This window comes from Streptomyces sp. NBC_00400, assembly GCF_036048035.1.
Classification (GTDB): Bacteria; Actinomycetota; Actinomycetes; order Streptomycetales; family Streptomycetaceae; genus Streptomyces.
Genome location: NZ_CP107940.1, coordinates 6783215 through 7012832 on the forward strand (window position 1 = coordinate 6783215; position 229618 = coordinate 7012832).

The 229618-nt window shown below is 71.4% G+C and carries 210 protein-coding genes, 8 tRNA genes and 4 pseudogenes (2 of these 222 cut by a window edge); 158 read left to right on the plus strand and 64 right to left on the minus strand.

What is annotated here, in order from left to right; genetic code table 11:
* Positions 1-373: the 3' end of a ferritin-like domain-containing protein gene (locus OHS81_RS29665; RefSeq protein WP_328388261.1), read on the plus strand. The gene continues 416 nt to the left of window position 1, outside the view; only the last 373 of its 789 coding nucleotides appear in the window; its start codon lies beyond the left edge, outside the window; it ends in the stop codon at positions 371-373.
* Positions 374-409: 36 nt separating this feature from the next.
* Here OHS81_RS29665 and corA read toward each other — a convergent pair whose 3' ends face one another.
* Positions 410-1402, minus strand: coding sequence for a magnesium/cobalt transporter CorA (gene corA, locus OHS81_RS29670; RefSeq protein WP_328388263.1), 993 nt, complete (start codon positions 1400-1402; stop codon positions 410-412).
* A gap of 59 nt (positions 1403-1461) precedes the next feature.
* Between corA and OHS81_RS29675 the strand changes: the two genes are divergently transcribed.
* From OHS81_RS29675 to OHS81_RS29695, 5 genes are all read left to right on the plus strand, one after another.
* Entirely contained in the window at positions 1462-2160 is a 699-nt protein-coding gene (locus OHS81_RS29675) for a histidine phosphatase family protein (protein WP_328388265.1), read from the plus strand.
* A 120-nt stretch (positions 2161-2280) separates the two neighbouring features.
* The gene (locus tag OHS81_RS29680) at positions 2281-2871 is read left to right on the plus strand and encodes a DUF3090 domain-containing protein (RefSeq protein ID WP_129297193.1); all 591 of its coding nucleotides are present in this window, start codon (positions 2281-2283) and stop codon (positions 2869-2871) included.
* Positions 2835-3764, plus strand: a complete 930-nt coding sequence (locus tag OHS81_RS29685; RefSeq protein WP_328388269.1) for an SCO1664 family protein — start codon at positions 2835-2837, stop codon at positions 3762-3764. The genes OHS81_RS29680 and OHS81_RS29685 overlap by 37 nt, the downstream gene beginning before the upstream one ends.
* A gap of 131 nt (positions 3765-3895) precedes the next feature.
* Complete coding sequence (gene mshC, locus OHS81_RS29690) at positions 3896-5125, plus strand: cysteine--1-D-myo-inosityl 2-amino-2-deoxy-alpha-D-glucopyranoside ligase (protein ID WP_328388271.1); 1230 nt, start codon at positions 3896-3898, stop codon at positions 5123-5125.
* A gap of 163 nt (positions 5126-5288) precedes the next feature.
* Positions 5289-8345, plus strand: a complete 3057-nt coding sequence (locus OHS81_RS29695) for an NPCBM/NEW2 domain-containing protein (protein WP_328388273.1) — start codon at positions 5289-5291, stop codon at positions 8343-8345.
* Positions 8346-8392: 47 nt separating this feature from the next.
* On the opposite strand, the gene OHS81_RS29700 is transcribed toward OHS81_RS29695, so the two are convergent.
* Positions 8393-9553 (minus strand): PAC2 family protein, encoded by a 1161-nt coding sequence (locus tag OHS81_RS29700; RefSeq protein ID WP_328388275.1) that lies wholly within the window; start codon positions 9551-9553, stop codon positions 8393-8395.
* 262 nt (positions 9554-9815) lie between these two features.
* Between OHS81_RS29700 and OHS81_RS29705 the strand changes: the two genes are divergently transcribed.
* The 7 genes from OHS81_RS29705 to OHS81_RS29735 all read left to right on the plus strand — a co-directional run bounded on the left by OHS81_RS29705 (position 9816) and on the right by OHS81_RS29735 (position 17739).
* Positions 9816-11159 (plus strand): enolase C-terminal domain-like protein, encoded by a 1344-nt coding sequence (locus tag OHS81_RS29705; RefSeq protein ID WP_328388277.1) that lies wholly within the window; start codon positions 9816-9818, stop codon positions 11157-11159.
* Positions 11156-11968, plus strand: coding sequence for an SDR family NAD(P)-dependent oxidoreductase (locus OHS81_RS29710; protein ID WP_328388279.1), 813 nt, complete (start codon positions 11156-11158; stop codon positions 11966-11968). The genes OHS81_RS29705 and OHS81_RS29710 overlap by 4 nt, the downstream gene beginning before the upstream one ends.
* Positions 11969-12076: 108 nt before the next feature.
* The gene (locus OHS81_RS29715; RefSeq protein ID WP_328388281.1) at positions 12077-13108 is read left to right on the plus strand and encodes a sugar ABC transporter substrate-binding protein; all 1032 of its coding nucleotides are present in this window, start codon (positions 12077-12079) and stop codon (positions 13106-13108) included.
* A gap of 20 nt (positions 13109-13128) precedes the next feature.
* Positions 13129-14760, plus strand: a complete 1632-nt coding sequence (locus tag OHS81_RS29720; protein ID WP_328391512.1) for a sugar ABC transporter ATP-binding protein — start codon at positions 13129-13131, stop codon at positions 14758-14760.
* Complete coding sequence (locus OHS81_RS29725) at positions 14757-15788, plus strand: ABC transporter permease (protein WP_328388283.1); 1032 nt, start codon at positions 14757-14759, stop codon at positions 15786-15788. The genes OHS81_RS29720 and OHS81_RS29725 overlap by 4 nt, the downstream gene beginning before the upstream one ends.
* A 38-nt stretch (positions 15789-15826) precedes the next feature.
* Entirely contained in the window at positions 15827-16798 is a 972-nt protein-coding gene (locus OHS81_RS29730; protein ID WP_443058877.1) for an aldo/keto reductase, read from the plus strand.
* Between the two features lie 83 nt (positions 16799-16881).
* A complete protein-coding gene (locus OHS81_RS29735) occupies positions 16882-17739 on the plus strand; it encodes an amidohydrolase family protein (protein WP_328388287.1) in 858 nt (285 codons plus the stop codon).
* 55 nt (positions 17740-17794) lie between these two features.
* Here the strand turns inward: OHS81_RS29735 and OHS81_RS29740 are convergent, their stop codons facing one another.
* The 5 genes from OHS81_RS29740 to OHS81_RS29760 all read right to left on the minus strand — a co-directional run bounded on the left by OHS81_RS29740 (position 17795) and on the right by OHS81_RS29760 (position 23693).
* Positions 17795-18466, minus strand: a complete 672-nt coding sequence (locus OHS81_RS29740) for a FadR/GntR family transcriptional regulator (protein ID WP_328388289.1) — start codon at positions 18464-18466, stop codon at positions 17795-17797.
* Positions 18467-18703: 237 nt separating this feature from the next.
* Positions 18704-20308 (minus strand): glycerol-3-phosphate dehydrogenase/oxidase, encoded by a 1605-nt coding sequence (locus tag OHS81_RS29745; RefSeq protein WP_328388291.1) that lies wholly within the window; start codon positions 20306-20308, stop codon positions 18704-18706.
* 2 nt (positions 20309-20310) lie between these two features.
* Positions 20311-21861: a glycerol kinase GlpK gene (glpK, locus tag OHS81_RS29750; protein WP_328388293.1), complete on the minus strand. Its 1551-nt coding sequence runs from the start codon at positions 21859-21861 to the stop codon at positions 20311-20313.
* Positions 21862-21910: 49 nt separating this feature from the next.
* Entirely contained in the window at positions 21911-22699 is a 789-nt protein-coding gene (locus tag OHS81_RS29755; RefSeq protein WP_328388295.1) for an MIP/aquaporin family protein, read from the minus strand.
* Positions 22700-22928: 229 nt separating this feature from the next.
* Complete coding sequence (locus OHS81_RS29760) at positions 22929-23693, minus strand: IclR family transcriptional regulator (protein WP_328388297.1); 765 nt, start codon at positions 23691-23693, stop codon at positions 22929-22931.
* Between the two features lie 270 nt (positions 23694-23963).
* Here OHS81_RS29760 and metH point away from each other — a divergent pair, with 270 nt between their 5' ends.
* From metH to OHS81_RS29780, 4 genes are all read left to right on the plus strand, one after another.
* The gene (metH, locus tag OHS81_RS29765; RefSeq protein ID WP_328388299.1) at positions 23964-27473 is read left to right on the plus strand and encodes a methionine synthase; all 3510 of its coding nucleotides are present in this window, start codon (positions 23964-23966) and stop codon (positions 27471-27473) included.
* Between the two features lie 261 nt (positions 27474-27734).
* Positions 27735-28448: an HAD family hydrolase gene (locus OHS81_RS29770; protein ID WP_328388301.1), complete on the plus strand. Its 714-nt coding sequence runs from the start codon at positions 27735-27737 to the stop codon at positions 28446-28448.
* 363 nt (positions 28449-28811) lie between these two features.
* The gene (locus OHS81_RS29775) at positions 28812-30419 is read left to right on the plus strand and encodes an ABC transporter substrate-binding protein (RefSeq protein ID WP_328388303.1); all 1608 of its coding nucleotides are present in this window, start codon (positions 28812-28814) and stop codon (positions 30417-30419) included.
* An 88-nt stretch (positions 30420-30507) separates the two neighbouring features.
* Positions 30508-32106, plus strand: coding sequence for an ABC transporter substrate-binding protein (locus tag OHS81_RS29780; protein ID WP_328388305.1), 1599 nt, complete (start codon positions 30508-30510; stop codon positions 32104-32106).
* Between the two features lie 100 nt (positions 32107-32206).
* On the opposite strand, the gene OHS81_RS29785 is transcribed toward OHS81_RS29780, so the two are convergent.
* Complete coding sequence (locus tag OHS81_RS29785; RefSeq protein WP_088796887.1) at positions 32207-32878, minus strand: response regulator; 672 nt, start codon at positions 32876-32878, stop codon at positions 32207-32209.
* Between the two features lie 55 nt (positions 32879-32933).
* Entirely contained in the window at positions 32934-33926 is a 993-nt protein-coding gene (locus tag OHS81_RS29790) for a RecB family exonuclease (protein ID WP_328388310.1), read from the minus strand.
* 175 nt (positions 33927-34101) lie between these two features.
* Here OHS81_RS29790 and OHS81_RS29795 point away from each other — a divergent pair, with 175 nt between their 5' ends.
* The 3 genes from OHS81_RS29795 (at position 34102) to OHS81_RS29805 (ending at position 37150) form a co-directional block, all read left to right on the plus strand.
* Positions 34102-35367: a site-2 protease family protein gene (locus OHS81_RS29795; RefSeq protein WP_328388312.1), complete on the plus strand. Its 1266-nt coding sequence runs from the start codon at positions 34102-34104 to the stop codon at positions 35365-35367.
* A 78-nt stretch (positions 35368-35445) separates the two neighbouring features.
* Positions 35446-36372 carry a tRNA (adenine-N1)-methyltransferase gene (locus OHS81_RS29800; protein ID WP_328388314.1) on the plus strand — a complete coding sequence of 309 codons (927 nt, stop codon included), beginning with the start codon at positions 35446-35448 and terminating at the stop codon, positions 36370-36372.
* Positions 36373-36574: 202 nt separating this feature from the next.
* Positions 36575-37150, plus strand: coding sequence for a hypothetical protein (locus OHS81_RS29805; RefSeq protein ID WP_328391514.1), 576 nt, complete (start codon positions 36575-36577; stop codon positions 37148-37150).
* 45 nt (positions 37151-37195) lie between these two features.
* Here OHS81_RS29805 and OHS81_RS29810 read toward each other — a convergent pair whose 3' ends face one another.
* Positions 37196-37489 (minus strand): ferredoxin, encoded by a 294-nt coding sequence (locus tag OHS81_RS29810; protein ID WP_088796882.1) that lies wholly within the window; start codon positions 37487-37489, stop codon positions 37196-37198.
* A 249-nt stretch (positions 37490-37738) separates the two neighbouring features.
* Between OHS81_RS29810 and arc the strand changes: the two genes are divergently transcribed.
* From arc to prcA, 6 genes are all read left to right on the plus strand, one after another.
* Positions 37739-39505 carry a proteasome ATPase gene (gene arc / locus OHS81_RS29815; RefSeq protein WP_088796881.1) on the plus strand — a complete coding sequence of 589 codons (1767 nt, stop codon included), beginning with the start codon at positions 37739-37741 and terminating at the stop codon, positions 39503-39505.
* Between the two features lie 276 nt (positions 39506-39781).
* Positions 39782-41293, plus strand: coding sequence for a depupylase/deamidase Dop (gene dop, locus OHS81_RS29820; protein WP_443058785.1), 1512 nt, complete (start codon positions 39782-39784; stop codon positions 41291-41293).
* 189 nt (positions 41294-41482) lie between these two features.
* Positions 41483-41701: a ubiquitin-like protein Pup gene (locus OHS81_RS29825; RefSeq protein ID WP_088796879.1), complete on the plus strand. Its 219-nt coding sequence runs from the start codon at positions 41483-41485 to the stop codon at positions 41699-41701.
* A 128-nt stretch (positions 41702-41829) separates the two neighbouring features.
* On the plus strand, positions 41830-42183 hold the full coding sequence (locus OHS81_RS29830; protein WP_328388319.1) for an endonuclease VII domain-containing protein: 354 nt from the start codon (positions 41830-41832) through the stop codon (positions 42181-42183).
* Complete coding sequence (gene prcB / locus OHS81_RS29835) at positions 42135-42980, plus strand: proteasome subunit beta (RefSeq protein ID WP_328388320.1); 846 nt, start codon at positions 42135-42137, stop codon at positions 42978-42980. Before OHS81_RS29830 ends, prcB begins: the two co-directional genes overlap by 49 nt.
* Positions 42981-43049: 69 nt before the next feature.
* The gene (gene prcA, locus OHS81_RS29840; RefSeq protein WP_328388322.1) at positions 43050-43922 is read left to right on the plus strand and encodes a proteasome subunit alpha; all 873 of its coding nucleotides are present in this window, start codon (positions 43050-43052) and stop codon (positions 43920-43922) included.
* 70 nt (positions 43923-43992) lie between these two features.
* On the opposite strand, the gene OHS81_RS29845 is transcribed toward prcA, so the two are convergent.
* On the minus strand, positions 43993-45042 hold the full coding sequence (locus OHS81_RS29845) for a LacI family DNA-binding transcriptional regulator (RefSeq protein WP_328388324.1): 1050 nt from the start codon (positions 45040-45042) through the stop codon (positions 43993-43995).
* Between the two features lie 122 nt (positions 45043-45164).
* On the opposite strand from OHS81_RS29845, the gene OHS81_RS29850 reads away from it, so the two are divergent.
* The 10 genes from OHS81_RS29850 to tatC all read left to right on the plus strand — a co-directional run bounded on the left by OHS81_RS29850 (position 45165) and on the right by tatC (position 53563).
* Positions 45165-46424, plus strand: coding sequence for an MFS transporter (locus tag OHS81_RS29850; RefSeq protein ID WP_328388326.1), 1260 nt, complete (start codon positions 45165-45167; stop codon positions 46422-46424).
* A 9-nt stretch (positions 46425-46433) separates the two neighbouring features.
* A complete protein-coding gene (gene pafA / locus OHS81_RS29855; protein WP_129297219.1) occupies positions 46434-47795 on the plus strand; it encodes a Pup--protein ligase in 1362 nt (453 codons plus the stop codon).
* 262 nt (positions 47796-48057) lie between these two features.
* Positions 48058-48942, plus strand: coding sequence for an FKBP-type peptidyl-prolyl cis-trans isomerase (locus OHS81_RS29860; RefSeq protein WP_328388328.1), 885 nt, complete (start codon positions 48058-48060; stop codon positions 48940-48942).
* A gap of 57 nt (positions 48943-48999) precedes the next feature.
* A complete protein-coding gene (locus tag OHS81_RS29865) occupies positions 49000-49374 on the plus strand; it encodes an FKBP-type peptidyl-prolyl cis-trans isomerase (RefSeq protein ID WP_018087767.1) in 375 nt (124 codons plus the stop codon).
* Between the two features lie 164 nt (positions 49375-49538).
* Positions 49539-50507 carry a helix-turn-helix transcriptional regulator gene (locus tag OHS81_RS29870; RefSeq protein ID WP_328388330.1) on the plus strand — a complete coding sequence of 323 codons (969 nt, stop codon included), beginning with the start codon at positions 49539-49541 and terminating at the stop codon, positions 50505-50507.
* 16 nt (positions 50508-50523) lie between these two features.
* Positions 50524-51474, plus strand: a complete 951-nt coding sequence (locus OHS81_RS29875) for a helix-turn-helix transcriptional regulator (protein ID WP_328388332.1) — start codon at positions 50524-50526, stop codon at positions 51472-51474.
* 58 nt (positions 51475-51532) lie between these two features.
* Entirely contained in the window at positions 51533-51793 is a 261-nt protein-coding gene (locus tag OHS81_RS29880) for a hypothetical protein (protein ID WP_328388334.1), read from the plus strand.
* Between the two features lie 17 nt (positions 51794-51810).
* On the plus strand, positions 51811-52014 hold the full coding sequence (locus OHS81_RS29885) for a hypothetical protein (protein WP_328388336.1): 204 nt from the start codon (positions 51811-51813) through the stop codon (positions 52012-52014).
* A gap of 221 nt (positions 52015-52235) precedes the next feature.
* Positions 52236-52535: a Sec-independent protein translocase subunit TatA gene (gene tatA / locus OHS81_RS29890; RefSeq protein WP_328388338.1), complete on the plus strand. Its 300-nt coding sequence runs from the start codon at positions 52236-52238 to the stop codon at positions 52533-52535.
* A 65-nt stretch (positions 52536-52600) separates the two neighbouring features.
* Complete coding sequence (tatC, locus tag OHS81_RS29895) at positions 52601-53563, plus strand: twin-arginine translocase subunit TatC (RefSeq protein WP_328388340.1); 963 nt, start codon at positions 52601-52603, stop codon at positions 53561-53563.
* 118 nt (positions 53564-53681) lie between these two features.
* On the opposite strand, the gene OHS81_RS29900 is transcribed toward tatC, so the two are convergent.
* Positions 53682-53897, minus strand: coding sequence for a hypothetical protein (locus OHS81_RS29900; protein WP_328388342.1), 216 nt, complete (start codon positions 53895-53897; stop codon positions 53682-53684).
* A gap of 1 nt (position 53898) precedes the next feature.
* On the opposite strand from OHS81_RS29900, the gene OHS81_RS29905 reads away from it, so the two are divergent.
* Positions 53899-56715: a DEAD/DEAH box helicase gene (locus OHS81_RS29905; RefSeq protein ID WP_328388344.1), complete on the plus strand. Its 2817-nt coding sequence runs from the start codon at positions 53899-53901 to the stop codon at positions 56713-56715.
* Between the two features lie 96 nt (positions 56716-56811).
* Here the strand turns inward: OHS81_RS29905 and OHS81_RS29910 are convergent, their stop codons facing one another.
* Entirely contained in the window at positions 56812-57930 is a 1119-nt protein-coding gene (locus tag OHS81_RS29910) for an LLM class flavin-dependent oxidoreductase (protein ID WP_328388346.1), read from the minus strand.
* Positions 57931-58259: 329 nt separating this feature from the next.
* Here OHS81_RS29910 and OHS81_RS29915 point away from each other — a divergent pair, with 329 nt between their 5' ends.
* Entirely contained in the window at positions 58260-58616 is a 357-nt protein-coding gene (locus OHS81_RS29915; protein WP_328388348.1) for an L-rhamnose mutarotase, read from the plus strand.
* A 27-nt stretch (positions 58617-58643) separates the two neighbouring features.
* On the opposite strand, the gene OHS81_RS29920 is transcribed toward OHS81_RS29915, so the two are convergent.
* Positions 58644-59501 (minus strand): siderophore-interacting protein, encoded by an 858-nt coding sequence (locus tag OHS81_RS29920; protein WP_328388350.1) that lies wholly within the window; start codon positions 59499-59501, stop codon positions 58644-58646.
* A 49-nt stretch (positions 59502-59550) separates the two neighbouring features.
* Positions 59551-60465 (minus strand): 5'-3' exonuclease, encoded by a 915-nt coding sequence (locus OHS81_RS29925; protein WP_328391518.1) that lies wholly within the window; start codon positions 60463-60465, stop codon positions 59551-59553.
* Between the two features lie 226 nt (positions 60466-60691).
* Here OHS81_RS29925 and OHS81_RS29930 point away from each other — a divergent pair, with 226 nt between their 5' ends.
* The 3 genes from OHS81_RS29930 to OHS81_RS29940 all read left to right on the plus strand — a co-directional run bounded on the left by OHS81_RS29930 (position 60692) and on the right by OHS81_RS29940 (position 65553).
* Complete coding sequence (locus OHS81_RS29930) at positions 60692-61969, plus strand: quaternary amine ABC transporter ATP-binding protein (RefSeq protein ID WP_328388352.1); 1278 nt, start codon at positions 60692-60694, stop codon at positions 61967-61969.
* A complete protein-coding gene (locus OHS81_RS29935) occupies positions 61962-64571 on the plus strand; it encodes an ABC transporter permease/substrate binding protein (protein WP_328388354.1) in 2610 nt (869 codons plus the stop codon). Before OHS81_RS29930 ends, OHS81_RS29935 begins: the two co-directional genes overlap by 8 nt.
* 244 nt (positions 64572-64815) lie before the next feature.
* Positions 64816-65553, plus strand: coding sequence for a helical backbone metal receptor (locus OHS81_RS29940; protein ID WP_328388355.1), 738 nt, complete (start codon positions 64816-64818; stop codon positions 65551-65553).
* Positions 65554-65645: 92 nt separating this feature from the next.
* Here OHS81_RS29940 and OHS81_RS29945 read toward each other — a convergent pair whose 3' ends face one another.
* The gene (locus OHS81_RS29945) at positions 65646-66806 is read right to left on the minus strand and encodes a TDT family transporter (RefSeq protein ID WP_328388356.1); all 1161 of its coding nucleotides are present in this window, start codon (positions 66804-66806) and stop codon (positions 65646-65648) included.
* 86 nt (positions 66807-66892) lie between these two features.
* Between OHS81_RS29945 and OHS81_RS29950 the strand changes: the two genes are divergently transcribed.
* The gene (locus OHS81_RS29950; protein WP_328388358.1) at positions 66893-67825 is read left to right on the plus strand and encodes a LysR family transcriptional regulator; all 933 of its coding nucleotides are present in this window, start codon (positions 66893-66895) and stop codon (positions 67823-67825) included.
* Between the two features lie 70 nt (positions 67826-67895).
* Here the strand turns inward: OHS81_RS29950 and OHS81_RS29955 are convergent, their stop codons facing one another.
* The 3 genes from OHS81_RS29955 to OHS81_RS29965 all read right to left on the minus strand — a co-directional run bounded on the left by OHS81_RS29955 (position 67896) and on the right by OHS81_RS29965 (position 71103).
* Positions 67896-68594, minus strand: coding sequence for a gamma-glutamyl-gamma-aminobutyrate hydrolase family protein (locus OHS81_RS29955; protein WP_328388360.1), 699 nt, complete (start codon positions 68592-68594; stop codon positions 67896-67898).
* 140 nt (positions 68595-68734) lie between these two features.
* Entirely contained in the window at positions 68735-70222 is a 1488-nt protein-coding gene (gene eat / locus OHS81_RS29960; protein ID WP_328388362.1) for an ethanolamine permease, read from the minus strand.
* Between the two features lie 149 nt (positions 70223-70371).
* On the minus strand, positions 70372-71103 hold the full coding sequence (locus OHS81_RS29965; protein ID WP_328388364.1) for a FadR/GntR family transcriptional regulator: 732 nt from the start codon (positions 71101-71103) through the stop codon (positions 70372-70374).
* 73 nt (positions 71104-71176) lie between these two features.
* On the opposite strand from OHS81_RS29965, the gene OHS81_RS29970 reads away from it, so the two are divergent.
* The 4 genes from OHS81_RS29970 (at position 71177) to OHS81_RS29985 (ending at position 76146) form a co-directional block, all read left to right on the plus strand.
* Positions 71177-72544, plus strand: a complete 1368-nt coding sequence (locus OHS81_RS29970) for a glutamine synthetase family protein (protein WP_328388366.1) — start codon at positions 71177-71179, stop codon at positions 72542-72544.
* Positions 72545-72554: 10 nt separating this feature from the next.
* A complete protein-coding gene (locus OHS81_RS29975; protein ID WP_328388368.1) occupies positions 72555-73925 on the plus strand; it encodes an aldehyde dehydrogenase family protein in 1371 nt (456 codons plus the stop codon).
* Complete coding sequence (locus tag OHS81_RS29980; RefSeq protein ID WP_328388370.1) at positions 73922-74707, plus strand: 3-oxoacyl-ACP reductase; 786 nt, start codon at positions 73922-73924, stop codon at positions 74705-74707. The genes OHS81_RS29975 and OHS81_RS29980 overlap by 4 nt, the downstream gene beginning before the upstream one ends.
* Before the next feature lie 122 nt (positions 74708-74829).
* Complete coding sequence (locus OHS81_RS29985; RefSeq protein ID WP_328388372.1) at positions 74830-76146, plus strand: haloacid dehalogenase-like hydrolase; 1317 nt, start codon at positions 74830-74832, stop codon at positions 76144-76146.
* A gap of 115 nt (positions 76147-76261) precedes the next feature.
* Here OHS81_RS29985 and OHS81_RS29990 read toward each other — a convergent pair whose 3' ends face one another.
* Positions 76262-77515: an amino acid deaminase/aldolase gene (locus tag OHS81_RS29990; protein WP_328388374.1), complete on the minus strand. Its 1254-nt coding sequence runs from the start codon at positions 77513-77515 to the stop codon at positions 76262-76264.
* 234 nt (positions 77516-77749) lie between these two features.
* Between OHS81_RS29990 and OHS81_RS29995 the strand changes: the two genes are divergently transcribed.
* The 4 genes from OHS81_RS29995 to OHS81_RS30010 all read left to right on the plus strand — a co-directional run bounded on the left by OHS81_RS29995 (position 77750) and on the right by OHS81_RS30010 (position 81899).
* A complete protein-coding gene (locus OHS81_RS29995) occupies positions 77750-79045 on the plus strand; it encodes a hypothetical protein (protein ID WP_328388376.1) in 1296 nt (431 codons plus the stop codon).
* A complete protein-coding gene (gene mycP / locus OHS81_RS30000) occupies positions 79042-80214 on the plus strand; it encodes a type VII secretion-associated serine protease mycosin (RefSeq protein WP_328388378.1) in 1173 nt (390 codons plus the stop codon). The genes OHS81_RS29995 and mycP overlap by 4 nt, the downstream gene beginning before the upstream one ends.
* 75 nt (positions 80215-80289) lie before the next feature.
* The gene (locus tag OHS81_RS30005; protein WP_328388380.1) at positions 80290-81021 is read left to right on the plus strand and encodes an SseB family protein; all 732 of its coding nucleotides are present in this window, start codon (positions 80290-80292) and stop codon (positions 81019-81021) included.
* Between the two features lie 116 nt (positions 81022-81137).
* The gene (locus OHS81_RS30010; protein WP_328388382.1) at positions 81138-81899 is read left to right on the plus strand and encodes an MIP family channel protein; all 762 of its coding nucleotides are present in this window, start codon (positions 81138-81140) and stop codon (positions 81897-81899) included.
* Positions 81900-82014: 115 nt separating this feature from the next.
* On the opposite strand, the gene OHS81_RS30015 is transcribed toward OHS81_RS30010, so the two are convergent.
* Positions 82015-82395: a DUF1844 domain-containing protein gene (locus tag OHS81_RS30015; protein WP_086719722.1), complete on the minus strand. Its 381-nt coding sequence runs from the start codon at positions 82393-82395 to the stop codon at positions 82015-82017.
* Positions 82396-82726: 331 nt separating this feature from the next.
* Here OHS81_RS30015 and infC point away from each other — a divergent pair, with 331 nt between their 5' ends.
* The 8 genes from infC (at position 82727) to OHS81_RS30055 (ending at position 91967) form a co-directional block, all read left to right on the plus strand.
* On the plus strand, positions 82727-83437 hold the full coding sequence (gene infC, locus OHS81_RS30020) for a translation initiation factor IF-3 (RefSeq protein WP_129297245.1): 711 nt from the start codon (positions 82727-82729) through the stop codon (positions 83435-83437).
* A 124-nt stretch (positions 83438-83561) separates the two neighbouring features.
* A complete protein-coding gene (rpmI, locus tag OHS81_RS30025) occupies positions 83562-83756 on the plus strand; it encodes a 50S ribosomal protein L35 (RefSeq protein ID WP_016576627.1) in 195 nt (64 codons plus the stop codon).
* A 105-nt stretch (positions 83757-83861) separates the two neighbouring features.
* Positions 83862-84245, plus strand: a complete 384-nt coding sequence (gene rplT, locus OHS81_RS30030; RefSeq protein WP_006607577.1) for a 50S ribosomal protein L20 — start codon at positions 83862-83864, stop codon at positions 84243-84245.
* A gap of 131 nt (positions 84246-84376) precedes the next feature.
* Positions 84377-85231, plus strand: a complete 855-nt coding sequence (locus OHS81_RS30035) for a TrmH family RNA methyltransferase (protein ID WP_328388386.1) — start codon at positions 84377-84379, stop codon at positions 85229-85231.
* A gap of 83 nt (positions 85232-85314) precedes the next feature.
* Positions 85315-86475 carry a sensor histidine kinase gene (locus OHS81_RS30040; RefSeq protein ID WP_328388389.1) on the plus strand — a complete coding sequence of 387 codons (1161 nt, stop codon included), beginning with the start codon at positions 85315-85317 and terminating at the stop codon, positions 86473-86475.
* 216 nt (positions 86476-86691) lie between these two features.
* Positions 86692-87843: a phenylalanine--tRNA ligase subunit alpha gene (pheS, locus tag OHS81_RS30045; protein WP_328388391.1), complete on the plus strand. Its 1152-nt coding sequence runs from the start codon at positions 86692-86694 to the stop codon at positions 87841-87843.
* The gene (pheT, locus tag OHS81_RS30050) at positions 87843-90368 is read left to right on the plus strand and encodes a phenylalanine--tRNA ligase subunit beta (RefSeq protein WP_328388393.1); all 2526 of its coding nucleotides are present in this window, start codon (positions 87843-87845) and stop codon (positions 90366-90368) included. Before pheS ends, pheT begins: the two co-directional genes overlap by 1 nt.
* A gap of 378 nt (positions 90369-90746) precedes the next feature.
* The gene (locus OHS81_RS30055; RefSeq protein ID WP_328388395.1) at positions 90747-91967 is read left to right on the plus strand and encodes a PP2C family protein-serine/threonine phosphatase; all 1221 of its coding nucleotides are present in this window, start codon (positions 90747-90749) and stop codon (positions 91965-91967) included.
* Here OHS81_RS30055 and OHS81_RS30060 read toward each other — a convergent pair.
* Positions 91957-92880, minus strand: a complete 924-nt coding sequence (locus OHS81_RS30060) for an oxidoreductase (protein ID WP_328388397.1) — start codon at positions 92878-92880, stop codon at positions 91957-91959. The two genes, OHS81_RS30055 and OHS81_RS30060, sit on opposite strands and share 11 nt — an antisense overlap.
* On the opposite strand from OHS81_RS30060, the gene OHS81_RS30065 reads away from it, so the two are divergent.
* From OHS81_RS30065 to OHS81_RS30075, 3 genes are all read left to right on the plus strand, one after another.
* The gene (locus tag OHS81_RS30065; RefSeq protein WP_328388399.1) at positions 92872-93312 is read left to right on the plus strand and encodes a TetR-like C-terminal domain-containing protein; all 441 of its coding nucleotides are present in this window, start codon (positions 92872-92874) and stop codon (positions 93310-93312) included. The genes OHS81_RS30060 and OHS81_RS30065 overlap by 9 nt on opposite strands.
* Positions 93313-93407: 95 nt before the next feature.
* Positions 93408-94745 (plus strand): transcriptional regulator, encoded by a 1338-nt coding sequence (locus tag OHS81_RS30070; protein WP_328388401.1) that lies wholly within the window; start codon positions 93408-93410, stop codon positions 94743-94745.
* A 48-nt stretch (positions 94746-94793) separates the two neighbouring features.
* Entirely contained in the window at positions 94794-95324 is a 531-nt protein-coding gene (locus OHS81_RS30075; protein ID WP_129297251.1) for an NUDIX domain-containing protein, read from the plus strand.
* 30 nt (positions 95325-95354) lie between these two features.
* Here the strand turns inward: OHS81_RS30075 and OHS81_RS30080 are convergent, their stop codons facing one another.
* Entirely contained in the window at positions 95355-95612 is a 258-nt protein-coding gene (locus OHS81_RS30080; protein WP_328388406.1) for a hypothetical protein, read from the minus strand.
* A gap of 573 nt (positions 95613-96185) precedes the next feature.
* On the opposite strand from OHS81_RS30080, the pseudogene OHS81_RS30085 reads away from it, so the two are divergent.
* Positions 96186-96507 (plus strand): annotated as a pseudogene (locus OHS81_RS30085) (SDR family NAD(P)-dependent oxidoreductase); the annotation flags it as partial.
* Positions 96508-96594: 87 nt separating this feature from the next.
* On the opposite strand, the gene OHS81_RS30090 reads toward OHS81_RS30085, so the two are convergent.
* The 3 genes from OHS81_RS30090 to OHS81_RS30100 form a co-directional block, all read right to left on the minus strand.
* Positions 96595-97863 carry an MFS transporter gene (locus OHS81_RS30090; protein ID WP_328388408.1) on the minus strand — a complete coding sequence of 423 codons (1269 nt, stop codon included), beginning with the start codon at positions 97861-97863 and terminating at the stop codon, positions 96595-96597.
* A 1059-nt stretch (positions 97864-98922) separates the two neighbouring features.
* Positions 98923-99333 (minus strand): hypothetical protein, encoded by a 411-nt coding sequence (locus OHS81_RS30095; protein WP_328388410.1) that lies wholly within the window; start codon positions 99331-99333, stop codon positions 98923-98925.
* 240 nt (positions 99334-99573) lie between these two features.
* Entirely contained in the window at positions 99574-100431 is an 858-nt protein-coding gene (locus OHS81_RS30100) for a 3-hydroxybutyryl-CoA dehydrogenase (RefSeq protein ID WP_328388412.1), read from the minus strand.
* A gap of 168 nt (positions 100432-100599) precedes the next feature.
* Here OHS81_RS30100 and OHS81_RS30105 point away from each other — a divergent pair, with 168 nt between their 5' ends.
* Complete coding sequence (locus OHS81_RS30105) at positions 100600-101829, plus strand: glycoside hydrolase family 10 protein (RefSeq protein WP_328388414.1); 1230 nt, start codon at positions 100600-100602, stop codon at positions 101827-101829.
* A gap of 98 nt (positions 101830-101927) precedes the next feature.
* Here OHS81_RS30105 and OHS81_RS30110 read toward each other — a convergent pair whose 3' ends face one another.
* Positions 101928-102137 (minus strand): DUF1918 domain-containing protein, encoded by a 210-nt coding sequence (locus OHS81_RS30110; protein WP_328388416.1) that lies wholly within the window; start codon positions 102135-102137, stop codon positions 101928-101930.
* Between the two features lie 287 nt (positions 102138-102424).
* Positions 102425-103411 (minus strand): DMT family transporter, encoded by a 987-nt coding sequence (locus OHS81_RS30115; protein WP_328388418.1) that lies wholly within the window; start codon positions 103409-103411, stop codon positions 102425-102427.
* On the opposite strand from OHS81_RS30115, the gene OHS81_RS30120 reads away from it, so the two are divergent.
* From OHS81_RS30120 to OHS81_RS30130, 3 genes are all read left to right on the plus strand, one after another.
* Entirely contained in the window at positions 103410-104915 is a 1506-nt protein-coding gene (locus OHS81_RS30120; RefSeq protein ID WP_328388420.1) for an aminotransferase-like domain-containing protein, read from the plus strand. The genes OHS81_RS30115 and OHS81_RS30120 overlap by 2 nt on opposite strands.
* Positions 104916-105097: 182 nt before the next feature.
* Entirely contained in the window at positions 105098-105550 is a 453-nt protein-coding gene (locus tag OHS81_RS30125) for a GNAT family N-acetyltransferase (protein ID WP_328388422.1), read from the plus strand.
* A gap of 43 nt (positions 105551-105593) precedes the next feature.
* Positions 105594-106166, plus strand: a complete 573-nt coding sequence (locus OHS81_RS30130; RefSeq protein WP_328388424.1) for a histidine phosphatase family protein — start codon at positions 105594-105596, stop codon at positions 106164-106166.
* A gap of 12 nt (positions 106167-106178) precedes the next feature.
* Here the strand turns inward: OHS81_RS30130 and OHS81_RS30135 are convergent, their stop codons facing one another.
* The 3 genes and pseudogenes from OHS81_RS30135 to OHS81_RS30145 all read right to left on the minus strand — a co-directional run.
* Positions 106179-106376 (minus strand): hypothetical protein, encoded by a 198-nt coding sequence (locus OHS81_RS30135; protein ID WP_328388426.1) that lies wholly within the window; start codon positions 106374-106376, stop codon positions 106179-106181.
* Between the two features lie 143 nt (positions 106377-106519).
* On the minus strand, positions 106520-106831 hold the full coding sequence (locus OHS81_RS30140) for a hypothetical protein (protein WP_328391714.1): 312 nt from the start codon (positions 106829-106831) through the stop codon (positions 106520-106522).
* Positions 106832-106851: 20 nt separating this feature from the next.
* Positions 106852-106938 (minus strand): annotated as a pseudogene (locus OHS81_RS30145) (MerR family transcriptional regulator); the annotation flags it as partial.
* Between the two features lie 204 nt (positions 106939-107142).
* Between OHS81_RS30145 and OHS81_RS30150 the strand changes: the two are divergent.
* Both OHS81_RS30150 and OHS81_RS30155 read left to right on the plus strand, forming a co-directional pair.
* Positions 107143-107847 (plus strand): hypothetical protein, encoded by a 705-nt coding sequence (locus OHS81_RS30150; protein ID WP_328388428.1) that lies wholly within the window; start codon positions 107143-107145, stop codon positions 107845-107847.
* 5 nt (positions 107848-107852) lie between these two features.
* Entirely contained in the window at positions 107853-108227 is a 375-nt protein-coding gene (locus tag OHS81_RS30155) for a DUF4333 domain-containing protein (RefSeq protein ID WP_328388430.1), read from the plus strand.
* Between the two features lie 119 nt (positions 108228-108346).
* On the opposite strand, the gene OHS81_RS30160 is transcribed toward OHS81_RS30155, so the two are convergent.
* The 3 genes from OHS81_RS30160 to OHS81_RS30170 all read right to left on the minus strand — a co-directional run bounded on the left by OHS81_RS30160 (position 108347) and on the right by OHS81_RS30170 (position 110955).
* Positions 108347-108799: a YybH family protein gene (locus tag OHS81_RS30160; protein ID WP_328388432.1), complete on the minus strand. Its 453-nt coding sequence runs from the start codon at positions 108797-108799 to the stop codon at positions 108347-108349.
* Between the two features lie 182 nt (positions 108800-108981).
* The gene (locus OHS81_RS30165; protein ID WP_328388434.1) at positions 108982-109731 is read right to left on the minus strand and encodes a helix-turn-helix transcriptional regulator; all 750 of its coding nucleotides are present in this window, start codon (positions 109729-109731) and stop codon (positions 108982-108984) included.
* Between the two features lie 135 nt (positions 109732-109866).
* Positions 109867-110955: a class I SAM-dependent methyltransferase gene (locus tag OHS81_RS30170; RefSeq protein WP_328391520.1), complete on the minus strand. Its 1089-nt coding sequence runs from the start codon at positions 110953-110955 to the stop codon at positions 109867-109869.
* Positions 110956-111093: 138 nt separating this feature from the next.
* Between OHS81_RS30170 and OHS81_RS30175 the strand changes: the two genes are divergently transcribed.
* Positions 111094-111285: a DUF1059 domain-containing protein gene (locus tag OHS81_RS30175; protein WP_328388436.1), complete on the plus strand. Its 192-nt coding sequence runs from the start codon at positions 111094-111096 to the stop codon at positions 111283-111285.
* Between the two features lie 114 nt (positions 111286-111399).
* Here the strand turns inward: OHS81_RS30175 and OHS81_RS30180 are convergent, their stop codons facing one another.
* A complete protein-coding gene (locus tag OHS81_RS30180) occupies positions 111400-112221 on the minus strand; it encodes a LysR substrate-binding domain-containing protein (RefSeq protein ID WP_328388438.1) in 822 nt (273 codons plus the stop codon).
* Between the two features lie 58 nt (positions 112222-112279).
* Between OHS81_RS30180 and OHS81_RS30185 the strand changes: the two genes are divergently transcribed.
* The gene (locus tag OHS81_RS30185) at positions 112280-112684 is read left to right on the plus strand and encodes a DUF5997 family protein (protein ID WP_328388440.1); all 405 of its coding nucleotides are present in this window, start codon (positions 112280-112282) and stop codon (positions 112682-112684) included.
* Positions 112685-112756: 72 nt separating this feature from the next.
* Here the strand turns inward: OHS81_RS30185 and OHS81_RS30190 are convergent, their stop codons facing one another.
* The gene (locus tag OHS81_RS30190) at positions 112757-113875 is read right to left on the minus strand and encodes an FAD-dependent oxidoreductase (protein ID WP_328388442.1); all 1119 of its coding nucleotides are present in this window, start codon (positions 113873-113875) and stop codon (positions 112757-112759) included.
* 137 nt (positions 113876-114012) lie between these two features.
* Here OHS81_RS30190 and OHS81_RS30195 point away from each other — a divergent pair, with 137 nt between their 5' ends.
* From OHS81_RS30195 to OHS81_RS30210, 4 genes are all read left to right on the plus strand, one after another.
* Positions 114013-114594, plus strand: coding sequence for a TetR/AcrR family transcriptional regulator (locus tag OHS81_RS30195; protein WP_328388444.1), 582 nt, complete (start codon positions 114013-114015; stop codon positions 114592-114594).
* Between the two features lie 171 nt (positions 114595-114765).
* A complete protein-coding gene (locus OHS81_RS30200; protein WP_328388446.1) occupies positions 114766-115590 on the plus strand; it encodes a class I SAM-dependent methyltransferase in 825 nt (274 codons plus the stop codon).
* Positions 115591-115756: 166 nt separating this feature from the next.
* The gene (locus OHS81_RS30205; RefSeq protein ID WP_328388448.1) at positions 115757-117223 is read left to right on the plus strand and encodes an APC family permease; all 1467 of its coding nucleotides are present in this window, start codon (positions 115757-115759) and stop codon (positions 117221-117223) included.
* Positions 117224-117361: 138 nt separating this feature from the next.
* Positions 117362-118759: a flavin monoamine oxidase family protein gene (locus OHS81_RS30210; RefSeq protein ID WP_328388450.1), complete on the plus strand. Its 1398-nt coding sequence runs from the start codon at positions 117362-117364 to the stop codon at positions 118757-118759.
* A 239-nt stretch (positions 118760-118998) separates the two neighbouring features.
* Here the strand turns inward: OHS81_RS30210 and OHS81_RS30215 are convergent, their stop codons facing one another.
* Together OHS81_RS30215 and OHS81_RS30220 are read right to left on the minus strand one after the other, a co-directional pair.
* A complete protein-coding gene (locus tag OHS81_RS30215; protein ID WP_328388452.1) occupies positions 118999-119586 on the minus strand; it encodes a hypothetical protein in 588 nt (195 codons plus the stop codon).
* A gap of 296 nt (positions 119587-119882) precedes the next feature.
* On the minus strand, positions 119883-121415 hold the full coding sequence (locus OHS81_RS30220; protein ID WP_328388454.1) for an FAD-dependent monooxygenase: 1533 nt from the start codon (positions 121413-121415) through the stop codon (positions 119883-119885).
* A 376-nt stretch (positions 121416-121791) separates the two neighbouring features.
* Between OHS81_RS30220 and OHS81_RS30225 the strand changes: the two genes are divergently transcribed.
* Positions 121792-122316: an ATP-binding protein gene (locus OHS81_RS30225; RefSeq protein WP_328388456.1), complete on the plus strand. Its 525-nt coding sequence runs from the start codon at positions 121792-121794 to the stop codon at positions 122314-122316.
* Between the two features lie 76 nt (positions 122317-122392).
* Here the strand turns inward: OHS81_RS30225 and OHS81_RS30230 are convergent.
* A pseudogene (locus OHS81_RS30230) lies at positions 122393-122599 on the minus strand (MFS transporter); the annotation flags it as partial.
* Between the two features lie 259 nt (positions 122600-122858).
* Here OHS81_RS30230 and argC point away from each other — a divergent pair.
* The 6 genes from argC to OHS81_RS30260 all read left to right on the plus strand — a co-directional run bounded on the left by argC (position 122859) and on the right by OHS81_RS30260 (position 129353).
* Entirely contained in the window at positions 122859-123887 is a 1029-nt protein-coding gene (argC, locus tag OHS81_RS30235; protein ID WP_328388458.1) for an N-acetyl-gamma-glutamyl-phosphate reductase, read from the plus strand.
* Between the two features lie 70 nt (positions 123888-123957).
* Positions 123958-125136, plus strand: a complete 1179-nt coding sequence (gene argJ / locus OHS81_RS30240) for a bifunctional glutamate N-acetyltransferase/amino-acid acetyltransferase ArgJ (RefSeq protein ID WP_328388460.1) — start codon at positions 123958-123960, stop codon at positions 125134-125136.
* 132 nt (positions 125137-125268) lie between these two features.
* Entirely contained in the window at positions 125269-126186 is a 918-nt protein-coding gene (gene argB / locus OHS81_RS30245) for an acetylglutamate kinase (RefSeq protein WP_328388461.1), read from the plus strand.
* Positions 126183-127418 carry an acetylornithine transaminase gene (locus OHS81_RS30250; protein ID WP_328388463.1) on the plus strand — a complete coding sequence of 412 codons (1236 nt, stop codon included), beginning with the start codon at positions 126183-126185 and terminating at the stop codon, positions 127416-127418. The genes argB and OHS81_RS30250 overlap by 4 nt, the downstream gene beginning before the upstream one ends.
* A gap of 8 nt (positions 127419-127426) precedes the next feature.
* Positions 127427-127999 (plus strand): arginine repressor, encoded by a 573-nt coding sequence (locus tag OHS81_RS30255; protein WP_328388465.1) that lies wholly within the window; start codon positions 127427-127429, stop codon positions 127997-127999.
* A 268-nt stretch (positions 128000-128267) separates the two neighbouring features.
* On the plus strand, positions 128268-129353 hold the full coding sequence (locus OHS81_RS30260; protein ID WP_328388467.1) for a mechanosensitive ion channel family protein: 1086 nt from the start codon (positions 128268-128270) through the stop codon (positions 129351-129353).
* Between the two features lie 111 nt (positions 129354-129464).
* Here the strand turns inward: OHS81_RS30260 and OHS81_RS30265 are convergent, their stop codons facing one another.
* Both OHS81_RS30265 and OHS81_RS30270 read right to left on the minus strand, forming a co-directional pair.
* Complete coding sequence (locus OHS81_RS30265; protein WP_328388469.1) at positions 129465-129656, minus strand: hypothetical protein; 192 nt, start codon at positions 129654-129656, stop codon at positions 129465-129467.
* Positions 129653-130069, minus strand: a complete 417-nt coding sequence (locus tag OHS81_RS30270) for an ATP-binding protein (RefSeq protein ID WP_328388471.1) — start codon at positions 130067-130069, stop codon at positions 129653-129655. The genes OHS81_RS30265 and OHS81_RS30270 overlap by 4 nt, the downstream gene beginning before the upstream one ends.
* 194 nt (positions 130070-130263) lie before the next feature.
* Between OHS81_RS30270 and OHS81_RS30275 the strand changes: the two genes are divergently transcribed.
* Together OHS81_RS30275 and OHS81_RS30280 are read left to right on the plus strand one after the other, a co-directional pair.
* The gene (locus tag OHS81_RS30275; RefSeq protein ID WP_328388473.1) at positions 130264-131658 is read left to right on the plus strand and encodes a Tat pathway signal protein; all 1395 of its coding nucleotides are present in this window, start codon (positions 130264-130266) and stop codon (positions 131656-131658) included.
* A 39-nt stretch (positions 131659-131697) separates the two neighbouring features.
* Complete coding sequence (locus OHS81_RS30280; RefSeq protein ID WP_328388475.1) at positions 131698-132180, plus strand: SAM-dependent methyltransferase; 483 nt, start codon at positions 131698-131700, stop codon at positions 132178-132180.
* A gap of 90 nt (positions 132181-132270) precedes the next feature.
* Here the strand turns inward: OHS81_RS30280 and OHS81_RS30285 are convergent.
* Positions 132271-132344: transfer RNA gene (locus tag OHS81_RS30285), tRNA-Pro, on the minus strand.
* Positions 132345-132486: 142 nt separating this feature from the next.
* Here OHS81_RS30285 and OHS81_RS30290 point away from each other — a divergent pair.
* The 6 genes from OHS81_RS30290 (at position 132487) to OHS81_RS30315 (ending at position 140199) form a co-directional block, all read left to right on the plus strand.
* A complete protein-coding gene (locus OHS81_RS30290) occupies positions 132487-132864 on the plus strand; it encodes a DUF488 domain-containing protein (protein WP_328388477.1) in 378 nt (125 codons plus the stop codon).
* A gap of 117 nt (positions 132865-132981) precedes the next feature.
* Positions 132982-134175: an argininosuccinate synthase gene (locus OHS81_RS30295; RefSeq protein WP_328388479.1), complete on the plus strand. Its 1194-nt coding sequence runs from the start codon at positions 132982-132984 to the stop codon at positions 134173-134175.
* A 116-nt stretch (positions 134176-134291) separates the two neighbouring features.
* Entirely contained in the window at positions 134292-135734 is a 1443-nt protein-coding gene (gene argH, locus OHS81_RS30300) for an argininosuccinate lyase (protein ID WP_328388481.1), read from the plus strand.
* 136 nt (positions 135735-135870) lie between these two features.
* Positions 135871-136422, plus strand: coding sequence for a TetR/AcrR family transcriptional regulator (locus OHS81_RS30305; RefSeq protein WP_328388483.1), 552 nt, complete (start codon positions 135871-135873; stop codon positions 136420-136422).
* Entirely contained in the window at positions 136419-137963 is a 1545-nt protein-coding gene (locus OHS81_RS30310; RefSeq protein WP_328388485.1) for an MFS transporter, read from the plus strand. The genes OHS81_RS30305 and OHS81_RS30310 overlap by 4 nt, the downstream gene beginning before the upstream one ends.
* 265 nt (positions 137964-138228) lie before the next feature.
* Positions 138229-140199: a bifunctional metallophosphatase/5'-nucleotidase gene (locus tag OHS81_RS30315; protein WP_328388486.1), complete on the plus strand. Its 1971-nt coding sequence runs from the start codon at positions 138229-138231 to the stop codon at positions 140197-140199.
* Between the two features lie 141 nt (positions 140200-140340).
* Here OHS81_RS30315 and OHS81_RS30320 read toward each other — a convergent pair whose 3' ends face one another.
* A complete protein-coding gene (locus OHS81_RS30320; RefSeq protein ID WP_328388488.1) occupies positions 140341-141009 on the minus strand; it encodes a lysophospholipid acyltransferase family protein in 669 nt (222 codons plus the stop codon).
* Between the two features lie 307 nt (positions 141010-141316).
* Here OHS81_RS30320 and OHS81_RS30325 point away from each other — a divergent pair, with 307 nt between their 5' ends.
* A complete protein-coding gene (locus OHS81_RS30325) occupies positions 141317-142453 on the plus strand; it encodes a glycerophosphodiester phosphodiesterase (protein ID WP_328388490.1) in 1137 nt (378 codons plus the stop codon).
* 353 nt (positions 142454-142806) lie between these two features.
* Positions 142807-143349 (plus strand): GNAT family N-acetyltransferase, encoded by a 543-nt coding sequence (locus OHS81_RS30335; protein WP_328388492.1) that lies wholly within the window; start codon positions 142807-142809, stop codon positions 143347-143349.
* 94 nt (positions 143350-143443) lie between these two features.
* On the opposite strand, the gene OHS81_RS30340 is transcribed toward OHS81_RS30335, so the two are convergent.
* Together OHS81_RS30340 and OHS81_RS30345 are read right to left on the minus strand one after the other, a co-directional pair.
* Complete coding sequence (locus tag OHS81_RS30340; RefSeq protein ID WP_088796797.1) at positions 143444-143902, minus strand: hypothetical protein; 459 nt, start codon at positions 143900-143902, stop codon at positions 143444-143446.
* Positions 143895-144263 (minus strand): hypothetical protein, encoded by a 369-nt coding sequence (locus tag OHS81_RS30345; RefSeq protein WP_328388495.1) that lies wholly within the window; start codon positions 144261-144263, stop codon positions 143895-143897. Before OHS81_RS30345 ends, OHS81_RS30340 begins: the two co-directional genes overlap by 8 nt.
* A 117-nt stretch (positions 144264-144380) precedes the next feature.
* Between OHS81_RS30345 and OHS81_RS30350 the strand changes: the two genes are divergently transcribed.
* The 9 genes from OHS81_RS30350 (at position 144381) to OHS81_RS30390 (ending at position 157326) form a co-directional block, all read left to right on the plus strand.
* A complete protein-coding gene (locus tag OHS81_RS30350; protein ID WP_328388497.1) occupies positions 144381-145028 on the plus strand; it encodes an HAD family hydrolase in 648 nt (215 codons plus the stop codon).
* Positions 145029-145409: 381 nt separating this feature from the next.
* Positions 145410-146486: a methionine ABC transporter ATP-binding protein gene (locus OHS81_RS30355; protein WP_328388499.1), complete on the plus strand. Its 1077-nt coding sequence runs from the start codon at positions 145410-145412 to the stop codon at positions 146484-146486.
* Positions 146483-147217, plus strand: a complete 735-nt coding sequence (locus tag OHS81_RS30360; RefSeq protein ID WP_328388501.1) for a methionine ABC transporter permease — start codon at positions 146483-146485, stop codon at positions 147215-147217. The genes OHS81_RS30355 and OHS81_RS30360 overlap by 4 nt, the downstream gene beginning before the upstream one ends.
* A gap of 99 nt (positions 147218-147316) precedes the next feature.
* Positions 147317-148174 carry a MetQ/NlpA family ABC transporter substrate-binding protein gene (locus OHS81_RS30365; RefSeq protein WP_328388503.1) on the plus strand — a complete coding sequence of 286 codons (858 nt, stop codon included), beginning with the start codon at positions 147317-147319 and terminating at the stop codon, positions 148172-148174.
* A 288-nt stretch (positions 148175-148462) separates the two neighbouring features.
* Entirely contained in the window at positions 148463-149098 is a 636-nt protein-coding gene (locus tag OHS81_RS30370) for a GNAT family N-acetyltransferase (protein WP_328388504.1), read from the plus strand.
* Between the two features lie 195 nt (positions 149099-149293).
* Positions 149294-150514 carry a precorrin-6y C5,15-methyltransferase (decarboxylating) subunit CbiE gene (gene cbiE / locus OHS81_RS30375; RefSeq protein WP_328388505.1) on the plus strand — a complete coding sequence of 407 codons (1221 nt, stop codon included), beginning with the start codon at positions 149294-149296 and terminating at the stop codon, positions 150512-150514.
* A gap of 236 nt (positions 150515-150750) precedes the next feature.
* Entirely contained in the window at positions 150751-155058 is a 4308-nt protein-coding gene (cobT, locus tag OHS81_RS30380; RefSeq protein ID WP_328388507.1) for a nicotinate-nucleotide--dimethylbenzimidazole phosphoribosyltransferase, read from the plus strand.
* A gap of 161 nt (positions 155059-155219) precedes the next feature.
* Positions 155220-156458, plus strand: coding sequence for a uroporphyrinogen-III C-methyltransferase (gene cobA / locus OHS81_RS30385; protein ID WP_328388509.1), 1239 nt, complete (start codon positions 155220-155222; stop codon positions 156456-156458).
* 52 nt (positions 156459-156510) lie between these two features.
* Entirely contained in the window at positions 156511-157326 is an 816-nt protein-coding gene (locus OHS81_RS30390) for a TrmH family RNA methyltransferase (protein WP_328388511.1), read from the plus strand.
* 143 nt (positions 157327-157469) lie between these two features.
* Here OHS81_RS30390 and OHS81_RS30395 read toward each other — a convergent pair whose 3' ends face one another.
* Complete coding sequence (locus tag OHS81_RS30395) at positions 157470-158183, minus strand: SDR family oxidoreductase (RefSeq protein WP_328388513.1); 714 nt, start codon at positions 158181-158183, stop codon at positions 157470-157472.
* 71 nt (positions 158184-158254) lie between these two features.
* Between OHS81_RS30395 and OHS81_RS30400 the strand changes: the two genes are divergently transcribed.
* Positions 158255-159070, plus strand: coding sequence for a helix-turn-helix transcriptional regulator (locus tag OHS81_RS30400; RefSeq protein ID WP_328388515.1), 816 nt, complete (start codon positions 158255-158257; stop codon positions 159068-159070).
* A gap of 123 nt (positions 159071-159193) precedes the next feature.
* Here the strand turns inward: OHS81_RS30400 and OHS81_RS30405 are convergent, their stop codons facing one another.
* On the minus strand, positions 159194-160549 hold the full coding sequence (locus OHS81_RS30405; protein WP_328388516.1) for a serine/threonine-protein kinase: 1356 nt from the start codon (positions 160547-160549) through the stop codon (positions 159194-159196).
* 611 nt (positions 160550-161160) lie between these two features.
* Between OHS81_RS30405 and OHS81_RS30410 the strand changes: the two genes are divergently transcribed.
* The 3 genes from OHS81_RS30410 (at position 161161) to OHS81_RS30420 (ending at position 163024) form a co-directional block, all read left to right on the plus strand.
* Positions 161161-161367: a hypothetical protein gene (locus tag OHS81_RS30410; protein WP_328388518.1), complete on the plus strand. Its 207-nt coding sequence runs from the start codon at positions 161161-161163 to the stop codon at positions 161365-161367.
* 270 nt (positions 161368-161637) lie between these two features.
* Positions 161638-162657 (plus strand): phosphotransferase family protein, encoded by a 1020-nt coding sequence (locus OHS81_RS30415; RefSeq protein ID WP_328388520.1) that lies wholly within the window; start codon positions 161638-161640, stop codon positions 162655-162657.
* 73 nt (positions 162658-162730) lie between these two features.
* On the plus strand, positions 162731-163024 hold the full coding sequence (locus OHS81_RS30420) for a TFIIB-type zinc ribbon-containing protein (protein WP_328388522.1): 294 nt from the start codon (positions 162731-162733) through the stop codon (positions 163022-163024).
* 83 nt (positions 163025-163107) lie between these two features.
* On the opposite strand, the gene OHS81_RS30425 is transcribed toward OHS81_RS30420, so the two are convergent.
* The 5 genes from OHS81_RS30425 to OHS81_RS30445 all read right to left on the minus strand — a co-directional run bounded on the left by OHS81_RS30425 (position 163108) and on the right by OHS81_RS30445 (position 163578).
* Positions 163108-163179, minus strand: a tRNA-Val gene (locus tag OHS81_RS30425).
* Between the two features lie 34 nt (positions 163180-163213).
* Positions 163214-163285 (minus strand) — tRNA-Val (locus OHS81_RS30430).
* A gap of 38 nt (positions 163286-163323) precedes the next feature.
* Positions 163324-163395 (minus strand) — tRNA-Val (locus OHS81_RS30435).
* Between the two features lies 1 nt (position 163396).
* Positions 163397-163470, minus strand: a tRNA-Cys gene (locus OHS81_RS30440).
* Between the two features lie 35 nt (positions 163471-163505).
* A tRNA-Gly gene (locus OHS81_RS30445) sits at positions 163506-163578 on the minus strand.
* A gap of 177 nt (positions 163579-163755) precedes the next feature.
* Between OHS81_RS30445 and OHS81_RS30450 the strand changes: the two genes are divergently transcribed.
* From OHS81_RS30450 to OHS81_RS30460, 3 genes are read left to right on the plus strand one after another with little or no spacing between them, the layout of a single operon-like run.
* Positions 163756-164823, plus strand: a complete 1068-nt coding sequence (locus OHS81_RS30450) for a chorismate-binding protein (RefSeq protein ID WP_088796783.1) — start codon at positions 163756-163758, stop codon at positions 164821-164823.
* Entirely contained in the window at positions 164820-165644 is an 825-nt protein-coding gene (locus OHS81_RS30455; protein ID WP_328388525.1) for an aminotransferase class IV, read from the plus strand. The genes OHS81_RS30450 and OHS81_RS30455 overlap by 4 nt, the downstream gene beginning before the upstream one ends.
* A gap of 35 nt (positions 165645-165679) precedes the next feature.
* Entirely contained in the window at positions 165680-166510 is an 831-nt protein-coding gene (locus OHS81_RS30460; protein ID WP_328388527.1) for a GNAT family N-acetyltransferase, read from the plus strand.
* A gap of 69 nt (positions 166511-166579) precedes the next feature.
* Here OHS81_RS30460 and OHS81_RS30465 read toward each other — a convergent pair whose 3' ends face one another.
* Positions 166580-167107: a DsbA family protein gene (locus tag OHS81_RS30465; RefSeq protein WP_328388529.1), complete on the minus strand. Its 528-nt coding sequence runs from the start codon at positions 167105-167107 to the stop codon at positions 166580-166582.
* A 195-nt stretch (positions 167108-167302) separates the two neighbouring features.
* Here OHS81_RS30465 and OHS81_RS30470 point away from each other — a divergent pair, with 195 nt between their 5' ends.
* Entirely contained in the window at positions 167303-167773 is a 471-nt protein-coding gene (locus tag OHS81_RS30470; RefSeq protein WP_328388531.1) for a hypothetical protein, read from the plus strand.
* A 68-nt stretch (positions 167774-167841) separates the two neighbouring features.
* Positions 167842-167997: a hypothetical protein gene (locus tag OHS81_RS30475; protein ID WP_018087659.1), complete on the plus strand. Its 156-nt coding sequence runs from the start codon at positions 167842-167844 to the stop codon at positions 167995-167997.
* An 81-nt stretch (positions 167998-168078) separates the two neighbouring features.
* Here the strand turns inward: OHS81_RS30475 and OHS81_RS30480 are convergent, their stop codons facing one another.
* Positions 168079-168648, minus strand: coding sequence for a CGNR zinc finger domain-containing protein (locus OHS81_RS30480; RefSeq protein ID WP_328388533.1), 570 nt, complete (start codon positions 168646-168648; stop codon positions 168079-168081).
* Between the two features lie 227 nt (positions 168649-168875).
* Complete coding sequence (locus OHS81_RS30485) at positions 168876-169289, minus strand: SsgA family sporulation/cell division regulator (RefSeq protein ID WP_003959770.1); 414 nt, start codon at positions 169287-169289, stop codon at positions 168876-168878.
* A gap of 190 nt (positions 169290-169479) precedes the next feature.
* Between OHS81_RS30485 and OHS81_RS30490 the strand changes: the two genes are divergently transcribed.
* The 4 genes from OHS81_RS30490 to OHS81_RS30505 all read left to right on the plus strand — a co-directional run bounded on the left by OHS81_RS30490 (position 169480) and on the right by OHS81_RS30505 (position 170774).
* The gene (locus OHS81_RS30490) at positions 169480-169911 is read left to right on the plus strand and encodes a TIGR02611 family protein (protein ID WP_328388535.1); all 432 of its coding nucleotides are present in this window, start codon (positions 169480-169482) and stop codon (positions 169909-169911) included.
* A gap of 54 nt (positions 169912-169965) precedes the next feature.
* Positions 169966-170037: transfer RNA gene (locus tag OHS81_RS30495), tRNA-Val, on the plus strand.
* Between the two features lie 86 nt (positions 170038-170123).
* A complete protein-coding gene (locus tag OHS81_RS30500; RefSeq protein WP_328388537.1) occupies positions 170124-170585 on the plus strand; it encodes an SRPBCC family protein in 462 nt (153 codons plus the stop codon).
* A 117-nt stretch (positions 170586-170702) separates the two neighbouring features.
* Positions 170703-170774, plus strand: a tRNA-Val gene (locus tag OHS81_RS30505).
* A 136-nt stretch (positions 170775-170910) separates the two neighbouring features.
* Here OHS81_RS30505 and OHS81_RS30510 read toward each other — a convergent pair.
* Positions 170911-171636, minus strand: coding sequence for an exonuclease domain-containing protein (locus tag OHS81_RS30510; RefSeq protein WP_129298900.1), 726 nt, complete (start codon positions 171634-171636; stop codon positions 170911-170913).
* A gap of 199 nt (positions 171637-171835) precedes the next feature.
* Between OHS81_RS30510 and OHS81_RS30515 the strand changes: the two genes are divergently transcribed.
* The 3 genes from OHS81_RS30515 (at position 171836) to thrS (ending at position 175683) form a co-directional block, all read left to right on the plus strand.
* A complete protein-coding gene (locus tag OHS81_RS30515; protein WP_328388540.1) occupies positions 171836-172402 on the plus strand; it encodes a DUF4365 domain-containing protein in 567 nt (188 codons plus the stop codon).
* Positions 172402-173580 carry a hypothetical protein gene (locus OHS81_RS30520; protein ID WP_328388542.1) on the plus strand — a complete coding sequence of 393 codons (1179 nt, stop codon included), beginning with the start codon at positions 172402-172404 and terminating at the stop codon, positions 173578-173580. The genes OHS81_RS30515 and OHS81_RS30520 overlap by 1 nt, the downstream gene beginning before the upstream one ends.
* Positions 173581-173703: 123 nt before the next feature.
* Positions 173704-175683: a threonine--tRNA ligase gene (gene thrS, locus OHS81_RS30525; protein ID WP_129297330.1), complete on the plus strand. Its 1980-nt coding sequence runs from the start codon at positions 173704-173706 to the stop codon at positions 175681-175683.
* A 55-nt stretch (positions 175684-175738) separates the two neighbouring features.
* On the opposite strand, the gene OHS81_RS30530 is transcribed toward thrS, so the two are convergent.
* Positions 175739-176380 (minus strand): potassium channel family protein, encoded by a 642-nt coding sequence (locus OHS81_RS30530; protein ID WP_328388545.1) that lies wholly within the window; start codon positions 176378-176380, stop codon positions 175739-175741.
* Positions 176381-176447: 67 nt separating this feature from the next.
* Between OHS81_RS30530 and OHS81_RS30535 the strand changes: the two genes are divergently transcribed.
* The 3 genes from OHS81_RS30535 (at position 176448) to OHS81_RS30545 (ending at position 179122) form a co-directional block, all read left to right on the plus strand.
* Entirely contained in the window at positions 176448-177005 is a 558-nt protein-coding gene (locus OHS81_RS30535) for an HIT family protein (RefSeq protein ID WP_328388547.1), read from the plus strand.
* A 102-nt stretch (positions 177006-177107) separates the two neighbouring features.
* The gene (locus OHS81_RS30540) at positions 177108-177920 is read left to right on the plus strand and encodes a polysaccharide deacetylase family protein (RefSeq protein ID WP_443058786.1); all 813 of its coding nucleotides are present in this window, start codon (positions 177108-177110) and stop codon (positions 177918-177920) included.
* Positions 177920-179122 carry a YncE family protein gene (locus tag OHS81_RS30545; RefSeq protein ID WP_328388549.1) on the plus strand — a complete coding sequence of 401 codons (1203 nt, stop codon included), beginning with the start codon at positions 177920-177922 and terminating at the stop codon, positions 179120-179122. Before OHS81_RS30540 ends, OHS81_RS30545 begins: the two co-directional genes overlap by 1 nt.
* 55 nt (positions 179123-179177) lie before the next feature.
* Here OHS81_RS30545 and OHS81_RS30550 read toward each other — a convergent pair whose 3' ends face one another.
* Together OHS81_RS30550 and OHS81_RS30555 are read right to left on the minus strand one after the other, a co-directional pair.
* The gene (locus OHS81_RS30550) at positions 179178-180833 is read right to left on the minus strand and encodes a hypothetical protein (protein ID WP_328388551.1); all 1656 of its coding nucleotides are present in this window, start codon (positions 180831-180833) and stop codon (positions 179178-179180) included.
* Between the two features lie 210 nt (positions 180834-181043).
* A complete protein-coding gene (locus OHS81_RS30555; RefSeq protein WP_328388553.1) occupies positions 181044-183242 on the minus strand; it encodes an elongation factor G-like protein EF-G2 in 2199 nt (732 codons plus the stop codon).
* Between the two features lie 276 nt (positions 183243-183518).
* Between OHS81_RS30555 and pgsA the strand changes: the two genes are divergently transcribed.
* The 15 genes from pgsA (at position 183519) to OHS81_RS30630 (ending at position 199869) form a co-directional block, all read left to right on the plus strand.
* Positions 183519-184175: a phosphatidylinositol phosphate synthase gene (pgsA, locus tag OHS81_RS30560; RefSeq protein ID WP_328388555.1), complete on the plus strand. Its 657-nt coding sequence runs from the start codon at positions 183519-183521 to the stop codon at positions 184173-184175.
* Positions 184172-185146: a phosphatidylinositol mannoside acyltransferase gene (locus OHS81_RS30565; RefSeq protein ID WP_328388557.1), complete on the plus strand. Its 975-nt coding sequence runs from the start codon at positions 184172-184174 to the stop codon at positions 185144-185146. The genes pgsA and OHS81_RS30565 overlap by 4 nt, the downstream gene beginning before the upstream one ends.
* Complete coding sequence (locus OHS81_RS30570) at positions 185143-186303, plus strand: glycosyltransferase family 4 protein (RefSeq protein WP_328388559.1); 1161 nt, start codon at positions 185143-185145, stop codon at positions 186301-186303. Before OHS81_RS30565 ends, OHS81_RS30570 begins: the two co-directional genes overlap by 4 nt.
* Positions 186304-187101: 798 nt before the next feature.
* Positions 187102-187647 (plus strand): hypothetical protein, encoded by a 546-nt coding sequence (locus tag OHS81_RS30575; RefSeq protein ID WP_328388561.1) that lies wholly within the window; start codon positions 187102-187104, stop codon positions 187645-187647.
* Positions 187648-187797: 150 nt separating this feature from the next.
* Positions 187798-188709: a pyridoxal 5'-phosphate synthase lyase subunit PdxS gene (gene pdxS, locus OHS81_RS30580; RefSeq protein ID WP_328388563.1), complete on the plus strand. Its 912-nt coding sequence runs from the start codon at positions 187798-187800 to the stop codon at positions 188707-188709.
* An 8-nt stretch (positions 188710-188717) separates the two neighbouring features.
* Positions 188718-189305 (plus strand): pyridoxal 5'-phosphate synthase glutaminase subunit PdxT, encoded by a 588-nt coding sequence (gene pdxT, locus OHS81_RS30585; RefSeq protein WP_328388565.1) that lies wholly within the window; start codon positions 188718-188720, stop codon positions 189303-189305.
* A gap of 151 nt (positions 189306-189456) precedes the next feature.
* On the plus strand, positions 189457-190209 hold the full coding sequence (locus OHS81_RS30590; RefSeq protein WP_260637810.1) for a YebC/PmpR family DNA-binding transcriptional regulator: 753 nt from the start codon (positions 189457-189459) through the stop codon (positions 190207-190209).
* Positions 190210-190379: 170 nt separating this feature from the next.
* The gene (gene ruvC, locus OHS81_RS30595) at positions 190380-190958 is read left to right on the plus strand and encodes a crossover junction endodeoxyribonuclease RuvC (protein ID WP_328391524.1); all 579 of its coding nucleotides are present in this window, start codon (positions 190380-190382) and stop codon (positions 190956-190958) included.
* Positions 190955-191575, plus strand: a complete 621-nt coding sequence (gene ruvA / locus OHS81_RS30600) for a Holliday junction branch migration protein RuvA (RefSeq protein WP_328388570.1) — start codon at positions 190955-190957, stop codon at positions 191573-191575. The genes ruvC and ruvA overlap by 4 nt, the downstream gene beginning before the upstream one ends.
* 85 nt (positions 191576-191660) lie before the next feature.
* Positions 191661-192752 carry a Holliday junction branch migration DNA helicase RuvB gene (gene ruvB, locus OHS81_RS30605; RefSeq protein WP_328388572.1) on the plus strand — a complete coding sequence of 364 codons (1092 nt, stop codon included), beginning with the start codon at positions 191661-191663 and terminating at the stop codon, positions 192750-192752.
* 161 nt (positions 192753-192913) lie between these two features.
* Positions 192914-193462, plus strand: a complete 549-nt coding sequence (gene yajC / locus OHS81_RS30610; protein WP_328388574.1) for a preprotein translocase subunit YajC — start codon at positions 192914-192916, stop codon at positions 193460-193462.
* A gap of 151 nt (positions 193463-193613) precedes the next feature.
* The gene (gene secD / locus OHS81_RS30615) at positions 193614-195398 is read left to right on the plus strand and encodes a protein translocase subunit SecD (protein WP_328388576.1); all 1785 of its coding nucleotides are present in this window, start codon (positions 193614-193616) and stop codon (positions 195396-195398) included.
* Position 195399: 1 nt separating this feature from the next.
* The gene (gene secF, locus OHS81_RS30620; RefSeq protein WP_328388578.1) at positions 195400-196521 is read left to right on the plus strand and encodes a protein translocase subunit SecF; all 1122 of its coding nucleotides are present in this window, start codon (positions 195400-195402) and stop codon (positions 196519-196521) included.
* Positions 196518-197066 carry an adenine phosphoribosyltransferase gene (locus OHS81_RS30625; protein ID WP_328388580.1) on the plus strand — a complete coding sequence of 183 codons (549 nt, stop codon included), beginning with the start codon at positions 196518-196520 and terminating at the stop codon, positions 197064-197066. The genes secF and OHS81_RS30625 overlap by 4 nt, the downstream gene beginning before the upstream one ends.
* A gap of 175 nt (positions 197067-197241) precedes the next feature.
* Positions 197242-199869, plus strand: a complete 2628-nt coding sequence (locus OHS81_RS30630; protein ID WP_328388582.1) for a RelA/SpoT family protein — start codon at positions 197242-197244, stop codon at positions 199867-199869.
* Between the two features lie 57 nt (positions 199870-199926).
* On the opposite strand, the gene OHS81_RS30635 is transcribed toward OHS81_RS30630, so the two are convergent.
* The gene (locus tag OHS81_RS30635) at positions 199927-201156 is read right to left on the minus strand and encodes a DUF349 domain-containing protein (RefSeq protein ID WP_328388584.1); all 1230 of its coding nucleotides are present in this window, start codon (positions 201154-201156) and stop codon (positions 199927-199929) included.
* A gap of 250 nt (positions 201157-201406) precedes the next feature.
* Positions 201407-202234 carry a peptidylprolyl isomerase gene (locus OHS81_RS30640; RefSeq protein WP_328388586.1) on the minus strand — a complete coding sequence of 276 codons (828 nt, stop codon included), beginning with the start codon at positions 202232-202234 and terminating at the stop codon, positions 201407-201409.
* Between the two features lie 162 nt (positions 202235-202396).
* Here OHS81_RS30640 and OHS81_RS30645 point away from each other — a divergent pair, with 162 nt between their 5' ends.
* The 4 genes from OHS81_RS30645 (at position 202397) to OHS81_RS30660 (ending at position 206832) form a co-directional block, all read left to right on the plus strand.
* On the plus strand, positions 202397-203110 hold the full coding sequence (locus OHS81_RS30645) for an MBL fold metallo-hydrolase (protein ID WP_328388588.1): 714 nt from the start codon (positions 202397-202399) through the stop codon (positions 203108-203110).
* Positions 203111-203121: 11 nt separating this feature from the next.
* Positions 203122-204384, plus strand: a complete 1263-nt coding sequence (gene hisS, locus OHS81_RS30650; protein WP_328388590.1) for a histidine--tRNA ligase — start codon at positions 203122-203124, stop codon at positions 204382-204384.
* A gap of 325 nt (positions 204385-204709) precedes the next feature.
* The gene (locus tag OHS81_RS30655) at positions 204710-205351 is read left to right on the plus strand and encodes a vitamin K epoxide reductase family protein (protein WP_328388592.1); all 642 of its coding nucleotides are present in this window, start codon (positions 204710-204712) and stop codon (positions 205349-205351) included.
* 110 nt (positions 205352-205461) lie between these two features.
* On the plus strand, positions 205462-206832 hold the full coding sequence (locus OHS81_RS30660) for a replication-associated recombination protein A (RefSeq protein WP_328388594.1): 1371 nt from the start codon (positions 205462-205464) through the stop codon (positions 206830-206832).
* Between the two features lie 24 nt (positions 206833-206856).
* Here the strand turns inward: OHS81_RS30660 and OHS81_RS30665 are convergent, their stop codons facing one another.
* Positions 206857-207609: a DUF2470 domain-containing protein gene (locus tag OHS81_RS30665; RefSeq protein WP_328388596.1), complete on the minus strand. Its 753-nt coding sequence runs from the start codon at positions 207607-207609 to the stop codon at positions 206857-206859.
* 182 nt (positions 207610-207791) lie between these two features.
* Between OHS81_RS30665 and rpsD the strand changes: the two genes are divergently transcribed.
* On the plus strand, positions 207792-208403 hold the full coding sequence (rpsD, locus tag OHS81_RS30670; RefSeq protein WP_129297355.1) for a 30S ribosomal protein S4: 612 nt from the start codon (positions 207792-207794) through the stop codon (positions 208401-208403).
* 31 nt (positions 208404-208434) lie between these two features.
* On the opposite strand, the pseudogene OHS81_RS30675 reads toward rpsD, so the two are convergent.
* Positions 208435-210722, minus strand: a pseudogene (locus OHS81_RS30675) (ATP-binding protein); the annotation flags it as partial.
* Positions 210723-210915: 193 nt separating this feature from the next.
* Here OHS81_RS30675 and OHS81_RS30680 point away from each other — a divergent pair.
* The 14 genes from OHS81_RS30680 (at position 210916) to nusB (ending at position 224310) form a co-directional block, all read left to right on the plus strand.
* The gene (locus OHS81_RS30680; protein ID WP_328388598.1) at positions 210916-211350 is read left to right on the plus strand and encodes a DUF948 domain-containing protein; all 435 of its coding nucleotides are present in this window, start codon (positions 210916-210918) and stop codon (positions 211348-211350) included.
* 8 nt (positions 211351-211358) lie between these two features.
* Positions 211359-211703: a DUF6167 family protein gene (locus OHS81_RS30685; RefSeq protein ID WP_328388600.1), complete on the plus strand. Its 345-nt coding sequence runs from the start codon at positions 211359-211361 to the stop codon at positions 211701-211703.
* Positions 211703-214372 (plus strand): alanine--tRNA ligase, encoded by a 2670-nt coding sequence (alaS, locus tag OHS81_RS30690; protein ID WP_328388602.1) that lies wholly within the window; start codon positions 211703-211705, stop codon positions 214370-214372. Before OHS81_RS30685 ends, alaS begins: the two co-directional genes overlap by 1 nt.
* 14 nt (positions 214373-214386) lie before the next feature.
* Entirely contained in the window at positions 214387-214851 is a 465-nt protein-coding gene (ruvX, locus tag OHS81_RS30695) for a Holliday junction resolvase RuvX (RefSeq protein ID WP_088796744.1), read from the plus strand.
* 127 nt (positions 214852-214978) lie between these two features.
* Positions 214979-216667 (plus strand): endolytic transglycosylase MltG, encoded by a 1689-nt coding sequence (gene mltG / locus OHS81_RS30700; protein ID WP_328388604.1) that lies wholly within the window; start codon positions 214979-214981, stop codon positions 216665-216667.
* Entirely contained in the window at positions 216664-217491 is an 828-nt protein-coding gene (locus tag OHS81_RS30705; protein ID WP_328388606.1) for a shikimate dehydrogenase, read from the plus strand. Before mltG ends, OHS81_RS30705 begins: the two co-directional genes overlap by 4 nt.
* A 143-nt stretch (positions 217492-217634) precedes the next feature.
* A complete protein-coding gene (gene aroC, locus OHS81_RS30710; RefSeq protein ID WP_328388608.1) occupies positions 217635-218819 on the plus strand; it encodes a chorismate synthase in 1185 nt (394 codons plus the stop codon).
* A complete protein-coding gene (locus tag OHS81_RS30715; RefSeq protein ID WP_328388610.1) occupies positions 218816-219370 on the plus strand; it encodes a shikimate kinase in 555 nt (184 codons plus the stop codon). Before aroC ends, OHS81_RS30715 begins: the two co-directional genes overlap by 4 nt.
* Positions 219367-220458 (plus strand): 3-dehydroquinate synthase, encoded by a 1092-nt coding sequence (aroB, locus tag OHS81_RS30720; RefSeq protein ID WP_328388612.1) that lies wholly within the window; start codon positions 219367-219369, stop codon positions 220456-220458. The genes OHS81_RS30715 and aroB overlap by 4 nt, the downstream gene beginning before the upstream one ends.
* A complete protein-coding gene (gene aroQ / locus OHS81_RS30725) occupies positions 220455-220907 on the plus strand; it encodes a type II 3-dehydroquinate dehydratase (protein ID WP_328388614.1) in 453 nt (150 codons plus the stop codon). Before aroB ends, aroQ begins: the two co-directional genes overlap by 4 nt.
* Positions 220908-221203: 296 nt before the next feature.
* Positions 221204-222061 carry a Pro-rich N-terminal domain-containing protein gene (locus OHS81_RS30730; RefSeq protein ID WP_328388616.1) on the plus strand — a complete coding sequence of 286 codons (858 nt, stop codon included), beginning with the start codon at positions 221204-221206 and terminating at the stop codon, positions 222059-222061.
* A 75-nt stretch (positions 222062-222136) separates the two neighbouring features.
* Positions 222137-223243 (plus strand): aminopeptidase P family protein, encoded by a 1107-nt coding sequence (locus OHS81_RS30735; RefSeq protein WP_328388618.1) that lies wholly within the window; start codon positions 222137-222139, stop codon positions 223241-223243.
* Between the two features lie 66 nt (positions 223244-223309).
* Positions 223310-223876 carry an elongation factor P gene (efp, locus tag OHS81_RS30740; RefSeq protein WP_030076436.1) on the plus strand — a complete coding sequence of 189 codons (567 nt, stop codon included), beginning with the start codon at positions 223310-223312 and terminating at the stop codon, positions 223874-223876.
* 2 nt (positions 223877-223878) lie between these two features.
* Positions 223879-224310 carry a transcription antitermination factor NusB gene (gene nusB / locus OHS81_RS30745; RefSeq protein WP_328388620.1) on the plus strand — a complete coding sequence of 144 codons (432 nt, stop codon included), beginning with the start codon at positions 223879-223881 and terminating at the stop codon, positions 224308-224310.
* 196 nt (positions 224311-224506) lie between these two features.
* Here the strand turns inward: nusB and bldD are convergent, their stop codons facing one another.
* A complete protein-coding gene (bldD, locus tag OHS81_RS30750; protein WP_030076442.1) occupies positions 224507-225007 on the minus strand; it encodes a transcriptional regulator BldD in 501 nt (166 codons plus the stop codon).
* A 221-nt stretch (positions 225008-225228) separates the two neighbouring features.
* On the opposite strand from bldD, the gene pyrR reads away from it, so the two are divergent.
* The 5 genes from pyrR to carA all read left to right on the plus strand — a co-directional run.
* Positions 225229-225819 carry a bifunctional pyr operon transcriptional regulator/uracil phosphoribosyltransferase PyrR gene (gene pyrR / locus OHS81_RS30755; RefSeq protein WP_328388623.1) on the plus strand — a complete coding sequence of 197 codons (591 nt, stop codon included), beginning with the start codon at positions 225229-225231 and terminating at the stop codon, positions 225817-225819.
* 93 nt (positions 225820-225912) lie between these two features.
* The gene (locus tag OHS81_RS30760; RefSeq protein ID WP_328388625.1) at positions 225913-226908 is read left to right on the plus strand and encodes an aspartate carbamoyltransferase catalytic subunit; all 996 of its coding nucleotides are present in this window, start codon (positions 225913-225915) and stop codon (positions 226906-226908) included.
* Between the two features lie 2 nt (positions 226909-226910).
* Positions 226911-228197 carry a dihydroorotase gene (locus OHS81_RS30765; RefSeq protein WP_328388627.1) on the plus strand — a complete coding sequence of 429 codons (1287 nt, stop codon included), beginning with the start codon at positions 226911-226913 and terminating at the stop codon, positions 228195-228197.
* Positions 228194-228790: a PH-like domain-containing protein gene (locus tag OHS81_RS30770; protein ID WP_328388629.1), complete on the plus strand. Its 597-nt coding sequence runs from the start codon at positions 228194-228196 to the stop codon at positions 228788-228790. Before OHS81_RS30765 ends, OHS81_RS30770 begins: the two co-directional genes overlap by 4 nt.
* Positions 228787-229618, plus strand: the 5' portion of a protein-coding gene (gene carA, locus OHS81_RS30775) for a glutamine-hydrolyzing carbamoyl-phosphate synthase small subunit (protein ID WP_328388631.1). Its footprint extends 350 nt past the window's final position; the window shows 832 of its 1182 coding nt (coding positions 1-832); it begins with the start codon at positions 228787-228789; its stop codon lies off the right edge, out of view. Before OHS81_RS30770 ends, carA begins: the two co-directional genes overlap by 4 nt.

A 229618-nucleotide genomic window follows, 5' to 3' on the forward strand; every position in this document is an offset into this window, starting at 1 on the left:
CTTCGGCGACCACCCCGAGGTGGGCAAGGCGATCCGGATGATCTCCCACGACGAGGACAACCACCTGGCGTACTGCCACGAGGAACTGCTGCGGCTGGCCCGCCTCGGCCACGGACGGACCATCCAGCGGATCCTGCACGACTGCGCCCATGCCGAGATCGTCATCTACCGGGACGTCAGCCTGGCCGTGATGGACCACATGGGCCGCATCCTGCGGTGGCCGAAGGCGAAAAACGGCGGGATCACCACCGGGATCCGGGCGATCTACGGCTATGAGCGGCTGGGCGGCTGGCGGCGGATGGTCAGCCTCCGGATGCCCGAGCGCCGGGACGCGCTGGGCGGCCCGGCCACCTCGGCGCCGGAGTTCGCCTGAGCCCTGCGGGGCGCCCGGCCGCCGGGACCGCCCGCGTCACAGCCAGCCGCGGCGTTTGAACAGCCGGTAGAGCGAGACCTCGATGACGACCATCACCAGCAGGATCGCCGGATAGCCCAGGTGCCACTTCAGCTCCGGCATGTGCTCGAAGTTCATGCCGTAGATGCCGGCGATCAGGGTCGGCACGGCCGCCAGCGCCGCCCAGGCCGAGATCTTGCGCATGTCGTCGTTCTGCCGCACCCCCATCTGCGCCAGATGGGCGGCGAGGATGTCCGAGAGCAGCCGGTCCAGGCTCTCCACCGACTCGTTGGCGCGGGTGAGGTGGTCGTCGACGTCGCGGAAGAACGGCCGGGCGTGGTCGTGCACGTACGGCACGCCGGGGTTCTGCAGGAGGGTCATCGGCGCCACCAGGGGGCCGGTCGCCCGCCGGAATTCCAGCACCTCGCGCTTGAAGGCGTAGATCTCGGCCGCGGTGTTCTGGGTGTCCCGGCGTACCGGTGCGAACACCTCCGCCTCCAACTCCTCCAGATCCAGCTGGAGTTCGGAGGCCACGTCGATGTAGTGGTCGACCACGGCGTCGCAGACCGCGTACAGCACGGCGCCGGGGCCGTGCCGGAGGATCTCCCGGTGCTCCTCCAGCCGCCGGCGCACCGCCGCCAGCGGGCTGGCCTCGCCGTGCCGGACGGTGACCACGAACGCCTCGCCCAGGAAGACCATCACCTCCGACGCGGTCACCGTGGCGGCCGCGTCGTCGTAGGTGACCGGCTTCAGCACCATGAACAGCGAGTCGTCGTAGACCTCCAGCTTGGGCCGCTGATGCGCCTTGAGCGCGTCCTCGACGGCCAGCGGGTGCAGCCCGAATTCGCTGCTGACGAGATCGAACTCCCGCTCCGTCGGCTCGTACATCCCCAGCCACAGGAAGGCGTCGCCCTTGGCCCGCGCCTGTTCCAGCGCGTGGGAGAAGTCGGTCGCACACTCGGCGCGGCGGCCGTCCCGGTAGATGGCGCAGTCCACGATCACACCTGGCATTCTCGCTCGTCACGCCGCCGCCTGCCAGGAACACGGAGCGGGAACGTAGGGTGGCGCTCATGCCCACGCTGATCCTGGTGCGGCACGGCCGCTCCACCGCCAACACCGCCGGAGTGCTCGCCGGGCGGGCCCCCGGCGTCGCTCTCGACGAGCACGGCGCCGCCCAGGCCGCCGCGCTGCCCACACGGCTGTCCCAGGTGCCGCTGACCGCCGTCGTCTCCAGCCCGTTGCAGCGCTGCCGGGAGACCGTGGCGCCGCTGCTGGAGGCCCGGCCGTGGCTCACGCCGCACATCGAGGACCGGATCAGCGAATGCGACTACGGCGACTGGTCGGGCCGCAAACTCGCCGAGCTGAGCGACGAGCCACTGATGGAGGTCGTCCAGCAGCACCCCTCAGCGGCCGCCTTCCCCGGCGGTGAGTCGATGCGCGCGATGCAGGCCAGGGCGGTGGACGCGGTACGCGACTGGAACGCCCGTATCGACGGGGCGCACGGCCCCGAGGCGGCCTACCTCATGTGCTCGCACGGCGACCTCATCAAATCCCTGGTCGCCGACGCACTGGGCATGCACCTCGACCTCTTCCAGCGGATCTCCGTCGAGCCGTGTTCGGTCACCGCGATCCGCTACACCCGCCTGCGTCCCTATCTCGTACGGCTCGGGGACACCGGTGACTTCGGATCACTCGTGCCCCGGGCGGACGGCGGTGGCGCGGCGGCCGACCGGGACGCGGCCGTCGGCGGTGGTGCGGGAGCAGCGTGATCAGTCGGCGCAGTAGGGTGGTGCGACGGCGCTGCCCGCCACGCCCCTGCGATCCGCGCAGTGACCGCAGGACGTGCAGCGACCGCAGTGACCCCGCAGTCGAGCAATCGGAGCAGGACGTTGTCCCGTCAGGTGTTCTTCTACGACGCGCCGGACCGCTTCGTGGCCGGTACGGTCGGGCTGCCTGGCCGCCGTAGCTTCTACCTCCAGGCCACCGCCTCCGGCCGCACCACCAGCGTCGCCCTGGAGAAGACCCAGGTCGCAGCCCTCGCCGAGCGGATCGACGAGCTGCTGGACGAGGTCGTGCGGCGCAGTGGCGGCAACGCCCCGGTGCCTGCCGTCTCGCCCACCGAGCTGGCCGACTCCGCCCCGCTGGAATCGCCTGTCGAGGAAGAGTTCCGGGTGGGCACGATGGCGCTCGCCTGGGACGGCGAGGACGAGCGGATGATCGTCGAGGCACAGGCCCTGGTCGAGCTGGAAGCGGACAGCGACGAGGACCTCGCCGACGCGGAGGAGCGGCTGCTCCAGGACGACGAGAACGGCCCGCCGATGCTGCGGGTGCGCCTCACCGGAACCATGGCCAGGGCGTTCGCCAAGCGGGCGCTCGAAGTGGTCAATGCCGGCCGCCCGCCGTGCCCGCTGTGCAGCCTGCCGCTCGACCCGGAGGGACACGTATGCCCGCGCCAGAACGGATACCGACGGGACGCCTGAGCGCCGTGCCCGTCGAAGCGGCCGGGCAGGCCGCGCCGCTGCCAGGTCCCGTCGCACCCCAGGACCCGCCGCCGGCCGCGCCGGAACCGGCCGGGGACCGGCCGGACGCACTGTTCACCGACGGTGAGCTGACCGTACGCGGCCGCATCCAGGAGGCGTCCAACGCCGTGCTCTACTGCACGGTCGCGCAGGACGGCCGCACCGCCGCCTGTGTCTACAAGCCGGTCGCCGGTGAGCGCCCGCTGTGGGACTTCCCCGACGGCACGCTCGCCCAGCGCGAGGTCGCCGCGTACGAGATCTCCCGTGCCTGCGGCTGGGACCTCGTCCCGGTGACGGTGCTGCGCGACGGCCCCTACGGCACCGGCATGGTCCAGGAGTGGATCGATCCGCCGGAGAGCAGCGACGAGGTACCCGAGCTGCTGGCCCTGGTGGAGGACGAGGAGCCGGGTCCCGGCTGGAAGGCGGTCGGCTTCGCGCAGGTCGGCGAGGGCCGCACCGCGCTGCTGGTGCACGCCGACCATCCACGGCTGCGGCGGCTCGCGGTACTCGACGCCGTGATCAACAACGGTGACCGCAAGGGCGGCCACCTGCTGCCCGGCGTCGGCGGAGAGTTCTTCGCCATCGACCACGGCGTCACGTTCCACGCCGAGGACAAGCTGCGCACCCTGCTGTGGGGGTGGGCGGGGGAGCCGCTGACCGACGAGGCGCTGGAGGTGCTGCGGGGCCTTCAGGAGGCACTGGAGGACGCCGGGCCGCTCGCCGCCCGACTGGCCGAACTGATCACGGACGACGAGATCGCGGCGCTGCGGGCGCGGGTGACGGGGCTGCTGCGCAGCGGCCGGCACCCGGAGCCGAGCGGCGATTGGCCCGCCATTCCCTGGCCGCCGGTCTGAGGTTCCGCCGTGGGCGCGGCGGGCACCGCCAGATCCGCTTGCATGTTCGGCCGGCGAACGCAAGACCGCCTTTCCGGCCAGACCTCTGGTCCCGCTCGTAGACGGAACATCCGTCCGGTTAGGCTCATGGCATGCATGCATGGCCCGCTTCTGAGGTCCCCGCCCTGCCTGGCCAGGGCCGCGACCTGAGGATCCACGACACCGCGACCGGCGGACGGGTAACCCTCGACCCCGGTCCCGTCGCCCGTATCTACGTCTGCGGCATCACGCCGTACGACGCCACCCACATGGGGCACGCGGCGACCTACAACGCGTTCGACCTGGTTCAGCGCGTGTGGCTCGACACGAAGCGCCAGGTTCACTACGTGCAGAACGTCACCGATGTCGACGATCCGCTGCTGGAGCGGGCCGTTGCCACCGGCGACGACTGGACGGCGCTCGCCGAGCGTGAGACCGCCCTCTTCCGCGAGGACATGACGGCCCTGCGGATGCTGCCGCCCCGCCAGTACATAGGCGCCGTCGAGTCGATACCCGGCATCGTCCCGCTGGTGGAGCGGCTGCGCGACGCCGGCGCCGCCTACGAGCTGGACGGTGACACCTACTTCTCCGTGGAGGCCGACCCGCACTTCGGCGAGGTCTCCGGGCTGGACGCCGAGGCGATGCGGCTGCTGTCCGCCGAGCGCGGCGGCGACCCCGAGCGCGAGGGCAAGAAGAACCCGCTCGACCCGATGCTGTGGATGGCCGCCCGCGACGGCGAGCCGAGCTGGGACGGCGGCTCGCTGGGCCGCGGCCGGCCCGGCTGGCACATCGAGTGTGTCGCCATCGCGCTGGACCACCTCGGCATGGGCTTCGACATCCAGGGCGGCGGCTCCGACCTCGCCTTCCCGCACCACGAGATGGGCGCCTCGCACGCCCAGGCGCTCACCGGCGAGCACCCCTTCGCCAAGGCGTATGTGCACGCCGGGATGGTGGCCCTGAACGGCGAGAAGATGTCCAAGTCCAAGGGCAACCTCGTCTTCGTCTCCGCGGAGCGGCGAGGCGGCACCGACCCGGCCGCGATCCGTCTGGCGCTGCTCGCGCACCACTACCGCGCCGACTGGGAGTGGACCGACGCGGTGCTGGAGGAGGCCGTGGAGCGGCTGGCGCGCTGGCGTGCCGCGGTCTCCCGTCCCGACGGCCCGTCCGCCGACGCCCTCCTGGAGGAGATCCGTACGGCGCTGGCCGACGACCTCGACTCCCCGGCGGCCCTCGCGGCCGTGGACCGCTGGGCCGCGGCGCAGGAGTCCGGCGGCGGCAGTGACGAGGGCGCTCCCGGCCTCGTCTCCCGTGCGGTCGACGCACTGCTCGGCGTGGCCCTGTAACCACCTGCCGCACCCGTCCTCAGGGGCGCCTTCGCCGACCGGCGGGGGCGCCCCTCTTGTCACGGTTCTTGCGCGCCCGTCGGCCGGCGGGCGCGCAGAAATCCAGCAACCCGGACCGAGAGTCCATGGTGGCGCGGCCCGGGCGCGGACTAGAGCTGCGGGCATGAGGAAACCAACAGGACTGCGGGTGGCGGTCGTTGCCGCGCTGCTCGGACTCGTGGCCGCAATCGCGGGGCCGGCGGGCAGCGTACGGGCGGACGGCCGTGCACCCGGCCGGACCGTCGGCGACATCACCGGCTTCGCCGCGGACGGGCCCGTCTACCATCTGCACGCGGGCCCGGCCGAGGCACGCGTCAGCTTTGTGACGGACCGGACCTTCCGCATCGAACTCGCCCCGGACGGCACCTTCACCGACCCGACCGGCAAGGACATCGTGCTGCCCCAGGGCGCACCGCCCGCCACCCACTGGCGGGACGCCGGTGACGCCTACGAACTCAGCACCTCGCAGGTCACCCTGAAGGCATTCAAGGCGCCGCTCCGCTTCGAACTGCGGCGGGCCGACGGCTCGTTGGTGTGGTCCGAGGCGAAGGGGCTGAGCTGGGACGACACGACCACCACCCAGACCCTGGCGCGGGGCGGCGACGAGCAGTTCTACGGCGCCGGGATGCAGAACGGGCGCGGCAACACCTCACACCGCGGCCACACCGTCGAGGTCGGCGTCGACTACCACTGGGACGACGGCGGACACCCCAACTCCGTCCCGTTCTACCTCTCCTCCGCGGGCTACGGGGTCTTCCGCAATACGTACGCGCCCAATACGTACACCTTCGACCAGCCGGTGACGACGCGCGCGAAGGAACGGCGGTTCGACGCCTATTACTTCGCCGGGCCGAGCGCCAAGGACGTCATCGGCCAGTACACCTCGCTGACCGGCAAGCCCTTCCTGCCGCCGCTGTACGGCCTGGAGATCGGTGATTCGGACTGCTATCTGCACAATGCGAACCGGGGGGAGCGGCACACCCTCGACGCCCTGAAGGTCGCCGACGGCTACACCGCGCACGACCTTCCCAACGGCTGGATGCTGGTCAACGACGGCTACGGCTGCGGCTACGAGAACCTGGCCGGGACCTCCCAGGGCCTCGGTGAGCGGAAGATGAAGCTGGGGCTGTGGACCGAGGACGGCATCGGCAAGCTCGCCGACCAGGTCAAGGCGGGCCAGCGGATCGCCAAACTCGATGTCGCCTGGGTGGGCGACGGCTACAAATTCGCCCTGGACGGCTGCAAGGACGCCTACAAGGGCATCGAGGACAACAGCGATGCCCGGGGCTTCACCTGGGCCCCCGAGAGCTGGTCGGGCGCACAGCGCTGCGGGGTCCAGTGGTCCGGTGACCAGAGCGGCACCTGGGACTACATCCGCTGGCAGATACCCACCTACGCGGGTGCGACGATGTCCGGACTCGCCTACACGACCGGCGATGTGGACGGCATCTTCGGCGGCAGCCCCCGGACCTACGTCCGCGACCTGCAGTGGAAGTCCTTCCTCCCGGCGATGATGACGATGGACGGCTGGGCGGACAGCGACAAACAGCCCTACCGCCAGGGCGAGCCCTACACCTCCATCAACCGGAAGTACCTGAAGCTCAAGGAGTCGCTGCTGCCGTACATGTACTCCTACGCGGCCGAGGCGGCCCGGACCGGCGTGGGGCCGGTGCGGCCGTTGTCGCTCGAATACCCCGACGACCCGAAGGCCGCCACCGACGCCGCCAAGTACGAGTTCCTGACCGGCGAGGACTTCCTCGTGGCGCCCGTCTACCAGGACACCGGCACCCGCGACGGCATCTACCTCCCGAAGGGCACCTGGGTCGACTACTGGACCGGCCGCACCTACCGGGGACCGGCCACTCTCGACGGCTACAGCGCACCCCTGGACACCCTGCCGCTCTTCGTCAAGGCCGGTGCCGCCGTGCCCATGTGGCCGGGCATCAGGTCCTATCAGGACCGGACGGCACATGCGCCGCTCGCCTGGGACGTCTACCCGCAGGGCCGTTCCTCGTTCACCCTCTACGAGGACGACGGGGTGACCCGCGCGCACCGGGACGGCAGCAGCGCCACCCAGCGGGTGCAGGTGGCGGCACCGCGCTCCGGCGGCGGCGAGGTACGGATCGGCGTCGGCGCCTTGCGGGGCGCGTTCCGGGGCAAGCAGACGGCCCGGCCGTACCGCTTCACCGTGCACACCGGGGACGCGCCGCGCGGTGTCACCCTGGACGGCCGTCCGCTGCGGCGGCTGCCGTCCGCGGGCGCGTTCGAGGCGGCGGACGAGGGCTGGTTCCACGACCCCGCCGACCGCGCGGGCGTCGTCCGGATCAAGACCGCCTCCCGCCCCACCGGCCGCGCGTTCACCCTGGTGCTGAAGGGCGCGAGCGCGGTCGGCGGCCGGACCCCGGGCGCGACGGTCGCGGTGGCCACGCCGGGCGGCCAGGAAGTGACCAAGGGCGTGCCGACGGCCGTGCGGACGGCGCTCACCGCGGGCACCCGTGCGGCACACGAGGTGTCGGTGTCCCTGTCCGCGCCCAAGGGCTGGACCGTCTCGGCGCCGGTGCGCCATGCGCGGCTCGCCGCCGGAACCACCCGGCGCGACGCGCTGACGCTCACCGCGCCCCGCGACGCCAGGAGCGCGGACCCGGTCACCGTCACCGCGACCGTCCGCTACCGCTCGGCCGGTGCGCCGCGGACGGCGGTGCACCGCTTCGAGGTACGGGCCGTACCGCCGGCGCCCGCCGCCGACACCTGGGCGAGCGATCTGGAGTGGCTGAGCCAGGCCAATGGCTACGGGCCGGCCGAACGGGACCGCAGCAACGGCGAGTCGGGGGCGGCGGACGGCCATCCGCTCACCCTCGCCGGGAAGACGTACGGCAAGGGCATCGGGACGCACGCCGACTCGGACCTGGAGTTCTTCACCGGCGGGCGCTGTACGTCCTTCACCGCGGACGCCGGGATCGACGACGAGATCGCGGACTACGGGCAGGCCGCCTTCTCGGTCGAGGGGGACGGCAAGGTGCTGTGGACCTCACCGAAAATGACCGGCACCTCGGCACCGGTGGCGGTGGACGTACCGCTCGGCGGGGTCCGGCACGTGCGCCTCAAGGTGACCGATACGGACGGCAAGAAGTCCGGCGATCACGGCGACTGGGCGGGGGCGCGTTTCCACTGCTCGGGGTGAGCAGGTGCTGCCCCTCCCGCCTCGGCGCGAGGGGCAGCACGGGGCGCTCAGCTTCCGGCGTCCTCCGGGCCGTCCTCCGGCCGCGCGGAGTCGGCGGAGTCCGAGCCTCCTGACGGGTCTGCCGACGGGCCGGGCTCGTCCCCGGAGCCCTTGGTGCCCTTGCCGGTGTCCTTCGGGCCGCCGCCCGTACCGGTGTCTTTCGGCCCCGCGGCGCTGTCGTCGCCGGGCTTCGGCTCCCGCGGCTCCTTGGACACCGGGCGGGGCGGGCGGCCGCGGCCGCCGGCGGAGTCGCGGAGGTAGGAGCTGTCGCGGCCGTCGGTGAGCCCGCCCTCGGTCGCGACACCGGGCGGGGCCTGCGGGTCACGGCGGCGCAGATAGCGCTCGAACTCGCGGGCGATGGCCTCGCCGGACGCCTCCGGCAGGTCCGCGGTGTCCCGCGCCTCCTCCAGCGACTGGACGTACTCGGCGACCTCGCTGTCCTCCGCCGCCAGCTGGTCCACGCCCAGCTGCCAGGCGCGCGCGTCCTCGCTCAGCTCACCGAGCGGGATACGGACGTCGAGGAGGTCTTCCAGGCGGTTGAGCAGCGCGAGGCTGGCCTTCGGGTTGGGCGGCTGGGACACATAGTGCGGCACCGCCGCCCACAGGCTCACCGCGGGAACGCCCGCGTGGGTGCAGGCCTCCTGGAGGATGCCGACGATGCCCGTCGGGCCCTCGTAGCGGGACTCCTCCAGGTCCAGGCGGCTCGCGAGTTCCGCGTCGGAGGTGACCCCGCTGACCGGCACCGGCCGGGTGTGCGGTGTGTCGCCGAGCAGCGAGCCCAGGACCACCAGCATCTCCACGCCCAACTCATGGGCGAAGCCGAGGATTTCGTTGCAGAACGAGCGCCAGCGCATACTGGGCTCGATACCGCGGACCAGGACGAGATCGCGGGTCCGCCCCTTGCCGTTCTTGTCGCCGACGCGGACGACGGAGAGGCGGGTCGTCGGCCAGGTGATCTTGCGTACGCCGCCGTCCAGGAAGACGGTGGGGCGGTTCACCTGGAAGTCGTAGTAGTCCTCCGCGTCCAGCGCGGCGAAGACCTCGCCCTTCCACTCCCGGTCCAGATGCGCGACCGCGGCGGAGGCGGCGTCGCCGGCGTCGTTCCAGCCTTCGAACGCGGCCACCATGACCGGGTCGATCAGCTCGGGCACCCCCTCGAGCTCGATCACCCAGCGCCTCCTTCCGACCGGTCCGGCCACCTGGGGCGGCCGCCGGCAGCAGTTCCATTTGCGTGCGTTCCCCAGACTACGGCGTCCGTGGTGCCGGTTCGCAGCCCCTTTGCGTGAGGGGGCCGAGATTCATCCGATCTGTTGCCGGGGGCGTTCGGTCAACTTCCGTACAGGGTCTGGACGGTGCCCGACGCGCGGGTCTATACATCGGATGACCGGGAAAGGTCCGATGTTCTTCCGCAACATCTCAGGGGGCATGCCCATGGCTGCGGCCGACACCGTCACCGGGTTCGAGGTCCACGACATCCGCTTCCCCACCTCGGAGCAGCGTGACGGCTCGGACGCCATGAACCCGGACCCCGACTACTCCGCCGCCTATGTCGTGCTGCACACCGGCAGCGGACCGCGGGGCCACGGCCTCTGCTTCACGATAGGGCGCGGCAACGATGTCATGGCAGCCGCGATCCGGTCCCTCGCCCCGTACGTCGTCGGCCGCCCCGTACCCACCACTGCCGCCGCTCTCGCCGCACTTCACCACGACCTCACCCATGACTCCCAGCTGCGCTGGCTCGGCCCCGAGAAGGGCGTGATGCAGATGGCGGCCGGCGCCGTGGTCAACGCCGCCTGGGACCTGGCCGCCGCCCGGGCGGGCCTGCCGGTGTGGGAGTTCCTTGCCGCGCTGACGCCCGAGGAGCTGGTCTCCCTCGTCGACTTCCGCTATCTCTCCGACGCCCTCACCCCGGCCGAGGCACTGGCGATCCTGCGTGCCGCGGCGCCCGGCCGGGCCGAGCGCGCCGCCCGCCTCAAGGCCGAGGGCTACCCCGCGTACACCACCTCGCCCGGCTGGCTCGGCTACGACGACGGCAAGCTGGTGCGGCTGGCGAAGGAGGCGGTGGCCGAGGGCTTCGGCCAGATCAAGCTGAAGGTGGGCGCCGACCTCGACGACGACAAGCGGCGGATGCGGCTGGCGAGGGACGCGGTCGGCCCCGGCGTACGGATCGCCGTCGACGCCAACCAGCGCTGGGACGTGGCCGAGGCGGTGCGCTGGATGACCGCGCTCGCGCCGTACGCCCCCCACTGGATCGAGGAACCGACCAGCCCGGACGACGTCCTGGGGCATGCCGCGGTGCGCTCCGGCCAGCCCGTCAAGGTCGCCACCGGCGAGCACGTCGCCAACCGGGTGGTCTTCAAACAGCTGCTGCAGGCCGGCGCCGTGGACTTCGTCCAGATCGACGCGGCACGGGTGGCCGGGGTCAACGAGAACCTGGCGATCCTCCTGCTGGCCGCGAAGTACGGCGTGCCGGTGTGCCCGCACGCCGGCGGGGTCGGGCTGTGCGAGCTGGTGCAGCATCTGGCGATGTTCGACTACGTGGCGGTGTCCGGGAGTTGGGAGGACCGGGTGATCGAGTACGTCGACCATCTGCACGACCACTTCAGCGATCCCGTCGTCGTCGAGCGCGGCCGCTACCGCGCCCCGGCCGCACCCGGATTCTCGGCCCGGATGAAACCGGCATCGATCGCCGCCCACCGCTTCCCCGACGGGCCGGTGTGGCGCGCCCGCCGCTCCCCGCACACTCGGCATGGCGAACAGGAGGTCTCCGCATGAGTTCCGCACCGCTGAGTTCCGCACCGCACCACGCCCGGCCGCCCGCCGACTTCGCGGGGATGGCCGCGCTCGTCACCGGCGGCGGCTCCGGCATCGGGGCGGCCACCGCGGCCCTGCTGCTGGCGCGCGGCGCCAAGGTCGCCGTCCTGGACCGGGACCCCTCCGGCGCGCCCCCCGGGACGATCCCGGTCACGGCCGATGTCACCTCCGACGACGCGGTACGCGCCGCCGTCGGCGAAGCGGTGGGGGAGTTGGGCGCCCTGCACACCCTCGTCGGCAACGCCGGCATCGGCGCCGTCGGCACGGTCGAGGACAACGACGACGCGGAGTGGGCCCGGGTCCTGGACGTGAACGTGCTGGGCCTGGTGCGCACCGCCCGCGCCGCGCTCCCGGCGCTGCGCCGCACCGCGGCCGGCGCCCCGGGCCGGGTCTCCCTCACCCACACCTGTTCCATCGCCGCCACCGCCGGCCTGCCGCAGCGCGCGCTCTACAGCGCCGCCAAGGGCGCGGTCCTCTCGCTGACCCTCGCGATGGCCGCGGATCACCTCCGGGAGGGCATCCGCGTCAACTGCGTCAACCCGGGCACCACCGACACCCCGTGGGTCGGCCGGCTGCTGGACCGGGCCGACGACCCGGCCGCCGAACGCGCCGCCCTCAACGCCCGCCAGCCGATGGGCCGGATGGTCACCGCGGACGAAGTGGCCGCCGCCATCGCCTCCTTGGCGTCCCCGGCCGCCTCCGGCATCACCGGGACGGCGCTCGCCGTGGACGGGGGGATGCAGGGGCTGCGGCTGCGGCCCGCCACCTGACCGGTCACGACCCGCATCTGGCCACGCCCTGAATCCGGCCCGACCCGCATCCGGCCCGGCCCGTACAGCGCCCCGCACCAGCCGCACACCACGACCGAGGGACCACCCATGAGACTGCGTACGACCGGCGCGGCGGCCTGTGCCGCGCTGCTCGCCACCGCCGCGCTCGCCGGCTGCAACCGCGGCAGCGACGCCGCGGGCGGCAGGATCGGCATCGATATGCCCCGTACGGACACCGACTTCTGGAACTCCTACCAGCAGTACCTCGAAAAGGACCTGGACCACGGCGGACCGGCCGCGCTGCCGCTGTCCAACTCGCAGAACGACATCGCCAAGGTCGTCTCCAATGTGCAGGCGCTGACCGACCAGGGCGCCAAGGCCATCGTCATGGCGCCGCAGGACACCGGGGCCGTCGCCGAAGCGCTGCGGCGCCTGGCGGAGAAGAAGATCCCGGTGGTGAGCGTCGACACCCGCCCCGACGAGGGCAAGGTCTACATGGTCGTACGTGCCGACAACCGCGCCTACGGCGAGAAGTCCTGCGACTACCTCGGCAGGAAACTCGGCGGCAAGGGGCGGGTCGCCGAACTCCAGGGCGACCTCAGCTCGATCAACGGGCGGGACCGCTCCGAGGCCTTCGCAGCCTGCATGAAGAAGAAGTTCCCGAAGATCACCGTGCACGAGCTGGCCACCGACTGGAAGGGCGAGGTCGCCTCCGGCAAGCTGCAGAGCCTGCTCGCCCAGCACCCGGACGTGGGCGGCATCTACCTGCAGGCCGGCGGCGCCTTCCTGCAGCCGACGCTCGCCCTCCTGCAACAGAAGAAGCTCCTGCGGCCGGCCGGCACCGACGGGCACATCACCATCATCTCCAACGACGGCATCCCGGACGAACTGGACGCGATCCGCGCCGGAAAGATCGACGCCACCCTCTCCCAGCCCGCCGACCTCTACGCCAAGTACGCGCTGTACTACGCCGAGGCCGGCCTGGAGGGCAAGACCTTCACGCCGGGCCCCACCGGCCACGGCTCGACCATCGTGAAGATCAAGAACGGTCTGGAGGACCAGCTGCCGGCGCCCCTGGTCACCAAGGACACCGTCGACGACAAGAAGCTGTGGGCCAACCAGCTCGAGAAGAAGAAGTAGCGGTGGCGGCGGACGAGACGATGTCCGGCCGGACCGCGGCGGCACACGGGACCGGGCCGGCGGCGAACGGGCCCGCGGCGGCGGTGCACGCCGAGGGGATCGTCAAGCGCTACGGTCCCACCGTCGCCCTCGACGGCGCCCGGCTGACCGTACGCCCCGGAGAGGCGCACGCCCTCGTCGGCCGTAACGGCGCGGGCAAATCCACCCTGGTCTCCGTACTGACCGGCATGACCCGCCCGGACGCCGGGCGGGTCACCTTCGGCGGCGCGCCCGCGCCCGGCTGGGGCGACACCGCCGCCTGGCAGCGCAAGGCCGCCTGCGTCCACCAGAAGTCGATGACGGTGCCGGAGCTGACCGTCGCGGAGAACCTTTACCTGGGCCGCTTCCAGGGCGGGCACACCATCCGCTGGCGGGCGCTGCGCGAGAGGGCCCGCGAAGTGCTCGCCGGGTACGGCGTCGAGGTCGACCCGGCCGCCCGGATCAAGGAACTCGGCGTCGAGCAGCGGCAGTTCGTGGAGATCGCCCGCGCGCTGTCCTTCGGCGCCCGGCTGATCATCCTCGATGAGCCCACCGCCCGGCTGGACGCCGCCGGCATCGACCGGCTCTTCGGCAAGCTGCGGGAGCTGCGCGACCGGGGAGTGGCCTTCCTGTTCATCTCCCACCACCTCCAGGAGGTCCACGAGCTGTGCGACACCGTCACCGTCTTCCGTGACGCCCGGCATGTGCTGACCGCGCCCGTCCCGGGGCTGGCCAAGGACACGCTGGTGGCGGCGATGACGGGCGAGGAGGCGGGCCCCGCGCGCCGGCCGCGGACGGCCGCGCGCCCGCCCGGCGAGCCGGTGCTGCGCACCCGGGGGCTGGCCGCCGCAGGGCACTTCGCGCCGCTCGACCTGACCGTACGGGCCGGCGAGGTGGTGGGACTCGCGGGCGCCACGGCCAGCGGCAACACCGCGATCGGCCGGACGCTGGCGGGGCTGCGGGCCCCCGACGGCGGCCGGATCACGGTGCGCGGGCGGCCGGTCCGTACGGGCAGCGTGCCGCACGCCCTCGCCGCGGGGATCGGCTATGTGCCCGAGGACCGGCACCGCGAAGGGCTCGTTCCGGGCCGCAGCGTCGCCGAGAACGCCACCCTCACCGTCGCCGGCCGGCTCGGGCCGATGGGCACCGTACTGCCCTCCCGGACCCGCGCGTTCGCCCGCCGGATGATCGCGGCGCTGGACATCCGGACCACCGGGCCCGGCCAGCCGGTGTCCGGGCTCTCCGGCGGCAACCAGCAGAAGGTCGTGATCGCCCGTGCGCTGGCCCGCGAGCCCGCCGTGCTGGTCGCCGTCCGGCCCGCCAACGGCGTCGACGTCAAGTCCAAGGACGCGCTGCTGGGCGTCGTACGGGAGGTCGCGGACAGCGGCAGCGGCGCCCTGATCGTCTCCGACGAACTGGACGATCTGCGGATCTGCGACCGGGTGCTGACGCTCTTCCACGGCCGGGTGACCGCCGAATTCGCCGCCGGCTGGCGCGATCACGAACTCGTCGCCGCGATGGAGGGCATGCCGGCCGGCGCCGTCGAGGACGCCGGGGCCGCCCCGTCCGGCACGGGCCGCGACCCCGCGCCCGGGGCCCGGAACACGCACGGAACGGAAGGGACCGCGCCATGACCGAGACCGTATCGCCGCCGACCACCGACGTGGCACGGCGCCCACCGCGCCGCCGGCCCCGGATCGATCCGGCCCGCTGGCGGGATCTCTCCCTGGTGCCGGTGATCTTCGTGCTGGGCGTCATCGGCTTCATCGTGTCGCCCGCGTTCCTCACCCAGGACAACCTCGTCGGCGTCATCCAGCAGTCCACGGAGCTGGGCCTGCTGGTGCTCGGCGAGGCGCTCATCCTCGTCAGCGGGCGGATGGACCTGTCGCTGGAGTCCACCATCGGCCTGGCACCGGTGGTCGCCCTGTGGCTGGTGATGCCCGCACACGGCGGCCGCTTCGCCGGGCTGGAACTCCTCCCCGCCTGGACGGCGGTCCCGCTCTGCCTGGCCGTGGGCGCGGCGATCGGCGCCGCCAACGGCTTCCTCATCCTCACCCTGCGGGTCAACGGCTTCATCGCCACGCTCGGCATGCTCACCATGCTCCGCGGCCTCCAGGTGGGCCTCTCGGAGGGCCGGTCCATCGGCAATGTCCCGGCGTCCTTCGCCTACTTGGGCCAGGCCGACTGGCTGGGCATCCCGGCCGCCGTCTGGATCTGCCTCGCCCTCTTCGCGCTCGGCGGCGCGGCCCTCGGCTACCTCCGGCACGGGCGGGCGCTGTACGCCATCGGCGGCAACCCGGAGGCGGCCCGCGCGGCCGGCATCCGGGTGGACCGCCTCACCTGGATAGTGCTGACCGTCGGCGGAGTGCTCGCCGCCTTTGCGGGCATCCTCTACACCGGCCACTACGGCGCGGTCTCCGCGAGCCAGGGCAACGGCTGGATCTTCCAGGTCTTCGCCGCCGCGGTGATCGGCGGCATCAGCCTCAAGGGCGGCCGGGGCACCCTCTTCGGCGCGCTCACCGGCGTCCTCACGCTCCAGCTCGTCATCAACGTCATGACACTGGGCGGCGTGCCACCGCTGTGGACCCAGTTCCTCAACGGCATGATCATCATCATCGCGCTGGTCATCTCCCGGTTCGCCGGCGGCGAGAAGCAGGACTGAGGCCCGCCGTGCACTGTCCCCCGCAGGGGCCGAGGGAGCTGGGACGGACCGGTGTCACCGTCCCGCCCCTGGGCCTGGGCTGCGCACCGCTCGGCAACCTCTACCGCGCCATCCCCGACGAGCAGGCGCAGCGCGTCGTCCACACCGCCCTCGCCACCGGCGCCGGCTACTTCGACACCGCCCCGCACTACGGCGTGGGCCTGTCCGAGGAACGCCTCGGCCGGGCGCTGTGCGGCCGCGACCGCACCGCCTACACCCTCTCCACCAAGGTCGGCCGCCGGCTGCGGCCGCTCGCACCGGGGGAGCGGCCGGACGGCGAGGGCTTTGTGGACACCCCCGCCCGGGCCCGGGTACGGGACCTCTCCCGCGACGGTATCCGCGCCACGCTGGACGCGTCCCTGCAGCGGCTCGGCGTGGACGCCGTCGACATCGTCTACCTCCACGACGTGGAGGACCAGTTGCGGGAGGTGTACGAGACCGGCTTCCCCGCCCTTGCCGAGCTGCGCGCCGAGCGCAGGGTGCGCGCCATCGGCTTCGGCATGAACCACAGCGGTCTGCTGGCCCGCCTGGTCGCCGACCTGGATGTGGACGTGGTGCTCTGCGCCGGCCGCTGGACCCTGCTGGAGCGCACCGCCTTCGACGATCTGCTGCCGGAGTGCGAGCGCCGCGGCACCTCCGTGGTCGTCGGCGGCGTCTACAACTCCGGTCTGCTGGCCGACCCGTCACCCGGCGCGCCCTACAACTACGCGCCCGCGCCGCCCGCCCTCCTCGACCGGGCGCGTCAACTCGACGCCGTCTGCGCACAGTTCGACATTCCCCTCAAGGCCGCCGCGCTCCGGTTCCCCTTCGGGCACCGTGCCGTCGCCTCCGCCGTCGTCGGTGCCGCCGGGCCTGAGGAGATGGCCGAGAATGCCGCGCTGTTCACCCGTCACATCCCGGACGAGCTGTGGCATACGCTCGTCGCCCGCGGCCTGCTCGACCCCGATCTGCCGCTGCCCTTGCAGGACTGAGCCCGATGACGCCGATGCCGATGCCGACGACCCCGGGCCCGACGGCCCGAGCCCGCCGCACCCGACCCCGGAGCGCGCCCCTGATGCGTATCGACGCCCACCACCATCTGTGGGATCCGACCCGGCGCGAGCAGCCGTGGATGGACGGGCCGTGGGCCGATCCCATCCGCCGCGGCTATGCGCTGAGCGACCTCACCCCGCATCTGGCCGCGCACGGCCTCGACGGCACGATCCTCGTCCAGTCGTCGTCCTCGTACGAGGAGACCGCCGAACTGCTCACCCTCGCGGCGGGGGAGGGGCCGGTGGCCGGCGTCGTCGGCTGGGCCGACCTGCGCGACCCGGCGCTCGCCGAAGTCCTCGCGGCGCTGCCCGCCGGACTGGTGGGCATCCGGCACCAGGTACAGGACGAACCGGATCCCGACTGGCTCCTTGGTCCGGACGTGCTCCGGGGCCTGGCCATCGTGGCCGACGCCGGGCTGGTCTACGACCTGCTGGTCACCCCGCGCGAACTGCCCGCCGCGCACGCCGCCGTACGCGCCGTGCCCCAGCTGGCCTTCGTGCTGGACCACGCCGCCAAACCGGCGGTCGCGACGGGGGAGTGGCAGCCCTGGGCCGACGCCCTCACCGCGCTCGCCGGGCCGGCGAACGTCAGCTGCAAACTGTCCGGGCTGGTCACCGAGGCCGACTGGGACGCCTGGCGGCCGCAGCAGATCCTGCCCTATGCCCGGCACGTCCTGGAGGCCTTCGGTCCGGGCCGGGTGATGTTCGGCTCCGACTGGCCGGTGTGCACGCTGGCGGCCGGCTACGAAGACGTCGTGGCGCTCGCGGAGTCGGCGACCGCCCACCTCGGCCCGGCGGAACGGTCGGACGTCTTCGGGGGAACGGCGGGGCGGGTGTACGGCGTCGGGACGCCGGCCGGGCAGGAGTCGCCGGGCCGCTGAACCGCGTCCGGATCCCACCCGCCGCGGGGCGGCAACCGCCGGGCGGCACCGGCCTTCACAGCGACGCGCGCAGCCACTGCTCCACACTGGCGATATGCACCGTCGCCCACGCCCGCGCCGCCTCCGCGTCCCGGTCGCGCAGCGCGCCGAGGATCGCGTGGTGCTCGGTGAGGGTGCGGGCCACCGCGTCCTTCTGCGTCAGCCCCCGCCAGATCCTGGCCCGGGTGGTCGGCCCGGACAGCCCGTCCAGCAGTGAGCAGAGCACGGAGTTGCCGGACGCCGCGACGATCCCGCGGTGGAACTCCAGATCGCAGGCGACCAGGTCCTCCACCGAAGGACTCGGCCCCAGCGCGTTCAACTGGGCCTCCAGGGCGTTCAGTTCCTCCAGGCCGATCCGGCCGGCCGCCATGGCCGTGGCGGCCGGCTCCAGGATCCGGCGGACGGCAAGGAACTCCAGCACGGTGTCATCGCGGTGGAAGTCCACCACGAAGCTCATGGCCTCCAGCAGGAGTTGCGGATCGAGGCTGGTGACATACGTACCGTCGCCCTGGCGCACGTCCAGGATGCGGATCAGGGAGAGCGCGCGGACCGCCTCGCGCAGCGAGTTGCGGGACAGGCCGAGCTCGGCCGCCAGCTCACTCTCCTTCGGCAGCCGGTCACCCGGCCGCAGCGCGCCGGAGACGATCATGCCCTTGATCTTCTCGATGGCCTCGTCGGTGACCGCCATGCCGACCTCCCCGTTCGCACCCGCCCGGATACCGCCGCCCGGATGCCGTCACAGACATCCGATGTCTGGGCCCATTATGGCCCGGTACGCCGCCCCCGTCCGCTCCCGTACGCGGCTTAGCCCATGGATACGACGGAGGGGGCGGCCCCGTGAACCGCCCCCTCGTCCTGCGCTGTACGTCACCGTGAGGCGCCGTCAGCTCCCCGGCCGCCGTCCGGCAGCGGCCGTGTGCCGCCGTCAGCCGGCCAGCATGTCCTTGACCTTGGTCCGCACGTCCTCCGTGTCCAGGCCGCGGATCATCAGCGTGGTGCGGCGGCGCAGCACATCGTCGACCGTCTCGGCCCACTCGTTGTCCCGCGCGTAGGCGACCTGCGCCCAGATCTCCGGCGCGTCCGGGTGGATGCGCTCGGCCAGCGCCGGGTTCTCGTTCGCCAGCCGGGCGATGTCGAAGGACAGCGAACCGTAGTGGGTGGCGAGGTGCCGCGCGGTCTCCGGGGCCATCCGCGGACCGGGCGTACCGCCGTCGACGAGCAGCCGGTGCGCCACCGCGTTCGGGTTGGCGATACCGGGCAGCGGGAGCTTCTTGGGCAGGTGCGCGATCGGCTCCATGTCCTCGGCCAGCGGGTGGCCGGGGAGCGCGGCGAGCTTGTTCATGACCGTACGGCCGATGTGCCGGAAGGTCGTCCACTTGCCGCCGGCCACCGACAGCATGCCGCCGCTGCCCTCGGTGACGACCGTCTCGCGCTTGGCCTTGGAGGTGTCGCCGGGGCCGCCGGGCAGCACCCGCAGACCCGCGAAGGAGTAGGTGATCAGATCACGCGACAGCTGCTGGTCGCGGACGGAGAAGGCCGCCTCGTCCAGGATCTGGGCGGTGTCCTTCTCGGTGACGGAGACATCCGCCGGGTCGCCCTCGAACTCCTCGTCCGTGGTGCCCAGCAGCAGCATGTCCTCCCAGGGGAGGGCGAAGGTGATGCGGTACTTGTCGATCGGGGTGGCCAGCGCGGCCTTCCAGGGCGCGGTCCGCTTGAGGACCAGGTGCGCACCCTTCGACAGCCGGATGGAGGGGGCCGCGTTCGGGTCCTCCATCGTGCGCAGGTGGTCCACCCACGGGCCGGTGGCGTTGAGCACCAGGCGGGCGTTGACGCCGAACTCCTCGCCCTCCATCCGGTCCTTGAGCTCCGCACCGGTGACCCGGCCCTGGGTGAAGCGCAGGCCGGTGACCTCGGCGTGGTTGAGGACCGTGGCGCCGGCCTCGACCGCCGCACGGACGGTCATCAGGGCCATCCGGGAGTCGTTCATCTGGTCGTCGCCGTACACGGCCACGGCCTTGAGGTTGTCCGTCCGCAGCTCCGGCACGTCGCGCTGCGCCTTGGCCGGGGATATGACATGGCCGACGCCGTCGCCGAACGCGGACAGCGCCGAGTAGGCGAACACGCCCGCGCCGAGCTTGGCCGCACCGTGCGGGCCGCCCTTGTAGACGGGCAGGTAGAAGGTCAGGGGGTTGGCGAGGTGCGGTGCCACCTGGCGGGACACCGCACGCCGCTCGAAGTGGTTCTCCGCCACCAGCTTGACCGCGCCGGTCTGCAGGTAGCGCAGACCGCCGTGGAGCAGCTTGGAGGAGGCGGAGGAGGTGGCGCCGGCGAAGTCACCGGCGTCCACCAGGGCAACCCGCAGTCCGGCCTGGGCGGCGTGCCAGGCGGTGGAGATGCCCAGGATGCCGCCGCCGATCACCAGGAGGTCGTACGTCGCCTTGGAAAGCTGCTCCCGAGTCTCGGCGCGGCTCGCGTGCGAACCACTGGCCGGGTGCGTCCCGAGTGCCGGGGCGCTCTGCAGGGTGCTCATTTTTACTCCTCGACAGTGCTGTCATCGAGCCAGCCCATGGAACGTTCCACAGCCTTGAGCCAGCTCTTGTACTCGCGGTCACGGGTGGCCGCATCCATCCGGGGGGTCCACTCGGCGGCCCGGCGCCAGTTGGCGCGCAGCTCGTCGGTGCTGGACCAGAAGCCGACGGCCAGTCCGGCCGCATAGGCAGCGCCGAGGCAGGTCGTCTCGGCGACCATCGGGCGCACCACGGGCGCGTCCAGGAAGTCCGAGATGGTCTGCATCAGCAGGTTGTTGGAGGTCATTCCGCCGTCGACCTTGAGCGCGGTCAGCTCGACGCCGGAGTCCTTGGTCATGGCGTCGGTGATCTCGCGGGTCTGCCAGGCGGTGGCCTCGAGCACGGCGCGCGCGATGTGCGCCTTGGTGACGTAGCGGGTCAGGCCCGCGATGACGCCGCGCGCGTCCGAGCGCCAGTAGGGGGCGAACAGGCCGGAGAAGGCCGGCACGAAGTACGCGCCGCCGTTGTCCTCGACCGTGCTGGCCAGGGTCTCGATCTCGGCCGCGCTGTTGATCAGGCCCATCTGGTCGCGCATCCACTGGACGAGCGAGCCGGTGACGGCGATGGAGCCTTCCAGGGCGTAGACCGGCTGCTGCTCGCCGATGCGGTAGCCGACCGTGGTCAGCAGGCCGTTGTAGGAGTTCACCGGCTCGTGGCCGGTGTTCATCAGCATGAACGTGCCGGTGCCGTACGTGGACTTGGCCTCGCCCTGCTCGAAGCAGGTCTGGCCGAACAGCGCGGCCTGCTGGTCACCGAGCGCCGAGGCGACCGGGACACCGGCCAGCACACCGCTGGTGGTGCGGCCGTAGACCTCGGCGGACGACTTGATCTCCGGCAGGACGGCCGCCGGGATCTCCATCGACGCCAGGATCTTCGGGTCCCACTCCAGGCGGTGGAGGTTCATCAGCATGGTGCGCGAGGCGTTGGTGACGTCGGTGACGTGCACGCCGCCGTCGACCCCGCCGGTCAGGTTCCAGATGACCCAGGAGTCCATGGTGCCGAAGAGGATGTCGCCGCGCTCGGCGCGCTCGCGCAGGCCCTCGACGTTGTCGAGCAGCCAGCGGATCTTCGGGCCGGCGAAGTACGAGGCCAGCGGCAGGCCGGTCTCGCGGCGGAAGCGGTCCTGGCCGACGTTGCGGCCGAGCTCCTTGCAGAGCGCGTCGGTGCGGGTGTCCTGCCAGACGATGGCGTTGTGGACCGGCTCACCGGTGGTGCGGTCCCACAGGAGCGTGGTCTCGCGCTGGTTGGTGATACCGATCGCCTTGACGTCGGCAGCGGTCAGCCCGGCCTTGTGGACGGCGCTGTCGACGACCTGCTGGACGTTGTTCCAGATCTCGGTGGCGTCGTGCTCGACCCAGCCCGGCTTCGGGAAGATCTGCTCGTGCTCCTTCTGGTCGACCGAGACGATCCGGCCGTCCTTGTCGAAGACGATGCAGCGGCTGGACGTGGTGCCCTGGTCGATCGCCGCGATGAACGGGCCGTGCCCGTGGGAGGAAGCGCTGGTGGTGTCGCTCATGGGGTGCTCCAAGAAGTCTGTGCGGGCGGAGTCGGGGCGGTCAGGCGGCTCAGGCGAATGCCACCTGGTAGATGCCTCCGGCGATGGCTCCGCCGATGAGCGGGCCGACGACCGGGATCCAGGCGTAGCCCCAGTCTGAACCGCCCTTGTTCTTCAGCGGCAGAAGCGCATGCACGATGCGCGGGCCGAGGTCGCGGACCGGGTTGATGGCGTACCCGGTCGGACCGCCGAGCGACAGGCCGATGCCGGTGACGACCAGCGCGACGAGCAGAGTGCCGATGACGCCGACGCCCTTGCCGTTGTCGCTCAGACCGAGCGTGAGGATCGACAGCACGAGCACGGTGGTGGCGATGATCTCGGTGGCCAGGTTCTGCACCGCGTTCCGGATCTCCGGGCCGGTGGAGAAGATGCCGAGGACCGGTCCGGCCGACGGCGCGGCCGACTGGTCGACCAGTCCCTCCTCGCCGGTGTGGTCGGCCAGCACCTCGGGGTCACTCAGATGGGCCTGGAACTGCCCGTAGTACGTGATCCACACCAGCACCGCGCCGATCATGGCGCCGAGCATCTCGCCGCCGAAGTAGACCGGCACCTGGCTCCACTCGATGCCGCCCTTGATGGCGAGACCGATGGTGACCGCAGGGTTGAGGTTGGCGCCGGACTTCACGGCGATGTAGGCACCCGTGAGGACGGCGAAGCCCCACCCGAAGGCGATGGCGACCCATCCGGCGTTGAACGCCTTGGAGCGCTTGAAGGTGACGGCGGCGCAGACGCCGCCGCCGAGCAAGATCAGAACAGCGGTACCGATGGTCTCGCTGATGAAGATGTCGGAGCTGGACACCCGCGACTCCTTTGTCCTTCGTCCAGGGGAAGACGAACCCCGGGTCCCGTCCGGTGGTCCGCGCCCTCCGAGAGGGCGATGGTCGGCCCGCGGCAATGCCCCACCATAGCGAATATTGCCGTTAGGTGTTCGACAATGCCGACCGACGAACGGCAGTTTTGTTCACCGGTAGAACCCCGTCAAGGGTTCCGTGGCGAAAAACTTAGGTGAACTTATGGGGTGAATCCGGTCAGAATCGCCCTGCACCAAGATCCCGGGACACAGCGCGTGCGCAATCCCTCACAGCGGCGATGATTTCCGGCCGCAGATCGCCCTCCTGGCAGACCCGCTCGACCGCCCCCGTGACACCCACCGCACCCACCGGCATCCGCCGCCGGTCATGGATCGGCGCGGCCACCGACGCCACGCCCTCCCAGGTCTCCTCCACGTCCGCGGCCCAGCCGCGCGCCCGGATCAGGTCCAGCAGCCGCTCGAAGTCCCCCAGCCCGGTCACCGTGTGCGGGGTGAACGCCGTCCGGTCCGCCTCGACGATCTCGCTGTGCGCCACCGGGTCGTACGCCGAGAGCACCTTGCCCAGCGCCGTACTGTGCAGCGGGTGCATCGCGCCCACCTCCAGCACCTGCCGGCTGTCGTCCGGGCGGAAGACGTGGTGGACGATCAGCACCCCCTGCTGGTGCAGGACGCCCAGGTAGACGGCCTCGCCGCTGGAGCGGGCCAGGTCGTCGGTCCATACGAGGGCCCGGGCGCGCAACTCGTGCACGTCCAGATAGCTGTTGCCCAGCCGCAGCAGCTCCGCGCCCAGCTGGTAGCGGCCGGACGCGGCGTCCTGCTCGACGAAGCCCTCCTGCTGCAGCGTGCGCAGGATCCCGTGGGCGGTGCCCTTGGCCAGTCCCAGCGAGGAGGAGATGTCGGAGAGTCCCAGCCGCCGTTCCCCTCCTGCGAGCAGCCGCAGCATCGCTGCGGCGCGCTCCAGCGACTGGATGGTGCGTGCCATCGGGCAACCTCCGAAGTGAGCGGTTCGACAATGCTGAACGATATCGGTCCATGCCGACTGGAGTCAGCGTTCCGCGACCTTTTGCTGGGCGAACGGAGTCTGCCAACGATCAAGGACGGTGCGCGCAGGGGGGTGGAAGGGGGGCGGAGCAGGGCTGTCCACGGCGTGGAACGGGGAACACGTGTACCGGACCGGCAGCTACGCTGGCCGGGTGCGCCCTCTGAAGGAGGGTGCAAAGCCGACAGCCGTCGCAACCACGGGAGCATCTCCATGGCCTCGAACACGCCAACGTCCGACAACACGTCTCGCGTCGCATCCCTGCGTGAGGCGCTTGCCTCGCGGGTGGTGGTCGCCGACGGGGCGATGGGCACCATGCTGCAGGCGCAGGATCCGTCCATGGAGGACTTCCAGCAGCTCGAGGGCTGCAACGAGATCCTCAACCTCACCCGGCCCGACATCGTGCGCTCGGTGCACGAGGAGTACTTCGCGGTCGGCGTCGACTGCGTGGAGACCAATACCTTCGGTGCGAATTTCGCCGCGCTCGCGGAGTACGACATCCCCGAGCGGGTCTTCGAGCTGTCGGAGTCCGGCGCCCGGATCGCCCGTGAGGTGGCCGACGAGTTCACCGCCTCCACCGGGCAGCAGCGCTACGTCCTCGGCTCCATGGGGCCCGGCACCAAGCTGCCGACGCTGGGCCACGCCCCGTATGTCACGCTGCGTGACGCCTACCAGCAGAACGCCGAGGGCATGATCGCCGGCGGCGCGGACGCCCTGCTGGTGGAGACCACCCAGGACCTCCTGCAGACCAAGGCCGCCATTCTCGGTGCCCGCCGGGCGCTCAAGGCGACCGGCACCAACCTGCCGGTGATCTGTTCGGTGACCGTGGAGACGACCGGCACCATGCTGCTGGGGTCGGAGATCGGTGCCGCGCTGACGGCGCTGGAGCCGCTGGGCATCGACATGATCGGCCTGAACTGCGCCACCGGCCCCGCCGAGATGAGCGAGCACCTGCGCTACCTGGCCCGGCACTCCCGTATCCCGCTGGCGTGCATGCCTAACGCGGGCCTGCCGGTGCTGGGCAAGGACGGGGCGCACTACCCGCTGACGGCAGCGGAGCTGGCCGACGCCCAGGAGACCTTCGTCGCCGAGTACGGCCTCTCCCTGGTCGGCGGCTGCTGCGGTACCACTCCGGAGCATCTGCGGCAGGTCGTCGAGCGGGTCCGCGGCACCGCCCCCACCCCCCGCGAGCCGCGCCCCGAGCCGGGCGCCGCCTCGCTGTACCAGACGGTGCCGTTCCGCCAGGACACCTCGTATCTGGCGATCGGCGAGCGGACGAACGCCAACGGGTCGAAGAAGTTCCGGGAGGCGATGCTGGAGGGCCGCTGGGACGACTGCGTGGAGATGGCGCGCGACCAGATCCGCGAGGGCGCGCACATGCTCGACCTGTGCGTCGACTACGTCGGCCGGGACGGGGTGGCCGACATGGAGGAGCTGGCCGGCCGGTTCGCCACCGCCTCCACCCTGCCGATCGTGCTGGATTCCACGGAGCTGAACGTCATCCAGGCCGGCCTGGAAAAGCTCGGCGGCCGTGCGGTGATCAACTCCGTCAACTACGAGGACGGGGACGGTCCGGAGTCGCGGTTCGCGAAGGTCACCGCGCTGGCGGCCGAGCACGGCGCGGCGCTGATCGCGCTGACCATCGACGAAGAGGGCCAGGCCCGCACCGTCGAGCACAAGGTCGCCATCGCCGAGCGGCTGATCGAGGACCTGACGGGCAACTGGGGCATCCACGAGTCGGACATCCTCATCGACTGCCTGACCTTCACCATCTGCACGGGCCAGGAGGAGTCCCGCAAGGACGGCATCGCCACCATCGAGGCGATCCGCGAGCTGAAGAAGCGCCATCCGGACGTCCAGACCACGCTCGGCCTGTCCAACATCTCCTTCGGCCTGAACCCGGCCGCGCGCATCGTCCTCAACTCCGTGTTCCTGGACGAGTGCGTCAAGGCTGGCCTGGACTCCGCGATCGTGCACGCGAGCAAGATCCTGCCGATCGCGCGGCTGGAGGAGGAGCAGGTCAAGGCCGCCCTCGACCTCGTCTACGACCGGCGCAGCGAGGGCTATGACCCGCTGCAGAAGCTGATGGAGCTGTTCGAGGGCGTCAACACCCAGTCGATGAAGGCCGGGCGGGCCGAGGAACTTCTCGCCCTGCCGCTGGAGGAGCGCCTCAAGCGGCGCATCATCGACGGTGAGAAGAACGGCCTCGACACCGACCTGGAGGAAGCCCTCCAGGACCGTCCGGCCCTCGAGATCGTCAACGACACCCTGCTGGAGGGCATGAAGGTCGTCGGTGAGCTGTTCGGGTCGGGGCAGATGCAGCTGCCGTTCGTCCTGCAGTCCGCCGAGGTCATGAAGACCGCGGTGGCCTACCTGGAGCCGCACATGGAGAAGTCGGACGACGAGGGCAAGGGCACCATCGTGCTGGCCACCGTCCGCGGCGACGTCCATGACATCGGCAAGAACCTCGTCGACATCATCCTGTCCAACAACGGCTACAACGTGGTCAACCTCGGCATCAAGCAGCCGGTCTCGGCGATCCTGGAAGCCGCCGAGGAACACCGCGCCGATGTCATCGGGATGTCCGGTCTCCTGGTCAAGTCCACGGTGATCATGAAGGAGAACCTGGAAGAGCTCAACCAGCGCAAGATGGCGGCCGACTTCCCCGTCATCCTCGGCGGCGCCGCCCTGACCCGCGCCTACGTCGAGCAGGACCTCCACGAGATCTACGAAGGCGAGGTCCGCTACGCCCGCGACGCGTTCGAGGGCCTGCGCCTGATGGACGCCCTGATCGCCGTCAAGCGCGGCGTGCCCGGCGCCACCCTCCCCGAACTCAAGCAGCGCCGGGTGCCCAAGCGGGACACGGCCGTGCTGGAGGTCGAGGAGCCCGAGGGCGCGGTGCGCTCCGACGTCGCCATCGACAACCCGGTGCCCGAGCCGCCGTTCTGGGGGACCCGCGTCGTCAAGGGCATCCAGCTCGCCGACTATGCGTCCTGGCTGGACGAGGGCGCCCTCTTCAAGGGGCAGTGGGGCCTCAAGCAGGCCCGCACCGGTGACGGCCCGACGTACGAGGAGCTGGTGGAGACCGAGGGACGCCCCCGGCTGCGCGGCTGGCTCGACAAGCTCCAGACCGAGAACCTGCTGGAAGCCGCCGTCGTGCACGGCTACTTCCCGTGTGTGTCCAAGGGCGAGGACCTGATCCTGCTGCACGAGGACGGCACCGAGCGCACCCGCTTCACCTTCCCCCGCCAGCGCCGCGGCCGGCGCCTGTGCCTGGCCGACTACTTCCGCCCCGAGGAGACCGGCGAGAGGGATGTCGTCGGCCTCCAGGTCGTCACGGTCGGCTCCAGGATCGGCGGCGCCACCGCCGAACTCTTCGAGGCCAACTCCTACCGGGACTACCTCGAACTCCACGGCCTGTCCGTCCAGTTGGCCGAAGCCCTCGCCGAGTACTGGCACGCGCGGGTGCGCGCCGAGCTGGGCTTCGCGGGCGAGGACCCGGCCGACGTCGAGGACATGTTCGCGCTCAAGTACCGCGGCGCGCGCTTCTCGCTGGGCTACGGTGCCTGCCCCGACCTGGAGGACCGCGCCAAGATCGCCGACCTGCTGCAGCCGGAGCGGATCGGTGTCGAGCTCTCCGAGGAGTTCCAGCTGCACCCCGAGCAGTCCACCGACGCCATCGTCATCCACCACCCGGAGGCGAAGTACTTCAACGCGCGGTAGCGGGGTGAACCCGGGCCGGACCCGGCACGAACCCGGGCGGCCCGGGAGTACACGGGCCGCCCCGTGACGCTCGGTGGTCCCGCGTGACCGAGGTCAGGGCCGCCCCCGGATCCCCCGGGGACGGCCCTGACCTCCGTCACCACGCATTCCGGCCCGTACCGTCGTACACTTATCGGTCCGGTAGTGGCCGGTCGTTTCCCCAGCCGGGGATGGCGACCGGCCCTTTCGTCCCTTCGGGGACGTCGCAACGGAGGTGGATGGATGACCAGCAGCATCCCCGCAGTCGGCACCCGAACGGCCGAAGCCGCGACCCTCCAAGCCGTATTCCTCGATCTGGACGGCACGCTCGTCGACACCGAGGGATTCTGGTGGGAGGCGGAGGCGGAAGTCTTTGCCGAGCTCGGCCACATCCTCGACGACACCCACCGCGAGGTCGTGGTCGGCGGCCCGATGACCCGCAGCGCCGGGTATCTGATTCAGGCCACCGGTGTCGACATCAGCCTGACCGAGCTCAGTGTGCTGCTCAACGCCGCCTTCCTGGCCCGGATCGGGCGGGGCGTCCCCCTGATGCCGGGCGCTCGCAGACTGCTGGCCGAGCTGGCCGCCCACGAGGTGCCCACCGCTCTGGTCTCCGCCTCGCACCGCGCGATCGTCGACCAGATGCTGCACTCCCTGGGCCCGGAGAACTTCCGGCTGACCCTGGCGGGCGACGACCTGGAGCGCACCAAACCGCACCCGGACCCGTACCTGACGGCCGCCGCGCGTCTGGGGGCCGACCCGGCGTGCTGCGCGGTCATCGAGGACACCCTGACCGGTGTGACCGCGGGGGAGGCCGCGGGCTGCCCGGTCGTCGCGGTGCCCTCGGTGACGCCGATCCCGCCGGCCGCGGGCCGTACGGTGGTGCCCTCGCTGGAAGAAGTCGATCTCCCATTTCTCCGAACGCTCATCACGGAAAGCCGTGGAGTCGTGCACTGAGCGTGTCCCGGAGAAAGGCCCCCGGGACTGAGGGGAGCGGCCCGCTCATTTTCCGTGACGAATGCGCTGACTGAATTGTTGCTTCGCCATGACCCCTTGAATGCGTGACGTTTCTCACGTGTTGGGCCGTCGACAAGGGGGCGCATGGGTGTTCCAGGGGGTCCGGTGGAGGGTTTGGGCGGGGGTAAGTGTCCGGATTGGTGGAGCAACGCGCGAATCGTTCCGCCGTCCGGATATCGATCACCCGCCCGTCGTTATCCGGAGCCCATATCGAAGCAACTCCTTTGTGTCTGAGAGTGGCTGGCCGTTCCTACTAATGTCGACGCGAGCAACACCTCTGCGCTGATAAGGAACCTGCCGACGATGAATCGCAAGACCCTGGTGCTGCCGGCGCTGGCCGGTCTCCTCGCCCCCGTTCTCGCAGCCTGTGGCAGCACGGACGGCGCGGGCGAAGGCGGCGATCCGATCGTCGTGGGCGTCCCCACCGTGATCGAGGCGACCAAGGCGGCGCCCGCGCCGCTCGACCCGGCGCAGGCCTACGACGTCGATGCGTGGAACATGCTGCGCGGCACCCTCCAGACGCTGATGCGGCTGCCCAGGACCGGCACCGCGCCGGTACCCGAGGCGGCCGAATCCTGCGGGTTCCGCGACACCCAGAACGAGCAGTACCGCTGCACCCTGCGCAGCGGTCTGAAGTTCTCCAACGGGCACGCCCTGACGGCACAGGACGTCAAGTTCTCCCTCGACCGCATGCGGACCATCAACAACACCAACGGTCCGGTCGCGCTGCTCGACGACATCGACAAGGTCGAGACGCCCAACGACAAGGAGGTGGTCTTCCACCTCCGCAAGCCGGACGCCACCTTCCCGCAGAAGCTCGCCACCCCCGCCGCGGCCATCGTCGACAGCGAGGTGTACCCCAAGGGCCGTCTCTACAGCGGCTTCGACGTGGTCGGCTCCGGCCCGTACACGGTGAAGACGGAGCGCAGGAACAACCGCATCACCAAGGCCACCTTCACCAAGAACCCCGGCTACAAGGGCGGGGTGAACGTGAAGAACGACAAGGTCGAGATGCGCTTCTACGCCGACTCCAAGGCCACGGAACAGGCGCTGCGCAAGGGTGATGTCGATCTGATGTACCGCGGGCTGTCGCCCGACCAGATCAGGGGCCTGCAGAACTCCCAGGACAAGCACGTCATGATCCAGGAGATGCCGGGGCAGGAGATCCGCTACCTGGCCTTCAACACCAAGGACCCGGCGGTCTCCAACACGGCCGTGCGGAAGGCGATGGCGCAGATCGTCAACCGCTCGGAGCTGGTGCGCGACGTCTACTCCTACACCGGCGACCCGCTCTACTCGATGGTTCCCACCGGTCTCACCGGTCACGTCAACTCGTTCTTCACCGAGTACGGGAACCCCAGCGTGACCGCGGCCCGCAAGACGCTGCAGCAGGCGAACATCTCCACCCCGGTGAAGTTCACCCTCACGTACACCACGAACCACTACGGCTCCAGCACCGCCAAGGAAGTCCGTGCGCTGCAGAGCCAGCTCAACAGCACCAAGCTGTTCGACGTCAGCGTCAAGGGCGTCGACAGCTGGCAGCAGTACCGGACCGACGCCCTGCACGGCAAGTACAGCGTGTACAACATGGGCTGGTTCGCCGACATCCCGGACGCGGACAACTACCTCGCGCCGTTCATCGGCAAGCAGAACTTCCTCGGCTCCCCGTACCGAAACACCAAGATCGAGACGCAGCTGATCCCGGACAGCCGGCAGCAGACCGACCGCAACGCCGCCGCCGCCAACTTCAAGCAGGCGCAGGAGATCATCGCCAAGGACGTACCGCTCCTCCCGCTGTGGCAGGGCAAGCAGTACGTGGTCGCCCGCGATGACGTCACCGGCATCGAGTGGGCCCTCAACTCCTCCTCGTCGCTGCAGATCTGGGAGCTCGGCCGCGGCGTCGCCAACTGAGCCCGCGGATCCGGCCGATGCAGTACACCCCGCCGCGGCCTCCCCGCCACGGCCCGACAGGCACCACCCAGAACGTGAGGACCGTTTAGTGAGGAAGCGTGACCAGTGGCTGGCCGCCCCGATCGGAGCGGGGCTGACCACAGCCCTGCTCGCGGTCGCCGGGTGCGGCACGGACGACTCGGGGGCGGCCGGCACCGGCGAGCCCGTGGTGATGGGGATGACGGACAAGGTCCAGTCCACCGACCCGGCGTCCGGCTACGAGCCGGGATCATGGCTGTTGTTCAACAACGTCTTCCAGTCCCTGCTGAGCTTCCCCAAGGGAAGCACCACCCCCGAGCCGGAGGCCGCCGAACGCTGCGGTTTCACCGACGGCGAGAGCAAGGTGTACCGCTGCACCCTCAAGGACGGCCTCAAGTTCAGCAACGGTGACGCGCTGACCTCCAAGGACGTCAAGTTCTCCTTCGACCGCACCCGGCGCATCAAGGACCCCAACGGCCCCGCCGTGATGTTCTCCGCGCTCAACTCGGTCGAGGCACCGGACGCCAAGACCGTGATCTTCCGGCTGAAGACGCCCGACGCGACCTTCCCGATGAAGATAGCCTCGGGCGCCGGCTCGATCGTCGATCACGCCGACTACCCCGCCGACCGGTTGCGCACCGACGGCAAGGCCACCGGCTCCGGCGTCTACACCCTCAAGGACTACAGCTCCCAGAAGGCCGTCTTCGGCGTCAACGGCTCGTACAAGGGCCCCGCCAAGGCCAAGAACTCCGGGATGACCCTGAAGTTCTTCAACCGCCCCGACAAGCTCAAGACGGCCGTTGAGAAGGGCGATGTCGATGTCGCCTACCGCGGCCTGTCCATGAAGGACATCGCGGCACTCGACAACGCCTCGCTGAAGCAGCAGCACGGCGCCCAGGTCGTCGAGGGCGCCAGCGCCGAGGTCATGCACCTGGTCTTCAACCTCAAGGACCCGGTCGCCGGCAAGCTGGGCGTCCGCAAGGCGATCGCCTACCTCCTGGACCGCTCGACCCTGGTCCGGGACGTCTACCAGCGCACCGCGGTGCCGCTGTACTCGATCGTCCCGGCCGGCATCACCGGTCACAGCACCTCCTTCTTCGACACCTACGGCGACAGCCCCAAGCCCGACAAGGCGAAGGACGCGCTGCGCTCCGCCGGCCTCAACGGCAAGGTGCCGCTCACGCTGTGGGCCACCCCCGACCGCTTCGGCCCCGGCACCGTCCCCGCTTTCCAGAAAATCGCCGAACAGCTCAACGCCAGCGGCCTGTTCGACGCCAAGGTGCGCAGCCTGCCCACCAAGGAGTACGAGCAGGGCGTGGCCTCCGGCCGGTTCGGCGTCTACGTCAAGGGCTGGGTCCCCGACTATCCGGACCCCGACAACTTCACCGCGCCGTTCTTCGGCAAGGACAGCGTGGTGGCCAACCACTACAGCTCGTCCACCATCACCGGGCAACTGCTGCCCAAGACGGCCGACCAGCCGAACCGGGGCGCCACCAAGAACGAATTCCGGCGGCTGCAGGACATCGTCGCGAAGGACGTGCCGATGATCCCGCTCTGGCAGGGCAAGCAGTACGCGGTGGCCCGCGAAGGGGTCTCCGGCCTGGAATGGACCCTGGACCCCTCGACCGTCTTCCGGTTCTGGGAGATCAGCAAGTCGTCCGAGGCCTGACCGGACCTGTCACACGACGGCGGGGCCGGCCCGGGAATCTCCCCGGGCCGGCCCCGCCGTCGTCCGTCTGCCGGACCGTCAGGCCCGCGCCGGCTGCTGCTTACTGGGCGCCGGGGCGCACCAGCCCGCTCTCGTACGCGTACACCGCCGCCTGCACCCGGTCGCGCAGCCCCAGCTTCGTCAGCACATGACCCACATGTGTCTTCACCGTCGTCTCGCTCACGAACAGATCCGCGGCGATCTCCGCATTCGACAAGCCGCGCGCCACCAGCTTCAGCACCTCCACCTCGCGTTCGGTGAGGGTGTGCAGCGTGTCCGGCACCGGCTCCTCGCCCGACGGCAGATGCCCGGCGTACTTGTCCAGCAGCCGGCGCGTGATGCTCGGCGCGAGCATCGCCTCGCCCCCCGCCACCACCCGGATCGCCTGCACCAGCTCATGGGCCGGCGCATCCTTGAGCAGGAAGCCGCTCGCCCCCGCCCGCAGCGCCTCGACGACATACTCGTCCAGGTCGAACGTCGTCAGCACCAGCACCTTCGCCGGGCCGTCCTTCGCCGGCCCGGTGATCTGCCGGGTCGCCTCGACGCCGTCCATCCGGGGCATCCGGATGTCCATCAGCACCACATCGGGCTGCAGCGCCCGTACCTGCTCCAGCGCCTGCAGACCGTCACCGGCCTCCCCGACCACCGCCAGATCCTGCTCCGCCTCCAGAATCATCCGGAATCCCGTACGCAGCAGGGGCTGGTCGTCGACCAGCAGGACGCGGATGGCCACGAGCTCTCCTTTGATAGGCCTGTCCGGGCGAACGGCGCCTGGTAGGGCAACTGCGCTAGATGTCCCCCATTCTGCCCTGCGGCACCCCACCGCCCTCCGGCGGGCGGATCGGCAGCGGATACACCGGGGGAGTGCCGCCGAATTCCGGACAGTGCGCCTGGTGGTCGCACCAGCCGCACAGCTTCGTCGGCCGCGGCCGCCAGTCGCCGGTCTCCGTCGCCAGCCGGATCGCCTCCCACAGGGCCAGCAACTTCCGCTCCACGGCCCGCAGATCGGCCTCACTTGGGTCGTACGTCACCACATCGCCGCTGCCCAGATAGACCAGCTGCAGCCGCCGCGGCACCACACCGCGCAGCCGCCACATCACCAGCGCATAGAACTTCATCTGGAACAGCGCACCCTCGGCGAACTGCGGCCGCGGCGCCTTGCCGGTCTTGTAGTCGACGATCCGCACCTCACCCGTCGGCGCGACATCCACCCGGTCGATGAACCCCCGCAGCTGCAGCCCCGAATCCAGCACCGTCTCGACATAGAGCTCACGCTCCGCCGGCTCCAGCCGGGTCGGATCCTCCAGCGAGAACCACCGCTCCACCAGCGCCTCGGCCTGTGCCAGCCACTGTGCCAGCCGCTCACCCGCCACGTCGTCCGCGAACAGCTCCGCCAGCTCCGGCCGCTTGGCCAGCAGCTTCTCCCACTCGCCCGGAACCATCGCCCGCGCCCCCACGGCCGTACGCTCCGCCGCCGGCGCGTCGAAGAGCCGCTCCAGCACTGCATGCACGACCGTGCCGCGGGTCGCCGCCGGGTTCGGCTTCTCGGGCAGTCTGTCGATCACCCGGAAGCGGTAGAGCAACGGGCACTGCATGAAATCGCTCGCCCGCGACGGCGACAGCGCCACCGGCGGCCGCGGCTGCTCCCCGCTCCGCGCCCCCGACCCGGCAGCCTCCGTGCCCGACCCGGCAGCCTCCGTGCCCGACCCGGCAGCCTCCGTGCCCGCCCCGGCTTCCCCGCCCTGTGTGCCCGCCTCGGCCTGCTCCGTGCTCCATCCCATGCCGCAAAACCCTACGGCCCGCCACTGACAGGCGCGGACGGGTCACCGCCGCAAGGGCCCCGCAGCGGATCGGGCCGGGGCACTCCGCATACCATCGACCCTGGACCCCTGCGCCCTGCATGATCGAGATATCAGGCCGAGCAGGGGCGAATGCCGTATTCGATGAGGGGACGCCGTGGACGAGAGCGGGAAGTCGCAGGACCCCGAGGAGTCCGTGCGGCCCCAGCCGCCCGAGCCGCCCGAGGGCGGCAACGGGCCCAAGGCACCCACGCCGGGCAAGAGGAAGCCCGGCGGTGGCGGCATCCTGATGGGCCGTCCCTTCGGCGTGCCCGTCTACGTCGCGCCCAGCTGGTTCCTCGTCGCCGCCCTGATCACCTGGGTCTTCGGCGGCCAGCTGGAGCGCGTACTGCCCGAGCTCGGCGCCGCCCGCTATCTCGTCTCGCTGTTCTTCGCGGTCGCCTTCTACGCCTCGGTGCTCGTCCACGAGCTGGCCCACACCGTTGCCGCGCTCCGCTTCAAGCTCCCCGTACGGCGCATCCAGCTGCAGTTCTTCGGCGGCGTCTCGGAGATCGAGAAGGAGACCGAGACCCCCGGCAGGGAGTTCGTCCTCGCCTTCGTCGGCCCGCTGCTCTCCCTCGCCCTCGCCGGCGTCTTCTACGCCGGCATGCAGCTGGTCGAACCCGGCACCGTCCCCGGCGTCCTGCTCGCCGGCCTGATGATCTCCAACCTCATCGTCGCGATCTTCAACCTGCTGCCCGGGCTCCCCCTGGACGGCGGCCGGATGCTGCGCGCCGTCGTCTGGAAGATCACCGGCAAACCCATGAGCGGCACCATCGCCGCCGCCTGGGTCGGCCGCGCACTCGCCGTCACCGTCCTCATCGGCCTGCCGCTGCTCACCCACACCGGCGTCCTCGGCACCGCCCGCCCCGAGATCGGCGGCGCCGACTCGCTCACCGACGCCCTGCTCGCCGCGATCCTCGCCGCGATCATCTGGACCGGCGCCGGCAACAGCCTGCGGATGGCCCGCCTGCGCGAACGGCTCCCCGACCTCACCGCCCGCACCCTGACCCGGCGCGCCGTCCCGGTCGAGACCGACACCCCGCTCTCCGAGGCGCTGCGCCGCGCCAACGACGCCGGCGCCCGCGCCCTGGTCGTCGTCGACCGCCAGGGCACCCCCACCGCCCTCGTCCGCGAGGCCGCCATCATCGGCGTCCCCGACCACCGCCGCCCCTGGGTCGCCGTCGGCACCCTCGCCCAGGACCTCAAGGACGGTATGCGGGTCTCCGCCGAACTCGCCGGTGAGGACCTTCTGGAGTACCTGCGCGCCACCCCCGCCACCGAATACCTCGTCATCGAGGAGACCGGCGAGATCTACGGCGTCCTGTCCACCGCCGACGTCGAGCGGGCCTTCGTCTCCGCCATGGCCCGCAAGGCTGCTTGACCGGGCTCGGTTCGCCTCCGGGGTCACTCGCCCTGCCCACTGGTCCGCGGCGTCCCGACGGGCCGGTAGGCTGGTCACATGTCCGAACCGACCGGTGCCGCCCGCCGTCGCGGGCCCTTCAAGGTCGGGGACCAGGTCCAGCTCACCGATCCCAAGGGACGCCACTACACCTTCACGCTCGAAGAGGGAAAAAGCTTCCACACCCACAAGGGAGCTTTCCCCCACGACGAGCTGATCGGTGCTCCCGAGGGCAGCGTTGTCCGTACCACCGGGAACGTCGCCTACCTCGCGCTGCGCCCGCTGCTCCCCGACTATGTCCTGTCCATGCCCCGCGGCGCCGCCGTGGTCTACCCCAAGGACGCGGGGCAGATCCTGGCGATGGCCGACATCTTCCCCGGCGCCCGCGTCGTCGAGGCCGGTGTGGGCTCCGGCTCGCTCAGCAGCTTCCTGCTGCGCGCCATCGGCGACGACGGCATGCTGCACTCCTACGAGCGCCGCGCCGACTTCGCCGAGATCGCCACCCAGAACGTCGAGCGCTACTTCGGCGGCCCGCACCCCGCATGGACGCTCACCGTCGGTGACCTCCAGGACAACCTCTCCGACGCCGACGTCGACCGCGTCATCCTGGACATGCTCGCCCCCTGGGAGTGCCTGGAGGCCGTCTCCAAGGCCCTGGTCCCCGGCGGCATCCTCTGCGCCTACGTCGCGACGACGACGCAGATGGCCCGCACGGTCGAGGCGATCCGCGAACACGGCACCTTCAACGAGCCCTCGGCCTGGGAAACCATGGTCCGCACCTGGCACGTCGAGGGCCTTGCCGTCCGGCCCGACCACCGCATGATCGGCCACACCGGCTTCCTGCTGACCGCCCGCCGGCTCGCCGACGGCGTCGAGCCCCCGCTGCGCCGCCGCCGTCCGGCCAAGGGCGCCTACGGCGAGGACTACACGGGACCGGGCAAGGACCAGGCAGCCGCCCCCAGGGGCAGCTCCGCCGAGCGCGGCTGACCGTCCGGATCCGGCCACCGAACCACCCGGCGCCGCCGACGAGTTCCCCACCGGGAACCGCCGGCGGCGCTCCTTCGTTTCCCCCACCGGATCTGCACGGAAAACTCCGGCCCGGCCGGTTCCTTGGCGCACCCTCCTGTGGAACGATGCTGGGCACTCCCACCGGTACAGCACTTCACAGGAGTTACCCCGCGTGCAGCCCATGGCAGGCCAGGACCTTTTGCACACCCAGCCGCGCCCCATGCACTGGCTCGCCACCGCCACCGCCATCTCGGCGGTCATGGCGGCCGCGTCCTTCGTCCAGCCCCCCGACGCCAAGGCCACGACCTCCCCCGTCGCCGCGGCCGCCCCCCGCCCCGTGGCGGCCCCCGACCCGGGCAAGGTGACCTTTCCGGTCGACTGCGGCCCCCACCGCCTCGACGTGGTGAAGAAGGCCTCCGGCGACCTCGACGGCGACGGGACGACCGAGACCGTTGCCGTGGTCCGCTGCCACAGCCAGACCGGCACCCCGCCCAGCGGCGTCTACGTCCTCGCGCAGCCGTCCGACCCCGAGGCCGCACCCCGGATCGTGGCGACACTCCTCGACCCCGCCCGCCGCCGCACGGTCCAAACCCTCACGGTCGAGAACGGCGCGATCTCAGCGGCCCTGCTGGGCTACTCCACGCTCGACGTCCCGCGCTGCTGCCCCGATGTGCACCAGAGCGTCAAGTGGCAGTGGAAGGGCGGGAAGTTCGTCCAGAGCGAACTCCCCGCGGCCATGAGCACCCAGGGTCTGTGATCTGTCACATCATGTGTCCGGCCGGTGCGGTCCGCGCCGCGCCGGCTACTCCGCGTCCGGTCCGTAGACCTCGACCAGGTCCTTGACGCGGCGGACGTGGATGCAGTCCCCGGGGCACTCCTTCGCGGAGTCCCGGACGTCATCGAGCAGCTTCAGCGGGACGGGGGTTGTGGCCCCCTTGTCCTGCAGCAGCTCGTCCTCGGTGCTCTTCACATAGGCCAGCCCGTCGATGTCGAGCTCGAAGACCTCCGGCGCGTACTGCGCACAGATGCCGTCCCCGGTGCACAGATCCTGGTCGATCCACACTTCCAGCTCTGGGGCTTCGTCCTGCGCGGTCATCTCGCCTGCCGTTCCTGCGTACGTGAACCGTTTTTGTCTAAGTGGCGCCAGCCCTGACGGGTGTTGACCGACTCGACCATACAACCGCTCGCTTTCCGATGTTGTTGGGTGGGTATTCCCTTGGCGTGAGGACGTGCGCAAGGGTGAAGATCGGACACGCCCCGACAGTCTTTTCGATCTAGGGGTTTCAACCTGCACCGGCCCAGGTAGGGTCAGGAAGCGTCCAGCTCCTTGGAGGAGGTGAGGACCGTGGCAGCCCACGACGACGACATCAACCGCGGCATCCGGCCGGGGCGGGGGTCTGAAGATCCCGCCGGCCAGGTTGCCTATCTCGAGCAGGAGATCGCCGTCCTGCGACGCAAGCTCGCCGACTCGCCGCGTCACACGAGGATTCTCGAAGAGCGGATCGTCGAGCTGCAGACCAACCTGGCCGGCGTCTCGGCGCAGAACGAGCGTCTCGCCAATACTCTCCGCGAGGCCCGCGACCAGATCGTCGCGCTCAAGGAGGAGGTCGACCGGCTCGCACAGCCGCCGGCCGGCTTCGGTGTCTTCCTGCAGGCGAACGAGGACGACACGGTCGACATTTTCACCGGAGGCAGAAAGCTCCGGGTGAATGTCAGCCCCAGCGTGGAGACCGGGGACCTCAGGCGTGGCCAGGAGGTCATGCTCAATGAAGCGCTCAACGTGGTCGAGGCCATGGAGTTCGAGAGCGCCGGCGACATCGTCACCCTCAAGGAGATCCTCGAGGACGGCGAGCGCGCCCTGGTGATCGGGCACACCGACGAGGAACGGGTGGTCAGGCTCGCCGAGCCGCTGCTGGACATCACCATCCGCCCCGGCGACGCCCTGCTCCTCGAGCCCCGTTCCGGGTACGTCTACGAGGTCATCCCGAAGAGCGAGGTCGAAGAGCTCGTCCTCGAAGAGGTCCCGGACATCGACTACACCAAGATCGGCGGTCTGGGCGGCCAGATCGAACTGATCCGGGATGCGGTCGAGCTTCCGTACCTCTACCCCGACCTCTTCAAGGAGCACGAACTCCGCCCGCCCAAGGGCGTCTTGCTCTACGGCCCGCCGGGCTGCGGCAAGACTCTCATCGCCAAAGCGGTCGCCAACTCCCTTGCCAAAAAGGTCGCCGAGGTGACCGGGCAGCCCGCGGGGAAGAGCTTCTTCCTCAACATCAAGGGCCCCGAGCTGCTCAACAAATACGTCGGTGAGACGGAGCGGCACATCCGGCTGGTCTTCCAGCGGGCCAGGGAAAAGGCGAGCGAGGGCACCCCCGTCATCGTCTTCTTCGACGAGATGGACTCCCTCTTCCGTACCCGGGGATCCGGCGTCAGCTCGGACGTGGAGAACACCATCGTCCCGCAGCTGCTCTCCGAGATCGACGGTGTCGAGGGCCTCGAAAACGTGATCGTGATCGGTGCCTCGAACCGCGAGGACATGATCGACCCGGCGATCCTGCGCCCCGGCCGTCTCGACGTGAAGATCAAGATCGAGCGACCGGACGCGGAGGCCGCCAAGGACATCTTCTCGAAGTACCTCACGGAAAATCTTCCGCTGCACTCCGATGACCTCGCCGAACACGGCGACTCGCGGAAGGCCGCAGTGAGCGGAATGATTCAATCCGTCGTCGAGCAGATGTATGCGGAATCCGAGGAGAATCGCTTCCTGGAGGTCACCTACGCCAATGGTGACAAGGAAGTCCTCTATTTCAAGGACTTCAACTCCGGTGCGATGATCGAAAACATCGTAGGACGCGCAAAGAAGATGGCCATCAAGGCCTTCCTCGAACACAATCAGAAGGGGCTTCGCGTCTCCCACCTCCTCCAGGCATGCGTGGACGAGTTCAAGGAGAACGAGGACCTGCCCAACACCACCAACCCGGACGACTGGGCCCGTATCTCCGGAAAGAAGGGCGAGCGGATCGTCTACATCCGTACGCTCGTCACCGGAAAGCAGGGCGCGGACACCGGTCGCTCCATCGATACGGTGGCGAATACCGGCCAATACCTGTAACACCGCTCTCCGGCTGCGGATGTCCTGCACGGGGCGTCCGCAGCCGGACGCTTTTCCGGGGGTGCCGGAACCGCACCCCATAAGGGCGCGGTGGACCAGGGAAAACCGGACTGGAGCAATGACTGTAATGATCTCCCCAGCGCCGCAAAGGCGTTCTAGGCTCTTCGGTACCGCAGCGTCACCCTGTGCGGGCCCGGGGCACGCGCACGGACCGGAGGCACCGCGGTACTTGAGCGCCGACCCCATCCGGGGGCGCCGCCGGGCAAGGAGGGCCGCATGACCGTACGGCGAGTAATGGGAATCGAGACGGAGTACGGGATCTCCGTCCCCGGTCACCCGAACGCCAATGCCATGCTCACCTCGTCCCAGGTCGTCAACGCCTACGCGGCAGCGATGCACCGGGCACGCCGTGCCCGCTGGGACTTCGAGGAGGAGAACCCGCTGCGGGACGCCCGCGGCTTCGACCTCGCACGCGAAAATGCGGACGCCAGCCAGCTCACGGACGAGGACATCGGTCTGGCGAACGTGATCCTCACCAATGGCGCCAGGCTGTACGTCGACCATGCCCATCCCGAATACAGCGCCCCCGAGGTCACCAATCCACGGGACGCGGTGCTGTGGGACAAGGCCGGCGAGCGGATCATGGCCGAGGCGGCCGAACGGGCCGCCCAGGTCCCCGGCGCCCAGCCCATCCACCTCTACAAGAACAACACCGACAACAAGGGCGCCTCCTACGGGACGCACGAGAACTACCTGATGAAGCGGGAGACCCCCTTCTCGGACATCGTGCGGCACCTGACGCCGTTCTTCGTCTCCCGCCAGGTGGTCACCGGCGCCGGCCGGGTCGGCATCGGCCAGGACGGCCACGAGCACGGCTTCCAGCTCAGCCAGCGCGCCGACTACTTCGAGGTGGAGGTCGGGCTGGAGACGACGCTCAAACGGCCCATCATCAACACCCGCGACGAACCGCACGCCGACGCGGAGAAGTACCGCCGGCTCCACGTGATCATCGGGGACGCGAACCTCTCCGAGATCTCGACGTATCTGAAACTGGGCACCACCTCCCTGGTGCTCTCGATGATCGAGGACGGCTTCATCGCCGTCGACCTGGCCGTCGACCAGCCGGTGCGCACCCTCCACCAGGTCTCGCACGACCCCTCCCTGCAACATCTGATCACGCTCCGCAGCGGCCGTACGCTCACCGGCGTACAGCTCCAGATGGAGTACTTCGAGCTGGCCCGCAAATACGTCGAAGACCGCTACGGAGCGGATGCGGACGAGCAGACCAAGGACGTCCTGACCCGGTGGGAGGACGTGCTCGGCCGGCTGGAGAACGACCCGATGAGCCTGTCCGGCGAGCTGGACTGGGTCGCCAAGCGGGAGCTGATGGAGGGCTACCGGCGCCGCGACGGCCTGGAGTGGGACGCGGCGCGACTGCACCTCATCGACCTGCAGTACGCCGACGTGCGGCCCGAGAAGGGCCTGTACAACCGTCTGGCGGCCCGCGGGAAGATGAAGCGGCTCATGGATGAGTCCCAGGTCGAGCGGGCCGAGCAGAAGCCTCCAGAGGACACCCGGGCATACTTCCGCGGCCGCTGCCTGGAGCAGTACGCGGACGATGTCGCGGCCGCCTCATGGGATTCGGTCATCTTCGATCTGCCCGGGCGTGACTCCCTGCAACGGGTTCCCACGCTGGAGCCACTGCGGGGGACCCGGAAGCACGTCAAGGAGCTTCTTGACCGCTGCCGTACCGCGGAGGAGCTGGTGAGGACGCTGTCCGGCCGCTGAGCTTCGGCAGGTGCACGACAGAATTCCTCAAGATCCACAGCCGATCCGCGGCTGAAATCGCCGCGGTGCGGGAATCAATGAGGTGACTCCCGGGCGTTGCAGCAACTGCAGGGCCGATGTCGGACCCTGCTTGTAGGGTCGGATCTTGAAGGTCACATCGAGCGGGGCGAACCGAGCGGGGTGAGGGACATGGCGACCAAGGACAGCGGCGGCGGACAGGCGAAGGCCACGCGTTCCACGGAAGAGGTCGAGGAGCAGACAGAGGACGCGCAGGCCTCGGAAGACCTCAAGGAACGCCAGGAAAAGTTGTCGGACGACGTGGACTCGGTACTGGACGAGATTGACGATGTCCTCGAGGAGAACGCGGAAGATTTCGTGCGCTCCTTCGTGCAAAAGGGCGGGCAATAGGCCTGATTCCCTTGGAATCGAAGGCTTGCGGGCGGTGGGGGCTTCGCGTGTCAGAAGGCCAGGGTGTGAAGCGCTGTCCGCGGTGCAAGGAGGACAAGCCGCGGACAGCCTTCGCAAGGAACAGGGCGATGGGTGACGGGCTGCGGGCCTGCCGCCGGGGTTGCGCGTCGGTGTACCACCAGGCTCGTCAGGTGGCCAAGGGGCGCAACGTTCGGCCGCGAGTGGAGGTGCCGGCAGGCGACAAGCACTGCTGCACGGAGCAGCGCTGGATGTGCCCGATCTGCCTGGATGCCGACCCCGTGCAGGTGGATCACGATCACGAGACGGGTAGGGTCCGAGGCGTACTGTGCTTCAGTTGCAATGCAGCCTTGGGTCAATTCAAGGATCGGCCGGACGTATTGAGGCGGGCGGCCGAGTATCTGGAAGGAAACGTGTGGAAGCCAATACTCGAAGCACCGGGCGTCTACCAGCTGCCTTCCTGACGCCTGGATCCTCGTCCTTCATGGATTTCCTCGGTGAGCACTCGCCCGCTCTGCTGCCGGGCAACCGCCCGTTGCCGCCGGTGCAGGGTGCCATCGAGGCGCCGCACGGCACGACGATCGTTGCCGCGGCGTTCCCCGGAGGCGTGGTGCTCGCCGGTGACCGGCGGGCGACAATGGGCAATGTCATCGCGCAGCGTGATATCGAGAAGGTTTTCCCGGCCGACGAGTATTCGGCGGTCGGCATCGCGGGCACGGCCGGCCTCGCGGTGGAGATGGTCAAGCTCTTCCAGCTGGAGCTGGAGCACTTCGAGAAGGTCGAGGGTGCCCAACTCTCCCTGGAGGGCAAGGCGAATCGTCTGTCGACGATGATTCGCAGCAATCTGGGGATGGCCATGCAGGGCCTGGCCGTGGTGCCGTTGTTCGCTGGCTTCGACCTCGACCGCGACAAGGGCCGTATCTTCTCGTACGACGTGACCGGCGGGCGGTCGGAGGAGCACGGTTTCGCGGCGACGGGTTCCGGCTCGGTCTTTGCGCGCAGTGCACTGAAGAAGCTCTTCCGGGAAGATTTCACGGAGGATCAGGCCGCCACCGCCGTCGTCCAGGCGCTCTATGACGCGGCCGATGACGACTCCGCGACCGGCGGGCCCGATATGGCGCGGAGGATCTACCCCATCGTCACGGTGATCACCGAAGACGGCTTCAAGAGGCTCACCGGGGACGAGGTCTCGGAGATCGCCCGTGCCGTGCACGAGCGCCGCCTCGAACTGCCCGACGGCCCGCGCGCCGCGCTGCTCTGACGGGACGGACGATCCGCAGTGCTCCCCCAGCTACCGAGAGAGCTTTTGACAGGAAGGGACGGATAGCCGGTGTCGACGCCGTTCTATGTCTCACCCCAGCAGGCCATGGCGGACCGCGCCGAGTACGCCCGCAAGGGCATCGCGCGCGGCCGGAGTGTCGTGGTGCTGCAGTACACCGACGGCGTGGTCTTCGTCGCCGAGAATCCCTCCCGCGCCCTCCACAAGGTCAGCGAGATCTATGACCGGATCGCCTTCGCGGCGGTCGGCAAGTACAACGAGTTCGAGAACCTGCGGATCGGCGGGGTGCGCTACGCCGATCTGCGGGGCTACACCTACGACCGCGAGGACGTGACCGCGCGGGGCCTGGCGAATGTCTATGCCCAGACGCTCGGCACGATCTTCTCCAGCGCCGCCGAGAAGCCCTACGAGGTCGAGCTGATCGTCGCCGAGGTCGGCGCGGCCCCCGAGGACGACCAGATCTACCGGCTGCCGCATGACGGCTCGATCGTCGACGAGCACGGCTCGGTGGCGGTCGGCGGCAGCGCGGACCAGATCAGCAGCTATCTCGACCAGCGTCACCGCGACGGTATGACGCTGGCCGAGGCGCTCAAGCTGGCCGTGGAGTCGCTGTCGCGGGACAACAACGGCGGCGAGCGCCGGCTGACCGCCGAGCAGCTGGAGGTCGCGACGCTGGACCGTACGCGTCCCCAGCAGCGCAAGTTCAAGCGGATCCTGGGGCGGCAGCTGTCCCGGCTGCTGGACGAGAGCGGCGGGGCGGACGCCGGCGAGGCGGCGGACGCGGATGCGGACGCCGGTGCCGGGGAGTCCGGGACCACCGCCGGGGGAACCGGCGGCAAGGGCTCGAAGGACAAGGGAAGCAAGGCGGACAACGGCAAGGGAGCGTCAGGCGGGGAGGGCTCCGACGGGGAGCCGCTGCTCTGACGTCATGCTCCGGGGCGTGTCCCCGGTCGCGCGCCCCGGTGGGTCACTGCCCGCCGGGGCGCGCCGCGTTTCACGGGGCGTCCGCGGCCGGGGCGGTGGAGCCCCGCGTGATCAGTTCGACCGGCAGGGTGGGGGCTTCGGCCGGGCGGCCGTCGAGCACGCTCATCAGGGCCCGCATCCCGGCCTCGCCGAACTCCTCGGCGGGCAGCCGTACGGTCGTCAGCTCCGGCTCGACGGCGAGGGCCAGGGCCAGGTCGTCGAAGCCGGTGACGGAGACGTCCTCGGGGACCCGCAGGCCCAGTCGGCGTACGGCTTTGCAGGCGCCCGCGGCGATGATGTCGTCGTCGCAGAGCAGGGCCGTGGGGCGGGGGCCGGGGGCGGTCAGGGCGGCGTGGGCGGCGTGCAGCCCGGCGTCGACACCGAAGGCGGACGGCTGCCGGCGCAGCAGTGCGCCAGGGATGCCCTTCAGGGCTTCGGTGACGGCGAGGGCGCGCAGATCGAAGGTCCAGGAGTCCACATCGGCGGCGAGGTGGGTGATGCGGCGGTGGCCGAGGGCCGTCAGATGGCTGGTCAACTGCTGGACGCCGTCGGCGATGTCGAGGTTGACGGTGGCGGTGGCCCGGTCGTCGTCGGGGTCGCTGTCCAGCATGACCAGCGGCAGGTCCGCGTCGCGGAGCGCGGTGAGGGCTTCGGCGGCCATCGATGAGGCGATCACGCCGTCCAGCGTGGCCGCCGCGGAGTCGAAGGGGTCGCGGGCCGGGCCGATGCCTTCGGGGGAGGGGTAGAGGACCACTCCGAAGTCGTGGTCGGCGGCGACCCGGGCCGCGCCGGTGTAGACGCGGGCGAAGAATTCGGTGGTCAGGGCGGGGACGACCAGCAATACGGTGCGGGTGCGGCCCATCCGCAGGCTGCGGGCGGCGAGATTGGGGCGGTAGCCCAGCTCGCGGGCGGCGGTGCGGACGGCTTCGGCCTTGGCGGGGGAGACCCGGCCGCGCCATTTGTCGCCCAGGACGAGCGAGACGGTGGCCTGGGAGACCCCGGCGGCACGGGCCACGTCCCGGCTGGTCGTGCGCGCGGCGGCCGGGCGCCGGCCGGGTGTGCTGGTCTCGTTGCTGGTCACCGGGTGTTTCGCTCCTTGTGCACGGCGATGGCGGGTGGACTGCGGATGAGGGTCATGGTACGTATAACGGCGAAGGTTATACGTAACATGTCCGGCCCGGTCCGGACGGAAAAGGGGCAGGGATGGCCGCGGGATATGCGGAGTTGCTCAGAACCCGGCACGCGGCCCGGCTCCTGGCGGGGACGTTGGTCGGCAGGCTGCCGAACGCCACCGCGGCGCTGGCCGTGATCCTCTTCGTACGCGCCGACGGCGGCAGCTACGCCCTGGCCGGTGCGCTCTCCGCGGTCTACGGCGTCTGCAACGCCATCGGCCAGCCGCTGCTGGGCCGGGCGGTGGACCTCTACGGCCAGCCGCGGGTGATGCTGCCCGCCGCGGTGCTCTCCGCTCTCGGTATGGCGCTGCTCGCGGCCGTCGGCCTGGATGTGCTGTGGCTCGCCTGCGCCGCCATGGTGATCGCCGGTTTCTTCACCCCGCCCCTGGAGGGCGGCCTGCGGGCGCTGTGGCCCGGGGTCCTCAAGCGCGCGGACCGGGTGCATGCCGCCTATGCGCTGGACGCGGTGGCGCAGGAAGTCATGTTCGCGGTGGGACCGTTGCTGGTGACGCTGTGCGTGGCGGCCTGGTCGGAGGGTGCGGCGCTGTTGGTGATCAACCTGCTCGGGGTCCTCGGGGCGCTCTCCGTAGTGGTCTGTGAACCGTCCCGGCAGTGGCGCAGCGGGCCGCGGGAGGCGCACTGGCTGGGGGCGTTGCGTTCGGCCGGGATGCTGGTGCTGATCGGGGCGTTCTTCTTCGTGGGGCTGGCGCTGGGCTCGATCGCGGTCGCGGCGGTGGCGTACGCGGAGGAGCGCGGCGGGGGGATGGTCTCCAGCTGGCTGCTGTCCGCGCTGGGTGTCGGCGCGCTGATCGGTGGCCTCGGCTACGGCGCGCGCGAGTGGCCGGGGCGGCCGGAGAGCCGGCTGCGGCTGCTGATCGGTCTGCTGGCGCTGGGCTATCTGCCGCTGGTGCTGGTTCCGGGGGTGGCCGGAATGACGGTGTTGACCGGGGTCGCGGGGGTGTTCCTGGCGCCGGCGCTGGCCTGTGCCTTCGTGGTGGTGGACCGTCATGCGCCCCGGGGGACGGTGACGGAGGCGTTTTCCTGGCTGGTGACGACGTTCGGTGTCGGATCGGCGGCGGGTGCTTCCGTGGTGGGTCCGGCGGTGGAGGGCGGTGGTGCGGTGGCGGGTTTCGCGGTGGCCGGCGCCGGTGGGCTCGCCGCGCTGCTCGTCCTTTTGTCGACGAAGCGATTTCTCGGGGAACCCGTGCCGCGCACGGCGGGTGCGGCCCCGGCGGAAAATGATCGAAACGGGGCCGCCGAACCCGGTTTCAGAGCAGGCCGTCAGGCGTAATGTTCAGTCATGGACCGCCGCATTTTCGGGCTGGAGAACGAGTACGGCGTCACGTGCACGTTCAGGGGACAGCGCCGACTGTCGCCTGACGAAGTGGCGCGGTACCTCTTCCGCCGTGTCGTGTCATGGGGCCGCAGCAGCAATGTCTTCCTGCGGAACGGTGCCCGCCTGTACTTGGACGTGGGTTCGCACCCGGAATACGCAACTCCCGAGTGCGACAACGTGACCGAGCTGGTCACGCACGACAAGGCCGGCGAGCGCATTCTCGAAGGCCTGCTCGTCGACGCCGAGCGCCGCCTGCATGAGGAGGGAATCGCGGGCGACGTCTATCTCTTCAAGAACAACACCGATTCGGCGGGAAACTCCTACGGATGTCACGAGAATTACCTCGTGGCCCGCCATGGTGAGTTCTCCCGGCTCGCGGACATCCTCATTCCGTTCCTCGTCACCCGTCAGCTGCTGTGTGGCGCGGGCAAGGTGCTGCAGACTCCGCGGGGTGCCGTCTACTGCGTCAGCCAGCGCGCGGAGCACATCTGGGAGGGGGTCTCCTCGGCGACGACCCGTTCCCGGCCGATCATCAACACCCGCGATGAACCGCATGCGGATGCCGAGCGTTATCGCCGGCTGCACGTCATCGTCGGTGACTCCAATATGTCCGAGACGACCATGATGCTGAAGGTCGGGGCCACCGATCTCGTGCTGCGCATGATCGAGGCGGGCACGGTCATGCGGGATCTGACGCTGGAGAACCCGATCCGGGCCATCCGTGAGGTCAGCCATGACATCACCGGGCAGCGCAAGGTGCGGCTGGCCAGCGGGCGCGAGGCATCGGCGCTCGAAGTGCAGCAGGAGTACTACGAAAAGGCCGTGGATTTCTGCGACCGCCGCGGAATCCGTACGGGCACCGTCGAGCGGGTCCTGGAGCTGTGGGGCCGTACGCTCGAGGCGATCCGGGAGGAAGAGCTCGACCGTATCTCCACCGAGATCGACTGGGTGATGAAACATCAGCTGATCGAGCGGTATCGCACAAAGAACAACATCACCATGTCCCACCCCCGGGTGGCGCAGATAGACCTCGCGTATCACGACATTCATCGCCGCCGGGGGCTGTACTACCTCCTGGAGCGGAAGGGGCAAGCGGCGCGGATCTGTAACGACTTGAAAATCTTCGAGGGCAAGTCGGTGCCGCCGCAGACCACTCGCGCCAGGCTGCGCGGTGACTTCATTCGCCGGGCGCAGGAGCAGCGCCGTGATTTCACGGTCGACTGGGTGCATCTCAAGCTGAATGACCAGGCGCAGCGGACGGTGCTGTGCAAGGACCCCTTCCGTTCGGTGGACGACCGGGTGGAGAAACTGATCGCCGGCATGTGACCGGATGCGCCGGATGCGGGAGTATGCCGCCGCCGGTGCCGGGCCGGGTCCCTGCGTCACTCGCGGTAGGGACTCCGGTCCGGTCAAGTAATGGCGTCGCAGGCGTGTGGTGCCGGTGAAGGGGCCGGTGGGATGGGACAGTGGCGGGGTCCGTGTGACACGGGCCCGCCATTGTTGTGTGGCGTGGCTAGAGTGGATCTGTCCATTCACTGATCGCAGCCCGTTTTGAGGGATATACGTGCGCCGACGCCCAATCGCAGCCATGATCGCCGTGCCCCTGCTTCTCGTCTCTGCAGCGGCCTGCGGCAATGACGACTCATCCAAGGCCGGCTCCGTGCCGGCGGTGAGCGGCCAGGCGGATGCCAAGCCCAAGGTCGACAAGGGTGAGGGCACCCCTCCCAAGAAGCTTCAGGTCAAGGTCCTCAAAAAGGGTGACGGGCCGGAGGTGAAGAAGGGCGAGGCCCTGAACGCCAACTACCTCGGCCAGACCTGGGACGGCAAGGCGTTCGACAACAGCTGGGACCGCGGCGCGCCGGCCACCTTCGAGATCGGCAGCGGCAAGGTCATCAAGGGCTGGGACGAGGGCCTGGTGGGTCAGAAGCTCGGCAGCCGCGTCGAGTTGGTCATCCCGCCGGACAAGGGGTACGGCGCGCAGGCGCAGCAGAACATTCCCGCCAACTCCACGCTGGTCTTCGTCGTCGATCTCAAGAAGATCATGCCGAGCAAGATCGAGGGCAAGCCGGTCGCGCAGAACGACTCCGATCTCCCCAAGGTCGGGACCGCCATCGACGACAAGGCGCCGAAGATCACCCTGCCCAAGGGCCAGGACGCGCCGAAGGACGTCAAGAGCGAGACGATCATCCAGGGCAAGGGCGCGACGATCAGTGACAAGAGCATCGTGCGTGCCAACTACACGGTGGTCACCTGGAAGGACGGCAAGGTGATCGCCGACACCTGGGCGCCGGGGCAGCCCGGGGCGCAGGACGTGCCGGTCGCGCAGCTGCCGGGGTGGAAGGAAGGCCTCAAGGGCAAGAAGGCCGGCAGCCGGGTGCTGATCGTGGTGCCCAAGAGCAAGCTGACCGAGCAGCAGCAGAAGTCCATCGGCTCCGATCTGGTGTTCTCTGTGGACGTGCTCAGCGTCAGCTGACGCCGATCTGCGAGACTGACGCCGTAGTCGTAAAGATTCGTAAGTAGGAGCACATTCGTGAGCATCGACAAGCCCGAGATCGACTTTCCTGAGGGCCCGGCTCCCACCGAGCTCGAGATCGTGGACCTGACGGAGGGCGACGGGCCGGTCGCCAAGGCCGGGGACACCGTCTCCGTCCACTACGTCGGCGTGTCGTTCAGCACCGGCGAGGAGTTCGACGCGAGCTGGAACCGCGGTAAGCCGCTGCAGTTCCAGCTGGGCGCCGGCCAGGTCATCGCCGGCTGGGACCAGGGCGTGCAGGGCATGAAGGTCGGTGGCCGCCGCCGGCTGACCATCCCCGCGCACCTCGCGTACGGCGACCGCGGTGCCGGCGGCGGCCGGATCGCCCCGGGCGAGACGCTGATCTTCGTCTGCGACCTGGTCTCCGTCTGAGACCGTTGCCGGTCGCGGTGCGCGACCGCCGCTGACGTTCCCGAGGGCCCGTGCCGTGCCGGCGCGGGCCCTCGGGGCTGTCTGCCTGCTTCCCCGTCCGGCTTTGCCCTGACCTCCCCGAGCGGTACGGTCAACGATCGGGAGTTCCACGAGAAAGGGCGTCGATGGCCATTGCCAAGGCCGAGCGGCTGATGAATCTGGCGCTGTGCCTGCTGGGGACGCGACGCCCGCTGACCAAGCGTGAGCTGAGGTCGTCCATCGAGGCCTATATCGAGGCGGGCAGCGACGACTCGTTCAACCGCATGTTCGAGCGCGACAAGGATGATCTGCGCGAGCTCGGCCTGGTCATCGAGACCGTCGAGGGCATCGAGGGCGACATCGGCTATCTCGCCCGCCGCGACAGCAACCGCCTGCCCCCGATCACCCTGGATGCCGAGGAGGCCGCCGCCCTCGGGCTCGCCGCGAAGATCTGGCAGCAGGCCCGGCTGGCCGGTGCCGCCAGCGGCGCGCTCCAGAAGCTGCGCGCGGCGGGTATGCCACTGGCCGGGGACGGAGCGGACTACGACGCCGGGCAGCCGCACAGCGCCCTGGAACCCCGTATCCCTGCCCATGAAGCCGCCTTCGAGCCGTTGATGCTGGCCTGCCGGGACCGCCGCCCGGTCATCTTCGACTACCGCAAGTCGAACGCCGCCCGCCCCGAGCAGCGGCAGGTCGAACCGTGGATCCTGGAGTGCTGGCGGGGCCATTGGTACGTCGCCGGCTGGGACCGTGAGCGCAAGGCGGAACGGGTCTTCCGGCTCTCCCGGATCACCGGCAAGGTCCGTTCCCGGCAAGGGGCGTTCACCGCGCCGGTGCCCGATCACGTCACCGTCCGCGAGACCGTCGAGAGCTGGGCCGGGGAGACCGCGACCGGCACCGCCAGGATCAAGCTCCGCGCCGAGCACGGCTATCCGCTGCGCGCCCGCGCGCTCACCGTCCGCGAGCTGGGCGGCGGCTGGGACGAGCTGGAGATCCCCAACGGCCACGGCCTCGACGCCTGGCTCGTGGAGTTCGGGCCCGATGTGGTCGTACTGGAACCCGCGGAACTGCGCGCCGAGGTCATCGACCGGCTGCGTGCCGTGGCCAAGGGCTGAGAGGGATACGAGACCCATGGCGACGAACGCGATCGACCAGACCCGCCGGATGCTGTCCCTGGTGACCTATCTGCGCGAGCGCCCCGGCGCCCGCGTCGGCGACGTCGCCCGCGCCTTCGGTATCACCGAGGACGAGCTGATCGCCGATCTCGACATCCTGCCGATGTGCGGGACGAGCTTCCGCGGCGGCGACCTCCTCGACATCGACACCGACGGCGACCGCATCTGGTGGCACAACCCCGACGATGTCGCCGAGCCGCTGCGGCTGGCCGCCGACGAGGCGACCGCGCTGCTGGTCGCGGCCCGGGCCGTGGCGACCCTGCCCGGGCTGCGCGAGGGCGACCGGCAGGCGCTGCTGCGGGCCACCGCCAAGCTGGAGGCGGCGGCCGGCGAGGCGGCCGGTGCCAGTGCCCGGCTGTCGGTGACCTTCGAGTCCGAGGGCGGGGTCTTCGCCGACGTGGACCGCGCCATCGCCGAGCGGCGGCGGCTGTGGCTGCGCTACTACTCCCCGGCCCGCGACGAGCTGACCGAGCGCGAGGTCGACCCGATCCGGCTGTTCGCCGTCGGCCACACCTATATGGAGGCGTGGTGCCGGCTCTCCGAGGCCCGGCGCACCTTCCGGCTCGACCGGGTCGCCGAGATCAAGCTGCTGGACGCCCCCGCCGACCCGCCGCCGGTCGAGCTGCGCGATCTGTCGGAGGGACTGGTGCAGCCCGCGGCCGAGGACCCCGAGGTGTCCATCGAGGTCGGGCCCGGCGGCCGCTGGGTCGCCGAGTACTACCCGCACGACAGCGCCGAGGAGCTTCCCGACGGCGGATTGCGCATCACCCTGCGCACCCCGGATCCGGCGTCGCTGCGGCGGCTGGCGCTGCGCCTGGGCCGGGACGGCCGGATCGTGGCGCCGCAGGAGCTCGCGGACAGTGCGCGGCAGGCCGCCGATCAGGCGCTCGCGGCGTACGGCGAGTGAAGAGGGCGCGCCGGGCGGCGCACCGCCTTGCGCAGGGAGCAGGAGACGGCAGCGAAGGATGACGACCACGATGGTGACCACCACCCTGGCGGGCATGGCCGCGCCGGTGCTCTTCAAAGCTGCCTGCCCGGACTGCCGGGGCCGCTTCGAGCTGGCCTCGGACGCCTTCCGGCTGGCGATCGGCGCCAGCAGCCGCACCACCTTCTACTCCTTCACCTGCCCCGACTGCCGCCGTGCGGTGCGCAAACCGGCAGGCGAGCGGATCGTCGAGCTGCTGACCGGCGGTGGGGTCCGCACGCTGCGGCTGCACACGGGCTGACCGATAGGCTCGTCCCCATGCTCTGGCCCATGATCGCAATCGCCCTCGGCTTCGCCGGGATCGCCGTGCTCGGTGTCCTGGCCGTACGTGTCTTCGCCGAGGTGCGGCGGCTGGCCCGTCAGGTCGGTGCATCCTCGGAGCGGATCCAGCGGGCCGCCGAGGACCTGGAGCGGGCGGCGGTTCCGCTGGCGTCCCGGATGCACGAGGCGGGCCGGGAGTGAAGAGGTAGCCGGAGGCGTCGGCGCTCTGCTGCCGCGCCGGGCGGAGAGGTACCCTGCATCAGCGGTTCAGACAGCACGATGCCCGCGGCAATCGCGAGTACGCGAGGGGATTGCCCGGCGTTCACCACCGAACGTTACGATCGTGCCAGCACCAGGAAGCCAGTCCGACCCTATCGGCAGGCACCACAGCAGACGCCGCCCCGGCGAGAAGGTAGTCGCAGATGCTCAGCAACCTGAGGGCCCCCGAGATCATCCTGATCCTCGTCGTGATTGTGCTGCTCTTCGGCGCGAAGAAACTTCCGGACATGGCGCGGTCGCTCGGCAAGTCGGCCCGCATTCTCAAGAGTGAGGCCAAGGCGATGAAGAAGGACGGTGACTCGGAGGGCGGTGCCACGACCGGCGCCACGTCCGAGGCGCCCGCCGACGCCGCACAGCAGGCTCCTCGTACGATTCAGGCGGCGCCCGGTGATGTGAACAGCTCCCGCCCGGTGGCCGAGCCGCACCGCACCACCCAGAGCTGAGCCGAACCGATCCAGCCGCACCGATCCGTTTCGGGAAAGGCTGACGCACGAGACGAGGACGTGGGTTGCCCAAGTCTGCCCGCAAGCAGGAGAAGGACCCCGAGGGGCGGATGCCGCTGGCGGCGCATCTGCGCGAGCTGCGCAACCGGCTGCTGAAGTCGGTGCTGGCGATGGGTGTGATCACCGTCATCGCCATGTGGCAGTACGACGCCATCGCCCACTTCATCACGGGGCCGGTCATCCATTCGGTCGGCTGCGCCAAGGGCAGCACGACCGGGCCGCGCGACCACCCCTGTGCCCAGGTCGTCGCGAACGGTCTGCTCGCACCGTTCACGATCATGCTCAAGCTCTCCCTCACGACAGGTGTCGTCGCTTCCAGCCCGGTGTGGCTCTACCAGCTCTGGGCCTTCCTCGCGCCGGGGCTGCACCGCCACGAGAAGAAGTACGCGCTGAGCTTCGTCGGCGCCGGAGTGCCGCTCTTCCTCGCCGGTGCCTACCTCGCCTACGCGGTGCTGCCCACCACGGCCGCCGCCCTGGTCGGCCTGACCCCGGAGGACTGGGCCAACTTCTTCCCGGCCGACGACTTCTTCGACATCGTCACGCGCATGATCGTGGTCTTCGGTCTCGCCTTCGAGCTTCCGCTGCTGCTGGTGCTGCTCAACTTCGGCGGGGTGCTGACCGGCGGCCGGATCCTGAGCTGGTGGCGGTTCATGGTGCTGGGCATCACGGTCTTCGCGGCCGTCGCCACCCCGACCGGTGACCCGCTGACCATGGGGCTGCTGGCCGCTCCGATCGTGGTGCTGTACTTCGGCGCCGCCGGCATCTGCCTGCTCAACGACCGCCGCCGCAAGCGGGGCAACCCGGACGCGGGACTGAGCGACGACGAGGCCTCGGAACTCGACCTGACGCCTTCCGCGGTCGGCGAGATCGAGTCGGTCTCCTCCGGCCGGATGCTGCCGGAGCAGGCGAGCGGCGACGCGGAGAGCGGCGACACGGGCCGGCGCGGAGGATTCGACGACGTGACGTGACCGGCGGACGGCCGCGCGCCGGGCGCGGCCTGTTGCGGTGGCCGGGAGCGGTGACGCACCAAGAAGGCGGCCCCATCGGATCTCCGATGGGGCCGCCTTCTTTCGCGGTCGGGCAGAGTCAGCAGCGACCGCCCTTGGCCGCCGCGAAGCTCAGCGGCTCGTTCCACAGGACGGTGTGACCGCCGCTGTTGGCGTTGACGTTGGCGCACCACTTGTTGTTGAACAGCGCGTTCGTCGTGGCCGCGATCGCAGACTTCTTGAGATGCGTCCGCGGGCAAAGGCTGCGCATAAAGATCCGGTCGTTGTCAGAGGTGGCCGGTAGGCTCGTAAGCACGATGACCGAGGACATGTCCCCTGCTGAGCGCTATGCCGCCGCCAAGCTCCGGGCGGCCGAGCAGGCCACCGCACTCGCCCCTTTCCGGGAGATGTACGACTTCGGCCTGGACCAGTTCCAGGTCGAGGCGTGCCAGGCCCTGGAGGCCGGCAAGGGCGTGCTGGTCGCGGCCCCCACCGGATCCGGAAAGACGATCGTCGGCGAATTCGCCGTCCACCTGGCCCTGGAGCAGGGCCGAAAATGCTTCTACACCACGCCCATCAAGGCGCTGTCCAACCAGAAGTACCAGGATCTGGTCAAGCGTTACGGCGCCGAAAAGGTCGGTCTGCTGACCGGCGACAACAGTGTCAACTCCGAAGCCCCGGTGGTCGTGATGACCACCGAGGTGCTGCGCAACATGCTCTATGCCGGCTCCCGGTCGCTGACCGGCCTCGGCTATGTGGTGATGGACGAGGTGCACTACCTCTCCGACCGCTTCCGTGGCGCCGTCTGGGAAGAGGTGATCATCCATCTGCCCGAATCGGTGACGCTGGTGTCACTGTCGGCGACGGTTTCCAATGCCGAGGAGTTCGGCGACTGGCTGGACACGGTCCGTGGTGACACGGCTGTGATCGTCTCCGAGCACCGCCCGGTGCCGCTGTGGCAGCACGTCCTCGCGGGCCGCCGGATATACGACCTGTTCGAGGAGCGGGACGGGCAGAGCGGCGGCCGCCGCGAGGTCAATCCCGATCTGGAGCGGCTGGCGCGGATGGAGAACAGCCGGCCGACGTTCGGCCGGGACAAGCGCCGGGGCCGCAATCTGCGTGAGGCGGACCGTGAGCGCGAGCGGCGCCAGCGTGCCCGGATCTGGACGCCCAGCCGGCCCGAGGTCATCGACCGCCTCGACAACGAGGGCCTGCTGCCCGCGATCACCTTCATCTTCAGCCGCGCCGGCTGCGAGTCCGCCGTCCAGCAGTGCCTGTATTCGGGCCTGCGGCTCAACGACCAGGAGGGCCGCGAGGAGGTCCGCCGCATAGTGGAGGCGCGGACGGCCGGAATCCCGGACGACGACCTCCATGTGCTGGGCTACTTCGAGTGGTTGGAGGGCCTGGAACGGGGCATCGCGGCGCACCACGCCGGCATGCTGCCGACGTTCAAGGAGGTCGTCGAGGAGCTGTTCGTCAAGGGGCTCGTCAAGGCCGTCTTCGCCACCGAGACGCTGGCGCTGGGCATCAACATGCCCGCGCGTTCCGTGGTGTTGGAAAAGCTGGTGAAGTGGAACGGCGAGCAGCACGCCGACATCACCCCCGGTGAGTACACCCAGCTGACCGGCCGCGCCGGTCGCCGCGGGATCGACATCGAGGGCCATGCGGTGGTGCTGTGGCAGCGGGGGATGAACCCGGGCGCGCTGGCCGGGCTCGCCGGGACGCGTACGTATCCGCTGCGGTCCTCCTTCAAGCCGTCGTACAACATGGCGGTCAACCTCGTCTCGCAGTTCGGCAGGCACCGTTCGCGGGAGCTGCTGGAGATGTCCTTCGCGCAGTTCCAGGCCGACAAGTCGGTGGTCGGGATCTCGCGGCAGGTGCAGAAGAACGAGGAGGGGCTGGAGGGCTACCGCGGCTCGATGACCTGTCACCTCGGCGACTTCGAGGAGTACTCCCGGCTGCGGCGGGAGCTGAAGGAGCGGGAGACGGAGCTGGCCAAGCAGGGCGCGGCTCAGCGGCGGGTGGCGGCCGCGGCGGCGCTGGAGAAGCTGAAGCCCGGCGATGTCATCCATGTGCCGACCGGCAAGTACGCCGGTCTCGCGCTGGTCCTCGACCCCGGTATGCCCTCGGGGCGGACCAACGGCCATCGCGGTTTCGAGGCGCAGGACGGCCCGCGTCCGCTGGTGCTGACCGCCGAGCGGCAGGTCAAGCGGCTGGGGTCGATCGATTTCCCGGTGCCGGTCGAGGCGCTGGACCGGATGCGGATCCCCAAGTCCTTCAACGCCCGCAGCCCGCAGTCGCGCCGCGATCTTGCCTCGGCGCTGCGGACGAAGGCCGGCCACCGGGTGCCGTCGCGGCACCGCAAGCCCCGCGCGGCGGCGGCCGACGACCGCGAGATCGCCCGGCTGCGGACGGAGATCCGGGCGCACCCCTGCCATGGCTGTGCCGAGCGCGAGGACCACGCCCGCTGGGCGGAGCGCTATCACCGGCTGCTGCGCGACACCCGCCAGTTGGAGCGCCGGATCGAGGGGCGGACGAACACCATCGCCCGTACCTTCGACCGGATCTGCGCCCTGCTGACCGAGCTGGACTACCTCGAAGGCGACACCGTCACCGACGAGGGCCGCCGCCTGGCCCGGCTCTACGGCGAGCTGGATCTGCTGGCGAGCGAATGCCTGCGCGAGGGCGTCTGGGAGGGCCTTGGCCCGGCGGAGCTGGCGGCCTGCGCCTCGGCGCTGGTGTACGAGGCACGGCAGGCGGACGACGCGGTGGCACCCAAGCTGCCGGCCGGCAAGGCCAGGGACGCACTGGGCGAGATGGTCCGCATCTGGGGCCGGCTGGACGCCCTGGAGGAGGACCACAAGATCAACCAGGCGGAGGGCGTCGGCCAGCGCGAGCCGGACCTCGGCTTCGCCTGGGCCGCGTACCGCTGGGCCTCCGGCTTCGGCCTCGACGAGGTCCTGCGGGAGGCGGAGATGCCCGCCGGTGACTTTGTCCGCTGGTGCAAGCAGCTGGTCGACGTCCTCGGCCAGATCGCCGTGGCGGCCCCGCCCGGCGGCACGGTGGCGCGTACCGCCCGCAAGGCCATGGACGGTGTGCTGCGCGGCGTGGTGGCGTATTCGTCGGTGGGCTGAGCGGCAGGGCCGGGACCGGCCCGGCAGAGCGACGGCGCCGCACCCCCGTTCTCCGGGGTGCGGCGCCGACTGCTGTCGGGGAGGAGCGGACGAGGGTTACGACGCCTGGCGGCCGTCGGCGGCCGCCCGCTCCGCATCGCGTGTGGCGACCTCCTCGCGCACGATCGGGATGACGTACCGGCCGAAGTCGATGGCGTCGTCCAGCAGGTCGTAGCCGCGGGCGGAGAGGATGTCCACGCCCAGGTCGTAGTAGTCGAGCAGGGCCTGCGCGACGGTCTCCGGCGTGCCGACCAGGGCGGTGGAGTTGCCCGCTCCGCCGGTCTCCGCGGCGGTCGGGGTCCACAGCGCCCGGTCGTGCCGCTCGCCCTCGGCGGCCACCGCCAGCAGCCGCTGCGACCCGGCGTTCTGCGGGTTCGTCAGCGGATGCCGGCGGCTGAGTGCGCCGCCCGCCTTGCGGGCCTTGATCCGTTCCAGGGTGCGGTGCGCCTTCTCCCAGGCCAGCTCCTCGGTGGGCGCAATGATCGGCCGGAACGCGACCTGGATCCTGGGCACATCGGTGCGGCCCGCCGCCTGTGCCGCGGCCCGCACCGAGGTGATCTGCTCGGTGGTCTGCGCCAGCGGCTCGCCCCACAGGCAGTAGATGTCCGCCTCGGCGCCGCCCGCCGCGTACGCCGCCGGCGAGGAGCCCCCGAACGAGACCTGCGGGTGCGGCTGTTGGACGGGGAAGGTGTCCGAGACGAAGTCGTGGAAGCGGTAGTGGGTGCCCTCGTGGTCGAAGGGCTCATGGGTGGTCCAGATCTTCTTGACGAGGCGGATGTACTCGCGGGTGCGGTCGTAGCGCTCGTCCTTGGTGAGGGTGTCGCCCTCGCGGCCCTGCTCGTGGTCGTTGCCGCCGGTGATGAAGTGGACCGCGAGCCGCCCGTCGCTGATCCGGTCCAGCGTCGCGAAGGTCTTCGCGGCGAAGGTGGGATACGAGACGTTGGGGCGGTGCGCCACCAGGATCTGCAGCGTTTCGGTGCGGGCGGCGACGAAGGCGGCGGCCGGGGAGGGGTCGGGGGAGCCGGAACCGTAGGCGAACAGCACCCGGTCCCAGCCGTACTCCTCGTGGGCGCGGGCCAGTTTCAGCGTGTAGTCCTTGTCGAAGGACGCCCCGGAGCGGGGGGTGACTTCGGAACCGTCGTGGGTTGCGGCAATGCCGAGGAATTCGACAGGCATGGGCGGCCTCGTCTTCTCGTGGGTCGCGCGTTCGTGGGTGCGCGCGTGGGCGAGCGCGCGGGGCATGCGCGTCGGGCATGCGGGCGTACGGAATCGCCGTACGGAGAGGGGGTGCTGCGCTACGGAGAAGTCAGCGGCAACAGGAGGCCGACCACACCCGACCGAAGTCGATGTGGTCACGGGTGACCAGCCGCTGCTGAGGACGCATGCGCTCAGTGGAACAGGCGGATGCAGGTGCCGTCAATCAATTCCTGCCGCGACGCGGTGAGTTCGCGGCGGTCCGGACGGAGCCGGGTGCGGCCGCCGGGGTGGCGGGGAAGGATGCCGCCATGTGTGCGACCAGGGACGAGGGCGCCGCTCCGGTGCGGCGCTTCGGAAAGCTCATCAGGCTGCGCCCGGAACACCGCGAGGAGTATCTGCGGCTGCATGCGGAGGTCTGGCCGGAGGTGCTGGCGATGATCACCGCCTGCCGCCTCCGCAACTACTCGATCTTCCTCGAGGGCGAGGTGCTGTTCTCGTACGCCGAGTACGTCGGCGACGACTATGCCGCCGATATGGCCAGGATGGCCGCCGACCCCGCCACCCGGCGGTGGTGGCAGCTCACCGATCCCTGCCAGGAGCAGACCGGCGGCGCCGTACCGGGGGAGTGGTGGACACCGATGCGGGAGGTCTTCCACCACGACTGAACCGGCCGGCGCCGCGGACGGGCGGGGTCAGGAGGCCGTCGCCGGCGCGGACTCCTGTTCGGCCTCGACCTGCTGGTTCCAGTCGCGCTTGGCGGCCTGCCAGCCGTCCTCGTTGTGGCCGGTGCGCCAGTAGCCGGAGACGGACAGGGCCTCACGGGGGATCGCGTGCTCGACGCGGAGCAGGCGGCGCAGTTCCTTCACGAACCCTGCCTCGCCGTGCACGAACGCCTGGACCCGGCCGGCCGGGAACTCCAGCGCCCGTACGGCGGCGACCAGTTCACGGCCGACCGGCGCGGTACCGCGGTACAGCCAGCGGACCTCGGCACCGGCCGGTACCTCCAGTTCCTGACGCTCCTCCGGGCCCGCCACCTCGATGAAGGCGTGCACCGGCACCCCCGCGGGCATCCGGGCCAGGGACGCCGCGATGGCGGGCAGCGCGCTCTCGTCCCCCGCCAGCAGGTGCCAGTCGGCGTCCGCCTCGGGGATGTAGGCTCCGCCGGGCCCGGACAGGTGGATCTCCTCGCCGGGCTTCGCCGCGGCCGCCCACGGCCCGGCCAGGCCCTCGTCGCCGTGCACCACGAAGTCCACGGTCAGCTCGCGGGCTGCGGCGTCCCAGGCGCGGACGGTGTAGGTACGGGTGCTGGGCCACTGGTGGCGCGGGAAGTCGGCGCGGATCTGCGCGATGTCGAACGGCTCGGGGTAGTTGACGCCGGGCTGCGGAAAGACCAGCTTCACGTAATGGTCGGAGTACTCGCCGGCCGTGAACTCCGCCAGCCCGTCACCGCCCAGCACCACGCGGACCATGTGCGGGGTGAGCTGCTCGGTGCGCTGCACCCGGGCGCGGTGCAGGGTGGGCTTCTTGCGGGACGGACGCTCTGCTGCCACGGCAATCTCCCCTGAGGCGATATTTATTAGGTATACCTAACCTAACAGGTTATCGGCTCAAGGTGAGGAGAAGTCGCTGCAGGGCTCCGCCGAGGCCCCATCGGGCGGCCAGTGCCTCCAGGCGCTCGGGGTCGGCCGGTTCGGCCGGCAGGGTGTGGTCGACGGCGGGCACGGGCACGTCGGCGGCCACCTTCACGACCTTGGGGGCGACGGCCAGATAGGGACGCGCCTCCAGCAGCCGCTTGCGCTGGGCGGGGGTCACCTTCGAGGCCGGATCGTCGGCGGCGGTCATGATGCCCGCCAGGTCGCCGTAGGTGTCCAGCAGTTTGGCGGCGGTCTTCTCGCCGATGCCCGGTACGCCGGGCAGGCCGTCGCTGGGGTCGCCGCGCAGCAGCGCCAGATCGGCGTAACCGGGCCCGTCCACCCCGTACTTCTCGCGCAACAGGGCCTCGTCGGTGATCTGGAGGGTGCCGACGCCCTTGAGCGGATAGAGGATGCGGATGCCGCGGCGGTCGTCGACGAGCTGGAAGAGGTCGCGGTCGCCGGTGACGATGTCCACCGGGCCCTTCGCCTGTGCGGTCAGGGTGCCGATGACGTCATCGGCCTCGTAGCCGGCCGCCCCGATGCGGGCGATGCCCAGGGCGTCCAGGACGTCCTCGATGACCGGGACCTGGGGCGAGAGGGTGTCGGGGATCTCCTCCTCGTCGGGCTCCGCGGAGCCCGACGGAGCCTCCTCGGCGACCCGGTGCGCCTTGTACGAGGGGATCAGGTCGACCCGCCACTGGGGGCGCCAGTCGAAGTCCATGCACGCGACCAGGTCATCGGGGTGGTGGTCCTGGACGAGCCGGGCGATGAAGTCCAGCAGGCCGCGTACCGCGTTCACCGGGGTGCCGTCCGGGGCCTTGACTGATTCCGGTACCCCGAAATAGGCGCGGAAGTAGAGAGAGGCGGTGTCGAGGAGCATCAGGCGTCGAGTCACATCCCGCATCTTGCCGTATGCCCCATACGTCACGCAGATGTGAGCTGAATCACTGACTTGTTTGAGCCAGATAAAGACGGGCAGGCGCGCAGCCGGAGTGGACCCGGTCGAGATTCAACCTTTCGACCGGTAAAGCGGGCGGAACCCGTGCCGCTCCGCGACCTGGCTACGGGGGTGGCAGGTCGTCCTCCGATCGACAAGAGAGGCATATGTGGCCAGGCTGCAAGCCGAGCACCTGTACAAGGTGTTCGGCAGACGACCCGAGGACGCGGTCCGCAAACTCGAAGCCGGCGCCGACCGGGAGGAGCTGCGGGCCGAAGGCACGACAGCCGCGGTGATCGACGCCTCGATCGAGGTCGACGAGGGCCAGATATTCGTCGTCATGGGGCTCTCCGGATCGGGCAAGTCCACCCTGCTGCGCACGCTCAACGGGCTGCTGGAGCCGACCTCGGGGACCGTCCGTTTCGACGGCCAGGACCTGACGTCGCTCAGCGACAAGGAGCTGCGCAAGGTCCGCTCCCAGAAGATCTCCATGGTCTTCCAGCACTTCGCGCTCTTCCCGCACCGCAGTGTGCTGGAGAACGCCGCCTACGGCCTCGAAGTGCAGGGCGTACCGCGCGCCGAGCGCATCGCGCGCGCCACCGAAGCGCTGGAACTCACCGGGCTCAAGGGCTGGGAGAAGTCCTGGCCCGACGAGCTGTCCGGCGGTATGCAGCAGCGCGTGGGACTGGCCCGTGCGCTGGCCACCAACGCCGATCTGCTGCTGATGGACGAGTCCTTCAGCGCGCTCGACCCGCTGATCCGCCGCGATATGCAGGACCAGCTGCTGGAGCTGCAGAAGTCGCTGAAGAAGACCATCGTCTTCATCACCCACGACCTGAACGAGGCCATGCGGCTCGGCGACCGGATCGCCGTGATGCGCGACGGCCGGATCGTGCAGATCGGCAGTGCCGAGGACATTCTCGTCACACCGGCCAACGACTACGTCGCCTCCTTCACCCAGGACGTGGACCGCACCCGGGTGCTGACCGCGGGCGCGATCATGACCGAGGTCGGGACCGTGCTCGGCGCCACGACCCCGGAGGGCGGCAAGCTCACCACCGCGGCGGAGTTCCGGGCCGCGGCGCCCGCCACGGTCGGGGTCGACACCCCGCTGGTCGAGCTGTTCACGCCCTGTTCGACCAGCAGCGTTCCGGTCGCCGTGACCGATGAGCAGGGCGCTTTGGTCGGGGCCGTCACGGCCGAGCGGCTGCTGGCCGTCCTCGGGGAGGCCGCGGAGCAGAGCCCGGCCCCGGCCCTCCCCGTCTCGGCCGAGGCCGACGGCGGGACGGCCGCGGAGAAGACATCGGTGGAGAAGACACCGGCCGACAAGACACCGGCCGACAAGACACCGGCCGACAAGACACCGGCGGACAAGACCTCCGAGCCCACGTCCGGGAACACGTCCACGGACCACGACCCCGAGGACAAGGTGAACGCCGGTGCCTAGGATTCCGATAGGCAGTTGGGCCGACAGCCTGGTCGAATGGCTGCGGGACCACGCCGAGTGGCTTTTCCACTTCGTCACGACCGTGCTGGGCGGCTTCTACGACGGCATCCTCGCGGTCCTCTCCGGCCCCACACCGTTGCTCCTGACGGGCATTTTCGCGGTGATCGCCTGGTGGCTGCGGGGTCTGCCGGCCGCCGTGCTGACGTTCGCCGGCTTCGCCCTGATCGATTCGATCGAGCAGTGGCACCAGACCATGCAGTCGCTCTCGCTGGTGCTGGTGGCCTGCATCATCACGGTCGCGGTGGCCGTCCCCCTCGGTATCTGGGCGGCCCGTAACCGTGCCGTCAGCGGAGCGGTGCGTCCGGTCCTGGACCTGATGCAGACGATGCCCGCGATGGTCTACCTGATCCCCGGCATCCTCTTCTTCGGCCTGGGCGCCGTCCCCGGCATCGTCTCCACCATCGTCTTCTCCATGCCGCCCGCGGTCCGCATGACCGAACTGGGCATCCGGCAGGTCGACGGTGAACTCGTCGAGGCCGCCGACGCGTTCGGTACCCATCCGCGGCGCACGCTCTTCCGCGTACAGCTGCCGCTCGCACTGCCGACGATCATGGCCGGTATCAACCAGGTCATCATGCTGGCGCTGTCCATGGTCGTCATCGCCGGCATGGTCGGCGGGGCCGGTCTCGGCGGCACGGTCTACCTCTCGCTCAGCTCGGTCGATGTGAAGCTGGGCGCGGAGGGCGGTCTCGCGGTCGTCATCCTCGCGGTGTACCTGGACCGGATGACCAGCGCGCTCAACCAGCGGGTCTCCCCGCTCGGCCGGCGCGCGCTGGCCAAGGCGCAGGCCGCGCTCGGCGGCCTGAAGTTCCTCCAGTGGAAGCCCGCGACCTCCCTGGCGACGGTCGCCGTGGTCGTGCTCGCGCTGGTCGCCGGCGGGATGAGCGTCCTCGGCAAGGACAAGGGCAGCGGCGCGGGCAGCACCGACGGCAACGGCCGCCCCATCAGCCTCGGCTACGTCAACTGGGACGAGGGCAAGGCCACGACCTTCCTGTGGAAGGAGATCCTCGAACAGCGCGGCTACAAGCCCCGGGCCCAGGCCCTGGACGCCGGCCCGCTCTTCACCGGCCAGGCCCGTGGTGACATCGACGTACAGACCAACGCCTGGCTGCCGACGACCCACGCGGAGTACTGGAAGAAGTACAAGGACAAGCTCGAGGACCTGGGCGCCTGGTACGACAAGACCTCGCTGGAGATCGCGGTCCCGTCCTACATGAAGGACGTCAAGACCCTGGACGACCTCAAGGGCAAGGGCGGCACCTTCGGCGGCAAGATCGTCGGTATCGAGCCGGGCGCCGGCGAGATGAAGATCCTCAAGGACAAGGTCCTCAAGGACTACGGCCTGGGCGGCGAGTACAAGGTCATGGAGTCCAGCACCTCGTCCATGCTCACCGAGCTGGACCGCTCGATCCACGACAAGAAGCCGATCGCCGTCACGCTGTGGTCGCCGCACTGGGCCTACGACAAGTACAAGCTGACCAAGCTCAAGGACCCCAAGGGCTCCTTCGGCTCCGGGGACAGCCTGCACATGCTGGGCCGCAAGGGCTTCTCGAAGGACGAGCCGCAGGTCGCCGGCTGGATGAAGAACTTCCACCTGGACGAGAAGCAGCTCACCAGCCTCGAAAGCGCGGTCAAGAACGCCGGTACGGGGCATGAGCAGGAGGGCGTGCGCGCCTGGCTCAAGCAGCATCCGGGCCTGGTCAACAAGCTGGCGCCGTCGGCCAAGGCCCAGTACGCCAAGGGCAAGGACGCGGGCAAGACCCCGACCATGGGCTACCCGGCGTGGGACGAGGGCATCGCCACCACCTACCTCTGGAAGAACATCCTGGAGAAGCGGGGCTACAAGCCGAAGCTGCAGAACCTCGATGTCGGCCCGATGTGGACCGGTTTGTCGACGGGACAGATCGATGTCGAAACCGACGCCTGGCTTCCGGTGGCGCAGAAGCAGTACTGGGACAAGTACAAGAACGATCTCGTCGATGTCGGGGCCTGGTACGACAAGACCTCCCTGGAGATCGCCGTACCGTCCTACGTCAAGGGCGTGAAGACCCTGGACGATCTGCGCAAGCACAAGGACACCTTCGACGGCAAGATCATCGGTATCGAGCCGGGCACCGGTGAGATGAAGCGCCTCAAGAGCGTGGTGTCCCCCGCGTACGGCCTGGACGGCTTCGACGTCACCGAGGCCGGGACCAGCGCCATGCTCACCGAGCTGGAGCGGGCCTACGCCAAGAAGGAGCCCATCGCGGTGGTCCTGTGGTCCCCGCACTGGGCGTACAGCAAGTACCACCTCACCAAGCTCAAGGACCCCCAGGGCACCTGGGGCGCCAACAACCAGATCAAGACGATCGGCAACAAGAGCTTCCCGGACAAGTTCCCGGAGTTCCACCGCTGGTTGAAGAACTGGAAGATGAGCGCCGATGAGCTCGGCAGCCTGGAGAAGGACATCCAGGCGGCCGGCAAGGGCAACGAGAACAAGGGCGTCCAGAAGTGGATCGATGCCCATCCGGGCATCGTCGACAAGATGGCACCCGTGAAGTAGCCCCCCTCGGCGCCCACGTCAGCGCGGCGAGCCCCGCCACCGGATCCTTCGGTGGCGGGGCTCGGCCGTCTCCGGCCTGCGGGGTCTCCGGCCTGCGGGGTCTCCGGCCTGCGGGACGGAACGCGGTACGGAATGCGGTACGGAATGCAGTACGCACGGATCCCGTCATGCGCCGGGCCCGGTCCGGGCGGGGCGGGGCGGGCGGGGCGGGTCGGGTCGGGCCGGTCCGTGCGAGGCTGGCGCCATGACGATCCGCACCCCGCCGCGCCGCGTGGTCTCCCTCGTGCCCTCGCTGACGGAGGCGGTCGCCTGTACCGCCCCCGGGCTGCTGGTCGGGGCCACCGACTGGTGCAGCGAGCCGGCCGGGCTCGATGTCGTACGCATCGGCGGCACCAAGAACCCGGACACGGAGCGGATCGCCGCCCTCGCCCCCGACCTGGTGCTCGCCAACGAGGAGGAGAACCGGGAGCCGGATCTCGCCGCGCTGCGCGCCGCCGGGATCGCGGTGCTGGTCACCGAAGTACGCACCCTGCCGCAGGCGTTCCGGGAACTGGAGCGGGTCCTCGTCCACGGCTGCGGGCTGGCCCGGCCCCCGTGGCTGGATGCCGCCGAGGCCGCCTGGTGCGAGCTGCCGGTCCCGGCGGCGGAGCGGACGGCGGTGGTGCCCGTCTGGCGGCGCCCGTGGATGGTGCTGGGCCGGGACACCTTCGCCGGCGACCTCCTGGCCCGGCTGGGCGTCCGCCATCACTACGCGGACCATGCCGACCGCTACCCCCGTATCCCGCTCGACGCGCTCCTCGCCTGCGCCGCCGACCTCGTGGTGCTGCCCGACGAGCCGTACCGCTTCAGCGCCGAGGACGGTCCCGAGGCGTTCCCCGGCCTGCCCGCCGCGCTGGTCAGCGGCCGGTATCTGACCTGGTACGGGCCGTCCCTGGTACGCGCTCCGGCCGAACTGGCCGCGGCCTTGGCCGCGGCGCGGTGAGGGGGCGTGAGGCTTTGGCCGCGGCCAGGTGAGGAAGCGGCGTACGACGGCTACGCGGTCGAGCGGCGCACGGCGGCTGGGGGAAACAGCCCCTACGAGGTGACCGGCCGGGGCGGCGCGAGCAGGCGTCCGTGGGCCAGGCCGGCGGCGGTGCGGGTGGCGGCCACCGCCACGGCGGTCACCAGGAGCGCGAACAGGCCCACCGCGAGCCAGTCGAAGACGGTCAGGCCGGTGCGCCGGGCCAGCCCCGCCGCGCCCGTGACGCAGGTCCCGAGCGGGAAGGTGAAGCCCCACCAGGTCATGGCGAATCGCATGCCGTTGCGGACGGCGCGCACCACCAGCGCGGTGGCGATCGCCAGCCAGAGGAGGGCGAAGCCCATGACCGGGACGCCGTAGAGCACCGCGAAGGCGCCCATGGCGTGTGCGGAAGAGGCGTCCACGACGCCCGGTGCGGCATGGGCGAGGTTGGCCACCGCGGTGGTGGACTGCCCCAGGGGGCCCAGGACGAGGAACAGCGTGGGGGTGAGCGCGAGGGGGAGCGGGCCGTGGTGGATCAGCCGGGACAGCACGAGCGGCAGGACGAGCAGCGTGGCCAGCAGCGACATGCCGAACAGCGCATAGCAGGCGAACAGCAGGGCCGCCCGCCACTGGCCGGCCGGCAGATACGGCACCAGGGCCGGGCCCAGCGCCGCCGACACCATGGGAGCGACCAGCGGCAGCAGCCAGACGGGAGAGGCGCTGCCGGGCTCGATGCGGTGCCGGGCCACCATCAGGTACGGGATGCCGGCGGCGCAGGTGAGGCCGACGAGGGTGCCCAGGATCCACAGGGCGGCGTCGGCGGCCACCGCGGCCGGTTCGCCGATGACCTCGCGGCCCACGGCGAGCGTGCCGCCGCCGACCGCCAGCAGGGCCATGGCCAGACATCCGTAGAAGGGGGCGACGGCCGGGTCGAGCAGATGGCGGCGCGCCTGGTCGCCGTGGCGGGCCCAGTGCACGGCCCGCGCGGCCAGCAGCGTCAGCAGCATCAGCGCCGACAGCGCCCAGACGACCTGGAGGACGGTGTGCAGGCCGGGGGCGGTGAGCGGCAGGACCGTGCCGGCATTGGCGACGATCGCGGTGCCCATGACAGCGGCGTACCAGTTCGGGCCGAGATGGCGGACCGAGGGCGCGGTATCGGGCGTGCCGGGGCCGGGACCGGGACCGGTCCCGGGGTCGGTGCCCGGGCGGGAAGGTGCTTGCGCGAGAGATGCCATGAGAACAGCGTCGGTGCCCGGCAGGGCCGCCACCAGGGACCTCGTGTCTATGAGGGCATAAGCTGGGGTTATGTGCAGGGGGACTGATGAGTGGTGAGGCCGGGCCCGTCGCCGTTTCGCTGGCGCACCGGGTCCCGGACCTCGGTGCGCTGGAGCTGCTGCTCGCCGTCGCCCGGCTCGGCAGTCTGGGGCGGGCCGCCCGGGCGCGGGGCATCTCCCAGCCCGCCGCCAGCAGCCGTATCCGCTCGATGGAGCGGCAGTTGGGAGTGGCGCTGGTCGAACGCTCGCCGCGCGGCTCCCGGTTGACGGACGCCGGGGCCCTGGTGACGGACTGGGCGCGCCGGGTGGTGGAGGCCGCCGAGGCCTTCGACGCCGGTGCGCAGGCGCTGCGGGGGCAGCGCGATTCCCGGCTGCGGGTCGCGGCCAGCATGACCATCGCCGAGTATCTGCTGCCGGGATGGCTGATCGCCCTGCGCGCGCGGCGGCCCGGGACCGCCGTATCGCTGCTGGCGGGCAATTCCGGCGCGGTGGCCGAGCGGCTGCTGGGCGGCGACGCGGACCTCGGCTTCGTGGAGGGGCTGCAGGTGCCGGCGGGGCTGGACGGGACGGTCATCGGGCAGGACCGGCTGGTCGTGGTCGCTGCTCCGTCGCACCCCTGGGCCCGGCGCCGGGGGGAGCTGACCGTCGCCGAACTCGCCGCCACCCCGCTGATCCTGCGCGAGCGGGGCTCGGGGACCCGCCAGGTGCTGGATGCGGCGCTCGCCGGGCACGGCGGGCTGGCCGAACCGCTCCTCGAACTCGCCTCGACCACCGCCGTGAAGGCGGCCGTGGTGAGCGAGGCGGCACCGTCCGTCCTGAGCGAACTCGCGGTCGGTGAGGAGCTGACCGCGCGCCGGCTGGTCGAGATTCCGGTGCGTGAGCTGCGGCTCGGCCGCGAGCTGCGGGCGGTGTGGCCCGCCGGTCAGCGGCCGGCGGGCCCGGCCCGCGAGCTGCTGGGGCTGACCCGTGGTGCGTCCTGAGCGTGCCGGGCCCGTGGTGCGTCCTGAGCGTGCCGGACCCGCGAGCCGTCGGCGGCCCGGCAGGCCCCCGTCACTTGGCGGCGGATGCCTCGCGCGCCGCCGCCACCAGGGCCTCCATCACCCGGGTGTCGTCCCCGGCCTCCGGGTGCCACTGCACCGCGAGGGTGAAGCCGTACGCGCCCGGGAGCTCCACCGCCTCGATGGTGCCGTCCTCCGCGTAGGCGGACGGCACCAGCCCGCGGCCGATCCGGTCCACGGCCTGGTGGTGGTAGGTCGGCACGGAGACCGGCTCGGGCAGCGCCCGGCCCAGCAGCGTCCCGGGGACCGGTTTGATGTCGTGCCGGTCGAAGACTCCGGGGGCGCCGGCATGCCCGTCGAGGTGCTGGACGAGGGTGCCGCCCAGCACCACATTCAGCAGCTGGAGGCCGCGGCAGATGCCCAGCAGCGGTACGCCGCCCGCCAAGGCGGCCTCGATCAGGGCCAGTTCCCAGGCATCCCGGTCCAGGGCGGGCGGGCCGGTCCTGGGGTGCGGCTCCGCGCCGTAACGCGACGGCTGCACATCCGCCCCGCCGGCGATCACCAGCCCGTCCAGACGCGCCACGGCCGCGGCCGCCGTGTCGGGATCGCCCGGTGGCAGCAGCGCGGCCAGCCCACCCGAGCGTTGCACCAGCTTCGGATAGCCGGCGGGCACCAGCGCGGCGGGCAGGGCCCACACTCCCCACCGGGCCTCTTCCTGGTACGTGCTGATGCCGATGAGCGGCTGGGACATGGGGTGCGGTCCTCCGTGGGTCGGTGGGTCGGTGGGTGGGTTCGGGTGAGTGAGCGAGTGGGGGCGGGCGGGCGGTGCGGGGACGGACGGGGCCGGCCGGGGATGCCCGGCCGGCCATGGCTGCGTCCCGGGGGCGCCGGTCAGCCGCGTTCGAGCTCCGCCTCCGCCGCCGCGAGCGCCGCGAACTCCTCCTCGGGGGCCGTGGCCACCAGCCGGTGGCGGGAGTAGAAGGCGAAGTAGGCGAGTGCGACGACGTAGACGCCGAGGGCGATGAAGGCGGCTTCCTTGTCGACCAGGAACGTCGCCACCAGCGCCGAGCAGGCCAGGACGAACGCGACGGACGAGGTCAGCATGCCGCCGGGGGTGCGGTAGGGGCGGGGCAGCCCGGGTTCGCGGCGGCGCAGCACGAGGTGCGAGAGCGCCATCAGCGCATAGGAGATGGTGGCGCCGAAGACCGCGACATTGAGCATCCGGGCGCCGTCGCCGGTGGCCGCGGCGAGCGCGAAGCCCAGCGCCCCGGGTACCAGCAGCCCCAGGTAGGGGGCCTTGCGGCGGCTGGTCAGGGAGAGGAAACGGGGCAGGTAGCCGGCCCGGGAGAGCGCGAAGAGCTGGCGGGAGCCGGCGAAGATGAGGGAGAAGAAGGACGCCACCAGGCCCGCGAGACCCGCGTAGTTGATGATCCGGCTGACGGTGGTCGGTGTGCCGTGCGGCTGCAGCGCCTGGACCAGCGGGTCGCCCACCGACTGGAGCGCCGCCGAGCCGCGTGCCCCGGTGGCGGCGGCGAAGGTGATCAGCGCCAGCACCAGCAGGATGCCCATCGCGGCGGCCATCGCCTTGGGCAGCGACCGGGCCGGGTCCTTGGTCTCCTCGGCCGCCAGTGGTACGCCCTCGACGCCGAGGAAGAACCACATGCCGAACGGGAAGGCCGCCCAGATCCCGAGGATGCCGAACGGCAGCCAGGAGTTGGCCCCGAACGCGCCGGCCTTGACGGGAATGTCGTTGAGCGTGTCCACATGGAAGTCGGTCAGGGCGGCGATCGCGAAGACGACGATCGCGGCGACCGCTATGGCGGTGACGATCAGGCTGAAGCGCAGCGCCTCGCCCACGCCCCACAGATGGATCCCGATGAAGACCACAAAGCAGGCGAGATAGACCGGCCAGCTGGAGTGCAGGCCGAAGAGGCCGAGCGATTCGACGTAGTCACCGATGAAGATGGAGATCGCGGCGGGCGCCAGCACATATTCGATGAGGATGGCGGTGCCGGTCAGAAAGCCGCCCCAGGTGCCCAGGGCGCGCCGGGCGAAGCCGTAGCCGCCGCCGGCGGTCGGCAGGATCGAGGCCAGCTCCGCCAGCGCGAAGACCAGACAGGTGTACATCAGGCCCATCAGGACGGCGGCGATCGCCAGGCCGCCGAAGCCGCCCTGCGCCAGACCGTTGTTCCATCCCGAGAAGTCGCCGGAGACGACATAGGCGACGCCCAGGCCGGTCAGCAGCAGGGGCCCCGCGCTGCCGCGGCGCAGCGTCCGCCGCTCCAGATAGCTCTCGTCGGATGATGCGCCGCCGTCCGGGGAGCCGCCGCCCGGGGACGCGGTGGGCGGTGCGGTCTGCGATTCCGTGCTGTCGGCCATGAGCCGCTCCTGCCTCGCCGAGGGGATAACGAGCAAAGGTTTAGCCGCATACCTTTGCTGGCGGGTCGCCTCGGCGCAAGGCCTGTACGTAAAAGAATGGTGAACGCGCGCGCACGGTCCCCGGGTGGGCGCTCAGGGTGACGGAGCGCTCAGGGTGACGGAGCGGTCAGGAATCCCCGCAGCAGCGCCGCGGTCCCGCAGCAGTGCTCGCGCATCACCTCGCGCGCACCGTCCGCATCGCCCTCCAGCACCGCCTCGACCAGCGCCGTGTGCTGGGTCTGGGAGTGCTCCAGGTTCCGCACCAGCAGCGGAATGCAGTCCAGGAGATCGTTCACCCGCGCCCGCACCGCCGCGTACTGCGCCGCCAGCGACGCCGACCCGGAAAGCTCCGCGAGGGTCAGATGCAGCAGGGTGTCGCGCCGGCGGTAGTCGGCGAGCGGTGCGTCCTGGGTCGCCGCGAGCGCCGCCCGCAGCCGGTCGCTCTGCTGGTCACCGAGTCCGTGGGCGGCGCACAGCCCGGCCGCGCCCACCTCCAGCACCTCCCGGAAGCGCAGGGTGTCCTCGACGTCGATCTTCCCGATCCTGCGGCGCAGCTCCGCCTCGCCCGGATTCTCCGTGCGCATCCGGACGAAGGTGCCGCCGTAGCGCCCGCGCCGGCTCTCCACCAGGCCCTCGTCCTGCAGCACCTTGAGTACCTCGCGCAGGGTGACCCGGCTGATCTGCAGCCGCTCGGCCAACTCGCGCTCGGCGGGCAGCCGTTCGCCCTGGGGTACCAGGCCGAGCCGGACGACCTGGAGTATCTGCTCCAGCGCCTCCTCGAAACCGTTGCCCGCCCGTACCGGTCGCAGTACGGGTGCCAGCCGGTCCGCCGCACCGTCCATCGATACCCCTTCCCAATCAATGGTTCGTGTGCCTACCTTATGACCTCCGGATGCAGTGACAGGAGGCAACACCGTGGCAGACCGCACGCCCCCACTCTCCGTCGAGGAGCTCAGGGTCCTCGTCGACGCCGGGGAGATCGACACTGTCGTCCTCGCCTTCACCGATATGCAAGGCAGGCTCCAGGGCAAGCGGTTCGCGGCCCGATACTTCCTCGACACCGTCCTCGACCACGGCACGGAGGGCTGCAACTACCTCCTCGCCGTCGACGTCGACCTCAACACCGTCGAGGGCTACGCGATGTCCTCCTGGGAGCGCGGCTACGGCGACTTCGCCATGCACGGCGACCCCGGCACCCTGCGCCGCACCCCCTGGAACGCCGGCACCGCCCTGATCACCGCCGACCTCGCCTGGCACGACGGCTCGCCGGTCGTCGCCTCGCCCCGGCAGATCCTGCGCCGCCAGCTCGACCGGCTCGCCGAGCGCGGCTGGAGCGCGTACGCCGGCACCGAGCTGGAGTTCATGCTCTTCAAGGACTCCTACGAGGACGCCTGGTCCCGCGGCTACCGCGAGATGAACCCCGCGAACCAGTGGAACGGCGACTACTCCGTCCTCGGCACCGGCCGGGTCGAGCCCGTGCTGCGCCGGATCCGCAACGAGATGGGCGCGGCCGGCATGACCGTCGAGTCCGCCAAGGGCGAGTGCAACCTCGGCCAGCACGAGATCGTGTTCGTCTACGACGAGGCGCTCACCACCTGCGACCAGCACGCCATCTACAAGACCGGCGCCAAGGAGATCGCCGCCCAGGAGGGCATGTCGCTCACCTTCATGGCGAAGTACGACGAGCGCGAGGGCAACTCCTGTCATATCCACCTCTCGCTGCAGGACGAGGACGGCCGCCCGGTGCTGGCCGACGACGAGGGCCCGTACGGCATGTCGAAGACCATGCAGCACTTCCTGGCGGGCCAGGTCGCGGCGATGCGTGACTTCACACTCCTCTACGCGCCCAACATCAACTCCTACAAGCGCTTCCGCCCCGGCTCCTTCGCGCCCACCGCCGTCGCCTGGGGCCCCGACAACCGCACCTGCGCCCTGCGGGTGGTCGGCCACGGCCGCGCCCACCGGCTGGAGAACCGCCTGCCCGGCGGCGATGTGAACCCCTACCTCGCGGTCGCCGGCATGGTCGCGGCCGGTCTCTACGGCATAGAGCACGAGCTGGAACTCCCCGAGGCGACCACCGGCAACGCCTACACCGGCGATGCCGCCCATGTCCCCACCACCCTGCGCGAGGCCGCCGAGCGGTGGGAGCACAGCCCGATCGCCCGGGCGGCGTTCGGCGACGAGGTCGTCGACCACTACCGCCACATGGCCCGCGTCGAACAGGACGCCTACGACGCCGCCGTCACGGACTGGGAGCGCTTCCGCTCCTTCGAGCGCATGTAAGGAACCGCACGTGTTGCACGAGCTGAAGATTCTCAACCCGGCGACCGAGGAGGTGGTGGCCACCGTCCCCACCACCTCTCCCGAAGAGGTCGACGCGGCGGTCCGCCGGGCCGCGGCCGCCCAGGAATCCTGGGCCGCGGTGGCACCCGGCGACCGGGCCCGCATCCTGCGCCGCTTCGCCGACGTCGTCGACGCACACATCGAGCCGCTTGCCGCCCTGGAGCTCAAGGAGGCCGGCCACCCGCTGGGCAACGCCCGGTGGGAAGCGGGCAACGTCCGCGATCTGCTGCACTACGCGGCCGGGGGAGTGGAGCGGCTGACCGGGACCCAGATCCCGGTCGCCGGCGGCCTGAACCTCACCGTCCAGGAGCCGCTGGGCGTGGTCGCCGTCATCGCGCCCTGGAACTTCCCGATGCCGATCGCCGCCTGGGGCACCGCCCCCGCGCTCGCGGCCGGCAACGCCGTTCTCCTCAAGCCCGCCGAGACCACCCCGCTCACCGCACTCCGGCTCGGCGAACTCGCCCTGGAGGCCGGGCTCCCCGAGGGCCTGTTCCAGGTGCTGCCCGGCGAGGGACCGGTCACCGGCACCGCGCTGGTCGACCACCCCGGTGTCGCCAAGGTCGTCTTCACCGGCTCCACCACCACCGGCCGGCAGATCGCCGCCCGCTGCGCGGCGCAGACCAAGCGGCTCACCCTCGAACTCGGCGGCAAGAGCCCCAACATCGTCTTCGCCGACGCGGACCTCGAGGCCGCGGCGGCCGCCGCCCCCGGCTCCTTCCTCGACAACACCGGCCAGGACTGCTGCGCCCGCAGCCGCATCCTCGTCCAGCGCTCCGTCTACGACCGCTTCCTGGAGCTGCTGGAGCCCGCGGTCAAGGCGTTCACCGTCGGCGACCCGGCGGACCCCGCCACCCAGATGGGGCCGCTGATCTCCGCCGCCCAGCGCGAGCGTGTACGGTCCTTCGTCCCCGAGGACGCCCCGGCCGCCATCCGCGGCGAGGCGCCCGCCGGCAAGGGGTTCTGGTACCCGGCCACCGTCCTGGAGGGCCGCCCCGAGGACCGTACGGCCGTCGAGGAGATCTTCGGCCCGGTCGCCGTCGTCCTCCCCTTCGACGACGAGGAGCACGCCGTCCGGCTCGCCAACGCCGGTGACTACGGCCTGGCCGGCTCGCTGTGGACCCGTGACGTCGGCCGCGCCCTGCGGGTCTCGCGTGGCGTCGCGGCCGGCAACCTCTCCGTCAACTCCCACAGCGCCGTGCGCTACTGGACCCCCTTCGGCGGGTTCAAGCAGTCCGGTCTCGGCCGTGAGCTGGGCCCGGACGCACTGACCGCCTTCACCGAGACCAAGAACATCTTCATCAGCACCGAGGAGACCAAGTGACCGACCAGACCGCAGTGTGCCGCCGCCTCGTCGGCCGTACCGCCGTGATCACCGGTGCCGGCAGCGGCATCGGCCTGGCCACCGCCCGCCGACTGGCCTCCGAAGGCGCCAATGTCGTCTGTGCTGACATCGACGAGACGGCGGGCAAGGTCGCGGCCGCCGAGGTCGGCGGTCTCTTCGTCCAGGTCGACGTGACCGACTCCGACCAGGTCGAGGCGCTGTACAAGACCGCCTTCGACACCTACGGCTCGGTCGACATCGCCTTCAACAACGCCGGGATCTCCCCGGACGACGACGACTCGATCCTCACCACCGGCCTGGACGCCTGGAAGCGCGTCCAGGAGGTCAACCTCACCTCGGTCTACCTCTGCTGCAAGCACGCGCTGCCCTACATGCGCGACCAGGGCCGCGGCTCCATCATCAACACCGCGTCCTTCGTGGCCGTGATGGGCGCCGCCACCTCGCAGATCAGCTACACCGCCTCCAAGGGCGGCGTGCTGTCCATGTCCCGTGAACTGGGCGTCCAGTTCGCCCGCGAGGGCATCCGGGTCAACGCCCTGTGCCCGGGACCGGTCAACACCCCGCTGCTGCAGGAGCTGTTCGCCAAGGACCCCGAGCGCGCCGCGCGCCGCCTGGTGCACGTCCCCGTCGGCCGGTTCGCCGAGCCCGAGGAGATCGCCTCCGCCGTGGCCTTCCTCGCCAGCGACGACTCCTCGTTCGTCAACGCCGCCGAATTCCTGGTCGACGGCGGTATCGCGGGCGCCTACGTCACTCCCGTCTGATGCGCACCTCCCGCCCTCGGGAACGGGCGGGAACCGCAGGTAAAGTCCGACCTCCACACCGGGACCGGCACCACCGCGTGCCGGTCCCGGCGTGCTTCCTGAACCCCACCACGGAGGACACATTGGGTACCACAGGCTCCAAGAGGTACGCCCTCGCCCTGGGACTGGCCGGGGCCGCCACCCTCTCGGCGCTCACGGCCACCGCGCCCGCCACTGCTGCCACTCCCGCTGCCGCCCCCGCCAAGACCCCGGCACGCGCCACCTGTCCCCAGCTCTCCCCGCACTTCACCTGGTACGGCCACAACCGCGCCGAGCTGCAGAAGATGATCGACGAGCGAGGGCTCTGCTCGCACCCGGACGGCCGCTTCGCGCACCGCCCGGTCGCCGCCTTCGACTGGGACAACACCGTCGTCAAGAACGACATCTCCGACGCCACCCTCGCCTGGGCGCTGCGGCACGACAAGATCCTGCAGCCCAGGAGCTGGCGGGACACCAGCCCCTGGCTGACCCCGGCCGCCGACCGCGCGCTGACCAAGGCCTGCGGCACCGACGTCCCGGCCGGCCGCCCGCTGCCCACCGCCGAGAACACCGCCTGCACCGACGAGATCATGGAGATCCGCGGCGAGGCGAAGACCATGAGCGGCGCCGAGGCCTTCGCCGGCCACTGGAACCACCGCCGAACGGTCCCCGAATACGCCTGGGTGCCCCAGCTGTTCGCCGGCCTGCGGCCCGCCCAGCTCACCTCGTACGCCAAGAAGGCCCGCGCCGAGAACCTTGCCGCACCGGTCGGCACCCAGCAGACCGTCGGCACCCACAAGCTGGCCGGCTACATCCGCTACTACGACCAGCAGAAGGACCTGATCCGCACGCTGAAGGCGGCCGGCTTCGACGTCTACATCGTCTCCGCCTCCGCGGAGACCGTGGCCGAGGCCTGGTCCGGGGGCGTCGGACTGGACGCGGCGCACACCCTCGGCGTCCGCAGCATGGTCCACCACGGCAGGTTCACCACCGGCATCCGCGGCTGCGGCGATGTCAAGGACGGCCATGGCGAGGTCATTCCGTACATCGACGGCAAGCGCTGCTGGATCAACCAGGAGATCTTCAAGATCAAGGGCGCCAAGGCCTGGCGGCAGCAGGACCCGGAGCACCGCATCGCGCTCGGCGGCGGCGACGCCGACACCGACGTGACCTTCGTGAACGACGCGACCGGCGCGCACCTGGCCATCAACCGCAACAAGAGCGAGCTGATGTGCCGCGGCTTGGACAACGCCGACGGACGCTGGGTGGTGAACCCGATGTTCATCGACCCGCTGCCCCGCAAGACCGGCGCCTACCCCTGCGCCACCGAGGGCCACAACAACCCCGACGGCAGCTTCGGGCCGCTGCGCCGCCCCGACGGGAGCGTGGTGCCCGACCAGCAGGACCGCATTCACGGCTGATGCACGGCTGACGTGCACGGAACCCGTCCGGGAGCTCTTCCCGGACGGGCCCACCGGACGGGCCTGCCGGCCGTACGTCCCGGACGCCCTCCTCGCGGTGACCGGGACAGCGCGCCTACAGGAAGGTGTGCCCCTCTCCCCGGTACGTCGGCACCGTCCCCACCACCCGCTCCCCGTCGATCAACTGCAGCTGGTCGAACCGCTCACACAGCTCACCGGCCTTGGCGTGCCGGAACCACACCTTGTCTCCGATCCGCAGTCCGTCGGCGGCCGGACCCAGCAACGGCGTCTGCACCTCGCCGGGGCCCTCCTGCGGGTCGTAGCGCAGCCCGGCCGGCAGGTACGGCACCGGCAGCCGGTCGGGACCCGCCACCCCCGACGCCGGATAGCCGCCGCCCAGCACCGTGACCACCCCGGGGCCCGGGCGGCGCACCACGGGCTGGGCGAACAGCGCCGCCGGACGCCCGCTGAACGAACGGAAGTTGTCGAACAACCGGGGCACATACAGCCCCGACCCGGCCGCGACCTCGGTGACCGCCGCCTCCGCCGCGGTGTGCTGCACACTGCCGGTGCCGCCGCCGTTGACGAACTCCAGACGCGGTGCCACCGCCCGCACCGCCCGTACCGCCTCCCAGCGGCGCTGCGCCAACTCCTTGCGCGCCGCCGCCTGCATCATCCGGATCGCCCGTGAGAACACCGGCTTACCGGCGACGTCGTCGCCCACACCGGCCACATGCCCCTCGTACGCCATCAGCCCCACCAGCCGGAAACCGGGGCGGCGCACCACCGCCCGGGCCAGCGCGGCCAGCCGGTCGGGTGTCCGCAGCGGCGAACGGCGGGCACCGACCCGCACCTTCCCGCCCATCAGCCGGTAGGAGGTGTCGAGTTCCAGGCACACCCGCACCTCTTCGCCCGCCCCGACGGCCGGCCGGGCCGCATCGATCAGATCCAGCTGCGCCGGGTCGTCGACCATCACCGTCACCGCGCCCGCGAGGTGCGCGTCGCCGGTCAGTTCGGCGAAGCCCGCCCGGTCCACCGACGGATAGGCCAGCAGGATGTCCGTGAAGCCCGAGCGCGCCAGCCACAGCGATTCGGCGAGCGTGAAACTCATGATCCCCGTGAAGCCGTCGCGCGCCAGCACCCGCTCCAGCAGCGCCCGGCAGCGCACCGACTTGCTCGCCACCCGGATCGGCTTGCCCTTCGAACGGCGCACCAGATCGGCGGCGTTGGCGTCGAAGGCCTGCAGGTCGACGACGGCCAGCGGCGCGTCGAGATGGGCGGTGGCCCGGTCGAACGGGGTCTCACCGGCCGGGTGGAGGGCCGGGGGAGGGGCCGTGTCGCCATGGGTATCGACTGTGTGCGGGGGCATGGCCGCAGCCTGCCAGAGCTTCCCCCCTGCCAAAAGGGCGTGGGAGGCGCCCCTACCAGTGGGTAGAGGGGAGTTTGCGACAGAGCGGACATGGGTTGGAGCACCGGCGGCGTCAGCGCTTACAGTGACTCGAACACCGCAACCAGCAGGTCAGCGGAGTGTTGTCCGGATACGAGCCACCGTGCCCCGATTGCGGATCGGGCCCGGAGGTCAGCGGCGCAAGGGGGAGCGCGGGTGAGCACCGACGCGGAATTCGCCGATGCGCAACCCGTCCCGCCCCTACCCCCCAAGCCACCCCGGCGGCCCGCCGCGGCCGCGGCACCGGGGCCGCGGCCGGCCGAGGACCCGCAGACGGCCGTGCTGCGCCGGGTGCCGCCCGAGCCGCCCCTGCCACCCCGGCCGCCGGCCGCGCCCGCCGCCCCGGCCGCCACCGGCCCGCTCCCCGTCCCGCCCCGTCCCGCCGCCCCGCCGCGTGCGGGGGCCCCCGCCGCCGGCGCGCCGCTGCCGCCCCGCCCGGACCGTGCCCCCGGCTCCCCGAGTGCCCCCGGCTCCCCGGCCCCCACCGGACCGGCCGCCCCCGGCCCCTCGCAGCCCACCGCCTTCCGGGACACCGCCGCCTTCCACCTGGCCCGCAGCCAGGACCTGTGGAGCGGCCCCGGTCCACGCACGGCCGGGCGCCCGTCGCCGGTGCCGTGGCCCCGTACTCCCCTCCCTCGCCAGGGAGCGGTGCACGGGACCGGCGCACCGGCCGCCCCCTTCCGCCGCCCCGGCGCCCGGGTGCTCACCGCCGCGGCCTGCCTGATCCTCGGCATCGGCCTCATCGGCGGTGCGGCGGCGGGAAGTTGGCTCACCGAGGATGCCTCCGGCGCCGCGCCCACGGCCGAGGCCGTCTTCACCAAGGGCCGCGACGTCTGGCACGACACCCCCGTCGACACGCTCTTCCCCCGCACCGTCAAAGGCCTGGGCGCCGGCCCCGGCGGCGCCGACCGGACCTGGACCCGGATCGCCGTCGCCCCCGACACCGGCTGCTCCGGCGCCTACGACTCCAAGCTCGCCGCCGCGCTCGCCCCGGCAGGCTGCGTCCGGCTGCTGCGCGCCACCTACGTCGACGCCACCCGCAGCGCCGTCATCACGGTCGGCGCGCAGACCACCAAGGCCGCCCCGGCCGGAATGATGGCGCTCAACACCCGCTTCAGCAGCAAGAACCTGGGCACCCGCACGGACCTGATGCCGCTGCCGTACGCGGCCAAGGGCACCGTGGCCGAGGACTTCGGGCCTGCCCAGCGGGCCAGCTGGACCGTCCGGGTGCTCACCGACATCCCGGCCGTCGTCTACGCCGTCTCCGGTTTCGCCGACGGCCGCACGTTCACCGAGCCACAGCCCGCCGAGGCCGCGGTCCGGCCCGGTACCACCACCGCCCCGGCCGAATCCGGACTGGGCCACGACGCGAAGGACCTGGCGGACCGCATCGAGGCGGACTTCCGCAAGGCGGCCGGCAGCCCGACACCGACAAGGCAGGCCTCGTCATGACGCAGTCCGTGCTGCGCGGCACCGCCCTCGCGCTGGCCTCGGCGGTGCTCGCCGTACTGCCCGCCGTCCCCGCCCGGGCCGACACCGTCCGCGCCCAGGAGTGGGCCCTCCAGGCCGTCCACGCCCAGGAGGCCTGGCGTACCACCAAGGGCGAGGGCGTCACCGTCGCCGTCCTGGACACCGGTGTGGATGCCAACCACCCCGACCTGGAAGGACAGGTGCTGCCCGAGCAGGACCTGGTCGGCTTCGGGGCCGGGCCGGGAGACTCCGCCTGGGCCCGGCACGGCACCGGCATGGCCAGCATCATCGCGGGGCACGGCCACGGCGCGAACGGCCGCGACAACGGAGTGCTCGGGCTCGCCCCGGCCGCCAGGATCCTGCCGGTCCGGGTGATCCTCGAAGACAGCGACACCCAGCGCGAGCGGGCCCGGACCGAGAAGGCGGGGGCGCTCGCCGACGGCATCCGCTGGGCCGCCGACCACGGCGCCGACGTGATCAACATGTCGCTGGGCGACGACAGCGAATCCGCCCACCCCGAACCCCGCGAGGACGCCGCCATCCAGTACGCCCTCGGCAAGGGCATCCCCGTCGTCGCCTCCGCGGGCAACGGCGGCCAGAAGGGCAACCACGTCTCCTACCCCGCCGCCTACCCGGGCGTCATCGCGGCCACCGCCGTCACCCACCTGGGCGGCCGGGCCCGGTTCTCCACCCGGCACTGGTACGCCACGGTCAGCGCGCCCGGCTTCGACATCGTCATGGCCGACAACGACGACGGCTACCTCTCGGGCTGGGGCACCAGCCCCGCCGCCGCGTTCGTCTCCGCGGCCGTCGCCCTGATCCGCTCCGCACACCCCGGCCTGAGCCCGGACCAGATCCGCCGGCTGCTGACCTCCACCGCCCAGGACAGCCCCAAGGGCGGCCGCGACGACGACTACGGCGCCGGCCTGATCGACGCGGCCGCCGCCCTCGATGCCGCGGCGGACCTCAAGCCCGCCCCGCAGAAGCCGGCCCCCGCCGGCTACGCCACCCGCTACTTCGGCCCCGGCCCCACCGCCGACGACGCCGAGGACACCCCCACCCACTGGCTTCCCTGGGCCGCCGGCGCCGCCGGCCTGGCCTTCCTCACGGCCGCCGTCGTCCTCTGGCGCCGCCGCCCCGCGCACCACTGACCGGCACCCGCCCACCGCGCGGACCCCACCGGACCGCACGTCAAAGGCACCACCACCGGCCGATACGCTCACCCCGTGCAGAAGAACATCCCGGACCCCGGTTTCTCCGACGACGACGGCTCCGCCGACCCCGCGCTCGCGGCAGCCCTGGCGGCGTACGAGTCGGACCGGGCCACCGAGCCCCAGCTCCTGTCGGCGCTGGCCGGCGCACGCGTCCTGGTGCCCGTGGTGGCGGTCCTCGGCGAGGTGGAGACCGGCCCCGACGGTCTGCGCCGCGAAAAGACCAGCGATATGGCCGTCCCCACCCTCCAGGCCCCCGACGGACGCCGCGCCCTGCCCGCCTTCACCTGCATGGAGTCACTTCAGCGCTGGCGTGCCGACGCCCGCCCCGTCGCGGTCCCGCTGCAGCAGGCGCTGCTCGCCGCGTCCCACGAGAAGGCCGACACGGTCGTCGTCGACCTGGCGGGCCCGGTCACCTACCAGCTCACCGGTCCGGCCCTGCGCGCCCTGGCCGAAGGCCGGACGAGCACCGATCCGCTCGCCGACCCGGCCGTCACCGACGCCCTGCGCGCCCTGCTCGACGCCGAGCCCGGCGTGCTCGTCGCCCGTCTCGCCCCGTCCGGCGAAACCGACGCCACCCTGGCCCTCGGCCTCGCCCCCGATGCCCCGGCCGCCGAGGTCGCCCAGCGGCTGGCCCGGTCGCTGGCCGCCGACGAGATCCTGCGCGCCCGGCTCGTGAAGGGCCTGGACCTGGCCCTCCTGCCGCCCGGCGCCACGACGGCCGGAGACCCCCTCTACCGGCGCTGACCCACCACCGCCGGGGTCCGGGTGCGGCGAGCGGGCCCCGGGCCGCCGACGGGCGCGTTCGTCTCCAGGGACGCACAATGCGAGGAGAGCTCAAGATCCACGCGAGGAGAGCCCCCATGGAGAAAACGGAGATCTCGAAGGTACTGACCCGCACGGTCGTATCCGAGTTCCTCGGCACGCTGCTCCTGGTGTTCTTCGCCGTCGGCTCGGCCGTGCTGGCGGGCGAATACATCGGCACCTTCGGCATCGCCCTGGCCTTCGGCTTCACCTTGGTGGCGCTTGCCTACGCCCTCGGCCCGATCTCGGGCTGCCATCTCAACCCCGCGGTGACGCTGGGCATGCTGCTGGCCCGCAGACTCACCCTGCGGACCGCCGCCGAATACTGGATCGCCCAGGTGGTGGGCGCCATCGTCGGCTCGGCGCTGCTCTTCCTGGTGGCCCGGCAGGTCCCGGGGCTGCAGACCCACGGGTCCTTCGGCACGAACGGCTGGGGCGACCGCTCGGCGGTGCACCTCAACCTCGGCGGCGCGTTCGTCGCCGAGATGGTGATGACCTTCCTGCTGGTCTACGTGTGGCTGTCGGTCACCCACAAGGTGGCCGTGATCGGCTTCAACGGGATGGCGATCGGACTGGCCCTGGCCACCGTCCACCTCATCGGCATCCCCCTGGACGGCACCTCCGTGAACCCGGCGCGCTCCATCGGCCCGGCGCTGTTCGCGGGCGGCGCGGCCATCACCCAGCTGTGGCTGTTCATCATCGCGCCACTGATCGGTGGCGCCATCGCGGCGGTGGTGCACCAGATCACCCACCCGCCGCACGAGCCGGTCCTCGTCGCCGACGACGCGGTGCCGCCCGAAGCCACCACGGAATCCGGCTGAACCGGCCCGCCCGCCGCACTACGGCCCGCACGCCCGGCGCAACGAGCCGGACACACCGCGAGCCCCGGCCCTTCCCGGGCCGGGGCTCGTCGTCGGTATGCCGTAGTGGCGCGGCTCAGCCGTAGACCGGCCCGGTGAACTTCTCGCCGGGACCCTGGCCCGGTTCGTCCGGCACGACCGAGGCCTCGCGGAACGCCAGCTGCAGCGACTTCAGACCGTCCCGCAGCGGCGCCGCGTGGTACGAGCCGATCTCGGTGGCACTGGCGGTGACCAGCCCGGCCAGCGCCTGGATGAGCTTGCGTGCCTCGTCCAGGTCCTTGTGCGCCGCGCCCTCCTCGGCGAGCCCGAGGTTGACCGCCGCCGAACTCATCAGATGCACCGCGACCGTGGTGATCACCTCGACCGCCGGCACCTCGGCGATGTCGCGGGTCATGGAGTCGAAGTCAGGGTTCGCCGCGTCCGGCGCGTCGGGCTGCTGCGGTGTCTGGTCGCTCATGTCTTCGGGCTTCTTCCTGCTGAGGGGTCGGCTCCAGCCTATGGGCAGGGGGCCCGGGCCCCGCGTCCGGGAGTGTCATCCCCGACGCCGGGCGCGGCCGTACCGGCACAGGAGTGGGTGCCACCTCTTGACTCGTGTATTCTGGTGTTCCGACCGGCCGGACACGCATGTGACCGGCCCACAAGTGGAGGCTCCGATCTCCCACCCGGCCGACCTCAGGTTGGCGGGTCAACGGTCCGGCTGCGCCCCGCGGAGACTTCGCGACGGTGCTCCAGATCTATGTGGAGCCCCGCCTGTGTCCCGTCCGGGGCATTTTTCATGTACCGCGCGGTTGGTCACACCGAAAAGACGTTACGCGGCAGTCCGCCAGGCCGTCGCGTGGTGCTACCGAGGAGGATCCATCAGCGCCGAGCCCCGCATCAACGACCGGATTCGCGTTCCCGAAGTGCGACTTGTCGGTCCCAGCGGCGAGCAGGTCGGGATTGTTCCGCTTGCCAAGGCCCTTGAGCTTGCTCAGGAGTACGACCTCGACCTGGTCGAGGTGGCGGCGAACGCTCGCCCGCCCGTCTGCAAGCTCATGGACTACGGGAAGTTCAAGTACGAGTCGGCCATGAAGGCCCGTGAGGCGCGCAAGAACCAGGCGCACACGGTCATCAAGGAGATGAAGCTCCGGCCGAAGATCGACCCGCACGACTACGACACCAAAAAGGGTCACGTCGTCCGGTTCCTCAAGCAGGGTGACAAGGTCAAGATCACGATCATGTTCCGTGGTCGCGAGCAGTCCCGCCCCGAGCTGGGCTTCCGGCTGCTGCAGCGGCTCGCGTCCGACGTGGAGGACCTCGGCTTCATCGAGTCGAATCCGAAGCAGGACGGCCGAAACATGATCATGGTCCTCGGTCCGCACAAGAAGAAGACCGAGGCGATGGCCGAGGCCCGCGAGGCGCAGGCCGCCCGCAAGGCGGAGCGCCAGGGCGGAGTTGCCGCGGACCAGTCCGTGGACGAGCCCGCCGAGGAGCCCACCGAGGAGCACGCCCAGGCGTGATCCCCGAGGCGTGAGCCCCGGTTCAGGCCGGGGCACCCCGCCCCGGACAGCAATCGATATACATGACGCTCCCGCTCGCCGGTTCGTGCCTGCGGGAGCGCCCCTGACGAGGAGAGAACGGCGCATGCCGAAGAACAAGACGCACAGCGGTGCCAGCAAGCGCTTCAAGGTCACCGGCTCCGGCAAGGTGCTGCGTGAGCGCGCCGGCAAGCGCCACCTGCTCGAGCACAAGTCGTCCCGTGTGACGCGTCGCCTCACCGGCAACGCCGAGATGGCCCCGGGCGACGCCGCGAAGATCAAGAAGCTTCTCGGCAAGTGAGCCGCCGCGCCCCACGGAACAGGAGGGGGCGCGCGACTCGGACCGGGACCCAATCGATTCGGGCCGTGTGACGACAACCACGGCCCCGCTACAAGGAGTTAACAAGTGGCACGCGTCAAGCGGGCAGTCAACGCCCACAAGAAGCGCCGGGCGATCCTCGAGCAGGCCAGCGGCTACCGTGGCCAGCGCTCGCGCCTGTACCGCAAGGCGAAGGAGCAGGTCACCCACTCCCTCGTCTACAACTACAACGACCGCAAGAAGCGCAAGGGCGACTTCCGTCAGCTGTGGATCCAGCGCATCAACGCCGCTGCCCGCGCCAACGGCATGACCTACAACCGCTTCATCCAGGGTCTGAAGGCCGCCAACATCGAGGTGGACCGCAAGATCCTGGCCGACCTCGCGGTGACGGACGCCAACGCGTTCGCCGCGCTCGTCGAGGTCGCCCAGAAGGCGCTTCCGAGCGACGTCAACGCCCCGAAGGCTGCCTGAACTTCAGCCTGACGACGTGATGACGCGGACCCGCAGGCCCCGGCCTGCGGGTCCGCCGCTTTTCCGGACCGGCCATGTCTCGTCCGCAGACCGGCCCCCACGCACCGAACCACAGAAGCGAGCCGCCGCCCATGGGCACCCCCGAGCTGATCTCCCCGCGTTCCCCGCGCGTCACCGCCGCCCGGCGGCTGGCCCGCCGTGCCTTCCGCGGCAAGGAGCGCCGGTTCATCGCCGAGGGCCCGCAGGCCGTACGGGAGGCGATCGCGCACCGCACGGGCGGGGTGCCCACGCTGACCGAGCTGTTCGCCACGGTCGAGGCCGCCGAGCGGCACACCGAGATCGTCGAGGCGGCCCGCGCGGCCGGGGTGCGGGTCCACTTCGCCGACGGCCGGACCGTCGCCGACATCTCCCAGACCGTCACCCCGCAGGGCCTGCTCGGCGTCTGCGGCTTCCTCGATTCGCCGTTCGAGGAGATCCTGGCCGCCCGCCCGCAGCTGATCGCGGTGCTCGCCAACGTCCGTGACCCCGGCAATGCCGGTACGGTGCTGCGCTGCGCGGACGCCGCGGGCGCGGACGCCGTCGTGCTGACGGACGCCTCCGTGGACCTGTACAACCCCAAGTCCGTACGGGCGTCGGTGGGTTCGCTCTTCCATCTCCCGGTCGCGGTGGGCGTACCGGTCGAGCGCGTGGTGAGCGGGCTGCAGGCCGCGGGCGTACGGATCCTCGCCGCGGACGGTGCGGGCGACCGTGACCTGGACGCCGAGCTCGACACCGGCTCGATGGGCGGACCCACCGCCTGGGTCTTCGGCAACGAGGCCTGGGGGCTGCCGGAGGAGACCCGGGCGCTGGCGGACGCGGTGGTGCGGGTCCCCATCCACGGCAGGGCCGAAAGCCTCAACCTCGCGACGGCGGCCGCGGTCTGCCTCTACGCCTCCGCCCGGGCCCAGCGCAGCCCCGGCGGCTGCCGCGCGGTGTCACCCGCCTGAGGGGCGTCCTCGCGAACTCCACGGCGCCATCGAGCCGAACTAGTAGGCTTGCGTGCTCGGGGGCCCGGAAGGGGGTAACGGGGATGGATGTGAGGACTTCCGGCACCGCAGTGACCGCTGACAGCTGCCCGTCCGGCGGACCGGCACGCGGGCCGTCGTCCGCAGCTGCCGCGGGACCAGGCGCCGTGGAAGCCGGTCTCGGGCTGGATCCCGACGATCTGCCCGACGGCCTGGTGGTCGCCGACGAGACCGGCCGGGTGATCTGCTTCAACGCCGCGGCGGCCAAGATCACCGACATCCTCCCCGGGGACGCGCTCGGCCGCCCCCTGGAACACGCCCTGCCGCTGCAGGACATCGAGGGCCGCCGCTGGTGGCGGCTCACCGACCCCTACGGCGGGCTTGCCATCCGCCGCGGCCAGCCCGAGCGCAACCTGCTGCTCGGCGGCCGCGAGGTGCTGGTCTCCGTCCGCTATGTCCGCAGCCGGCCGACCGGGCCGGTCCAGCGGCTGGTGATCGCGCTGCGCGGCACCGAGGCCCGGCGCCGTACGGAGCTCAGCCACGCCGAGCTGATCGCCACCGTCGCCCATGAACTGCGCTCCCCGCTGACCTCCGTCAAGGGGTTCACCGCCACCCTCCTCCAGAAGTGGGAACGCTTCACCGACGACCAGAAGCGGCTGATGCTGGAGACGGTGGACGCCGACGCCAACCGCGTCACCCGCCTGATCGCCGAGCTGCTGGACATCTCCCGGATCGATTCCGGGCGGCTGGAGGTGCGTCGCCAGCGGGTCGATATGAGCGCCGCGGTCCGCCGGCACGTCCAGGCGCAGACCACCGCCGGCCAGCGCCCGGACCGCTTCCTGATCCGGCTGCTGGAACCGCTGCCCGATCTGTGGGCGGACCCGGACAAGGTGGACCAGGTGCTGGGCAACCTGCTGGAAAATGCGGTGCGCCACGGCGAGGGAACCGTCACCATCGAGGTCGGACCGGTAGCGGATACGACCAGCGGGGAGGGGACGAGCGTCACCGTGAGCGACGAGGGCCCCGGCATCCCGGAGGAATCGATGAGCCGCGTGTTCACCCGCTTCTGGCGGGGCAGCAAGCGCGGCGGTACCGGCCTGGGCCTCTACATCGTCAAGGGCATCGTCGAGGCCCACGGCGGGACGATCACGGTCGGCCGCGCCCCGGCCGGCGGCGCGCAGTTCCGATTTAGCCTGCCCGTCGCGGCGCCGGCCTTCATGAGCTGAGCGAGCAGCGGCGGGCGCCCCGCGGGGGCGCGGACCGGCCGCGCGGCCCGTCCCCCTTAGACTTGACCTTTGGCACCTTTGGCGCACAGGCATCGCGGGCACACGCGGGCTCGGCATCCCCCGTTCGTGATCGACGTTCGTCATCGACGTTTGTGAGCGAAGAAGCCGAGGCGACGCGAGCCAAGCCAAGCCAGTCCACCGGAAGCACGGGAAGAGATGTCCGCACCCAATAAGTCGTACGACCCTGTCGAGGTCGAAGCCCTGAAACCGGAAGCGATCGCCGCGCGGCTGGACGAGGCGCTGGCCGCCATCGCCGCCGCGGACGGTCTGGAGGCGCTGCGTGAGGTGAAGGTCGCGCACACCGGCGACCGCTCGCCGCTCGCGCTCGCCAACCGTGAGATCGGCGCCCTGCCCCCGCACGCCAAGGCGGACGCCGGCAAGCGCGTCGGCCAGGCCCGTGGCCGGGTGAACCAGGCGCTCAAGGTCCGCCAGGAGGAGCTGGAGGCGGAGCGCGACGCCCGCGTGCTGGTCGAGGAGGCGGTGGATGTCACGCTGCCCTACGACCGCACCCCGGCCGGCGCCCGGCACCCGCTGACCACCTTCATGGAGCGGGTCGCGGATGTCTTCGTGGCCATGGGCTACGAGGTCGCCGAGGGCCCCGAGGTCGAGGCGGAGTGGTTCAACTTCGACGCCCTGAACTTCGTGCCCGACCACCCGGCGCGCCAGATGCAGGACACCTTCTTCGTCCAGGGTGGGGGCACCTCCCGGACGGAGTCCGGGGGAGGCACCGAGGGCGACGAGAGCGGTGTCGTGCTGCGCACCCACACCTCGCCGGTGCAGGCCCGCACCCTGGTCGACCGCGAGCCGCCGGTCTACGTCGTCTGCCCGGGGCGGGTCTACCGCACCGACGAGCTGGACGCCACGCACTCCCCGGTCTTCCACCAGATCGAGCTGCTGGCCGTGGACGAGGGCCTGACCATGGCCGACCTCAAGGGCACCCTCGACCACATGGTCCGGGCGCTGTTCGGCCCGGACATGAAGACCCGGCTGCGGCCGAACTACTTCCCGTTCACCGAGCCGTCCGCCGAGATGGACATGGTCTGCTACGTCTGCCGTGGCGAGTCCGTGGGCAACCCCGACCGTCCCTGCCGCACCTGCTCCAACGAGGGTTGGATCGAGCTCGGCGGCTGCGGCATGGTCAACCCCAAGGTGCTCATCGCCTGTGGCGTCGACCCGGAGAAGTACAGCGGCTTCGCCTTCGGGTTCGGCATCGACCGGATGCTGATGTTCCGGCACAACGTGGAAGACATGCGTGACATGTTCGAAGGCGACGTCCGGTTCACCCGGCCGTTCGGGATGGAGATCTGATGCGGGTCCCGCTTTCTTGGCTGCGGGAGTACGTCGACCTGCCGGCGACGGAGACCGGCCGTGACGTACAGGCCAAGCTCATCGCCGTCGGCCTGGAGGTCGAGACCGTCGAGCGCCTCGGCGAGGGCCTCAAGGGCCCGCTCGTCGTCGGCCAGGTGCTGACCATCGAGGAGCTGGAGGGCTTCAAGAAGCCGATCCGCTTCTGCACGGTCGACGTCGGCCGGGCCAACGGCACCGGTGAGCCCCAGGAAATCGTCTGCGGCGCGCGGAACTTCGCCGTCGGCGACAAGGTCGTGGTGGTCCTCCCCGGCGCCGTGCTGCCCGGCGACTTCAAGATCGCCGCGCGCAAGACGTACGGCAAGACCTCGCACGGCATGATCTGCTCCGGCGACGAGCTGGGCATGGGCGATGACGGTACGCACGGCATCATCGTGCTGCCGCCCGAGTACGAGGCCGGCACCGACGCCATCGAGCTGCTGGAGCTCGTCGACGAGGTGCTGGACATCGCCGTCACCCCGGACCGCGGCTACTGCCTGTCGATGCGCGGCGTCGCCCGCGAGACCGCCACCGCCTACGGCCTGCCGCTGCGGGACCCGGCGCTGCTCGACGTGCCGCCGCCGAACTCCGCCGGCTACCCGGTCCAGGTCTCCGACCCCCTCGGCTGCGACCGCTTCACCGCCCGTACGGTCACCGGCCTGGAGCCCGGCGCGCGCACCCCGCTGTGGATGCAGCGCCGCCTCCAGAAGGCCGGGATGCGCCCGGTCTCGCTGGCCGTCGACATCACCAACTACGTGATGCTGGAGCTCGGCCAGCCGCTGCACGCCTACGACCGCACCAGCGTGGACGGTCCGATCGGCGTCCGCCGGGCGACCGCGGGCGAGAAGCTGACCACCTTGGACGGCACCAAGCGGGTGCTGGACGCCGCGGACCTGGTCATCACCGACAACCGCGGCCCCATCGGCCTTGCGGGTGTCATGGGCGGCGCCAACACCGAGATCGCGGGCGGGGTCACCGACCCGGAGACCGGCGAGCAGCGCGGCACCACCGACGTCGTGATCGAGGCCGCGCACTTCGACGCGCTCTCCATCGCCCGTACGGCCCGCCGCCACAAGCTGTCCTCGGAGGCCGCCAAGCGCTTCGAGCGCGGGGTGGACCCGGAAGCCGCGTCCGCCGCGGCGCAGCGCACCGTCGATCTGCTGGTGCTGCTCGCGGGCGGCACCGCAGGGGAGGGCGTCACCGAGGTCGTCACGCCCCGCGGGCCGCGCACGATCACCCTCTCCGCCGACCACCCGGACAAGGTCGCCGGTGTCGCCTACGGCCGGGAGACCGTCGTCCGCCGGCTCCAGCAGGTCGGCTGCGACGCCTACGGCCAGGACGAGCTGGTGGTGACGGTGCCGTCCTGGCGGCCGGATCTCAGCGAGCCGAACGACCTGGCGGAAGAGGTCATCCGGCTGGAGGGCTACGAGAACCTGCCGTCCACCCTCCCGAAGCCGCCGGCCGGCCGGGGACTGACCGAGCGTCAGCGCCTGCACCGCAGGGTCGGCCGGGCGCTGGCCGGCGCGGGCTACGTCGAGGCCCTGAACTACCCGTTCACCGGCTCGCACGTCCTCGACCAGCTCGGCATCGAGCAGGACGACCCACGCCGCGACGCGGTCACCCTCGTCAACCCGCTCTCCGACGAGGAGCCCGACCTCCGCACGACGCTGATCCCGGGGCTGCTGAACGCGCTGCGCCGCAACTACGGCCGGGGCACGCACGACCTGGCGCTCTTCGAGACCGGACCGGTCTTCCGGGCGACCGGTGACGAGCAGCCGGCCAGCCGGCTGGTGGTCGACCGCCGGCCGACCGACGACGAGATCGCCTCGCTGGACGCGTCCCTCCCGCAGCAGCCGCGGCGCGCCGCCGTGGTGCTCGCCGGAGGCCGTGAGCAGGCCGGCTGGTGGGGCGGCGCACGTCCCGCGATCTGGGCGGACGCCATCGAGGCGGGCCGGACCGTCGCACGGGAGGCGGGTGTGGAGCTGATCATCCGTCAGGACCAGCACGCTCCGTTCCACCCGGGCCGCTGTGCGGCGCTGCTCGCCGTCGCCGACGGCGAGGAGATCCTTGTCGGCAACGCCGGTGAGCTGCACCCCCGGGTCATCAAGGCGCTGGCCCTGCCCGAGCGCACCTGCGCGATGGAGATCGACCTGGACCGCCTGGAGCGGGCCGGGGCCGGCCCGCTGCGCGCGCCGAAGATCTCGGCCTTCCCGGTCGCGACCCAGGACGTCGCCCTCGTGGTCGACGAGGCCGTCCCGGGCGCGGAGGTGGAGGGCGCGCTGCGCGACGGCGCGGGTGAACTGCTCGAATCGCTGCGGCTGTTCGACGTCTTCACCGGTGAGCAGATCGGTGCGGGCAAGAAGTCGCTGGCCTATGCGCTGCGCTTCCGTGCGGCCGACCGGACGCTGACCGCGGAGGAGGCCTCGGCGGCCCGTGACGCGGCGGTTGCGGCGGCCGTGGAGCGGACGGGCGCGGTGCTGCGCGGCTGAGCGTGGGCATGGCCCGCGACGGCGTGTCGTGAAGGCTGAGGGCGCGGACGGTGAGACCGTCCGCGCCCTCGTCGTGTGCGGTGTGCGGTGTGCGGCGGGCGGGTCCGGTGAGGGCGGTGAGGCGGGCCAAAGGCCCTGAGGGGGCGGCCCGTGGGTGTGCCGCTGACCGCGGGGAGGCGACGGGACCCGTACGCCGTCACTCAAACGGGTGACGGCGTACGGATCGTCGTCGGGTGGACACGGAACGTCGCAAGAATCAATCCGGTTGCGGCGGCCCGTGTGAGCGCGGCGGTGGGCCCGGCCGGGCCGCTCAACGCCTGCTGGGGAGTGCGACGAGCCCCCTGGGGGACCACCGGACCGGCTAAGGGGACCATCGGCATGATCCGAACCTGGGCGCCGGGCGCAGGCGGCGCCGCAGCGGCGGCCGTCCGGCGCGCCTTCGTCTTCGTTCTGCCCGGCCTGTGGGTGTTCGGTGTGGTGGCCTGGGAGCTGTGCCGTCCGACCAGTGGCCGGCTGCTGCAGCTGCTCGCGGCCGCACCTGCCATCGCCTGTGCGGGCACCGGCCGCCGCCGGTGTGTGCTGCTCGGCGGGGTGTGCGCGCTGATCGCGCTGGTGCCGTTCGGTGCGGTGGAGCCCGGAGCCGGGGCGGGTACGCGCGTGATGACCTGCGGTGCGATCCTCGCCGTGATCGGCGCCAGCTATCTGACGGCCGGGCGGCGGCTGCGGCTGGTGCGGGAGCTGGAGCGCACCCGGGAGGTCGCCGTCGCCGCGCAGCGAGTGGTGCTGCGGCCACTGCCCCGGCGGGTCGACGGGGTGCTGCTGGCGGCCGACCACCTCTCCGCGAGCGAAGGGGCCATGGTCGGCGGGGATCTGTACGAGGTCGTGGGGACCCGGCACGGGGTGCGGGCGGTGATCGGGGACGTGCGCGGGCACGGCCTGGAGGCGATAGGCACGGTCGCCGCGATGCTCGGCAGCTTCCGCGAAGTGGCGCACGACGAACTCGAACTGGGCGGCGTGCTGCGGAGGTTGGAGCGGACGCACCAGCGGCACCTGCGGGAACGGGCGCTCGTGGAGCGGCCGGCGGCCGGTGACGGGGGCCCGGTGAGCGGGTTCGCCGAGGAGTTCGTGACCCTGCTGCTTCTGGAGGTGGCACGGGACGGCTCCGTCACGGCGCTGAACTGCGGGCATCCCTGGCCGTACCGGGTCGCCTGCCGGGCGGTCGCCCCGGTTGCGCCGGCCGAGCCGATGCCGCCGCTGGGGCTGTTCCCGCTGCCCGAGGAGCTGTCCGCGGTGCGGTGCGGGCAGCTGCGGCCGGGGGAGGGGCTGTTCCTGCACACCGACGGGGCGGCCGACGCGCGGGATGCGGCGGGAGAGTTCTTTCCGCTGGCCCAGGAGCTGCGCAGCAGTGTCGAGGCCGCCGCGGCGCCGTGCGGGCCCTCGCCGTCGGGGGTGGTCGGGGACGTGCGGGAGGCGCTGCTGCGGCATGCGGACGGGCGCCTCACCGATGACGTGGCGCTGGTGATGCTGAGCAATGACCGGGTGCGGGTGCCGTCCCGGCGGGCCCGCACCACGCCTCCCGGCGCCCGCCTTACGCGGTGATCTGCCGACTGTTCAGCGGAGGGAAGGCGACGCCGGTCAGTTCCTCGGACGCCTGCCACAGACGGCCGGCGCTCTCGGTGTCGCAGGCCGCGGCCGTCCTGCCGACCATTGCCGGCGCGCCGGGCATCTCGCCGAGGCCGTCGGGGCCGAGGTAGGAGGCGCCGGGCAGGTCCTGGGTGGCGGCGTAGAGCGTGGGGAGCGCACCGGCCCTGTTGTCCTGTGCGATCACACGGTTGCCCACCCGCATCACCACGCGCCGCACCGCGCTGACGTCGGCGCCCTGGAGGTTGGTGGCGGCCCAGCCCGGGTGCGCGGCGAGGGCGCGCACCGGCGACCCCGCGGCGGTGAGACGGCGCTGAAGTTCCAGGGTGAACAGCAGGTTGGCCAGCTTGGACTGGCTGTAGGCGGTGATGGGGCGGTACTCGCCCGTCAGGTTCAGGTTGTCGAAGTGGATGCGGCTGCCGGGCATCCGGTGGGCTCCGGAGGCCACCGTCACCACACGGTCGGTGACGTACGGCAGCAGCAGGTTGGTCAGGGCGAAGTGTCCGAGGTGGTTGGTGCCGAACTGCATCTCGAAGCCGTCCTTGGTGCGGGACTCCGGGAGGTTCATGACGCCGGCGTTGTTGATCAGCAGATCGACCGGGTCGTGCCAGGCGGCGGCGAAGGCGCGCACGGAGGCGAGGTCGGCCAGGTCGAGGCGGCGGACCTCGACGCTGCCCCGGGCGCCCCGCACGGTGCCGGCGGCGGCCTCACCGCGGGCGGTGTCCCGTACGGCGAGGACGACATGGGCACCCGCCCGGGCGAGGGCGTCGACGGTGGCGATGCCGAGTCCGCTGTTGGCGCCGGTCACCACGGCGGTGCGGCCGGTCTGGTCAGGGATGTCGGTGGCGTTCCATGTGCGGGTGTGAGTCATGAGCCCCGGGCGGCGGCGGGCGAGACCTTCGCCGACCGGCTCGGCGGGTTCGTCCGCGCCTATGTGGACTTCGCCGTCGCCAACGCCGAGCTGCTTGACCTCATGTACACGGTCAAGCACGATCCGGCGGCGTCCGAAGCGCTGATCACGGCCGCGCAGCGGCTGGGCGCGATGGCGGCGGAGCTGGTCGCGGAAGGGCAGCGCAGCGGTGAGGTGCGGGAGGGGCCCGTCGACGACATCGGCATGCCGGTGTTCACCACCCTGCACGGCTTCGCCAGCTTCGCGGTAGCAGCGTGCTCTCCGCCGACCAGGTCGAGTCCGGCCTCGATGCGGTCATTGCGTACATGGTGCGGGGCTGCGCGCCGAGTTGAGGGGCCGGCGGCCTTCACACCCGGCGGCCTTCACACCCGGCGCCCTTCACACCCCGTGTGAGGGGCGCTTCACTACGCTCGACGGACACAGTGGTGAAGTCGACAAGGCCATGAGCTGATGGTCCGTGGGCGGGCCCGGCTCACCGGGAGGCCGGTATGGAGCCCAACACCCTGCTCGACGCGATCCTCGACGAGGCCGGCATCTCGCATGCCGGGCTCGCCGCGCGGATCAACCGGCTCGGCCGCTGCCGTGGCCTGGCGCTGCGGTACGAACACACCGCGGTGGCCCGGTGGTTGAAGGGCCAACGGCCGCGCGGGCAGGTACCGGACCTCATCTGCGAAATCCTCGGCGAACGGCTGCACCGGCCGGTCGGGCTCGATGACATCGGGCTCAGCGGTCCGGGGGCGGGGCGTGCCGCCGGCACCCCGCTCTCCGGTTTCGTCGAGCGGGCCACCGCGCTGTGGCGGTCCGACGAGCAGCAACGGCCGCACATCCTCGACGCCCCGGCGCTCACCGGCACCTCCGCGGTCATCCCCGTATGGGAGTGGGAGAACCCGCCCGAGGACTCCGATGTCTCGCGCGACGGGCTGACCCGGGTCGGCATGGCCGACATCGAGATGCTGCGCGCTGCGCGGACGCACTACGAGACGATGTACCGGAAGGCGGGTGGTGTCGCTACCAGAGCACGCATCGTGGGATTCCTCAACGCCGAGGCGGCGCCGCTGCTGCGGGGCAGCTACAGCGATGCGACGGGGCGTCAGCTCCACCGGGCGACCGGCGGACTGGTCGCGGTCGCCGGCATCTGTGCGTACGACTCGGACGCTCTCGGGCTGGCCCAGCGCTACTTCCATCAGGCGCTGCGGCTGGCCAAGGCCAGCGGGGACCGCGGCCTCGGTGCGTATGTCATCGCGCTGCTGGTCAACCAGTCCCTCTTCGTGAGGGAGTACCGCCAGGCGGTCGCCTTCGCGGAGGCGGCGCTGCGGGCCGCGGGCCCGCAGATCACCCCGGCGCTCTCCGCGGACCTCTACGCGATGCAGGCCAAGGCCTACGCCCGGCTCGGCGACGGCGCCGGTGCGCTGTCGTGCATCCGGCGTGCGGAGGCGGCCGCGGAGCGCATCCGGCCCGGACAGGAGCCGGCCGAGACGGGCTATGTCCAGCCCGGCCTGGTGAACGTACAAGTGGCGGAGGCGCTGCTCAGCCTCGGTGACCTGCGGGCCGCCCGGGAGCAGGCGGACGCCGCCGTCGACACCCCCGCACACGACCGCGGCCGGGTCCACCGGCTGGCCATGCTCACCCATATCGAGCTGCGTCAAGGCGATGCGGACCGGGCCGTGGCCAATGCCGCGCAGATGACGGAGCAGGCTCGGGGCATGGAGTCGCAACGGCTGCGGGACCGGCTGCGGGCGGTGCGCGAGCATCTGGCGGAGACCGGGAGCTCCGCGACGGACGAGGCTGCCGATCTCATCGACGAGGTGCTGCGCGTTCCGCTGTGACCGGGCTCGTGTCACCTTGCCGGCTCCTCAGCGGAAGGTGGCAGTTACGTGCGTTGGAACAATCTCAGCGAAAAGCCCGTCTATGCGAATCCGTGGTTCCGGGTCAATCTGGCCGATGTGGAACTGCCCGACGGCCGTCACCTGGATCACTATCTGATCCGGATGCGGCCCGTCGCCGTGGCCACGGTGGTCAACGAGGCCAACGAGGTGCTGCTGCTGTGGCGGCACCGGTTCATCACCGACACCTGGGGCTGGGAGCTGGCCGCCGGTGTCGTCGAGGACGGTGAGGACATCGCGGCGGCGGCCGCCCGGGAGATGGAGGAGGAGACCGGGTGGCGCCCGGGGCCCCTCCACCACCTCCTCACGGTGGAACCCTCCAACGGCCTCACCGACGCCCGGCATCACGTCTACTGGTCCGAGGAGGGCGAGTACACCGGCCTGCCCCAGGACGGTTTCGAGTCCGAGCGGCGGGAGTGGGTGTCGTTGAAGCTGGTGCCCGACATGGTGGCACGGGGGGAGGTGCCGGCCGCGGGCATGGCCGCCGCGCTGCTGATGCTGCATCACCTCCGCCTGGGCTGAGGTGACCCGGCCGGTGACCGCGGCCGGCGGTCACCGGCCGATCGTCTGCCACAGCGTGACCATCAGCGCCGCGAGCCCCGTGAGCGCGGCGAGGGACGGCAGTGGCCAGCGGGTGTGCTCCATGCGTGCGACGCGGGCCTGCACATCGTCCGCGTCCCGCGCCTGCTGCTCGGAGCGCTGGGCGAGCAGGGCGAGTTGGCCGTCGACCCGGGCGGTGCGGACGTCCAGGAGACGCCTCAGCTCGGCTAAGTCGGCGGTGACGAGATCGGGTTCGGGGTGGGCGGTCACGGTCCGCTCCTCATTCCTTCGGTCAGCGACTTCGTGGTCCGTACGGGCCTCAGTCAACTGCGCTGCGGTGAAGGGCGGGAGCGTGTGCGGCGGGGATATGCGGGTCTGCGGTTCACACCCCGTGTGAGGTGACGGGGGGTGACGGCGCGCCCGCCTTCGCACGGGGTGTGAAACACGCACCCCGACCCACCCGTTTCACACGCTCCCGCTCGCGCCCGCACGGGAGTTGACTCGGAGCTGCCACGGGGGCCGATGCCGGCGGACGGGCGCCCGCCGGCCCGGAGTCCGCCCGTCGGCATTTCCCCCGAGCGGCGGGCGGACAGCCACCCTCACGTGCGGCTCCGGCTACGTGATGCCCTGGGCACGGGCGTTGGCCGCAGCTGCCGGCCGGAAAGACCCTCTCCGAGGCAGCTCGCGAGCTGTTCGCCGTTGCCCTTCGCCGCGGTCGTTCCTCGCCCCGCACCCGGTCGCGGTGCCGACGGCGTCGGTACCCGGTCGGCTTGGCGGTGCCGGCGCTTCGTATTCTCGCGGTGCGGGAAACCGGAAGCTGACCACCTTCAGAGGCGAACGCCCCTGTCGGGACAGCGGGTTGCCCTGGTGACGGGCGGGGGAACGGGGATCGGCGCCGCCACCGCCCAACTGCTGGGCACTTGCCGGGCACCAGGTCGTGATCTCCGGGCGGCGGCCTGAGCCACTGCGCCGGGTGGCGGAGGAGACCGGAGCGCTGGCCCACCCTTCCGACGCCGCCGATCCCGAGGCCGTGCGTGAGCTCGTCGAGACGACGGTGACGGCCTACGGGAGGCTCGACGGTGTGGTGCTCAATGCCGGAATCGGGCGGGGCGGCGCGGTCGGCGACACCGCGGTCGAGGACTGGGAAGAGCTGATACGGACCAGCTACCGGCTGAACCCCGCCAGGAGCCAACCCGGCGTCTGCCAAGAGGGGAGAGAGTCTAGCCCTGCCAATGGTGTTGCCCCACGGAAACTAACTTGGCGTATCGGCCACCTCCTGGCGGGGGTTTGCGGCCGCCGTGGCAGTGCGCCGGGCGGACGTCAGAGCCGGCAGACAGAGGGCTGACAGGGCGGCCAGGAACGCCTGGTAGAGGGCCACCGGCCACAGCGAGCCGTGCCCCACCGTGACCAGGGCCTGGGCCAGGGCCGGCGCCGTGCCCCCGAACACCACACCAGCCAACTGCTGGGCCAAGGAGATCGCGGTGTAGCGCACACGGACCGGGAAGGCATCGACGAGCAGGGCGGCGACCACCGCGTAGACGACGGCGCTGGCGGACTCCAACGCGCACACCCCCAGCGCGATCCGGAGCAGCGAACCGCTCCCCAACGCCAGGACGGTGAGCGGAATGGCGAGCAAGTACATAGCCAGCCCCAGGGCGCAGATCCTTGCGGCCCCCAAGCGTTGGGCGGCTATTGCAGCGACGGGCTGGAGCAGGAACCGGGCGACAGCCGCGCACAACACCACGCCCAGCACCTTCTCCCGGGGAAAGCCGATGTGCACGGTCGCCCAGGACAGCACGAAGGTGCCGGCCAGATACGTCCCGGCAACCGGAACGGCGCAGGCCCCGACGCACACCGCCATCTTCGGGAAGTGTCGCTGCAAGGTGTCGCGCACCGGGGCGGGCGCCACCCGCCCCTGCGCCGACAGTCCCTCGAACTCCGGGGATTCGGGCACCTTCAGCCGTATGACCAGGCCGACGGCCATGAGGACGGTGGAGAGCAGGAAGGGGACCCGCCAGCCCCAGGCCAGGAATTCGCCGTCGCCCAGTCGCGAGAACGGGATGAAGACCGCGCTGGTCAGGATTGAAGCCAGCGGGGTCCCTTGCTGCACCATGGCCGTCAGGATCACCCGCCGTCCCTGCGGCGCGTGTTCACCGGCCAGCAGTACTGCGCCGCCCCACTCGCCGCCCACTGCGATCCCTTGGACGAGCCGCAGGACGCACAGCAGCACCGGAGCGGTGATCCCCGCCTCGTCGTAACTAGGCAGCAGACCGATGCCCGTGGTAGCCGCCCCCATCAGCAGAAGCGTCCCCACCAGACTGCGTTTTCGTCCTAGCCGGTCCCCTAAATGGCCGAATAGCGCTGCACCGACAGGGCGGCCCAGAAAGCCGACCCAGAACGTCGCGAACGATGCCAGCAGACCGGTGGCCTGCTGTGCTCCGGGAAAGAACAACTCTGGGAAGACCAGGCTGGATGCAGTGGAGAAGACGAAGAAGTCGTACCACTCGACTGTGGTTCCCACCAGGCCGGCGAGTCCCGCCTTGTGGGCGGCGGACAGTCGGGGGCGTCCAGTAGGCGTGCGCGGGGGCCGGCGCATCTTGCTCCAAGAGATCACTATGAGGGACGGGTCGTTCGTAACGGAACCAACTGATCAGCAGTGTGCGGACGCGAAGAGCAGTGCAACAGCGCGGCCGTAGTGCCTGGCATGATTCCGAACTGCCTTTTTCCGCGGATGACTTGACGGTATAGCGTCCGCTCCGTAGTGCCCGGGGCCGTCTCGGGTCGCACGACCCCCGTGTCCCGGGATACGGCCCGCACCTGGCGCCGGAGATCTGTTCCTGGCAGGGGTCCGGGCACTGCTTCCTGCGGGCCGGCGCCGGCCGCGTCCCCCAGATGTCCCGGGCGCGATCCTGGTCGCCCTGGGTAGGGGCCTGGTCGTGTACGGCGTGACGAGGGCAGTGAAGGCCGGCTGGGGCCGCACAGGTTTTGATCTCGCTGGTGTTGGCCGTGATCGGGCCGGCGGGCTTCGTCGTGTGGGAGAAGGGGCGTACGGAGCCGCTGCTTCCGAGTCCGGGGGCGGCTTCGAGGTTCAGCAGCAGGCGCGCGCCGTCGAGGCTGCCGAGGCTGATCAGGCCCGGGTAGGGGGCGGCAGTGCCGGTGTCTGTTTCGTGCACCGGGATGTGGGCTCGTTGGATGCGCCAGGTCGTCTCGTTCTGACCGAGCTGCCATGGCGCTGGGGGCTTACCTACGGGATGGGCGAGCTGGATGCTGAGATCGCTGTCGGTGAGCCAGGAGACGTAGACGGTCGGCAGGGGGCGCGATGCGACGGTCAAGGCGGACGGACGCCAGTGCCCTCAGGGCATGGTCGAGATCGCGTACGGCTTGCGGGCCGGCCCGACGAGGCCGGGATGTAGCGGCTGCCGTCCTCCTCGACGACGGTGTAGAGGCCGGTCTGCCCCTCCGCGTGGGTGAACAGGAGGAGCGGGCCTGGGTGAACAGGAGGAGCGGGGCGTCGCGGAAGGCTGGGCGCGCAGAGCGTCGGTGACCGGGGGAAAGGCGTGCGCGGGGCCGGCCGGGGTGGTCACAGCGACTGGCTCCACCGGTCTTCGAAGGCGATCTGCTCGGCGACAGTGGCCAGCGTCTCGCGGGGTGCGGAGTGGAATGTCTGGATGCGATCGGCACCGGTGGGGCGAAGCCCGGGCCTGAGCAGGTAGACGAGGAAACCCCCCATCTCACGGCACATCCCGGAGGGCCAGGTGTCGCGACGCGAGCCGTTGACACCCAGGAGCCAACCCTGGGGTTCGATCTGCTCGCGGATGCGGGTGAGCGCCTCGAAGCAGTCATCCGCTCTGCCGGTGACATGCCCCCAAGGGCCGTCGGCGATCACGGTGAAATCGTAGTTGTCGCCCTCCCAGCACAGGACGGCGTCGGCCTGCTGGTCGCTGTTGAAGGCGAGGACTTCGAAACGGTCCGGGACCTGGTAGCCACTCATCGGGTCGATCCTAGTTGGCCAGCCAGTTGGCATCGGCGGCCTTGGTGGTGCCCACAAAGGCCGATGCCTGGTTGCCCTCTAGATGGCCATAAAGGCCTGCGTTGGACGAGTCGCGTGGATGGAAACCCTGGTCGAAGATCTCCTGGGTGGCGAGAGCCACCCGGGGCGGGCCGGCCGTCGGCGCTGTTCCGGAGTGAACTCGCCCTGGAACAGCGCCACTTGGCGGTGCCGTCGCGTCCCTCAGTACGCGTAGAACCCCGACCCCGACTTCCGGCCCATCCGGCCCGCGTCGACCATCCGCGCGAGCAGCGGGGGAGCGGCGTACAGCGGCTCCTTGTACTCCTCGTACATGGAGGCGGCTACCGAGGACACGGTGTCCAGGCCGATCAGATCGGCCAGCTTGAGCGGGCCCATCGGGTGGGCGCAGCCCATCTCCATGCCGTTGTCGATGTCCTCGCGGCTGGCGATGCCCGACTCGAACATCCGGATCGCGGAGAGCAGATACGGGATGAGCAGGGCGTTGACCACGAAACCCGAGCGGTCCTGGGCGCGGATCGCATGCTTGCCCAGCACGTCCTGCACCAGGGACTCGGCGCGCTTGATGGTCTCCTCACCGGTGGTCAGGGCGGGGATCAGCTCGACGAGCTTCTGCACCGGAGCCGGGTTGAAGAAGTGGATTCCGATGACCTGGTCGGGCCGGGAGGTGGCGACCGCCAGCTTCACCAGCGGGATCGACGAGGTGTTGGACGCCAAAATGGCGTCCGGCCGGGTGATCACCTGGTCGAGGACCTGGAAGATCTCGGTCTTGACCTGCTCGTTCTCCACCACGGCCTCGATGACGAGATCGCGGTCGGCGAACTCACCGAGGTCGGTGGTGAAGCTGAGCCGGTCGAGCGTCGCGTCGCGCTCCGCGGCAGTGATCTTGCCGCGCTCGGCTGCTTTGCCGAGAGAGTTGGTCAAACGGGTACGACCCAGCTCCAGAGCTTCGCCGGTCGTCTCCGCGACCATGACGTCCAGCCCGGCGCGGGCGCAGACCTCGGCGATGCCGGCGCCCATCTGGCCGCAACCGACCACTCCGACGCGTTCGATGTCGGTCACATCGTGCCTTTCGCTGATCTTCAGGACCGGCGATACGCCGTTACGCCGTAAGGGTCCGGCGGCCGCCTCGGCCCCGACGTTACTCCGCGCGGTGCCGCGCCAAGGGCGCCGGGGCGGGCATTGTGAACCCTCAGGATGGGACGAACCGGACAACCTGGGGAATTCTTGATGAGGCATATCACACGCAGAGGGTTTGCGGTGGCCGCGCTGGGCGCGGCCTCTTCGCTGCTCACCACGGGGGCGGCGGCGCCCGCGGACGGCCCGCCGCGGCGCGAGATGCGCGGCATGTGGCTGGCGACCGTGGCCAACCTGGACTGGCCCTCCAGCACGAAGCTCCGGCCCGCCGCGCAACAGCGCGAACTGCGCGCCCACTTCGACACGGCCGTCGCCCGCAAGCTGAACACGGTGTTCTTCCAGGTGCGGCCCACCGCGGATGCCCTGTGGCCCTCCCCGTACGAGCCCTGGGCGCAGTGCCTGACCGGGCAGCAGGGCCGTGACCCGGGATGGGACCCGCTCGACTTCGCGGTCCGCGAGGCCCACCGGCGCAATCTCGAACTCCACGCCTGGTTCAACCCGTACCGGGTCGCCAACCACACCGACCCCGGCAGGCTCACGGCGGACCACCCCGCCCGCCGGCACCCCGACTGGGTCCTGCCCTACGGCGGAAAGCTCTACTACAACCCCGGCCTGCCGGAGGTGCGCGGCTTCGTCCAGGACGCGATGTTCGACGCGGTGCGGCGCTACGACATCGACGGGGTGCACTTCGACGACTACTTCTATCCGTATCCGGTCGCGGGGCAGCACTTCGACGACGATGCGGCGTTCGACGAGTTCGGCAGCGGCTTCCGGAGCCGGGCGGCCTGGCGCCGGGACAACATCGACCGGCTGGTCTCCGAGACGGCGGCCAGGCTCCGGGACGGGAACGGGCGGGCCGGGCGCCGGGTGCGGTTCGGCGTCAGTCCGTTCGCGGTCTGGCGCAATCGCGCCACCGACCCGCAGGGCTCCCGCACCCAGGCCGGGGTGCAGACCTATGACGACCTGTACGCCGACACCCGCCGCTGGGTGCGCGAGGGGTGGCTCGACTACCTCGTGCCCCAGGTCTACTGGCCCCTCGGCTTCAGCGCCGCCGACTACGCCGAACTCGTGCCCTGGTGGGCGCGGACCGTCAACGGCACCGGGGTGGACCTCTACATCGGCGAGGCCCTTTACAAGGCGGGCGACGCACAGCCCCCCGCCTGGAAGGACCCGGCCGAACTCTCCCGCCACCTCACCTTCGCCCGCGGCTATCCGCAGGTGGGTGGCCATGTCTACTTCTCGGCGAAGGAGGTGGCCAAGGACCGGGCGGGTGCCATGGCGAGGGTCGTGCGTGACCACTACGCCGCCGCGGCGCGGTCGTAGCGGCGGTCCGCGCCGACCGGGAGGGTCTGCGCGGACCGCGGCGTGTGAGGCGATTCCGGTGCCGGGCCGGAGCGGTGTCCGCCGGCCGGTGCCGGTGCCTACCGGCCGGTGTTGATGTCGGTGGCCTTGCCGTGCCGGACGACCGAGTCGGGGCCGGGAGACATGATCGCCTCATGTCCGTCCTCGGCGCGGACGCGGTAGGGCGGATCGCCGTTCGGGCCCAGTACTTCGACGATTTCGACGACCTTGTCGTGATGCCCGACGGTCCTGCCGTGCACCACCAGCCGGTCGCCCCTGTTTGCGTGCATCAGGGTCCTCCCCGCCTCGGGGCGGCCGTGTGACCCGCGGGCCGACAGTGCGACGACCGACGGTTGAACGGCCAACGATTTCCACGGTGTACGGGTCTGACGATGACCCGGACGGCGGTACCTGCCGTCGCGGCAAGTTTACGTCCGCGGGCCGCGGCCGCACCCCGGAAAGTACGGGTTCATCCCTTTCGGTGGCCCGGTGGCCCGGTGGCCCGGTGGCCCGGTGGCCCGGTGGCCCGGTGGCCCGGTGGCCCGGTGGCCCGGGTGTGCACCGGGGTGCCCCGCGGTCATCCACGGGTCCGCTGGGTGACCGCGATGCACGCCAGGACCGCGAACGCCGCAGCGGGGGCGGCCGGCGGCAGCTGTTCGCCCAGCAGCAGCACGGACCAGAGCAGGGTCAGCAGCGGCTGGGCGAGCTGCAGCTGGCTCGCTTTGGAGATGCCGATCGCGGCCATCCCGCGGTACCAGGCGACCATCCCGAGGAACTGCGAGCCGAACGCCAGCCACAGCACTCCGCCGACCGAGTGCGCCGTGAGTCGCAGCGGTTCCGCGGACAGCGCCACCGCCGCGCCCGTCATCGTGACCGGAAGCGCCAGCACCAGCGCCCAGCCCATCACCTGCCAGCCCGGCATGTGGCGGGCGAGCCGGCCGCCTTCGGTGTAGCCGGCCGCGCACACCAGCAGCGATCCGAACAGCAGCAGATCCCCGCGGCCCGGCGCCCCGCCGCTCTGCTGCACCGCAAAGCCGATGACCACGACGGCGCCGACCAGCGAGGCGGTCCAGAACGTCCGGGAGGGCCGGGCGCCGGTCCGTACGGCCGAGAAGGCGGCCGTGGTCAGTGGCAGCAGGCCGACGACGACGGCCGCGTGCGAGGTGGTGGAGGTCTGCAGCGCGAGGGTGGTCAGCAGCGGGAAGCCGAGGACCACGCCGCCCGTGACGACCGCGATGCCCGACCAGTGCCGCCGCTCGGGAAGGCGCACCCGGAACACGGCCAGCGCGCCGCCGGCCAGCACGGTGGCCAGCACACTGCGCAGCATCACGACCGTCCACGGCCCCATGCCCTCCAGCGCCCAGGCGGTCGCGGGGAAGGTGAGCGAGAAGGCGGCGACGCCCAGCGCGGCGAGCAGCGCGCCCCGGCCGGCGGCCCCGCCCGCGGCCTCCGGGATCTCCGGGGCTTTTGCCGGCCGCCGGTTCTCCGGAGCGGCGGTGACCGGGGCGCCCGGAGTGCTGACCGCTATCGCCACCGTGCCGGTAGCGCTATCGTTGTCTCTCATGCAAGAGCGTAGCAGCGGCGCCGAACTGGCCGCGACCCTCCGGGCGGAGCTGAACCGCTACTCTCCAGGAGAGAAGCTGCCCTCAAGCCGTGCCCTCGTGGAGCGGCACCGCGTCAGTCCGGTCACCGTCTCCCGGGCGCTCGCCGAGCTGGCGGCGGAGGGCCTGGTCGTGACCCGGCCGGGCGCGGGGGCCTTCCGGGCCGAGCCGCGCGGCGAGGCGCCCCGGCCGATCGACACCTCCTGGCAGGAGATCGCACTGAGCGCCGAGCCGGCCGGCGACCAGGTGCCGCGCAGTGTCGACGCCTCGGGTGTGCTCGCCACGCTCGCCACCCCGGCCCCCGGCGTCATCGAACTCATCGGCGGCTATCTGCACCCCGATCTGCAGCCGGAGCGCGCCCTCGCCGCCGCGCTGGCCCGCGCCGGACGGCGGCCGGGCGTCTGGGGGCGCCCCACGGTCGGCGGGGTCGCGGAGCTGCGGGCCTGGTTCGCCCGCGAGATCGCCGGCCCCGGCGGCCCGCTGGCCGCCAGCGACGTCCTGATCACCGCGGGCGGCCAGAGCGCGCTGAACGCCGCCCTGCGTGCCCTCGCCGCCCCCGGCGCCCCGGTGCTCGTCGAGTCCCCGACCTACCCGGGCATGCTGGCCGTGGCCCGCGCCTCCGGACTGCGGCCGGTGCCCGTACCGGTGGATTCCGACGGGGTCCGTACGGACCTGCTCGCGGACGCCTTCCGGGCCAGCGGCGCGCGGCTGTTCGTCTGCCAGCCGCTGTTCCAGAACCCGACCGGCGCGGTGCTGGCCGACGACCGGCGGCGCGAGGTGCTGCGGGTGGCCCGCGCGGCGGGCGCCTTTGTCGTCGAGGACGACTTCGCACGGCTGCTGGTCCACGGCGACGCCCCCGCGCTGCCGCCGACCCTGATGGCGGACGACCGGGACGGCACGGTCGTCCATGTCCGCTCGCTCACCAAGGCCACCTCGCCCAACCTGCGGGTGGGCGCCCTGGCCGCCCACGGCCCGGTCCTCGACCGGCTGCGCGCCATCCAGGTCGTCGACAGCTTCTTCGTGCCGGGCCCGCTCCAGGAAACCGCCCTGGAACTCGTCGGCTCGCCCGCCTGGCCGCGCCATCTGCGGCTGGTCTCCGGCGAGTTGACCGTCCGCCGCACTGCCCTGACCGCAGCCCTGCACCGGTACCTGCCGGCCCTCGCCGGGCCGGGCGGCGGGCACGGAGCGGCGTACGGCCACGGCTCCGGGCCGGGCGGCCTCTACGTCCCGGCGGGCGGCTACCACCTCTGGCTGCGGCTGCCGGACGGCACCGACGAGGCGGCGCTGACCGGTGCGGCGCTGCGGGCGGGCGTCGCGGTCGCGGCCGGCCGGCCGTACTTCGCCGCCGAGCCGCCGGCCGCGCATCTGCGGCTGAGCTTCGCGGCCGCGTCCGGCACCGCCGAGATCACGGAAGGCGTCCGCAGGCTCCGCACGGCGTGCGAGGAGCTGGGGGTCCCGGCGGGCTGAACGGGCGAGGGCGGGGGAGGGGGCGTCGGCTCCCCCCCGCCGCAAGTACAGCGGGTCGCCGGAATCCTCCCCGCAAGTACAGCGGGTCGCCGGAACCCTCCCCGCAAGTACGGCGGGGCGGCCCGAATCCTCCCCGCCGGTAACGACTCGACGCCGCCCCGCCCTTCTGCGAACCTCCCGGCATGAACGATCACGCCCTGGACGGCTACGAGATCTCCACCGACCCGGCGCGCCTGGACGCCGGTCTGGTCCATCACTGGCTGTCCGCCGACGCCTACTGGGCCGTGGGCCGGTCCCGGGAGCTGCACGACCGCGCCGTCGCGGGCTCGCTCAACTTCGGTCTGTACGAGACCGGTTCCGGCCGCCAGGCAGGTTACGCCCGGGTGGTCACCGACCACGCCACCTTCGCCTGGCTCTGCGACGTCTACATCTGCCGCGACGACCGCGGCAAGGGCCTGGGAACCGCCCTGGTGGAGGCCATCGCCGACCATATGGCGCCCTGCGGTCCGAGCCGCCTGACGCTGGCCACCAAGGACGCCCACGGCGTGTACGAAAAGGTCGGCTTCCGCCCCCTGGTCTCCCCGGAACAGTGGATGACCCTCGGGCTGATCGATCCGGGTCCTGTCGAGATCTGATCAACCAGGGCCGTTCCGGCGTTACTGCTCGTACCATCGCCGGATGAGCGTCCGACTCAAGCTGCTCGCCGCCGGCCGCAGTTCCTCGCTGCTCGGAACGCGGTTCGGCGACGACCGCCCGCTCGACGCCGCGGGATGGCACGAGGCCGAGCGGGCCGCGCCCGTCCTGTGCCGGCTCGCCGCCGCCGAACTGCGCTACTGCTCGCCGTCGGCCCGCTGCCGGGACACCGGCGAAGCCCTCGGCCTGCGCCCGCTCCCGCAACCGGCGCTGCGCGACTGCGACATGGGGCGCTGGCACGGCCGCACGCTGGGCGAGGTGGCCACCGACGAACCGCACGCGGTGGAAACCTGGCTGGCCGACCCGCGCTCGGCACCGCACGGCGGGGAGTCCCTGCTGGCGTTCATCACCCGCATCGGCCGCTGGCTGGACACCCGGCCGGTCGAGGACGCCGACGGACTCCTCGCGGTCGCCGAGCCCGGTGTCGTCCGCGCCGCCCTGATCTACGCGCTGCAGGCGCCCCCGCACTCGTACTGGCGGATAGACGTCCAGCCGCTCTCGGTGACCACCCTCACCGGCCGGTCCGGCAAGAAGTGGGACCTCCAACTGGAGGCATGAGGCGGCCCCGCGCTACGACGCACCGCCCGCCGGGCCGCGGCGCAGCCGCACAGCGGTCAGCACCCCCTGGAACACGAGCGCGACCAGCCCGGCGCACGGGATCTGCCAGGCGAGGGCCCCGGTCGTGGCGAGCACACCGCAGGCCGCAACGGCGAGCAGGGTGGGCAGCGTCGAGGCCACGGCGATACGGGTACGGGTGCGGCGGTGCATGACGGGCTCCTTCAGGGGCGTGGGGCTGCAGGGTGTGGGCTTCACGGCGTGGGCTTCATGGCATGCGGCTTGCAGGGGTGTGGCGGGCCAGGGCGTGGTGCGCCAGGACGCGGTGCGGGGCGGGCGAGGAGGCGGCCCTGCCGTCAGGACCCGGCGGCGCGTGCCCGGTCCAGGTAAGCGGTGAGGTCCGGCCAACCGCCGTCCGGTGCCGTGCCGTCCCCGGACATGGCCACCGGGTCCTCACGCCACGCCGTCCGGACGGTGTCGGACACCGCCGTGTCACCGCCGGTGAACAGCGTGCTCAGCTCGTCCATCCGCACCACCAGCCGCCGCACCCGCGGATCGCCGGGCGCGACCCCTCCGGTGCGCAGGCGCTCCGCCCGGCGGTACAGCTCGGGCCACTCCACCTCCAGGAGGTAGTGCGCCGGGGAGCCGTGCGCGGTTGCGAGGGGCACAGCAGGCCGATGGTGTCCCAGTGGTGCAAGGTGCGTACGGTCAGTCCGCTCGCCTCGGCGAGGGCCCCGACCTTCCAGGTGGCGGCGTTCATGGAGCAACGATGCATCCTCACGCGGCGTGAGGTTCAAGTGCCGGGGGCAGCCCTCGGGCACCACCCGGAAAGCCCATCCGGCGCGTTCCGCCGTCCGGGGCGTACGCACCCTTGTGACCTGCGGGAAGAGGCGGCAGGCCGGTGTCTCCCGCGGAAGTTGGCCCTGCCGGGGCCCACCATCGAGGTGCGCGCCGCCGGGCCGGACGCTTCTCTCGGGTTATGCCCATACGTCAGATTCCTCTGTACGCGCTGGCGGCCGGCGCCCTGGCGGTGTCCGTCCTGCTCTTCGGCGACGACGGCGGTGCCGATGCCGCCGCCGGGGCCGCCGCCGGGACGGTGACCGGAGCCGCCGCCGAGGCGGGTTCCGTGCCGGACACCGCGGATGCGGTGGTCGTGCAGCCCGACCCGGTGGCACCGGGCGCCGCCTTCTCCGTCTCCGACGGCGGGCAGTGCTCAGGTGACACCGCGGAGGCCACCTTCGACGACGCGAACCTCCCCGCGCTGGAGCTTTCCGACCGGAGCGGGCGGCTCGGCGGCACCGCGATCCTGCCGGAGAGCACCACGCCCGGCTCCTACCGGGTCACCCTCACCTGCGGCGGCACCTCCCGGGCCCGGCAGAGCGCCCTGGACACCGGCCGGAGGGGCGACCAGGAAGACGGTGCGGAGGGCGGCGAAGGCCACGGCAGCGGACGCGGCGAGGAGTACGGGAAGCAGTCCGGCGACGGCCGGAAGACCCTCACCGGCACCATGACCGTCTCCGGCGGTGCCGACGAGGTCGTGCCCCAGGGCGGAGCGGACACCGGCCTCGGCGGCGCGGCCGGCACCGGCCGGGCGGCCACGACCGCGGGCGGACTGCTGTTGCTGGCCGCGGCCGGCTGGGGAGCTCTCGCCCGCCGGCGGCACCCCCGCGGCACCGGGAGCTGACGGCGGTGACCGCGGATCCACCACGGCGCGGCCCGGTCATCGGCCTCGTCACCGCCCTCACCACGGCCCTCACCCTGGCGGGCGTGTGCACGCTCGCCGCCGTCCACCTCCGCGCCCGCGACGCCACCAGCGAGGTCGACGACGGTACCCACACCGTGCTGCGCACCGAGATCGCCAGAACGCTCAGCGGCCAGCTCACCCTGCCCTTCCGCAACGGGCCCGATGCGGTGCACTGCTCCGGCGATCTCCGGCCCGTTCCCTATGACGAGGTGCGCTGTACGGCCCACTTCCCCTTCGGCCTGGACCGGCACCTGAGCGTCGAGGTCACCCAGGTCCGCCACAACAAGGTCACCTACCGGCGTCACGCCCTGCCGCGGTGAGCGGTCCCGGCCGCGCCGAGCGGTGCCCGGCACGGTGAGTGGTGCCGCCCGTGCGCTGAGCGGTGCCTCGCGCGCCGGCCCGGCGCCGGCCGCCGGAGCGGGCAACGACGCCCCGTGCCCTACGGTTTGAGGTCCAGGGCAGCGCGCCCCGACCCGTCCATCAGGAACGGCACCGAGCTGTGCGTATGCGTGATCTTCCAGGTGCCGTCGATCTTGCGGAGGCCGACGGTTGCCCGGCTCCACAGCTCCACCTCGAAGCCGTCCTTCTTCGTCCCGTGCATCCGGTTGATGCTGTGGCTGAAGGCGACCCCGTCGCCGACCGTGATCTCGACCTGGGTCAGCGACACCTCGATCGGTCCCTCCCAGGTCGCGTACCAGGCCTCTACGGCCCCTTGGTCCAGTGCCTGCGGCCCCGTGTACTGCAGCGGAGGAGCGAGACTGAAGTCCACCAGGTCCGGCGCGCAGGCGGCGAGGAACCGCCGCGCGTCCCGCTGTGCGGTCGCGGCCGCCCGGTCCTCCAGCAGTTCCCGGATCAGCGCCTCGTCGGCGCTGCGTGTGGTGTCGGTGGCCATGAGGACTCCTCCCGTCGGACGGCGCCGGAGCACCGTGGCGCACGGAATGTCCGTGCAACGGGTAGACGCCGCCGCGGACGGAAACTCATCGGCGGAGCCGCGCACCCGGCCGGAGGCGAGGAGGGAGGAGGGGGAGGGGGAGGGGAAAGAGGGGGAGGGGAAAGCGGTGCGTGGTCCTGGCCCTACGGCGCGAGCCGCAGCGCCGCAGGCCCCCGGGTCAGCCAGGCGTTCGCCGCCTCGACCCGGCCGCCCACCTGCAGCTTTGCGTAGGCGTGTTCCAGATGCTTGTCGACCGTGCGCGGGCTGATCGCCAGCCGGCGGGCGATCTGCTGGTTCGTCAGGCCGCGGGCGAGCAGGGTGAGTACGGCGGACTCGCGGCGGGTGACGGGGGACGGTGCGGGCGTGGGCGGGGCGAGCCGGTTGAGGACGCGGCTGAGCCGGGTGCGCAGCAGGGCCGCGGCCGCCACATCGTCGTCGGAGAAGTCGCTGCCGCTGCGGCTGATCGCCACACACACCTTCCGCGGCACACCGGCCGCGTAGCCCGCCGGAAACGACATCGCGAGCTGCTGCTCGGCGTTCAGCGGCCGGTAGACGTCGGCATAGGCGGCGAGGGCGTGGAAGGCGCCGGGGGTCTGCAGGGTGGAGCGGCGCATCGGGGTGCCGGGGCCGAGGGTGGTGTGGGTGACGAGGGAATCGGCCGCCGACTCGCGGGCGAACGCCTCCCGGATGTCCGGGGTCAGCAGACCGGCGGGCAGGGTGAGCGGCCGGTCGGCGGAGCCGGCGCGGGGCGACCAGATGATGCTGTCGCCGGGAACGGCACCGAGCAGCAACGGCAGCAGCGCCGGAACAAGGGTGTCCTCGTCGACGGCATCGATCAGGAGGTCCACGACGGCGAGAATGCGCCGCAGGCCGGCCTCCGCGGCCGCGCTCATACCTCCAGCGTGCCGAGGGGGCCCAGGCCAGTCAAACGCGTGCCGAGGGGGACAGGCCGATCACGCGCGGGCCATCCGGCTCACACGAGCCCCACCCGGCCGGCCGGGGGAAGACCGGCCGGGCGCGTCAGGCGGCTAGCGCCCGACGGCATAGACGCGGTTGACGAGGCTCTGTGCGGCCAGTCGCCAGTGATGGAGTCCGGCCTCGTCGGCGAGCTGCCGCATCACCTCCTCACCCGCGTGGTTTCCCAGTGCCTGCGGACCGTGCTGGGCCAGCGCGGACGGCAGACACACGGCAACCGAGCTTGCGGTCAGTGCCCGTCCGACGGGGTTGGCGTTCTCCTGGGCGTTGGCCGAGGCGTTCGGCTCGACGACCATGCAGGTGCCGCCGTCGGCCAGTGCCTGTTCGGCGTGGTGCAGTGCGCCGCCCGGGTCACCGGTGTCGTGCAGGCAGTCGAAGAACGTGATCAGGTCGAAGTCCTCGCCCGGGAAGTCCTGGGCGGTGGCGACCTGGAAGCTGACCCGGTCGTCCAGTCCCCGCTCGGCCGCGATGCCGCGGGCCGCTTCGATGGACGGACGGTGGAAGTCGAAGCCCTCGAAGCGCGACCGGGGGAAGGCCTGTGCCATGAGCGTCGTGGAGTAGCCGTAGCCGCATCCGACGTCGGCGACGCGCGCGCCGCGCTCCAGCTTCTCCACCACGCCGTCCAGCGCGGTCAGCCACTCCGGTACCAGCGCGGCCGAGTAACCGGGGCGGAAGAACTGCGCGGTGCCGGCGAACAGCGCGTTTCCGTGTTCCTCCCAGCCGACGCCCTCACCGGTGCGGAAGGCCTCCACGAGGATGTCCTCGGTGGCGTAGATCGCCTGCAGCACGGTGGAGAACCCCGCCGCGTACGTCGGCAGATCCGGGTCCGCCAGGACGGCGGCGTGCTCGTCGGGCAGCAGGTAGGTATCGGCGCCGGGCGCGTAACTGACGTATTCGCCGGCGACCTGGGCGGTCAGCCATTCGCGGACGTAGCGCTCGACCAGCCCCGTACGGGCGGCGAGTTGTGCGGAGGTGAGGGGGCCGGCGCCCGCCATGGCCCGGTACAGGCCGAGCCGGTCACCGAGCGAGGTGCACAGGCCGGCGACCGCGGCGCCGCTGTCGGCGATCACCCTCTCCAGGAACTCCTGCACCCGGGCCTCGTCCACCGCGGTGCCGGGGGTGACATCGGCGGAGGCCGTCATGTCTCTCATCTCTCACCTCCTCGTCCTCATCTCACTGCAGCAGGACGGCCGCCCTGCGCGCCATACGGGATTCGCCGTATACGGCGGGTGGTGACCCCGGACGACACCGGGCCGACACTGGGGGAGAGGAGGTGCACCATGCGCAAGAAGATCGACTGCCGGGATCAGCCCAGCGAGATGAACTGCACCCTCGTCATCGCCGGCGAGGAGGAAGAAGTGCTCCGCGCCGCCACCGAGCACGCGGTATCCGTCCACGGACACCAGGATGGCCCGGAGCTGCGGGAACAGATCAGGACGGCCATGAAGGACGAGGTTCCGCAGCACGCCTGAGGTGCGGGAGCGGGGCGCCTGAGGCGCGGCAGCGGTACGCCCTCCCGGCTGCGGGACGGCCGCCCGGTTCTGTCCGGATGCCGGCGCGCGGGGGCCGCGGGCGGCCCCCGCGGGCTACGACCGGCGCCGGGGCTTACCGCGCTTGGCGCCCCTCGCACCGCCGGAACCGCCGGAACCGCCGGAACCGCCCCGCGGACTCCTGCCGGACGGCTTCCCGGCCGATTTTCCGGCTGTCTTCCCGGCCGTCTTCCCGGCCGCGGGCTTCCGCCGCGCGCCGCCCGTCTCGCTGCGCTTGGCCTTCGGCTGCGCCGGGTCCGGGTCCGGACGGCGCCCGCGTGAGCTGTTGACGGTCCGCCCGCGGACGATCCCGATGAAGTCCTCCACCAGGTCGGTGGTCTCCTCCTGCGGCCACGACAGCGCGACCCGTGACGCCGGGGCGTCCGACACCGGCCGGTAGGTGAGATCCCTGCGGTGGTGCAGACGGGCGAGGGACTGCGGGACGACGAGGACTCCGACCCCTGCCGCCACCAGCTCCACGGCGTCCGCGGTCGTGGCCGGGCGCTCGTTCGCGGGCCGCCCCGGCCGGTGCTCCCAGTCGAGGGTGTCGTCGAGGGGGTGCAGCACGATCTCGTCGGCGAGATCCTCGGCGGACACCTCGTCGGCGGCCGTCACAAGGTGGTCCTTCGGGACCACGACGACGGTCGTCTCGGTGTAGAGGGGGATCGCGCTGAGGTCCGCCCGGTCCACCGGCAGCCGCACAAAACCCGCGTCGGCGTCGCCGCCCCGCAAGGCGTCGAACGCCTCCGCGGCGGACACCGCGACGAGGGTCAGGGGAACGTCGGGAAGCCGCTCGTTCCAGATCCGCACCCACTTCGTGGGCGTCACCCCCGGGACATACGCGAGACGGAACGAAGGGGATACTTCCGAGCCAGTCACGTGGACAGGCTACCGGTCGTGGTCGGAGGTAGCGCACACGATCGATACCCTGGACACCATGACGTCGCACCAGACCACCCAGACGATGAAGCCCGCAACCGCGGCGAAGAAGCTGGGTGTGTACCTCGAGGCCACCCCCGCCGAGTTCCAGGAGGGTGTCGTCTCGCGCACCGAGTTGAACGCCCTGCAGGCCGATCCGCCCCAGTGGCTGCAGGACCTGCGGCGCAACGGCCCGCACCCCCGGCCGGTGGTCGCGGCGAAGCTGGGCATCTCCATCTCGGGCCTCGCGCGGGGCGGCATCACCGAGCCCCTCACCACGGAGCAGATCGACGCGCTGAAGAAGGACAGCCCCGAGTGGCTGCAGAAGGAGCGCGCCACCCAGGCCGAGGTCCGCAAGGAAGCGGCCCGGATCAAGGAGAAGAACGCGGCCCGGGACGAGCAGCCCGGCCCGCCGCGTTCCTGATCCCGCTCCTGAACCCCCTCCTTCCTCGCCGGGCCGCCCCGGTCCCATGCCCGTAGGGGCAGCGGGGCGTGCTCAGGCGTCCGTCGGGGGAAGGAGGTGCGCCAGCCCCTCCGCACAGTCCTTGGCGGTCTCGGCCGAGCGCGGCAGCATGACGCTTTCGTACGCACGGACGGCATCGTCGACGCCGGGTTCGGCGACGAGGGCCCGGGCGAGTTCGGTGCCGTCCAGCATGGCGAGATTGGCACCCAGCCCGAGCGGTGGCATCAGGTGCGCGGCGTCGCCCAGCAGCGTGACACCGGGGACGTGCTCCCAGGTGTGCGGGACGGGCAGCGCGAAGACGGGCCGGTGGACGAAGTCGCCGTCGTTGTCCCGCAGCAGCGCGAGCAGGCGTTCGTCCCAGCCGTTGAACATCCCCAGCAGGTGCGCCCGCACGGCCGCCGTGTCACCGGGCTCCACACCCGCGGCCACCTGCCAGTCCGCCGGTCCGCGGAAGCCTGTGTAGACGCGGATGTGGCCGTTGCTGTTGCGCTGGGCGAACAGCACCTTGCTGTCGGCCATGGCCACCATGGTGCCGGCGCCGACCATCCGCGCAAGACCGGGATGACGGGTGTCGCAGTCGTCGAAGCCGGCCTCGACGAAGGTGACACCGGTATAGCCGGGTACGGCGTCCGACAGGGCCGGGCGCACCCGCGACCAGGCGCCGTCGGCGCCGATCACCAGGTCGAAGTCCTCGGTGGTGCCGTCGCTGAAGAGCAGGCGGCCGGTGCCGTCCCCGAGCGGGGTGACCGAGCTGACGGCACGGTCCCACCGCACGCTGCCCGGGGTGAGGGAATCCAGCAGCAGACCCCGCAGCTGACCGCGGTCGATCTCCGGTCTGTCCTCCTCGCCGTGGTCGTCCGGCGGGCCCTGCGCGGGCAGGACGGCGGCAGTGGCGGGATCGAGCAGGCGCCACTCCTGGCCTTCGGGACGGGAGAGGGCGCGGAAGTGGTCGAGCAGTCCCGCCGCGCGCAGGGCGGCCTGACCCGTCCCGGCGTGCATATCGAGAGAGCCGCCCTGCGCGCGGGCGCCGGCGGCGGCCTCCCGTTCCCAGACGGTGACGGAGCGACCGTGGCGCTGCAGGACGCGGGCGCAGACAAGGCCCCCCAGGCCGGCGCCGACGACGGCGATGCGGGGGTCACGCGTGGAGTTCATGGGGCTTGTCCCCTCGGACGTGGGTGATCCGCCGGGAGGTCCGGCACAACCAAGAAAGCACACTCACTAAATAAGTGCAATGAGTTAACTTTCGCAGTGGGTGCGCTTCGTGATGCCCTTCGGGATACGCTGCGACGGTGACCGAACCGACCGGGCGCCGTGAGCGCAAGAAGGCCCAAACCCGCAAGTCGCTGGCCGATGCCGCACTGGAGCTCTTCCTCGACCGCGGCTACGACCAGGTCTCCGTCAAGGAAGTCGCCGACGCCGCCGACGTATCGGTGACCACCTTGTTCAAGCACTTCCCCGGCAAGGAAGCGCTGGTTTTCGACGAGGAGGACGACATCGAGGCGGGGCTCGTCGCCGCCGTGCGGGAACGCGCCCCCGGACAGTCGATCCCGCAAGCGCTGCGTGAGCACATCCTGCGGACGCGGGACCTCGCCAAGGATCCGCGGTGCGCCCCGTTCCTGCGCATGGTCGAGGACACCCCGACGCTGCGCGACTACTCCCACCGCATGTGGATGCGCCACGAAGCGGCCGTGGCACAGGCCATCACCGAGGAGACCGGCGCCCCCGAGGGCGACGTCACCTGCGCCGCCCTCGCCCGTTTCGCGCTGGAGACCCGTGGGCTCATCCAGCGGCACGCCGACCCGCGACGCGCCGCCGAAGGAGCCTTCGCCCTGCTCGAACACGGCTGGACGGCCACCCACCCCGAGGACTGACCAGGGCTGACCAGGACTGGCCACCTCCTGGCGGGGCCAGAAGACCGGGAATCCCGGACGGGCCGGCGTCACACACGGAATACTCCGGCGTCACACACGAAATAACTGAGGCCCTTGAGCCGGAAGTTACTGGGGGTACACATGGAAGCCGGTCAGCCGAGCCGTACCGCGATGAGGACAGCGCACGCCCGTGCGCGCCACCAGGCCGATCCCCAGCGGGTCTTCACCGACCCGCTGGCGTCGAAGATCCTCCACCTCGACCTCGACCCCGACGCGTTGCTGCCGCCGTCCGACGACCCGGTCGCCCGGCACAACATCCGGTTCGTCGCCGCGCGCAGCCGCTTCGCCGAGGACTCGCTCGCCTCCGCCGTGACCGCCGGCACCCGGCAGGCCGTGGTCCTCGGCGCCGGCCTGGACACCTTCGCCTGCCGCAACCCCCACGCCGGCCTGACGGTGTTCGAGGTCGATCATCCGGACACCCAGGAGTGGAAGCGGCAGCAGATGGCCGCGGCCGGGATCGCCCTTCCGCCGTCGCTGGCCTTCGCCCCGATCGACTTCGAACGCGACACCCTCGCCGAGGCCTTGGACGCGGCCGGGCTGGACCGTACCCGGCCGGCGTTCTTCATCTGGCTCGGGGTCACGCCCTACCTGACCCGGGAGGCAGTCCTCGCCACACTGCGCTGCGTGGCCGGGCACACCGCGCCCGTCGAAGTGGTCTTCGACTACTACCTCGAACCGTCGCCGGCGATGGCGCCGGAGCTCCGCGCTGCGTACGAGGCGGCCACACGGCGGGTGGCGGAGTTCGGCGAACCCTGGCTCAGCCACTTCACCCCGGACGGTCTCGCCGATGAGCTGCGCGCGATGAAGCTGGACGACATCGAGGACTTCACGGGGCCGGAACTGCTCGCGCGATACCTGGGCGAAGCCACTCCTGATGCCGATGCCGATGCGTTCAGTGGTCATGTGCTCCGTGCCGGGCGCACCACCGCCCGATAGGCAGGCACCTCACCGGCCCGTAGGCACCCCACCGCCCGGCCAGCGCGTCATCCCGCAACCGAGCCATCTCCGCCCGGATCAGGGCATGCCCGACGCCGACGCGGCCCCCGCCATGAGATACCTGGGCGGGTGGCCGCCGGGGCCCGGTGAAGGTGAGGCGCCCGAGATGGCCGAGGCCGCGAAGGACACACAGGCCGGCGAGAACTCCGTCGAGCTCGGGGGATACCGGCAGGAGCTGAAGCGGACGCTCGGCTCCTTCCAGGTGTTCGCGATCTCGTTCGCGTTCATCTCGGTGGCGGTGGGCGTCTTCGGGACCTACGACGACGTGCTGCAGAACGCGGGGCCGGTCGGGATCTGGCTGTGGCCCATCGCGGCGGTGGGACAGACGCTGGTGGCCTTGGTGGTCGCCCAGCTCGCGGCCCGCATCCCGCTCAGCGGCTCGTCCTACCAATGGGCCTCGCGGCTGGCCAGCCCGAAGGTCGGCTGGGGGTTCGGCTGGCTGACCTTCTGTTACCTGGTGATCGCGGTCGTGGCGGTCGACAACGCACTCGCGAGCCAGGCCTTCATGCCGCTCGCCGGGATCCAGCCCGACGAAGGCACCGCGCGTGTGATCACGCTGGTGGTGCTGCTCCTCCAGGCCGTGCTCGCCGTGGCCTCGACGCGCATCGTCAGCATGATCAACGCGAGCGCCGTGGGGCTCGAACTGGTGCTGGTCGTGGTGGTGGCGATCGCGCTCTTCATCGCCGTGCCGATCACGGGCCACGGCACGGCCGGCAACCTCACCTCGCGCGGTGTCACCGAGAACGCCCCGGACTATTTCGCCGTGGGCGGCGGGCTGATGCTCGCGATGATCATGGGCCTGGCCACGCTCGTCGGCTTCGACGCCGCGGCGAACCTGGCCGAGGAGGCCAAGGACCCCTATCGCAGTGTCCCGCGCGCGATCGTGGGATCCGTCGTGGCCGCCGGGCTGCTGGGCATGCTGTTCCTGATCGCGCTCACGGTCGCGATCGACGACATCCCACGGATCACCGTCAGCGGTTCGCCGGTCGCGGCGATCATGCGCGAACAGCTCGGTCCGGTGATGGAGAGAACGCTGCTGGTCGCGATCGCCTTCGCGTTCTTCGGTGCCGGGATGGTGGTGATGGCCGCGTGCTCGCGGATCGTCTTCGCGATGTCGCGCGACGCGCGCTTCCCTGCCCACGGGCTGATGCGAGGGGTCAGCCCCCGCACGCATACGCCGGTCCCGGCGACGGTCCTGATCTTCCTCGTCGGAGTCGTCCTGATGGCCGCGCTGCCGGGCGCCGCACTGCTGAAGCTGATCACCGCGTCGACGATCCTCCCGGCGGCCATCTACGGCTCGACGATCGTCCTCTACCTGGTGGTGCGCCGACGGCTGGACCGTAAAAAGGGCGCGTTCCACCTCGGGTGCTTCGAACTGCCGGTCGCGATCTGCGCGCTGCTGTGGTCGGTCGTCTCGCTCTGCGTGCTGGTGGCGCCCCCGGAGGCGCTGGTCCCCGTCCTGATCGTGGTGGGTCTGCTCCTCGTGGGCGGGCTCTTCTTCCTGGGCATGCTGATCTTCGACCGGGAGGTGCTGGAGACCGAGCCCGGAGAGGTGAGCGTCTTTGAGCACTGAGCTCGTTCGGCGGTGCGGCTCCCGGGCCGGGCGGGCTGCCGACGTGCGGGGCCGCCGGCCCGCACCGTTCGCGCCCTGATGGATCACCCGCCGGGCGGAGCACGGTCCGGTGGGCGAGGCTGGGCCTGGAGGTGGGTCATGGAACAGGTGCGGGCAGACGTGTGCGTGGTGGGCGCCGGGTTCGCCGGACTCGCAGCCGCGAGACGACTGGTCCAGGCCGGCCACGAGGCGGTGGTGGTCGAGGCGAGGGACCGGGTGGGCGGGCGGGTGTGGAACCGTGAACTTCCCGACGGGACCGTGGTGTCGGCCGGCGGGACCTGGCTGGGCAAGGGGCAGGACCGGATGTTCCAGCTCTGCCGGGAACTGGGACTTGAGGTGTACCGCCAGTACGAGCAGGGCGAGCACATCCTGCGCCTCGACGGAGTCAACCACCGCTACCACGGCGCCCTCCCCGCCACCGGCCCCAAGACCCTCCTCGCCCTCGGCCTGGCGCTGGCGCGGCTGCAACTGATGACGCGGCGCCTCCCGGCGGATGCCCCGTGGTCCGCCCGGGGCGCCCGGGCGTGGGACTCCCGCACCCTCGGACAGTGGCTCTCCGACCCGCGCAATGTGCCCTCGGCCACCGCCCGCACCCTGCTCAGATCGACCATGAACCTGCTGTTCTGCGCCGACCCGGCGGAGGTATCGCTGCTGGGCGCCCTCACCCTGGCCCGGGGCGGCGGCGGTTTCGGCTACTACACCGACACCAGAAAAACCGAATCCCACCTCGTGGACGGCGGAGCACCCGAAGTGGCGAGGCGGATGGCCGCGCACCTGGGGCCAAGGGTGCATCTGTCCAGCCCCGTTCAGCGGATCGCCCACGACGCCACCGGCATCGAGGTGGTTTCCCCCTCGCTCACCGTACGGGCGCAGCGGGTGATCGTGGCGACGCCCCCGGTGCTGGCGGGGCGGATCGCCTTCGATCCGCCGCTTCCCGCGCGCCACCGCCATCTGCTGCAGCGGGTGGTACCGGGGGCGGTCATCCGGGTGCACACGGTGTACCCACAGCCGTTCTGGCGCGAGCAGCACCTGTCGGGACAGACCTTCGCACCCCGGTCGCCCGTCCCGATCACCATCGACCAGACGCCGAGGCCGGGACGGCCGGGAGTGCTCAGCAGTTACGCGTTCAGCGCCGGAGCCCTGCGCCTGGGGCGCCTGGACCCGGCCCGGCGGCGGGAGATCTGGCTGGACGCGCTGACCGAGCGGTTCGGTCCGGAGGCACGTCACCCCGCCCAGTACCTGGAGACCGACTGGTCCTCCCAACAGTGGTCACTGGGCGGGATGATCGGCTACTTCCCGCCGGGCACCCTGACCAACTACGGCAGCGCGCTGCGCGAACCGGTGGGCCGGATCCACTGGGCCAGTACCGAGTCGGCCACGCTGATGCACGGCCTGATGGAGGGAGCGGTGCGCTCCGGCGAGCGAGCCGCCCAGGAAGTCCTGGTCGCGCTGTCCCGCGCCCGGCACACCGTCGGCCTGCCGGACCGTTCTCCCTGACCGCCGGCTCCGACCCGCCTGCCCTGACCCCGATTGCCCGGCCCGGGCATCTCGAAGCGGCTGGCTCGCACTGGCCCTGCCGAAGTCGCCGAGTCAGGCTGACCGTCGAGACCCAGGGGCTAGACCCAGGTTCGCGGGGAACGTGGGCACACGGCCGGCACCGACGTCGTGGTACCGCGCCCACTGCGGCTCGATGGAACCCCGCGGCCCTCGCCTGTCCGCCCCTCTGCGTGCCGACGTCAAAGGAACCGCTCGGCGAACGGAAGGACGACCATCATCACGAGTACGGCGGCTGCCGCGACCGCCGCACCCACGGACAGTCTGCTGAGCAGCCACAGCAGTGCACCCCAGGGTTGCGGATTCGCGCCCAGCCGTGTGCCCTTCCCGAAGGAGACCCGCAGAGGCATCAGGCACAAGAAGAGCAACAGCGCGGCCGCGCCGCTCACGATGACGAAGAGGACCGCGAGATCCATCGCGGCACGCGATGAAAGGGGCTGGGTGTAACCGCCGTCGGACCGGCGCTGCAGCCGTATGGCGCTGTCGTCGATGCGCGCGACCTCGTAGGCGCGTGCCGAGGTATCGGTGAAGGTGCCCTTCAGCGAGACGAACGTGCCGGTGCAATCGCGTCTGCTGTACTTTCCGCTGACGGTGACGTGGCAGTGGGCCGCGGTGAGGGTGCCCGGAGTGCCGGCCAGGGCCGCGCGATAGGCGAACGGGCCCCAGACCAAGGACACCAGCCATGCAGCAAGGGCGATCACGCCGGTGGCGAGGAGCAGGCCGAAGAGGGTCAGTGGCAGGCTGGGCGACAGGCCGGGCTTCTCTTTCATTCCTGCGTTATATCCGCTGTCCGCCAAGTGCCCCGGCGGTCGCATCGCGGATCTGTACACGACATTGACGCGCGCGCCTCCGTGATGCTGCGCGGGTGCCGGGCCGGCGTTCGGCACCGGCTCCGGCAGTGACTTCGCGCGCCGACAGGACTGGCCCCGCCTACGGAGGGCCCAGCCCCGCTGAGTACCGTGGCCGGCCTGCCCCGGTGGCGTGGAACGCAGCGGGAGGCAGAGCACCGGACCGCGGCGAACCCGGCCGGAGACAGTTCCCGCCGCTTCGGGCCGCAGCCGCTCGCTCAACCGGCGGCAGCGCCGAACCACCGGGGCAGCCGGCGGAGCAGATCCTGCTGATCGTCACCCACCCACGCCACATGGCCGTCCGGCCGCAGCAGCGCCGCCGGCACGTCCAGTTCCTCGCTGACGTCGACGACGTGGTCGACGCGATCCGCCCAGCCCGCCACCGACAGCCGGCCGGTCTGATCGAGCAGCAGTCCGCGGCCGCCGTGCATCAGCTCGTAGAGGCGCCCCTGCTTCAGCTGCACGTCCCGCAGCCGCCGGCCGAGCAGTTCGTGGCCCTCGCCGAAGTCGTAGCGGACCCCGACCGCGGTGATCATCCCGGTCACGTACCGGTTCACCTCCTCGAAGTCCATCAGCTTCGAGAACAGCTCCCGCAGCGCGGTCGCCCCCGGACCGGTCCCCAGCAGCGTCATCTGGGCACGGGTGCTGTCCAGCACGGCTGCGCCCACCGGGTGCCGTTCGGCGTGGTAGCTGTCCAGCAGCCCCTCCGGCGCCCGGCCGCCGACCTCGGCGGCCAGCTTCCAGCCGAGGTTGAACGCGTCCTGCACGCCGAGGTTGAGCCCCTGCCCGCCGGTCGGCGGGTGGATGTGCGCCGCATCGCCGGCCAGCAGGACCCGGCCCACCCGGTAGTGCTCGGCCTGCCGGGTGGCGTCGCCGAACCGGGACAGCCAGCGCGGCGAGTGCACCCCGAAGTCGGTGCCCGCGGTCGCCCGCAGCTGCTGCTTGAACTCCTCCAGGGTCGGCGCGGTCGCACGGTCCTCGGCCACCCCGTCGGCGGGCACGATGACGCGGCACACCCCGTCCTGCCTGGGGGCGACGCCGAACCGCAGCTGGGTCGTGCGTACTTCCTCGACGACGGCGGCGACCGTCGCCGGATCCTCGGCCACCTCCATCTCACCCAGCAGCGTCTCGGTGGTGGCGGGCTCACCGGGGAAACCGACCCCGAGCAGCTTGCGCACCGCACTGCGGCCGCCGTCGCACCCGACGACGTAGCGCGCACGCAGGTGCCTGCCTCTCCCGGCGGCTACGCCCCCATGGCCGGGGGGACCCCCACCGGCCACGCCCACCGTGCCGGGGAGCCCCCCACCGGCCAGGCCCTCATGGGCGGAGGCATCCCCGCTCGCCAGCTCGACGGTCACCCCGTCCTCGTCCTGGCTCAGCCCGGCCACTTCGCAGCCGCGCCGGATCTCGGTACCGAGTTCGACGGCACGCTCGTGGAGCAGCCGCTCGGTGACCGGCTGCGGGACGGCGAGGGCGTACGGGTGAGCCGTTTCCAGCCGGTCCGGCCACGCCTTCATGATGCCGCCGAAAAGCCCGCCGGCCCGGAACTTCTCACTGACCGCGAGGAACCGGTCCAGGAGGCCGCGCTGGTCCATCAGCTCGACGCTGCGCGCGTGCAGCCCCTGCCCGCGGGACTCCCCGGTCGGCTCGGCCAGCTTCTCCAGCACGACCACCCGCACGCCGTGCAGCCGCAGCTCGCAGGCCAGCATCAAGCCGGTCGGCCCGCCGCCGACCACGATCACGTCAATCATCAAACGCCCCGTTCCACGAGAGGGAATTTCGGCCAACTGCCCGCGCGGTCCGGCGGCGCGCACACCCGCCCCTCCGCCCCTCCGCGCCGAGTCCCCGGAACCGCTGCATCGACCTACGCCGACAACCGCCCACGCACGTCGCGAATCTACGATTTCCGCAGGTCCTGGCCTTGGCCGAACATTCTGCGGCACCCCCCGGGCCTTGCCGCAAGCCCCCCGGTGCGCTATAAGTTGAAAGTGGCAAGGAGTGGGAAATCTCCTTGCCTTTGTCTTTTGCTGACGGTGCCCGTGCCGGTGCCGGTGGTGAAGGCCGGAAGGGCAAGCCCGTCGGCGAAGACGCCCGTTCCCGCGGCCGCACAGCGCTAGCTTTGTGCCCATGATCGTATGGCTCAACGGCACTCACGGAGTGGGCAAGACGACGACCGGTGCACTCGTGCAGCAGCTGATCCCGGATTCACGGGTGTTCGACGCCGAGAAGGTCGGCGAGACACTCATGGACATCACGCCGGGGCTGCCCGGGACGGACAACTTCCAGCACTGGCCGCCGTGGCGGCCGCTCGTGGTCGAGACCGCCCGCCGCGTACTCGACTACACCGGCGGCACTCTGGTGATGCCCATGACCGTCCTGGTCGAGCAGTACTGGCGCGAGATCAGCACGGGCCTCGCCCACCATGCCATTCCGGTACGGCACTTCGTCCTCCACGCCGACCAGGACACCCTCCGCGGGCGCATCGCGGGCGACACTGTTCTTGGCCCCGACTCCCCGTTCCGTCTCAAGTACCTTGAGCCCTACGCCGAGGCGGCCCGCGCGTGGCTGCACGGCGAGGCCGAGGTCGTCGACACCACGCACCTCACGCCCGCCCAGGCCGCCCTGCAGGTCGCGGAGGCCGTCAAGAGCTGAGGTCCGCCCGCTGAGCGGAAAACCAAAGATCGCCACAGGGCGGCGGGCCGCCCGGGCCGCCCGCCCGGGCGGCCCGGGGCGCGAACAGGCCCACCGCGACCGGCCCCATCACGGCCCGGAACAGGGCGTGGGCGAGCGGCAAAGAGGCGGCGGCCACCGTCACGCCGTATCCGGTGACCAGCAGGCCGACCGCTGACAGGGGCACGTGAAGGCTCTCGGAGATGAGCTCCAGGAGGCCGATCGGCAGGTTCTCCGCAGTGTTGAAGGTGAAGGCGGCCAGCATCAGGGCCACGAGCGCCGCCGGTCCGTGCCAGGGAGCCGGTTGCCCGGTGATCGCCCGGACCCTCCCGTCCCTCGCCGGTCGCTCCTCGTCGGTGGCGCCGTCCCTGGAAGCAGCCCACCGGGCGCACACCTCCCGCCGCAACTCAATTCATGGCCGGTCTCACCGCATCCCCTCCGCACGCCCTTCCGCATCCGCACTCCGACCCATTGCATAAAACTGCCGCTATCCGTATAGTCATGCCATCAAGGAGGAGAGGTCCATGACGGTACGAGCAGCAGTGGCCGGTGCGAGCGGGTATGCGGGTGGTGAAGTGCTGCGCCTGCTTCTGGGGCACCCGGAGGTGGAGATCGGGGCGCTGACCGGGCACTCCAACGCCGGGCAGCGCCTGGGCGGGCTGCAGCCGCATCTGGCCCCGCTGGCGGACCGCGAGCTCCAGCCGACCTCCGCCGAGGTGCTGGCCGGGCACGACGTCGTCTTCCTCGCGCTGCCGCACGGCCAGTCCGCCGCGGTCGCCGAGGAGCTGGGGCCGGATGTGCTGGTCGTCGACTGCGGCGCCGACTTCCGGCTCAGCGATTCCGCCGACTGGGAGGCCTTCTACGGCTCGGCCCACGCCGGGACCTGGCCGTACGGCCTTCCGGAGCTGCCCGGGGGCCGCGCCGCGCTCCAGGGGACCCGGCGCATCGCGGTCCCGGGCTGCTACCCCACCGCCGTCTCGCTCGCCCTGTTCCCCGCCTACGCGGACCGGCTCGCCGAGCCCGAGGCCGTGATCGTCGCGGCCACCGGCACCTCCGGCGCCGGCAAGGCCCTCAAACCGCATCTGCTGGGCTCCGAGGTCATGGGCTCGATGAGCCCGTACAGCGTCGGCGGCGGGCACCGGCACACCCCCGAGATGATCCAGAACCTGAGCGCGGTGGCCGGCGAGCGGATCAGCGTCTCCTTCACCCCGACCCTGGCCCCCATGTCGCGTGGCATCCTCGCCACCTGCTCGGCGAAGGCGAAGCCCGGTGTGGACGCCGGTGCCGTACGGGCCGCGTACGAGAAGGCGCTGGCCGACGAGCCGTTCCTGCGGCTGCTGCCCGAGGGCCAGTGGCCGTCGACCGCCGCCGTGTACGGCTCCAACACCGCCCAGGTCCAGGTGACACTCGATGCCGCAGCCGGCCGGATCATCGCGATCAGCGCCCTCGACAACCTCACCAAGGGGACCGCGGGCGGCGCGGTGCAGAGCATGAACATCGCCCTCGGCCTCCCCGAGGAGACCGGGCTTTCGAAGGTCGGGGTGGCTCCGTGACACGGACGGACCCGGGCCAGCACAGCGTGACCGGCGGGGTGGCCGGCGAAGCGACGGAGGAGAAGAAGCAGTGAGCGTCACGGCAGCACAGGGGTTCACGGCGGCGGGCATCGCCGCCGGGCTCAAGGAGAACGGAAACCCGGACCTCGCCCTCGTGGTGAACAACGGGCCGCGACTGGCCGCCGCCGGTGTCTTCACCTCCAACCGCGTCAAGGCCGCACCGGTCGTCTGGTCCGAGCAGGTCCTCAAGGGCGGCACGGTCTCCGCCGTCGTCCTCAACTCCGGTGGTGCCAACGCCTGTACGGGCCCGCTCGGCTTCCAGGACACCCACGCCACCGCGGAGAAGGCCGCCGAGGTGCTGGGGCACAACGCCGGCGAGGTGGCGATCGCCTCCACCGGGCTGATCGGCCTGCGGCTCCCGATGGACAAGCTGCTGCCCGGAGTCGAGCGGGCCGCGGCGGAACTGACCGAACACGGCGGCGAGAAGGCCGCCATCGCCATCAAGACCACCGACAGCGTGCACAAGACCGCCCAGGTCACCGTCGGGGACACCACCCGGCCCCAGGCCGGTGGAGGCTGGACCGTCGGCGGGATGGCCAAGGGCGCCGGCATGCTTGCCCCGGGCCTGGCCACCATGCTCGTCGTGCTGACCACCGACGCCGATCTGCCGGCCGCCGACCTCGATACGGCACTGCGCGACGCGACCCGCACCACCTTCGACCGGGTCGACTCCGACGGCTGTATGTCGACCAATGACACGGTGCTGCTGCTCGCCTCGGGCGCCTCCGGCGTCGTACCGGACACCGCCGCGTTCGCCGAGGCGGTGCGCACGGTCTGCGCCGACCTGGCCCGGCAGCTGATCGGGGACGCCGAGGGCGCCAGCAAGGACATCCGCATCGAGGTCGTGGGCGCGGCCGGCGAGGACGACGCGGTCGAGGTCGGCCGCTCCATCGCCCGCAACAACCTCCTCAAGTGCGCCATCCACGGCGAGGACCCCAACTGGGGCCGGGTGCTCTCCGCCATCGGCACCACCTCCGCCGTCTTCGAGCCCGACCAGCTCAATGTCGCCATCAACGACGTCTGGGTCTGCAAGAACGGCTCGGTGGGCGAGGACCGCGACCTGGTCGACATGCGCTACCGGGAGGTACGCATCACCGCCGACCTCGCGGCCGGCACCGAGTCCGCGGTCATCTGGGCCAACGACCTGACCGCCGACTACGTCCACGAGAACAGCGCGTACTCCTCATGAGCGAGCGCATCCATCACCGGCGCGTGCCGGGCTCCCGGCACGCCCCCAGAAGCGAGGCCGCAGCATGAGCGAGCGAATCATTCAAAGGTGCGTGCCGTACTCACAGCCCGCCGAGCGGAGCGAGGCCGGCGCATGAGTACCCGCAAACACACCGCGCTCCCCAAGGCCCGGACCCTCATCGAGGCGCTGCCCTGGCTGACCCGGCACCACGGCAAGACCGTCGTCATCAAGTTCGGCGGCAACGCCATGGTCGACGAAGAGCTCAAGCGGGCCTTCGCCCAGGACGTGGTCTTCCTGCGGCACGCCGGACTGCGCCCCGTCGTCGTGCACGGCGGCGGCCCGCAGATCAGCGCCCAGCTGGACCTGCTCGGCCTGGAGTCCGAGTTCAAGGGCGGCCTGCGGGTCACCACGCCCGAGGCGATGAACGTCGTACGGATGGTGCTGGCCGGCCAGGTGCAGCGCGAGCTGGTGGGGCTGCTCAACGAGCACGGTCCGCTCGCCGTCGGCATGACCGGCGAGGACGCCCATCTGATGACCGCGACCAAGCACTTCGCCGATATCGACGGCGAGCAGGTGGACATCGGCCGGGTCGGCGAGATCACCGGCATCGACCCCGGGGCCGTCCACGCCCTCCTGGAGGACGGCCGGATCCCGGTCATCTCCTCGATCGCCCGCAGCAGCGACGAGGGCGATGCCTCCGGTGTCTTCAACGTCAACGCCGACACCGCCGCGGCCGCGCTGGCCGCGGCCCTCGGCGCCGAGACGCTGATGGTGCTCACCGACGTCGAGGGGCTGTACGAGGACTGGCCCCAGAGCGACGAGGTGATCTCCCGCCTCACCGCCACCGAACTGGAAAAGCTGCTGCCCGACCTGGCCAGCGGCATGGTCCCCAAGATGCGGGGCTGTCTGCACGCCGTCCGCAACGGCGTCCACACCGCCCGGGTCATCGACGGGCGGGTCCAGCACTCGATTCTGCTGGAGATCTTCACCGACGAAGGAATCGGCACGATGGTCGTGCCGGACGCGAACACGATCGAGGGGGCGACATGAGCGACGCGGCACACCGCCACGGCCCGGTGACCAACGCAGGCCTCACCGGCCGCTGGCAGGGCGCCATGATGGACAACTTCGGCACCCCCCGTATCCCGCTCGTCCGGGGCGAGGGCGCCAAGGTGTGGGACGCCGACGGCAAGGAGTACCTGGACTTCCTCGGCGGCATCGCGGTCAACGCCCTCGGCCACGCCCACCCCGCGGTGGTCCGCGCCGTCTCCGACCAGGTCGCCACCCTCGGTCATGTCTCGAACTTCTTCGTCACCGAGCCCACCGTGGCCCTCGCCGAGCGCCTGCTCGCGCTGGCCGGACGCCCCGGCCGGGTCTACTTCTCCAACTCCGGAGCCGAGGCCAACGAAGCCGCCTTCAAGATCGGCCGGCTGACCGGGCGCCGCCATATGGTCTCCACGGCCGGCGGCTTCCACGGCCGTACCATGGGCGCCCTCGCCCTCACCGGCCAGCCCGCCAAGCAGGCGCCGTTCGCACCGCTGCCCGGCGATGTCGACTACGTCCCGTACGGGGACGTCGACGCGCTCCGGGCCGCCGTCACCACCGACACCGCCTTCGTCATCCTGGAGCCCGTCCAGGGCGAGAACGGCGTCATCGTCCCGCCGCCCGGCTACCTCCGGGCCGCCCGCGAGATCACCGCCGCCACCGGCACCCTGCTGGTCCTGGACGAGATCCAGACCGGCATCGGCCGGACCGGACACTGGCTGGAGTCCCAGGCGCAGGGCATCGAGGCCGACGTCGTCACCCTCGCCAAGGGCCTGGGCGGCGGTCTGCCGATCGGCGCCACGCTGGCCTTCGGCCCGGCCGCCGACCTGCTCACGCCCGGTTCGCACGGCTCGACCTTCAGCGGCAACCCGGTCGTCTGCGCCGGCGCCCTCGCCGTCCTGGACACCATCGAGGCCGACGGCGTCCTGGAGAACGTCAAGCGGGTCGGCGAACGGCTGAGGAACGGAACCGAGGCCCTGGGCCACCCGTTGGTCGGCCAGGTCCGCGGTGCGGGCCTCCTCCTGGGTATCGTCTTGACGGAGCCGCTCGCGCCACAGGTGCAGCAGGCGGCTCAGGACGCGGGCCTGCTGGTGAACGCGGTCGCGCCGGACGTCATCCGGCTCGCCCCGCCGCTGATCGTCTCCGACGACGAAGCGGAAGTGTTCCTCCACAAGCTTCCCGGCGTCCTGAACACGGTCCTCCAAGGGGCCGACGGGGAACGACGAGCCGGAGACTGACGACAACGATGACCGAGCCGCAGGACAAAGAGGCGCAGGACAACGAGGCGCAGGACAACGAGGCGCAGAACGGCGGCCAGGCCGTACCGCAGACCCGCACCGCCCGCCACCGCCGGATCGTGGACATCCTCAACCGGCTGCCGGTCCGCTCCCAGAGCCAGCTCGCCAAGCTGCTCGCCGACGACGGCCTGTCCGTCACCCAGGCGACGCTCTCGCGCGATCTGGACGAGCTGGGCGCGGTGAAGATCCGCAACACCGGCGGCGAGCTGATCTACGCGGTGCCCAGCGAGGGCGGCGACCGCAAGCCGCGGGCGCCGCTGGGGGAGTCGGCCAAGGAGGAGCGGATGCGCCGCCTCTCCGGCGAACTCCTCATCTCCGCCGAGGCCTCCGCCAACCTCGTGGTCCTGCGCACCCCGCCGGGCGCCGCCCAGTTCCTGGCCTCGGCCATCGACCAGGCAGAACTCCACGACATCCTCGGCACCATCGCGGGCGACGACACCCTGATGCTCATCAGCCGCGACCCGGCGGGCGGCCAGGCCCTCGCCGACCATCTGCTGCGCCTGGCGCAAAAGGCGCACTGACACCGCCCGCGCCGCTCCCCGCGCCTCGCGTCACCCCGGGGAGCGAACCGCCCCGCCCCCGGCGGCGGCCGTGCGCACCGTGCACCATCCCACCCGAGCCACCCGCTGCCTGCCGAACCCCATACGGCAGGATGGCAGTTCGCGCCGGGACGTCCGCGGATGTCCCGGCGCCTACGCAGCCCTAGAGACGAGCAGGTGGCATGGTGACGAGACATCACATCCGGCTGATAGCAAGGCCGCTCCTTCCGGCCGCAGGGGGAGCCGGCCGGTGAACCGCGCTGTGACACTGCACGATCTGATCGTGGCCGGGGCCGCGCTGGCGGCCGGCATCGTGGCGGGTCTGCTGCTGCGGGTCGCCCTGCGGTGGCTGGGCAAACACGCCCTCAAAACCCGGTGGAGCGGGGACGACATCCTCGTCGACGCGCTGCGGGCGGTGGTGCCCTGGGCGGCGGTCACCGGCGGTCTGGCGGCGGCGGCCGCGGCGCTGCCGCTGACGGAGGCGGTCGGACGCACCGTCAACCGGACGCTGATGGTGCTGCTCATCCTGGTCGTCACGCTCACCGCGGCCCGGGTGATCACCGGAGTGGTGAAGTCCTTCGCGCAGTCCCGGTCCGGGGTGGCCGGATCGGCGACCATCTTCGCCAACATCACCCGCATCATCGTCCTGGCGATGGGTTTCCTCGTCGTCCTGCAGACCCTGGGCATCTCCATCGCCCCGCTGCTCACCGCCCTGGGCGTGGGCGGCCTCGCCGTCGCCCTGGCCCTTCAGGACACCCTCGCCAACCTCTTCGCGGGCGTGCACATCCTCGCCTCCAAGACGGTGCAGCCCGGTGACTACATCCGGCTCAGCAGTGGCGAGGAGGGCTATGTCGTCGACGTCAACTGGCGGAACACCGTGGTGCGCCAGCTCTCCAACAACCTGGTGATCATCTCCAACGCCCAGCTGGCCGGCACCAACATGACCAACTTCACCCGGCCGGAACAGAAGTTGACGATCCTGGTGCAGGTGGGTGTCGGTTACGACAGTGACCTCGACCATGTCGAGCGGGTCACCACCGAGGTCGTCGAGAGCGTGATGAAGGACGTCGACGGCGGCGACCCCGACCACGAACCGGCCGTCCGCTTCCACACCTTCGGCGACTCCAGGATCAGCTTCACGGTGATCCTGGGCGTCGGCGAGTTCAGCGACCAGTACCGGATCAAGCACGAGTTCATCAAGCGCCTGCACCAGCGTTACCGGGCCGAGGGCATCCGCATCCCCTCCCCGGCCCGGACCGTGGCACTGCAGAAGCCGGAAGAGATCGCGATACCGCACCAGCGGGATGTCTCGGCCGCGGTCCCGCCGGTGCCGTAGCCCCGCGGCCGCGAGCCCGGCCGCGAGCCCGGCCGCGAATCCGGCCGCCCCGCGCGGGTCTTCCCCCCCCCGGGGCGGCCGGGCTCGCACCTCGCCTGGCCTCGCCTCAGCTCAGCCGTCACGTCGCTCTTCCCGCGGAACGACCACCGTCAGCCGCCCGGGGACGTCGCAGAGCCAGTGGCCCGGCCCGTTGTCCGGCCGCAGCACATAGACGCCCCCGCGCACATCGCTGACGATGCCGGTCCGGCCGGTGCCCTCGTCGTGCACCAGATCGCCCACCCAGGGCTTGTCCGCACCCTTCACCGGCCGTCCTTCCTGTGCAGTTCGCCCCAGACCCGCTTGCCCCAAGGGAGCCGGTCGGTACCCCAGGCGGCCGTCAGTCCGGCCAGCAGCACGAGGCCCCGCCCGCTGTCGTCCTCGTTCCCCGGCGGGCGGTGCCGTGGAGGGGCCTTCGACTTGTCCACCACCCCGATCCGCACCGTTCCCGGGCCGGGGCGGCTGACGACCAGCCGGATCACCTCGCTCCGTGCGTGCTGCACGGCATTGGTCACCAACTCGGAGACCACCAAGGCTCCGTCGTCGGCCAGTTCCTCCAGGCCCCAGGCAGTCAGTGCGCAGCGCACCAGACGGCGGGCGACGGCCACGCTCTCGGGTCTGCGCAGCAGCGTTTCGCTGTATCCGGGGTGTCCGGTGGGGCGGGATGCGGTCATGGCCATCGGGACCTCGTCGGTGGTGGGCCAATCTTCTTCGAGCCGCTGTAACGTCCTGGACGACGGCTACGCTCCAGTCAACGAGCGTCACGCCACGTGTCCAAGGGTGTGCAAGGGAGCAACGCGTTTAACGCGTTTAGGCGTTGGCCGCATCGCCTGGCTGGGGTTGGGCGGGGCCGCGTCATCAGGGAGGAGGTCGGATGGGTGACTCAGGCGGACGGCAACGCACGCGTAACACCCTGCTCCAAGACGTGATCAAGGCGGCTGGGGTGACGTACGAGACGCTGGCCCGTTCGGTGCGTTCCATCGCAGGTGAGGCCGGGGACGGTGTGCGTACGAACCGCTCCGCCATCGCCCACTGGGTGGCCGGGGCTACGCCCTCCGAACCCACTGCGCGCTACTTGGCCGAGGCCCTCTCGCGTCGACTCCGCAGACCGGTCACGTTGAGCGAGATCGGGCTCGCTGTCACTTCCTCGGAAGACGCGCCCGCCTGGCGTCTGGATACGCTGGCAGCGCTCAACGAGTTGGGGAGAGACGACTTGGACATAGGGCGCAGGCGTGCCCTCACCGCCGCCGCATACTCAGTTGCCGCGCTGACTGTGCCCGGTCCCGCGTGGTGGACGCAGAAGGCCGAGCGCTCCACCGTGTCTTCCATGGCGAACCGTCCCAAGGTCGGCCGCCGGGACCTGGTGGCCGTCCGCGACATGGCGGCCATGTTTTCCCGCGTCGACCAGCGGCACGGCGGTGGTCACGCCCGCACGGCAGTGGTCCAGTACCTCACGACCGATGTTGCCGCTTACCTGAACGGCCACTTCACGGACGGCAGTGTCCGGCGGGAGATGTTCTCCGCCGCCGGTGAACTGGCCTACCTGTCCGGTTGGATGGCATTCGACAGCGCTGAACACTCGCTCGCGCAGCGCTACTTCACGACTGCGGTGAGCTTGGCGGCAGAGGCCGGTGACGCGCCTATGGCGGGGCACGTCCTCCGGGCCATGGCTCACCAGGCGGTGGACCTCGGGCACCCGGGCCACGCCCTGAACGTTGCCGCGGCCTCGATGGATGGTGCCCGCTACGTTCTCGCGACCCCACGTGAGCGCGCACTGCTGGGTGTCGTCCATGCCCGCGCGCTGGCGGCTGCCGGACAGAAGAAGGCCGCCGTCGCCGCGTTGCTCCGCGCCGAGGATGACCTGTCGTCCGCTCGCCCCGGCGACGAGGATCCGGCCAGGGTGTTTTTCTTCAGCGAGGCCAGCCTCGCGCATGAGACCGCGTGTACTCTGCGCGACATCGGGGATCTGAACGGCGCACAGCAGCAGTTCCGACGCAGCGTCCGTACCCGCGCTGCCTCCTCGTTCACCCGCACGCACGCCGTGACCCTTGGATATCTCGGTGCCGTCCAGGCGAGGCAGGGAGCCATGGAGGAAGCCTGCGCCACCTGGTCGCGTGCCTTGGACTCCATGGACGGTATTCGTTCGGCGCGCGCTCGCCGTACTGCCTTGGACATGCGTCGTGCCCTGTCGCCCGTACGCGGGCGCGGTATCCCCACGGTGGCCGAACTCGATCACCGTGCTGCTGCTTACCTTGCCGAGACCGCCTGACCGCCCGTCCCGTCCACTTCTCCGAGGAGTTCAGCCCCCATGACAGAAGAGTTCAAGGTCGTGCCCGTCGCCCACGTGGTGGGTGGACGCGCCGAGCCCACGGATGACTACTGGGGTGGTACCCGCTCCGTCATCCGTATCGACCCGGAGCAGTTCACCGAGGAGTCGGTCGTCGGTCTGGATGCCTTCTCCCACCTCGAGGTCGTCTTCCGCTTCCACCTGACCGACCCCACCGATCTGCACCCGGAGCCCCGGCACCCCCGCGGCAACCCCGACTGGCCGGCCGGCGGCATCTTCGCTCACCGCAACATGCGCCGAGTGAATTGGCTGGGCGTTTCGCGGTGCCGCCTGGTCAAGGTGGATGGCCTGGATCTGCACGTGGAAGCGCTGGATGCCGTGGATGGCACACCGGTGCTGGACATCAAGCCGTGGTTCAGCGTGATGGGACCGCAGGGCGAGGTGCGCGAGCCCGGCTGGCCCTCGGAGATGCTGGCCGACTACTACGCCGACCCTCGCGCGTAAGGCGCTCTCCCGCAGAAAACGATCGAGGGCCTTGTTCCCGCCGAAGCGGGGACAAGGCCCTGACCTGGGCTCTAAGCCCTTACTGCACCGTCGGGACGACAGGATTTGAACCTGCGACCCCTTGACCCCCAGTCAAGTGCGCTACCAAGCTGCGCCACGTCCCGGTGCTCGTGCCGGCCGGAGGACTCCCGGCCGGGGCGTGCAGAAGAAAAATACCCTGTCCGGGGCCATGAATCCAAAGCGGGTCCCTCACCGTGCCCTTTCGGGCCTCCTGCAGGGCGTGCGCTTACGTGATTCGATACGCATATGGGTGATATGTCGGCAAAGGACGCCCTCCGGGTGCGCCGGGTCTACGAGCCGCCGGAGCCGGCGGACGGGTCCCGGGTGCTGGTCGACCGGCTGTGGCCGCGCGGGCTGTCCAAGGCGGATGCGCAGCTCACCGAGTGGTGCAAGGACGTGGCGCCCTCGTCGGAGCTGCGCCGCTGGTTCCGTCACGAGGGACCGCGGTTCGCGGAGTTCGCCGAGCGGTACCGCGAGGAGCTGGCGCGGGAGGCGGCGCAGCCGGTGCTGGAGGGGCTGCGGGAGCGGGCCGCGCAGGGGCCGCTGACGCTGCTGACGGCCACGAAAGACGTGTCGGTGAGTCATGTGAACGTCCTGATCGAGGTGCTGCGAGAGGGGTTCTGAGGGGTCCGCCGCGCCGGTGGCCCGCCCGTTGACCTGCGTGTTCATCGTCCCGTTGACGAAACATACGGTGGAGTGCATACTTATACCCATCAGCGTATGCACCGTAAGGAGAAACCCGTGACCGAGCGCGTCGTACTCGCCTACTCGGGCGGCCTGGACACCTCTGTCTGTATCGGCTGGATCGCCGAGGAGACGGGCGCCGAGGTCATCGCCGTTGCCGTGGACGTCGGCCAGGGCGGCGAGGACCTGGACGTCATCCGCAAGCGTGCGCTCGACTGCGGTGCGGTCGAGGCCGAGGTCGCGGACGCCAAGGATGAATTCGCCGACGAGTACTGCCTCCCGGCGATCAAGGCCAACGCCCTGTACATGGACCGCTACCCGCTGGTCTCCGCGCTCTCGCGGCCGACCATCGTCAAGCACCTGGTCGCCGCCGCGAGGAAGCACGGCGCCACCACCGTCGCCCACGGCTGCACCGGCAAGGGCAACGACCAGGTCCGCTTCGAGGCCGGTATCTCCTCCCTCGCCCCCGACCTGAAGTGCATCGCCCCGGTCCGTGACTACGCGATGACCCGGGACAAGGCGATCGCGTTCTGCGAGGAGAAGAACCTCCCGATCGCGACCACCAAGAAGTCGCCGTACTCCATCGACCAGAACGTCTTCGGGCGGGCCGTGGAGACGGGCTTCCTGGAGGACATCTGGAACGCGCCGATCGAGGACGTGTACGAGTACACGGAGAACCCGGCCGTCCAGCGGGAGGCCGACGAGGTCGTCATCACCTTCAAGGAGGGCGTCCCGGTCGCGATCGACGGCAAGCCCGTCACCGTCCTGCAGGCCATCCAGCAGCTCAACGAGCGGGCCGGCGGCCAGGGCATCGGCCGGATCGACATGGTCGAGGACCGGCTGGTCGGCATCAAGTCCCGTGAGGTGTACGAGGCGCCCGGCGCCATCGCGCTGATCACCGCGCACCAGGAGCTGGAGAACGTCACCGTCGAGCGCGAACTGGCCCGCTACAAGCGCCAGGTCGAGCAGCGCTGGGGCGAGCTGGTCTACGACGGCCTGTGGTTCTCGCCGCTCAAGCGCGCCCTGGAAGGCTTCATCAACGAGGCCAACCAGCAGGTCACCGGCGACATCCGGATGACCCTGCACGGCGGCCGCGCGGTGGTCACCGGCCGGAAGTCCGACCAGTCGCTCTACGACTTCAACCTCGCGACGTACGACACCGGCGACACCTTCGACCAGTCGCTCTCGAAGGGCTTCATCGAGCTCTTCGGCATGTCGAGCAAGATCGCGGCCAAGCGCGACCTGGCCTGAGCCCGTCTCGTTATCTCCGTACGACGGCCCGCCTCCCCGCCCCCGCGGCGGGGGTACCCCCTGGTCCTCAGGCCCAGGGGGAGGTCGCGTATCCGAAGCAGCCTTGAGGAGCAGCAGTGAGCAGCAACAGCGGTGACGTCCGGCTCTGGGGCGGCCGGTTCGCCGACGGTCCGGCAGAGGCGCTGGCCCAGCTGTCGGCGTCGGTCCACTTCGACTGGCGGCTGGCCCCGTACGACATCGCCGGCTCCCGTGCGCACGCCCGGGTGCTCCACAAGGCGGGCCTGCTCACCGAGGACGAGCTGACCCGCATGCTCGCCGGGCTCGACCAGCTCGCCTCGGACGTCGCCGACGGCTCCTTCACCGGCACCATCGCCGACGAGGACGTCCACACCGCCCTGGAGCGCGGGCTGCTGGAGCGGCTGGGTCCGGACCTCGGCGGCAAGCTGCGGGCCGGCCGGTCGCGCAACGACCAGGTCGCCACGCTCTTCCGGATGTACCTGCGCGACCACGCCCGGATCGTCGGCGGGCTGATCGCCGACCTCCAGGAGGCGCTGGTCTCCCTCGCCGAGACCCACCCGGACGTCGCGATGCCGGGCCGCACCCACCTCCAGCACGCCCAGCCGGTGCTCTTCGCCCACCATGTGCTGGCGCATGTGCAGTCGCTGTCCCGGGACGCGGAGCGGCTGCGGCAGTGGGACGACCGCACCGCAGTCTCCCCGTACGGCTCGGGTGCGCTGGCCGGTTCCTCGCTCGGCCTCGACCCGGAGGCGGTCGCGGCCGACCTCGGCTTCGAGCACGGCTCGGCCGGCAACTCCATCGACGGCACGGCCTCCCGTGACTTCGTCGCGGAGTTCGCCTTCATCACGGCGATGATCGGGGTGAACCTCTCCCGGATCGCGGAGGAAATCATCCTCTGGAACACGAAGGAGTTCTCCTTCGTCACGCTCCACGACGCCTTCTCGACCGGCTCCTCGATCATGCCGCAGAAGAAGAACCCGGACATCGCGGAACTGGCGCGGGGCAAGTCGGGGCGTCTCATCGGCAATCTGACCGGTCTGCTGGCGACGCTCAAGGCGCTGCCGCTCGCCTACAACCGTGACCTCCAGGAGGACAAGGAGCCGGTTTTCGACTCCTGTGACCAACTGGAGGTGCTGCTCCCGGCGTTCACCGGCATGATGGCCACGCTGACCGTCAACCGTGAGCGGATGGAGGAGCTGGCCCCGGCCGGTTTCTCGCTGGCCACCGACATCGCGGAGTGGCTGGTCAAGCAGGGCGTGCCGTTCCGGGTGGCGCACGAGGTCGCCGGTGAGTGCGTCAAGGAGTGCGAGGCGCACGACATCGAGCTCGACCAGCTCACCGACGAGCAGTTCGCCAAGATCTCCCCGCATCTGACCCCCGAGGTCCGCGGCGTCCTCAACGTCCCCGGCGCGCTCGCCTCGCGCAGCGGCCGCGGTGGCACCGCGCCCTCCGCGGTGGCGGTTCAGCTCGCCGAGGTGCGGGCCGATCTGGTGAAGCAGCAGGAGTGGGCTGCGGCCAAGAAAGCCACCGAGCTGGCCTAGAGGGAGACACCTCCTGGTCACAGGAGTGTGTGACGGCGGCCCGTCCCCGGGAGAGAGACCCGGAGGCGGGCCGCCGTCGTGCGTGTGGCGAGGGTCATGTGAGACATCAACGTCTCATTCAGCTACTATGTGTCTCATGGCTGTGGATCGTGAACGGGTACTCAAGGAAGCCGCCGCGTTGCTCACGCGCCGGGCGTCGACGCCGATGGACGAGATCGCCCGCGCCGCGGGCATCAGCCGCGCGACGCTCCACCGGCACTTCGCCGGCCGGGACGCACTGATCAGGGCGCTGGAGGAGCACGGCATCGCACAGTTCGTGCAGGCGATGGACGCGGCGCGGCTGGAGGAGGGGGACGCCGCCGAGGCGCTGCGCCGGCTGATCGCCGAGGCCGAACCGGTCGCCGCCGTCCTGGCCTTCCTCTTCACCGAGAACCAGCTCTTCGAGGACGGCGAGATCAACGCCGGCTGGGCGGAGCTGGACGCCCGTATCTCCGCCCTCTTCCGCCGCGGCCAGGAAGAGGGCGGCTTCCGCATCGATCTGAGCGCCGCCTGGCTCACCGAGGCCTTCTACGGCCTGATCGGCGCCGGGGCCTGGGCCGTCCACGAAGGACGGGTCGCCCGCAATGACCTCAACCACTCGATCGCCGAGCTGCTGCTCGGCGGCATCCGACGGAGCATGGAGAAATGACCGAGACCATAGCGTCAGAACCGGCCGGCTCGGCTCATGTGGACGACCAGCCCCGGCCGGGACGCTGGCTCGCGCTCGCCGTCCTCGTCCTCGCCGTCCTGCTGGTCGGCGTCGACGCCACGGTCCTCGGCCTCGCCACCCCCTTCCTCAGCGAAGACCTCAAGCCGTCCGGGACGCAGCTGCTGTGGATCGGTGACATCTACTCCTTCGTCATCGCCGGTCTGCTGGTCTCCATGGGCAGCCTCGGCGACCGCATCGGCCGGAAGAAGCTGCTGCTGATCGGCTCGGTCGGCTTCGGCGCCATGTCGGTGCTCGCCGCGTACGCCACCACGCCGGAGATGATGATCGCCGCCCGTGCGCTGCAGGGCGTGGCCGGCGCCACGCTGATGCCGGCCACCCTGGCGCTCATCCGCAACCTCTTCCACGACCCCAGGGAACGCAGCCTGGCCATCGGCATCTGGGGCGCGATGGCCTCGGCCGGTATGGCGGTGGGGCCGGTCCTCGGCGGCTTTCTGCTGGGGCACTTCTGGTGGGGTTCGGTCTTCCTGATCAACCTGCCGGTGATGGCGCTCCTGGTGGCCGTCGGCGCCAGGGTCATCCCGGAGTCACGTAATCCGGACCCCGGCCCGTGGGACATCCCCAGCGTGCTGCTGACCCTGGTGGGCATCGTCGCCGTCGTCTACGCCATCAAGGAAGCAGCGGTGGAGGGCTACCGCTGGGACATCGCGCTGGCCGCCGTCCTCGGCGTGCTCGCCCTGTTCGTGTTCGTCCGGCGGCAGCTCACCCTCCCCTCGCCGCTGCTGAACATGAAGCTCTTTCACCACCGCGGCTTCTCCGGAGCGGTGCTGGCCGACCTGCTGACCATCCTCGGACTGTCCGGCCTGGTCTTCTTCCTCTCCCAGTTCCTCCAGATGGTGCAGCTGCGCTCGCCGCTCAATGCCGGGCTCACCGAACTCCCGGCCGCGATCGGTGCGGTGGGCGCCGGTCTGGCGGCCGGCTGGGTCGCCCGCCGGCTGTCCGTACGGATCGTGGTGGCCGGCGGCCTCGCCGTGGTCGGGCTCGCGCTCGTCGGCTGCACCACCCTGCACGGCGACACCGGCACCGCCGCACTGTGCCTGATCCTCTTCGTCGTCGGCATCGGCGCCGGTTTCTCGTTCACCGTCACCGCCGATGTGATCCTCTCCAGCGTCCCCAAGGAAGAGGCGGGAGCCGCCTCCGCGGTCTCCGAGACGGCGTACGAACTGGGCGCCGCACTCGGCATCGCGCTGCTGGGTTCCATCGTGACCGGCATCTACCGAGGCTTCGCCGCCCCGCCCGGGATCCCGGCCCAGGCCGCGGACGCCGCCCGCGAATCGCTCGGCGGCGCCTTCGAGGCGGCCCGCCACCTCCCCGCCGACCAGGCCGCGGCACTGGTCAAGGCCGCCCAGCACTCCTTCGTCGCCGGGGTGGACGCCGCGGCCGCGGTGGGTGCGGCGGTCCTGCTGTCCGCCGCGGTGGCCGCCTGGTTCCTGCTCCGCGGCCAGGAGCTGGCCAACAGCTAGGGGGCGTCTCCCGCACTCCGGGGGCCTGCGAGACCGGGGGGACCCCCGGGCCGATCCCCCGGACGGCGGGCACCCACCGCGCCTCAGGGCGTGTCCTGTGGATCACGGAGCCGTGCACCGGCCATGATCCACGGGACACGCCCTGGGGGCGACTGTCCCTCGCCTGTTCACGCCCGGTACGTGTGCTGGTGACCGGCCGTCCGGCGCGGCTCGCTTGACTCTCCCGTCGTCCCCCTACGGACGGCTCGTTCAGGAGAGTGACGCAGTGCGCGACATCGGACGACGCTCCTTCATCACCGCCGCGGGGGCCCTGGCCACCGCGAGCGCCATCGGCAGCAACGCCTACGCCACCGGCCACGCCCGCGACGCGGCCGGCGCCGACGAATACGTCGACGTCCAGCTCCTCAACATCACCGATCTGCACGGCTACCTGCAGGGCGCCCCGGGCGCCAACTCCCTCATCACCGGTGCCGGCGGAAAGACGTACACCGTGGGCGGCGTGGCCTATATGGCCGCCCACCTGGAGCGGCTGAGAGACGGCCGCGACAACTCGCTCTTCTTCGCCCCCGGCGACCTCTTCTCCGGCTGGGAGTTCGACGCCTCCTCCTTCGCCGACGAGCCCACCATCGAGGCGCTCAACGCCATGGGCATGGACTTCGCCTCGACCGGCAACCACGAGTTCGACAAGTCGGCGGCCTTCCTGACCTCGCACATGGGCGACGGCGACGCCTTCCCGGTCGTCGGCCGGGACGACGACTTCAAGGACTCCACCGGGCGCCGCTTCGAGGGCGCGAAGTTCCCCTACTACTGCGCCAACATGGTGTGGAACACGACCGGCGAGCCCGTACTGGCGCCGTACAACATCGAGTACGTGGACGCCGGCCGGGGCCGCCGGCTGGCGATCGGCTTCATCCATCTGACCGCCATCGGCACCGAGTCGTTCCCCGGCTCCTACCAGCCGGGACTGCGCACCCTCGACGAACTGGAGACCGCCAACCGCTGTGCCGCCGAGCTCAAGAAGCGCGGCGTCCATGCGATCGTGCTCAGCATGCACGACGGCGCGGTGGCCGGCAGCGACTTCTCCAGCGGCAAGAACCCCTCGGGACCCGCCTACGAACTGGCGCTGCGCGTCTCGCCCGACATCGATGCCATCGTCACCGGCCACTGGCACCGCGCCTTCACCATGATGCTGCCCGACCCCAACGGCGACCCCCGCCCCTTCGTCGAGGCCGGTTGCTACGGGCAGATCATCAACGAGATCAATCTCCGCCTCGACCCGGACACCGGAGCGGTGATCCGGGAGCTGACCACCTCCACCAACCACCCCAACACCCGCGATGTGACGCCGGATCCCGAGCTGCGCTCGATCGCCGGCTACTGGGCGGACTACGCCTCCCGCCGCGCCCGCACCAAGATCGGCACCCAGACCGCCTCCTTCACCCGGCGGCGCAACACGCTGGGGGAGTCCACCATGGGCAACCTCGTCGCCGACTGGGCGCTGTGGGCGGGCCGGCAGCCGCACGGCCCGATGGACGACCCCGCCGACCACCCCAACACCCCCGCGGACCTCGCCGTGATCGCGGTCGCCCCGCGCGTCGGCCAGGCGGTGATCGCCGGCGATCTGATCCGCAGCCAGGAGACCGACGGCACCGTCACCTTTGCCCAGGCCTGGAACTCCGTGGGCTTCGGCGACCCGATCCTGACCGTCACCGTCACCGGCCGGCAGATCCATGACGCGCTGGAGGAACAGTGGGCGCCGACCGCCGGCGGCGGCCTCGGCTTCTCACCGCTGGCGGTCTCCGCAAACGTCCGCTACACCTTCGACGCCGCGGGGCCGGTCGGCCGGCGGATCGACCCCGACGACGTCTTCATCGACGGCACCGCACTCGACACCGGCCGCCGCTACCGCCTCGCCGCCCCCTCGTACACCCTCATCAACCAGGACGGCTTCAGCGCTTTCACCGGCTTCACCGCACCGGTCCGGCACACCCGCGACTACGAGAGCTTCATCACCTTCGTCCGCACCAAGAAGCAGCTCACGCCCGCTCCGCTGAACCGGGTGCGGGTCAAGAACGCGGGGGTGCCCGGCGCCCGCACCGGCACCGTCACCCAGCGCCAGCAACTCCTGCAGGCCGACGGCAGTGTGGTACCGCGGCCCGAGGCGGCGCTGCGTACGGCGCTGACCGGCGGCGCCGAGGGCCAGCGCGCCCCCGGCGGCTTCCGGGTGCCCTGCTGACCCGGGGCGGGCCGGGTGCCCGCTGACCCGGGCGGGAGCACCGCACGCACCACGGAGCACCGCAGGCACCACGGAGCACCGCACGCACCACGGGCCCCGTCCGGGAATCGGACGGGGCCCGGCGTACGGTCGGGGGGCGGGTCAGGCGGCCCTGGCCTTGGTGGCGTAGATGTCGACGTACTCCTGGCCGGACAGCTCCATCACGTCGCTCATCACCTCGTCGGTGACCGCTCGCAGCACATAGCGGTCGCGGTCCATGCCGTCGTAGCGGGAGAAGTCCAGCGGCTCACCGAAGCGCACGGTCACCGGGGCGATGTGCGGGCGGCCCTTGCCACCGGGCTGCACCTTGTCCGTGCCGATCATCGCGAACGGGACGACGGGCGCGCCGGTCATCAGGGTGAGCCGGGCGATACCCGTACGGCCGCGGTAGAGACGGCCGTCGGGGGAGCGGGTGCCCTCGGGGTAGATGCCGAAGACGCTGCCCTCCTCCAGGATCCGGCGGCCGGTCATCAGCGCCGCGACACCGCCGTGCCCGCCGTCGCGGTCCACCGGGATCATGCCGGAGCTGGTGAAGAACCAGGCCATCAGCCGGCCCTTGACGCCCTTGCCGGTGACGTACTCGTCCTTGCCGATGAAGTACACCGGGCGCTTGACCACCAGGCTCAGGAACAGCGAGTCGATGAAGGTGACGTGATTGCCGGCCAGGATCACCGGCCCGGTCGCCGGAATGCGCTCCATGCCCTCGACCTTCGGGCGGTACAGGACACGCATGACGAATCCGAGAATCGCCTTCAGCACAATGCGGGACAACGGGCCCTCCGGGTCGCGACTGGTCAACGTCAAGCGGGCGCAGATCTCTGCAGCCCAGGACAATACTCGCGGGTCACGCCGACTCGCACATCGGGTTCACGAGGTCGATACGCACAGTTGACCCACGGTTGACGTGTGTTACCTCCATGTTCCCCCCTATGTTGGTGGGCGTCTCCCCGGCATGACCCGTCCGTGCTTACGATCAGCCCGGTTCCGTGGGCCGGTGTGCAACACGCTTCACCGCACGCCGGAAAACACCCGGAAGCACCTGTGAACACACAAAACACCTCGGACAAGGAGTGTGCGCATGCACAAGTGGCAGCAGCCGGGACGACGGACGGTGCTGGGCGCCGCGGCTCTCGGCGCGGGAGCGGCGGTATTCGGCGGAGCCGGCCAGGCGAGCGCCCATGCCCGCGAGGGCGCGCCCCAGGAGCTGCCGGTGCCGCTGATCGTCGGTCACCGCGGCGCCAGCGGCTACCGCCCCGAGCACACCTTCGGCTCCTACCAACTCGCCCTCGACATGGGCGCGGACGTCATCGAGCAGGACCTCGTCCCCACCAAGGACGGGCATCTGGTCTGCCGTCACGAGAACGACATCACCGCCACCACCGATGTCTCCGCGCACCCCGAGTTCGCGGACCGCAAGACCACCAAGACCGTCGACGGTGCCAAGCTGACCGGCTGGTTCACCGAGGACTTCACGCTCGCGGAGCTCAAGACCCTGCGCGCCAAGGAGCGCATACCGGGCACCCGCCAGCACAACACCCTCTACGACGGTGTGTGGGAGGTGCCGACCTTCGAGGAGGTCCTGCAGTGGGCCGAGCGCGAGGGCCGCAAGCGGGGCCGCCGCGTCTGGCTGCACATCGAGACCAAGCACCCCACCTACTTCCGGAAGCTCGGCCTCGGCCTGGAGGAGCGGCTGGCCAAGGCGCTGCGGGCGCACGGCCGGCACCGGAAGAACTCCCCGAACTTCCTGCAGTCCTTCGAGCCGAGCAGCATCCAGCGCCTGGACAAGCTGGTCGACTGCCCCAAGATCGTCCTTCTGGACACGCCCGACACCCGGCCCTGGGACTTCACCGAGGCAGGGGACCCGCGCAAGGTCGCCGATCTGATCAAGCCCGAGGGCCTGAAGTGGCTCGCCGGGTTCGCCCAGGGCATCGGCCCGGACCTGACCGCGATCATCCCCCGGGACAAGGACGGCAAGCTCGGCAAGCCCACCTCCATCGTCAAGGACGCACACGCCGCCGGGCTGGTGCTGCACCCCTACACCGTCCGCAACGAGAACACCTTCCTGCCGACCGACATGCGCCGCGGCACCGACCCGAACGCCTACGGCGACTCCCTCCGCTTCTTCAAGGCGCTCCTGGGCACCGGTATCGACGGCCTGTTCTCCGACAACCCCGACACCGCGCTGCTGGCGGCCGCGGAGTTCCGCAAGCGCTGACCCGTAGCGGCCCTTGAGTGACCCTTGCGGTTGACCGCCGCCGTGGCGGAGCCCGGACCGGCACCACCTCCCCTGCGCTCTCCTGTGACTTCCCCGCATTCTCATCTGAGTTGGGAATGTCACAGGAGAGCTCGGTGCCGGTCCGTTCCGTCTGCCCCATATGCCTGCGCAGAATGCTCGCGGCGGAGATTGCCGCTGCCACATACCGGGGAACCCGGAAGAAGCAGTGTCAGCCACGCCATGGCGGCGACGGGTACCCCACGGCGCCGTCCGTCAGGGCACATCGTTCCGGGCGCACCCCTCTCACCCTCGAGCGCCCGGACCAACGAACCGAATAGGGGAGGCATACGCGCATGGGCACGAGCGTGACCATCTCTGCGGCGACCGACCAGGACGCCGAGCAGATCCTCAAACTCCAGTACCTCTGCTACCAGCAGGAAGCCGCGCTGTACGACGACTACGCCATCGAACCACTCACCCAGACGCTGCAGGCGCTGCGCGCCGAACTGGGCGAGGGCTGCGTCATGGTGGCCAGGCTCGGCGAGGAGGTGGTCGGGTCCGTGCGCGGCACGGTCGACGAGGACGGCACCGCGCGGATAGCCAAGCTCATCGTGCACCCGCGGATGCAGCGGCACGGCCTGGGCGGGCGGCTGCTCGATGCCGTCGAGCAGCGGCTGGCGGCCGAGCGGTCGGCCACCCGCTACCGCCTGTTCACCGGCCACCGCAGCGAGGGCAATCTGCGGCTGTACCGCAGCCGCGGCTATGCGCCCGTGGGCACCGAGCAGCGCACCCCCCGGCTGAGCGTGGTCACGCTGGAGAAGGAGCGCCGCACGGAGGCCGCCGCCGTGGGGACGCCCGCCGAACCGAGCCAGGGGGAGTTCGCCGCCCAGGCGTGAAGCCGCCCGGCAGGAGAAAAGGGGGGTGCGGGTCCGGCCGCGCGGCCGGACCCGCACCCCCCTTCCGGGAAGACGCCCCCTGGGAAGACGTTCCCTAGGCGGCGGGCTGCTCCGTACGGGCCCGGCGCAGCCACAGCAGGCCGGTGACGGGCAGGATGACCGGAATGAAGAGGTAGCCCATGCCGTAGTCCGACCAGACCGTGGCGTCGGGGAAGGCGGACCGGTCGAGCAGCGTCCAGGTGCCGATGCCGAGCACCCCGAGAAGTTCCAGCGCACAGCAGGCGATCGCGGCCCGGCGGGCGCCCTCACCGCCGCGCACCAGCGAGAAGGTGATGAACCCGTAGACGACCGCGGAGAGCGCCGAGAGGCTGTAGGCCAGCGGAGCCCGGTCGAACTGGGCGATCAGCTGGTAGAGCGAGCGGGAGGCGGCCGCGACGGTGAAGATGCCGTAGAGGGTGACCAGCAGGCGCCCGGGGCCGGTGCCCAGGGAACGCCTCGCCGGGGCGGTGGCCGTGGTGCCGTCCGCCGCCGTGGTCGCCGTGGTCTCAGGCACTGCCGCCTCCCCAGATGTCGAACAGCCGCACTTCCAGTACCGCCAGCACCACGGCGCCCGCCGCGACGGTGGCCGAACCCCAGCGGGTCCGCTCCGAGAGCGACATGAACCCGGTGGCGGGGACACAGGCGGCCGCCCCGAGCAGATACGAGACAAAGAGCGCGGTGCCCTTGTCCGGCGTCGCTCCGCCCGCCAACTGCACGCCGGCGACGACCAGTTGGACCAGTCCGAGAACCGACACCAGGGCCATGCCGATGAAGTGCCAGTCCTTGGTCGGCTGGTCGCGGAAGGCGGCGAAGCCGCACCAGGCGGCGAGGGCGAGAGCGGTCACCGCGACCGCGAGCGTCAGCGCGTCGATCACCGGGACCTCCGGGCCACGTGGCTGCGCGCCGTGGGGTTGTGGGGCATGGGGCGATGCTAATCGGCGGCGGGCGGGCGGCCGCGTCCGGCCCCGCCGTGGCACGTACGCTCGTGCAGCATGAAGATCACCGCTGATGCGCTCCTTTTCGACAATGACGGCACCTTGATCTCCTCCCTGGAGTCCGTCAACCGCTGCTGGGCCCGGTGGGCGAAGGAGTACGGACTCACCGAGCAGGACTTCGCCAGGATCCAGCTGCACGGCCGCCCGGCGGCGGAGATCGTCGCCGACCTGCTGCCCGCGGACCGGGTGGCCGAGGCGGTGGCCCGGATCGAGCACCTGGAGGTCGAGGACGTCGCCGGGGGAGTCGTGGCGCTGCCCGGCACGCTCGCCCTGCTGGAGAGCCTGCCCGCCGAGCGGTGGGCCGTGGTGACCTCCGCCACCCGCCGGCTGGCCGGGGCCCGTCTCGACGAGGCCGGGATCCGCCCCAAGACCCTGATAGCCGCCGATGACATCAGCCGGGGCAAGCCGGATCCGGAGCCGTTCCTGCTCGCCGCCGAGCGGCTCGGTGTGGACCCGGCCCGCTGTGTGGTTTTCGAGGACGCACCGGCCGGACTGACGGCGGGCCGCGCGGCAGGGATGGTGACCGTGGCGTTGACCACAACCCACCGGGCGGAAGAACTGTCGGCGGATGCCGTCGTCAGCACGCTCTCGGAGGTATCCGCGCAGGCCACGGACACAGCAGTGGAGATCACTCTCGCGCCATGAGGCCCTGTCCACGGGTTGGTCGGCCATGTCCGCCATCCGGACTGGCTTGATGGGGCCGTCCCGCTGTCTGGTTTACTGGCCGCCATGACCACGACGAGCAACCGCACCCCTGCGACCGAGGCGTACCTGACGCCCGGTGCTCGTTGCATGTGTCGAATGTGTGACCGCTGAGGGCCCCCGCCTGAGCCTCGCGCCCCGAAGCGAGACCCTGCCATGAGCCGTACGTCGTTCTCCCGACGCCCTCGGCCGCCCCGCGTCACCGGAACCCGGAGCCGGGCCCCGCGCCCGCCGCCGCTCCCTGTTCCCCTCTGCCGCACTCGCAAGAATGCCCCGTGCCCGGCGGGCGAGCCGCCGAGCACTCGACAGTGACGGAATTCCCTAGTGATCACCACAACGGGCCTGACCAAGGTCTACCGTTCAGGAGACCGCGAAGTCACCGCCCTGGACGGCGTCGATCTGCACGTCCGCGAGGGCGAGGTGTACGGCGTCATCGGCCAGAGCGGCGCCGGAAAATCCACCCTCATCCGCTGCCTCAACCTCCTGGAGCGCCCCACTTCCGGCACGGTCACCGTCGCCGGCCAGGAGCTGACGTCCATCGCCGGGCGCGGCAAGCGCGCCAGTGCCCAGCTGCGCGCCGCCCGCAGCCACATCGGCATGGTCTTCCAGCACTTCAACCTGCTGTCCTCGCGCACCGTCCAGGACAACGTGGAACTGCCGCTGGAGATCCTCAAGGTCGACCGCCGTGAGCGCTCCCGCAAGGCGCTGGAGCTGCTGGACCTGGTCGGTCTCGCCGACAAGGCCAAGGCCTACCCCGCCCAGCTCTCCGGCGGCCAGAAGCAGCGCGTGGGCATCGCCCGCGCGCTGGCCGGCGACCCCAAGGTGCTGCTCTCCGACGAGGCCACCAGCGCCCTGGACCCGGAGACCACCCGCTCCATCCTCCAGCTGCTGCGCGACCTCAACCGTAAGCTGGGCCTGACCATCGTGCTCATCACCCACGAGATGGACGTCGTCAAGACGATCTGCGACTCGGCCGCGCTGATGAAGAACGGCCGGGTGGTCGAGCAGGGCACCGTCGCCGAGCTGCTGGCCACCCCCGGCTCCGAGCTGGCCCGGGAGCTGTTCCCGGTCGGCGGCGAACCGTCGGCCGACGACCGCACCGTCGTCGACGTCACCTTCCACGGCTCGGCCGCCACCCGCCCGGTGATCTCCGAGCTGTCGCGCACCTACAACGTCGACATCTCGATCCTCGGCGCCGCCATGGACACGGTCGGCGGCAAGCAGGTCGGCCGGATGCGCATCGAGCTGCCCGGCCGCTTCGAGGAGAACGTCGTGCCCATCGGATTCCTGCGCGAGCAGGGGCTCCAGGTGGATGTGGCGGATGTTGCGGGCCAGGCCGTCGACGACGCGCTGAGCGTCGTCGCGGCCGGCGCCCCGCTGGAGAAGGAAGGTGCCAAGTGACCTGGTCCGAGATGCAGCCGCTGCTGTACGACAACACCCTCGACACCCTGTTCATGGTGTGGTGGTCGACGTTCTACGCGGTGCTCATCGGCATCCCGGTCGGTGTGCTGCTGCACCTGACCCAGCGGGGCGCCATCCTGCAGAACGTCGTGGTCAACAAGGTGCTCGGCGTGATCGCGAACATCGGGCGGTCCTTCCCGTTCCTGATCCTGATCGTGGTGCTGATCCCCTTCACCCGCCTCCTCGTCGGCGTCTCGATCGGCCCGACCGGCGCGGTGGTCCCGCTGGCCCTCGCCGCCATCCCGTTCTTCGCCCGGCTGGTGGAGGCCGCGCTGCGCGAGGTCGACGGCGGCCTGGTCGAGGCCGCCCACGCCATGGGCGGCGGCACCTGGACCATCATCTTCAAGGTGCTCCTCCCGCAGGCGCTGCCCGCGCTGATCGCGGGCGTCACCACGCTCGTCATCCAGCTGATCGGCTACTCCGCGATCGCCGGTGCGGTCGGCGGCGGCGGCCTGGGCAACCTCGCCTATACCTACGGGTACCAGCAGTACGAGACCTCACTGATGATCGCCACGGTGGTGGAGCTGATCGTCCTGGTCTCCCTCGTCCAGCTGCTCGGTGACCTCGTCGTCCGCCGGCTCGCCGAGCGCGGCACCCGTACCTCCTCGCTGCGGGTCGGCCTGCGCCGTGCCCGCGCCGAGGAACCGGCCGCGGTCACCGAGGCGGCCTGACCCACCCCCGGAGCCACCGCTCCACCCCGAGCCCGGACCCTTTGCCGGGCGGACATCACGCGTGAACCTGCGCGTGGGAACAAGAAAGAGGCACTCTTCGTGCGCAACACCGTCAAGATCTCCGTCGCCATAGCCGCCGCCTCCGCCGTCGCCCTCGGCGCGAGCGCCTGCAGCGCCCCCTCCGACACCACCGCCAGCACCGGCAAGGGCGACAAGAACGCCCCCCTCGTCGTTGCCGCGAGCCCCACCCCGCACGGCGCCATTCTCGACTTCGTCAAGAACAAGCTGGCGGCGAAGGCGGGCCTCAAGCTGGTCGTCAAGCCGTTCAACGACTACAAGATCCCCAACAAGGTCACCGACGACGGCCAGGTCGACGCCAACTTCTTCCAGCACAAGCCGTTCCTCGACACCTTCAACAAGGAGAACGGCACGCACATCGTGCCGGTCCAGAACGTGCTCATCGAGCCGCTGGGCGTCTACTCCAAGAAGATCGACAAGCTGTCCCAGCTCAAGTCCGGCAGCACCGTCTCGGTCCCCAACGACCCCTCCAACGAGGGCCGGGCGCTCAAGCTGCTCGCCGACAACGGGGTGATCACCCTCAAGCCCGGTGTCGGCTCCGACGCCAAGCTGACCGACGTCAAGGACGACAAGGGCATCAAGATCACCGAGCTGGAGGCCGCCCAGACCGCGCCGCGCATCGACGATGTCGACGCCGCGATCATCAACGGCAACTTCGCCATCGGCGCCCACCTCAAGCCCTCCACCGACGCGCTCGCCCTGGAAAAGGCCAAGGACAACCCCTACGCCAACTTCCTCGCCGTCAAGAAGGGCAACGAGAACGACCCGCGGGTCAAGAAGCTGGCCAAGCTCCTGAACTCCCCCGAGGTCAAGAAGTTCATCCAGGACAAGTACACGGACGGCTCGGTCATCCCGGCCTTCGGCCCCGCCAAGAGCTGACGCCGCCGCTGCTGTCCTGAACGTCTTCCCCGCCGCCCACCCCCTTCGAGGGGTGGGCGGGTGGACGTGCGGCCGCCCCTGCGCAGGTCACCGGAAGGTGGCCGTCCGCAGGCGCGGCCACCGGGCCCCGGATCCGTGCCCGCGCGCGGCCGGGGCCCACGCGCGTGCACACCCGCGGGCCGATGCTGCATGCTGGTGCATTCAAGACGGTCAAGACGGGCCGTGACCTCGCGGTCTCACAGCCCGCGACGTTCCGGACACCACAGTCAACGGCGTGGGAGCAGCGGCATGACATCCACCTTTCCGGACATCTCCATCAGCACGGACCGGTTGGTGCTGCGCCCCTTCGAAGAGGCCGACGTGCCCTCCCTCACCGCCATGATGAACGACGAGCTGGTCGCCGCCTGGACCGCGATACCCCAGCCGTACACCGAGGACGCCGCGCGTACCTGGACCACCGAGAACGCCCCCGCCGAACGGGCCTCGGGCCACGGCATCGACTTCGCGGTCACCGAGTTCCTCACCCAGCGCCTGGTCGGCGTGATCCAACTGCGGCACACCGACTGGCGGATCCGCTCCAGCGAGATCAGCTATGTCGTCGCCTCCTGGGCCCGCGGTGAGGGGTATGCCTCCGAGGCCTCGCTCGCCGTCGCCCACTGGCTCTTCCACGACCAGAAGTTCGAGCGCATCGAGTTGCGCACCGCCGCCGGCAACACCGCCTCCCAGCAGGTCGCCCAGAAGATCGGCTGTATCAGCGAGGGCGTGCTGCGCAACGCCTTCATCGTCCGCAGCCGCACCGAGGACGGTGGCTGGACGGACATCCGCACCGATCTGATCGTGTGGAGCCTGCTGCCCGAGGACCTGGACCAGATCCCGGGCCGCCCGGCGGAGGCGGACGCATATCCCTACCCCGAGTGGAACTGACCCCACGCCCGCACTCCGGTCCGTACCTCTCGGGGTACCCTCAGCCTGCCGCGCACCTGCGCGACCCGCGCGGACCAGGGCCTGTATGCACAGTCCCGTCTGCCTCGCGGCGCCTCACCGGCCTGCGACCGCCCGCAGCCGGCCTGCCTGCCGCCCCGCGCGCGCAACCACAGCTGCCCCAGGAGACTGACGAGCATGGCCGACCGGGTCACGGTGATCGGATGGGACGGCTCCGCGCTGACCGCCGCCGCCCGCTCCGCCCTCGGCGCCGCCACGCTGGTGGCCGGCGCCGCCCACCACCTCGCACTGCCCGAAGTCCCGCCGAACGCCGAGCGGATCCGGCTCGGCAGTGTGACCCTGGCCGCCCGCCGCATCGCCCAGCACCGCGGCACCGCCGTCGTGCTCGCCGACGGCGACCCCGGTTTCTTCGGCGTCGTACGCACCCTGCGGGCACCCGAGCACGGCCTGGAAGTCGAAGTGGTACCGGCCGTCTCCTCCGTCGCCGCCGCCTTCGCCCGGGCCGGTATGCCCTGGGACGACGCCCAGGTCGTCGTCGCCCACAGCCGCGATCTGCGCCGCGCGGTGAACGTCTGCCGCGCCCACACCAAGGTCGCGGTGCTCACCTCGCCCGGCGCCGGGCCCGCCGAACTCGCCCTGCTGCTCGGCGGCGTCCACCGCACCTTCGTCATCTGCGAGGACCTGGGCACCGACCGGGAGCGGGTGACGGTACTCACATCGGACAAGGTCGCCGACCATGTCTGGCGTGACCCCAATGTCGTCATTGTCATCGGTGGTTCGCCCGGCGGCGCCGCGGCCCAGGGCGCCGGCTGGATCGCCGGACGCGAGGTCGGCCATCCGACGGGGGCGCGCGGCTGGGGACTTCCGGCCGGCGCCTACGGCGGCGCCCTGGGCGAGGGCGAGTCCGTCCAGCTGCGCACCGCACAACTCGCCCGCCTGGGGCCGCAGGTGGGCGACCTCGTCTGGGACATCGGCGCGGGCAGCGGAGCCGCCGCGGTGGAGGCCGGGCGCTTCGGTGCCGCCGTCATCGCGGTGGACGCCGATCCCGACGCCTGCGGACGCACCGCCGCCCTCGCCCGCCGTCACGGCGTCCAACTCCAGGTCGTGCACGGGCGGGCGCCGCAGGTCCTGGAGGACCTGCCCGAGCCCGATGTGATCCGGGTCGGCGGCGGGGGAGCGGAGGTCATCACCGCCTGCGCGGCCCGCCGTCCCGAACGCATCGTCACCCACGCCGCCACCCGCGACGAGGCCGAAGCGCTGGGCCGGGCGCTGGCCGACGGCGGCTACGAAGTCGAGTGCGCGCTGCTGCAGTCCGTGGACCTGGACACCTCCGTCTGGGTCGAACGCGAGCGGTCCGTGGTGTTTTTGCTCAGCGGCTATCGCGTTCCTCACCCATGACCAGCACGGCAACCCGCGCGAGGTAGGCTGGCGGATCGTTGCGCCGCCGTTCCGCATTCTGCTTCGTACACCAATATCCGGAAAATGCCGTGGTTTTGGCCGAATATGAAGCTCTGGAGAGCGGACGTGCCGCGAGGCGTGCTCGCTCGTTCTAGCTATCGGGGCGTCGGCGCGCCCCGGTCGAGCGCGTCGCACGAGCGGTTGGAAGGAGCACTACCAATGGGCGAGGGGTACGCATGACCGACACCGGCCAGGTCCCGGGCGAGGGACAGCCGGAGAACGCAGGCGGACATCCCGGGCAGCCGCAGCCGGCGGCCGCTCCCTCCCCTGCCGACGCCGGACCGACGGAGCTGCCGGGCCTGGTGCCCCCTCCCGGCGCCTACCCCTATGCCGACCAGGCCGACGGCGTCGTCGAGGACGACGATCTGCTGCTGATGCCGGGTGCCCAGGGCGCCTGGAGCGAGCAGTCGGCGGCCCAGCCGCTCCCGCAGGCGCAGGAGACCCACCAGGGTCCCGACCAGCAGCACCGGCAGGGCGCGCCGTACGACCCGGCCGCCCAGGGGGCCACCGGCTTCGAGCCGATGCCCGCCCCGGCCGGTGACCACGAGAGCGGCGGCCGGGATTCCGGTTCGGTCGACCTCGGCGCCGTCCGTATCCCGCAGCCCGCGGCACCGCAGCAGCCCCGTGCCGCGGCGCCCGCCACGCCCCCGCGCCGTCCGCTGCACATGGGCCCGCCCGTCCCCGACGCGACCGGCGGAGTGGTCCGTTCGCTCGCCGACCGCGGACCGGCCGAAGCGCCCGCGCAGCCCGCCGCTCGGCACGCGGGACCGCCCACCGGCGGACCCGAATACTTCGATGTTCCGGCCGGGGCGCCCGAGGCCGTGGCGGGCGAAGTGCCGTCGGCCGACGCGGGCCTGCCGTACGCCGAGCAGCCCTTGGGGGAGGCGGCCGCGCCGGAACAGGGCCTTGCGGCGTCGTCGTATGCCGGGCAGCCGTACGGCGAGCAGTCCTATGGCGAGCAGTCCTACGGCGGGCAGTCCTACGGCGGGCAGTTGTCCGCCGAGCAGACCTATGGGGCCGCGGGCCAGGGTCCGTTGCCCGGCCCGCAGCTCGGCGAGATCCCGTCCCAGGTGCCGTCGTGGGAGGAGGCCGCCGCCCAGGCCGCGGCGTCGGCCCCGCTTGCAGAAACGGTCGCCCCCGAGGCGTCGGCCGCCCCTGCCGCCGAGGCGACGCCCGTCCTGCCGGACACCGCGCAGCCCGTCGAAGCACTGCCCGTCGAAGCGCTGCCCGTCGAGCAGCCCCAGCCCACGCCGCTGCCGCCCGAGGGCGCGGCGGAGGCCGGTGACGGCGCGGCCGCCGCGGGAGCCACCGAGGCCGGGCAGGATGTGCCGGCCGGGGCGGCGGCGATGGAACAGCCGCAGGGCGTGGACGCGGACGTTCTGCCGGATGCGGCCCTGGCCGGTCAGGACGGAGCGGCCGCGTCTGCCGAGGCGGCGTCCGTTCAGACGGCCGAGGCGGAAGCAGTGGTGCCGGATGCCGCCGTGCCGGAGGCGCCCGCGGTGGACGACTCCGCCGTGGCGTCCCAGCAGCCCGAGGCGGCCGCCGTCGAGGACCCGCAGCAGCCCGTGGAGCAGGGCCTGCCCACCGGAGCCGGAGCCGGAGCCGAAGCCGGAGCCGAAGCCGGAGCCGTGGCCGACCCGGAGGCGCAGGCGCAGCCCGCCGCCACCCCGGCTCCCGTCGAGCCCGAAGCCGTCGGCCCGGTGGCGGAGCCCGCAACCGTGCAGCCGGCCGACGCCCCTGCCGGTCCGGCCCCGGCAGCGCAGGACGAGCAGCCCGCCGACCAGGGACAGGGCGCCGACCCGGCCCCTGCCACCGACGAGGCCCAGCAGCAGCCCGAGACCGCAGCGCCCGAGACCGCAGCGCCCGAGACCGCAGCGCCGGAGTCCGAGTCCGCTCCTGAGGCCGCCGCGCCCGAGGCCGCCCCCGCCGCCGAGGCCGTCCCTGCCGAGGCCGGTACGGACGTCCCCGCGGCCGAGCCCGCCGTCGAGCCCGCCGTCGACCCGGCGCCCGTCGCCGTCCCGCAGGGCCCCGTCGCGCCGCCCGCCGACGAGACCGGCGCGCCCGTGGACCAGACGGACACGGAGCAGGCGGACGCGGAGCAGACCGTCATAGAGCCGCCCGAGGCGCAGGAACCGGCCGCCGGACAGCCGCAGTCCGGTGCCCCCGTGGACGCCGCCGGGCAGCAGACCGCACAGACGCCCGCAGCGGAGGCCGCGCCGCAGGACGCGGACGCCAGCGTCGAGGAACCGCCCGCAGCGGACGGCCCCGACGCCCCCGGCCGGCCGGAAGACCCGACGGCCGGGACGACCCCGGACACCGCCCCCGCCGCGGAGCCGGCGACCGGCGAACCCGCGGACACCGCCACGACCGCGGAAGCCGCGGAGCCCGCCGCTCCCACGGAGCCCACCGCCCCCGAGGCCCCCGAGGCCCAGGCCTCCGGTGAGCCGTCGCCCGCGGACACCCCGCCCGTGGCCGTCCACATCCCGGCCCAGGCCTCCGGTGAGCCGTCGCCCGCGGACGGCCCGGCCCCGCGCGCCGCGGCCGCCGAGCCCTCGGCGGCCGGGCCCACGCCCGACGACGCCCCCGCGGCCGACGCCCCCGCCGACGAGACGCCCCAGCAGCAGGACGACGAGGCGCCCCACCAGCAGGACGTCGCCGAACTCGTCCAGCTCGGCGACGACCAGCCACAGCCGGCCGGTGAGCAGCCCGACGCCGGCGACCCCGCAGCGTCCGACGCGGCCGAGGCGCCGTCCCCGGCCGCCGGGTACGACGACTCCGAGCGGGCCGCCGTGCACCGTGTGATGCGCGAACGCCGCGACATCCGTAACGGCTTCCGCGGCGACCCGATCCCCAACGAGGTGCTGCTGCGCGTCCTGGAGGCGGCCCACACCGCCCCCAGCGTCGGCCACTCCCAGCCCTGGGACTTCGTCGTCATCCGCTCGGACGAGACCCGCGAGAAGATGCACCAGCTCGCCATGCGGCAGCGCGAGGCGTACGCCAAGTCGCTGCCCAAGGCGCGCGCCAAGCAGTTCCGCGAGCTGAAGATCGAGGCCATCCTCGAAACGCCGGTGAACATCGTCGTCACCGCCGACTCCACCCGCGGCGGCCGGCACACCCTCGGCAGGCACACCCAGCCGCAGATGGCGCCGTACTCCTCCGCGCTCGCCGTCGAGAACCTCTGGCTCGCCGCCCGCGCCGAGGGCCTGGGCGTCGGCTGGGTGAGCTTCTTCGACGAGCGGGAGATGGTCCGCGAACTCGGCCTGCCCGACCACCTCGAAGTCGTCGCCTACCTGTGCATCGGTTACGTCGACGAGTTCCCGGAGGAGCCCGAGCTGCTGCAGGCCGGCTGGTCCAAGCGGCGCCCGCTGTCCTGGGTCGTGCACGAGGAGACCTACGGCCGGCGCGCGCTGCCCGGCGAGAGCCCGCACGACCTCCTCCAGGAGACCCTGCAGGGCATCCGCCCGCTGGACGCCAAGGCGCTCGGCGAGGCCTGGGAGCGGCAGAAGCGGATGACCAAGCCGGCCGGGGCGCTGGGCATGCTGGAGATCATCTCCGCGCAGCTGTCCGGACTGTCCCGCAAGTGCCCGCCGCCCATCCCGGAACCGGCCGCCGTAGCGATCTTCGCCGGTGACCACGGGGTGCACGCCCAGGGCGTGACCCCCTGGCCCCAGGAGGTCACCGGCCAGATGGTCGCCAACTTCCTGGGCGGCGGCGCGGTCTGCAACGCCTTCGCCAACCAGGTGGGCGCCGAGGTCTGTGTCGTGGACGTCGGTGTCGCGAGCGACCTGCCCGCCACCCCGGGTCTGCTGCCCCGCAAGGTCCGCGCCGGCACCGCCGACTTCACGGCCGGCCCGGCGATGACCCAGGAGGACGTGCTCCAGGCGATCGAGGTCGGTATCGACACCGCCCGCGACCTGGTCGCGGCCGGCAACAAGGCGCTGCTCACCGGCGAGATGGGCATCGCCAACACCACCACCTCCGCCGCGCTGATCTCCGTCTACACCGGCGTCGACCCGGTCGAGGTCACCGGCCGCGGCACCGGCATCAACGACGAGACACACGCCCGCAAGGTCGATGTCGTCCGCCGCGCCCTGGAGCTGCACCAGCCCGACCCGGCCGACCCCATCGGTGTCCTCGCCGCGATCGGCGGCCTGGAGCACGCCGCCCTCGTCGGACTGATCCTCGGCGGCGCCTCGCTGCGTACGCCGGTGATCCTCGACGGGGTCAGCGCCGGCGCCGCCGCCCTGGTGGCCCGTGCCATCGCCCCCGAGGCGCTGGCGGCCTGCATCGCAGGGCACCGCAGCGCCGAGCCGGGCCATGTCGCGGCCCTGAACAAGCTGGGTCTGCGCCCGCTGGTCGACCTCGATCTGCGCCTCGGCGAGGGCACCGGCGCCCTGCTCGCGCTGCCCGTGGTGCAGAGCGCCGCCCGCGCCATGCACGAGGTCGCCACCTTCGACTCGGCCGGAGTGACCGAGAAGACCTGATCAGGCCCGACCTCCGCATGACCCCCGGCCCACAGCCCCATAGGCTGTGGGCCGGGGCCGTACCGCCGTCCCGGGCCGTCCCCCGCACCAGCCGCTCCAGAGCCGCAGCGGCTGAGCCGGTCGCCGAACCCCGCAGCATCCGCACAAGGAGCCGTACCGCCATGGCCGATCACGCCGCCGAACACGCCGCCTACCCCGTCGGACTGCGGCTGTCCGGCCGCCGGGTGGTCGTCCTGGGCGCCGGGCAGGTCGCCCAGCGCCGGCTCCCTTCCCTCGTCGCCGCGGGTGCCGACGTCCTGCTGATCTCCCCGTCCGCGACCCCCTCCGTCGAGGCGATGGCCGACGCCGGTGAGATCCGCTGGGAGCGCCGCCGCTACCGGGACGGCGACCTCGACGGCGCCTGGTACGCGCTGATCTCCACCGACGACCCGGAGGCCAACGCCGCCGCGTCCCAGGAGGCCGAGGACCGCCGGGTGTGGTGCGTACGCTCCGACGACGCCGAGGCGGCCACCGCCTGGACCCCGGCCACCGGCCGCAGCGAGGGCGTCACCGTCGCCGTGCTCACCGGCCGCGACCCGCGCCGCTCCGCCGCCGTGCGCGACGCCATCGTCGAGGGCCTGCGCGACGGCAGCCTCGCCGCCCCGCACCACCGCCGTCCGCACACCCCGGGCGTGGCGCTGGTCGGCGGCGGCCCCGGCGACCCCGATCTGATCACCGTCCGCGGCCGGCGGCTGCTCGCCGAGGCGGACGTGGTGATCGCCGACCGGCTCGGCCCCCGCGATCTGCTCGCCGAACTCCCGCCGCACGTCGAGGTCATCGACGCGGCGAAGATCCCCTACGGCCGGTTCATGGCACAGGAGGCCATCAACAACGCGCTGATCGAGCACGCCAAGGCCGGCAAGGCAGTGGTCCGCCTCAAGGGCGGCGACCCGTTCGTCTTCGGCCGCGGCATGGAGGAGGCCCAGGCGCTCGCCGAGGCCGGCATCCCCTGCACGGTCGTCCCCGGCATCTCCAGCACCATCTCGGTGCCCGGCGCCGCCGGCATCCCGGTCACCCACCGCGGAGTCGCCCACGAATTCACCGTCGTCAGCGGCCATGTCGCCCCCGACGACGAGCGCTCGCTCGTGGACTGGCCGTCGCTCGCCAAGCTGCGCGGCACCCTCGTGGTCCTGATGGGCGTGGAGAACAGCGGCGCCATCGCCGCCAAGCTGATCGACCACGGCCGGCCCGCCGACACCCCGGCCGCCGTCATCCAGGAAGGCACCACCGCCGCCCAGCGCCGGGTCGACGCCACGCTCGCCACGCTCGGGGACACCGTACGGGCCGAGGGCGTCCGTCCTCCGGCGGTCATCGTCGTCGGCGACGTCGTCACCGTCGCCCCCGCACCTGCCCCCAGGTAGCCGATCCCGACGCGGCATTGGCACCCCGACACCGACAAGGCACTCTCTTCCCGTGGCAGAAATCATCACCGTCGACGATCCGGACGACCCCCGGCTGGCCGACTACACCGGCCTGACCGACGTCGAGCTGCGGCGCCGGCGCGAGCCCGCGGAAGGGCTCTTCATCGCCGAGGGCGAGAAGGTCATCCGGCGCGCCCGGCAGGCCGGTTACGAGATGCGGTCCATGCTGCTCTCGGCCAAGTGGGTCGACGTCATGCGCGATGTGATCGACGAGGTCCCGGCGCCGGTCTACGCCGTCAGCCCGGACCTCGCCGAGCGGGTGACGGGCTACCACGTCCACCGTGGGGCGCTGGCCTCCATGCAGCGCAAGCCGCTGCCGGACGCCACCGAACTCCTCGCCGGGACCCGGCGCATCGTGGTCATGGAAGCGGTCAACGATCACACCAACATCGGCGCGATCTTCCGCAGCGCCGCGGCCCTCGGCATGGACGCGGTGCTGCTCTCCCCGGACTGTGCCGACCCGCTGTACCGCCGCTCGGTCAAGGTCTCCATGGGTGCGGTGTTCTCCGTGCCGTACGCCCGCCTGGAGAGCTGGCCCCGGGACCTGGCCGCCGTACGGGAAGCGGGCTTCACCCTGCTCGCCCTCACCCCGGCCGAGAAGGCCACCGGCATCGACGAAGCCGCCCCGCACACTCTGGAGCGCGCCGCCCTGATGCTGGGCGCGGAGGGCGGCGGCCTGAGCACCGGCGCGCTGCGGGCCGCCGACGAATGGGTCCGCATCCCGATGGCGCACGGCGTGGACTCGCTCAACGTCGGAGCGGCCGCCGCGGTGGCCTTCTACGCGGTGGCGACGGGCCGGCCCGCTTAAGGGGCGCGCCCGCGCTCCTCGGCGGCGTCGGCGTCCCGCCCGGTTGGCCGGCCCGCCCCGCGGTCCCGCACGGTCGGACCGGCCGGTCGGCCCCGCCCCGCGTCACCGCTGGGAAACCCGTCCCCGACGCCGCCCCCGACGCATCACCAGGGCACGGGCGTTCCGTCCCAGGAGAAGAAGCCACCGGTGGGGCCGTCATCCGGCAGCAGGGCCAGGCGGACGGCACCGTGCGCGGCCTCGGCCGGGTCGCCCCCGGCAGCGGCGGCCCGGGGGTTGAGATCGGTGGCCCGTATGCCGGGGGCGAGCGCGTTGACCTTGAAGCCGTCCTCGGCCAGCGTCTGGGCGTAGAGGACGGTGAGGGCGTTGAGGGCAGCCTTGGACGAGCGGTAGGCGGCGGCGCCGCTTCCCGGGGTGAACTGGGGGTTGGGGGCGGTGCTCCAGGTCAGCGACGCGGTGCCACTGGAGACGTTGACGATGCGCGGGCGCGGGGACCGGCGCAGGGCGGGCAGGAAGGCATTGGTCACCGCCACCACCCCGAACACGTTGGTCTCGTAGGTGCGCCGGTACTCCTCGACGCCGGTGTCGGCCGGCGGGGCGAGTGACGGTGAGATGCCGGCGTTGTTGACCAGCACGTCCAGGCGGTCCACCTGAGCCGCGGCCCGGGCGATGCCGCCGGGATCCGTCACGTCGAGGACCAGCAGACGGACCCCGGCGCCGATCTCCTCGACGGCCCGCTGCCCGCGCCCGGGGCCGCGGGAGCCCACGTACACGGTGACGCCCTCGGCGGCGAGCAGCCGGGCGATATGCTTGCCGATGCCCTTGTTGGCACCGGTGACCAGAGCTGTGTGTTCCTTCATGGCAACCACACTTCCCTGGTCGTGGGTGCCCTGCCAGGGACAGCCTGTACCAGGCAGGGGGAGGAGCCGACATGGCGCGGCAGGAGCTGGCCCACTACCTGCGGGACCGCCGGGCGGCCCTGCGCCCGCACGAGATCGGCCTGGCGGTGACGGGCACCGACCGCCGCACACCGGGTCTGCGCCGCGAAGAGGTGGCGGAGCTCGCGCACATGTCGGTCGACTACTACACACGGCTGGAACAGGCCCGGGGGCCGCGGCCGTCGGCCCGGATCCTGGACGCGCTGGCCCGCGCACTGCGGCTCACGCCGGCCGAGCGCAGCCACCTGTTCCGCCTGGCGGGTTCGAGCGCGCCGCCCGGCATCAGCGCCGTGCGGCGGGTGCGCCCGCACGTGGCCCGGATGCTGGAGCGGCTGCCGGAGACCGGGGCCGTCGTCACCGACGCGGCGTACGACGTCATCGCCTGGAACCCGCTGGCCCGGGCACTGCTCCGCGCCGACCCCGCAGGCGGGAGGACAAACCTGGCCCGACGCCGCTTCCTGGGCCGGGAGCGGATGCACGAGAGCGCCGGCGCCGAGGAATTCGGGCACATCGTGGTGGCGCGGCTGCGCCGGGCCGCGGACCGCTACCCGCATGACCCGCAGCTGGCCGCCCTGCTGGCCGAACTGCACGCCGGCAGCGAGGAGTTCCGGCAGATCTGGCAGGCGCGTCCCCTCCACGCTCCCGGGCACCGCACCAAGACCCTGGACCATCCGGAGGCCGGTGCCCTGCGGTTGAACTGCGACGTCCTGCTCGTACCCGAGGACGACCAGGAGGTCGTCCTGATCACGGCCGACCCCGGATCACCTGCCGCGCGGAGTCTGCGCAGGCTGGCCGGGCAGACGACCTGAAACGAAGGAGGCGCGCAGGCCTCTCCGGCGGTCGCAGAGCGCCGCACCTGCAGGTGCGCTTTCACCGGGACTTGTGCGCACCCCGCTGCCGAGGCTTGCCCCGCCGCCGGTCCGCGCGGGCTCTCAGGGGTTCTGTCCCCCCGCCCCGTAGGGCCCGTCCGCACCCCAGGCCGGGGCGGCCGGCGCCGGCCGCTCCACGCCCAGACCGTGGGCCGGCCCCTGGCACCCCTGGGCCGCCGCGATACCGAGCGCCACCAGCAGGGTCACCACCACGAACACAATGACGCGCTGGCGCAGCAGCCGGCGGTCGGGGCCGGGCCGCCGGCCGCCCGACGTCGTACGCACCGGGGTGCGCTTGCCGCCCGGCCCCGCGGGCCGGCCGGCCGGGACGCGGCGCACCGTGCGTCCGCCGGTCCTCCGCGGACTCTTCCCCGCGGCCGAGGCCGGGCCGGACGGCCGGGAGACCGCGTCATGCGAAGCCGGGGGGCGGGACGGGTGCGGACGAGGCGAGGAGTTGCCGGCCGTCCTCCGCTCGGTGCGCTGGCGGGCGTATTCCTCGGCACGCTGCCCGGTCGGCCGGTCCGGAGGACGGCGCTCCGCGCGCTGCCAACCGGCGCCCGCGCCCGCGCCGTTCTCCAGCGGTCCGCCCGACGGACCGTGCGCCTCACGGGCCGCGATCTCCTTGAGGCGCAGCGACAGCGACAACGTGCTGGGGCGGTCCGCCGGGTCCTTGGCCAGGCACGAGGCGAGCAGCGGCGCCAGGGCGTCCGGCACCCCGGCGAGCTGTGCCTCCTCGTGGACCACGCGGTAGAGCATGACCTCCGAACTTCCCTGCCCGAAGGGGGAGTCCGCGGTACAGGCGTACGCGAGGGTGGCGCCCAGCGCGAAGATGTCCGTCGCCGGCGTCACCGCGGCCCCGCGCACCTGCTCCGGCGCCAGGAACCCCGGCGAGCCGACGGCCGTACCGACATGGGTCAGCGTGCTGGCGCCGGTCGCCCAGGCGATACCGAAGTCGATGATCCGCGGGCCCTTGGGCGACAGCAGAATGTTGGACGGCTTGAGGTCACGGTGCACCACACCCGCGTCATGGACGGCCAACAGCCCCTCGGACAGCGCGGCGCCGATGGCGGCGACCTGTGCCGGGGACAGCGGACCGCCCTCGTTGACCTTGTCGTGCAGCGAGGGGCCCGGGACGTACTGGGTGGCGAACCAGGGGCGGTCGGCATCGAGATCGGCCGCGACCAGCCGGGCCGTACAGCCGCCGCGGATCCGCCGGGCGGCCGAGACCTCCCGCGCGAACCGCGAGCGGAATTCCTGATCCTCCGCCAGGTCCGGCCGGATCACCTTGAGCGCCACCCGCTGCCCGCGCTTGTCCGAGCCGAGATAGACCACGCCCATCCCGCCCGCGCCGAGCCGGCGGTGCAGCCGGAACGTCCCGACGACACGCGGGTCCTCGCGTCGGAGCCGCATCATCGCCATGTCCGTCCCCTACCTGCGGTGGGGAGCCCCCTCCGCTGCCAACCGTCTGACGTGGCACAGCTTACGGATTGACGGCCCCCTGTGCTGAGAGGCCGCGCATGCGTCGGCAGCCGGATTGCCGGTGGCGGGTGCGATTCCCGCAGCGCGCGGGGAAAACCGGCCGCCGGGCGTCCCGGCTTACCGTGAGGGATCCCAATGATCCGCCGTAGAAGGAAAATTGGCGGGATGAAAGGGGATCGTGTGTAGTTGGTCGGGGATGCCGGGGATGCGGCCAAGGGGCGGAAAGCGGGGGTGTGCGCGACGGTCCGCAGGGACGGGGCCGCGGTGCGTGGGGGAGCGGACGACGTGAGCGAGGTCACCCTCAGGAGTGCGCGGGCCAGGGCGGCGCAACGGTCCCCCCTGGGGGAGATCCCCAAGGCCTGGCGCCGTCTCTCCACCCAGGGGAGTACACGGGGCGCCGGGCCGTCATCCTCCCGGAGGCCGACCAATCGGTACGACGGCATGACGCCCGCCGCCGGCCGTGTGCCTACTGTTGTTTCCAAGCGGCGGGCGCAGCACTCGTCCCCCGAGGTCAGACGCCCGCCGCCCCCAGTCACGACGGGAGCGGGACGATGGTGCAGACCTCAGGGCGGGCGGCCCTTCGGGCGCAGGGGCGGCGAGCCGCTGTGCCCGGCGGCCGGCAGCCCTCCGGCACGCGCCATCCCCTCGTCGCGGTGGCCATGGTGCTGCCGCTGGCCTGCGTTCTCGTCGTGGTCTTCGGCGGCTGGGAGGCCGTGATGACACAGGCGTCGTCCGTGGTCGGAATGTTGGGGCGCTGAGCGGCGCCCCGGTCCCGGGAGAGCGGCCCGGGACGGGGACCTCCGGCTGAAAGCCCCGTGGGGACGGGGGTGCGGCGGACGGCACGACGGCCGGGCATCTGGGGAGATGCCCGGCCTTCGGGTTTTCCCGGCCACCGCCCTGCCCGGCCCCCCGGACCACGCGTACGATCCCCCTCCGGGCCGCCCACGGCTCGCACCACCACCCACGGCGCACCCTTCACGGCCCGTCGCGCACGACGCCGTCCGGCGCGCGCAGGACCAGGGGGAACGATGGCCACCTCACTGCTCGACCGCCTCGCCGCCCTGTCCGCGACGACGGCCCGGCCCGGCGTTCCGGCCACCGCCACCGCCCCCGAGGTGCTTGCCGACCGCCCCGACGGCACGGTCGTCCGCAGCGGCCCCACGGTCGCCAAGGCGCACGCCCCCGACGGCGACCCGCACGACCTGGCCACCCGGCTGCGGATCGCCGCCCACCCCCTTCTGCACGGCATCCTGCTGCCCCCGCTCCCGGTCACCGCCCCCGACGGCTTCCTCACCTTCACCGAGGAGGGCCGCGTCCTCACCCGCTGGCCGTACGGCAGCCCCGTTTCGCCCGATGACCCGGGCGCCGCGCCCTGGGAGGACACCGCCCGCCTGCTGGCCCGTCTGCACACCGTCGACCCGCGCCAACTGCCGGGCCCCGTACCGCCGATGCGCGGCCCCGCCAAGGCCGCCCGCGCCCTGGCCCGCCTGCGCACCGCCCTGGCCGCCGCCGGCGGCCCGCCGCCCGCATGCCGGCCCGGCCCGGGGCCGCTGCCCGCGGCCGCCGCGGCCGTCGAGCGGGCCTGGGCCCTGCTGCCGCCGTGGGCCCAGGGCGCCGCCCCGTCGCCGCGCGCCGGCACCCTCTGCCACGGCGATCTGCACTTGGGCCAGCTCGTCCGCCACCCGGCCACCGGCGGCCCCTGGCTCCTCATCGACATCGACGACCTCGGCACGGGCGACGGCGCCTGGGACCTGGCCCGCCCCGCCGCCTGGTTCGCCACTGGCCTGCTCGCACCGGATCTCTGGGCGCGTTTCCTCGCCGCCTACCGTGCCGCCGGCGGCCCCGCCGTCCGGCCCTCCGGCGATCCCTGGCCCGACCTGGAGGTTCCGGCCCGTGCCCTGACCGTGCAGACCGCCGCGCTCGCCGTCGCCAAGGCCATCACCGCCTCCCGCCTCCTGGACGAGTCCGAGGCGGCGGTCGTCGATGCCTGTGCCCGGATGACGTCCCTGCCGGACCGGCCTGCGCCCGCCGGCCCGGACGTAAGGTGAACACCCTGCCGCCGGGCGGCCGTTCCGGCGGCGCCGCAGTGAGCAGTGCCGGATGACAGGAGTGGAGCCGACGATGCAGTGTCCCAAGTGCCATGCGCCGATGCAGACATACCACCGCAATGGTGTGCAGATAGAACAGTGCGCCGGCTGCCGGGGGATCTTCCTGGACTACGGGGAGCTGGAGGCGCTGACCCGCCTCGAGTCACAGTGGTCCCAGCAGCCCCCGCCGCCGCCCGCCCCGCAGGCCTACCCGGCAGCCCCCGCCTGGGGCGCCCCGCACCAGGGCCATCACGGCCACCAGGGCCATCACAGCCACCATGGACACCACGGCCACCGTGGCTTCGGCCACATGCTCTTCTCGTCCTGACCGGTCTCTGGCCGGACAACGACCCAGGGCCGGAACAACGACCGAGGGCCGGAGCGAAATGCTCCGGCCCTCGGGATCAGGTGTGGACGATACTGGGATTGAACCAGTGACCTCTTCCGTGTCAGGGAAGCGCTCTCCCGCTGAGCTAATCGTCCGCGGGACCGCGGATCGCGAAGATCCGCAGCTGCGTGCGCGATACTGGGATTGAACCAGTGACCTCTTCCGTGTCAGGGAAGCGCTCTCCCGCTGAGCTAATCGCGCGGGACGGAAACCCCGGTCAAGCACATTCGGGGATCCAGTGGACGATACTGGGATTGAACCAGTGACCTCTTCCGTGTCAGGGAAGCGCTCTCCCGCTGAGCTAATCGTCCTTGGAGGTGGAGACGGGATTTGAACCCGTGTAGACGGCTTTGCAGGCCGTTGCCTCGCCTCTCGGCCACTCCACCAGGAGTGAGGGGGTTCGGGAAGATCCCCCACATCGAGCGGACGACGAGACTCGAACTCGCGACATCCACCTTGGCAAGGTGGTGCTCTACCAACTGAGCTACGTCCGCAGGTGTCTCTCCCAGACTACGTCCGGGAGCTACGTGTCCTCCGGGGCGCTTGTGCGTCCCGGCGACGTGTTGAACTCTAGCGGATTCCGGGGCCAGTACAAAAACGCGTTTGTGCAGCGTGCTGCGCTGCTCGCTCGGCACAGGCAGCCTCGGGGCCGCCGCCATAGACTCGCTGACGTGCACGACTTCGCTCCGATGGCACGCTTCGGCGGCCTGATAGCCACCGACCTGCTGGATGTGACCAGCGATCCCGCGGCTCTGGACTCCACGGGCTGGTGGGCCGTGGCCGCCGATTTCGAGGGCGCTGTGGTCTGCGCCCGCTTCGGCGACGTACGGCCGGCCACCGCGGCGGACGGTCCGGACCCCGACGGCTGGCGCGGCCCCGCTCCCGGCGCCTGGACCAGCTCCCTGGACCGCGACGCCTATACCGGCGGTGTGCGGCGTATCCGTGAACACATCGCGGCCGGCGACGTCTACCAGGTGAATCTCTGCCGGGTGCTGACCGCGCCGCTGCCCGACCCCGGCCGTGCCGACGTGGACGCGCTGTCCGCGGTGCTGGCCCGCGGCAACCCGGCGCCGCACGCGGGCACGATCCGGCTGCCCGGCCATGGCGTCGAGATCGCCAGCGCCTCCCCTGAGCTGTATCTGCGGCGCGAGGACCGCACCGTCGCCTCCGGCCCCATCAAGGGCACCGGCCGGACCGCGGCGGACCTCTCGGCGAAGGACCGGGCGGAGAACGTGATGATCGTGGACCTGGTCCGCAACGATCTCGGCCGGGTCTGCGCCACCGGCTCCGTGACCGTCCCGGCACTGTGCGCCGTCGAAGAGCACCCCGGTCTGGTCCACCTCGTCTCCACCGTGTGCGGCGAACTGGACGGGGCGAACGAGAAAACCGCCTGGGCGGATCTGCTGGACGCCACCTTCCCGCCCGGGTCGGTCACCGGTGCCCCCAAATCCAGCGCGCTGCGGATCATCGACGAGCTGGAGACCGCACCCCGCGGCCCCTACTGCGGAGGCATCGGCTGGGTCGACGCGGACCGCCGCACCGGCGAGCTCGCGGTCGGCATCCGTACGTTCTGGATCGACCGCACCCCGCCCGGCGGCCCGGTGCTCCGCTTCGGCGCCGGCGCCGGGATCATCTGGGACTCCGATCCGGAGCGGGAGTGGGCCGAGACCGAGTTGAAGGCGCGCAGGCTGCTCGCGGTAGCGTCGGGCCTGCACGAGGCGAGTGGAGGAAAGCGATGAAGATCTGGCTCAACGGCAAGCTGCAGGACGCCGAGGGCGCCCGGGTCTCGGTCTTCGACCACGGGCTGACCGTCGGCGACGGAGTCTTCGAGACCATCAAGGCCGAGCGCGGCCGTGCCTTCGCCCTCACCCGCCATCTGGAGCGCCTGACCACCTCGGCCCGCGGACTGGGACTGCCCGATCCCGATCTCGACGAGGTGCGGCGCGGCTGCACGGCGGTCCTCGACGCCAACCCGATGGACCTGGGCCGGCTGCGGCTCACCTACACCGGCGGCGTCTCACCGCTCGGCTCGGACCGCGGCGACGCCGGCCCCACGCTGGTCATCGCACTCTCCGAGACCACGCGCCGCCCCGACACCACCGCCGCCGTCACGGTCCCGTGGACCCGTAACGAACGCGGGGCGCTCACCGGCCTGAAGACCACGTCGTACGGCGAGAACGTCGTCGCCCTGGCCCGCGCCCGTGAACGGGACGCCTCCGAGGCGCTGTTCGCCAACACCGTCGGCGCGCTCTGCGAGGGCACCGGCTCCAACGTCTTCGTCGTGCTGGACGGCGAACTGCACACACCGCCGCTGCACTCCGGCTGCCTGGCGGGCATCACCCGCGCCCTGACCGTCAGCTGGGCGGGCGCCAAGGAGACCGATCTGCCCCTGGACGCGCTGGAGCGGGCCGAGGAGATCTTCCTGACCTCCACCCTGCGCGACGTCCAGGCCGTGACCCGTATCGACGACCGCCGACTCGCCGACGGCCCGGGCCCGGTGACCGCGGAAGCCATGCGGATCTTCGACGAGCAGTCCGCCGCCGACTTCGATCCGCGGTGATGACGGGCCCGCGCAGGGGCGAGTAGAAAGTCCTCGTGACCACAACGCTGCGCCCCGCGGGACCCGAAGAGCGACACGACGACGGGCGCCGGGCCCGTCCGTACGACATCTGTGTCAACAGCCGCCGGGTCGGGGGGATCCGGCTGACGACGGATGCCCGGTTCGGCCCGACGGCGGGCCGGATCACGGAGCTGGCCGTCGAGGAGCCGGACCGGCACCGCGGCCGTGCCACGGTCGCCGCACTCGCCGCCGAGGAGGTGCTGCGCGGCTGGGGCTGCCGGCAGATCGAGGTGACCGTCCCCGCCGACGCGGAGGCGGCCGCCCGGCTCGCCGCGGCACTGGGCTACACCGAGCGCGGCCGCACGATGAGCAAAACCCTCGACGGCCCGCCCCGGCTGCCCGGGGACAGCAGCGACCGTGCGCTGAGCGAGGCGGAGTACCCGGCCTGGCGGGACGCCGCGCTCGCCGAGTACGTCCGGACGCAGCGGGACCAGGGGATGCCCCGCGCACGCGCCGAGGAGGCCTCGGCCGCGAACCATCGCGCCCTGCTGCCGGACGGTGTGGACACGCCCGACCAGGCGCTGCGCGTCCTGGCCCACGGGGGCGCGGACGTCGGCAGCATCTGGATCGCCCTGCGGATGCCGGACCAGCCCGGCGGCTATGTCGTCGATGTACTGGTCGATCCCGCACACCGCGGGCACGGCCACGGCCGCACCCTGATGCTGGTCGCCGAGCGCGAGAGCCTGGCCGCCGGTCACGCCACCCTCGGCCTGAACGTTTACGCGGACAACGCGCCGGCGCTCGGCCTCTACACCTCGCTGGGGTACCGGCCCACCGGCTACCTGTTGTGGAAGCCGATCCTGTGAGGCGGCCCGGGGCCGGCGCCCTGTGAGGCGCGGCGCCCGTGAGGCTCGCCTGCGCCCGTGCGGCCCGGCTCAGCCCTGCCCGGCCAGCAGCCGGTCGGCGATCTCCTCGATACGGGCGCGCAGCCCCTCCTGGCTCGTGCCGCCGTCCAGCCGCTCGCCGCCGATCACATAGGTGGGGGTCCCGGTCACCCCGATCGCCTTGCCCTCGGCCTGGTCCGCGTCGACGATCAGCAGATGCCGCCCGTCGATCAGCGCGGTGTCCAGTTCCTCGGCGTCCAGCCCCAGCTCCCCGGCGACCTCCAGCAGAAGTTTCTCGCCGCGCGCGGCGAGCTCTTCGCTGCGCGCCAGCACCGCCTCGATGTACGGCCGGCCCTGGCCCTGCACGATGGCCTCCTCGGCGGCCTGGGCGGCGACGTAGGCGTGCTTGTGCTTGGGGAGGGGGAAGTGGCGCAGCCGGACGTCCAGCCGGTCGCCGTAGCGTGCCCGCAGCGCCCGCAGGTCCTCCAGGGCGGTACGGCAGTCCGGGCACTGCAATTCGCACCACACGTCCAGAACGGGGCGGTCGGGGCGGGCGGCGGAGGTGGTGGCGTCGTTCATGGGGCCAGTCTCCCAGCCCGCCCCCGGCTGACACCCGGTGGTACCCCGCCCCGGTGACCGGAACCGGCACCTGCGGAGGAGCACGACCCCGAGATGTCCCTGAACCGTCCCGGAACATGGCCCGCGCCCGGCCGGACAAGGCAGGATGGAAGGGAGCAGAGTGCCTGCTCGCCCTTTCAGCAGCAGGAGGACCGGATGCTGACCTCGACCGTCTGTGCCGCGGTGTCGGCAGCGGGCCTGGGCATCGCCGCGCTGACGGCATACCGCAAGCGGTTCCTGGCCGCGACCCGCATCGCCGCTTTTTCCCTGATTCCCATCGGCCTGGTGATGACGGGCGTCATCGACTGGGTCACCAACATCGTCTTCAAGCCCACGGTCTGGGCCGGCTTCGGTGTGCTCGCGCTCTCCGCCGTGCTGTTCATGATCAGCAGGGGAGTGGAGCGCCGCAGGGGCGGGACCGGCAGCCGCAAGGAGCGCAAGGAGCGCAAGGCCGCGGCGGCCGACCGGCCCGACGCGGTGGCTCCGGCCGCCTCCGTGCCCTCCCTCGGCGCCGCCCGCGATACCGCGCAGCCGGCGCCCAAGGGGAAGGCGGCTCAGGGCAAGGGCGGCGCACCCAAGGATGACTTCTCGGACATCGAAGCGATCCTGAAAAAGCACGGGATCTGATGAACTACCGCTGCTGAGGCGCATATCGGGCGCATTGGCACGATCATCTGCGTCATGATGCGCGCGAGATGAACGATGAGTGCGCCCTCGCCCAAGACGACGCCCCGTCCCCCGAACCGCGCGGCTGCTTGTTCGCGCTGTCCCAGCCGCCGCTGATGCTCTTCCTCGCCGTCATCGGCTTTCTGCTCCTTCTCGGGGCGGTGCACGACCTCTTCCTGCTGTGAAGCGGCCACGCGCCGCTGCCGTGCACCCCGCTGCCGTGCACCCCGCCGCTGTGCACCCTGCCGGGGTGCCGCGACCGGTGCTCAGCCCGCCGCGGCCTCCCGCCGCCGCGCCCGGTAGGCCGCGACATGCAGCCGGTTTCCGCAGGTGCGGCTGTCGCAGTAGCGCCGGGAGCGGTTGCGGGAGAGGTCGACGAAGGCATGCCGGCAGTCCGGCGCCTCGCAGCGCCGCAGCCGCTCGCGCTCCCCGGCGACGAGGAGGAAGGCCAGCGCCATCCCGCCGTCCGCGGCCAGATGCTCGGCGACCGACGCGCCCGGTGCGAAGTAGTGGACGTGCCAGTCGTACCCGTCGTGATCGGTCAGCTGCGGTGTGGTGCCCGCCGAGGCGACCAGCGAGTTCAGCTGTTCGGCCGCGGTGCGGTCGTCGTCGGCCGCGAAGATCCGCGCGAACCGCGCGCGGACGGACCGTACGGCCGCCAGGTCGCCCGCACCGAGCGCCCCCACGCCGCTGACGTCATGGCGCCGGACGAAGTCCTCGAGGGTCGCGAGGCCGGTCAGGCTGTCCGGCGCTCCGGGCGATTCGCCCTCCGGAGCGGTGTTCAGCAGATCGACGACCGCGTCCAGTGCGCACCGGGTGTCATGGCTGATCATCACGGTTCCGCTCCCTGGCAGGGTGGGGCCGGACGGGTACCGCCCCCGGTGTGGTTGCCGCATGGTCGCCGAATCCAGCGCCCGGAACAAGCTTCAGCGCCGACTCCGCGGTGGGTCCGCGGCGACGACGCCGAAGTGTGCCGTATGAACTTGTCGGTCCTGCGCCGTCTCCCCGAGTCGGACGGACGCAAGTGTGAGCGGGTGGGTGCTTTCGGTAACCGTGCTGCGTCTCAGCTCTCCGCGAGGATGTGGGAGAGCTCGGTGTCGAGATCGAAATGCCGGTGCTCCGTACCGGGTGGTACGGCGGCATCGGTCCTTTTGAGGAACGACTCGAGGGCCCGTGCGGGCGCCTCGAGCAGGGCTTCGCCTTCCGGGGAGCTCAGGGCGATGCAGACCACGCCCTGTCCGTGACTCCGGGACGGCCAAACGCGGACGTCTCCGGTGCCCGTGGGCCGGTGCAGGCCCTCGGCGAGGAGGTCGCGGGCAAAAACCCACTCCACGGTCTCCTCGGCTCCGGTATGGAAGGTGGCATGCACGGCATAGGGATCGGCCGTGTCATACCGCAGGCCCGCGGGTACAGGCAGTGAGGACTCGCTCGACACAACGAGGCGCAGGTGCAGCTCGCAGCTGACCGTGGTGTTCATAAGCGCCAGGGCCTTTCGCTCAGTGTGCGCTCGGGGATTCGCACGTCGGCGAAATCGACATGCCACCTACGGTGCCGTTGTAAACCCCTCTGACGGTTTTGTGTGGCTTCAGGTACCTCTTCCGGCGGATTGCGAGATCGTCCTCGGCGGTAATTCCGCCGGACCCGTCCCGTCCGGTAAGTTTGCGGGTATGAATACGCAGAGTAACGGGGGGCCGGGAACGGCGGAGGAGGGCGCCGCTCCGGCCGAGCAGCCGCTCGGTTCGAGAGCGCCGCACTTCATCAAGCGCTCCCGGCCGCTGCACGTGAGCTGGCAGGTCGGAGTCTTCGTCGTCGGCCTCGCGGTCGTGGTGGGCGGCGTGATCATGCTGCCGCTGCCGGGACCGGGCTGGCTGGTGATCTTCGCCGGAATGGCGATCTGGGCGACGGAATTCGTCTGGGCCCAGTTGGTGCTGCGCTGGACCAAGCGGAAGGTCACGGAAGCGGCCCGGAAGGCGCTCGACCCCAAGGTGCGGCGGCGCAACATCATCCTGACCGCCGTCGGCCTGGTGATCATCGCCGCGGTGCTCGCGGTCTATGTCTGGAAGTTCGGCCTCGCGATGCCGTGGAACGTCTCCGAGTGACCCCGCAGTGGTCGGAAGTGCCCGCCGACGTGGGGTAATGTTGGCGGTGCGCCCGGGCGATTAGCTCAGTGGGAGAGCGCTTCGTTCACACCGAAGAGGTCACTGGTTCGAACCCAGTATCGCCCACCCCGGACGACGGCCCGGAGACTTCAAGTCTCCGGGCCGTCGCAGTTGTTGCGCGTATGCGCCGCCGTGGGGCGCACACTGGGACCATGCCCGTCCGGTCACGCCGACTGCACCGCTACCGCTTCCGCACCGTCTGGCAGCTCAACGCCCCGCCGACCGTCGTCTACGCCGTCCTCGAACGCGCCGAGGCCTACCCCCGGTGGTGGCCGCAGGTCCGCGAGGTGAATGCGCTCGACGACCGCAGCGGCATCGCCCGCTTCCGTTCGGTGCTGCCGTACGACCTGACGGTCGTGGCGAGCGAGCGCGTACGGGACCCGGGCGCGGGGGTGCTGGAGATAGGGATGCGCGGCGACCTGGCCGGCTGGGCGCGCTGGACGGTGGTGCCCGGCGCCGGCGGCACCCGTGCCGTGTTCGAGCAGGACGTCGAGGTCTGCAAGCCGCTGCTGCGGCGGTTCGCGCTGCTGGGGCGGCCGGTCTTCGTCGCCAATCACGCGCTGATGATGCGGTCCGGGCGCCGGGGGCTCGCCGCCTGGCTGGCCCGAGGATGAGGCGCCCCGTGTGCCCCGGCGGGGCGGCCCGGGGCCACGGCGGAACAGGAATTTGATGGAAGCCCCGCGCGGCCTGTATTGTTCTGCTCGTTCGCGGGGGAAACCTCGCCGACACCCGGGCGATTAGCTCAGTGGGAGAGCGCTTCGTTCACACCGAAGAGGTCACTGGTTCGAACCCAGTATCGCCCACCGGGATCAAGAACCGGGCCGCAAAAAGCGGCCCGGTTCTTTTTGTTGGGAGAAGGCGGCACCGTGCGGGGAGAACACCGCCCCGGGAATTTAGCCCGGCGCCTTTGCCGGCCGGGCCGGAATTGCTGATGAGGGATCAGGCCGCGGCGGGGAGTTCGGGACGCAGCGGCCAATGCGGATCAACGGTTTCGGGGTTGCCGCTGCGCTCGAACCACGCCTGCAGGCCACGCGCCTGGGCGGCGTACCAGACGGCCTGGCGGGTGTGCAGCTCCGCCGGGTGCAGCCCCTCCAGGCGGTCCGCGTAGCGATGCCCCAGGGCCCGGACGACGCGCAGTGCGGCGAGCGCGTCGGCGGCCGCCTCGTGGGCGTCCGTCAGCTCGACCTCGTAGTGGGCGCACAGATCGGTGAGGGTGCGGCGTCCCTTGCGGTAGCGGTCCAGGTGCTTGTCGAGGACGCGGGGATCCAGGATGCGCAGCGGATGGCCGCCCAGGTAGGCGTCGAGTGAGCTGGCGCGGTGCCGTTTCAACTCGCGCTCCAGGAGAGTGAGGTCGAACGGGGCGTTCATCACGACCAGCGGGCGGCCGGCCACCGACTGGGCGGCCAGGGCGCGTGCCACCTCTTCCAGCACCGGCGCGGGCCAGCGGCCGTGCAGTGCGAGATGGTCGCCCGTCAGGCCGTGCACCGCCGTGGCGGCCTCGGGTATGCCGACGCCCGGGTTGATCAGCCAACGGGTGATCCGGGGCGCGGAACGCGGTGTCTCCTGGACCACCAGGGCGGCGGAGACGATGCGGTCGCGCTCGACGTCGATGCCCGTGGTCTCGGTGTCGAAGGCGGCAAGCGGTCCGTCATACCAGCACGGCATCATCCCAACTCCTCGCGCTCGTACGGGGGATGGCATGCACACCACCCGAGCTGGTGATACCCGAGCCGCCCGGTGCTCGAACCGTCTTTGTTTGCGGACCACTTGACGCGGAGACAACCAGAGTGACGGGCCGACGTGTTCCGCCTTCTCCCCGTCATCCACCCGCACCGATCGGCACAGCCCGGAAGGCTCCCCCGCGATGACGCTCGCGCAGCCCGAACCGGGCGGGCTGCTGCCCCAGCTGTCCACACCGCAGCGTGGCGGACTCGCCACGACTGCGTGCATGGAGACCCTTCAGGTGGGCTATCTGCACGCGGTCGCCGCCGCCTCGGGATGTTCGCTGGCGCAGCCCTTCCCGGACAACGGAATCGACTGGCACGTCAGCCATGGCGCGGCCGGCCACACCGTCGACGACGAAGTCACCATCAAGGTGCAGCTCAAGTGCACCTACCAGACCGCCCCCCGCCCGCCGGGACCGACCTTCGCCTTCACGCTCGACAACGACCATCTGGTGAAGCTGGCCCGTACGCCCGTATCGGTGCACAAGATCCTGGTCGTGATGCTGGTCCCGCGGACCCAGGAGGACTGGCTGCGGGCCTCGCACGACCGTCTCGCACTGCGGCACTGCTGCTACTGGATCAACCTGGCCGGTCATCCGGTGACCGGCCGGCGCAGGACCACCGTGCGGATCCCGACCGCGCGGATCTTCGACGACCGAGCGCTCTGCGAGATCATGACGCGGGTCGGGGCGGGAGGGAGACCCTGATGTACCGGCCGACCGACGAATACGACGCGCGGCTCCTGGATCCCGCACAGCTCGATCCGGTGGTGCTCGGCGCGCTGCTGGCCCGGCACGGCTGGCGGCGCCGGGGCGGGGCCACCGGCCACTACACCCGGTGGACGCCGCCCGGCGGCGCGGCCGGCACCAGCCTGCTGGTGCCGCACGACCGCCGCTTCCCCGACAGCGGGGAACTGCTCGCGGAGGCGCTGGCGGCGCTGGCGCAGAGCTCCTCGGCCTCCGCCCGCGAGGTGCTGGTGGGGCTCGCGGTGCCCAGCGACGAGGTGCGCTGGGAGCGCGAGGTGCCCGACGGCGGCTCGGGGGCCGCGTACTGGGTCGCCCAGGAGCAGCTGCGCGGTGCGGCCCGCTCGATGCTGATCGCCGGGGCGCTGGGGACGTACGGCCGGGCCGGCTACTACGGCGCCCGGCACAAACGGCAGGCCGAGGGGTTCCTGGGCGAGGTGCTGGTCGGCCCGGCGGCGGCCGGGCGCCGGCTGACCGCGTTCGTCCCGGTGCGCGGCGGGCGCGGCGCGGTCGCCGGGCTGCAGCAGGCGCTGCACGCGGCCCGGGACGCCACCGACTACCAGCGGGCCACCGGCGGGATGGAGGCCTTCGACGCGGCCGTCGAGCTGGGGGTCTGCCATGAGCTGGTCCAGGCCCTGATCGCGCTGGTGCGGGATGCGGAGGGGGTGCGGATCGCGGTCGAGTGGTCGCCGGGGGCCGGCGCCCCGGCCGGCTGCCCGGCACGCCCCGAACCGGTGGAGTTCTCGCCCGGCGACCTGCCCGCGCTGCAGCAGGCGGCCCGGCGCTACGTACGCGACGAGCCGTCGCTGCCGGTGCGGGTGACCGGCGCGGTGATACGGCTGCGCAGGGAGCGTCCCGGCGGGCCCGGCACGGTGCGGCTGCGGGTGATCACCGGTGCGGACGTGGTGCAGGTGCGGGTCGCGCTGGGGGAGGAGGACTACCGTATCGCCGGACACGCGCACCTGGTGGGACTGCCCATCCGGGTGAGCGGCCGGCTGGAGAGCCGGGGCGGCTTCCGCCGGATCACCGGCGGCCGCGATGTCACGCCCGTACAGGTCGACGAGGCGGAGCGGGACCGGCTGCTGAAGTCGCTCCAGGAAAACCTCGACTTCTTCGAGGAGGCGTGCGGCGCCGGGGAATAGCGGCGCAGGAGTGGCTTTCGGGCCAGGGGTGGTGAAACCGTTTAGCGGTCGGGTCCGGTGGCTCGGTACGATTCGGCTGCGCAGCAATCGCTGCCGTGAAGAGACATGAGTCAGGAGAGACCGGTGTCAGACGTCCGTGTGACCATCCAACGCGATTCCGAGCGGGATGAACGCGTGGTGACCACGGGCACGACGGCCGCCGACCTCTTCCAGGGTGAGCGCAGCGTCGTGGCCGCGCGGGTCGCCGGAGAGCTGAAGGACCTGGCGTACGAGGTCGCCGACGGCGACGCGGTCGAGCCCGTGGAGATCTCCTCCGAGGACGGTCTGAACATCCTGCGGCACTCCACCGCGCATGTGATGGCGCAGGCCGTGCAGGAGTTGTTCCCGGAGGCGAAGCTCGGCATCGGCCCGCCGGTCAAGGACGGCTTCTACTACGACTTCGACGTCGAGACCCCGTTCCACCCCGACGATCTCAAGCGCATCGAGAAGAAGATGCAGGAGATCCAGAAGCGCGGGCAGAAGTTCGCGCGCCGGGCGGTCAGCGATGACGCCGCGCGCGAGGAGCTGGCCGACGAGCCGTACAAGCTCGAACTGATCGGGATCAAGGGCTCGGCCGCCGAGGCCGCCGAGGGGGCCTCCGCCGAGGTGGGCGCCGGCGAGCTCACCATCTACGACAACCTCGACGCCAAGACCGGCGAGCTGTGCTGGAAGGACCTGTGCCGCGGGCCGCACCTCCCCAGCACCCGTGCCATCCCGGCGTTCAAGCTGATGCGCTCGGCCGCCGCCTACTGGCGCGGCAGCGAGAAGAACAAGCAGCTGCAGCGGATCTACGGCACCGCCTGGCCGACCAAGGACGAGCTCAAGGCGCATCTGGAGTTCCTGGCCGAGGCCGAGAAGCGTGACCACCGCAAGCTGGGTGCCGAGCTCGACCTGTTCTCCGTTCCCGAGGACATCGGCTCGGGCCTGGCGGTCTTCCACCCCAAGGGCGGCATCATCCGCCGGGTCATGGAGGACTACTCCCGCCGGCGCCACGAGGAGTCGGGGTACGAGTTCGTCTACACCCCGCACGCCACCAAGGGGAAGCTGTTCGAGAAGTCGGGCCACCTGGACTGGTACGCCGACGGCATGTACCCGCCCATGCAGCTCGACGAGGGCGTGGACTACTACCTCAAGCCCATGAACTGCCCGATGCACAACCTGATCTTCGACGCGCGCGGCCGCTCGTACCGTGAACTGCCGCTGCGTCTCTTCGAGTTCGGGACCGTGTACCGGTACGAGAAGTCGGGCGTGGTGCACGGCCTCACCCGCGCCCGCGGCTTCACCCAGGACGACGCGCACATCTACTGCACCAAGGAGCAGATGGCGGACGAGCTGGACGCCACGCTCACCTTCGTCCTCGACCTGCTGCGCGACTACGGTCTGACCGACTTCTATCTGGAGCTGTCCACCAAGGACCCGGAGAAGTTCGTCGGCTCGGACGAGGCGTGGGAGGAGGCCACCGAGACGCTGCGGAAGGTGGCCGAGAAGCAGGGGCTGCCGCTGGTCCCGGACCCGGGCGGCGCCGCGTTCTACGGTCCCAAGATCTCCGTGCAGACCAAGGACGCCATCGGCCGGACCTGGCAGATGTCGACCGTCCAGCTGGACTTCAACCTTCCGGAGCGGTTCGACCTGGAGTACACCGCGGCCGACGGCAGCAAGCAGCGTCCGGTGATGATCCACCGCGCGCTGTTCGGTTCCATCGAGCGGTTCTTCGCGGTGCTGCTGGAGCACTACGCGGGTGCGTTCCCGGCGTGGCTGGCGCCGGTCCAGGCGACCGGGATCCCGATCGGCGACGCGCACGTCCCGTACCTGCAGGACTTCGCCGCGCAGGCCAAGGCCAAGGGCCTGCGGATCGAGGTGGACTCCTCGTCGGACCGGATGCAGAAGAAGATCAGGAACGCGCAGAAGGCCAAGGTCCCGTTCATGATCATCGCTGGTGACGAGGACGTCGCCAACGGCGCGGTCTCCTTCCGCTACCGCGACGGGACGCAGAAGAACGGCATCCCGCGCGAGGAGGCGATCGCCGAGATCCTCGACGTCGTGGAGCGCCGCGTCCAGGTGTGACGCCTGGCAGATGAGCACCGGGGCCCCGGAGAGCGACCCGCTCTCCGGGGCTCCTTCATGTCTCGCCGTCCTGCCGGAAGCGGCGCAGCAGCCAGGAGGAGAAGGAGCCCACCACCGCTCCGATCAGCGCCACCCCGACGAACATCAGCGCCACCGCGACCACCCGGCCGCGCGGGGTGACGGGCGTGGCGTCGCCGTACCCCGTCGTCGTCAGCGTCGAGCAGGCCCACCACACCGCGTCACCGAAGGTGTGGATGTTCGCGCCCGGGGCCGTGCGCTCGTCGTGGTAGACGGCCAGGCTGGCCGCGAAGCCCAGCAGCAGCGAGGTGAGCCCGGTGTACGCCATCACCCGTGCTTCGAGGGCCAGCCGTGGTCGGTCCCGGCGCCGCAGCATCCGGTCGTGCATGTCGACGATCCGCAGCGGCCGCAGCAGCGGCAGCACGGTCACGATCAGATCCAGCCAGCGGGTGCGCAGGAAGCGCCGCCGGTCGTTGCTGAGCGCCAGCCGTGCCAGATATTCGAGGACGAAGACGCTCCACGTGACGACGGTGACCAGTTCCCACCAGGTCTGCCAGCCGGGGGAGAGTCCGGGCACCAGGACCCGGACCGCGTACGAGGCGAGGTAGAGGAACGAGGCGGCAAGGAGATAGGGCTGGGCGGTTTGTTCCCAGGCCCGCAGCCGCGCTTCCCTGTCCACCGGCCCAGCATCGCGGAGCGGACCGCGGTGTGTGCCCCAACGACACGGCGCCAACGGGCGAAGCCATATGCTGGCCCGTATGACAAGCGAGCCGGAGCAGCAGATCGGAGTCGGGACGCAGGACGCTTTCCAGCGTCTGTGGACGCCCCACCGGATGGCTTACATCCAGGGCGAGAACAAACCGACCGGCCCGGGGGCGGGCGACGGCTGTCCGTTCTGCGCGATCCCCGCGAAGTCGGACGAGGACGGCCTGGTGATCGCGCGCGGCGAGTATGTCTATGCGGTGCTGAACCTCTACCCGTACAACGGCGGTCACCTCATGATCGTCCCGTTCCGGCATGTCGCCGACTACACGGAGCTGGACGGGCCGGAGACCGCGGAGCTGGCCGAGCTGACGAAGCGGGCGATGACCGCGCTGCGCACCGCCTCGGGAGCGCACGGCTTCAACATCGGGATGAACCAGGGCACCGTCGCCGGTGCCGGGATCGCGGCCCATCTCCATCAGCATGTCGTCCCGCGCTGGGGCGGTGACACCAACTTCATGCCGGTGGTCGGTCACACCAAGGTGCTGCCCCAACTGCTCGCCGACACCCGGGCGATGCTCGCGGACGCCTGGCCCGTCTGAGGCCCGCCCGGCCTCGCCCGGGGCCGGTATCCGAGGCGACACGCGCCCGAGCTAATCGGGCATATCTCCCCAATTCGGATTAGTTGCCTCTCTAATGGGGTGGTGACTTCCCTAGATCGCCGCTCCGTGCTGCGCGCGGCCGCCTCAGCCGCGGCCGCCGGTCCGCTGGTGTCGGGCTGCGACCCGCACCGGGACGACGACTCCGGCGCCGTACGGTCGGGCGGGCCGAGTCCTTCCGGCGCGGGCTCTTCCGGGGCAGGGCATGCGCCACCCGCCCGGGCCCGCACCGCCCGCCCACCGGTCCGGGTGCCCGGCCTGCCCGTACAGATCGCGCACGGGCCGCGGAACGGCCGTGCGGTCGCGCTGACCTTCCACGGCAGGGGCGACCCCAAGATGGCGACCGCCCTGCTCGGCGAGGCCGAGCGGGCCGGCGCCCGCGTCACCGTGCTCGCCGTCGGCGACTGGCTCGACGAGCAGCCCGCGATGGCCCGCCGGATCCTCGACGGCGGCCATGAGCTGGGCAATCACACCATGCACCACCGCAATATCTGCGCCCTGCCGGCCGCCGAGGCCTACGCCGAGATCACCCGGTGCGCCGACCGGCTGCGCGCCCTCACCGGAACCATCGGCAGCTGGTTCCGCCCCTCGCAGGCCCAGCGGGCCACAGACCTGGTGACCGGGCTGGCCCGCAAGGCCGGCTATCCGCATGTCCTGTCCTACGACGTGGACTCCCTGGACGCGAACGACCCCGGGGCACCGGCCGTCCGGCGCACGGTCCTGGACGCGGTCGAGCCGGGCTCGATCGTGAGCCTTCACCTCGGGCACGCCGGCACGGTGGCGGCGCTGCCTCCGATTCTCGACGGCCTCCGCCGACGCGGTCTGCGCGCGGTGACGACAACGGAGCTGGTGACCTGATGGCTGACCGGAAGCGTACCCACGACCGTCCCCGTCCGCGCGCGCGTCACCGGGCCGCACTGCTCGCCGCTGCCTGCGCGCTGACGGCGGCGGGCTGCGGCGGCGGCGAGACCGGGCGGGCCGCGCACAGCCCGCGGCCGGTCGAACGCGCGCCGGTCAAGGCCGCCACCTCCGGCCTGCCCGGGATGCCGCCGCTGCTGGACGAGCACGACCTCTATGCGGCGGACCGGCCGGGCAAGCTGGCCCCGCAGGTCAGGGGCTTCCCCTCGCGGATCTATGTCCCCAACACCGGCTCCGACACGGTCAGCGTCATCGACCCGAAGACCTACAAGGTCATCGAGACCATTCCGGTGGGCGTACAGCCGCAGCACGTCGTGCCGTCCTGGGACCTGAAGACGCTCTGGGTCAACAACAACCGGGGGCACGACCTGACCCCCATCGACCCCGCCACCGGCAAGGCCGGCAAGCCGGTCAAGGTCCACGACCCGTACAACCTCTACTTCACGCCCAACGGGAAGTACGCCATCGTGATGGCCTCGATGGACCGGCAGTTGGTCTTCCGCGACCCGCACACCATGGAGGTCCGCAAGACGCTGCCGGTCACCTGCGGGGGCGTCAACCACGCCGACTTCTCGCCCGACGGGCGGTACTTCATCGTCTCCTGCGAGTTCTCCGGTGAACTGCTGAAGGTCGACACCGAGAAGATGAAGGTGATCGGCCAGGAGAAGCTGCCGTTCGAGGGGGCGATGCCGCAGGACGTGAAGATCGCCCCGGACGGCAAGACCTGGTACGTCGCCGACATGATGGCCGACGGCATCTGGATCCTCAACGGCGACACCTTCGCACAGCCCAAGCTCATGCCGACCGGCAAGGGTGCCCACGGCCTCTACGTCAGCCGCGACTCGCGCTACATGTACGTCTCCAACCGCGGCGAAGGCTCCATCTCCCGGCTCGACTTCAAGACCGGCGCCCTCATCAGCAAATGGCACATCCGCGGCGGCGGCAGCCCCGACATGGGCGGCCTGTCCACCGACGGCAAGGTCCTGTGGCTGTCCGGCCGCTACAACTCCGAGGTCTATGCGCTGGACACCCGTACCGGCAAGACCCTGGCCAAGATCCCCGTCGGCCAGGGCCCGCACGGACTGGCGGTCTACCCGCAGCCGGGGCGGTACTCCCTGGGGCACACGGGCATCTTCCGCTAGGGCCTGGCCCAGCCCCCGCCCGCACGCCCTGCGGTCGGACGACCCCTAGGCGCTTCTACGCGTTGTACTCGTCCGCCTTCTGCGGCTCCACTCCCTGGATCATGCCGCTGAGCACCAGGGAACGGTTGGTGAAGCGCTCGGTGTCCACGCCGTTCTCCTTGAGGACGCTCATCGCGGCGGCGTGGACGGTGCGCAGCACCGGGGTCGCGGCGCGCAGCGCGTCATCGGCCATGAAGCGGTGGCGCCAGGGCTTGTCGGCCCAGACGTGCCGCAGGCCGAACGGCTCGGGGAGGGTCAGCTTGCCGCCGAGGAAGTCCAGGACCGGCGGGAACCAGGTCAGCGGGGCGCGCGCGGCGAGCCGGACCACCTCCTGCGGCTCGATGAGCGGGAGGTTCTGGGTCTTGGTCTCCCAGAACTTGATGACCTTGGCGACGTCCTTGGTCTTGGGCTCGGGCTTGGTCGTGAACAGGCCGTTGACCGGGCCGAGGGCGTGACCGGTCACCTCGATGCGCAGGGTCTCGTGCAGCACCGTGACCGTGATCATCAGAGTGATCACCAACTGGCCGTCCCACAGCACGAACTGGACGCCGAGGTAGTGGCGGTTGCCGCTGCCGAACTGCTGCTCGTTGCAGATCCGCTCTATCTCGTGCCCGCGGATCTGGTACGCCTCCACATGGGTGCCCTCGGGGCGGGTGACGGCGGCGGCCTTCTCCCCGACCGGGGAGACGATCCAGTGGCGTACGGACGGCGTGGGGAAGCCGCCGGTGTGCAGCGGACTGCGCTCCAGCAGCCGCAGCTTGTCGTGGATCGCCCGGATCACGTCCCAGCTGCGGAACGGGTGGATCTCGGCGGTCCCCGGCGCCGGCGACAGCTCCTCGGCGAGCTGCCAGCTGCCCCAGCGGGTGCCCATGCCGAGTATGCCCTTGGGGCCGGCGTAGAAGACGACGTTGCTGGTCTGCTCGGCGGTGATCTTGGCGAGGTTCTGCCGGAGGGTCTCGGCGGCGGTCTGGTTCGGGTCCTGCGGCACCGCCTCGGGGATCTTCGCGGCCACGCCGCCGCCCTCCAGCAGCCCCTTCCAGGACTCCCGCATGGCCACCGCGGTCTTCTCGCAGATCTGCTTGGCCCACCACCAGCCGATCACGGGGGCGAGGACCATGGCGCGGGCGTACAGCGGCCAGAAACCGGTGAGCGGCAGCTTGATCATGAAGAACAGGCCGACGCCGGCCAGCACCGTCAGCAGCAGCCCGCCGAGCAGCGAAAGCCCCTTGCCCGCACCGTCCTTGGAGAGCATCTTCCGCAGCTGGAAAACGCCCAGCCACACCAGCACACCCGGCAGGAACAGCACCCCGAACAGCATCATCAGCAGGGTCAGCTTGGCGTCCCGCTGCTTGCGGACGCGGGTGGCGGACAGACAGTGCTCGACGATGGTCTGCGGCTCGGTCCCGAAGGACTGGATGAGCGCGGCGCGCCCGCCGCCGAGCATCCGCACCTGCACGGCACGCGAGAACGCCTCGCCGAGGTTGGGCGCGAACAGCGACAGCTTGGGCTTCTTGATCGCGGACTTGCCGGAGTCGGAGTCGGCCTTGGAGATATCGGCCAGTGGACTGTCCCGGTAGGCGGCCGAGGCGAGCGCCTGGGTCGCCGCCGTCTGCCCGGCGCTCCCCGAGAGCGGCACCTGCGCTCCGGGACTGAAGTCAAAGCCGTCTGCCACTACCGCCCCCACACCCCACGTATCCGATGATGCGGCTCTTCCCGACTTCCGCTGACGGCACACCTGCTGAGGGCCTGTGTTCGAGCCCGTGACCTCGAATCCTGCCGCCGGACCCCCGAGGCAACGGACCGGAACTCAGCGTACAGCCGCCGTCCGGCTCAGGGGAGTTGAGCCGGACAGCGACCGCCCCAACGGCTGATCCGCCGTTAACTATGCGCCGTTCTCGGCTTGTTCCCGCCACTTGTCGGCGAGCTGCGGCGGCATCGGCTCATGCCGCAGGTGAGCGCGGGAGAACCGCCCGGTGCCGTGCGAGAGGGAGCGCAGATCGACGGCGTACCGGTCGATCTCGATCTCGGGGACCTCGGCGCGCACCACCGTGCGCCCCGCCCCCGACTGCTCCGTGCCCACGACCCGGCCCCGGCGACCTGACAGATCGCTCATCACCTGGCCGACGAAATCGTCCGGAACCATCACGCTCACCTCGGACACCGGTTCGAGGAGATCGATCCGGACGTCACCGGCCGCCTCGCGCAGCGCCAGCGCGCCCGCCGTCTGGAATGCGGCGTCCGAGGAGTCGACCGAGTGCGCCTTGCCGTCGAGCAGCGTGACGCGGATGTCGACGAGCGGATGCCCGGCGGCGACCCCGCGCTCGGCCTGGGCGCGTACCCCCTTCTCCACGGAGGGGATGAACTGCCGGGGCACCGCGCCGCCCACGACCTTGTCCACGAACTCGATGCCGGAGCCGCCCGGCAGCGGTTCGATCTCGATCTCGCAGATCGCGAACTGGCCGTGACCGCCGGACTGCTTCACATGGCGTCCACGGCCCGCGGCGGGGGCGCCGAAGGTCTCCCGCAGCGGCACCTTGTGTGCGACCGTGTCCACCTGGACGCCGTAGCGGGCCCGCAGCCGCTCCAGCGCGACATCGACATGGGCCTCGCCCAGGCACCACAGGACCACCTGATGGGTGTCCTGATTGTGCTCCAGGCGCATCGTCGGATCCTCCGCGACCAGGCGGGCCAGGCCCTGCGACAGCTTGTCCTCGTCGGCCTTGCTGTGCGCCTGGATGGCGACCGGCAGCAGCGGGTCGGGCATCGTCCAGGGCTCCATCAGCAGCGGGTCGCCCTTGCCGGACAGGGTGTCGCCGGTCTCGGCGCGGGTCAGCTTCGCCACACAGGCCAGATCGCCGGCGATGGCCTTGGACAGCGGGCGCTGCTGCTTGCCGAACGGGGTGGACAGCGCGCCGACCCGCTCGTCGACGTCATGGTCCTCGTGCCCCCGGTCCTCCAGCCCGTGGCCGGAGACATGCACCATCTCGTCCGGGCGCAGGGTGCCGGAGAAGACGCGGACGAGGGAGATCCGGCCGACGTACGGGTCGGAGGAGGTCTTGACCACCTCCGCCGCGAGCGGGCCGTCGGGGTCGCAGCTCAGCGCCGGGCGCGCGGCGCCGTCCGGGCTGGTCACGGCGGGTGCCTCGCGCTCCGCCGGGGTCGGGAAGCCGCCGCTGATCAGCTCCAGCAGCTCCACGGTGCCCAGCCCTTGCCTGGCACCCTCGGCGGCCGGTGCCGCGGCCAGCACGGGGTGGAAGGTGCCGCGGGCAACGGCTGTCTCCAGGTCCCCGATCAGGGTCTTGACGTCGATCTCCTCGCCGCCGAGGTAGCGGTCCATCAAGGACTCGTCCTCGCTCTCGGCGATGATGGCCTCGATGAGGCGGTTGCGGGCCGCCTCGATCAGCGGCAGCTCGTCCTCCGTGGGCGCGCGCTCGGTGCGCTCGCCCGAGGAGTAGTCGAAGACCCTCCGGGTGAGCAGGCCGATCAGGCCGTGCACGGGGGAGTGGCCGTCGGCGCCCGGCGTCCCGTACAGCGGCAGGTACAGGGGTACGACGGCGTCCGGGTCCTCGCCGCCGAACGAAGCCCGGCAGAGCTCGGTCATCTCGTCGAAGTCGGAGCGGGACGCCTCCAGGTGCGTGACGACCAGCGCGCGCGGCATGCCGACGGCCGCGCACTCGTCCCAGACCATCCGGGTCGCACCGGCCACACCGTCCGCCGCCGAGACAACGAAAAGGGCCGCGTCCGCCGCGCGCAGACCGGCCCTGAGTTCCCCGACGAAATCGGCGTATCCGGGGGTGTCCAAGATATTGATCTTGACTCCGCCCCAGTCCACCGGGACCAGGGAGAGCTGTACGGAGCGTTGCTGGCGGTGTTCGATCTCGTCGTAGTCGGACAGACACCCGCCGTCCTCGACCCGGCCCGCCCGGTTCACCGCGCCGGATGCCAGCGCGAGGGCTTCGACCAGGGTGGTCTTTCCCGATCCGGAGTGGCCGACCAACACCACATTCCGCAGGGCCGTGGGCTGGTCGGCCGTTGATGCCCTGCCGGCGGCTCCTGGGTGTGTACTCGATTTCTCGCTCATGTGTCTCGCCTCCAGGTCGACACTTTGCGGTGATTCGAGCTTTCCACCGAGGCCATGCCGCGTCCATACATGGAGCACGGCGCCGCTGCTCCCAAGGGTCCTGAAGCGGCGCCCGGTGGGGCCCGCGGGCGCGCCCACGGGCGCGCGGCGGCGTCCCCGAGCCGTGGGATGCGCTCCGCGCCGCGATGCGTTCGTGGTGGCCCAAGACCTCCTGGCTACGATGGGCCAGCCGGTGGCCCCTTGACCGCGCGGCCCATATCGACCTCCGGGAAGGCCATGCTGAACAAGTACGCGCGTGCGTTCTTCACGCGTGTTCTCACGCCGTTCGCCGCCCTGCTCATCCGTATCGGCGTCAGCCCGGACGCGGTCACTCTCGTCGGCACCGGGGGCGTGGTGGCCGGCGCCCTGGTCTTCTACCCCCTGGGAGAGTTCTTCTGGGGCACGATCGTCATCACCCTGTTCGTCTTCTCCGACCTGGTCGACGGCAACATGGCACGGCAGCTGGGGCGCTCCAGCCGGTGGGGGGCCTTCCTCGACTCCACCCTCGACCGGGTCGCCGATTCGGCGATCTTCGGCGGGCTCGCCCTGTGGTACGCGGGGCGCGGCGACAGCCTGATGCTCTGCGCGATGGCGATCTTCTGCCTGGCCAGCGGCCAGGTGGTCTCGTACACCAAGGCGCGCGGTGAGGCCATCGGGCTGCCGGTGAACGTCAACGGACTGGTGGAGCGCGCCGAGCGCCTGGTCATCACGCTGGTCGCCTGCGGGCTGTCGGGTCTGCACGCCTTCGGGGTGCCCGGTGTCGAGGTGCTGCTGCCGATCGCCCTGTGGATCGTCGGCATCGGCAGCGCCGTCACCCTCGGCCAGCGTGTGGTCACGGTACGACGGGAGTCGGCCGAGGCCGACGCCATGGCACAAGGGGGAACGAGCGTATGAGTCCACACCGCATTCGCCGGCCGCGGCTGGACACCGAAAAACTGGCGGACGCGCTCTACGCGCTGGGCTGGAGCACCGTCAAGAAGCTGCCCGAGGGCGCGGCCGTACGGCTCGGCCGCCGGATCGCCGACACCGTCTGGAAGCGCCGCGGCAAGGGCGTCCTGCGGCTGGAGGCGAACCTCGCCCGGGTCGTCCCGGACGCGACCCCGCAGCGGCTCGCCGAGCTCTCCCGGGCCGGGATGCGCTCGTACATGCGTTACTGGATGGAGTCCTTCCGCCTGCCGGCCTGGAGCAAGGACCGGATAAGGGGCGGCTTCACGCCCGAGGACGTGCACCACCTGGTGGACGGGCTCAAGAGCGACCGCGGGGTCATCCTCGCCCTGCCGCACATGGGCAACTACGACCTCGCCGGTGCCTGGGTCACCACCAAACTCGGTGTTCCCTTCACCACCGTCGCCCAGCGCCTCAAGCCGGAATCCCTCTACGACCGTTTCGTCGCCTACCGTGAAGGCCTGGGCATGGAGGTGCTGCCGCACACCGGCGGCTCCGCCTTCGGCACCCTCGCCCGGCGGCTGCGGGCCGGCGGCCTGGTCTGTCTGGTCGCCGACCGCGATCTGTCCGCCTCGGGGATAGAGGTCAAGTTCTTCGGAGAGGCGGCGAAGATGCCGGCCGGTCCCGCGGTACTCGCCCTCCAGACCGGTGCGATGCTGCTTCCCGTCACGCTCTGGTACGACGACACCGCCGTCATGCGCGGCCGGGTCCACCCCGAGATCGAGGCCCCGGAGACCGGCACCCGCGCCGAGAAGGCCGCCCAGATGACCCAGGCGCTTGCCGACGCCTTCGCCTCCGGCATCACCGACCACCCCGAGGACTGGCACATGCTGCAGCGGCTCTGGCTCGCCGACCTGGAGCCGCGCGAGCAGTCCGGCGCCCCGGGCGGCACCGCGGCGTCCGGAACGGAGACGGCGTGAAGATCGGCATCGTCTGCCCGTACGCCTGGGACGTCCCCGGCGGCGTGCAGTTCCACATCCGGGACCTGGCCGACCACCTGATCCGCCTCGGCCACGAGGTCTCCGTCCTCGCCCCCGCGGACGACGAGACCCCCCTGCCGCCCTATGTCGTCTCCGCCGGCCGCGCCGTCCCCGTCCCGTACAACGGCTCGGTCGCCCGGCTCAACTTCGGCTTCCTCTCCGCGGCCCGGGTGCGCCGCTGGCTGCAGCACGGCGCCTTCGACGTCATCCACATCCACGAACCGGCCTCGCCCTCGCTCGGCCTGCTCGCCTGCTGGGCGGCCCAGGGCCCGATCGTGGCGACCTTCCACACCTCCAACCCGCGCTCGCGGGCGATGATCGCCGCGTATCCGATCCTGCAGCCCGCGCTGGAGAAGATCAGCGCACGCATCGCGGTGAGCGAATACGCCCGCCGCACCCTCGTCGAACACCTCGGCGGCGATGCGGTGGTCATCCCCAACGGCGTGGACGTCGGCTTCTTCGGCTCGGCCGAGGCCAAGGCCGAGTGGCAGGGCCGCACGATCGGCTTCATCGGCCGGATCGACGAACCGCGCAAGGGCCTGCCGGTCCTGATGAAGGCGCTGCCCGCGATCCTGGCCGAGGTGCCGGACGCCCGGCTGCTGGTCGCCGGACGCGGCGACGAGGAGGAAGCGGTCGCCGCGCTGCCCGCCGAGATGCGCTCCCGGGTCGAATTCCTCGGCATGGTCAGCGACGAGGACAAGGCCCGGCTGCTGCGCAGCGTCGATCTCTATGTCGCGCCCAACACGGGCGGCGAGTCCTTCGGCATCATCCTCGTCGAGGCGATGTCGGCCGGGGCGCCCGTACTGGCCAGCGACCTCGACGCTTTCGCCCAGGTCCTGGACCAGGGCGAGGCCGGCGAACTCTTCACCAACGAGGACGCCGAGGCGCTTGCCGCTGCGGCGGTACGACTCCTCGGTGACCCGGCACGCCTCGCGGAGCTGCGGGAACGCGGCGCCCGCCATGTGCGTCGCTTCGACTGGTCCACTGTCGGCGCCGACATTCTCGCCGTCTACGAGACGGTCACCACCGGGGCGGCGTCGGTGGCCACGGACGAGAGGGTGGGTTTGTGGGGCCGGCGGTGGCCGGCGAAGGATTGACGCCCACGTTTTTGCCTGTCCCACCGTGGGGGCTTCTCGCCGTTGCGCTGTGCTTCGCCTCGGCCCGTTTTCGGGTTTCCCGCCGTTGCGCCTGCGGCGGGCGGGGTCCGCTGCGCGGGGCTGTGGGTGCGGTGACGGGCCTGCGGGGCAGGGGTGTGGGACTGCTTCGCTTTACGTCCCACACCCCTGCCCCTCCGGCCCGTCCCCTCCCGTGGGTGAGTAAGTGAACGTGGGTGGGGGCGGGCCACGGCCGTAGGCATTTCCACGTGCTGCACGAGCAGCACCGGACCATCCACGCCCACCCCCACCGGCCTTCTTCCCACCCCCAACGGGAGGGGACGGGCCGGAGCGGGTGGGTGTCCGGACGTAAAGCGAAGCAGTCCGGACACCCACCCGCGCAGGCCCGTCACCGCACCCACAGCCCCGCGCAGCGGACCCGCCCCGCGCAGCGGACCCGCCCCGCGCAGCGGACCCGCCCCGCGCAGCGGACCCGCCCCGCGCAGCGGACCCGCCCCGCGCAGCGGACCCGCCCCGCGCAGCGGACCCGCCCCGCGCAGCGGACCCGCCCCGCGCAGCGGACCCGCCCCGCGCAGCGGACCCGCCCCGCGCAGCGGACCCGCCCCGCGCAGCGGACCCCGCCCGCCGCCAGGCGCAGTCGCAACGGCGAGAAAGCCAAAAACGGGGCGGAAGCAAAGCGCAGCGGACCCGCCAGGCGCAACAAAGAGAAGCCCCCACGGCGGGACAGCCGAAAACGTGGGAAGCAAAGCAAAGCGCAGCAGCCGCGTATCGTGACCCGCCGTGACCACGTTCATCTGGATCGCCGCCGCGATCGTCCTCATCGGTATCTATCTGAGCTGGACGGCGGGCCGCCTCGACCGCCTGCACGCGCGTATCGACGCGGCCAGGGCGGCCCTCGACGCCCAGCTGCTGCGGCGGGCGTCCGTCGCGCAGGAGGTGGGGACCTCGGGGATCCTCGATCCCGCCGCCTCGATCGTGCTCTACCAGGCCGCGCACGAGGCCCGGCAGGCGGCGGAGGACCACCGCGAGGTCGCGGAGAGTGAGCTGAGCCAGGCGCTGCGGGCCATTTTCGCCGAGGAGACCCAGCTGGAGGCCGTACGGGAGGCCCCGGGCGGTGAGCGCACGGTCACCGAACTCACCGCTGCCGTGCGCCGGGTCCCGATGGCCCGCCGCTTCCACAACGATGCCGTACGGGCCGCGCGCGCGGTCCGCCGCCACCGGGTGGTGCGTTATCTGAGGCTGGCCGGCCATGCGCCGTTCCCGCTGGCCTTCGAGATGGACGACGAGCCGCCGGTCGTCCTGGACGACCGCTCGGCCGGGAACTGAGCGGGAAGCGGGACCCGGGCGGGGGTGCCGGAATCTGCGACTCCCAGTAGTGAAGAGCCACTGACCTCTAATTGGCCCTTTTCCCGGGCCGCTCACTAACGGTTGTGTGGGCGGAGCAGTACAGCCACCCGGATTGAGTGAGGTCGAACCGTGTCCAGCACGCCCACCACGCCCCAGAACCCCGAGACCGGAACCGCGCGCGTCAAGCGCGGGATGGCCGAGCAGCTCAAGGGCGGCGTGATCATGGACGTCGTCACGCCGGAAGAGGCGAAGATCGCCGAGGACGCGGGCGCCGTCGCCGTCATGGCCCTGGAGCGGGTCCCCGCCGACATCCGCAAGGACGGCGGCGTGGCCCGGATGTCGGACCCCGACATGATCGACGGCATCATCAACGCCGTCTCCATCCCGGTCATGGCCAAGTCCCGGATCGGCCACTTCGTCGAGGCCCAGGTCCTGCAGTCGCTCGGCGTCGACTACATCGACGAGTCCGAGGTCCTGACCCCGGCCGACGAGGTCAACCACTCCGACAAGTGGGCGTTCACCACCCCCTTCGTCTGTGGTGCCACCAACCTGGGCGAGGCGCTGCGCCGGATCGCCGAGGGCGCCGCCATGATCCGTTCCAAGGGCGAGGCCGGTACCGGCAACGTCGTCGAGGCGGTCCGTCACCTGCGCCAGATCAAGGGCGAGATCGCCAAGCTGCGCGGCTGTGACCACAACGAGCTGTTCGCCGCCGCCAAGGAGCTGCGCGCCCCGTACGAGCTGGTCAAGGAGGTCGCCGAGCTCGGCAAGCTGCCGGTCGTGCTGTTCTCCGCCGGTGGTGTCGCCACCCCGGCCGATGCCGCGCTGATGCGCCAGCTCGGCGCCGAGGGCGTCTTCGTCGGCTCCGGCATCTTCAAGTCCGGCGACCCGGCCAAGCGCGCCGCCGCAATCGTGAAGGCCACCACCTTCTACGACGACCCGGCCGTCATCGCGGACGCCTCCCGCAACCTGGGCGAGGCCATGGTCGGCATCAACTGCGACACCCTCCCCGAGACCGAGCGCTACGCCAACCGCGGCTGGTAGGACGGCAGATGAGCACCCCCACCATCGGTGTGCTGGCCCTCCAGGGCGATGTCCGCGAGCACCTCAAGGCGCTCGCGGACACCGGTGCCCAGGCCCGGCCGGTGCGCCGCTCCGAGGAACTGGCCGAGATCGACGGCCTGGTGATACCGGGTGGCGAGTCGACCACGATGTCCAAGCTGGCCGTCGTCTTCGGCATGCTGGAGCCGCTGCGTGCCTTCGTCCGTGCGGGCAAGCCGGTCTACGGCACCTGCGCCGGCATGATCATGGTCGCGGACAAGCTGCTGGACGCCCGTGAGGACCAGGAGACGTTCGGCGGCATCGACATGATCGTGCGCCGTAACGCCTTCGGGCGGCAGAACGAGTCGTTCGAGGCGGCCATCGACGTCGCGGGGATCCCCGGCGGGCCGGTCGAGGGCGTCTTCATCCGGGCGCCCTGGGTCGAGTCGGTCGGCGGCGCGGTCGAGGTGCTGGCGACGTATGACGGGCACACCGTGGCCGTGCGGCAAGGTAACGTCCTCGCCACGTCCTTCCACCCGGAGCTCACCGGCGACCACCGGGTCCACGCCCTGTTCGTCGACATGGTCCGGCGCGCCTGAAGAGTGTCTCCCGCGGAGACCGGGGAGACACCCCCTGGCGGTCCGTCCGGAGTGGTAGCCGGGCGACGGGCGGGAGTAACACCGTGTGATCCGGCCCCGGTAGGATCTGAGGCGTTCATTCAGACGTTGGTTACGCGAAGGAGACAGGCGGATGTCCGGCCACTCTAAATGGGCTACGACGAAGCACAAGAAGGCCGTGATCGATGCCAAGCGCGGCAAGCTCTTCGCGAAGCTGATCAAGAACATCGAGGTCGCGGCCCGTACCGGCGGCGCCGACCCGGACGGCAACCCGACCCTCTTCGACGCCATCCAGAAGGCCAAGAAGAGCTCGGTGCCCAACAAGAACATCGACTCCGCGGTCAAGCGCGGTGCGGGTCTTGAGGCCGGCGGTGCCGACTACGAGACCATCATGTACGAGGGGTACGGCCCCAACGGTGTCGCGGTGCTCATCGAGTGCCTGACCGACAACCGCAACCGTGCCGCCTCGGACGTCCGCGTCGCCATGACCCGCAACGGCGGTTCGATGGCCGACCCGGGTTCGGTGTCGTACCTGTTCCACCGCAAGGGCGTGGTGATCGTCCCCAAGGGTGAACTGACCGAGGACGACGTCCTGGGCGCCGTGCTGGACGCGGGCGCCGAGGAGGTCAACGACCTCGGCGAGTCCTTCGAGGTGCTCAGCGAGGCCACCGACCTGGTCGCGGTCCGCAGTGCCCTCCAGGAGTCCGGCATCGACTACGACTCGGCCGACGCCAACTTCGTCCCGACCATGCAGGTCGAGCTGGAGGAAGAGGGCGCGCGCAAGATCTTCAAGCTGATCGACGCGCTGGAGGACAGCGACGACGTGCAGAACGTCTTCGCCAACTTCGATGTATCGGACGATGTGATGGCCAAGGTCGACGCCTGACAGGCGTGGCACGCTCGGTCGACTGACGGGCCGACGGGGACACACCCCGTCGGCCCGTCCGTTTGTCAGTGGCAGCCATTACTGTGCTGATCAGGGGGCATTCGCTCTCTTCGGGGGCGTGCGTCTCCGATCGGGAACAGCCGGGCGACAAGTGCGAGGGGCGGGGAGCGATGAAGGTGCTGGGGGTGGACCCGGGGCTGACACGCTGCGGGGTCGGCGTGGTCGACGGGGTCGCGGGGCGCCCGCTGACCATGGTCGGCGTCGGCGTGGTCCGTACCCCCGCGGATGCCGAGATCGCGCACCGGCTCGTCGAGATCGAGCGCGGCATAGACGCCTGGCTCGACGAGTACCGCCCGGAGTACGTCGCCGTGGAGCGGGTCTTCAGCCAGCACAACGTCCGTACGGTCATGGGCACCGCGCAGGCCAGCGCGGTCGCCATGCTGTGCGCGGCCCGGCGCGGGCTGCCGGTCGCGCTGCACACCCCCAGCGAGGTCAAGGCCGCTGTCACGGGATCGGGCCGGGCCGACAAGGCCCAGGTCGGGGCGATGGTCACGCGTCTGCTGCGGCTGGACGCGCCGCCGAAGCCGGCCGACGCCGCCGATGCCCTGGCCCTCGCCATCTGTCACATCTGGCGCGCCCCCGCGGTCAACCGCCTCCAGCAGGCGCATGCCGCGGCCCGCCGCGCCGCTTCCGCCACCGTCCCGCCCTCCGGCACCCGCCGGACGGCTCCCCAGAAGGGCACCCGATGATCGCCTTCGTCTCCGGCCCGGTCGCGGCCCTCGCCCCGGACACCGCCGTCGTCGAGGTCGGCGGCATCGGCATGGCCGTCCAGTGCACGCCGAACACCCTGTCCGCCCTGCGTATCGGGCAGCCGGCCAAGCTCGCCACCTCTCTCGTCGTCCGCGAGGACTCGCTCACCCTCTACGGCTTCGCCGACGACGACGAGCGGCAGACCTTCGAGCTGCTGCAGACCGCCAGCGGCGTCGGCCCCCGGCTCGCCCAGGCGATGCTGGCCGTGCACTCCCCTGACACCCTGCGCCTCGCCGTCTCCACCGGCGACGAGAAGACCCTCACCGCCGTGCCCGGCATCGGCAAGAAGGGCGCCCAGAAGCTGCTCCTGGAGCTCAAGGACCGGCTCGGCGAGCCGGTGGGCACCGGCCGCGCGGGCGTCGGCAGCGCCGTCACGGCCGGCTGGCGCGACCAGTTGCACGCCGCCCTGATCGGCCTCGGCTACGCCACCCGCGAGGCGGACGAAGCGGTCGCCGCGGTCGCCCCGCAGGCCGAGGCGGCCGTCGCCGAGGGCGGCAGCCCCCAGGTCCCGCAGCTGCTCAAGGCGGCCCTGCAGACTCTGAACCGGGCGCGATGACCGCCGCCGGCCGGGCCTCGCGCCCCCGACCGTACGACCACGCAGGCGGCCCGGCCGCCCCGACCACCCCACGAGGCAATCCGCAGTGAACTGGGACGACACCGCACCACACACCGCCGAGGACGCCGGTCCGGGGGCGCCCGACCGGCTGGTCGGAGCCGACGCGGATGGCGAGGACACCGCCGTCGAGGCCGCGCTGCGGCCCAAGGACCTCGGGGAATTCGTCGGCCAGGAGCGGGTGCGCGAACAGCTCGACCTGGTGCTGCGCGCCGCCCGCGCCCGCGGTGCCACCGCCGATCACGTCCTGCTGTCCGGAGCGCCGGGCCTCGGCAAGACGACCCTCTCCATGATCATCGCGGCCGAGATGGGCGCCCCGATCCGGATCACCTCAGGGCCCGCCATCCAGCACGCCGGCGACCTCGCCGCGATCCTCTCCTCCCTGCAGGAGGGCGAGGTCCTTTTTCTCGACGAGATCCACCGGATGTCCCGGCCCGCCGAGGAAATGCTCTACATGGCGATGGAGGACTTCCGCGTCGACGTGATCGTCGGCAAGGGACCGGGAGCCACCGCCATTCCCCTGGAGCTCCCCCCGTTCACCCTGGTCGGGGCCACGACCAGGGCCGGTCTGCTGCCGCCGCCGCTCCGCGACCGCTTCGGCTTCACCGCCCATATGGAGTTCTACGCCCCTGCCGAGCTGGAGCGGGTCATCCACCGCTCGGCCGGGTTGCTGGACCTCGACATAGAACCCGAGGGCGCCGCCGAGATCGCCGGCCGCTCCCGCGGCACGCCCCGTATCGCCAACCGCCTGCTGCGCCGCGTCCGCGACTATGCCCAGGTGAAGGCCGACGGCCTGATCACCCGCGAGATCGCCTCCCAGGCCCTCGGGGTCTACGAGGTCGACGCCCGCGGCCTGGACCGCCTCGACCGCGCCGTGCTCACGGCCCTGCTCAAGCTGTTCGGCGGCGGCCCGGTGGGCCTGTCCACCCTCGCGGTCGCGGTGGGGGAGGAGCGGGAGACCGTCGAGGAGGTCGCCGAGCCGTTCCTCGTACGGGAAGGACTGCTGGCCAGGACCCCTAGGGGCCGGATCGCGACCCCGGCCGCATGGACTCATCTGGGCCTCGTCCCGCCGCAGCAGCAAACCGGCGGAAGCGGGCAGCAGGGCTTGTTCGGGGCGTGACGGCGCGGGGACTCGCCCGGCCAGGAACTGCGGTGGGATGCTGGGCGTTGTTCCACTGGTGGGGACTCGCCTAGACTCCGCCGATGCCGTTCGTATGGACGGCATACCCACCCCCGTATAAGAGACCGCGCATCAGCGGTCGTGCGAAGGATTTCCGTCCCGTGAGTATCGTGACTCTCCTCCCCTTCATCGTCCTCATCGGGGCCATGTTCCTGATGACCCGGTCTGCCAAGAAGAAGCAGCAGGCGGCCGCGCAGATGCGCAACGAAATGCAGGCCGGCACCGGCGTCCGGACGATCGGCGGCATGTACGCCACCGTCAAGGAAATCCACGAGGACACCGTCCTCCTGGAGGTCGCCCCCGGCGTGCACGCGATCTACGCCAAGAACGCCATCGGCGCGGTGCTCGCGGACGAGGAGTACAACCGCATCCTGGACGGTGCCGACCCGATCCACGGCGACGGGCCGATCGTCCCGGACGACGCCTCCTCGCTGACCGGCACCGCCGCCGCCGAGGCCACCGAAAAGGGTGACAAGGGCGACAAGATCGACCTGGGCAAGGCCGAGACCCCGGCCGACGGGGCCGCCGCGGACAAGCCTGCCGCCGAGGCGGGGGACACCAAGGCCGCCGGCGACGCCAAGGACACCGTCAAGGCCGACGCGGACACCGCCAAGGACGACAAGAAGTCCGGCGACGACGAAGCGAAGTAGTCCGCCCCACGGAACCGCGGAGCACGCGTCGTGTGTCGTGCGCCGCGGTTCCGGGACGGTCTAGGCTCCGGCGGGGGCACGTCCCCACAAGACTTCGTGGCTCCTCGGCCGGCAACCCGGGCCGAGGGGTTGGACAGGGAGATACGAGAAGGTGGCAGCACCGAAGAAGGGCCGCAGGGCGCCCGCGAGCCAGGGGCATCCGGGCCGCACCCTGATCCTGGTCCTGATCGCCATGGCAGGGCTGATCGGAGGCATGTTCTACTCCGGCACGCTGACGCCGCGGTTGGGCATCGACCTGGCGGGCGGCACCAGCTTCACGCTGGCGGCCCAGAACCAGCCGGGCAAGCCCAACGCGATCAACGAGACCAACATGAAGACCGCCGCCGGCATCATGGAGCGACGGGTCAACGGTCTCGGTGTGACCGAGTCCGAGGTCCAGACGCAGGGCAGCAACCACATCATCGTGAACATCCCCAAGGGGACGGACGCGAAGCAGGCACGCCAGCAGGTCGGCACCACCGCCCAGCTCGGGTTCCGGCCGGTGCTGACCGGCGCCCCGGGAACCAAGACACCCGAGCAGCCCAAGCCCGGCCCCTCCCAGAGCGGTGCGAACGGCAAGGGCAAGGGCGACAAGGCCGCCGGTGACCCGGCCGGGAAGCAGTCGGGCAGTGGGCAGAAGGCCTCTTCCCCGCAGTCGCCGGACGCGAAGCCGACGACGCAGGGCCGCGCGGTGACCGCCTCGCTGAAGAAGGCGCCGTCCGCCAAGCCGACCCCCTCGGGCAAGCCCTCCGCGCCCCCGGTTCAGCCGACGCCTCCGGGCGGAGCGGCCATCCCGCCGGCCCTCCAGAAGCAGCTCAACGCGCTGGACTGTTCCTCCAAGGCGAGCCGCGCCGCCGCAGGTGAGAAGGCCGCGGGCACCAAGCCGTCCGACCCGATCGTGGCGTGCAACCAAGACGGCAGGGAGAAGTACGTACTCGGCCCCGTCGCCGTTGAGGGCACGGACGTCAGCAGCGCCAAGGCCGTCTTCGACAGCCAGCAGGGCCAGGGCTGGATCGTCCAGATGGACTTCACCTCCGACGGCGGCAAGAAGTTCGGGGACATCACCGGCAAGCTCGCCACCAAGGCGCCGCCGCAGAACAGGTTCGGGATCGTCCTGGACGGCGCGGTCGTGTCCGCTCCCTCGGTCGACAAGCCCATCATGGGCGGCGGAGCCACCATCTCCGGCGGCTTCACCCAGCAGACCGCCGAGGACCTGGGCAACATGCTCTCCTACGGTGCGCTGCCCCTCTCCTTCAAGATCGACGACGAGACCACGGTCACCGCGGCGCTCGGCGGCGAGCAGCTGCATGCCGGTCTGATCGCCGGCGCCATCGGCCTCGCACTGGTCGTCATCTACCTCGTCGCCTACTATCGGGGGCTGGCGCTGGTCGCGCTGGCGAGCCTGGGCGTCTCGGCGGTCCTGACGTACACGATCATGACCTTGCTGGGCCCGGCCATCGGGTTCGCGCTGAACCTCCCGGCGGTCTGTGGTGCCATCGTCGCCATCGGTATCACCGCCGACTCGTTCATCGTCTACTTCGAACGCATCCGGGACGAGATCCGCGAGGGACGCACCCTGCGTCCGGCCGTCGAGCGCGGCTGGCCGCGGGCCCGCCGCACGATCCTGGTCTCCGACTTCGTGTCGTTCCTGGCCGCCGCGGTGCTGTTCATCGTCACCGTCGGCAAGGTCCAGGGCTTTGCCTTCACGCTCGGCCTGACCACCGTCCTCGACGTCGTCGTGGTCTTCCTCTTCACCAAGCCCCTGATGACCCTGCTGGCCCGGCGGAAGTTCTTCTCCGACGGCCATTCCTGGTCCGGCCTCGATCCCGAGCGCCTGGGCGCCAAGCCGCCGCTGCGCCGTCGTCGCGGCGCCGCCCCCACCACGAAGGAGGCGTGAGATGTCCAAGCTCGGCAACATCGGCGCCCGGCTTTACCGCGGCGAGGTCGGCTACGACTTCATCGGCAAGCGGAAGATCTGGTACGGCCTCTCGATCCTCATCACCATCGTGGCCATCGTCGGCCTCGGGGTGCGCGGCCTGAACATGGGCATCGAGTTCTCCGGCGGCGCGGTCTTCACCACTCCGAAGACCTCCGTCTCCGCCTCGGAGGCCCAGCACAAGGCCGAGTCGGTGGCCGGCGGCCACCAGGCCGTGGTGCAGAAGCTCGGTGGCGGCGCGCTGCGCATCCAGATCAGCGGTCTGGACACCAAGCAGTCGGTGCCGGTCCAAGAAGAGCTCGCCAAGGACCTGAACGTCCCGGTCAAGGACGTCAACACCCAGCTGGTCGGCCCGAGTTGGGGCGAGCAGATTGCCAACAAGGCATGGCTGGGCCTGGGGATCTTCATGGTCCTCGTGGTGCTCTATCTGGCCATTGCCTTCGAGTGGCGGATGGCGGTGGCCGCCCTGGTCGCGCTGATCCACGACCTGACGATCACGGTCGGCATCTACGCCCTGGTCGGCTTCGAGGTCACCCCCGGCACGGTCATCGGTCTGCTGACGATCCTCGGTTACTCCCTGTACGACACGGTGGTCGTCTTCGACAGCCTCAAGGAAGCCTCCAAGGACATCACCAAGCAGACCCGCTTCACCTACAGCGAGATCGCCAACCGCAGCATCAACGGCACCCTGGTGCGCTCCATCAACACCACCGTCGTGGCACTGCTCCCGGTCGCCGGTCTGCTGTTCGTCGGCGGTGGCGTCCTGGGCGCGGGCATGCTCAACGACATCTCGCTGGCACTGTTCGTCGGTCTCGCCGCCGGTGCGTACTCCTCGATCTTCATCGCGACCCCGCTGGTCGCGGACCTGAAGAGCCGTGAGCCGCAGATGAAGGCACTGGCCAAGCGGGTCAAGGCAAAGCGCGCCGCGGCCGAGGCCAAGGCCGCGGGCCAGGAGGACGCCCAGGAGGAGACCGCCGGCGCGGCGGACGCCGAGGACGGCGACGGCGCCGCGGTCGTCGGCCCCCGCCGCCAGCCCGCCTCCCGCAACCGCGGACGCGGCCGCCCGTCGGGCAAGCGCCGGTGAGCGCCCCCGCAGAGCTGCGTGAGCTGCTGCTCAGCCGGATCGCGGACGTTCCGGACTACCCCCAGCCGGGCGTGGTGTTCAAGGACATCACCCCGCTGCTGGCCGACCCGGCCGCCTTCGGCGCGCTGACCGAGGCGTTCGCCGAGCTGTGCGGGCGCCACCGCGTGGACAAGATCGTGGGTCTGGAGGCGCGCGGGTTCATACTCGCCGCTCCGGTCGCGGTCCGGGCCGGTGTCGGCTTCGTCCCCGTACGCAAGGCGGGCAAGCTGCCCGGCACGACGTTCGGGCAGGCATACGAGCTGGAGTACGGCACGGCCGAGATCGAGATGCACGCCGATGCGCTGGCCCCGGGCGACCGGGTGCTGGTGATCGACGACGTCCTCGCCACCGGCGGCACCGCCGATGCCTCGCTGCAGCTCATCCGCCGCGCGGGCGCCGAGGTCGCGGGCGTGGCGGTCCTGCTGGAGCTGGGCTTCCTGGCCGGGCGGGAGCGGCTGGAGCCGGGCCTGAAGGGCGCTGCGCTGGAGGCCCTGATCACGGTCTGAGCCGCGCTCGCACCGCACCATCGCGCAAACAGGGGCATCCGGAAGAATCCGGGTGCCCCTGCTGCTGTGTCATGTACGGAACCCTGGCCGCGGGGGAGCAGTGGCCCCGAGGTCGATACCATGGCACCCCGGCCCGTTCGAGGTCCTGGGGTCCGGAACCGCCTGAGGAGTGCTCTTGCCAGACGAGGCCCAGCCGCTCTCCCCCGGACTGCGTCCGGCGGGATCCGACGCCGCGCGCCCGGACGAGCCGAAGCCGGCGGCCGAGGCGTCCTCGAACGCGCCCCAGCCCGAGCGGCAGGGCGCGTCCGACGGCACCACCGCGCCCGGGACGGCGGGCGGTGGATCCACCGCGTCCCAGGCCCCCGCCGAGCGGCCCCGTCCGGCGCCCAAGCCGGGCCCGGCGGCCTCCTCGCCCCAGCCGGCGGCGCCGTCCCGCGCGGCCAAGCCGCCCGCCAAGGCCGACCAGCCCGCCCCGCCCAAGCCGCCGGCCCACGCCCCCGCCGGCCGCTCCGGCTCACCCAACCGGGTCCGCGCCCGCCTCGCCCGGCTCGGCGTCCAGCGCTCCAGCCCGTACAACCCGGTCCTGGAGCCGCTGCTGCGGGCCGTCCGCGGCAACGACCCCAAGATCGAGACCGGGACGCTGCGCCAGATCGAGCGCGCCTATCAGGTCGCCGAGCGCTGGCACCGCGGCCAGAAGCGCAAGAGCGGCGACCCGTACATCACCCACCCGCTCGCGGTGACCACGATCCTCGCCGAGCTGGGCATGGACCCGGCGACGCTGATGGCCGGTCTGCTGCACGACACCGTCGAGGACACCGAGTACGGCCTGGACACCCTGCGCGGCGACTTCGGCGACCAGGTCGCGCTGCTGGTCGACGGCGTCACCAAGCTCGACCGGGTCAAGTTCGGCGAGGCCGCGCAGGCCGAGACGGTGCGCAAGATGGTCGTCGCGATGGCCAAGGACCCGCGCGTCCTGGTCATCAAGCTCGCCGACCGGCTGCACAACATGCGCACCATGCGCTACCTCAAGCGGGAGAAGCAGGAGAAGAAGGCCCGCGAGACGCTGGAGATCTACGCTCCGCTCGCCCACCGCCTGGGCATGAACACCATCAAGTGGGAGCTGGAGGACCTCGCCTTCGCGATCCTCTACCCCAAGATGTACGACGAGATCGTCCGGCTGGTCGCCGAGCGGGCGCCCAAGCGTGACGAGTACCTGGCCATAGTGACCGACGAGGTCCAGGCCGACCTGCGCGCCGCCCGCATCAAGGCCACCGTCACCGGCCGCCCGAAGCACTACTACAGCGTCTACCAGAAGATGATCGTGCGCGGCCGCGACTTCGCCGAGATCTACGACCTGGTGGGCATCCGCGTCCTCGTCGACACCGTCCGCGACTGCTACGCCGCCCTCGGCACCATCCACGCGCGGTGGAACCCGGTCCCCGGCCGGTTCAAGGACTACATCGCGATGCCCAAGTTCAACATGTACCAGTCGCTGCACACCACGGTGATCGGCCCCAGCGGCAAGCCCGTCGAGCTCCAGATCCGCACCTTCGACATGCACCGCCGCGCCGAGTACGGCATCGCCGCGCACTGGAAGTACAAGCAGGAGGCGGTGGCGGGGGCCTCCAAGATCCGTACGGATGTCCCGAAGAACGCCGGCAAGGGCCAGGACACCGTCAACGACATGGCCTGGCTGCGGCAGTTGCTGGACTGGCAGAAGGAGACCGAGGACCCGGGCGAGTTCCTGGAGTCGCTGCGCTTCGACCTGTCCCGCAACGAGGTCTTCGTCTTCACGCCCAAGGGCGATGTGATAGCGCTGCCGGCCGGTGCCACCCCCGTCGACTTCGCGTACGCGGTGCACACCGAGGTCGGCCACCGCACGATAGGAGCGCGGGTCAACGGGCGCCTCGTCCCGCTCGAATCGACCCTGGACAACGGCGACTTGGTGGAGGTCTTCACCTCCAAGGCAACGGGCGCCGGGCCCTCCCGCGACTGGCTCGGCTTCGTCAAGTCCCCGCGCGCCCGCAACAAGATCCGCGGCTGGTTCTCCAAGGAGCGCCGCGACGAGGCCATCGAGCAGGGCAAGGACGCCATCGCGCGGGCCATGCGCAAGCAGAACCTGCCGATCCAGCGGATCCTGACCGGCGACTCGCTGGTGACCCTGGCGCACGAGATGCGCTACCCGGACATCTCCTCGCTCTACGCCGCCATCGGCGAGGGCCATGTCGCCGCCCAGGGCGTCGTCCAGAAGCTGGTGCAGGCGCTCGGCGGCCAGGACGAGGCCACCGAGGACATCGCCGAGTCCACCCCGATCCGGCCGCGCTCCAAGCGCCGCTCCAGCGCCGACCCCGGTGTGGTCGTCAAGGGCGTCGACGACGTCTGGGTCAAGCTCGCCCGCTGTTGTACGCCGGTGCCGGGTGACCCCATCATCGGCTTCGTCACCCGCGGCAACGGCGTCTCGGTGCACCGCGCCGACTGCGTCAACGTCGATTCGCTGTCCCGGCAGCCGGAGCGGATCCTGGACGTCGAGTGGGCGCCCACCCAGTCCTCGGTCTTCCTGGTCGCCATCCAGGTCGAGGCGCTGGACCGCTCCCGTCTGCTGTCGGACGTCACCCGCATCCTGTCCGACCAGCACGTCAACATCCTCTCGGCCGCCGTCCAGACCTCCCGTGACCGGGTGGCCACCTCCCGCTTCACCTTCGAGATGGGCGACCCCAAGCACCTGGGGCACGTCCTGAAGGCCGTGCGGAGCGTGGAGGGCGTGTACGACGTCTACCGGGTGACGTCGGCCAGGCGGCCGTAACCGCGCACGAAAAGGGCCCCGGTACGCAGGTACCGGGGCCCGTCTCGTATCAGAGAATCAACCGCCGAACTCCTCCAGGCCCTTCAGCGCCTGGTCCAGCAGCGCCTTGCGGCCCTCCAGCTCCCGGCCGAGCTTGTCGGCCTTGGCGTTGTTGCCCGCCGCCCGGGCCGTGCCGATCTGCTTCTCCAGCTTGTCGACCGCGTCCTGGAGCTGGCCGGTCAGCCCCGCGGCGCGGGCCCGCGCCTCAGGGTTCGTCCGCCGCCACTCGCTCTCCTCGGCCTCCTGGATGGCGCGCTCGACGGCGTGCATCCGGCCCTCGATCTTGGGGCGGGCGTCCCGGGGGACATGGCCGATGGCCTCCCACCGCTCGTTGATCGAGCGGAACGCCGACCGCGCGGCCTTCAGGTCCGAGACGGGGAGGAGCTTCTCGGCCTCGACGGCCAGCTCCTCCTTGCGGGTCAGGTTCTCCCGCTGCTCGGCGTCGCGCTCCGCGAAGGTCTCACCGCGCGCCTGGAAGAAGATGTCCTGGGCGCCGCGGAAGCGGTTCCACAGGTCGTCCTCGTGCTCGCGCTGGGCGCGGCCCGCGGCCTTCCAGTCGGCCATCAGCTCGCGGTAGCGGGCCGCGGTGGCCCCCCAGTCCGTCGAGTTCGACAGCGACTCGGCCTCGGCGACCAGCTTCTCCTTCGTCTTACGGGACTCCTCGCGCTGCGCGTCCAGCGACGCGAAGTGCGCCTTGCGGCGCTTGGAGAACGCCGAGCGGGCATGCGAGAAGCGGTGCCACAGTTCGTCGTCCGCCTTGCGGTCCAGCCGCGGCAGGCCCTTCCAGGTGTCGACCAGGGCGCGCAGCCGCTCGCCGGCCGCCCGCCACTGCTCACTGGCCGCCAGCTCCTCGGCCTCGGCGACCAGCTTCTCCTTGGCCTGCCGTGCCTCGTCGCTCTGCTTGGCCTTTTGCGCCTTGCGCTCCTCGCGCCGCGACTCGACGGCCTCGACGAGCTTGTCCAGCCGCTTGCGCAGCGCGTCCAGATCGCCCACCGCGTGGTGTTCGTCGACCTGGGTGCGCAGATGATCGATCGCGGTCGTCGCGTCCTTCGCCGACAGGTCGGTGGTCTTGACCCGGCGCTCGAGGAGGCCGATCTCGACGACCAGGCCCTCATACTTGCGCTCGAAGTAGGCGAGGGCCTCCTCGGGAGTTCCTGCCTGCCACGATCCGACGACCTGTTCGCCCTCGGCGGTACGCACGTACACGGTCCCCGTCTCGTCGACGCGGCCCCATGGGTCGCTGCTCACAGCGCCTCCTCCACATGATGCCGACGGGGGCGTGCGGCCCCCCGGCATCGTCCACAGTTTCTGTCCGGCAGAGCCGCGCCCTGGCCGGTCCGACGGGCTGCATTGCGGGTGAGGGTGGCAGCCGTCGGAGCAGGCACCCTACCCAACGCCAATCTAGGCGACCGGCGGTCCGCTGTCCGCATCCAGCACGACGAAATTCCGCGGTTCGCACGGGGCGGCGCCGCCTCGCCGCCCCAGGTCGTCCGGCTGGTCAGGACTTCTTCACGGACGCCTTGTCGATCACGACGGTGGCGTTGGGTGCACTGTTGCGGGTCTGCGGGTCGGTCGTGGAGCCGGCCTTGGCGATCTTTCGCAGGACGTCCATACCGCCCGTGACGGTGCCGAACGGTGTGTAGTTCGGCGGCAGCTTGCTGTCCTGGTAGACGAGGAAGAACTGGCTGCCGCCGGAGTCGCGGGTCTTTTCGCTCGCCCCGTCGTAGCGGTTCGCCATCGCGACCGTGCCCGCCGGATAGACGCCGCCCTTGAGCCGTGGGTCCTTCAGGTTCTCGTCCGGGATGGTGTAGCCGGGGGTGCCCGTGCCGGTGCCCTTCGGGTCGCCGCACTGCAGGATGAAGATGCCCTCGTCCATCAGTCGGTGGCACTTGCTGTGGTCGAAGTAGCCCTGGCCGGCCAGGAAGGCGAAGGAGTTGACCGTGTGCGGCGCCTTGCCGGCGTCCAGCTTCAGGCCGATCGTGCCGCAGGTCGTCGCCAGCTTCGCGGAGTAGGAGGCCGAGGTGTCGAGCGACATCGCCGGTTCCTTGGCCCAGGTCTTCTTCGACGGGCTGCCCTTCGCGGGCCGCTCGCACGGGTCCGGCGCCTTGGACGGCGTCGGGGCCGCGGCCCGGTCCTCCTGGTCGCTGCCGCCCGCGAGGCCTGCGGAGACGTAGACGACGGCGCCGGCGGCCAGCGCGACGGCCGCGACGGACGCGATGATCACATTGCGGCGTTTGGCCTTCCGCTGTGCCGCGGACCGCCGTTGCTGCTGACGCTCGTACTTCTCGCGGGCGAGCTGCCGCCGCCGCTGATCTTTGCTGACCACCGGTCGTCTCCTTGTCCGATCATCGATCGCGCTCGTGCGCCGTGGCCGTACGGTATACGGGTTCGCCCTGCCGGGAGTCCCGCCGGTAGGCTCTGGAGCTGCCGAGATGTCCGGGAGGAGCGGCCTTGCGGGCCGGCCTCCACACCGACCGTAAGGACGAACGTGCTGATTGCCGGGTTCCCCGCCGGGGCCTGGGGCACCAACTGCTACTTGGTCGCCCCCGCCGCAGGCGAGGAGTGCGTCATCATCGACCCGGGCCACCAGGCGGCCCCAGGAGTCGAGGACGCGGTCGCAAAGCATCGGCTCAAGCCCGTCGCGGTCGTTCTCACACATGGTCATATCGACCACGTCGCCTCGGTCGTCCCGGTGTGCGGCGCGCACGACGTCCCGGCCTGGATCCACCCCGAGGACCGCTACATGATGAGCGACCCGGAGAAGGCCCTCGGCCGCTCCATCGGTCAGCAGCTCATGGGTGAGCTCACGGTGGGCGAGCCGGACGACGTCAAGGAGCTGGGCGACGGTGCCACCCTGGAACTCGCCGGGATGGAATTCTCCGTCGCGCACGCCCCGGGCCATACCAAGGGGTCGGTGACCTTCCGGATGCCCGAGCAGGCCGACATTCCGCCGGTCTTCTTCTCGGGCGACCTGCTGTTCGCCGGCTCCATCGGACGCACCGACCTGCCGGGCGGCGACCACGCCGAGATCCTGCAGTCGCTGGCGCGAGTGTGCCTGCCGCTGGAGGACTCGACCGTCGTCCTGTCCGGCCACGGCCCCCAGACCACCATCGGCCACGAGCGCGCCACCAACCCCTTCCTGTGGGAGGTGGCCGCCGGCCTCGGAGACGGCTTCAGCCCGGCTCCACGACGAGGAATGTGACGAGAGCTTCCGTGAGCACCTTCAAGGCCCCCAAGGGCACCTACGACCTGATCCCGCCGCAGTCCGCCACCTATCTCGCGGTGCGCGAGGCGATCGCCGCACCGCTGAAGAACTCCGGGTACGGCTACATCGAGACGCCCGGTTTCGAGAACGTCGAGCTGTTCGCGCGCGGGGTCGGCGAGTCCACCGACATCGTGACCAAGGAGATGTACGCCTTCGAGACCAAGGGCGGCGACCGCCTGGCGCTGCGTCCCGAGGGCACCGCGTCCGTGCTGCGGGCCGCGCTGGAGGCCAACCTCCACAAGGCCGGCAACCTCCCCGTCAAGCTCTGGTACTCCGGCTCGTACTACCGCTACGAGCGTCCGCAGAAGGGCCGTTACCGCCACTTCTCCCAGGTCGGCGCCGAGGCCATCGGTGCCGAAGACCCGGCGCTGGACGCCGAGTTGATCATCCTGGCCGACCAGGCCTACCGCGCGCTGGGCCTGCGGAACTTCCGCATCCTGCTCAACTCCCTGGGTGACAAGGAGTGCCGCCCCGTCTACCGTGCCGCGCTGCAGGACTTCCTGGGCGGACTCGACCTGGACGAGGACACCCGGCGCCGGGTCGACATCAACCCGCTGCGGGTCCTGGACGACAAGCGCGAGGCGGTGCAGAAGCAGCTCGACGGGGCGCCCAGGCTCCGCGACTACCTCTGCGAGGCCTGCAAGGCGTACCACGAGCAGGTGCGCGAGCTGCTGACCGCAGCGGGCGTGGCCTTCGAGGACGACGAGAAGCTGGTCCGCGGCCTGGACTACTACACCCGCACCACCTTCGAGTTCGTCCACGACGGCCTGGGCTCGCAGTCCGCGGTGGGCGGCGGCGGCCGCTACGACGGCCTCTCCGAGATGATCGGCGGGCCCGCGCTGCCGTCCGTCGGCTGGGCGCTGGGCGTCGACCGTACGGTGCTGGCACTGGAGGCGGAGGGGATCACGCTCGACATCCCCGCCGCCACCGCCGTGTACGCCGTCCCGCTCGGCGAGGAGGCCCGCCGGGTGCTGTTCGGTGTGGTCACCGAGCTGCGCCGGACCGGTGTCGCCACCGACTTCGCGTTCGGCGGCAAGGGCCTGAAGAACGCCATGAAGTCCGCCAACCGCTCCGGCGCGCGGCTGGCGCTGGTGGCGGGCGAGCGGGACCTGGCCGAGGGCGTCGTCCAGCTCAAGGACCTGGAGAGCGGTGAGCAGGCCGCGGTGGCGCTGGACGGTGTGGCCGGGGAGGTCCGGCGCAGGCTGGGCTGAGGACGCGCGGCGAGAGGGTGAGGGGCCCGACGGCGATCTGCCGTCCGGGCCCCTCGTGCTGCCGGGCGTCCCGTGTCAATGCCGGCTGGGCATTCATCCCGGCGGAGGGATTCCGGGACGGCCGCACCGCCGACGGCGCGCCCCCGGACCGGCGGCCGGGCAGGCCGGAGCGGGGCGAAGCCTGAGAGAACGCTGTGTACGGCCGCTTCGCCTTTATGTTCATCGCACAGTGGGTCATGGTGGAGTTGGGGCAGAATGAACGGCGGTGCCGCGCTCGCGGACCCGTTTTCAGCCCCATCTCCCCAGGGATCGACGGAACGGCGATATGACGACGACAGCGCTTGACGACGTGTCCACCGACGACGACCACGCGAGCGGCGCGGACACCATCGGTTCCGGCCGCGGCCTCGCGCTGCTTCTGGTGATCACCGGTGCGCTGGGCATCCTGGCGGCCTGGATCATCACCCTGGACAAGTTCGAGCTGCTGAAGGACCCGAGCTTCAAGCCCGCCTGCAGCTTCAACCCGATCATCTCCTGCACCAACATCATGCAGAGCAAGCAGGCAGACGTCTTCGGCTTCCCGAACCCGATGGCCGGGCTGGTCGGCTTCGGCGTGGTCATCGCGATCGGTATGGCCCTGCTGGCCGGCGCCCGCTTCCGCCGCTGGTACTGGATCGGGCTGAACATCGGCACGGGCCTCGGCGCGGTCTTCTGCATGTGGCTGATGTCCCAGTCGCTGTACAGCATCAACTCGCTGTGCCTGTGGTGCACGCTGACCTGGTGCGTCACCGTCCTGATGTTCTGGTACACCACCGCCCACAACCTCAAGCACGGCATCATCCCGGCTCCCGGGGGGCTGCGCGGCGCGGTGGTGGAGTTCCACTGGGTCGTGCCCGTGCTCTGGTACGGCGTGATCGCGGTGCTGATTCTCACCAAGTGGTGGTCGTACTGGAGCACGCTGATCTAGGGCCTGATCCCCACGACGGGCCCTGGTCGCCCGCACGAACCCACCGCACGCCCCGGCCGCCGTCAACGGCGCCCGGGGCGTTGTCAGTGGGGTGGCATAGGCTCGTGGACGTGGAGCCCGACCTGTTCACCGCAGCTGCCGAAGACCGTCAGGAGAAGGACCCCGCGGGGTCCCCGCTCGCCGTGCGGATGCGTCCGCGCACCCTCGACGAAGTCGTGGGCCAGCAGCATCTGCTCAAGCCGGGCTCGCCGCTGCGCCGGTTGGTGGGAGAGGGCAACGGCGGTCCGGCGGGGCCGTCCTCGGTGTTCCTGTGGGGGCCGCCGGGCATCGGCAAGACGACCCTCGCGTACGTCGTCAGCCAGGCGACGAACAAGCGCTTCGTGGAGCTCTCGGCCATCACGGCGGGCGTCAAGGAGGTCCGTGCGGTGATCGACGGCGCCCGGCGTGCCTCGGGCGGCTTCGGCAAGGAGACCGTCCTCTTCCTGGACGAGATCCACCGCTTCAGCAAGGCCCAGCAGGATTCCCTGCTGCCCGCAGTGGAGAACCGCTGGGTCACCCTGATCGCCGCGACGACCGAGAACCCGTATTTCTCGGTGATCTCGCCGCTGCTGTCCCGCTCGCTGCTGCTGACCCTCGAACCCCTCACGGACGACGATCTGCGCGGGCTGCTGCACCGCGCGCTGAGCGATGCGCGCGGGCTGGCGGGCTCGGTCACCCTCCCCGAGGACACCGAGGGGCATCTGCTGCGGATCGCGGGCGGCGATGCCCGGCGGGCGCTGACGGCCCTGGAGGCCGGTGCAGGATCCGCGCTGTCCAAGGGGGAGAAGGAGATCACCCTCCAGACGCTGGAGGAGTCCGTCGACCGGGCGGCCGTGAAGTACGACCGGGACGGCGACCAGCACTACGACGTCGCCAGCGCGCTGATCAAGTCCATCCGGGGCTCGGACGTCGACGCCGCGCTGCACTACCTCGCGCGCATGATCGAGGCGGGGGAGGACCCGCGCTTCATCGCCCGCCGGCTGATGATCTCGGCGAGCGAGGACATCGGCCTGGCCGATCCGACGGCCCTGCAGACCGCGGTGGCCGCCGCCCAGGCCGTGGCGATGATCGGCTTCCCGGAGGCGCGGATCACGCTGAGCCAGGCCACCATCGCGCTCGCCCTGGCGCCGAAGTCGAACGCCGCGTATATGGCGATCGACGCCGCCCTGGCGGACGTCCGGGCCGGTCAGGCGGGTGCGGTACCGCCGCATCTGCGCGACAGTCACTACAAGGGCGCTCAGAAGCTCGGCCACGGCCAGGGCTATCAGTACCCGCACGACCTGCCGGGCGGTATCGCGGCCCAGCAGTACGCACCGGACGAGGTGCACGGCAAGCGGTATTACGAACCCACCCGCCATGGCGCGGAGGCGCGCTACGCCGATGTGGCCGAGCGGGTCCGCACCCGCCTGCGCTCGGCCTCCGGCGAGGCCGCAACGGAGTAGCCCCGGCCGCTCCGCCCGCCCCGGCTACTCGGCCGCCGCCTCGAAGAGCAGATGCATCGCCCGCCGCAGCTCCGTCACGTCCCGCACGGGCTCGGGGAAGTCGAACCGCGCGTCGAAGGACCGCTGCTCGGCGCCGGTGAAGCGGACCCGCAGACCGAAGCGGTCCAGGCCCACCGGCACGGCCCGGTCGCGCACCCCGCAGGCCTCCTTGCGGTCGCCCAGCAGGGCGCACAGCCCGCGCACCTGCTCGCTGTGCGCCGCGTGCAGATGCTGCAGCAGCTCCGCCTCGTGGGTCGCCAGCGGATCGGGGGCCGCGACGGCGAACTCATCGGGCTCGACGGGCTCGGCGCCCCACAGATCGTCCACCGCGCCCTCGCCGACCTCCAGGCGCAGCATCATCCAGGCGGTCCGCCCGTACAGGCCCGGTGCCGGGTCCGGCTGCAGCGCCTCACCGATGCCCAGCAGCTCGCCCACCGGGTGCCGCTCGGCGAGCAGCATGGCGGCCTCGGCGCGCTGGTCATTGCGTACGGGGGTCAGCCAGCCGGCCACCCAGGCCCGTCCGCGGATGCGATGGGGCACCGAAACCGGGGCGACGTCCGTGATCTCCATCACGGCTGTGAGGTCGTCGTCCTGTGCGTGCGCGGCCGCCCGAGCCGCCGCAGAGTCCCCTGGAACCAGCAACAGCACGTCTCCACCGGGTGTCACGGTCCGGCAGACAGGAGCCGAGAGGCCGGCTTCGTCGGGGTCCTCGACACCGGGGATGCTCAAGGACGCCATAGCATGGGACTCGACGAGGGTTCGTGTGCGCTCGGCGGCGGAGGGCCGCTGGGCGCCTTCCACGGGACGCGGCTGACCCGCCTCGGTGCGGTGTGCACTGGGCAGGGGGATCCCAGGTCGAAACATGCGTTCTCCTCGCGCTAAGGTAAGCCTCACCTAACTTACATGGAGGAACGTTCCACGTGAACCAGTCGCGTCCCAAGGTCAAGAAGTCCCGCGCGCTCGGCATCGCGCTGACGCCGAAGGCCGTCAAGTACTTCGAGGCCCGTCCCTACCCGCCCGGCGAGCACGGCCGTGGCCGCAAGCAGAGCAGTGACTACAAGGTCCGTCTGCTCGAGAAGCAGCGCCTGCGTGCGCAGTACGACATCAGCGAGCGCCAGATGGCGCGTGCCTACGACCGCGCTCGGAAGGTCGAAGGCAAGACCGGCGAAGCGCTGATCATCGAGCTTGAGCGCCGTCTGGACGCGCTCGTCCTGCGGTCGGGCATCGCCCGCACCATCTACCAGGCTCGTCAGATGGTCGTCCACGGCCACATCTCGGTGAACGACCGCAAGGTCGACAAGCCGTCCTTCCGCGTCCGTCCCGGCGATGTCGTGATGGTCCGCGAGCGCAGCCGCGAGAAGCACCCCTTCCAGGTCGCCCGCGAGGGTGGCTACGACACCGAGGGTGAGACCCCGCGCTACCTCGAGGTCAACCTGCCGGCTCTGGCGTTCCGTCTCGACCGGGACCCGAACCGCAAGGAGATCCCGGTGATCTGCGACGAGCAGCTCGTCGTCGAGTACTACGCCCGCTAAGCACCACAGCAGGCACAGCGCCACGCGCTCGGCCCGCCGTCTCCCCGCCCTCGCGGAGGGGGAGGCGGCGGGCTCATTCGTGCCCGGGTGCCGTGCTCCGCACCGGGCGCAGCTGTGCGGGCAGCGGGCAGCGGGCAGCGGGCCGGCGGGGCGCAGGACCCGGGCCACCACCGCGTCCAGGCCGAGCCGTTCACCCGCGCGCCGGAAGTGCTCGTAGCGTTCGTCCCCCAGCCGCTCGCGCGCCTGCTCCTCGCACCGCGCATGCGGCTGGTTGAAGTGGCGCGAGCCGAACAGCGGCAGCCCCACCGAGGGCCAGATCCGCCCGGCGGCGCCCTGCAGCACCGCCGCCTCCTCCGCGTCGTCCTCGCCGAGCGTCACCAGGGCCAGCAGCTCGATCGTCAGCACCGCCCCGAGCAGATCGTGGAAGGTGTGATCGATGGCCAGGCACTCCTCCAGCAGTGCACGGGCCCGCCCGCCGTCGCCACGGGACCAGGCCGCGAAGGCCAGCACGTACTGGGCGTACGCCAGCGTCCAGCGCTCGCCGTGCTCCTCGCACACCGCCAGGACGTCCTCGCACAGGCGCACCGCGTCCGCCAGCTCACCCTGGAAGGCCACCGCCATCGCCAGCTCGACCTGCCCCAGCAGCACATTGCTGTTGAGCTCGCCGATCTCCCGGTAGCGGTCCAGCGCCGCGCGCAGCAGCTTCTCGGCGCGCGGCATGTCGTCGCTGACCAGGGCCAGACAGCCGGTGCGGTGCAGCGCATACGCGGCAGCGGTGGCGTTGCCGGTCCGCTCGGCCTCGTCACGGCACTCCTGCAGGGCCCCCAGCGCGCCGACGGTGTCGCCCTGGAGCGCCGCGACATAGCCGGCCACCCACAGCGCCTTCATCCGGGCCTCGTCGTGGCTGCTCTCCCGCTCCAGGGCCCGGTCCAGCCAGTGCCTGCCCTCCGCGAGCCGGCCGCAGCCCACCCAGTAGAACCACAGCGTGCCCGCAAGGTACTGGCCCAGGTGGGTATCGGCGGGGCTCTGCAGGCTCTGTTCCAGCGCCACCCGCACATTGGGCAGGTCGGCCTCGATCCGGGCCGCGATCTCGGCCTGCCGGGAGCTGAACCAGTCCAGTTCGCACCAGGTGGCCAGCCCCAGATACCAGTCGCGGTGCCGGCGCCGCAGCCGCTCGCCGTCGGGTGTCACCGCCAGCCAGCCCGCCCCGTAGGCCCGTACGGTGTCCAGCATCCGGTAGCGGACCCCGGCCGCGGTCTCCTCGCGCACCAGTACCGACTGGGTGACCAACTCGGTGAGGACGTCGAGGAGTTCACCGGCCGGCAGCTCCGGCCCCGAGCAGACGTATTCGGCCGCCTCCAGATCGAAGTGCCCGGCGAAGACCGACAGCCGCGCCCACAGCAGCCGTTCCCCGGGCGTGCACAGCTCGTGGCTCCAGCCGATCGCGGTACGCAGCGTCTGGTGGCGGAGCGGGGGTCCGCCGGGCTCGCGCGGGGCCGGCAGCGTGGACGGGGTCCCCTCCCGCCCGAACGGGGCCGAGAGCCCGGGGGAGCGGCGCGGGCGGGTGCCGGTCAGCAGCCGGAAACGGTCGTCGAGCCGGTGCAGCACCTGGTCCACGGACAGGGCGCGCAGCCGTCCGGCGGCCAGCTCCAGCGCGAGCGGAATGCCGTCGAGCCGGTCGCAGAGTTCGGTGACCGCCGCCTCGTCGGCCGGCCCGACGGTGAACCCGGGGACGACGGCGGCGGCGCGCTCGGCGAAGAGGGCGGCCGCGTCGGCGGTGTTCATCGGCGGCAGCGGCACGGTCCGCTCGCCGTCCAGCCCCAGCGGCCGCCGGCCCGCGGCCAGCACCGTCAGCCCGGGGGCACGGCGCAGCAGCTGCCCGGTCAGGTCGGCACAGGCGTCGACCAGGTGCTCGTAGCCGTCCAGGACGAGCAGCAGGTCCCGGTCGGCCAGGAGGTCACAGAGAGCGGTGCGCGGCGGGCGGCCGCTGTGGTCGGTGGCCCCCAGCGCCTCGGCGACGGTGTGTTCCAGGAGGTGTGGCTCGCGCAGGGCGGCCAGTTCGACCAGCCACACCCCGTCGCAGAAGCGATCCTGCAAGATCCCTGCCGCCTGGCGGGCAAGCCGCGATTTCCCGACGCCGCCCAGGCCGGTGAGGGTCACCAGCCGGGCGGATTCCAGTTGCCGTGCCAGCGCGGCCAGTTCGTCGTGGCGGCCGATGAAGCCGCCCAGCTCCGCGGGCAGATTCCCCGGCCGGTCCGGCTCCCGCAGACGCGCGGGGGAGGGGCGGGGAGCAGGGCCGGGGCGCGTGAGGCGTCGCATGGCACACGGAGCGTACTCGGCAGGATGCGGACCGTACAATCACGCCTCGGGAATCCCGGGCCCGCGCTCCGCGTTCGAGGGGGAACGGGGTACGGACGGACAGTCACGGCGCGATAAGGTCAAGGGTGCCGTTCGAGCGGGACAGCCGAGCGGGAATGAGCCCAGACCAAATCATTCGGAGTGTGGTGCCAACGTGTCCGGTGGAGAGGTGGCCGGGATCCTCGTGGCCGTCTTCTGGGCGATCCTGGTGTCGTTCCTCGCCCTCGTGCTGGTGAGGCTCGCGCAGACGCTCAAGGCGACCACCAAGATGGTGGCCGAGGTATCCGAGCAGGCCGTCCCGCTGCTGGCCGACGCCTCCGCGACCGTCCGCTCCGCGCACACCCAGCTGGCCCGCGTCGACGCCATTGCCGCCGACGTCCAAGAGGTCACCGCCAACGCCTCCGCGCTCTCCTCGACCGTCTCCTCCGCCTTCGGCGGCCCGCTGGTCAAGGTGGCGGCGTTCGGCTACGGCGTGCGCCGCGCGATCGGCAAGAAGGGTGAGCCGGAACCCGAGCGCACCGTCCTCTTCGGCCGTACCCTGCCCGGCGCCCGCCGCGGCGGGCGCCGCAACCGCCGCTCCAAGGACTGATCACAGCGATGTTCCGCCGCGCATTCTGGTTCACCACCGGCGCCGCCGCCGGCGTCTGGGCCACCAACAAGGTCCACCGCAAGCTGCGCAAGCTGCAGCCCGACAGTCTCGCCGCACAGGCCGCGGACAGGGCCGTCGAGACCGGACACCGGCTGCGCCAATTTGCATTGGACGTACGGGCCGGAATGGCGGACCGTGAAGAGCAGCTGCAGGAGGCCCTGGGCCTCGGCGGGACGGGCGAGGTGCGCGAGCTGCCCGCGCCGCGCCGTGCGGTGCTCGAACCGCAGTACCGCACCACGAGAACAACCGGATCTACCGGTCTGACCGGACCGACTGGAAAAGAGGACCACTGATGGAGTCGGCTGAAATCCGCCGCCGCTGGCTGCGCTTCTTCGAGGAGCGCGGGCACACCGTCGTGCCGTCGGCGTCGCTCATCGCGGACGACCCGACGCTGCTGCTCGTCAACGCGGGCATGGTCCCCTTCAAGCCGTACTTCCTCGGTGAGGTCAAGCCGCCCGCCCCGCGCGCCACCAGCGTCCAGAAGTGCGTCCGTACGCCGGACATCGAAGAGGTCGGCAAGACCACCCGGCACGGCACGTTCTTCCAGATGTGCGGCAACTTCTCCTTCGGCGACTACTTCAAGGAAGGCGCCGTCAAGTACGCCTGGGAGCTGCTGACCGGCTCCCAGGCCGACGGTGGCTACGGCCTCGACCCGGAGAAGCTCTGGATCACCGTCTACCTGGAGGACGACGAGGCCGAGCGCATCTGGCACGAGGTCATCGGCGTGCCCAAGGAGCGCATCCAGCGGCTGGGCAAGAAGGAGAACTACTGGTCCATGGGCGTCCCGGGCCCCTGCGGCCCGTGCTCCGAGATCAACTACGACCGCGGCCCGGAGTTCGGGGTCGAGGGCGGCCCGGCCGTCAACGACGAGCGGTACGTGGAGATCTGGAACCTGGTCTTCATGCAGTACGAGCGGGGTGCGGGCACCAGCAAGGAGGACTTCGAGATCCTCGGCGAGCTGCCCAGCAAGAACATCGACACCGGACTCGGCCTCGAACGCCTGGCGATGATCCTGCAGGGCGTCCCGAACATGTACGAAACGGACACCCTCCGAGTCGTCATCGACAAGGCCACCGAGCTCTCCGGCGTGCACTACGGCGCCTCGGACGACACCGACGTCTCGCTGCGCGTCGTCGCCGACCACATCCGTACGTCCACGATGCTCATCGGCGACGGCGTCACTCCCGGCAACGAGGGCCGCGGCTATGTCCTGCGCCGCATCATGCGCCGCGCCATCCGCAACATGCGCCTGCTCGGCGCCGGCGGGCTGGTCATCGGCGAGCTGCTGGACGTGGTCATCAAGACCATGGGCCAGCAGTACCCGGAGCTGCTGGAGGACCGCCGCCGCATCGAGACGGTCGCCCTCGCCGAGGAGGCCGCCTTCGTCAAGACGCTGAAGGCCGGCACCAACATCCTCGACACCGCCGTCACCGACACCAAGGCCACCGGCAGCACGGTCCTGCCCGGCGACAAGGCCTTCCTGCTCCACGACACCTGGGGCTTCCCGATCGACCTCACCCTCGAAATGGCCGCCGAACAGGGCCTTTCGGTGGACGAGGACGGCTTCCGCCGCCTGATGAAGGAGCAGCGGGACCGCGCCAAGGCCGACGCCCAGGCCAAGAAGAGCGGCCACGCCGACCTGTCGGCCTACCGCGAGGTCGCCGACAAGTCCGGCGCCACGGAATTCACCGGCTACAGCGCGACCGAGGGCGAGTCGACCGTCGTCGGTCTGCTGGTCAACGGCGTCCCGGCGCCCGCCGCCCATGAGGGCGACGAGGTCGAGGTCGTCCTGGACCGCACCCCCTTCTACGCCGAGGGCGGCGGCCAGCTCGCCGACACCGGCCGGATCAAGCTGGACTCCGGCGCCGTTGTCGAGGTCCGCGACGTCCAGCAGCCGGTGCCCGGCGTCACGGTCCACAAGGGCGTCGTCCAGGTCGGCGAGGTGGTGCTCGGCTCCGCCGGGTACGCCGCCATCGACGTCACCCGCCGGCGGGCCATCGCCCGCGCCCACAGCGCCACCCACCTCACCCACCAGGCGCTGCGCGACGCCCTCGGCCCGACGGCCGCCCAGGCCGGTTCGGAGAACTCCCCGGGCCGCTTCCGCTTCGACTTCGGCTCGCCGGCCGCCGTGCCGGGCTCGGTCCTCACCGACGTCGAGCAGAAGATCAATGACGTGCTCGCCCGTGAGCTCGACGTCCATGCCGAGGTCATGAGCATGGACGACGCCAAGAAGCAGGGCGCCATCGCCGAATTCGGCGAGAAGTACGGCGACCGCGTCCGGGTGGTCACCATCGGTGACTTCTCCAAGGAGCTGTGCGGCGGCACCCACGTCCACAACACCGCTCAGCTGGGCCTGGTGAAGCTGCTCGGCGAGTCCTCCATCGGCTCCGGTGTACGCCGCGTCGAGGCGCTGGTCGGCGTGGACGCCTACAAGTTCCTCGCCCGCGAGCACACCGTCGTCTCCCAGCTCACCGAGCTGGTCAAGGGACGCCCGGAGGAGCTGCCCGAGAAGATCTCCGGCGTCCTGGCCAAGCTGAAGGACGCCGAGAAGGAGATCGAGAAGTTCCGCGCGGAGAAGGTGCTGCAGGCCGCCGCCGGGCTGGCCGAGGGCGCCAAGGACGTCCGCGGTGTGGCGCTGGCCGCCGGCCAGGTCCCGGACGGCACCTCCGCCGACGACCTGCGCAAGCTGGTGCTCGATGTCCGCGGGCGGATCCAGGGCGGCCGGGCCGCGGTTGTGGCGCTCTTCACAGTGGCCAATGGCCGCCCGGTGACGGTCATCGCCACCAACGAGGCCGCCCGCGAGCGCGGCATCAAGGCCGGTGACCTGGTGCGTACGGCCGCCAAGACGCTCGGCGGCGGTGGCGGCGGCAAGCCGGACGTCGCCCAGGGCGGCGGGCAGAACGCCGCCGCGGTGCCCGAGGCCATCGAGGCCGTCGAGCGCCTTGTCGCCGAGGCGGCCTGACGCGCGTGAGTGAGATGCGACGCGGACGGCGCATCGCCGTGGATGTCGGGGACGCCCGTATCGGGGTCGCCTCGTGCGACCCCGACGGGGTCCTCGCCACCCCCGTCGAGACCGTCCCGGGACGTGACGTCCCGTCAGCGCACCGCCGGCTCAAGGCGATCGTCGAGGAGTACGAACCCCTCGAAGTCGTGGTCGGCCTGCCCCGCTCCCTCAGCGGGGGAGAGGGGCCGGCCGCGGCCAAGGTCCGGGGCTTCGCCCAGGAGATGGCCCGGAACATCGCACCCGTAGGGGTCCGGCTGGTCGATGAGCGTATGTCGACGGTCACGGCCACCCAGGGGCTGCGGGCCTCGGGTGTGCGCAGCAAGAAGGGCCGCTCGGTGGTCGACCAGGCCGCCGCGGTGGTGATCCTGCAGAGCGCGCTGGAGGCCGAACGTGTCTCCGGGGAACCCCCGGGCGAGAGCGTCGAAGTGGTCATCTGATCGCGGTACGGTAACGTTCCGCGCGATGTGCGGCGTTCGAACAGCCGCGCGTGCAAGTAGAGGCGGGTCGGATTCAGCAAGCGCGCTGCCGGTCCGGAGCACACCGCCTCTCGGCTCTAGGGGATCGATGACCGAGTATGGCCGGGGCTACGGCTCCGAACCGTGGCATCCCGAGGACCCGCTCTACGGTGAGCAGGGTGCCTCCAGAGGCCAGGCGCAGCAGCCCCAGTGGGACGGACAGCAGGCCGCCCGGTATCCCCAGCAGCACGCCGACCCGTATGCCGAGCAGCAGTACAACGGCGGCTGGGGCGGTACGCAGGGCGGGCAGCTGCCGTACGACCCGTACGACCCCTACGGGCAGCAGCCGCCGGTCGACCCGTACAGCGGGACGAGCCCCGACTACTACGCCACCCCCGACGCCTATCCGCCGCCACAGCCGCAGCATCTGCAGCAGCAGGCGCAACAGCAGCAGATGCAGCAGCAACAGCAGCAGTACCAGCAGGCGCCGCATCCGCAGCAGCAGAGCCCGCAGTATCCGCAGCAGCCGGAGCCGCAGCCGCACTACGAGGACGGCGACGGTCCCGGTGACGACTGGCGGGCCGAGCCGGAGCCCCGCGAGCCGGAGCCGGAGCATGCGTTCTTCGCGGGCGACGGCGGGGACGGCGACCACGACGACAACGACCCGCGCGAGGCGCGCCGGGCCGGCCGCGAGCGCCGCAACAAGAAGAACAAGCGGCGCAGCGGCACCGCCTGCCTGGTCGTCGCGCTGGTCTTCGCCGGAGCCGTGGGCGCGGTCGGCTACTTCGGCTATGACTTCTTCATGGCCCACTTCGGCTCGGCCCCCGACTACGAGGGGGAGGGGTCCGGCGAGATCCAGGTCGACATTCCGGACGGTTCGACGCTCTCGGAAATGGGCCAGATCCTTCAGCGCGAGGGCGTCGTCAAGAGCCCCGGAGCCTTCACCGAGGCGGCCGGTGAGAACCAGAAGGCGAACAGCATGCAGCCGGGGACGTACACGCTGCGCAAGCAGATGTCGGGCGCCGCGGCCATCGACCTGATGCTGGATCCCAAGAGCCGTAACGGCCTCACGATCCGTGAGGGGCTGCGGGCCGGCGACGTCTACAAGCTCATCGACCAAAAGCTGCACCTCAAGGCGGGCACGACCAAGGGCGTGGCGAAGAGCGACGTCAAGAGCCTCGGGCTGCCGTCGTGGGCCAATGACTCGCCGAAGATAAAGGACCCGCTGGAGGGATTCCTCTACCCGTCGACCTACAGCGTCGGCGGAAAGGTGAAGCCGGCCGCGGTCCTCAAGCAGATGGTGGCGAGGGCGAACCAGGTGTACACGAGGTACGACCTGGAAGGGAAAGCCCGCCGGCTCAAGCTCGACTCGCCGATGCAGCTGCTGACCGTCGCCAGCCTCACGCAGGCCGAAGGCAAGTACAAGCATGACTTCGTCAAGGTCGCGCGCGTCGTCTACAACCGACTCAAGCCGAACAACACCGAGACGTACGGCCTGCTGGACTTCGACTCGACGGTGAATTACGCGAAATCCCAGAGCACGCTGGACACCGGCTCCGTCGACAACCTGCGGAATTTCAACGATCCCTACAACACCTACAAGTTCAAGGGACTGCCGCCGGGCCCGATCGGCAACCCGGGTGAAGTGGCGCTCAAGTCGGCCATCGCCCCGGCCAAGGGCAACTGGTACTACTTCGTCTCGATCAACCCGGAAAAGACGCTGTTCGCCGAGACGAACGAAGAGCACGAGCGCAACCGGCGCATCTACGAAAAGGAACAAGAGAAAAACAAGCAATGAGCGCCACACGCCGAGCCGCGGTCCTCGGCTCTCCGATTGCCCACTCCCTCTCGCCGGTGCTGCACCGCGCCGCCTACCGGGAACTGGGGCTGAGCGAGTGGACGTACGACCGCCACGAGGTCGACGAAGCGGCGCTGCCCGCCTTCATGGAGCGCCTGGACGCCACCTGGGCGGGTCTCTCGCTGACCATGCCGCTCAAGCGGGCGGTGATCCCGCTGCTCGACGAGGTCAGCCCGACGGCGTCCTCGGTCGAGGCGGTGAACACCGTCGTCCTCGCCGCCGACGGGCGCCGCCTGGGCGACAACACCGACATCCCCGGCATGCTCGCCGCGCTGCGCGAACGCGGGGTGCGGCAGGTCGAGCAGGCGTCGGTGCTGGGCGCGGGCGCCACCGCCTCCTCGGCGCTCGCCGCGCTCTCCCGTATCTGCACCGGTGAGGTCACCGCATACGTCCGCAGCCGGGCACGCGCCGACGAGATGCGCGGCTGGGGCGAGCGGCTGGGCGTCACGGTCCGCACCGCCGCCTGGGAGGACGCCGCGGCGGCCTTCGAGGCGCCGCTGACCATCGCGACCACCCCGGCGGGCACCACCGACGCGCTCGCCGCCGCCGTCCCCGACCGGCCCGGCACGCTCTTCGACGTCCTGTACGAGCCCTGGCCGACGACGCTGGCCACCGCCTGGGCCGCCCGCGGCGGCGCCGTGGTGGGCGGTCTCGACCTGCTGGTCCACCAGGCCGTACTGCAGGTGGAGCAGATGACGGGGCGGTCCCCGGCGCCCCTGGCCGCGATGCGCAAGGCCGGGGAGGCGGCGCTCGCCGCCCGCTGACCCGCCCGGTCCGGCCCGCCCCGGTTCCCCGCTGTCCGCGCGTGCCCGGTCCGCCCCCTGGACTGGGCGCCGCCCCCCGCCCGCGACGTGGGAGGATCGGGGGGGAAGACCGTACGCGGATGAGCAGTACATGAGGAGCACCGTTGAGCAGGTTGCGCTGGCTGACGGCGGGGGAGTCGCACGGCCCCGCACTCGTGGCGACGCTGGAAGGCCTTCCGGCCGGAGTCCCGATCACCACGGAGCTGGTGGCGGACGCCCTGGCCCGGCGCCGGCTCGGCTATGGCCGCGGTGCCCGGATGAAGTTCGAGCAGGACGAGGTCACGTTCCTGGGCGGGGTGCGGCACGGCCTGTCGCTGGGCTCGCCGGTGGCCGTGATGGTCGGCAACACCGAGTGGCCCAAGTGGGAGCAGGTGATGGCGGCCGACCCGGTGGACCCGGAGGAGCTGGCCGCACTCGCCCGTAACGCACCGCTGACCCGTCCCCGCCCCGGCCACGCCGACCTCGCCGGTATGCAGAAGTACGGCTTCGACGAGGCCCGCCCGATCCTGGAGCGCGCCTCCGCCCGCGAGACCGCCGCCCGGGTCGCCCTGGGCGCGGTGGCCCGCTCCTTCCTCAAGGAGACGGCCGGTATCGAGATCGTCTCGCACGTCGTTGAGCTGGCCGCGGCCAAGGCCCCGTACGGGGTCTACCCGAAGCCCTCCGACGTCGAGCGGCTGGATGCCGACCCGGTGCGCTGCCTGGACGCGGACGCGAGCAAGGCGATGGTCGCCGAGATCGACCAGGCCCACAAGGACGGCGACACCCTCGGCGGTGTGGTCGAGGTGCTGGCGTACGGCGTACCGGTGGGCCTGGGCTCCCATGTGCACTGGGACCGGCGCCTGGACGCCCGGCTGGCCGCCGCGCTCATGGGCATCCAGGCGATCAAGGGTGTCGAGGTCGGCGACGGCTTCGACCTGGCCCGGGTGCCCGGCTCGAAGGCCCACGACGAGATCGTCTCGACCGACGACGGCATCAAGCGCAGCTCGGGCCGCTCCGGTGGCACCGAGGGCGGGCTGACCACCGGCGAGCTGCTGCGGGTGCGTGCCGCGATGAAGCCGATCGCGACGGTGCCGAAGGCGCTGGCGACCATCGACGTGAGCACCGGTGAGGCGGCCAAGGCGCACCACCAGCGCTCGGACGTCTGCGCCGTGCCGGCCGCGGGCATCGTCGCCGAGGCGATGGTGGCCCTGGTCCTGGCGGACGCGGTGGTGGAGAAGTTCGGCGGCGACAGCGTGCCGGAGACCCGCCGCAATGTGCAGACCTACCTCGACCACCTGGCGATCCGATGACGTCGCCGGTCGTCGTGCTGATCGGCCCGCCCGGGGCCGGCAAGTCGACGGTGGGCGCGCTGCTGGCCGAGCGGCTGGACGTCGGCTACCGGGACACCGACGCCGATATCGTCGCCACGGCCGGCCGGCCGATCGCCGAGATCTTCATCGACGAGGGCGAGCCGTACTTCCGCGAACTGGAGCGGACGGCGGTGCGCGAGGCGCTGGAGAGTCACCCCGGGGTGCTCTCGCTCGGCGGCGGCGCGATCCTGGACGACGGCACCCGCACGCTGCTGACCGGGCTGCCGGTGGTCTTCCTGGACGTACAACTCGCCGACGCCGTCAAGCGGGTGGGCCTGGACGCGCCCCGCCCGCTGCTGGCCGTCAACCCCCGCAAGCAGTGGCGCGAGCTGATGGAGCACCGCCGCCCGCTGTACACCGCGGCCGCGCGTGCCGTGATCGAAACGGGGGAGCACACCCCCGAGCAGGTCGCCGAGGCGATCCTGGACGCTTTGGAGCTACGGCAGGCCGCGGGGAGCCCGCGGGCCGCCCACAGGGAGGAACAGGCATGACGGAGCAGGCCACCCGTATCCAGGTCGGCGGCACGGCGGGCACCGATCCGTACGAGGTGCTTGTCGGGCGGCAGCTGCTCGGCGAACTCGCGGGCCTGATCGGTGAGAGCGCGAAGCGGGTGGCGGTGCTGCACCCGGAGGCGCTGGCCGCCACCGGCGAGGCGCTGCGCGAGGACCTGGCCTCCCAGGGCTACGAGGCGATCGCCATCCAGCTGCCGAACGCCGAGGAGTCCAAGACCGCCGAGGTCGCGGCGTACTGCTGGAAGGCGCTCGGACAGTCCGGCTTCACCCGCAGCGATGTGATCGTCGGCGTCGGCGGCGGCGCCACCACCGACCTGGCCGGCTTCGTCGCCGCGACCTGGCTGCGCGGGGTCCGCTGGATCGCGGTGCCGACGACGGTGCTGGGCATGGTGGACGCGGCGGTCGGCGGCAAGACCGGCATCAACACCGCCGAGGGCAAGAACCTCGTCGGCGCCTTCCACCCGCCGGCCGGGGTGCTCTGCGACCTGGCCGCGCTGGACTCGCTGCCGGTCAACGACTACGTCTCCGGTCTGGCCGAGGTCATCAAGGCCGGCTTCATCGCCGACCCGGCGATCCTCGACCTGATCGAGTCGGACCCGGAGGGCGCCAAGCGCCCGGACGGTGCGCACACCGCCGAGCTGATCGAGCGGGCCATCCGGGTCAAGGCCGAGGTCGTCTCCGCGGACCTCAAGGAGTCCGGCCTGCGCGAAATCCTCAACTACGGCCACACCCTCGCGCACGCCATCGAGAAGAACGAGCGCTACAACTGGCGGCACGGCGCGGCCGTCTCCGTCGGTATGGTCTTCGCCGCCGAGCTCGGCCGGATCGCCGGCCGCCTGGACGACGCCACCGCCGACCGGCACCGCTCCGTGCTGGAGTCCGTCGGACTGCCGCTGACCTACCGCGGCGACCAGTGGCCCAAGCTGCTGGAGACGATGAAGGTCGACAAGAAGTCCCGCGGCGACCGGCTGCGCTTCATCGTCCTGGACGGCCTCGCCAAGCCGACCGTCCTGGAGGGCCCGGACCCGGCCATGCTGCTCGCCGCACACGCGGAGATCGCGGCATGAGTGGCACGACGAACCGGCGGGTGCTCGTCCTCAACGGGCCCAACCTCGGCCGGCTGGGCTCCCGTGAGCCCGAGGTCTACGGCGCCACCTCCTACGCCGGACTGGTCCAGGAGTGCGCCAGGCTCGGCAAGGAGCTGGGCTTCGAGGCCGAGGTCCGGGAGACCAACGACGAGGCCGAGATGATCCGCTGGCTGCACGAGGCCGCCGACGGATCGCTCCCGGTCGTCATCAACCCGGGTGCCTTCACGCACTACTCGTACGCCATGCGGGACGCGGCCGCCCAGCGCACCGCCCCGCTGATCGAGGTGCACATCTCGAACCCGTACGCCCGCGAGGAGTTCCGCCACCACTCGGTCATCGCGGCCGTCGCCAGCGGCACGGTCGCCGGCTTCGGCATCGGCTCCTACCGCCTCGCGCTCCGTGCGCTGGCCGAGGAACTGAACGGCTGACGCCCCCCGGACGCCCTCTGGAGGGCGCCTTTCCCCGCCCCCGGCCGTTCCCGCACCGAGCGCCGGGGGCAGCGGGCGCTCCCTGCCGCGTCCGGGAGGGTACCGTTCGCAGCAGCACCCACCCACGCCGACGGCCGTGGGGCACAACGGCCCCTCCGGGCCGCCGGGTTGGTGACCGACAGACGCACGGGGCAGCCGAGCCCCGGTGCCTGGGGGCACCCCATCGGGCGTGAGCCGGAGGAGCACCGCACCACTTCGACTGCACGAGTCGACCGCACGAGACGGAGAGCCACCGGATGCACTATGCAGTGGGGGCTCCGCTGCCACCGCCCCACGGGCAGGCATCACCCGGCGCCGCCATGAACTGGACGCCCCACCCGGGACAGCACACCCCGCCCACCTCGCCGTCGGCCCCGGCCGCCCCGCCTCCGCCCGCGCAGCAGCCCGCCCCCGGTCAGGGCGGGCACGGGCCCGCGCACCGGCAGGCCCCGACCGTGCCGCACGGCACGGACCTCACCGGCCATGTCCAGCTGCCCCCGGGCGCCCCGGTGCCGCTGCCCAGCCCGCCCACCGACACCACGGCGCCGGACGCCGCGCATGCGGCCGTCGCGGTGCTGCTCATCGGCCCTGCCGGGGCCGGCAAGACCAGCGTGGCGCGTCACTGGGCCGACACCCGGCGGGTGCCGACCGCGCACATCAGCCTCGACGACGTCCGCGAATGGGTCCGGTCCGGTTTCGCCGACCCGCAGGCCGGCTGGAACGACCATTCCGAGGCGCAGTACCGCCTCGCCCGCCGCACCTGCGGTTTCGCGGCCCGCAACTTCCTTGCCAACGGCATCTCCTGCATCCTCGACGACGCCGTCTTCCCCGACCGGCCGGTCATCGGTCTGGGCGGCTGGAAGCGCCATGTAGGACCCGGCCTGCTGCCGATCGTGCTGCTGCCCGGCCTGGAGATCGTCCTGGAGCGCAACGCCCGGCGCACCGGCAACCGCCGGCTGTCCGACGAAGAGGTGGCGAGGATCCACGGACGGATGGCCGGATGGTACGGCTCCGGCCTGCCGATCATCGACAACTCCCAGCACGACGTCGCCACGACGGTACGGGTGCTGGACGACGTCGTCGCCCGCAGCATCGCCAGCCCGCCGAGCTGGTAGCGGCCGCGGCCGCCCGGTCCCCCGGGCGGCCCCGCTCGACCGGCCGCCCCGGGGGAGCCGCCGTACGCTCGTGATATGTCCGAGTTGCACGCGGCCCGACGCACGCGGCTGCGCGACCGCGTAGCCGGGGCCGGAAGTGCCGCCGCACTGATCTCGCGCCCCGCGAACGTCCGCTACCTCACCGGCTGCGCGCCGCCCGGCGCCGCGCTGCTGCTGGGCCCGGCCGACGAGGTGCTGCTGTGCGGCAGGCCGCTGAGCGGTGATCCCGCCGAGGGCCGGCCGGCCGATGACATACGGGTGTCGGTGCTGCCGACCCGTGGCGGCGACCCGGTGGTGGCCGGCGCCGACCTCGCCGCGACGGCCGGCGCGGACACCCTGGCCGTCGAGGAGCACCACCTCACCGTCACCCGGCACCGTGCGCTCTCCCAGGTCGCGCCCCGGCTGCGGCTGACCGACCTGGCCTGCGCCGTCGAGGGGCAGCGGCTGGTGAAGGACGACGACGAGATCGCCTGTCTGCGGATCGCCGCGGAGATCGCCGACCAGGCCCTGGGGGAACTGCTGGAATCGATCCTGGTCGGCCGCACCGAGCGGCATCTGGCACTGGAACTGGAGCGCCGGCTGGTGGACCACGGCGCGGACGGCCCGGCCTTCCCCACCTCCGTCGCGACCGGCCCGAACGCCGGCCGCCCCGGGCATCTGCCCACCGACCGACGGGTCGAGGAGGGTGACTTCCTCAGTGTCTGCCTGGGCGCCAATTACCGCGGCTACCGCTGTGAGATCGGCCGGACCTTCGTCATCGGCACCACGCCCTCGGACTGGCAGATCGAACTGTACGATCTCGTTTTCGCAGCCCAGCGGGCCGGGCGCGAGGCACTAGCGCCGGGTGTGGAGTGCCGCGAGGTGGACCGGGTGACCCGCCATGTGCTGGACGCCGCGGGGTACGGGGAGCGGCTGGGAGCATGGACCGGGCACGGTGTGGGGCTCGAAATCGACGAGGACCCTCAATTGTCCCCTGCCGCCATGGGTAAACTGGACGCTTGCGTGCCGGTCACCGTCGAGCCGGGGGTTCACATCCCGGGCCGTGGGGGTGTCCGGATCGACGACACACTCGTCGTCCGCCCCGAGGCGGACGGCGGACCCGAGCTACTCACGATCACGACCAAGGAGCTGCTCGCGCTGTGAGCCCCACGGCTTGCGGCGTACGGCCCCGAGGTACCCACCACCTGCAGTCCAGGAGATTCCGCAACCGTGGCTTCCACGAACGACCTCAAGAACGGCCTGGTGCTCAAGCTCGAAGGGGGCCAGCTCTGGTCCGTCGTCGAGTTCCAGCACGTCAAGCCCGGTAAGGGCCCGGCCTTCGTCCGCACCAAGCTGAAGAACGTGCTCTCCGGCAAGGTGGTGGACAAGACCTTCAACGCCGGCGTGAAGGTCGAGACGGCCACTGTCGACAAGCGCGGGATGCAGTTCTCGTACATGGACGGCGAGTACTTCGTCTTCATGGACATGGACACCTACGACCAGCTGATGGTCGACCGCAAGGCCGTCGGTGACGCCGCGAACTTCCTCCTCGAGGGCTTCGAGGCCGTCGTGGCGCAGCACGAGGGCGAGGTGCTCTACGTCGAGCTGCCGGCCGCCGTCGAGCTCGTCATCCAGCACACCGAGCCCGGCGTCCAGGGCGACCGCTCCACCGGCGGCTCCAAGCCCGCCACGCTGGAGACCGGCTACGAGATCCAGGTGCCGCTCTTCATCACCGAGGGCGAGAAGATCAAGGTCGACACCCGCACCGGCGACTACCTCGGCCGGGTGAACAGCTAACCGTGGCTGCCCGCACCAAGGCCCGTAAGCGCGCCTTCCAGATACTCTTCGAGGCCGACCAGCGCGGTGCCGATGTGCAGTCCGTGCTCGCGGACTGGATGCGGCACGCCCGGACCGACCCCCGGCAGCCGCCGGTGAACGAATACACCCTGCAGTTGGTCGAGGGGTACGCGGACCATGTCGCCCGGATCGACGAGCTGATCTCCACCTACGCGGTCGACTGGGACCTGGACCGGATGCCCGCGGCCGACCGCAGCATCCTGCGGCTCGGCGCCTATGAGCTGCTCTGGGTGGACGACACACCGGACGCGGTGGCGATCGACGAAGCCGTGCAGCTCGCCAGGGAGTTCTCCACGGACGATTCCCCGGCCTTCGTCAACGGCCTCCTCGGCCGGTTCAAGGAGCTGAAGCCGAGCCTGCGGCGCGAGGCGTAGGCGGTCGGCAGAGCGTGTGAACGGGCCCGGAGCGAAGGGCGGTGCTCCGGGCCCTTCGCATGCCCGCAGAAGGCCGTACGGGGGCTCTCCTGGCGCACTGTCCGCGCGCCGTGTGCGCCGTCCGTGCGCCGGTACACAGAAGCCGCCGCCCCGGAGGCCCGGAGCGGCGGCACGTTTCTGCAGGTGGTGCGGTGGATCAGAGCTCGTCGTGCTGCACGGCACGGCGCGCTTCCGCATCCAGCACGCCCCAGCTGATCAGCTGCTCGGTCAGCACCGAGGGCGACTGGTCGTAGATGACCGCGAGGGTGCGCAGGTCGTCCTGGCGGATCGAGAGGACCTTGCCGTTGTAGTCACCGCGCTGGCTCTGGATGGTGGCGGCGTAGCGCTGCAGCGGGCCGGCCTTCTCCTGCGGGACATGGGCCAGGCGCTCCAGGTCGAGCACCAGCTTCGGCGGCGGCTCGGCCGCTCCGCCCGGTGTCGTCCCCGGCAGCAGTTCCTGCACCGGAACGCCGTAGAAGTCCGCCAGCTCGGCAAGGCGCTGCACGGTCACGGCACGGTCGCCGCGCTCGTACGAACCCACCACCACGGCCTTCCAGCGGCCCTGGGACTTCTCCTCGACGCCGTGGAGAGAAAGGCCCTGCTGGGTGCGGATGGCGCGGAGCTTGGCCCCGAGCTGTTTGGCGTATTCGCTGGACATAAAACTCCCCAGACGGCTGTATCGACATGCGGCTCCGCCGCGGGCTGGTAACTCACTGTGAGGTTACGCAGCGTAATCTGACTTCGTCAAGCGGAACGGGGCAGACCCTCACCCGTCAGGGGTGCGGACCGCTCCTGTGAGGGGCCCTGATAGCCTGGGCTGCGTAATTCCGACGTCCTTTAAGGTCCGTCCCGTGAGGCGGAGAAGGAGGTCCGTTTCATATGGACGCAAGCAGTTCCGACACGACGGCTCAGCTCCCCGCACGCCCGGTGCTCGAAGGCCCGGACATCGCGCGGATGCTCACCCGTATCGCCCACGAGATCGTCGAGCGCGCCAAGGGCGCGGACGATGTGGTGCTCCTGGGGATCCCCACCCGCGGCGTCTTCCTCGCCCGGCGGCTCGCCGCCAAGCTCGAAGAGATCACCGGCCGCACGGTCCCGGTCGGCTCGCTCGACATCACGATGTACCGCGACGACCTGCGCCTGGGCCCGGCCCGCACGCTCGCCCGCACGGACATCCCCGCCGACGGCATCGAAGGACGCGTCGTCCTGCTCGTCGACGACGTGCTCTTCTCCGGACGCACCATCCGCGCCGCGCTGGACGCGCTGGGCGACATCGGACGGCCGCGCGCCGTACAGCTGGCGGTCCTCGTCGACCGCGGCCACCGCGAACTGCCGATCCGTGCCGACTACGTAGGCAAGAACCTCCCCACGTCGCTGCGGGAGACGGTCAAGGTCCAGCTCACCGAGGAGGACGGCCGGGACGCCGTGCTGCTCGGCGTGAAGCACCCCGCCCCGGCCGGCGAGCGATAGCGCACCGCGCACGGACCCGGTGACCCCGGGTCCGCAGGCATGCCCGCTCGACGGATATTCCCGTACACCTCCTTCACTCACGGAGAAAACCGGATGAAGCGTCACCTCATCTCGGCCGCCGATCTCACGCGCGACGACGCCGTCCTGATCCTCGACACCGCCGAGGAGATGGCCCGGGTCGCCGACCGGCCGATCAAGAAGCTCCCCACCCTGCGCGGACGCACCGTCGTCAACCTCTTCTTCGAGGACTCGACGCGCACCCGCATCTCCTTCGAGGCCGCGGCCAAGCGCCTCTCCGCCGATGTCATCAACTTCTCCGCCAAGGGCTCGTCGGTCTCCAAGGGCGAGTCGCTCAAGGACACCGCCCTCACCCTGGAGGCGATGGGCGCGGACGCCGTCGTCATCCGGCACCACGACTCCGGCGCCCCGCACCGCCTGGCGACCTCCGGCTGGATCGGCGGCTCCGTGGTCAACGCCGGTGACGGCACCCATGAACACCCCACCCAGGCGCTGCTCGACGCCTTCACGATGCGCCGCCGGCTCGTCGGCGCCGACGCGGGCCTGGGCCAGGACCTCGCCGGCCGCCGCATCACCGTCGTCGGCGACATCCTGCACAGCCGGGTCGCCCGCTCCAACGTCCACCTGCTGACCACCCTCGGCGCCGAGGTCACCCTGGTCGCGCCGCCGACGCTGGTACCGATCGGGGTGGAGCAGTGGCCCTGCGAGGTCTCCTACGACCTCGACGCCGTGCTCGCCAAGTCCGACGCGGTGATGATGCTGCGCGTCCAGCGCGAGCGGATGAACGCGGCGTTCTTCCCGACCGAGCGGGAGTACGCGCGGCGCTACGGCCTCGACGGCGACCGGATGGCCCGGATGCCCGAGCACGCGATCGTGATGCACCCCGGCCCGATGAACCGCGGCATGGAGATCACCGCCCAGGTCGCCGACTCGCCCCGCTGCACCGCCGTCGAACAGGTCGCCAACGGGGTCAGCATCCGGATGGCCGTCCTCTATCTGCTTCTGGGCGGCAACGAGCCCGCCCTGACCGCCGGCAACGGCACCAGCATTCGCACCGAGGAGAGCAAGTAACCATGAGCAAGACCCTGATTCGCGGCGCGAAGATCCTCGGTGGCGAACCGCAGGACGTGCTGATCGACGGCGAGATCATCGCGGAGGTCGGGAGCGGGCTGAGCGCCGAGGGCGCGCAGGTCATCGAGGCCGACGACAAGATCCTGCTGCCGGGCCTGGTCGACCTGCACACCCATCTGCGCGAGCCGGGCCGCGAGGACTCCGAGACCGTGCTGACCGGCACCAAGGCGGCCGCCGTCGGCGGCTTCACCGCCGTCCACGCCATGGCCAACACCTTCCCCGTCGCGGACACCGCCGGCGTCGTCGAGCAGGTCTGGCGGCTGGGCAAGGAGTCCGGCTACTGCGACGTCCAGCCGGTCGGTGCGGTCACCGTCGGCCTGGAGGGCAAGAAGCTCGCCGAGCTCGGCGCGATGCACGACTCCGCGGCCGGTGTCCGGGTCTTCTCCGACGACGGCAAGTGCGTGGACGACGCCGTGATCATGCGGCGCGCCCTGGAGTACGTGAAGGCCTTCGACGGAGTCGTCGCCCAGCACGCCCAGGAGCCCCGGCTCACCGAGGGCGCCCAGATGAACGAGGGCATCGTCTCCGCCGAGCTGGGCCTGGGCGGCTGGCCCGCGGTCGCCGAGGAGTCGATCATCGCCCGCGATGTGCTGCTCGCCGCGCACGTCGGCTCCCGGGTGCACATCTGCCACCTGTCCACGGCCGGCTCGGTCGAGATCGTCCGCTGGGCGAAGTCCAAGGGCTGGAACGTCACCGCCGAGGTCACCCCGCACCACCTGCTGCTCACCGACGAACTGGTCCGCAGCTACAACCCCGTCTACAAGGTGAACCCGCCGCTGCGCACCGAGGCCGACGTGCTGGCGCTGCGCGAAGCGCTCGCCGACGGCACGATCGACTGTGTCGCCACCGACCACGCCCCGCACCCGCACGAGGACAAGGACTGCGAGTGGGGCGCGGCGGCCATGGGCATGGTCGGCCTGGAGACCGCGCTCTCCGTCGTCCAGCACACGATGGTCGACAGCGGGCTGCTGGACTGGGCCGGCGTCGCCGACCGGATGTCGTTCCGCCCGGCGCACATCGGCCGCCTGGAGGGCCACGGCCGTCCCGTCTCGGCTGGTGAGCCCGCCAACCTCATGCTGCTCGACTCCGCTTACCGTGGAGAGGTGGACCCCGCGGGCTTCGCCTCCCGCAGCCGCAACACCCCCTACGAGGGCCGTGAGCTGCCGGGGCGTGTCACCCACACCTTCCTGCGGGGCCGGGCAACGGTCGTCGACGGGAAGCTGGCGTGACACCTCCACTGAGCACCGTGGCCGCGGCGCAGCACTCCGCTCCGGTCACCGACTGGGCCGCACGGATCGGCTGGGTCGCCGGCCTGCTGGTCTTCGTCGCCTTCGTCTACTGGCTGATGCGCCAGGGCTGGAAGTGGCGTGGCACGCTCCAGGGCGATCTGCCCGAGCTGCCGTCCGCGCCCGACGACCCCGGCGCCCCGCTGCTGACCCTGTCGGGCCGCTATCACGGCTCCACCACCGCCGGGCAGTGGCTCGACCGGATCGTGGCGCGCGGCCTGGGGACCCGTAGCCGCGCCGAGCTGACCCTGACCGACCGGGGACTGGACGTCGTACGGCCGGGCGCGGCGGACTTCTTCGTGCCGGCCACCGCGCTGCGCGGCGCCCGCCTCGACAAGGGCATCGCCGGCAAGGTCCTGACCGAGGGCGGCCTGCTGATCGTCACCTGGGAGCACGGCGGCCGGCAGCTCGACTCCGGCTTCCGCGCCGACCGGGCGGACACGCACCCGGCCTGGGTCGAGGCCGTCAACCGGCTGAGCACCACCGAGCACACCACCAGCACCACCGAGCACACCGAAACGGAAGGCGCACGATGACGACCTCCACCAGGGGCACCGCCCACGGCACAAGGGGGCTCCCCGCCGTACTCGTCCTGGAGGACGGCCGCTCCTTCCGCGGCCGCGCCTACGGGGCCGTGGGGGAGACCTTCGGCGAGGCGGTGTTCTCCACCGGCATGACCGGCTACCAGGAGACGCTGACCGACCCGTCCTACCACCGCCAGGTCGTCGTCATGACCGCCCCGCACATCGGCAACACCGGGGTGAACGACGAGGACTCCGAGTCGCAGCGGATCTGGGTGGCCGGCTACGTCGTCCGCGACCCCGCCCGTATCCCGTCCAACTGGCGCTCGGTGCGCTCCCTCGACGACGAACTGGTCGCCCAGGGCGTCGTCGGCATCAGCGGCGTCGACACCCGTGCCCTGACCCGCCACCTGCGCGAGCGCGGTGCCATGCGGGTCGGCATCTTCTCCGGCGACGCGCTGCCCGACGAGGGCACGATGCTGGCCAAGGTCCGCCAGGCCCCCGAGATGCAGGGCGCCGACCTGTCCACGCAGGTCGCCACCAAGGAGTCCTACGTCGTCCCGGCGATCGGCCCCGACGGCGGAGCCGTCCCGATCGGCGCTGCGAAGTTCACCGTCGCCGCGATCGACCTGGGCATCAAGGGCATGACCCCGCACCGGATGGCCGAGCGCGGCATCGAGGTGCACGTCCTGCCGGCCACCGCCACCGTCGAGGACGTCTACGCCGTGAACCCCGACGGCGTGTTCTTCTCCAACGGCCCCGGCGACCCGGCCACCGCCGACCACCCGGTCTCCGTGATGCAGGGCGTCCTGGAGCGCAAGACGCCGCTGTTCGGCATCTGCT

Coding starts and splice junctions, on each gene's coding strand:
- OHS81_RS29870 (WP_328388330.1), top strand. CDS start 49,539: ATGGCCATTGCCAAGGCCGAGCGGCTGATGAATCTGGCGCTGTGCCTG.
- eat (WP_328388362.1), bottom strand. CDS start 70,222: ATGGCCGACAGCACGGAATCGCAGACCGCACCGCCCACCGCGTCCCCG.
- OHS81_RS30410 (WP_328388518.1), top strand. CDS start 161,161: ATGGTGCAGACCTCAGGGCGGGCGGCCCTTCGGGCGCAGGGGCGGCGA.
- aroB (WP_328388612.1), top strand. CDS start 219,367: ATGACGGAGCAGGCCACCCGTATCCAGGTCGGCGGCACGGCGGGCACC.
- OHS81_RS30040 (WP_328388389.1), top strand. CDS start 85,315: ATGGATGTGAGGACTTCCGGCACCGCAGTGACCGCTGACAGCTGCCCG.
- OHS81_RS30205 (WP_328388448.1), top strand. CDS start 115,757: ATGGCCGAGGCCGCGAAGGACACACAGGCCGGCGAGAACTCCGTCGAG.
- OHS81_RS29850 (WP_328388326.1), top strand. CDS start 45,165: ATGGCCGCGGGATATGCGGAGTTGCTCAGAACCCGGCACGCGGCCCGG.
- OHS81_RS29745 (WP_328388291.1), bottom strand. CDS start 20,308: ATGAGCACCCTGCAGAGCGCCCCGGCACTCGGGACGCACCCGGCCAGT.
- OHS81_RS30655 (WP_328388592.1), top strand. CDS start 204,710: ATGACGACGACAGCGCTTGACGACGTGTCCACCGACGACGACCACGCG.
- OHS81_RS30310 (WP_328388485.1), top strand. CDS start 136,419: ATGACCGAGACCATAGCGTCAGAACCGGCCGGCTCGGCTCATGTGGAC.
- OHS81_RS30705 (WP_328388606.1), top strand. CDS start 216,664: ATGAGCGCCACACGCCGAGCCGCGGTCCTCGGCTCTCCGATTGCCCAC.
- OHS81_RS30485 (WP_003959770.1), bottom strand. CDS start 169,289: ATGAACACCACGGTCAGCTGCGAGCTGCACCTGCGCCTCGTTGTGTCG.
- ruvA (WP_328388570.1), top strand. CDS start 190,955: ATGATCGCCTTCGTCTCCGGCCCGGTCGCGGCCCTCGCCCCGGACACC.
- OHS81_RS30515 (WP_328388540.1), top strand. CDS start 171,836: ATGACGCTCGCGCAGCCCGAACCGGGCGGGCTGCTGCCCCAGCTGTCC.
- OHS81_RS30730 (WP_328388616.1), top strand. CDS start 221,204: ATGCACTATGCAGTGGGGGCTCCGCTGCCACCGCCCCACGGGCAGGCA.
- ruvX (WP_088796744.1), top strand. CDS start 214,387: ATGCGACGCGGACGGCGCATCGCCGTGGATGTCGGGGACGCCCGTATC.
- OHS81_RS30335 (WP_328388492.1), top strand. CDS start 142,807: ATGGGCACGAGCGTGACCATCTCTGCGGCGACCGACCAGGACGCCGAG.
- OHS81_RS30165 (WP_328388434.1), bottom strand. CDS start 109,731: ATGAGCGCGGCCGCGGAGGCCGGCCTGCGGCGCATTCTCGCCGTCGTG.
- OHS81_RS30565 (WP_328388557.1), top strand. CDS start 184,172: ATGAGTCCACACCGCATTCGCCGGCCGCGGCTGGACACCGAAAAACTG.
- rpmI (WP_016576627.1), top strand. CDS start 83,562: ATGCCGAAGAACAAGACGCACAGCGGTGCCAGCAAGCGCTTCAAGGTC.
- OHS81_RS30215 (WP_328388452.1), bottom strand. CDS start 119,586: ATGAAAGAGAAGCCCGGCCTGTCGCCCAGCCTGCCACTGACCCTCTTC.
- OHS81_RS30520 (WP_328388542.1), top strand. CDS start 172,402: ATGTACCGGCCGACCGACGAATACGACGCGCGGCTCCTGGATCCCGCA.
- OHS81_RS30370 (WP_328388504.1), top strand. CDS start 148,463: ATGACATCCACCTTTCCGGACATCTCCATCAGCACGGACCGGTTGGTG.
- OHS81_RS29735 (WP_328388287.1), top strand. CDS start 16,882: ATGCGTATCGACGCCCACCACCATCTGTGGGATCCGACCCGGCGCGAG.
- metH (WP_328388299.1), top strand. CDS start 23,964: ATGGCCTCGAACACGCCAACGTCCGACAACACGTCTCGCGTCGCATCC.
- mltG (WP_328388604.1), top strand. CDS start 214,979: ATGACCGAGTATGGCCGGGGCTACGGCTCCGAACCGTGGCATCCCGAG.
- OHS81_RS30130 (WP_328388424.1), top strand. CDS start 105,594: ATGAGCGTCCGACTCAAGCTGCTCGCCGCCGGCCGCAGTTCCTCGCTG.
- OHS81_RS29720 (WP_328391512.1), top strand. CDS start 13,129: ATGTCCGGCCGGACCGCGGCGGCACACGGGACCGGGCCGGCGGCGAAC.
- cobT (WP_328388507.1), top strand. CDS start 150,751: ATGACCGACACCGGCCAGGTCCCGGGCGAGGGACAGCCGGAGAACGCA.
- OHS81_RS29875 (WP_328388332.1), top strand. CDS start 50,524: ATGGCGACGAACGCGATCGACCAGACCCGCCGGATGCTGTCCCTGGTG.
- mycP (WP_328388378.1), top strand. CDS start 79,042: ATGACGCAGTCCGTGCTGCGCGGCACCGCCCTCGCGCTGGCCTCGGCG.
- OHS81_RS29800 (WP_328388314.1), top strand. CDS start 35,446: ATGTCCGAACCGACCGGTGCCGCCCGCCGTCGCGGGCCCTTCAAGGTC.
- OHS81_RS29715 (WP_328388281.1), top strand. CDS start 12,077: ATGAGACTGCGTACGACCGGCGCGGCGGCCTGTGCCGCGCTGCTCGCC.
- OHS81_RS29885 (WP_328388336.1), top strand. CDS start 51,811: ATGCTCTGGCCCATGATCGCAATCGCCCTCGGCTTCGCCGGGATCGCC.
- OHS81_RS30590 (WP_260637810.1), top strand. CDS start 189,457: ATGTCCGGCCACTCTAAATGGGCTACGACGAAGCACAAGAAGGCCGTG.
- OHS81_RS30765 (WP_328388627.1), top strand. CDS start 226,911: ATGAGCAAGACCCTGATTCGCGGCGCGAAGATCCTCGGTGGCGAACCG.
- argB (WP_328388461.1), top strand. CDS start 125,269: ATGAGTACCCGCAAACACACCGCGCTCCCCAAGGCCCGGACCCTCATC.
- OHS81_RS29685 (WP_328388269.1), top strand. CDS start 2,835: ATGCCCGCGCCAGAACGGATACCGACGGGACGCCTGAGCGCCGTGCCC.
- OHS81_RS30490 (WP_328388535.1), top strand. CDS start 169,480: ATGAATACGCAGAGTAACGGGGGGCCGGGAACGGCGGAGGAGGGCGCC.
- OHS81_RS29945 (WP_328388356.1), bottom strand. CDS start 66,806: ATGGCATCTCTCGCGCAAGCACCTTCCCGCCCGGGCACCGACCCCGGG.
- OHS81_RS30280 (WP_328388475.1), top strand. CDS start 131,698: ATGACAGAAGAGTTCAAGGTCGTGCCCGTCGCCCACGTGGTGGGTGGA.
- OHS81_RS30110 (WP_328388416.1), bottom strand. CDS start 102,137: ATGCACGCAAACAGGGGCGACCGGCTGGTGGTGCACGGCAGGACCGTC.
- OHS81_RS30220 (WP_328388454.1), bottom strand. CDS start 121,415: ATGATTGACGTGATCGTGGTCGGCGGCGGGCCGACCGGCTTGATGCTG.
- pdxT (WP_328388565.1), top strand. CDS start 188,718: ATGAGCACCCCCACCATCGGTGTGCTGGCCCTCCAGGGCGATGTCCGC.
- OHS81_RS29770 (WP_328388301.1), top strand. CDS start 27,735: ATGACCAGCAGCATCCCCGCAGTCGGCACCCGAACGGCCGAAGCCGCG.
- OHS81_RS29675 (WP_328388265.1), top strand. CDS start 1,462: ATGCCCACGCTGATCCTGGTGCGGCACGGCCGCTCCACCGCCAACACC.
- OHS81_RS30510 (WP_129298900.1), bottom strand. CDS start 171,636: ATGCCGTGCTGGTATGACGGACCGCTTGCCGCCTTCGACACCGAGACC.
- OHS81_RS30115 (WP_328388418.1), bottom strand. CDS start 103,411: ATGAGAGACAACGATAGCGCTACCGGCACGGTGGCGATAGCGGTCAGC.
- tatA (WP_328388338.1), top strand. CDS start 52,236: ATGCTCAGCAACCTGAGGGCCCCCGAGATCATCCTGATCCTCGTCGTG.
- OHS81_RS30120 (WP_328388420.1), top strand. CDS start 103,410: ATGCAAGAGCGTAGCAGCGGCGCCGAACTGGCCGCGACCCTCCGGGCG.
- mshC (WP_328388271.1), top strand. CDS start 3,896: ATGCATGCATGGCCCGCTTCTGAGGTCCCCGCCCTGCCTGGCCAGGGC.
- OHS81_RS30135 (WP_328388426.1), bottom strand. CDS start 106,376: ATGCACCGCCGCACCCGTACCCGTATCGCCGTGGCCTCGACGCTGCCC.
- OHS81_RS29760 (WP_328388297.1), bottom strand. CDS start 23,693: ATGGCACGCACCATCCAGTCGCTGGAGCGCGCCGCAGCGATGCTGCGG.
- OHS81_RS30350 (WP_328388497.1), top strand. CDS start 144,381: ATGAAGATCACCGCTGATGCGCTCCTTTTCGACAATGACGGCACCTTG.
- OHS81_RS30160 (WP_328388432.1), bottom strand. CDS start 108,799: ATGGCCACCGACACCACACGCAGCGCCGACGAGGCGCTGATCCGGGAA.
- OHS81_RS29915 (WP_328388348.1), top strand. CDS start 58,260: ATGTGTGCGACCAGGGACGAGGGCGCCGCTCCGGTGCGGCGCTTCGGA.
- OHS81_RS30470 (WP_328388531.1), top strand. CDS start 167,303: ATGCTGACCTCGACCGTCTGTGCCGCGGTGTCGGCAGCGGGCCTGGGC.
- OHS81_RS30250 (WP_328388463.1), top strand. CDS start 126,183: ATGAGCGACGCGGCACACCGCCACGGCCCGGTGACCAACGCAGGCCTC.
- OHS81_RS29955 (WP_328388360.1), bottom strand. CDS start 68,594: ATGTCCCAGCCGCTCATCGGCATCAGCACGTACCAGGAAGAGGCCCGG.
- OHS81_RS30270 (WP_328388471.1), bottom strand. CDS start 130,069: ATGGCCATGACCGCATCCCGCCCCACCGGACACCCCGGATACAGCGAA.
- OHS81_RS30070 (WP_328388401.1), top strand. CDS start 93,408: ATGGAGCCCAACACCCTGCTCGACGCGATCCTCGACGAGGCCGGCATC.
- OHS81_RS29905 (WP_328388344.1), top strand. CDS start 53,899: ATGACCGAGGACATGTCCCCTGCTGAGCGCTATGCCGCCGCCAAGCTC.
- OHS81_RS29825 (WP_088796879.1), top strand. CDS start 41,483: ATGGCGACCAAGGACAGCGGCGGCGGACAGGCGAAGGCCACGCGTTCC.
- OHS81_RS30060 (WP_328388397.1), bottom strand. CDS start 92,880: ATGACTCACACCCGCACATGGAACGCCACCGACATCCCTGACCAGACC.
- OHS81_RS29880 (WP_328388334.1), top strand. CDS start 51,533: ATGACGACCACGATGGTGACCACCACCCTGGCGGGCATGGCCGCGCCG.
- OHS81_RS29725 (WP_328388283.1), top strand. CDS start 14,757: ATGACCGAGACCGTATCGCCGCCGACCACCGACGTGGCACGGCGCCCA.
- OHS81_RS29710 (WP_328388279.1), top strand. CDS start 11,156: ATGAGTTCCGCACCGCTGAGTTCCGCACCGCACCACGCCCGGCCGCCC.
- OHS81_RS30275 (WP_328388473.1), top strand. CDS start 130,264: ATGGGTGACTCAGGCGGACGGCAACGCACGCGTAACACCCTGCTCCAA.
- OHS81_RS30685 (WP_328388600.1), top strand. CDS start 211,359: ATGTTCCGCCGCGCATTCTGGTTCACCACCGGCGCCGCCGCCGGCGTC.
- OHS81_RS29810 (WP_088796882.1), bottom strand. CDS start 37,489: ATGACCGCGCAGGACGAAGCCCCAGAGCTGGAAGTGTGGATCGACCAG.
- OHS81_RS30415 (WP_328388520.1), top strand. CDS start 161,638: ATGGCCACCTCACTGCTCGACCGCCTCGCCGCCCTGTCCGCGACGACG.
- glpK (WP_328388293.1), bottom strand. CDS start 21,861: ATGAGCGACACCACCAGCGCTTCCTCCCACGGGCACGGCCCGTTCATC.
- OHS81_RS30735 (WP_328388618.1), top strand. CDS start 222,137: ATGTCCGAGTTGCACGCGGCCCGACGCACGCGGCTGCGCGACCGCGTA.
- OHS81_RS30175 (WP_328388436.1), top strand. CDS start 111,094: ATGCGCAAGAAGATCGACTGCCGGGATCAGCCCAGCGAGATGAACTGC.
- OHS81_RS30010 (WP_328388382.1), top strand. CDS start 81,138: ATGGAGAAAACGGAGATCTCGAAGGTACTGACCCGCACGGTCGTATCC.
- OHS81_RS30210 (WP_328388450.1), top strand. CDS start 117,362: ATGGAACAGGTGCGGGCAGACGTGTGCGTGGTGGGCGCCGGGTTCGCC.
- OHS81_RS30465 (WP_328388529.1), bottom strand. CDS start 167,107: ATGAACGACGCCACCACCTCCGCCGCCCGCCCCGACCGCCCCGTTCTG.
- OHS81_RS30545 (WP_328388549.1), top strand. CDS start 177,920: ATGGCTGACCGGAAGCGTACCCACGACCGTCCCCGTCCGCGCGCGCGT.
- pheS (WP_328388391.1), top strand. CDS start 86,692: ATGTCCGCACCCAATAAGTCGTACGACCCTGTCGAGGTCGAAGCCCTG.
- pgsA (WP_328388555.1), top strand. CDS start 183,519: ATGCTGAACAAGTACGCGCGTGCGTTCTTCACGCGTGTTCTCACGCCG.
- aroQ (WP_328388614.1), top strand. CDS start 220,455: ATGAGTGGCACGACGAACCGGCGGGTGCTCGTCCTCAACGGGCCCAAC.
- OHS81_RS29860 (WP_328388328.1), top strand. CDS start 48,058: ATGATCGCCGTGCCCCTGCTTCTCGTCTCTGCAGCGGCCTGCGGCAAT.
- cobA (WP_328388509.1), top strand. CDS start 155,220: ATGGCCGATCACGCCGCCGAACACGCCGCCTACCCCGTCGGACTGCGG.
- OHS81_RS30055 (WP_328388395.1), top strand. CDS start 90,747: ATGATCCGAACCTGGGCGCCGGGCGCAGGCGGCGCCGCAGCGGCGGCC.
- OHS81_RS29950 (WP_328388358.1), top strand. CDS start 66,893: ATGAGTGGTGAGGCCGGGCCCGTCGCCGTTTCGCTGGCGCACCGGGTC.
- OHS81_RS30665 (WP_328388596.1), bottom strand. CDS start 207,609: ATGGCGTCCTTGAGCATCCCCGGTGTCGAGGACCCCGACGAAGCCGGC.
- OHS81_RS30035 (WP_328388386.1), top strand. CDS start 84,377: ATGGGCACCCCCGAGCTGATCTCCCCGCGTTCCCCGCGCGTCACCGCC.
- OHS81_RS30455 (WP_328388525.1), top strand. CDS start 164,820: ATGAAGATCTGGCTCAACGGCAAGCTGCAGGACGCCGAGGGCGCCCGG.
- OHS81_RS30150 (WP_328388428.1), top strand. CDS start 107,143: ATGCCCATACGTCAGATTCCTCTGTACGCGCTGGCGGCCGGCGCCCTG.
- OHS81_RS29775 (WP_328388303.1), top strand. CDS start 28,812: ATGAATCGCAAGACCCTGGTGCTGCCGGCGCTGGCCGGTCTCCTCGCC.
- OHS81_RS30095 (WP_328388410.1), bottom strand. CDS start 99,333: ATGAGTGGCTACCAGGTCCCGGACCGTTTCGAAGTCCTCGCCTTCAAC.
- OHS81_RS30395 (WP_328388513.1), bottom strand. CDS start 158,183: ATGAAGGAACACACAGCTCTGGTCACCGGTGCCAACAAGGGCATCGGC.
- alaS (WP_328388602.1), top strand. CDS start 211,703: ATGGAGTCGGCTGAAATCCGCCGCCGCTGGCTGCGCTTCTTCGAGGAG.
- OHS81_RS30760 (WP_328388625.1), top strand. CDS start 225,913: ATGAAGCGTCACCTCATCTCGGCCGCCGATCTCACGCGCGACGACGCC.
- OHS81_RS29830 (WP_328388319.1), top strand. CDS start 41,830: ATGGGTGACGGGCTGCGGGCCTGCCGCCGGGGTTGCGCGTCGGTGTAC.
- OHS81_RS30190 (WP_328388442.1), bottom strand. CDS start 113,875: ATGAACTCCACGCGTGACCCCCGCATCGCCGTCGTCGGCGCCGGCCTG.
- OHS81_RS30170 (WP_328391520.1), bottom strand. CDS start 110,955: ATGACGGCCTCCGCCGATGTCACCCCCGGCACCGCGGTGGACGAGGCC.
- dop (WP_443058785.1), top strand. CDS start 39,782: ATGACCGTACGGCGAGTAATGGGAATCGAGACGGAGTACGGGATCTCC.
- OHS81_RS30475 (WP_018087659.1), top strand. CDS start 167,842: ATGAACGATGAGTGCGCCCTCGCCCAAGACGACGCCCCGTCCCCCGAA.
- OHS81_RS30125 (WP_328388422.1), top strand. CDS start 105,098: ATGAACGATCACGCCCTGGACGGCTACGAGATCTCCACCGACCCGGCG.
- OHS81_RS29790 (WP_328388310.1), bottom strand. CDS start 33,926: ATGGGATGGAGCACGGAGCAGGCCGAGGCGGGCACACAGGGCGGGGAA.
- OHS81_RS29910 (WP_328388346.1), bottom strand. CDS start 57,930: ATGCCTGTCGAATTCCTCGGCATTGCCGCAACCCACGACGGTTCCGAA.
- OHS81_RS30555 (WP_328388553.1), bottom strand. CDS start 183,242: ATGAGCGAGAAATCGAGTACACACCCAGGAGCCGCCGGCAGGGCATCA.
- OHS81_RS29705 (WP_328388277.1), top strand. CDS start 9,816: ATGGCTGCGGCCGACACCGTCACCGGGTTCGAGGTCCACGACATCCGC.
- pyrR (WP_328388623.1), top strand. CDS start 225,229: ATGGACGCAAGCAGTTCCGACACGACGGCTCAGCTCCCCGCACGCCCG.
- OHS81_RS30290 (WP_328388477.1), top strand. CDS start 132,487: ATGGGTGATATGTCGGCAAAGGACGCCCTCCGGGTGCGCCGGGTCTAC.
- pheT (WP_328388393.1), top strand. CDS start 87,843: ATGCGGGTCCCGCTTTCTTGGCTGCGGGAGTACGTCGACCTGCCGGCG.
- OHS81_RS30715 (WP_328388610.1), top strand. CDS start 218,816: ATGACGTCGCCGGTCGTCGTGCTGATCGGCCCGCCCGGGGCCGGCAAG.
- OHS81_RS30400 (WP_328388515.1), top strand. CDS start 158,255: ATGGCGCGGCAGGAGCTGGCCCACTACCTGCGGGACCGCCGGGCGGCC.
- OHS81_RS30535 (WP_328388547.1), top strand. CDS start 176,448: ATGCTGGCCCGTATGACAAGCGAGCCGGAGCAGCAGATCGGAGTCGGG.
- secF (WP_328388578.1), top strand. CDS start 195,400: ATGTCCAAGCTCGGCAACATCGGCGCCCGGCTTTACCGCGGCGAGGTC.
- OHS81_RS30255 (WP_328388465.1), top strand. CDS start 127,427: ATGACCGAGCCGCAGGACAAAGAGGCGCAGGACAACGAGGCGCAGGAC.
- OHS81_RS29805 (WP_328391514.1), top strand. CDS start 36,575: ATGGCAGGCCAGGACCTTTTGCACACCCAGCCGCGCCCCATGCACTGG.
- OHS81_RS29965 (WP_328388364.1), bottom strand. CDS start 71,103: ATGGACGGTGCGGCGGACCGGCTGGCACCCGTACTGCGACCGGTACGG.
- OHS81_RS30420 (WP_328388522.1), top strand. CDS start 162,731: ATGCAGTGTCCCAAGTGCCATGCGCCGATGCAGACATACCACCGCAAT.
- OHS81_RS29940 (WP_328388355.1), top strand. CDS start 64,816: ATGACGATCCGCACCCCGCCGCGCCGCGTGGTCTCCCTCGTGCCCTCG.
- OHS81_RS29695 (WP_328388273.1), top strand. CDS start 5,289: ATGAGGAAACCAACAGGACTGCGGGTGGCGGTCGTTGCCGCGCTGCTC.
- pafA (WP_129297219.1), top strand. CDS start 46,434: ATGGACCGCCGCATTTTCGGGCTGGAGAACGAGTACGGCGTCACGTGC.
- cbiE (WP_328388505.1), top strand. CDS start 149,294: ATGGCCGACCGGGTCACGGTGATCGGATGGGACGGCTCCGCGCTGACC.
- OHS81_RS30105 (WP_328388414.1), top strand. CDS start 100,600: ATGAGGCATATCACACGCAGAGGGTTTGCGGTGGCCGCGCTGGGCGCG.
- OHS81_RS30305 (WP_328388483.1), top strand. CDS start 135,871: ATGGCTGTGGATCGTGAACGGGTACTCAAGGAAGCCGCCGCGTTGCTC.
- OHS81_RS30015 (WP_086719722.1), bottom strand. CDS start 82,395: ATGAGCGACCAGACACCGCAGCAGCCCGACGCGCCGGACGCGGCGAAC.
- corA (WP_328388263.1), bottom strand. CDS start 1,402: ATGCCAGGTGTGATCGTGGACTGCGCCATCTACCGGGACGGCCGCCGC.
- OHS81_RS29740 (WP_328388289.1), bottom strand. CDS start 18,466: ATGGCGGTCACCGACGAGGCCATCGAGAAGATCAAGGGCATGATCGTC.
- OHS81_RS30405 (WP_328388516.1), bottom strand. CDS start 160,549: ATGGCGATGATGCGGCTCCGACGCGAGGACCCGCGTGTCGTCGGGACG.
- ruvC (WP_328391524.1), top strand. CDS start 190,380: ATGAAGGTGCTGGGGGTGGACCCGGGGCTGACACGCTGCGGGGTCGGC.
- OHS81_RS30325 (WP_328388490.1), top strand. CDS start 141,317: ATGCACAAGTGGCAGCAGCCGGGACGACGGACGGTGCTGGGCGCCGCG.
- OHS81_RS29925 (WP_328391518.1), bottom strand. CDS start 60,465: ATGCTCCTCGACACCGCCTCTCTCTACTTCCGCGCCTATTTCGGGGTA.
- OHS81_RS30185 (WP_328388440.1), top strand. CDS start 112,280: ATGACGTCGCACCAGACCACCCAGACGATGAAGCCCGCAACCGCGGCG.
- bldD (WP_030076442.1), bottom strand. CDS start 225,007: ATGTCCAGCGAATACGCCAAACAGCTCGGGGCCAAGCTCCGCGCCATC.
- OHS81_RS30500 (WP_328388537.1), top strand. CDS start 170,124: ATGCCCGTCCGGTCACGCCGACTGCACCGCTACCGCTTCCGCACCGTC.
- OHS81_RS30225 (WP_328388456.1), top strand. CDS start 121,792: ATGATCGTATGGCTCAACGGCACTCACGGAGTGGGCAAGACGACGACC.
- OHS81_RS29990 (WP_328388374.1), bottom strand. CDS start 77,515: ATGCCCCCGCACACAGTCGATACCCATGGCGACACGGCCCCTCCCCCG.
- OHS81_RS30200 (WP_328388446.1), top strand. CDS start 114,766: ATGAGGACAGCGCACGCCCGTGCGCGCCACCAGGCCGATCCCCAGCGG.
- argC (WP_328388458.1), top strand. CDS start 122,859: ATGACGGTACGAGCAGCAGTGGCCGGTGCGAGCGGGTATGCGGGTGGT.